General features: G+C 72.5%; 218 protein-coding genes, 7 tRNA genes, 1 other RNA gene, 2 pseudogenes and 1 riboswitch (1 of these 229 only partly in view). Of the genes and pseudogenes, 78 read left to right on the top strand and 150 right to left on the bottom strand.

Annotated elements, in window-relative coordinates; translation table 11 throughout:
- Both Cus16_RS08725 and Cus16_RS08720 read left to right on the top strand, forming a co-directional pair.
- Positions 1-627 carry the final stretch of an acyl-CoA carboxylase subunit beta gene (locus tag Cus16_RS08725; protein ID WP_069712232.1) on the top strand. 969 nt of this gene lie to the left of the window's left edge, so 627 of the gene's 1,596 nt are visible here — the last part of the coding sequence; its start codon lies off the left edge, out of view; it ends in the stop codon at positions 625-627.
- A gap of 40 nt (positions 628-667) precedes the next feature.
- Positions 668-979 carry an acyl-CoA carboxylase subunit epsilon gene (locus Cus16_RS08720; RefSeq protein WP_083263836.1) on the top strand — a complete coding sequence of 104 codons (312 nt, stop codon included), beginning with the start codon at positions 668-670 and terminating at the stop codon, positions 977-979.
- Between the two features lie 516 nt (positions 980-1,495).
- Here Cus16_RS08720 and Cus16_RS08715 read toward each other — a convergent pair.
- The 4 genes from Cus16_RS08715 to Cus16_RS08700 all read right to left on the bottom strand — a co-directional run bounded on the left by Cus16_RS08715 (position 1,496) and on the right by Cus16_RS08700 (position 5,989).
- Complete coding sequence (locus Cus16_RS08715; protein WP_069712351.1) at positions 1,496-2,545, bottom strand: hypothetical protein; 1,050 nt, start codon at positions 2,543-2,545, stop codon at positions 1,496-1,498.
- Positions 2,542-3,879, bottom strand: coding sequence for a sensor histidine kinase (locus tag Cus16_RS08710; protein ID WP_083263834.1), 1,338 nt, complete (start codon positions 3,877-3,879; stop codon positions 2,542-2,544). The genes Cus16_RS08715 and Cus16_RS08710 overlap by 4 nt, the downstream gene beginning before the upstream one ends.
- A gap of 5 nt (positions 3,880-3,884) precedes the next feature.
- Entirely contained in the window at positions 3,885-4,601 is a 717-nt protein-coding gene (locus Cus16_RS08705; protein ID WP_069712231.1) for a response regulator transcription factor, read from the bottom strand.
- A 128-nt stretch (positions 4,602-4,729) separates the two neighbouring features.
- Positions 4,730-5,989, bottom strand: a complete 1,260-nt coding sequence (locus Cus16_RS08700) for a class I SAM-dependent RNA methyltransferase (protein ID WP_069712230.1) — start codon at positions 5,987-5,989, stop codon at positions 4,730-4,732.
- A gap of 14 nt (positions 5,990-6,003) precedes the next feature.
- Here Cus16_RS08700 and Cus16_RS08695 point away from each other — a divergent pair, with 14 nt between their 5' ends.
- A complete protein-coding gene (locus tag Cus16_RS08695; protein WP_069712229.1) occupies positions 6,004-6,855 on the top strand; it encodes a Maf family protein in 852 nt (283 codons plus the stop codon).
- 79 nt (positions 6,856-6,934) lie between these two features.
- Entirely contained in the window at positions 6,935-8,713 is a 1,779-nt protein-coding gene (locus Cus16_RS08690; RefSeq protein ID WP_069712228.1) for an acetyl/propionyl/methylcrotonyl-CoA carboxylase subunit alpha, read from the top strand.
- An 83-nt stretch (positions 8,714-8,796) separates the two neighbouring features.
- Here the strand turns inward: Cus16_RS08690 and Cus16_RS08685 are convergent, their stop codons facing one another.
- The 13 genes from Cus16_RS08685 to Cus16_RS08625 form a co-directional block, all read right to left on the bottom strand.
- Positions 8,797-9,732: a hypothetical protein gene (locus Cus16_RS08685; RefSeq protein WP_069712227.1), complete on the bottom strand. Its 936-nt coding sequence runs from the start codon at positions 9,730-9,732 to the stop codon at positions 8,797-8,799.
- 224 nt (positions 9,733-9,956) lie between these two features.
- Positions 9,957-11,609 (bottom strand): phospho-sugar mutase, encoded by a 1,653-nt coding sequence (locus tag Cus16_RS08680; protein WP_069712350.1) that lies wholly within the window; start codon positions 11,607-11,609, stop codon positions 9,957-9,959.
- Positions 11,610-11,683: 74 nt separating this feature from the next.
- Complete coding sequence (locus Cus16_RS08675) at positions 11,684-12,511, bottom strand: purine-nucleoside phosphorylase (RefSeq protein ID WP_069712226.1); 828 nt, start codon at positions 12,509-12,511, stop codon at positions 11,684-11,686.
- 62 nt (positions 12,512-12,573) lie between these two features.
- Positions 12,574-12,852: a PTS sugar transporter subunit IIB gene (locus Cus16_RS08670; RefSeq protein ID WP_069712225.1), complete on the bottom strand. Its 279-nt coding sequence runs from the start codon at positions 12,850-12,852 to the stop codon at positions 12,574-12,576.
- Positions 12,849-13,295: a PTS sugar transporter subunit IIA gene (locus Cus16_RS08665; protein ID WP_069712224.1), complete on the bottom strand. Its 447-nt coding sequence runs from the start codon at positions 13,293-13,295 to the stop codon at positions 12,849-12,851. The genes Cus16_RS08670 and Cus16_RS08665 overlap by 4 nt, the downstream gene beginning before the upstream one ends.
- Positions 13,296-13,299: 4 nt before the next feature.
- A complete protein-coding gene (locus Cus16_RS08660) occupies positions 13,300-14,412 on the bottom strand; it encodes an adenosine deaminase (protein ID WP_069712223.1) in 1,113 nt (370 codons plus the stop codon).
- Positions 14,413-14,521: 109 nt separating this feature from the next.
- Positions 14,522-15,811, bottom strand: a complete 1,290-nt coding sequence (locus Cus16_RS08655) for a thymidine phosphorylase (protein ID WP_069712222.1) — start codon at positions 15,809-15,811, stop codon at positions 14,522-14,524.
- 4 nt (positions 15,812-15,815) lie between these two features.
- Positions 15,816-16,343, bottom strand: a complete 528-nt coding sequence (locus Cus16_RS08650) for a cytidine deaminase (RefSeq protein ID WP_083263833.1) — start codon at positions 16,341-16,343, stop codon at positions 15,816-15,818.
- A gap of 19 nt (positions 16,344-16,362) precedes the next feature.
- Positions 16,363-17,652 (bottom strand): ABC transporter permease, encoded by a 1,290-nt coding sequence (locus Cus16_RS08645; protein WP_069712221.1) that lies wholly within the window; start codon positions 17,650-17,652, stop codon positions 16,363-16,365.
- Positions 17,649-18,995 (bottom strand): ABC transporter permease, encoded by a 1,347-nt coding sequence (locus Cus16_RS08640; protein ID WP_069712220.1) that lies wholly within the window; start codon positions 18,993-18,995, stop codon positions 17,649-17,651. The genes Cus16_RS08645 and Cus16_RS08640 overlap by 4 nt, the downstream gene beginning before the upstream one ends.
- On the bottom strand, positions 18,992-20,512 hold the full coding sequence (locus Cus16_RS08635) for an ABC transporter ATP-binding protein (RefSeq protein WP_069712219.1): 1,521 nt from the start codon (positions 20,510-20,512) through the stop codon (positions 18,992-18,994). Before Cus16_RS08635 ends, Cus16_RS08640 begins: the two co-directional genes overlap by 4 nt.
- Positions 20,513-20,607: 95 nt before the next feature.
- A complete protein-coding gene (locus Cus16_RS08630; RefSeq protein WP_069712218.1) occupies positions 20,608-21,678 on the bottom strand; it encodes a BMP family protein in 1,071 nt (356 codons plus the stop codon).
- 210 nt (positions 21,679-21,888) lie between these two features.
- Entirely contained in the window at positions 21,889-23,004 is a 1,116-nt protein-coding gene (locus Cus16_RS08625; protein ID WP_069712217.1) for a mannose-1-phosphate guanylyltransferase, read from the bottom strand.
- 280 nt (positions 23,005-23,284) lie between these two features.
- Between Cus16_RS08625 and Cus16_RS08620 the strand changes: the two genes are divergently transcribed.
- The 6 genes from Cus16_RS08620 to Cus16_RS08595 all read left to right on the top strand — a co-directional run bounded on the left by Cus16_RS08620 (position 23,285) and on the right by Cus16_RS08595 (position 28,893).
- A complete protein-coding gene (locus tag Cus16_RS08620) occupies positions 23,285-24,523 on the top strand; it encodes a glycosyltransferase family 4 protein (RefSeq protein ID WP_069712348.1) in 1,239 nt (412 codons plus the stop codon).
- Between the two features lie 78 nt (positions 24,524-24,601).
- Entirely contained in the window at positions 24,602-25,051 is a 450-nt protein-coding gene (gene sdhC, locus Cus16_RS08615) for a succinate dehydrogenase, cytochrome b556 subunit (RefSeq protein WP_083263831.1), read from the top strand.
- Positions 25,052-25,071: 20 nt separating this feature from the next.
- On the top strand, positions 25,072-25,518 hold the full coding sequence (sdhD, locus tag Cus16_RS08610; RefSeq protein WP_069712216.1) for a succinate dehydrogenase, hydrophobic membrane anchor protein: 447 nt from the start codon (positions 25,072-25,074) through the stop codon (positions 25,516-25,518).
- Positions 25,519-25,611: 93 nt separating this feature from the next.
- A complete protein-coding gene (sdhA, locus tag Cus16_RS08605) occupies positions 25,612-27,405 on the top strand; it encodes a succinate dehydrogenase flavoprotein subunit (protein WP_069712215.1) in 1,794 nt (597 codons plus the stop codon).
- Positions 27,405-28,178, top strand: a complete 774-nt coding sequence (locus Cus16_RS08600; RefSeq protein ID WP_069712214.1) for a succinate dehydrogenase iron-sulfur subunit — start codon at positions 27,405-27,407, stop codon at positions 28,176-28,178. The genes sdhA and Cus16_RS08600 overlap by 1 nt, the downstream gene beginning before the upstream one ends.
- A gap of 70 nt (positions 28,179-28,248) precedes the next feature.
- Complete coding sequence (locus Cus16_RS08595; protein WP_069712213.1) at positions 28,249-28,893, top strand: TNT domain-containing protein; 645 nt, start codon at positions 28,249-28,251, stop codon at positions 28,891-28,893.
- 74 nt (positions 28,894-28,967) lie between these two features.
- On the opposite strand, the gene Cus16_RS08590 is transcribed toward Cus16_RS08595, so the two are convergent.
- The 3 genes from Cus16_RS08590 to Cus16_RS08580 all read right to left on the bottom strand — a co-directional run bounded on the left by Cus16_RS08590 (position 28,968) and on the right by Cus16_RS08580 (position 31,211).
- A complete protein-coding gene (locus tag Cus16_RS08590; protein ID WP_083263829.1) occupies positions 28,968-29,588 on the bottom strand; it encodes a DUF805 domain-containing protein in 621 nt (206 codons plus the stop codon).
- On the bottom strand, positions 29,585-30,214 hold the full coding sequence (locus tag Cus16_RS08585; RefSeq protein WP_083263828.1) for a DUF805 domain-containing protein: 630 nt from the start codon (positions 30,212-30,214) through the stop codon (positions 29,585-29,587). Before Cus16_RS08585 ends, Cus16_RS08590 begins: the two co-directional genes overlap by 4 nt.
- A 64-nt stretch (positions 30,215-30,278) precedes the next feature.
- Positions 30,279-31,211, bottom strand: coding sequence for an NADP-dependent oxidoreductase (locus tag Cus16_RS08580; protein ID WP_069712212.1), 933 nt, complete (start codon positions 31,209-31,211; stop codon positions 30,279-30,281).
- Between the two features lie 52 nt (positions 31,212-31,263).
- Here Cus16_RS08580 and Cus16_RS08575 point away from each other — a divergent pair, with 52 nt between their 5' ends.
- Positions 31,264-31,944, top strand: coding sequence for a hypothetical protein (locus tag Cus16_RS08575; protein ID WP_141718886.1), 681 nt, complete (start codon positions 31,264-31,266; stop codon positions 31,942-31,944).
- Between the two features lie 54 nt (positions 31,945-31,998).
- Here the strand turns inward: Cus16_RS08575 and Cus16_RS08570 are convergent, their stop codons facing one another.
- The 6 genes from Cus16_RS08570 to Cus16_RS08560 all read right to left on the bottom strand — a co-directional run bounded on the left by Cus16_RS08570 (position 31,999) and on the right by Cus16_RS08560 (position 34,239).
- A complete protein-coding gene (locus tag Cus16_RS08570) occupies positions 31,999-32,268 on the bottom strand; it encodes a hypothetical protein (protein ID WP_069712210.1) in 270 nt (89 codons plus the stop codon).
- Positions 32,269-32,551: 283 nt separating this feature from the next.
- Positions 32,552-32,818, bottom strand: a complete 267-nt coding sequence (locus Cus16_RS08565) for a hypothetical protein (protein ID WP_069712209.1) — start codon at positions 32,816-32,818, stop codon at positions 32,552-32,554.
- Positions 32,796-33,149, bottom strand: coding sequence for an SseB family protein (locus tag Cus16_RS17120; RefSeq protein ID WP_223246570.1), 354 nt, complete (start codon positions 33,147-33,149; stop codon positions 32,796-32,798). Before Cus16_RS17120 ends, Cus16_RS08565 begins: the two co-directional genes overlap by 23 nt.
- 4 nt (positions 33,150-33,153) lie before the next feature.
- A complete protein-coding gene (locus tag Cus16_RS16295; protein WP_141718885.1) occupies positions 33,154-33,558 on the bottom strand; it encodes a hypothetical protein in 405 nt (134 codons plus the stop codon).
- A gap of 16 nt (positions 33,559-33,574) precedes the next feature.
- Complete coding sequence (locus Cus16_RS16290; protein ID WP_141718884.1) at positions 33,575-33,826, bottom strand: hypothetical protein; 252 nt, start codon at positions 33,824-33,826, stop codon at positions 33,575-33,577.
- A gap of 143 nt (positions 33,827-33,969) precedes the next feature.
- Complete coding sequence (locus Cus16_RS08560; protein ID WP_069712208.1) at positions 33,970-34,239, bottom strand: hypothetical protein; 270 nt, start codon at positions 34,237-34,239, stop codon at positions 33,970-33,972.
- A gap of 583 nt (positions 34,240-34,822) precedes the next feature.
- Between Cus16_RS08560 and Cus16_RS08555 the strand changes: the two genes are divergently transcribed.
- On the top strand, positions 34,823-35,464 hold the full coding sequence (locus tag Cus16_RS08555) for a TNT domain-containing protein (protein WP_069712207.1): 642 nt from the start codon (positions 34,823-34,825) through the stop codon (positions 35,462-35,464).
- Positions 35,465-35,530: 66 nt separating this feature from the next.
- Here Cus16_RS08555 and Cus16_RS08550 read toward each other — a convergent pair whose 3' ends face one another.
- From Cus16_RS08550 to Cus16_RS08530, 5 genes are read right to left on the bottom strand one after another with little or no spacing between them, the layout of a single operon-like run.
- A complete protein-coding gene (locus Cus16_RS08550; RefSeq protein WP_069712206.1) occupies positions 35,531-36,091 on the bottom strand; it encodes a hypothetical protein in 561 nt (186 codons plus the stop codon).
- On the bottom strand, positions 36,088-38,310 hold the full coding sequence (locus Cus16_RS08545; protein ID WP_069712205.1) for a TNT domain-containing protein: 2,223 nt from the start codon (positions 38,308-38,310) through the stop codon (positions 36,088-36,090). The genes Cus16_RS08550 and Cus16_RS08545 overlap by 4 nt, the downstream gene beginning before the upstream one ends.
- Complete coding sequence (locus Cus16_RS08540) at positions 38,307-38,690, bottom strand: DUF6507 family protein (protein WP_069712204.1); 384 nt, start codon at positions 38,688-38,690, stop codon at positions 38,307-38,309. The genes Cus16_RS08545 and Cus16_RS08540 overlap by 4 nt, the downstream gene beginning before the upstream one ends.
- A 1-nt stretch (position 38,691) precedes the next feature.
- A complete protein-coding gene (locus Cus16_RS08535; RefSeq protein ID WP_069712203.1) occupies positions 38,692-39,009 on the bottom strand; it encodes a pore-forming ESAT-6 family protein in 318 nt (105 codons plus the stop codon).
- A 29-nt stretch (positions 39,010-39,038) separates the two neighbouring features.
- The gene (locus Cus16_RS08530; RefSeq protein WP_069712202.1) at positions 39,039-39,374 is read right to left on the bottom strand and encodes a WXG100 family type VII secretion target; all 336 of its coding nucleotides are present in this window, start codon (positions 39,372-39,374) and stop codon (positions 39,039-39,041) included.
- A gap of 159 nt (positions 39,375-39,533) precedes the next feature.
- On the opposite strand from Cus16_RS08530, the gene Cus16_RS15995 reads away from it, so the two are divergent.
- Genes Cus16_RS15995 through Cus16_RS08490 form a run of 8 tightly spaced genes read left to right on the top strand, consistent with a single transcriptional unit; the run spans position 39,534 to position 49,127 of the window.
- Positions 39,534-40,625 carry an FHA domain-containing protein gene (locus Cus16_RS15995; RefSeq protein WP_083263827.1) on the top strand — a complete coding sequence of 364 codons (1,092 nt, stop codon included), beginning with the start codon at positions 39,534-39,536 and terminating at the stop codon, positions 40,623-40,625.
- Positions 40,622-41,743, top strand: coding sequence for a DUF6177 family protein (locus Cus16_RS08520; protein WP_069712201.1), 1,122 nt, complete (start codon positions 40,622-40,624; stop codon positions 41,741-41,743). Before Cus16_RS15995 ends, Cus16_RS08520 begins: the two co-directional genes overlap by 4 nt.
- Entirely contained in the window at positions 41,727-41,975 is a 249-nt protein-coding gene (locus Cus16_RS08515) for a hypothetical protein (RefSeq protein WP_069712200.1), read from the top strand. Before Cus16_RS08520 ends, Cus16_RS08515 begins: the two co-directional genes overlap by 17 nt.
- Entirely contained in the window at positions 41,972-43,339 is a 1,368-nt protein-coding gene (locus tag Cus16_RS08510) for an EsaB/YukD family protein (RefSeq protein WP_069712199.1), read from the top strand. The genes Cus16_RS08515 and Cus16_RS08510 overlap by 4 nt, the downstream gene beginning before the upstream one ends.
- A gap of 2 nt (positions 43,340-43,341) precedes the next feature.
- The gene (locus Cus16_RS08505; RefSeq protein WP_069712198.1) at positions 43,342-44,181 is read left to right on the top strand and encodes a hypothetical protein; all 840 of its coding nucleotides are present in this window, start codon (positions 43,342-43,344) and stop codon (positions 44,179-44,181) included.
- On the top strand, positions 44,178-48,209 hold the full coding sequence (eccCa, locus tag Cus16_RS08500) for a type VII secretion protein EccCa (RefSeq protein ID WP_083263825.1): 4,032 nt from the start codon (positions 44,178-44,180) through the stop codon (positions 48,207-48,209). The genes Cus16_RS08505 and eccCa overlap by 4 nt, the downstream gene beginning before the upstream one ends.
- Positions 48,199-48,546: a hypothetical protein gene (locus Cus16_RS08495; RefSeq protein WP_069712196.1), complete on the top strand. Its 348-nt coding sequence runs from the start codon at positions 48,199-48,201 to the stop codon at positions 48,544-48,546. Before eccCa ends, Cus16_RS08495 begins: the two co-directional genes overlap by 11 nt.
- On the top strand, positions 48,543-49,127 hold the full coding sequence (locus tag Cus16_RS08490; protein ID WP_069712195.1) for a hypothetical protein: 585 nt from the start codon (positions 48,543-48,545) through the stop codon (positions 49,125-49,127). The genes Cus16_RS08495 and Cus16_RS08490 overlap by 4 nt, the downstream gene beginning before the upstream one ends.
- A gap of 230 nt (positions 49,128-49,357) precedes the next feature.
- Here the strand turns inward: Cus16_RS08490 and Cus16_RS08485 are convergent, their stop codons facing one another.
- The 4 genes from Cus16_RS08485 to ptsP all read right to left on the bottom strand — a co-directional run bounded on the left by Cus16_RS08485 (position 49,358) and on the right by ptsP (position 54,307).
- Positions 49,358-50,521, bottom strand: a complete 1,164-nt coding sequence (locus tag Cus16_RS08485; protein ID WP_069712194.1) for a mannitol-1-phosphate 5-dehydrogenase — start codon at positions 50,519-50,521, stop codon at positions 49,358-49,360.
- A complete protein-coding gene (locus Cus16_RS08480) occupies positions 50,518-50,955 on the bottom strand; it encodes a PTS sugar transporter subunit IIA (RefSeq protein WP_022907882.1) in 438 nt (145 codons plus the stop codon). The genes Cus16_RS08485 and Cus16_RS08480 overlap by 4 nt, the downstream gene beginning before the upstream one ends.
- Before the next feature lie 74 nt (positions 50,956-51,029).
- On the bottom strand, positions 51,030-52,586 hold the full coding sequence (locus tag Cus16_RS08475) for a PTS mannitol transporter subunit IICB (RefSeq protein WP_069712193.1): 1,557 nt from the start codon (positions 52,584-52,586) through the stop codon (positions 51,030-51,032).
- Between the two features lie 65 nt (positions 52,587-52,651).
- Positions 52,652-54,307, bottom strand: a complete 1,656-nt coding sequence (gene ptsP, locus Cus16_RS08470; protein ID WP_069712192.1) for a phosphoenolpyruvate--protein phosphotransferase — start codon at positions 54,305-54,307, stop codon at positions 52,652-52,654.
- A 283-nt stretch (positions 54,308-54,590) separates the two neighbouring features.
- Between ptsP and Cus16_RS08465 the strand changes: the two genes are divergently transcribed.
- The 9 genes and pseudogenes from Cus16_RS08465 to Cus16_RS08425 all read left to right on the top strand — a co-directional run bounded on the left by Cus16_RS08465 (position 54,591) and on the right by Cus16_RS08425 (position 63,870).
- A complete protein-coding gene (locus tag Cus16_RS08465; protein ID WP_069712191.1) occupies positions 54,591-55,361 on the top strand; it encodes a DeoR/GlpR family DNA-binding transcription regulator in 771 nt (256 codons plus the stop codon).
- 94 nt (positions 55,362-55,455) lie between these two features.
- The gene (locus Cus16_RS08460; RefSeq protein ID WP_069712190.1) at positions 55,456-55,728 is read left to right on the top strand and encodes an HPr family phosphocarrier protein; all 273 of its coding nucleotides are present in this window, start codon (positions 55,456-55,458) and stop codon (positions 55,726-55,728) included.
- Between the two features lie 122 nt (positions 55,729-55,850).
- Positions 55,851-56,693, top strand: a complete 843-nt coding sequence (locus Cus16_RS08455; protein WP_069712343.1) for an exodeoxyribonuclease III — start codon at positions 55,851-55,853, stop codon at positions 56,691-56,693.
- 39 nt (positions 56,694-56,732) lie between these two features.
- Positions 56,733-57,743, top strand: a complete 1,011-nt coding sequence (gene trpS, locus Cus16_RS08450) for a tryptophan--tRNA ligase (protein WP_069712189.1) — start codon at positions 56,733-56,735, stop codon at positions 57,741-57,743.
- 11 nt (positions 57,744-57,754) lie between these two features.
- On the top strand, positions 57,755-58,357 hold the full coding sequence (locus Cus16_RS08445; RefSeq protein ID WP_189319561.1) for a GNAT family N-acetyltransferase: 603 nt from the start codon (positions 57,755-57,757) through the stop codon (positions 58,355-58,357).
- 120 nt (positions 58,358-58,477) lie between these two features.
- Complete coding sequence (gene ribD / locus Cus16_RS08440) at positions 58,478-59,560, top strand: bifunctional diaminohydroxyphosphoribosylaminopyrimidine deaminase/5-amino-6-(5-phosphoribosylamino)uracil reductase RibD (protein WP_083263824.1); 1,083 nt, start codon at positions 58,478-58,480, stop codon at positions 59,558-59,560.
- A 29-nt stretch (positions 59,561-59,589) separates the two neighbouring features.
- Positions 59,590-60,213 (top strand): annotated as a pseudogene (gene ribA / locus Cus16_RS08435) (GTP cyclohydrolase II); the annotation flags it as partial.
- Positions 60,214-60,416: 203 nt separating this feature from the next.
- Complete coding sequence (locus Cus16_RS08430) at positions 60,417-61,841, top strand: MFS transporter (RefSeq protein WP_069712186.1); 1,425 nt, start codon at positions 60,417-60,419, stop codon at positions 61,839-61,841.
- A 172-nt stretch (positions 61,842-62,013) separates the two neighbouring features.
- Complete coding sequence (locus Cus16_RS08425) at positions 62,014-63,870, top strand: ABC transporter ATP-binding protein (RefSeq protein ID WP_069712185.1); 1,857 nt, start codon at positions 62,014-62,016, stop codon at positions 63,868-63,870.
- Between the two features lie 15 nt (positions 63,871-63,885).
- Here the strand turns inward: Cus16_RS08425 and Cus16_RS08420 are convergent, their stop codons facing one another.
- The 4 genes from Cus16_RS08420 to Cus16_RS08405 form a co-directional block, all read right to left on the bottom strand.
- Positions 63,886-65,313, bottom strand: a complete 1,428-nt coding sequence (locus Cus16_RS08420) for an NAD-dependent succinate-semialdehyde dehydrogenase (protein ID WP_069712342.1) — start codon at positions 65,311-65,313, stop codon at positions 63,886-63,888.
- 86 nt (positions 65,314-65,399) lie between these two features.
- Entirely contained in the window at positions 65,400-66,020 is a 621-nt protein-coding gene (locus Cus16_RS08415) for an isochorismatase family protein (protein ID WP_069712184.1), read from the bottom strand.
- Between the two features lie 41 nt (positions 66,021-66,061).
- On the bottom strand, positions 66,062-67,558 hold the full coding sequence (dacB, locus tag Cus16_RS08410) for a D-alanyl-D-alanine carboxypeptidase/D-alanyl-D-alanine-endopeptidase (RefSeq protein WP_083263822.1): 1,497 nt from the start codon (positions 67,556-67,558) through the stop codon (positions 66,062-66,064).
- A 59-nt stretch (positions 67,559-67,617) separates the two neighbouring features.
- Entirely contained in the window at positions 67,618-68,628 is a 1,011-nt protein-coding gene (locus Cus16_RS08405; RefSeq protein ID WP_069712183.1) for a Gfo/Idh/MocA family protein, read from the bottom strand.
- Positions 68,629-68,793: 165 nt separating this feature from the next.
- Here Cus16_RS08405 and Cus16_RS08400 point away from each other — a divergent pair, with 165 nt between their 5' ends.
- Positions 68,794-70,458 carry an HAD family acid phosphatase gene (locus Cus16_RS08400; protein ID WP_069712182.1) on the top strand — a complete coding sequence of 555 codons (1,665 nt, stop codon included), beginning with the start codon at positions 68,794-68,796 and terminating at the stop codon, positions 70,456-70,458.
- 152 nt (positions 70,459-70,610) lie between these two features.
- Here Cus16_RS08400 and Cus16_RS08395 read toward each other — a convergent pair.
- The 9 genes from Cus16_RS08395 to Cus16_RS08355 form a co-directional block, all read right to left on the bottom strand.
- Positions 70,611-70,683 (bottom strand) — tRNA-Thr (locus tag Cus16_RS08395).
- A 44-nt stretch (positions 70,684-70,727) separates the two neighbouring features.
- Positions 70,728-71,363 carry a TetR/AcrR family transcriptional regulator gene (locus tag Cus16_RS08390; protein WP_069712181.1) on the bottom strand — a complete coding sequence of 212 codons (636 nt, stop codon included), beginning with the start codon at positions 71,361-71,363 and terminating at the stop codon, positions 70,728-70,730.
- Positions 71,364-71,621: 258 nt separating this feature from the next.
- Positions 71,622-72,764 carry a DNA polymerase III subunit delta' gene (locus tag Cus16_RS08385; protein WP_069712180.1) on the bottom strand — a complete coding sequence of 381 codons (1,143 nt, stop codon included), beginning with the start codon at positions 72,762-72,764 and terminating at the stop codon, positions 71,622-71,624.
- 40 nt (positions 72,765-72,804) lie between these two features.
- Entirely contained in the window at positions 72,805-73,455 is a 651-nt protein-coding gene (gene tmk / locus Cus16_RS08380; protein ID WP_069712179.1) for a dTMP kinase, read from the bottom strand.
- Positions 73,452-76,226: a type I DNA topoisomerase gene (topA, locus tag Cus16_RS08375; RefSeq protein ID WP_069712340.1), complete on the bottom strand. Its 2,775-nt coding sequence runs from the start codon at positions 76,224-76,226 to the stop codon at positions 73,452-73,454. Before topA ends, tmk begins: the two co-directional genes overlap by 4 nt.
- Positions 76,227-76,687: 461 nt before the next feature.
- On the bottom strand, positions 76,688-77,032 hold the full coding sequence (locus Cus16_RS16280; protein ID WP_069712178.1) for a TadE family type IV pilus minor pilin: 345 nt from the start codon (positions 77,030-77,032) through the stop codon (positions 76,688-76,690).
- A complete protein-coding gene (locus Cus16_RS16855; RefSeq protein ID WP_069712177.1) occupies positions 77,029-77,292 on the bottom strand; it encodes a DUF4244 domain-containing protein in 264 nt (87 codons plus the stop codon). Before Cus16_RS16855 ends, Cus16_RS16280 begins: the two co-directional genes overlap by 4 nt.
- Before the next feature lie 84 nt (positions 77,293-77,376).
- Positions 77,377-78,240, bottom strand: a complete 864-nt coding sequence (locus Cus16_RS08360) for a type II secretion system F family protein (RefSeq protein ID WP_069712176.1) — start codon at positions 78,238-78,240, stop codon at positions 77,377-77,379.
- Positions 78,237-79,370: a CpaF family protein gene (locus tag Cus16_RS08355; protein WP_083263821.1), complete on the bottom strand. Its 1,134-nt coding sequence runs from the start codon at positions 79,368-79,370 to the stop codon at positions 78,237-78,239. Before Cus16_RS08355 ends, Cus16_RS08360 begins: the two co-directional genes overlap by 4 nt.
- A 553-nt stretch (positions 79,371-79,923) precedes the next feature.
- Here Cus16_RS08355 and acs point away from each other — a divergent pair.
- Positions 79,924-81,876: an acetate--CoA ligase gene (gene acs / locus Cus16_RS08350; protein WP_069712175.1), complete on the top strand. Its 1,953-nt coding sequence runs from the start codon at positions 79,924-79,926 to the stop codon at positions 81,874-81,876.
- Positions 81,877-81,954: 78 nt separating this feature from the next.
- Here the strand turns inward: acs and Cus16_RS08345 are convergent, their stop codons facing one another.
- A complete protein-coding gene (locus Cus16_RS08345) occupies positions 81,955-82,416 on the bottom strand; it encodes a RidA family protein (RefSeq protein WP_069712174.1) in 462 nt (153 codons plus the stop codon).
- Positions 82,413-82,571: a hypothetical protein gene (locus Cus16_RS16645; RefSeq protein ID WP_189319560.1), complete on the bottom strand. Its 159-nt coding sequence runs from the start codon at positions 82,569-82,571 to the stop codon at positions 82,413-82,415. Before Cus16_RS16645 ends, Cus16_RS08345 begins: the two co-directional genes overlap by 4 nt.
- A 50-nt stretch (positions 82,572-82,621) precedes the next feature.
- Here Cus16_RS16645 and Cus16_RS08340 point away from each other — a divergent pair, with 50 nt between their 5' ends.
- The 5 genes from Cus16_RS08340 (at position 82,622) to Cus16_RS16275 (ending at position 88,283) form a co-directional block, all read left to right on the top strand.
- Positions 82,622-85,186 carry a transglycosylase domain-containing protein gene (locus Cus16_RS08340; RefSeq protein ID WP_069712173.1) on the top strand — a complete coding sequence of 855 codons (2,565 nt, stop codon included), beginning with the start codon at positions 82,622-82,624 and terminating at the stop codon, positions 85,184-85,186.
- Positions 85,183-86,139 (top strand): metallophosphoesterase, encoded by a 957-nt coding sequence (locus Cus16_RS08335; RefSeq protein ID WP_069712172.1) that lies wholly within the window; start codon positions 85,183-85,185, stop codon positions 86,137-86,139. The genes Cus16_RS08340 and Cus16_RS08335 overlap by 4 nt, the downstream gene beginning before the upstream one ends.
- Positions 86,140-86,248: 109 nt before the next feature.
- Positions 86,249-86,322, top strand: a tRNA-Pro gene (locus Cus16_RS08330).
- Positions 86,323-86,637: 315 nt separating this feature from the next.
- Positions 86,638-87,666 carry a sensor histidine kinase gene (locus tag Cus16_RS08325; protein ID WP_069712171.1) on the top strand — a complete coding sequence of 343 codons (1,029 nt, stop codon included), beginning with the start codon at positions 86,638-86,640 and terminating at the stop codon, positions 87,664-87,666.
- On the top strand, positions 87,663-88,283 hold the full coding sequence (locus Cus16_RS16275; protein WP_069712170.1) for a response regulator transcription factor: 621 nt from the start codon (positions 87,663-87,665) through the stop codon (positions 88,281-88,283). Before Cus16_RS08325 ends, Cus16_RS16275 begins: the two co-directional genes overlap by 4 nt.
- Before the next feature lie 116 nt (positions 88,284-88,399).
- On the opposite strand, the gene Cus16_RS08315 is transcribed toward Cus16_RS16275, so the two are convergent.
- The 12 genes from Cus16_RS08315 to ffs form a co-directional block, all read right to left on the bottom strand.
- Positions 88,400-89,437: an LLM class flavin-dependent oxidoreductase gene (locus Cus16_RS08315; protein WP_069712169.1), complete on the bottom strand. Its 1,038-nt coding sequence runs from the start codon at positions 89,435-89,437 to the stop codon at positions 88,400-88,402.
- Between the two features lie 94 nt (positions 89,438-89,531).
- Positions 89,532-90,167, bottom strand: a complete 636-nt coding sequence (locus tag Cus16_RS08310; protein ID WP_069712168.1) for a thymidine kinase — start codon at positions 90,165-90,167, stop codon at positions 89,532-89,534.
- Entirely contained in the window at positions 90,167-90,868 is a 702-nt protein-coding gene (locus Cus16_RS08305) for a response regulator transcription factor (protein WP_223246564.1), read from the bottom strand. The genes Cus16_RS08310 and Cus16_RS08305 overlap by 1 nt, the downstream gene beginning before the upstream one ends.
- Positions 90,855-92,033: a hypothetical protein gene (locus tag Cus16_RS08300; protein ID WP_069712167.1), complete on the bottom strand. Its 1,179-nt coding sequence runs from the start codon at positions 92,031-92,033 to the stop codon at positions 90,855-90,857. The genes Cus16_RS08305 and Cus16_RS08300 overlap by 14 nt, the downstream gene beginning before the upstream one ends.
- Positions 92,030-93,274: a sensor histidine kinase gene (locus Cus16_RS08295; protein ID WP_069712166.1), complete on the bottom strand. Its 1,245-nt coding sequence runs from the start codon at positions 93,272-93,274 to the stop codon at positions 92,030-92,032. Before Cus16_RS08295 ends, Cus16_RS08300 begins: the two co-directional genes overlap by 4 nt.
- Positions 93,275-93,432: 158 nt before the next feature.
- Entirely contained in the window at positions 93,433-94,629 is a 1,197-nt protein-coding gene (locus Cus16_RS08290) for an Rv2578c family radical SAM protein (RefSeq protein WP_069712165.1), read from the bottom strand.
- Between the two features lie 48 nt (positions 94,630-94,677).
- Positions 94,678-96,165, bottom strand: a complete 1,488-nt coding sequence (locus Cus16_RS08285) for a malate:quinone oxidoreductase (protein WP_083263819.1) — start codon at positions 96,163-96,165, stop codon at positions 94,678-94,680.
- Between the two features lie 117 nt (positions 96,166-96,282).
- Positions 96,283-97,332 (bottom strand): aspartate-semialdehyde dehydrogenase, encoded by a 1,050-nt coding sequence (locus tag Cus16_RS08280; RefSeq protein ID WP_069712164.1) that lies wholly within the window; start codon positions 97,330-97,332, stop codon positions 96,283-96,285.
- Positions 97,333-97,402: 70 nt separating this feature from the next.
- Positions 97,403-98,668 (bottom strand): aspartate kinase, encoded by a 1,266-nt coding sequence (locus Cus16_RS08275; protein WP_069712163.1) that lies wholly within the window; start codon positions 98,666-98,668, stop codon positions 97,403-97,405.
- Positions 98,669-98,789: 121 nt separating this feature from the next.
- On the bottom strand, positions 98,790-99,389 hold the full coding sequence (gene recR, locus Cus16_RS08270) for a recombination mediator RecR (protein ID WP_069712162.1): 600 nt from the start codon (positions 99,387-99,389) through the stop codon (positions 98,790-98,792).
- Complete coding sequence (locus Cus16_RS08265) at positions 99,389-102,289, bottom strand: DNA polymerase III subunit gamma and tau (RefSeq protein WP_069712161.1); 2,901 nt, start codon at positions 102,287-102,289, stop codon at positions 99,389-99,391. Before Cus16_RS08265 ends, recR begins: the two co-directional genes overlap by 1 nt.
- Before the next feature lie 106 nt (positions 102,290-102,395).
- An RNA gene (gene ffs / locus Cus16_RS08260) (signal recognition particle sRNA small type) lies at positions 102,396-102,492 on the bottom strand.
- A 36-nt stretch (positions 102,493-102,528) separates the two neighbouring features.
- Between ffs and Cus16_RS08255 the strand changes: the two genes are divergently transcribed.
- Entirely contained in the window at positions 102,529-103,203 is a 675-nt protein-coding gene (locus tag Cus16_RS08255) for an SDR family oxidoreductase (RefSeq protein WP_069712160.1), read from the top strand.
- Positions 103,204-103,253: 50 nt separating this feature from the next.
- On the opposite strand, the gene Cus16_RS08250 is transcribed toward Cus16_RS08255, so the two are convergent.
- Together Cus16_RS08250 and pta are read right to left on the bottom strand one after the other, a co-directional pair.
- Positions 103,254-104,450, bottom strand: a complete 1,197-nt coding sequence (locus Cus16_RS08250; protein ID WP_069712336.1) for an acetate/propionate family kinase — start codon at positions 104,448-104,450, stop codon at positions 103,254-103,256.
- Between the two features lie 52 nt (positions 104,451-104,502).
- Complete coding sequence (gene pta / locus Cus16_RS08245) at positions 104,503-106,611, bottom strand: phosphate acetyltransferase (protein WP_069712159.1); 2,109 nt, start codon at positions 106,609-106,611, stop codon at positions 104,503-104,505.
- A 117-nt stretch (positions 106,612-106,728) separates the two neighbouring features.
- On the opposite strand from pta, the gene Cus16_RS08240 reads away from it, so the two are divergent.
- Positions 106,729-106,813, top strand: a tRNA-Ser gene (locus tag Cus16_RS08240).
- 290 nt (positions 106,814-107,103) lie between these two features.
- Positions 107,104-107,748: a hypothetical protein gene (locus tag Cus16_RS08235; protein WP_141718883.1), complete on the top strand. Its 645-nt coding sequence runs from the start codon at positions 107,104-107,106 to the stop codon at positions 107,746-107,748.
- Between the two features lie 9 nt (positions 107,749-107,757).
- Here the strand turns inward: Cus16_RS08235 and Cus16_RS08230 are convergent, their stop codons facing one another.
- Both Cus16_RS08230 and Cus16_RS08225 read right to left on the bottom strand, forming a co-directional pair.
- On the bottom strand, positions 107,758-109,719 hold the full coding sequence (locus Cus16_RS08230; RefSeq protein ID WP_069712157.1) for a helicase HerA-like domain-containing protein: 1,962 nt from the start codon (positions 109,717-109,719) through the stop codon (positions 107,758-107,760).
- 87 nt (positions 109,720-109,806) lie between these two features.
- On the bottom strand, positions 109,807-111,063 hold the full coding sequence (locus Cus16_RS08225; RefSeq protein WP_182045994.1) for a multidrug effflux MFS transporter: 1,257 nt from the start codon (positions 111,061-111,063) through the stop codon (positions 109,807-109,809).
- A gap of 266 nt (positions 111,064-111,329) precedes the next feature.
- Between Cus16_RS08225 and Cus16_RS08220 the strand changes: the two genes are divergently transcribed.
- A complete protein-coding gene (locus tag Cus16_RS08220; protein ID WP_069712156.1) occupies positions 111,330-111,911 on the top strand; it encodes a TetR/AcrR family transcriptional regulator in 582 nt (193 codons plus the stop codon).
- Between the two features lie 66 nt (positions 111,912-111,977).
- Here Cus16_RS08220 and Cus16_RS08215 read toward each other — a convergent pair whose 3' ends face one another.
- From Cus16_RS08215 to Cus16_RS08195, 5 genes are all read right to left on the bottom strand, one after another.
- Positions 111,978-112,520 (bottom strand): substrate-binding domain-containing protein, encoded by a 543-nt coding sequence (locus Cus16_RS08215; protein ID WP_069712155.1) that lies wholly within the window; start codon positions 112,518-112,520, stop codon positions 111,978-111,980.
- A gap of 44 nt (positions 112,521-112,564) precedes the next feature.
- Positions 112,565-113,959, bottom strand: coding sequence for an MFS transporter (locus Cus16_RS08210; protein WP_069712154.1), 1,395 nt, complete (start codon positions 113,957-113,959; stop codon positions 112,565-112,567).
- Positions 113,960-114,080: 121 nt separating this feature from the next.
- Positions 114,081-115,226 carry a cystathionine gamma-synthase gene (locus Cus16_RS08205; RefSeq protein WP_069712153.1) on the bottom strand — a complete coding sequence of 382 codons (1,146 nt, stop codon included), beginning with the start codon at positions 115,224-115,226 and terminating at the stop codon, positions 114,081-114,083.
- Between the two features lie 45 nt (positions 115,227-115,271).
- Positions 115,272-116,636 (bottom strand): cystathionine beta-synthase, encoded by a 1,365-nt coding sequence (locus tag Cus16_RS08200; protein WP_069712152.1) that lies wholly within the window; start codon positions 116,634-116,636, stop codon positions 115,272-115,274.
- A gap of 86 nt (positions 116,637-116,722) precedes the next feature.
- Positions 116,723-118,636 carry an ABC transporter ATP-binding protein gene (locus tag Cus16_RS08195; protein WP_069712334.1) on the bottom strand — a complete coding sequence of 638 codons (1,914 nt, stop codon included), beginning with the start codon at positions 118,634-118,636 and terminating at the stop codon, positions 116,723-116,725.
- A gap of 117 nt (positions 118,637-118,753) precedes the next feature.
- On the opposite strand from Cus16_RS08195, the gene Cus16_RS08190 reads away from it, so the two are divergent.
- Positions 118,754-120,178: an APC family permease gene (locus Cus16_RS08190; RefSeq protein WP_069712151.1), complete on the top strand. Its 1,425-nt coding sequence runs from the start codon at positions 118,754-118,756 to the stop codon at positions 120,176-120,178.
- Positions 120,179-120,382: 204 nt separating this feature from the next.
- Positions 120,383-121,303: a hypothetical protein gene (locus Cus16_RS08185; protein WP_069712150.1), complete on the top strand. Its 921-nt coding sequence runs from the start codon at positions 120,383-120,385 to the stop codon at positions 121,301-121,303.
- Positions 121,304-121,467: 164 nt separating this feature from the next.
- Here the strand turns inward: Cus16_RS08185 and rplL are convergent, their stop codons facing one another.
- The 4 genes from rplL to Cus16_RS08165 form a co-directional block, all read right to left on the bottom strand.
- Entirely contained in the window at positions 121,468-121,851 is a 384-nt protein-coding gene (gene rplL / locus Cus16_RS08180) for a 50S ribosomal protein L7/L12 (RefSeq protein ID WP_069712149.1), read from the bottom strand.
- Between the two features lie 51 nt (positions 121,852-121,902).
- Positions 121,903-122,418 (bottom strand): 50S ribosomal protein L10, encoded by a 516-nt coding sequence (gene rplJ, locus Cus16_RS08175; protein WP_069712148.1) that lies wholly within the window; start codon positions 122,416-122,418, stop codon positions 121,903-121,905.
- Positions 122,419-122,709: 291 nt separating this feature from the next.
- Positions 122,710-124,170, bottom strand: coding sequence for a sensor histidine kinase (locus tag Cus16_RS08170; RefSeq protein WP_083263817.1), 1,461 nt, complete (start codon positions 124,168-124,170; stop codon positions 122,710-122,712).
- Positions 124,171-124,181: 11 nt separating this feature from the next.
- Positions 124,182-124,922 carry a response regulator transcription factor gene (locus tag Cus16_RS08165; protein WP_141718882.1) on the bottom strand — a complete coding sequence of 247 codons (741 nt, stop codon included), beginning with the start codon at positions 124,920-124,922 and terminating at the stop codon, positions 124,182-124,184.
- Between the two features lie 116 nt (positions 124,923-125,038).
- Here Cus16_RS08165 and Cus16_RS08160 point away from each other — a divergent pair, with 116 nt between their 5' ends.
- The 3 genes from Cus16_RS08160 to Cus16_RS08150 are packed head-to-tail and all read left to right on the top strand — an operon-like array spanning position 125,039 to position 128,150.
- On the top strand, positions 125,039-126,076 hold the full coding sequence (locus Cus16_RS08160; RefSeq protein ID WP_069712147.1) for a hypothetical protein: 1,038 nt from the start codon (positions 125,039-125,041) through the stop codon (positions 126,074-126,076).
- Positions 126,073-127,422 (top strand): bifunctional PIG-L family deacetylase/class I SAM-dependent methyltransferase, encoded by a 1,350-nt coding sequence (locus Cus16_RS08155; protein WP_223246563.1) that lies wholly within the window; start codon positions 126,073-126,075, stop codon positions 127,420-127,422. The genes Cus16_RS08160 and Cus16_RS08155 overlap by 4 nt, the downstream gene beginning before the upstream one ends.
- On the top strand, positions 127,419-128,150 hold the full coding sequence (locus Cus16_RS08150; RefSeq protein ID WP_083263816.1) for a glycosyltransferase: 732 nt from the start codon (positions 127,419-127,421) through the stop codon (positions 128,148-128,150). The genes Cus16_RS08155 and Cus16_RS08150 overlap by 4 nt, the downstream gene beginning before the upstream one ends.
- Before the next feature lie 121 nt (positions 128,151-128,271).
- On the opposite strand, the gene Cus16_RS08145 is transcribed toward Cus16_RS08150, so the two are convergent.
- The 6 genes from Cus16_RS08145 to Cus16_RS08120 all read right to left on the bottom strand — a co-directional run bounded on the left by Cus16_RS08145 (position 128,272) and on the right by Cus16_RS08120 (position 134,664).
- Positions 128,272-129,222: a TolB family protein gene (locus Cus16_RS08145; RefSeq protein WP_069712145.1), complete on the bottom strand. Its 951-nt coding sequence runs from the start codon at positions 129,220-129,222 to the stop codon at positions 128,272-128,274.
- Positions 129,223-129,357: 135 nt separating this feature from the next.
- Positions 129,358-130,197 carry a carbohydrate ABC transporter permease gene (locus tag Cus16_RS08140; RefSeq protein WP_069712144.1) on the bottom strand — a complete coding sequence of 280 codons (840 nt, stop codon included), beginning with the start codon at positions 130,195-130,197 and terminating at the stop codon, positions 129,358-129,360.
- Positions 130,190-131,185 (bottom strand): carbohydrate ABC transporter permease, encoded by a 996-nt coding sequence (locus Cus16_RS08135; RefSeq protein ID WP_182045980.1) that lies wholly within the window; start codon positions 131,183-131,185, stop codon positions 130,190-130,192. The genes Cus16_RS08140 and Cus16_RS08135 overlap by 8 nt, the downstream gene beginning before the upstream one ends.
- 174 nt (positions 131,186-131,359) lie before the next feature.
- Positions 131,360-132,661: an extracellular solute-binding protein gene (locus tag Cus16_RS08130; RefSeq protein ID WP_069712143.1), complete on the bottom strand. Its 1,302-nt coding sequence runs from the start codon at positions 132,659-132,661 to the stop codon at positions 131,360-131,362.
- A 111-nt stretch (positions 132,662-132,772) separates the two neighbouring features.
- Positions 132,773-133,921 (bottom strand): Gfo/Idh/MocA family protein, encoded by a 1,149-nt coding sequence (locus Cus16_RS08125; RefSeq protein ID WP_069712142.1) that lies wholly within the window; start codon positions 133,919-133,921, stop codon positions 132,773-132,775.
- The gene (locus tag Cus16_RS08120) at positions 133,918-134,664 is read right to left on the bottom strand and encodes a sugar phosphate isomerase/epimerase family protein (RefSeq protein WP_069712141.1); all 747 of its coding nucleotides are present in this window, start codon (positions 134,662-134,664) and stop codon (positions 133,918-133,920) included. The genes Cus16_RS08125 and Cus16_RS08120 overlap by 4 nt, the downstream gene beginning before the upstream one ends.
- Positions 134,665-134,807: 143 nt before the next feature.
- Between Cus16_RS08120 and Cus16_RS08115 the strand changes: the two genes are divergently transcribed.
- Both Cus16_RS08115 and Cus16_RS08110 read left to right on the top strand, forming a co-directional pair.
- Positions 134,808-136,019 carry an ROK family transcriptional regulator gene (locus tag Cus16_RS08115; RefSeq protein ID WP_069712140.1) on the top strand — a complete coding sequence of 404 codons (1,212 nt, stop codon included), beginning with the start codon at positions 134,808-134,810 and terminating at the stop codon, positions 136,017-136,019.
- Between the two features lie 59 nt (positions 136,020-136,078).
- A complete protein-coding gene (locus Cus16_RS08110; protein WP_069712139.1) occupies positions 136,079-136,780 on the top strand; it encodes a YqaJ viral recombinase family protein in 702 nt (233 codons plus the stop codon).
- Here Cus16_RS08110 and Cus16_RS08105 read toward each other — a convergent pair.
- The 6 genes from Cus16_RS08105 to Cus16_RS08080 form a co-directional block, all read right to left on the bottom strand.
- On the bottom strand, positions 136,777-137,385 hold the full coding sequence (locus Cus16_RS08105) for a Pr6Pr family membrane protein (RefSeq protein WP_069712138.1): 609 nt from the start codon (positions 137,383-137,385) through the stop codon (positions 136,777-136,779). The genes Cus16_RS08110 and Cus16_RS08105 overlap by 4 nt on opposite strands.
- A 141-nt stretch (positions 137,386-137,526) precedes the next feature.
- The gene (gene rplA, locus Cus16_RS08100; protein ID WP_069712137.1) at positions 137,527-138,216 is read right to left on the bottom strand and encodes a 50S ribosomal protein L1; all 690 of its coding nucleotides are present in this window, start codon (positions 138,214-138,216) and stop codon (positions 137,527-137,529) included.
- Positions 138,217-138,305: 89 nt separating this feature from the next.
- The gene (rplK, locus tag Cus16_RS08095) at positions 138,306-138,737 is read right to left on the bottom strand and encodes a 50S ribosomal protein L11 (protein WP_017888638.1); all 432 of its coding nucleotides are present in this window, start codon (positions 138,735-138,737) and stop codon (positions 138,306-138,308) included.
- 158 nt (positions 138,738-138,895) lie between these two features.
- Positions 138,896-139,948, bottom strand: coding sequence for a transcription termination/antitermination protein NusG (gene nusG / locus Cus16_RS08090; RefSeq protein ID WP_069712136.1), 1,053 nt, complete (start codon positions 139,946-139,948; stop codon positions 138,896-138,898).
- A gap of 149 nt (positions 139,949-140,097) precedes the next feature.
- Positions 140,098-140,361 (bottom strand): preprotein translocase subunit SecE, encoded by a 264-nt coding sequence (secE, locus tag Cus16_RS08085; protein WP_411266605.1) that lies wholly within the window; start codon positions 140,359-140,361, stop codon positions 140,098-140,100.
- A 36-nt stretch (positions 140,362-140,397) separates the two neighbouring features.
- Positions 140,398-140,470, bottom strand: a tRNA-Trp gene (locus Cus16_RS08080).
- Positions 140,471-140,599: 129 nt separating this feature from the next.
- Between Cus16_RS08080 and Cus16_RS08075 the strand changes: the two genes are divergently transcribed.
- A complete protein-coding gene (locus Cus16_RS08075; RefSeq protein WP_189319559.1) occupies positions 140,600-141,868 on the top strand; it encodes a pyridoxal phosphate-dependent aminotransferase in 1,269 nt (422 codons plus the stop codon).
- Between the two features lie 72 nt (positions 141,869-141,940).
- Here Cus16_RS08075 and Cus16_RS08070 read toward each other — a convergent pair whose 3' ends face one another.
- The 3 genes from Cus16_RS08070 to Cus16_RS08060 are packed head-to-tail and all read right to left on the bottom strand — an operon-like array spanning position 141,941 to position 143,846.
- Complete coding sequence (locus Cus16_RS08070; RefSeq protein ID WP_069712328.1) at positions 141,941-142,978, bottom strand: UDP-N-acetylmuramate dehydrogenase; 1,038 nt, start codon at positions 142,976-142,978, stop codon at positions 141,941-141,943.
- A complete protein-coding gene (locus Cus16_RS08065) occupies positions 142,975-143,400 on the bottom strand; it encodes a MaoC/PaaZ C-terminal domain-containing protein (protein ID WP_069712134.1) in 426 nt (141 codons plus the stop codon). The genes Cus16_RS08070 and Cus16_RS08065 overlap by 4 nt, the downstream gene beginning before the upstream one ends.
- Positions 143,397-143,846 carry a MaoC family dehydratase N-terminal domain-containing protein gene (locus tag Cus16_RS08060; RefSeq protein ID WP_083263847.1) on the bottom strand — a complete coding sequence of 150 codons (450 nt, stop codon included), beginning with the start codon at positions 143,844-143,846 and terminating at the stop codon, positions 143,397-143,399. Before Cus16_RS08060 ends, Cus16_RS08065 begins: the two co-directional genes overlap by 4 nt.
- Positions 143,847-143,964: 118 nt before the next feature.
- Between Cus16_RS08060 and Cus16_RS08055 the strand changes: the two genes are divergently transcribed.
- Entirely contained in the window at positions 143,965-144,342 is a 378-nt protein-coding gene (locus tag Cus16_RS08055) for a hypothetical protein (RefSeq protein WP_069712132.1), read from the top strand.
- A 430-nt stretch (positions 144,343-144,772) separates the two neighbouring features.
- Here the strand turns inward: Cus16_RS08055 and Cus16_RS08050 are convergent.
- From Cus16_RS08050 to Cus16_RS08030, 5 genes are all read right to left on the bottom strand, one after another.
- Positions 144,773-144,849, bottom strand: a tRNA-Met gene (locus Cus16_RS08050).
- A 32-nt stretch (positions 144,850-144,881) separates the two neighbouring features.
- Positions 144,882-144,953: transfer RNA gene (locus tag Cus16_RS08045), tRNA-Thr, on the bottom strand.
- A 92-nt stretch (positions 144,954-145,045) separates the two neighbouring features.
- The gene (locus Cus16_RS17015; RefSeq protein ID WP_069712131.1) at positions 145,046-146,224 is read right to left on the bottom strand and encodes a M23 family metallopeptidase; all 1,179 of its coding nucleotides are present in this window, start codon (positions 146,222-146,224) and stop codon (positions 145,046-145,048) included.
- Positions 146,225-146,369: 145 nt separating this feature from the next.
- The gene (locus Cus16_RS08035; RefSeq protein WP_069712327.1) at positions 146,370-147,182 is read right to left on the bottom strand and encodes an inositol monophosphatase family protein; all 813 of its coding nucleotides are present in this window, start codon (positions 147,180-147,182) and stop codon (positions 146,370-146,372) included.
- 114 nt (positions 147,183-147,296) lie between these two features.
- Positions 147,297-147,378, bottom strand: a tRNA-Tyr gene (locus tag Cus16_RS08030).
- Between the two features lie 163 nt (positions 147,379-147,541).
- Here Cus16_RS08030 and Cus16_RS08025 point away from each other — a divergent pair.
- On the top strand, positions 147,542-148,030 hold the full coding sequence (locus Cus16_RS08025; RefSeq protein WP_069712130.1) for a YajQ family cyclic di-GMP-binding protein: 489 nt from the start codon (positions 147,542-147,544) through the stop codon (positions 148,028-148,030).
- Between the two features lie 7 nt (positions 148,031-148,037).
- Entirely contained in the window at positions 148,038-149,498 is a 1,461-nt protein-coding gene (gene cls, locus Cus16_RS08020; RefSeq protein ID WP_069712129.1) for a cardiolipin synthase, read from the top strand.
- Between the two features lie 115 nt (positions 149,499-149,613).
- Here the strand turns inward: cls and Cus16_RS08015 are convergent, their stop codons facing one another.
- Genes Cus16_RS08015 through Cus16_RS08000 form a run of 4 tightly spaced genes read right to left on the bottom strand, consistent with a single transcriptional unit; the run spans position 149,614 to position 154,053 of the window.
- Positions 149,614-150,732: a heparan-alpha-glucosaminide N-acetyltransferase domain-containing protein gene (locus tag Cus16_RS08015; RefSeq protein ID WP_069712128.1), complete on the bottom strand. Its 1,119-nt coding sequence runs from the start codon at positions 150,730-150,732 to the stop codon at positions 149,614-149,616.
- Positions 150,733-150,742: 10 nt separating this feature from the next.
- Complete coding sequence (locus tag Cus16_RS08010; protein ID WP_069712127.1) at positions 150,743-152,113, bottom strand: FAD-dependent oxidoreductase; 1,371 nt, start codon at positions 152,111-152,113, stop codon at positions 150,743-150,745.
- A 40-nt stretch (positions 152,114-152,153) separates the two neighbouring features.
- A complete protein-coding gene (locus tag Cus16_RS08005; protein WP_069712326.1) occupies positions 152,154-153,230 on the bottom strand; it encodes a polyprenyl synthetase family protein in 1,077 nt (358 codons plus the stop codon).
- Between the two features lie 31 nt (positions 153,231-153,261).
- Positions 153,262-154,053: a demethylmenaquinone methyltransferase gene (locus Cus16_RS08000; RefSeq protein WP_069712126.1), complete on the bottom strand. Its 792-nt coding sequence runs from the start codon at positions 154,051-154,053 to the stop codon at positions 153,262-153,264.
- A gap of 84 nt (positions 154,054-154,137) precedes the next feature.
- Here Cus16_RS08000 and Cus16_RS07995 point away from each other — a divergent pair, with 84 nt between their 5' ends.
- Positions 154,138-155,397: an isochorismate synthase MenF gene (locus Cus16_RS07995; protein WP_069712125.1), complete on the top strand. Its 1,260-nt coding sequence runs from the start codon at positions 154,138-154,140 to the stop codon at positions 155,395-155,397.
- 45 nt (positions 155,398-155,442) lie between these two features.
- On the opposite strand, the gene menD is transcribed toward Cus16_RS07995, so the two are convergent.
- Both menD and Cus16_RS07985 read right to left on the bottom strand, forming a co-directional pair.
- Complete coding sequence (gene menD / locus Cus16_RS07990) at positions 155,443-157,182, bottom strand: 2-succinyl-5-enolpyruvyl-6-hydroxy-3-cyclohexene-1-carboxylic-acid synthase (protein WP_069712325.1); 1,740 nt, start codon at positions 157,180-157,182, stop codon at positions 155,443-155,445.
- The gene (locus tag Cus16_RS07985; RefSeq protein ID WP_069712124.1) at positions 157,175-157,540 is read right to left on the bottom strand and encodes a PLDc N-terminal domain-containing protein; all 366 of its coding nucleotides are present in this window, start codon (positions 157,538-157,540) and stop codon (positions 157,175-157,177) included. Before Cus16_RS07985 ends, menD begins: the two co-directional genes overlap by 8 nt.
- Positions 157,541-157,619: 79 nt before the next feature.
- Here Cus16_RS07985 and Cus16_RS07980 point away from each other — a divergent pair, with 79 nt between their 5' ends.
- The gene (locus Cus16_RS07980; protein WP_069712123.1) at positions 157,620-157,967 is read left to right on the top strand and encodes a DUF4229 domain-containing protein; all 348 of its coding nucleotides are present in this window, start codon (positions 157,620-157,622) and stop codon (positions 157,965-157,967) included.
- Positions 157,968-157,995: 28 nt separating this feature from the next.
- Here the strand turns inward: Cus16_RS07980 and Cus16_RS07975 are convergent, their stop codons facing one another.
- The 4 genes from Cus16_RS07975 to Cus16_RS07960 are packed head-to-tail and all read right to left on the bottom strand — an operon-like array spanning position 157,996 to position 161,792.
- Positions 157,996-158,991 carry a 1,4-dihydroxy-2-naphthoate polyprenyltransferase gene (locus Cus16_RS07975; protein ID WP_223246562.1) on the bottom strand — a complete coding sequence of 332 codons (996 nt, stop codon included), beginning with the start codon at positions 158,989-158,991 and terminating at the stop codon, positions 157,996-157,998.
- Positions 158,992-159,015: 24 nt separating this feature from the next.
- The gene (locus Cus16_RS07970) at positions 159,016-160,167 is read right to left on the bottom strand and encodes an AMP-binding protein (protein ID WP_069712121.1); all 1,152 of its coding nucleotides are present in this window, start codon (positions 160,165-160,167) and stop codon (positions 159,016-159,018) included.
- A gap of 16 nt (positions 160,168-160,183) precedes the next feature.
- Positions 160,184-161,113, bottom strand: a complete 930-nt coding sequence (locus Cus16_RS07965; protein WP_069712120.1) for a 1,4-dihydroxy-2-naphthoyl-CoA synthase — start codon at positions 161,111-161,113, stop codon at positions 160,184-160,186.
- 46 nt (positions 161,114-161,159) lie between these two features.
- Positions 161,160-161,792: a hypothetical protein gene (locus Cus16_RS07960; protein ID WP_069712119.1), complete on the bottom strand. Its 633-nt coding sequence runs from the start codon at positions 161,790-161,792 to the stop codon at positions 161,160-161,162.
- A 179-nt stretch (positions 161,793-161,971) separates the two neighbouring features.
- On the opposite strand from Cus16_RS07960, the gene Cus16_RS07955 reads away from it, so the two are divergent.
- Positions 161,972-162,961, top strand: coding sequence for an o-succinylbenzoate synthase (locus Cus16_RS07955; RefSeq protein WP_083263814.1), 990 nt, complete (start codon positions 161,972-161,974; stop codon positions 162,959-162,961).
- Between the two features lie 71 nt (positions 162,962-163,032).
- On the opposite strand, the gene ccsB is transcribed toward Cus16_RS07955, so the two are convergent.
- From ccsB to Cus16_RS07925, 6 genes are all read right to left on the bottom strand, one after another.
- Positions 163,033-164,013, bottom strand: a complete 981-nt coding sequence (gene ccsB / locus Cus16_RS07950; RefSeq protein WP_069712323.1) for a c-type cytochrome biogenesis protein CcsB — start codon at positions 164,011-164,013, stop codon at positions 163,033-163,035.
- Positions 164,014-164,018: 5 nt separating this feature from the next.
- A complete protein-coding gene (locus Cus16_RS07945) occupies positions 164,019-165,692 on the bottom strand; it encodes a cytochrome c biogenesis protein ResB (protein ID WP_069712322.1) in 1,674 nt (557 codons plus the stop codon).
- 73 nt (positions 165,693-165,765) lie between these two features.
- Positions 165,766-166,464: a cytochrome c biogenesis CcdA family protein gene (locus tag Cus16_RS07940; protein ID WP_069712321.1), complete on the bottom strand. Its 699-nt coding sequence runs from the start codon at positions 166,462-166,464 to the stop codon at positions 165,766-165,768.
- A gap of 45 nt (positions 166,465-166,509) precedes the next feature.
- Positions 166,510-167,121 carry a TlpA family protein disulfide reductase gene (locus Cus16_RS07935; RefSeq protein ID WP_069712118.1) on the bottom strand — a complete coding sequence of 204 codons (612 nt, stop codon included), beginning with the start codon at positions 167,119-167,121 and terminating at the stop codon, positions 166,510-166,512.
- Positions 167,121-167,777 carry a histidine phosphatase family protein gene (locus Cus16_RS07930; protein WP_069712117.1) on the bottom strand — a complete coding sequence of 219 codons (657 nt, stop codon included), beginning with the start codon at positions 167,775-167,777 and terminating at the stop codon, positions 167,121-167,123. Before Cus16_RS07930 ends, Cus16_RS07935 begins: the two co-directional genes overlap by 1 nt.
- 85 nt (positions 167,778-167,862) lie before the next feature.
- Complete coding sequence (locus Cus16_RS07925; RefSeq protein WP_069712116.1) at positions 167,863-169,353, bottom strand: SulP family inorganic anion transporter; 1,491 nt, start codon at positions 169,351-169,353, stop codon at positions 167,863-167,865.
- Between the two features lie 77 nt (positions 169,354-169,430).
- On the opposite strand from Cus16_RS07925, the gene Cus16_RS07920 reads away from it, so the two are divergent.
- Positions 169,431-169,859: a MerR family transcriptional regulator gene (locus tag Cus16_RS07920; protein ID WP_069712115.1), complete on the top strand. Its 429-nt coding sequence runs from the start codon at positions 169,431-169,433 to the stop codon at positions 169,857-169,859.
- Here the strand turns inward: Cus16_RS07920 and Cus16_RS07915 are convergent.
- Positions 169,856-170,074, bottom strand: a complete 219-nt coding sequence (locus Cus16_RS07915; protein ID WP_141718879.1) for a hypothetical protein — start codon at positions 170,072-170,074, stop codon at positions 169,856-169,858. The genes Cus16_RS07920 and Cus16_RS07915 overlap by 4 nt on opposite strands.
- A complete protein-coding gene (locus tag Cus16_RS07910) occupies positions 170,064-170,408 on the bottom strand; it encodes a hypothetical protein (RefSeq protein ID WP_141718878.1) in 345 nt (114 codons plus the stop codon). Before Cus16_RS07910 ends, Cus16_RS07915 begins: the two co-directional genes overlap by 11 nt.
- Before the next feature lie 141 nt (positions 170,409-170,549).
- On the opposite strand from Cus16_RS07910, the gene aspS reads away from it, so the two are divergent.
- Positions 170,550-171,890: an aspartate--tRNA(Asn) ligase gene (gene aspS / locus Cus16_RS07905; RefSeq protein WP_069712320.1), complete on the top strand. Its 1,341-nt coding sequence runs from the start codon at positions 170,550-170,552 to the stop codon at positions 171,888-171,890.
- A 74-nt stretch (positions 171,891-171,964) separates the two neighbouring features.
- On the opposite strand, the gene Cus16_RS07900 is transcribed toward aspS, so the two are convergent.
- The 5 genes from Cus16_RS07900 to Cus16_RS07885 form a co-directional block, all read right to left on the bottom strand.
- Entirely contained in the window at positions 171,965-172,258 is a 294-nt protein-coding gene (locus Cus16_RS07900) for a Dabb family protein (protein ID WP_069712112.1), read from the bottom strand.
- Entirely contained in the window at positions 172,255-172,509 is a 255-nt protein-coding gene (locus tag Cus16_RS07895; RefSeq protein WP_069712111.1) for a glutaredoxin family protein, read from the bottom strand. Before Cus16_RS07895 ends, Cus16_RS07900 begins: the two co-directional genes overlap by 4 nt.
- A 78-nt stretch (positions 172,510-172,587) precedes the next feature.
- Positions 172,588-172,686, bottom strand: coding sequence for a 30S ribosomal protein bS22 (locus Cus16_RS15965; protein ID WP_003792170.1), 99 nt, complete (start codon positions 172,684-172,686; stop codon positions 172,588-172,590).
- A 112-nt stretch (positions 172,687-172,798) separates the two neighbouring features.
- Positions 172,799-172,993: a helix-turn-helix domain-containing protein gene (locus tag Cus16_RS07890; protein WP_058729786.1), complete on the bottom strand. Its 195-nt coding sequence runs from the start codon at positions 172,991-172,993 to the stop codon at positions 172,799-172,801.
- 134 nt (positions 172,994-173,127) lie between these two features.
- On the bottom strand, positions 173,128-173,643 hold the full coding sequence (locus tag Cus16_RS07885; RefSeq protein ID WP_069712110.1) for an ArsR/SmtB family transcription factor: 516 nt from the start codon (positions 173,641-173,643) through the stop codon (positions 173,128-173,130).
- 73 nt (positions 173,644-173,716) lie between these two features.
- On the opposite strand from Cus16_RS07885, the gene Cus16_RS07880 reads away from it, so the two are divergent.
- Both Cus16_RS07880 and Cus16_RS07875 read left to right on the top strand, forming a co-directional pair.
- Positions 173,717-175,150 (top strand): TrkH family potassium uptake protein, encoded by a 1,434-nt coding sequence (locus tag Cus16_RS07880; protein ID WP_069712109.1) that lies wholly within the window; start codon positions 173,717-173,719, stop codon positions 175,148-175,150.
- Between the two features lie 40 nt (positions 175,151-175,190).
- A complete protein-coding gene (locus Cus16_RS07875) occupies positions 175,191-175,847 on the top strand; it encodes a potassium channel family protein (RefSeq protein ID WP_141718877.1) in 657 nt (218 codons plus the stop codon).
- Positions 175,848-175,934: 87 nt separating this feature from the next.
- Here Cus16_RS07875 and proC read toward each other — a convergent pair whose 3' ends face one another.
- Positions 175,935-176,765 (bottom strand): pyrroline-5-carboxylate reductase, encoded by an 831-nt coding sequence (proC, locus tag Cus16_RS07870; RefSeq protein ID WP_069712108.1) that lies wholly within the window; start codon positions 176,763-176,765, stop codon positions 175,935-175,937.
- A gap of 41 nt (positions 176,766-176,806) precedes the next feature.
- Here proC and Cus16_RS07865 point away from each other — a divergent pair, with 41 nt between their 5' ends.
- Positions 176,807-177,763, top strand: a complete 957-nt coding sequence (locus Cus16_RS07865; RefSeq protein ID WP_069712107.1) for a cation diffusion facilitator family transporter — start codon at positions 176,807-176,809, stop codon at positions 177,761-177,763.
- 19 nt (positions 177,764-177,782) lie between these two features.
- Here the strand turns inward: Cus16_RS07865 and Cus16_RS07860 are convergent, their stop codons facing one another.
- Positions 177,783-178,214 carry a nucleoside deaminase gene (locus Cus16_RS07860; protein ID WP_069712106.1) on the bottom strand — a complete coding sequence of 144 codons (432 nt, stop codon included), beginning with the start codon at positions 178,212-178,214 and terminating at the stop codon, positions 177,783-177,785.
- A gap of 75 nt (positions 178,215-178,289) precedes the next feature.
- On the opposite strand from Cus16_RS07860, the gene upp reads away from it, so the two are divergent.
- The 5 genes from upp to Cus16_RS07835 all read left to right on the top strand — a co-directional run bounded on the left by upp (position 178,290) and on the right by Cus16_RS07835 (position 183,792).
- Positions 178,290-178,925 carry a uracil phosphoribosyltransferase gene (gene upp, locus Cus16_RS07855; RefSeq protein WP_069712105.1) on the top strand — a complete coding sequence of 212 codons (636 nt, stop codon included), beginning with the start codon at positions 178,290-178,292 and terminating at the stop codon, positions 178,923-178,925.
- Positions 178,926-179,401: 476 nt separating this feature from the next.
- On the top strand, positions 179,402-180,172 hold the full coding sequence (locus Cus16_RS07850; RefSeq protein WP_069712104.1) for a winged helix-turn-helix domain-containing protein: 771 nt from the start codon (positions 179,402-179,404) through the stop codon (positions 180,170-180,172).
- A 295-nt stretch (positions 180,173-180,467) separates the two neighbouring features.
- On the top strand, positions 180,468-180,968 hold the full coding sequence (locus Cus16_RS07845) for a MarR family winged helix-turn-helix transcriptional regulator (protein ID WP_069712103.1): 501 nt from the start codon (positions 180,468-180,470) through the stop codon (positions 180,966-180,968).
- On the top strand, positions 180,965-182,314 hold the full coding sequence (locus Cus16_RS07840) for a cryptochrome/photolyase family protein (RefSeq protein WP_069712102.1): 1,350 nt from the start codon (positions 180,965-180,967) through the stop codon (positions 182,312-182,314). The genes Cus16_RS07845 and Cus16_RS07840 overlap by 4 nt, the downstream gene beginning before the upstream one ends.
- Positions 182,311-183,792, top strand: coding sequence for a serine hydrolase domain-containing protein (locus Cus16_RS07835; protein WP_069712101.1), 1,482 nt, complete (start codon positions 182,311-182,313; stop codon positions 183,790-183,792). The genes Cus16_RS07840 and Cus16_RS07835 overlap by 4 nt, the downstream gene beginning before the upstream one ends.
- 42 nt (positions 183,793-183,834) lie before the next feature.
- Here Cus16_RS07835 and Cus16_RS07830 read toward each other — a convergent pair whose 3' ends face one another.
- Entirely contained in the window at positions 183,835-184,806 is a 972-nt protein-coding gene (locus Cus16_RS07830) for a carbohydrate kinase family protein (RefSeq protein ID WP_189319558.1), read from the bottom strand.
- A gap of 121 nt (positions 184,807-184,927) precedes the next feature.
- Here Cus16_RS07830 and Cus16_RS07825 point away from each other — a divergent pair, with 121 nt between their 5' ends.
- Complete coding sequence (locus Cus16_RS07825; RefSeq protein WP_069712100.1) at positions 184,928-185,500, top strand: hypothetical protein; 573 nt, start codon at positions 184,928-184,930, stop codon at positions 185,498-185,500.
- 93 nt (positions 185,501-185,593) lie between these two features.
- Here Cus16_RS07825 and Cus16_RS07820 read toward each other — a convergent pair whose 3' ends face one another.
- The 5 genes from Cus16_RS07820 to Cus16_RS07800 all read right to left on the bottom strand — a co-directional run bounded on the left by Cus16_RS07820 (position 185,594) and on the right by Cus16_RS07800 (position 191,849).
- Positions 185,594-186,208, bottom strand: a complete 615-nt coding sequence (locus Cus16_RS07820; protein ID WP_069712099.1) for a superoxide dismutase — start codon at positions 186,206-186,208, stop codon at positions 185,594-185,596.
- A gap of 47 nt (positions 186,209-186,255) precedes the next feature.
- On the bottom strand, positions 186,256-186,765 hold the full coding sequence (locus tag Cus16_RS07815) for a flavin reductase family protein (protein ID WP_069712098.1): 510 nt from the start codon (positions 186,763-186,765) through the stop codon (positions 186,256-186,258).
- A 254-nt stretch (positions 186,766-187,019) separates the two neighbouring features.
- On the bottom strand, positions 187,020-188,543 hold the full coding sequence (locus tag Cus16_RS07810) for an MFS transporter (protein WP_069712317.1): 1,524 nt from the start codon (positions 188,541-188,543) through the stop codon (positions 187,020-187,022).
- Between the two features lie 202 nt (positions 188,544-188,745).
- Positions 188,746-189,837: a LacI family DNA-binding transcriptional regulator gene (locus Cus16_RS07805; RefSeq protein WP_083263812.1), complete on the bottom strand. Its 1,092-nt coding sequence runs from the start codon at positions 189,835-189,837 to the stop codon at positions 188,746-188,748.
- The gene (locus tag Cus16_RS07800) at positions 189,816-191,849 is read right to left on the bottom strand and encodes an aldo/keto reductase (RefSeq protein ID WP_069712097.1); all 2,034 of its coding nucleotides are present in this window, start codon (positions 191,847-191,849) and stop codon (positions 189,816-189,818) included. Before Cus16_RS07800 ends, Cus16_RS07805 begins: the two co-directional genes overlap by 22 nt.
- Positions 191,850-191,985: 136 nt before the next feature.
- On the opposite strand from Cus16_RS07800, the gene Cus16_RS07795 reads away from it, so the two are divergent.
- Positions 191,986-192,540: a TetR/AcrR family transcriptional regulator gene (locus tag Cus16_RS07795; protein ID WP_069712096.1), complete on the top strand. Its 555-nt coding sequence runs from the start codon at positions 191,986-191,988 to the stop codon at positions 192,538-192,540.
- A 91-nt stretch (positions 192,541-192,631) separates the two neighbouring features.
- Entirely contained in the window at positions 192,632-192,802 is a 171-nt protein-coding gene (locus tag Cus16_RS16635; protein WP_189319557.1) for a hypothetical protein, read from the top strand.
- 173 nt (positions 192,803-192,975) lie between these two features.
- Here Cus16_RS16635 and Cus16_RS07790 read toward each other — a convergent pair whose 3' ends face one another.
- From Cus16_RS07790 to Cus16_RS07750, 9 genes and pseudogenes are all read right to left on the bottom strand, one after another.
- Positions 192,976-193,581 (bottom strand): hypothetical protein, encoded by a 606-nt coding sequence (locus Cus16_RS07790; RefSeq protein WP_069712095.1) that lies wholly within the window; start codon positions 193,579-193,581, stop codon positions 192,976-192,978.
- Entirely contained in the window at positions 193,578-194,255 is a 678-nt protein-coding gene (locus tag Cus16_RS07785) for a TetR/AcrR family transcriptional regulator (RefSeq protein ID WP_069712094.1), read from the bottom strand. The genes Cus16_RS07790 and Cus16_RS07785 overlap by 4 nt, the downstream gene beginning before the upstream one ends.
- A 91-nt stretch (positions 194,256-194,346) precedes the next feature.
- Positions 194,347-194,826, bottom strand: coding sequence for a 6,7-dimethyl-8-ribityllumazine synthase (gene ribH / locus Cus16_RS07780; protein ID WP_069712093.1), 480 nt, complete (start codon positions 194,824-194,826; stop codon positions 194,347-194,349).
- Positions 194,827-194,846: 20 nt separating this feature from the next.
- A pseudogene (gene ribB / locus Cus16_RS07775) lies at positions 194,847-195,473 on the bottom strand (3,4-dihydroxy-2-butanone-4-phosphate synthase); the annotation flags it as partial.
- Positions 195,474-195,514: 41 nt separating this feature from the next.
- Positions 195,515-196,153: a riboflavin synthase gene (locus Cus16_RS07770; protein WP_069712092.1), complete on the bottom strand. Its 639-nt coding sequence runs from the start codon at positions 196,151-196,153 to the stop codon at positions 195,515-195,517.
- 81 nt (positions 196,154-196,234) lie between these two features.
- Positions 196,235-196,368: riboswitch (FMN riboswitch) on the bottom strand.
- A gap of 159 nt (positions 196,369-196,527) precedes the next feature.
- On the bottom strand, positions 196,528-198,972 hold the full coding sequence (locus tag Cus16_RS07765; protein ID WP_083263811.1) for a bifunctional lysylphosphatidylglycerol flippase/synthetase MprF: 2,445 nt from the start codon (positions 198,970-198,972) through the stop codon (positions 196,528-196,530).
- On the bottom strand, positions 198,969-200,297 hold the full coding sequence (locus Cus16_RS07760) for an alpha/beta hydrolase (protein ID WP_223246561.1): 1,329 nt from the start codon (positions 200,295-200,297) through the stop codon (positions 198,969-198,971). The genes Cus16_RS07765 and Cus16_RS07760 overlap by 4 nt, the downstream gene beginning before the upstream one ends.
- 173 nt (positions 200,298-200,470) lie before the next feature.
- Positions 200,471-202,180: a hypothetical protein gene (locus Cus16_RS07755; protein WP_083263810.1), complete on the bottom strand. Its 1,710-nt coding sequence runs from the start codon at positions 202,178-202,180 to the stop codon at positions 200,471-200,473.
- Between the two features lie 86 nt (positions 202,181-202,266).
- Positions 202,267-203,613 carry a hypothetical protein gene (locus Cus16_RS07750; protein ID WP_069712091.1) on the bottom strand — a complete coding sequence of 449 codons (1,347 nt, stop codon included), beginning with the start codon at positions 203,611-203,613 and terminating at the stop codon, positions 202,267-202,269.
- Positions 203,614-203,724: 111 nt separating this feature from the next.
- Between Cus16_RS07750 and Cus16_RS07745 the strand changes: the two genes are divergently transcribed.
- Positions 203,725-204,156 carry a GNAT family N-acetyltransferase gene (locus Cus16_RS07745; protein WP_069712090.1) on the top strand — a complete coding sequence of 144 codons (432 nt, stop codon included), beginning with the start codon at positions 203,725-203,727 and terminating at the stop codon, positions 204,154-204,156.
- Positions 204,157-204,181: 25 nt separating this feature from the next.
- Here Cus16_RS07745 and Cus16_RS07740 read toward each other — a convergent pair whose 3' ends face one another.
- The 3 genes from Cus16_RS07740 to Cus16_RS07730 form a co-directional block, all read right to left on the bottom strand.
- Complete coding sequence (locus Cus16_RS07740; RefSeq protein WP_069712089.1) at positions 204,182-204,724, bottom strand: Lrp/AsnC family transcriptional regulator; 543 nt, start codon at positions 204,722-204,724, stop codon at positions 204,182-204,184.
- Between the two features lie 61 nt (positions 204,725-204,785).
- Positions 204,786-205,292 carry a hypothetical protein gene (locus Cus16_RS07735; RefSeq protein ID WP_069712088.1) on the bottom strand — a complete coding sequence of 169 codons (507 nt, stop codon included), beginning with the start codon at positions 205,290-205,292 and terminating at the stop codon, positions 204,786-204,788.
- A 15-nt stretch (positions 205,293-205,307) separates the two neighbouring features.
- A complete protein-coding gene (locus tag Cus16_RS07730; protein ID WP_069712087.1) occupies positions 205,308-205,697 on the bottom strand; it encodes a DUF5997 family protein in 390 nt (129 codons plus the stop codon).
- A 33-nt stretch (positions 205,698-205,730) separates the two neighbouring features.
- Between Cus16_RS07730 and Cus16_RS07725 the strand changes: the two genes are divergently transcribed.
- Both Cus16_RS07725 and Cus16_RS07720 read left to right on the top strand, forming a co-directional pair.
- A complete protein-coding gene (locus Cus16_RS07725; RefSeq protein ID WP_069712086.1) occupies positions 205,731-206,510 on the top strand; it encodes a LysR family transcriptional regulator substrate-binding protein in 780 nt (259 codons plus the stop codon).
- Positions 206,507-206,980, top strand: a complete 474-nt coding sequence (locus Cus16_RS07720) for a GNAT family N-acetyltransferase (RefSeq protein ID WP_083263809.1) — start codon at positions 206,507-206,509, stop codon at positions 206,978-206,980. The genes Cus16_RS07725 and Cus16_RS07720 overlap by 4 nt, the downstream gene beginning before the upstream one ends.
- 61 nt (positions 206,981-207,041) lie before the next feature.
- Here Cus16_RS07720 and Cus16_RS07715 read toward each other — a convergent pair whose 3' ends face one another.
- The 4 genes from Cus16_RS07715 to Cus16_RS07700 form a co-directional block, all read right to left on the bottom strand.
- Positions 207,042-207,656 carry a DNA-3-methyladenine glycosylase I gene (locus tag Cus16_RS07715; RefSeq protein WP_141718875.1) on the bottom strand — a complete coding sequence of 205 codons (615 nt, stop codon included), beginning with the start codon at positions 207,654-207,656 and terminating at the stop codon, positions 207,042-207,044.
- A 33-nt stretch (positions 207,657-207,689) separates the two neighbouring features.
- A complete protein-coding gene (locus tag Cus16_RS07710) occupies positions 207,690-208,139 on the bottom strand; it encodes a VOC family protein (protein ID WP_223246560.1) in 450 nt (149 codons plus the stop codon).
- 199 nt (positions 208,140-208,338) lie between these two features.
- Positions 208,339-208,665 (bottom strand): hypothetical protein, encoded by a 327-nt coding sequence (locus tag Cus16_RS07705; protein ID WP_069712085.1) that lies wholly within the window; start codon positions 208,663-208,665, stop codon positions 208,339-208,341.
- Positions 208,666-208,689: 24 nt separating this feature from the next.
- Positions 208,690-210,360 carry a sodium:solute symporter family protein gene (locus tag Cus16_RS07700; RefSeq protein ID WP_069712084.1) on the bottom strand — a complete coding sequence of 557 codons (1,671 nt, stop codon included), beginning with the start codon at positions 210,358-210,360 and terminating at the stop codon, positions 208,690-208,692.
- A 135-nt stretch (positions 210,361-210,495) separates the two neighbouring features.
- On the opposite strand from Cus16_RS07700, the gene aroQ reads away from it, so the two are divergent.
- The gene (gene aroQ / locus Cus16_RS07695) at positions 210,496-210,981 is read left to right on the top strand and encodes a type II 3-dehydroquinate dehydratase (RefSeq protein WP_069712083.1); all 486 of its coding nucleotides are present in this window, start codon (positions 210,496-210,498) and stop codon (positions 210,979-210,981) included.
- Between the two features lie 226 nt (positions 210,982-211,207).
- Here aroQ and Cus16_RS07690 read toward each other — a convergent pair whose 3' ends face one another.
- Positions 211,208-211,804, bottom strand: coding sequence for an NAD(P)H-dependent oxidoreductase (locus Cus16_RS07690; protein WP_069712309.1), 597 nt, complete (start codon positions 211,802-211,804; stop codon positions 211,208-211,210).
- A gap of 87 nt (positions 211,805-211,891) precedes the next feature.
- Between Cus16_RS07690 and Cus16_RS07685 the strand changes: the two genes are divergently transcribed.
- Positions 211,892-212,383, top strand: coding sequence for an MSMEG_6728 family protein (locus Cus16_RS07685; protein ID WP_069712082.1), 492 nt, complete (start codon positions 211,892-211,894; stop codon positions 212,381-212,383).
- Between the two features lie 204 nt (positions 212,384-212,587).
- Here the strand turns inward: Cus16_RS07685 and Cus16_RS07680 are convergent, their stop codons facing one another.
- The 6 genes from Cus16_RS07680 to Cus16_RS07655 form a co-directional block, all read right to left on the bottom strand.
- Positions 212,588-212,860: a hypothetical protein gene (locus tag Cus16_RS07680; RefSeq protein ID WP_069712081.1), complete on the bottom strand. Its 273-nt coding sequence runs from the start codon at positions 212,858-212,860 to the stop codon at positions 212,588-212,590.
- Between the two features lie 69 nt (positions 212,861-212,929).
- On the bottom strand, positions 212,930-214,099 hold the full coding sequence (locus tag Cus16_RS07675) for a cysteine desulfurase family protein (RefSeq protein ID WP_069712080.1): 1,170 nt from the start codon (positions 214,097-214,099) through the stop codon (positions 212,930-212,932).
- A gap of 7 nt (positions 214,100-214,106) precedes the next feature.
- The gene (gene nadC, locus Cus16_RS07670) at positions 214,107-215,039 is read right to left on the bottom strand and encodes a carboxylating nicotinate-nucleotide diphosphorylase (protein ID WP_083263808.1); all 933 of its coding nucleotides are present in this window, start codon (positions 215,037-215,039) and stop codon (positions 214,107-214,109) included.
- Positions 215,036-216,709, bottom strand: a complete 1,674-nt coding sequence (locus Cus16_RS07665; protein WP_083263807.1) for an L-aspartate oxidase — start codon at positions 216,707-216,709, stop codon at positions 215,036-215,038. The genes nadC and Cus16_RS07665 overlap by 4 nt, the downstream gene beginning before the upstream one ends.
- Before the next feature lie 7 nt (positions 216,710-216,716).
- Positions 216,717-217,988 carry a quinolinate synthase NadA gene (nadA, locus tag Cus16_RS07660; RefSeq protein ID WP_069712079.1) on the bottom strand — a complete coding sequence of 424 codons (1,272 nt, stop codon included), beginning with the start codon at positions 217,986-217,988 and terminating at the stop codon, positions 216,717-216,719.
- A gap of 8 nt (positions 217,989-217,996) precedes the next feature.
- Positions 217,997-218,734, bottom strand: coding sequence for an NUDIX hydrolase (locus Cus16_RS07655; RefSeq protein ID WP_069712078.1), 738 nt, complete (start codon positions 218,732-218,734; stop codon positions 217,997-217,999).
- Positions 218,735-218,864: 130 nt separating this feature from the next.
- Here Cus16_RS07655 and Cus16_RS07650 point away from each other — a divergent pair, with 130 nt between their 5' ends.
- From Cus16_RS07650 to Cus16_RS07640, 3 genes are all read left to right on the top strand, one after another.
- Entirely contained in the window at positions 218,865-219,146 is a 282-nt protein-coding gene (locus tag Cus16_RS07650; RefSeq protein WP_182047772.1) for an acylphosphatase, read from the top strand.
- A gap of 117 nt (positions 219,147-219,263) precedes the next feature.
- On the top strand, positions 219,264-220,748 hold the full coding sequence (locus tag Cus16_RS07645; protein WP_069712077.1) for an MDR family MFS transporter: 1,485 nt from the start codon (positions 219,264-219,266) through the stop codon (positions 220,746-220,748).
- An 87-nt stretch (positions 220,749-220,835) separates the two neighbouring features.
- Positions 220,836-222,083 (top strand): D-arabinono-1,4-lactone oxidase, encoded by a 1,248-nt coding sequence (locus Cus16_RS07640; protein ID WP_069712076.1) that lies wholly within the window; start codon positions 220,836-220,838, stop codon positions 222,081-222,083.
- Between the two features lie 24 nt (positions 222,084-222,107).
- Here the strand turns inward: Cus16_RS07640 and Cus16_RS07635 are convergent, their stop codons facing one another.
- Positions 222,108-222,599, bottom strand: coding sequence for a 2'-5' RNA ligase family protein (locus Cus16_RS07635; RefSeq protein WP_069712075.1), 492 nt, complete (start codon positions 222,597-222,599; stop codon positions 222,108-222,110).
- 174 nt (positions 222,600-222,773) lie between these two features.
- On the opposite strand from Cus16_RS07635, the gene Cus16_RS07630 reads away from it, so the two are divergent.
- From Cus16_RS07630 to Cus16_RS07620, 3 genes are all read left to right on the top strand, one after another.
- Complete coding sequence (locus tag Cus16_RS07630) at positions 222,774-223,724, top strand: MetQ/NlpA family ABC transporter substrate-binding protein (protein ID WP_069712074.1); 951 nt, start codon at positions 222,774-222,776, stop codon at positions 223,722-223,724.
- Positions 223,724-224,764: a methionine ABC transporter ATP-binding protein gene (locus tag Cus16_RS07625; RefSeq protein ID WP_069712073.1), complete on the top strand. Its 1,041-nt coding sequence runs from the start codon at positions 223,724-223,726 to the stop codon at positions 224,762-224,764. Before Cus16_RS07630 ends, Cus16_RS07625 begins: the two co-directional genes overlap by 1 nt.
- Positions 224,765-224,829: 65 nt before the next feature.
- A complete protein-coding gene (locus Cus16_RS07620) occupies positions 224,830-225,429 on the top strand; it encodes a methionine ABC transporter permease (RefSeq protein ID WP_083263845.1) in 600 nt (199 codons plus the stop codon).
- The last annotated feature ends 285 nt before the right edge of the window (positions 225,430-225,714 follow it).

The following is a 225,714-nucleotide window of genomic DNA, read 5'->3' as shown; positions in this document are numbered from 1 at the left end:
TTCGGCCGGGTCGAGGGCCGTACGGTCGGCATCATCGCCAACCAGCCGCAGGCCATGGCCGGCACGCTGAACATCGACGCCGGCGAGAAGGCAGCGCGCTTCGTCCGGTTCTGCGACGCCTTCGGCATCCCGATCCTCACCCTCGTCGACGTGCCCGGCTACCTGCCCGGCACCGACCAGGAGTGGACGGGTGTCATCCGCCGCGGGGCGAAGCTCCTCTACGCCTACGCCGAGGCGACGGTGCCGCTCGTCACGGTGATCACCCGCAAGGCCTACGGCGGGGCGTACATCGTGATGGGGTCGAAGCAGCTCGGCGCCGACATCAACCTGGCCTGGCCCACGGCCGAGATCGCGGTCATGGGCGGGCAGGGCGCCGTCAACATCCTGTACCGCGCCGAGATCAAGCGCGCCGAGGAGGCCGGCGAGGACGTCGCCGCCGTACGCGCGCGTCTGGCGAACGAGTACACCTACAACGTCGCGTCGCCGTACCTGGCGGCCGAGCGCGGTGAGCTCGACGGGATCATCCAGCCGCACGCGACGCGCGTCGCGGTCATCAAGGCGCTCCGGGCGCTGCGGGGCAAGCGTGCCGCGCTGCCGCCGAAGAAGCACGGGAACATCCCGCTGTGACGGCCGTGCAGTGCGCCGAGGGCCCCGGAGGCGACGCCTGATGGGGCGCCACGCCGCGGCCGTGCCCGCCGACGCCCCGGTGCCGACCGACGCTCCGGTGCCGACCGACGCTCCGGTGCCGACCGACGCTCTCGTGGGGACGGGGGCCGACGTGACCGTCGTCGCCGGGGACCCGAGCCCCGAGGAACTCGCCGCCGTCGTCGCCGTGCTGCAGCGCCGGGCCGACGAGGTCGCCGCCGCCGGGCGTGCCGAGGTGACCGTGTCGCCCCGCGCCGGCTGGGACGCCTCGGCGCGCGGCCTGCGCCGCCCGCTCGAGCACGGGCACGACGCCTGGAGCCGCTCGATCCGCTGACACCCCGGCAGCACCGGCCCGCGCACCCGACCCCCGCCGTTCACCGGCGGGGGTCTTGCGCGTCCGGGGGGAACCGGGCGACGATGTACCCCGTGGGCGGGCACCGCTCGCGACCGGATCGACGGGTTGCAGCGTGCACTTCCCGGTCCGTCTCCCCCTGATCGGGGGACACCGCGCGGGGCACGGCACCGGAACGGGCTGATTTGTCCCCCGAAATGACGACTGACACGCCCGTGTGGACCGGGCATAGTAGTTCGTGTTCGGTGTCCTTCAACGAAGAACATCACCGGTCGGTGGCCGACTAGGGTACGACGCCATCGACCAGCTACGAGCCAGGGCGGTATTCGGGTTGTCGCTCAGGCTCGGGTCGTGAACGGGCCGGTTCCTCGGAACCGGCCCGTTCCCCGTTTGCGGCATCATCCTCGATCCGGTCTCGCTCCCCACCGCGCGGGGCCTGGCGGCCGCGCTCAGCGCCGCAGTCGCCCGTCGCGCCGCAGTCGCCCGTCAGGCCGCGGGTCAGACGGTCGCGTGCCGCGGGATCTCGAGCCAGAGCACGACGGAGTCGTCCTCGTCCCCGTCCTCGTCGTCCAGCCCCGCTCCGAGGGCCGCCGACTCGCTCGCCGCCGTGTCGAGCCGCAGCCCCACGACGGTGACCGCCGCGTCCGAGCCCTCGGCGACGGTGCGCACGATCACGTTGTCCGCCCCGCGGGCCCGACGCAACGCCTCGGCGATCTCGGCGTGCACGCGCCGCAGGTCCTCCACCTCGAGCTCGTCGAGGCCGCCGTCGTCGTGCAGCTGCACGGTGGCACCCCGTCGTCGGAGGCGCATGACCTCGTCGCGGACGTCGTCGGAGAGCAGCGAGCGCCCGCGGATCTCGTCGCGGATCGCCTGCTCGAGGTGCAGGCTCTCCGCGCGCTCCGCCTCCGTCAGGTCGCCACCCTGCGCGATGACCTGCTGCAGCATCGGCAGCGCCATCCGGGTCGTCTGGCTCAGGCGGAGCTGCCGTTCGAACACGTGGGCGTCCTGCGCGGCCTGCCAGTCGGCGGTCTCCTGCTCGGCGCGGAGGAACTCGGTGGTCGCCGTGGTCGCCCGGCTCATCGCGACGGCGAACCACGTGGCGATCGCCACCCACGCGACGCTGCCGGCGACCCCGAGGTCGGCGAACGCCCCCGGCCCCGCCCACAGCACGACGTAGAGCGTCAGGAAGGCCACGCCCACCCACGCGAACGCGCGGCGGCCCCGCACGACGAGCACGACCATGAGCGTGCCGACGGCGGCGACCCACCAGGTCGTCGAGTCGTTCTTGTGCGCGAGGTCGGCGACGGGGGCGGCGATCACCGGCAGCACCAGCGCCGTGGCGAGCGCGAAGCACGCCGCCCAGACCGGCAGCGCCCGCCCCGGGGCGAAGAGGACGACGGCGCTCGCCACGGCGTAGAGGGCCATGCACGCCACGACGGGCGAGACGTCGGTCACCGTCGTGAACGAGGCGAAGCCGAGCACGAGCTGGTACACCGAGAACAGCGCGGCGAGTCCGATCGCGACCCGCGCGGGCAGCGAGACCCTCACGCCGGCACCTCCGGGGTCCACTCGAGCCGGATGCGCGTCCCCGCGCCGGGGTTGCTCGCGACCACGGCGGTCCCGCCGACGGCCTGCACACGCTCGACGATCGACCGCCGGACGCCGAGCCGGGCTGCCGGGACGGCGCCCAGGTCGAAGCCAGCGCCGTCGTCACCGATCTCGACGCGCACCGCGCTGCCGCGCTGGTCGACGCTCACCCAGCGGTCGACCTGCGGTCCCCCGGCGTGCTGGACGCTGTTCACCGAGGCCTGGACCGCGGCGGCGGCGAGGGCCTCCGCGACGATGGCCGGCACCCGCAGTCCGCCGTCGTGCCCGTCGATCAGCCGGACCGGTGCGGCGAGCCCGTCGACGGCCTCCGCGATCCGGTCCCGCAGTTCGTGGACCCGGACCGGCGGGGCCTCGCCGGGCTGGTCGGTGGCGGCGGCGGCGAGGTGGTCGATCGCGTTCCGGGCCATCCGCGCCGCGAGCGCCCGGGCCTCGGGTGTGTCCGCCCGCGCCGCGGAGAGCAGGGTCGTGAGCACGCTGTCGTGCACGATCGCGTCCACCTGCACGCGCTCGACCTCGGTCGCGTGCTCGCGGATGGCCGCCGAGTACCGCCGGACCGCCGTCGCCTGCGCCGTGTCCACCGCGGCCGCCGCGCGACGCAGCAGCACGGCGATGACGAGCACCGCCCCGCTGAGGAACGCGGTGAAGACGCCCTGGAGCACGGCGGGCAGTCCCGCTTCGCCCCCGAGCGGCGTCAGGCGGATCGCCACGTAGACGGCGGGCACGAGCGCGGTGTAGACCGTGGCGCGCCAGGGCGCGAAGCCGAGCGCGGCCGCGGTCGAGCCGACCGTGCAGAACCACCACGGCCACGGGACCTGATCGGCGGGGATCGCCTGGTGCACGGTGAGCGGCCACGTGACGAGCACGACGAGGAACAGCAGGGCACAGCTGATCTGGGCGACCTGCGCCAACCGCTGCACGAACGCCGTCGCCCCGACGAACAGGAACGAGGCACCGAGTGCCGCCGCCGACACCGGACCCCAGACCTGGTCGAGGTTCGGGAACTGCCCGACGACGTTCGGCACGTACAGCGCGCCGAACCCGATGGCGGTCAGAGCCAGGAGCACCGAGAAGAGCCGCTCGACCGACGCCTGGGTGATGGCGGACCGCAGCCCCCGCGTCGGGTCGGCCCCGAACGGTGCCGGCGTCGACGACGCCCCGGTCGCCGCGCCGAGACCGACGTCGACGGACGGTGCCGCGGCGGCGCGGGTGGCGGTGTCGCCCGGTGCGGTGCGGTCGGTGCGCCGGGACCTCGCCGGCTCGGCCGTGGTGGCCACGGTCGTCAGCGGCCGTCGGTGTCGGGGTCGATGCCCGAGTCGAGGCCCGGGAGGATCCCGTCCTCGACGGCACGACGGAGCAGGTCGACCTTCGTCGGCGCCGGACGCCCGACCTCCACGTACTTCACGCGGATGCGGTCGAGGTACTCCCGGGCCGTCGAGTAGCCGATGCCGAGCTGCTGCGCGGCGAGCTTGAGCGGCAGGCCGGACGCGTAGAGGTGCAGGATCTCGCGCTCACGCCGTCCGAGCTGCGCCTTCGCGAAGTCGCGGTCGGCGTCGATCGCGCTCGCCCACTCGAGGTTGTTGAGGACGTCCCCGCGGGCGACGGTGGCGACGGCGGCCATCACCGTCTTCGTCGCCGAGGACTTCGGGATGACGCCGGCCGCCCCTGCGGCCAGGGCCTCGCGCACGCTGGCGACCCGGTCGGCGATGGAGTGCACGAGGACCGCCGATCCGGTCCCCTGCACGCCCTTGACGTTCGCGGTCACGGTCGAGCCGTCGCCGAGCGACAGGTCGAGCACGACGACGTCGACCTCACGTCCGCCGAGGTTCGCGACGTACTCGGGCACGCTCGCGGCGGTGAGCACCACCTCGAACCCCTCGTTCTGGCACGCCGCCTGGATGCCGAGCCGCACGGACTCGTGGTCGTCGACGACGGCGACGCGGACGGGCCTGGTGGCCAGTCCGGTCGCTCCGCTGCTGGTGTTCGTGTCTGCTGCCACGGTGGCCTCTCGTTCCGATGCACGCCCGGCCCCTGTCGCCGGGAGCGATCATCGTCTGAGGATACCCGTGTCGGCGGCCCCGACGGTGTTCCTGCACACCGCGGCACACCGGGTCGGGCCCGCGCGGCTCAGGCGATCGGCACGAGCCGCGCGACGGCCTCCAGGTGGTGGGTGTGCGGGAAGAGGTCGAAGGCCCGCAGCGCCTCGAGTCGGTAGCCGAGGTCCGCGAAGGTCGCGACGTCGCGGGCGAGGGCGACGGGGTCGCAGGCGACGTAGACGACCTGCGCCGGCTGGAGGGCCGCGATCTGCACGACGACCTCGCGACCGGCTCCCGAGCGGGGCGGGTCGAGCACGACGGTGCCGGCGCGGAAGCGCTGCAGTTCCGGTCGGGAGGCATCCGCCGCGGTCCGGGCGAGCCAGCGGTCCACGCGGCCCGTCTCGGCACGGGCGCCGATCCACTCGGCCAGGTTCTCCTGCGCGTGCTCGGTGGCGCGCGCGGCGCTCTCGACGCTCGTGATCCGGGCCTTCGGACCGACGACGTCCCCGAGCGCCGCCGCGAGGAGCCCGACGCCGCCGTAGAGGTCGAGGTGCTGCCCCTCGGGGTCGAGCCGGTCCCGGTCGACCAGGTCCTGCACGGCCGCGGTGAGCACGGCCGGCGCCTGCCGGTGCACCTGCCAGAAGCCGGTGTCGTCGACGGTGAAGGAGCGGTCCCCCACGACCTCGGTCACGACGGTGGGCTTCTGCTCGTCGATCACGAGTCGGGCGCCCTCGGCACCGCTCGGGGCGAGGACGTCGACGACCGAGGCGCCCGGCATCGCTCCGCGGGCCAGCGGCGCGGCGTCCTGCACGCGCTGGGCGGCGAGGGGCAGGGAGGTCACCGGCACGATCGTGTGCGACCGGGCGGCGAAGGGCCCGGCGGTGCCGTCCTCGTCGACGTGCAGACGGACACGCGTGCGCCACCCGAGGCCGTTGGCCTCGTCGTCGCCGGGGGCCGACTCGACCGTGACGTCGTGCCCGAGCACCTCGGCGAGGTCGGTCCGGGCGAACCGCGAGAACGCGTCGACCAGGACGTCGTGCTTGAGCGTGCGCTGGTGCGGCAGGGCGACGTGCCCGAACTCGGCGCCGCCGGCGCGCACGGCGGGATCGCGGTCGAGGGCCGCCTCGGGCCAGACGTGATCGACGCGGTGCTCGCTCGGCGTCACGACGGACACGGTGTCGGCGCGCCAGAACGACTTCTTGCGGTCCTCCGTCACCCGGGCGACGACGCGCTCCCCCGGCACCGCGTCCGAGACGAAGACCACGCGCCCCTCGTGCCGTGCCACCGAGATGCCGCCGTGGGCGATCGCGGTGACGTCGAGTTCGAGCAGCGTGCCGACGGATTCACCCATGGTTCGATGTTCCCATGCGTCTGTACCTCGCGAGTACGTCCCCCGCCCGCCGTGCGCTCCTCGCGCAGACCGGCATCGAACCCGTGCTCGTCGCGCCGGGGGTCGACGAGGACGCCGCGGTGGCCGCCGCGTCCGCCGCGCTCGGGCGCGACCTGACCGGACCGGAGCTGGTCGGGCTGCTCGCGATCGCCAAGGCGGACGCCGTCGCGGACGCCCGGATCGCCGGCTCCCCCGTCGACGGCTTCGTGTTCGGCGGCGACTCCGCGTTCGAGGTCGACGGCGTGCTGTACGGCAAGCCCCACGACCCGGACATCGCCCGCGACCGGTGGCGGCAGATGCTCGCTGCGGGCGGCGGCACGCTGTGGAGCGGGCACTGCGTCGTGGACCGGCGCCGGGCCGGCGACGCGACCACCGGACGGACTGGGCCCACGCCGCCGGTCCCGGAGCGACGCGCCAGCGGCGGTCCGGCCGTGCCGGTGGGGGGAGGCGCGGGGCGGGCCGGCACCGTGCCTCCCGTCCGACAGGTGGACCCGTCGGGCGGCGGGGCGCTCGGCGTGGCCGGCCACCTGGGGGACGTCGCGCCCGGCGGGTCGACGCTGGTCGCCGCCGGCGACCACGTCGTCGCGGTCGACAGTGCGGTGCTCACGTTCGCCGACGACATGGGCCCCGAGGAGATCGACGCGTACGTCGCGACGGGCGAGCCGCTCGAGGTCGCCGGGGCCTTCACCATCGACGGCCGGGCGGCCGCCTACATCACCCGGATCGACGGAGCACCCTCGGCCGTCGTCGGCCTGTCGCTGCCCGTGCTCCGGTCGATGCTGCTCCGCGGGTTCGGCGTCGCGTGGCACGACCTCTGGTCGCTGTAGCCATCCACACTCGATCGACGTCGTTCTTTGTACGTGCCGGTCAATTCCGGCTGCCGTGGCACGAATAGGCTGACTCATCATGCCCCGTATCAGCAAGGTCCTCATCGCGAACCGCGGCGAGATCGCCGTCCGCATCATCCGCGCGGCCCGCGACGCAGGCAAGGCATCGGTCGCCGTCTACGCCGACCAGGACCGTGACGCGCTCCACGCCCGCCTGGCGGACGAGGCCTACGCGCTGAACGGCACCACGAGCGCCGACACCTACCTCGTCATCGACAAGATCATCTCGGTGGCCCGCCGCTCCGGCGCCGACGCCGTGCACCCGGGCTACGGGTTCCTCGCCGAGAACGCCGACTTCGCGCGCGCCGTCATCGACGCCGGGCTCACGTGGATCGGCCCGTCGCCGGAGTCGATCGAGCGCCTCGGGGACAAGGTCTCCGCCCGGCACGTCGCCGAGAAGGTCGGCGCGCCGCTGGCCCCCGGCACCATCGAACCCGTGCAGGACGTGTCCGAGGTGTTCGACTTCGTCGACCAGGTCGGGCTGCCCGTCGCGATCAAGGCCGCCTTCGGTGGTGGCGGTCGAGGGCTGAAGGTCGTGCGGTCCCGCGAGTCGGTCGAGGAGCTCTTCGAGTCGGCGACCCGCGAGGCCATCGCCGCCTTCGGTCGCGGCGAGTGCTTCGTCGAGAAGTACCTCGACAAGCCGCGGCACGTCGAGACGCAGTGCCTGGCGGACGAGCACGGCAACGTCGTCATCGTCTCCACGCGGGACTGCTCGCTGCAGCGCCGGCACCAGAAGCTCGTCGAGGAGGCACCGGCGCCGTACCTGACGTCCGAGCAGGAGACGCGGCTGTACGAGTCGTCGAAGGCGATCCTCCGCGAGGTCGGCTACGTCGGTGCCGGCACCTGCGAGTTCCTCATCGGCGCCGACGGGACCGTGTCGTTCCTCGAGGTGAACACCCGCCTGCAGGTCGAGCACTGCGTGTCCGAGGAGGTCACCGGGATCGACCTGGTCCGCGAACAGTTCCGCATCGCCGAGGGCGGCACGCTCGACTACGAGGACCCCGCCCCCCGCGGCCACTCGTTCGAGTTCCGCATCAACGGCGAGGACCCGGGCCGCAACTTCTTCCCGGCACCCGGCCCCGTCCATGCGTTCAGCGCCCCGTCCGGCCCCGGCGTCCGCGTCGACTCGGGCGTCGTGTCCGGCGACGTCGTGTCCGGCTCGTTCGACTCGATGCTCGCGAAGCTGATCGTCACCGGGGCCACCCGCGAGGAGGCCCTGGAGCGCTCGCGTCGTGCGCTCGCCGAGTTCGAGGTCACCGGCCTGCCGACCGTGCTGCCCTTCCACCGCGCCGTCGTGTCCGACCCGGCCTTCGCCACGGACGACGCGACGCCCTTCAGCGTGTACACGCAGTGGATCGAGACCGACTTCCAGAACGACATCCCCGCCTGGAGCGGTTCCCCCGAGGAGCTCCCGGCTCCCGTCGCACGCGAGAGCGTCGTCGTCGAGGTCCAGGGCAAGCGCATCGAGGTCACCATGCCGTCGATCGTCGGCGGTGGCGCCGCCGGTGCCGCCGGCCGTCGTCCCGCGGGCCCGTCCGCTCCCCCGAAGCGCCGGTCGTCCGGAGTGAAGGGCGGTCTGGTGTCGTCCGGCTCCGTGACGTCCCCGATGCAGGCCACGGTCGTGAAGACGGCGGTCGCCGAGGGTGACACCGTGGTGAAGGGTGACCTGCTCGTCGTCCTCGAGGCCATGAAGATGGAGCAGCCCGTGCAGGCCCCGCGCGACGGCGTCGTCACGGGGCTGAACGCCCCCGTCGGCCAGACGGTCTCGTCCGGCCACGTGCTGCTCGAGCTCGCGTAGGGGCACCCCCGCTTCGAACCACGAAAGCGACGTCGAACCACGGCCCACCCCTGGTTCGAGGTCGCTTTCGTGGTTCGTCGCGCTCACCACTCGGGCGTCACGCGGAGCCCACGACGCACCGGGACGCCGGCATCGGCCAGCATCGCGGGGAAGCGTCCTCCCGGGACGACGTCATGCCAGACCGGGCGGATGACGCCGCGCACCTCCGGGAGCGCTCGGAGGCGGTCCTCGCGGAGCTTCTCCGCGATGACGATCTCGTCCGCGGAACGCCCGTCGCGCAGGCCGGGATCGCGGTACTTCGCGAGCCCGTCGAACTCGACGACGAGGCCCTGGTCAGGCAGCCAGAAGTCGACCCGGCCGATCAGACCCGAAGCGTCCTGGAACACCTGCTGCTGGACGGGCGGTGGGCAGCCGACGTCGTGCATGACCAGGTGCGTGACGCTCTCCCCCGCCGACTCGGACAGCCCGGACGCGAGCCCGAGCACCTGTCGAGCACGTCGGTGCGCGCGGACCGGGAGCCGTTGCGTGAGCATCTCCTGGAGGTCCGACTGCTCCACGCCCCGACGGACGCCCGCGTCCGCGACCGCCAGCCCACGGCCACGGTCGTACCGCAGGAGGACGTCGATCGCCGTCTCGGGGACGTCGGTGACGACCAGTCCGTCGACGACCGCGGTGCGCACCCGACGGCCGGCACCCGGCACCTTGTCGACGTGCCGGGTCCGCTGCGTCGTCGTCCGGCGGGGATCGGTCAGCGTCACCCGGTCGGGCACGGGCAGGATCCACGGCAGGCGGTGGAGCACGACCGCGGATGCGTGGGACACCGCGGTTCCGGGTGCTCGCTCGTGCGCTGCCCTCGTCCGAGCGATGTGTCGCTCCCACTCGGTCGCCACGTCCCACTCGGCCTGGACGGCGAACGCCCCGTAGCCGATCACGACCAGCGCCCCACGCTCGACCATGCGCTGCTGGCGGCGTGCCGCGGCTGGGTCCGGGTGCTCTCGGACGACGTTCGGAACGGTCATCTCGTCAGGATGCCGATCGTCGGGCTCCCCGACCGTGCTCGACGGCCGCGGCGTGGAGGACGCCCCCGTTCCACAGCGCCGTGACGACGAGTGACGAACCACGAATCCGACATCGAACCAGGCGCAGGGCGTGGTTCGATGTCGGATCCGTGGTTCGACAGCGCGGTGGCGGCGGCGGCGCGCGGCGCGCGGCGGCGGCGGCGCGCGGCGGCGGCGCCGGCGGGCTAGGACACCAGCGGGCGGACGTCGGCGGCGAGGGCGTCGACGAGCGCCTGCGCCTCGGCCGGCGACTGCGCCACGGTGTCGATGTAGACCTTCACCTTGGGCTCGGTCCCGCTCGGGCGCACGATGACCCGCGCACCGCCGTCGAGGTCGTAGCGCAGGATGTCGGAGGGCGGGAAGCCCTCGACGCCGTCGGCGTAGTCGGTCACCTGCGACACCGTCCGGCCACCGAGCGTCGTCGGCGCGGACGCGCGCAGGGCCGCCATGACCTCGCCGATCCGCGACAGGTCGTCGACACGCGTGGCGACCTGCCCGGACGCGAACGCCCCGAACCGCACCGCGAACGCGTCGAGCTCGTCGGCGATGGTCTTCCCCGCGGCGGCGAGCGACACGGCGAGGTCGAGCAGCGCGAGCGCAGCCGAGATCCCGTCCTTGTCGCGGACGACCGCGGGGTCGACCAGGTAGCCGAGCGCCTCCTCGTAGCCGAAGACCAGGTCGGGGACGCGCGACACCCACTTGAAGCCGGTCAGGGTGTCCCGGTAGGCCAGGCCGTGGTGCTCGGCGACGCGGGCGAGCGCCGGCGAGGAGACGATCGACGCGGCCAGGGTCCCGCCGGTGCCGGCCTCCTCGGCGCGGGCGGCCGCGCGCCACCCGAGCAGCCAGCCCACCTCGTTGCCGGACAGCCGTCGGAACGATCCGGAGCCGTCCGGGATCGCGAGCGCGAGACGGTCGGCATCGGGGTCGTTGGCGATGACCAGGTCGGCACCGACGGCGACGCCCCGGGCGATGGCCAGGTCCATCGCGCCCGGCTCCTCCGGGTTCGGGAACGACACCGTCGGGAACGCCCCGTCCGGCTCGATCTGCTCCGGCACGACGGCCGGCTCGGCGAAGCCCGCCGCCGCGAACACCGCGCGGGCGGTCTCCCACCCGACACCGTGCATCGCCGTGTAGACGACCGTCGGCTGGGCGTCGACCGGGAGGCTCGGGGCCGGCACCGTCGCGGCGGTCGCGGCGACGTAGGCCTGCACCAGGGCGTCGCCCGCCACCGTGTAGTCGGTAGCCCGGGCGAGCTCGCGCACGTCACCGGCGGCGACGGCGTCGATCGCCGCGGCGATCTCGCCGTCGACCGGCGGCACGATCTGGGAACCGTCGTCCTCACCGCCGAGGTACACCTTGTAGCCGTTGTCCCGCGGCGGGTTGTGGCTGGCGGTGACCATCACGCCCGCGCCGACCCCGAGGTGCCGGACGGCGAACGCGAGCACCGGTGTGGGCAGCGCCGACGGCAGCAGCGTGACCTCGAGCCCGAGGCCGCGCATCACCTCGGCGGAGTCGCGGGCGAACACGTCGGAGTTCACGCGGCCGTCGTACCCGATCACGACGCTCCGGTCGCGCCCGGTGTCGATCAGGAAGCGCGCCAGGCCGGCGGCGGCCTGCGTCACGACGACGCGGTTCATCCGCTGCGGCCCGGCTCCGAGCTCGGCGCGGAGACCCGCGGTACCGAAGGTCAGGCGGCCGGAGAAGCGCTCGCGCAGGGAGTCCGCCGCTGCGGCGTCCCCGGACGCGGCGGACGCGACGAGCGCGTCGAGCTCGGCGCGGGTCTCGTCGTCCGGGTCCTGGGACGACCACGACCTGGCGGTGGCGAGGAGCGCCTCCAGACCGTCGAGGGGTTCGGCACCCTCGCCGAGGTCACCGTCCGCGATGGCGCCGTCGGAGGGGCCGTCGTACCGGGTCACAGCGCCGCCACCACGCGGGCGAGGAGGTCGGCGATGACCGGCTCGGCCTGCTTGCCGGCCTCGAGGACCTCGGTGTGCGACAGCGGCGTCTTCTGGATGCCCGCGGCGAGGTTCGTGATGAGGGAGAAGCCGAGGACCTCCATCCCGGCCTGGCGGGCGGCGATGGCCTCGAGCGCGGTCGACATGCCGACGATGTGCCCGCCGATGGCCTTCGCCATCTGGACCTCGGCCGGGGTCTCGTAGTGGGGGCCGCGGAACTGCGTGTAGACGCCCTCGTCGAGGCTCGGGTCGATCGACCGCGCGACCTCGCGCAGCCGCGACGAGTACAGGTCGGTCAGGTCGACGAACGTGGCGCCCTCGAGCGGGCTGTCCGCGGTGAGGTTGATGTGGTCGCTGATGAGCACCGGGGTGCCGGGCGTCCAGGTCTCCTTGATGCCGCCGGCCCCGTTCGTCAGCACCATGATCGACGCCCCCGTGGCGGCGGCGGTGCGGACGCTGTGCACGACGCGGCGGACGCCGTGGTTCTCGTAGTAGTGAGTGCGGGCACCGATGACGAGCGCGTGACGGCCGTCCTCGAGGCGGATCGAGCGCACCGTGCCGGAGTGCCCGGGCACGGCGGAGGCGCTGAAGCCGGGGACCTCGGCCGCGGGGATCTCGGACACGGTCTCGCCGATGATGTCGGCAGCCTTGCCCCACCCGGACCCGAGGGTGAGGGCGATGTCGTGCCGCTCGATGCCGGACCGGTCGGCGATGACGGCGGCGGCGTCGCGGGCGACCTCGAACGGGTCGGCGGCGGGGTCGTTCAGCGGGTTCTCCGTGCTCATGCCCCGATCCTAGGGCGCGAGCGTCGAGCGGAGAGCCGACCACGCGGCCCTGTGGACAGCCGTCAGTGTTCCCCGAGCGCCCGGTCCACGGCCGCGGTGATCTCGCCCTGGTCGAAGTGGTTCCGGATCACGATGACCTCGGCGTAGGTGTCCCCGATCGCCTCGACGAACTCCGCGCTCGTGAGGATCACGTTCGCGTCCTCGGCGACGGCGCGCACGGACCCCACGTCCGCCGCGACGACCGACGCCGACAGCCCGAGCGCACCGAGGGCCTTCTCGGCGTTCACCTTGAGGATGCCGCTCGAGCCGATACCCGCGCCGCAGATGGTCACGATCTTCACGCCGGTGCCCCCAGGATCGTCCGGACCTCGTCCGCCGAGGACGCCGCTGCGAGGCGCCCGGTGACGGTGTCGTCGTTGAACGTGTTCGCGATCGCGCCGATCGACTCGAGGTGCGTGCCGACCTCCGCCACCGCCAGCCCCAGCACGACCGACACGGGGTCGTTGTGCGGGTGCCCGAACGACACCGGTCCGCGCAGGGTCACGACCGCCAGGCCGTCCCGCAGCACCGCGGGCCCCGGCCGGGCGTGCGCGAAGGCCAGCCCGGGCGAGATCACGATGTACGGGCCGTGCTCCTCGACGAGCTCGACCATGGCGTCCGTGTACGGCGGCGTCGCGGCCCCGGAGCGCACGAGTGCCGCACCGACGAGCCCGAGCGCCTCGCGCCACGAGGAGGCGTCGGCCCCGAGCACGACCGCGTCGTCCGGCAGCGGCGGGAGGGACATCGGACTACGCCTCCTGGTGCCCGGCCGTGATGGTCGCGATGATCTCCTCGCGGTCCTCGAGCGGCAGGAACGAGCCGAGTGCGGCGTTGATCTGGAACGCTGCGAGGTCGTCGAGGTCGTACCCGAAGGTGCCGGCGAGCAGGGCGAGTTCGCGGGAGAGCGACGTCCGGCTCATCAGGCGGTTGTCGGTGTTCACCGTGACGCGGAAGCCGAGCTGGTACAGCACGTCGAACGGGTGGTCGGCGAGGTCGTCGCCCCACGCCGCGATCGCGCCGGTCTGCAGGTTCGAGGACGGCGCGACCTCGAGCGGGATCTCCCGGTCGCGCACCCACGAGGCGACCTCGCCGAGGGCGGCGAGGGTCGACCCGTCCCCGGCGTCGGACAGCGTGACGTCCTCGAAGATCCGCACGCCGTGGCCGAGGCGGAGCGCCCGGCCGTCGACGAGTGCCGAGCGGATCGAGGCCAGGCCGTCGGCCTCGCCGGCGTGGACGGTCGTCGGGAAGAGCTCGGACGCCAGGTAGTCGAAGGCGGCCCGGTGGTTCGCAGGCGGGAAGCCGGCCTCGGCCCCCGCGATGTCGAAGCCGACGACGCCGCGGTCGCGGTGGCGGACGGCGAGCTCGGCGATCTCGAGGGACCGGTCGGCGTGCCGCATCGCGGTGACGAGCTGCCCGATGCGGATCGAGCCGCCGGCCGCGTCGACGGCCTCGGCGATGCCGGCCTGCACGGCTTCCACCGTCTCGTCGAGGGTCAGTCCACCGCGCAGGTGCTGCTCGGGCGCCCAGCGGATCTCGCCGTACACGACGCCGTCGGCGACGAGGTCCTCGACGAACTCCTTCGCGACGCGGTGCAGCTGCGGGGCGGTCTGCATCACCGAGGTGGTGACGTCGAACGTCTTCAGGTACTCGACGAGCGAACCCGAGTCCGCCTGGTCGGCGAACCACTGCCCGAGTGCCTCGGGGTCCGTGGTCGGCAGGTCGATGCCGGCCTCTGCGGCGAGCTCCACGATCGTCGCGGGCCGGAGGCCGCCGTCGAGGTGGTCGTGCAGCGAGACCTTCGGCAGGTCGTCGATGACCGCCCCGGCGTCGGGCAGGCGGTGGGTCGGGGCGTCGGCGCTCATGCGGTCCAGGCTATCGGTGGTCACCGACTCCGTGCAGGTACCTGTGGACAACAGCGGCCGACACGCACTGGAGGCTTCCCACAGCGGTGCGGGAAGCCTCCGGACGTGGTCAGGACGCGATGCGCTCGCGCACGATCGGTCCTCGGGGCTCGGCCGACGTCCCGATCGCCCACGCACCCTCGAGCGATGCGAGCGCGCGGTCGAAGCGGTCGGCCTCGTCGGTGTGCAGCGTCCAGAGCGGCTGCCCGGCGGTGACGGTGTCGCCCGGCTTGACGTGCAGCTCGATGCCCGCCCCCGCCTGCACGGGGTCCTGCGCCCGGGCCCGACCGGCGCCCAGTCGCCACGCGGCGATGCCGAACGGCAGGGCGTCCTGCTGCACGAGCACCCCGGACTCCGTCGCGGTGACGACGTGCTGCTCGCGGGCGACCGGGAGCGCGGCGGAGGCGTCGCCGCCCTGCGCCTCGATCATCCGCCGCCAGGTGTCCATCGCACGGCCGTCGGCGAGTGCGGCCGCCGGGTCGGCGTCCGGCAGCCCGGCGAGCGTGAGCATCTCGGTGGCCAGCGCGACCGTCAGCTCGACGACGTCGGCCGGACCACCGCCTTCGAGGACCGACACCGACTCGCGCACCTCGAGCGCGTTGCCGATCGTCAGCCCGAGCGGGACCTCCATGTCGGTCAGCAGCGCCGAGGTCGCGACCCCGGCGTCGTTCCCGAGGTCGACCATGGTCTGCGCGAGCTCCCGCGATGCCTCGTACGTCGGCATGAACGCGCCGGAGCCGAACTTCACGTCGAGCACGAGCGCGCCCGTGCCCTCCGCGATCTTCTTCGACATGATGCTCGACGCGATGAGCGGGATGCACTCGACGGTGCCGGTGGTGTCGCGGAGCGCGTAGAGCTTCTTGTCGGCGGGAGCCAGACCGGAGCCCGCCGCGCAGATGACCGCGCCGACGTCGCGGAGCACGTCCATCATGCGGTCGTTCGAGATCGCCGCCTGCCAGCCGGGGACCGACTCGAGCTTGTCGAGCGTGCCACCGGTGTGCCCGAGCCCCCGCCCGGAGAGCTGCGGCACCGCGACGCCGAACGACGCCACGAGGGGCGCCAGCGGCAGCGTGATCTTGTCGCCGACGCCGCCGGTGGAGTGCTTGTCCACGGTCGTCTTGCCGAGCGAGCCGAACGACATCCGCTCCCCCGACGCGATCATCGCCAGCGTGAGGTCCTTGATCTCCCGGCGCTCCATGCCGTTGAGGAAGATCGCCATCGCGAGGGCCGCCATCTGCGGGTCCTCGACGTAGCCGCGCGTGTAGGCGTCGACCAGCCAGTCGATCTCGGGCGTGCTCAGCGCGTCGCCGGAACGCTTCGTGCGGATGAGGTCGACGGTGTCGAACGGCTCGACGGCCATGTGATCAGTGCTCCTGCTGGTAGGTGGCGAGGGTCCGCGGCCCGAACGCGTCGGGCAGGACCTCGTCGATGGTGCGGATGCCCGAGACCGTCTCGAGCAGCATGCCCTCGGTCGAGTGCTCGAAGAGGAGCTGTCGGCAGCGTCCGCACGGCATGAGCGTCGCGCCGTCGCCGTCCACGCACGTGAACGCGACGAGCCTGCCGCCGCCGGTCATGTGCAGCTGCGAGACGAGCGAGCACTCGGCGCACAGGGTGACGCCGTAGGACGCGTTCTCGACGTTGCAGCCGGAGACGATCCGGCCGTCGTCGGTGAGCGCCGCGGCGCCCACCGGGAACGACGAGTACGGCGCGTACGCCCGCCGCATCGCGGCGGTCGCGGCCTCCCGCAGGGCGGTCCAGTCGACGTCGACGCTCGTGTCGACATCGGACCCGGTGTCGGCCTGGAGGGTCGTGGCCGGGTCCGTCCAGACCGGCTCGCCGGTCGCGGGGTCGGTGGTGACCCCCTGGTCACCCGTGTGGTCCGTGTCGGTCATGTGCCGTGCCTCCCGTCCGTCAGCTCTTGATGTACGGCTTGCCGGTGGCAGCCGGTCCGCGCGACTGTCCGACCAGGCCGGCGACCGCGAAGATCGTCACCACGTACGGCAGCATGAGCAGGAACTCGCTCGGCACGGGCGAGTCGATCGCGCCGAGGATGTTCTGCAGGTTCGACGCGAAGCCGAACAGCAGTGCCGCGAGCGTCGCGCGGATCGGGTCCCACCGACCGAAGATCACGGCGGCGAGGGCGATGTAGCCCGCCCCCGCGGTCATGTCCTTCGTGAACGGTCCGACCGCGTCGAGCGTGAAGTACGCACCGCCCAGACCGGCGATCGCGCCGGCGAGCGAGACGTTCCAGAAGCGCGTGCGGGCGACGTTGATGCCGACCGTGTCCGCCGCCTGCGGGTGCTCGCCGACCGCGCGGAGGCGGAGGCCCCAGCGGGTCTTGAACAGCGCGAAGGTGACGACCGCGACCGCGACGTACGCCAGGTAGACCACGACGGTCTGCTCGAAGAAGACCGGGCCGATGACCGGGATCTGGTGCAGCAGCGGGATCTCGATCTTCGGGAAGCGGATGCCGATGTTGAGCGTCTGCTCGTTCGGCGACAGCACCTGCGAGTACAGGAAGCCGGTGAGGCCGGAGATGAACGCGTTGATGACGACACCGACGATCACCTGGTCGACCAGGTACTTGATGCTGAACGCCGCGAGGACGAACGACACCAGGACACCGGCGATGAGCGCACCGACGAGGCCGACCCACGCGGAGCCGGTGAGCGAGGCGATCATCGCCGACGTGAAGGCGCCGGCGAGGAACTGGCCCTCGATGGCGATGTTCACGACGCCGACCCGCTCGGAGATGACGCCGCCGAGGGCGCCGAACACGAGCGGGACGCTCAGGCCGAGCGCACCGACGAGCAGGCCGGGCACGGGGATGGTGTCCCCCGCCGCCGACCATGTCAGGAAGCCGATGACGAAGAGGACCGCGAAGACCGCGGTGACCCAGAGCGGGACCCGGCGCGAGCCGCGGACCTCGACGACGGCGTACACCGTGACGAGGGCGAGCAGGACGATGACGACGATGCCCGTGCCGGTCGCCGGCAGGAGCACGTTCGGCAGCGCGAAGAAGTCGCCGCCGTTCGCGAGCCGGAACGTGGTGTCGCCGGAGCGGTGCAGGACGCCGAAGAACAGCACGGCGAGGACCGTGAAGACGGCGAAGCCGATCGGCGCCTTCCAGCTGCGGGTGGTCTCGACCGGACGGTCGGAGAGCGCGGGTGCGGGTGCCGCGGTGGGGCTGATGGTGCTCATGCGGCGACCGCCTTCCGGGGGTTCTTCGCGCCACGGGCGGGGCGTCGGGCGCCCGGCTGCGGGATCCGGAAGATCGCGCGGACGAGGGGCGGAGCGGCGATGAAGAGGACGATGAGGGCCTGGATGACGCCGACGATGTCGATCGGGATGTCGTTCGCGGCCTGCATGGCGTAGCCGCCGTTCTTCAGGACACCGAACAGGATCGCCGCCCAGAAGACGCCCCACGGCTTGGAGCGGCCGAGCAGCGCCACCGTGATGGCGTCGAAGCCGATGCCGGCGTCGATGCCCGAGGTGAAGCCGGACGTGACGGCACCCTGGACCTGGTACGCGCCGGCGATGCCGACGAGCGCGCCGGAGATGACCATCACCCAGATCGTCAGCGCGGGCACGCTCATGCCGGCGACGCGGGCCGCACGCGGGTTCTCACCGATGGTGCGGAAGCGGAAGCCGAGCGACGACTTGTTGACGAGCCACCACACGACGACGACCGCGAGGAGGGCCACGACGAAGCCGAGGTCGATCCCGAAGCGCGGCCCGAACAGCGCCGGGAAGACTGCGCTCTCCTTCGTCGCGGGCGAGATCGGGTTCGAGCTGCCCGGTGCCTGCAGCAGCCCCGGGGTGCGGAGCAGGTAGCTCACCAGGTACAGCGCGACGTAGTTGAGCATGATCGTCAGGACGACCTCGTTGGCACCGGTGCGGGCCTTGAGGAGTCCGACGATGCCGCCCCAGACCGCGCCGCCGACGATGCCCGCGGCGACGGTGAGGGGGATGTGGACCACGGCGGGACCGTCGAACGAGAACCCGACCCAGCCGGCCGCAGCGGCGCCGACGAGGATCTGGCCCTGGCCGCCGATGTTGAACAGGCCGGCGCGGAACGACAGCGCGATGCCGAGACCGGCGGCGATCAGCGGCACGGCGTAGTCGACCGAGCGCGTGATCGGGGCGATCGCCTGCGCGAACGAGGCCGCACCGAAGTTGACGACCGAACCCTGGAACAGCGAGGAGTAGGCGCCGCCCACGGCCGTCCCGACCGCCCGGAAGGTGTCGGCGGGACGGGCGAAGAAGTAGCCGGCCGCGGCGCGGACGTTCTCGTCGGTGACGGCGATGAGGATGCCGCAGGCGACGAGCGCGAGCACGACGGCGAGGACCGTGACGAGCACGGACCCGTTGACGATGCTCTGCAGCGCGGTGCTCCAGCGGTCACCGCCGCCGGCGCGGCGCTCGGTGTCCTCCGCCGAGTCCGTCATGAGGTGCGGGGTGCCCTCGACGTCCTGCAGGCGGTCGTCGGTGGACGCCTCGACCGGGGTCGCCGGCCGTGCGTCGTCTGGCGTGGGGGTGCTCACGCTGCCAGCTCCGTTCCTTCTGGGATCTCCCCGGCCATCATCAGGCCGAGGACGTCGCGCGGGGTGTCCGCGGGGACGATGCCGACGATGCCGCCGCGGTACATGACCGCGATCCGGTCGGCGAGCGCCACGACCTCGTCGAGCTCCGTGGAGACGACGATGACCGGGACGCCGGTGTCGCGGGTGGCGACGATGCGCTTGTGCACGAACTCGATCGACCCGACGTCGATGCCGCGCGTCGGCTGCGCCGCGACGAACAGCCGCAGCTCGCGGCTCAGCTCGCGGGCGAGGACGATCTTCTGCTGGTTGCCGCCGGACAGCCGGCCGGCCGCGGTGGTGCGGGACGGCGTGCGGATGTCGAACTCCGCGATCTTCTCGTCGGCGAACGCGTCGCGCTCGGCGGCCCGGATGGTGCCGGCGCGGACGAACTCGTCGTGGTCGGCGCGGTCGAGCATGAGGTTCTCGGCGATGGTGAACTCGCCGACCAGCCCGTCCTCCTTGCGGTCCTCGGGCACGAAGCCGACGCCGGCGTCGAGCACCTGCTTGACGGTGCGACCGGTGAGTTCCCGGCCGTCGAGCGTGATCCGCCCGGCGTGCACGGGCTCGAGCCCGATGATCGCCTCGGTGAGCTCGGTCTGGCCGTTGCCCTGCACCCCGGCGATGGCGAGGATCTCGCCGCGTCGGACGGAGAACGAGACGTCGTCCACGAGCACGACACCCGAGGCGTCGGTCACGGTGACGCCGTCGACCACGAGGGCGTCCTCGCCCCCGGACGCCGGCGCCTTGTCGACGACGAGCGAGACCGCACGCCCGACCATGAGCGCGGCGAGCTCGTTGTTCGTGGCGGTCGGGGACGCCTCGCCCACGACCTTGCCGAGGCGGATGACGGTGATGCGGTCGGCGACCTCGCGCACCTCGCGGAGCTTGTGCGTGATGAACACGATGGCGGTGCCGGCCGCCCGGAGCTGGCGCATGATGCCCATCAGCTCGTCGGTCTCCTGCGGCGTGAGGACGGCGGTCGGCTCGTCGAAGACGAGGACCTTCGCGTCCCGCGAGAGCGCCTTGATGATCTCGACGCGCTGCTGCACGCCGACGGGCAGGTCCTCGACCCGGGCGTCGGGGTCGACGTCGAACCCGAAGCGGTCGCTGATGTCGCGGACGCGCTGCCGGGCACCCGCCAGGTCGAGCCGACCGCCGAACGTGGTCTGCTCCTGGCCGAGCATGACGTTCTCGGCGACGGTGAACACCGGCACGAGCATGAAGTGCTGGTGCACCATGCCGATGCCCGAGCGCATGGCGTCGCCGGGACCGTCGAAGTCCTGCACGACGTCGTCGAGCAGGATCTCGCCCTCGTCCGCCTGGTACAGGCCGTAGAGCACGTTCATCAGGGTGGACTTGCCCGCACCGTTCTCACCGAGGAGACAGTGCACCTCACCGGGTTCGACGGTGAGGGAGATGTGGTCGTTGGCGACGAGCGGGCCGAACCGCTTCGTGATGCCGCGGAGTTCGAGCTTCATGGTGTCTACTGCGTTCCTGTTGGTCAGCACGCCACCCGTGGGCGGACGCGCGGAAACGCGGGCGGAGGATCGATCCCCCGCCCGCGTTCACCCGACTACTTGTTCGACTGGGTCTCGACCTTGATCGAGCCGTCGATGATGCCCGACTTGATCGTGTCGAGCTCGTCCTGCAGACCCGAGTCGACCTTCGACTCGTAGTCGTGGAACGGCGCGATGCCGACGCCGTCGTTCTTGAGGGTGCCGACGTACGGCTCCTTCGAGAACTTGTCGTCCGCCGCCTGCTCGACGACGTCCTTGACGGCCGGGCGCATGCCCTTCATCACCGAGGTGAAGGCGATGTCCTTGTAGCGGGGGTCGGCCTCGTAGAGGTCGCTGTCCGCACCGATGAGGACGGAGCCGTTGTTGGCGTCCTTGATCGCCTCGGCAGCCGACTGGTAGATCGGGCCACCGACCGGCAGGATCACGTCGGCGTCCTGGTCGAGGAGCGTCTGCGCGACCGACTTGGCCTGCGTGCCCGCCTCGAAGCCACCGGTGAAGGAGCCCTTGCCGGTCTCGACGTTCCAGCCGACGACCTTGACGTCCTTCTTCTTCTGCTCGTTGTAGTACGCGACGCCGTCCGCGAAGCCGTCCATGAAGATCGTGACGGTCGGGATCTGCATGCCGCCGAAGGTGCCGACGACGCCGGTCTTCGAGTACGACGCGGCCGCGTAGCCGGCGAGGAACGCCGCCTGCGAGGTGTCGAAGGTGATCGGCTTGACGTTCTTGGCGTCGATCGAGCTGTCGTCGATGATCGCGAACTCGGTGTCCGGGTTCGCCGCGGCCTGCTTCTTCGTGGCGTCGGCGAGGTTGAAGCCGACCGTGACGATGAGGTTGCAGTTCTGGTTGACGAGCTGCTCGATGTTCGAGTCGTAGACCGTGGCGTCCTTGGACTCGGCCTTGTTGTAGTCGGCGCCGAGGTCCTTCGCCGCGTCGACCATGCCCTCGTAGCCGAGCTGGTTGAACGACTTGTCGTCGAAGCCGCCGGCGTCGGAGACCATGCAGGGGCGGAAGTCGGTCTTCTTCGCCGAGGCGGTGTCGGACGGGGCTGCCGAGCAGCCGGCCAGGACGGCCATGGTGCCGACGAGCGCGAGGCCGCTGAGCACGACCTGACGGGTACGAGATGTCACGGGTTGGTTCCTCCGGGGGGCGGTGCCCGGACCACGTGCTGTTCCGGGCGATCGTGGCGACAGTACACGACCGTCGAGCCGGTACAGAACGCCCCTGGAGGACTCCTGGGATCAGTTACGGGATCGCGACCCCGTCGAAACGCGCCCGTAACGCGGCGTCACCCTCGCACCCCCACTCCGGGCGGTCCGGAGGGATCCCGTGGTGGAGCGCTACAGCACGTCCCCCCGACCGCTGATCTTCAGTGCGTCCACCACACCCTTGACCCGCTGCGCGTTCGCACTCGTCGTGACGAGCAGCGCGTCCGGGGTGTCGACGACGACGATGTCCTCGACCCCGATGAGCGAGATGAGCCGCTGGCTGTGCGCGACGACGATGCCGCTCGACGAGTCCGCGAGGATGCGTGCGCCGTCGCCGAGCACGGCGAGGTTGTTCGCCCGACCGCCGGACTGCAGCTTCGCGAGCGACGCGAAGTCGCCCACGTCGTCCCAGTCGAAGTCGCCGGGCACGACCGCCATGCGTCCGGCGGCCGCGGCCGGCTCGGCGACGGTGTAGTCGATCGCGATCTTCTCGAGCCCGGGCCAGACGGCGTCGACGACGGCCCCGCGGGACGAGGTGTCCCACGCGGCCGCGAGCTCCTCGATGCCCGCGAGCAGCTCGGGCTTCGTCCGGCCGATCTCGGCCAGCAGCACGTCGGCGCGGGCGATGAACATGCCGGCGTTCCAGAGGTAGTTGCCCTCCTCCAGGTACGCGGTGGCGGTGTCCAGGTCGGGCTTCTCGACGAACGACCGCACGGCGTGCACGGTCGCGGCGCCCTCGACCTCGAGCGCGGCGCCGTCGGCGTGGATGTAGCCGAACCCGATCGCCGGCTCGGTCGGGGTGATGCCGATGGTGGCGATGTACCCGGCGCGGGCGGCGGCCACCGCTTCGCGCACGGAGCGGCGGAAGCCGCGGGCGTCCCCGATGACGTGGTCCGCCGCGAAGGACCCGATGACGACGTCGGGCTCCCGTCGGCGCAGGATCGCCGCCGCCAGGCCGATGGCCGCGGTGGAGTCCTTCGGCTCGCTCTCGAGCACCACGTTGTGGTCCGCGACGCCCGGCAGCTGCGCCTCGACCGCTGCGCGGTGCGCCCGGCCGGTGACGACCATGATCCGCTGGTCGCCGGCGAGCGGGGCGAGCCGGTCCCAGGTCTGGCGGAGGAGCGAGGCCCCGGAGCCGGTCAGGTCGTGCAGGAACTTGGGCGCGTCGGCGCGGGAGAGCGGCCACAGCCGGGAGCCGATGCCGCCGGCCGGGATGATCGCGTAGAAGTCCTCGAGTGCGTCTGCCACCCGCTCACCGTACCGGTGCGGCCGTCGGCCACCTGGACGTCACCCGCACGTTCCCCGCACGCGTGGTGCGGGAGTCCGCAGACCGGCCCGACGCGACCCGGCCCGACGCGACCCCGGCCGACCCGACCCCGGCCCGACGCGACCCGTCGCTGACCGCACCCTGCGCGCCGGGCCCGCACCGCGCCTCCCGGCCGCACCCGCCGTGTTCACCGACTGCGCGCCGCGCGTTCACCCGCACCGCCCCGACCGGTCACGACGGCCGCGGACCATGGGCAGCACCATGAGCGCACGCAGCGTGGAGCGCGGCACGTCCCAGCGGACCGTCGCCGTCGTGACCGAGAGCTTCCTGCCCACCCTCAACGGCGTCACCACCAGTGTCCTGGCGGTCCTCGACCACCTGGAACGCCGCGGCCACCGCGCGGTCGTCATCGCGCCGGACACCCCCGGCCTCGCACGGTTCCGCTCGAGGACCCGGGTCGAGCGGTACCGCTCCTTCGACGTCCACCGGGTACCGGCGGTCGCGTACCGGCAGTTCCCCGTCGCCCTCCCCCACCCCGTGCTCGACACGATCCTCGCCGCCTCCGGCGCCGACGTGCTGCACGCTGCCAGCCCCTTCCTGCTGGGCGGACGCGCGATCACGGCGGCCGGGAGGCTCGGCATCCCCTCCGTCGCCGTCTTCCAGACCGACGTGGCCGGGTTCGCCCGCCGCAACGGCCTGACCGCGACCGTCCCGCTGGTCAGGAAGATCCTCGGTCGCATCCACGCCGGGGCGTCGCTGACGCTCGCCCCGTCGAGCGCGACCGCGGCGATGCTCGCCGAGGACGGCGTGCCCCGCGTCGCCCGCTGGGGCCGCGGTGTCGACACCGACCTGTTCCACCCGGACCGACGTCGCTCGGCGGCGGTGCGCGCGGCCCGTCGCCGGATCGCGCCCGGGGGCGAGACGATCGTCGGGTACGTCGGTCGGCTCGCACCCGAGAAGGAGGTCGATCGGCTCGCGGAGCTCGGCGGGATCCCCGGCATCCGGATCGTGGTCGCCGGCGGCGGTCCGGCGCGGGCCTCCCTCGAGCGGCGGCTGCGCCACCTCGACGTCACCTTCACCGGCCCGCTGCGCGGGGAGGCCCTCGCCGACGCCTACGCGATGCTCGACGTCTTCGTGCACACGGGCCCCGCGGAGACGTTCGGACAGACCCTGCAGGAGGCGCACGCCAGCGGCCTGCCCGTGGTCGCCCCCGCAGCCGGCGGTCCGATCGACCTCGTCGCGCCCGGTCTCGACGGCGAGCTGTACGACCCGGACGCCCCGCAGGCCCTCCGCCGAGCCGTCCTCGGACTCCTCGGCGACCCGGACGCCGCCGCGCGCATGGGCTCTGCCGGACGGCTCCGGGTCGAGGGCACGACCTGGGAGGCCGTCGGCGACGAGCTCCTCGCACACCACGACACCGCCCGCACGATCGGCGCCGTGCCCACGGCGACGCGCGCGGTCCGTGCCGGGTGGGACGAGAGTGTCAGCGCACGCGCATAGGATGGGACGTGTTCCACACGAACACGAACGGCAAGGGCTCGCCGATCGGCGAGCCCGTCCTATGGGAGGGCCGAGCTCATGGCCGAGCAGACCGCAGGCGGGACGACGTTGGTCGAACCGAAGGTGACGATCGAGGCGCCCCGCGCCTCTCGGAAGCTGGAGGGGACGCTGTACCGCGGCTCCACGGGGATGTGGTCGTGGGTGCTGCACCGCATCACCGGTGTCGCGATCTACTTCTTCCTGCTCGTGCACATCCTCGACACCGCGCTCGTGCGGCTGTCGCCCGAGGCGTACAACGCCGTGATCGGCACGTACAAGACGCCGATCATGAACCTCGGTGAGATCGCTCTCGTCATGGCGATCGTGTTCCACGCGCTCAACGGTCTGCGCATCATCCTGGTCGACTTCTGGTCGAAGGGCCCGCGGTACCAGCGCGCCATGTTCTGGATCGTCATGGTCGTGTGGGCCGTCCTCATCGCGGGCTTCCTCCCGCGCCAGCTCATGAACCTCGTCGCGGACTTCCAGTAGGCGAAGGGACGGAACCAGCCATGACCACACAGACCGTCGAGCCCCCGCGCTCCGCCGCCGCTGCCCGCCGCACCACCAACTGGGAGAAGTGGGGGTGGATCTACATGCGCGCCTCGGGCGTCCTGCTCGTCGTGCTCATCTTCGGCCACCTCTTCGTCAACATGGTCGCCGGCGAGGGCGTCAAGCAGATCGACTTCGCCTTCGTCGCCGGCAAGTGGGCCAATCCGTTCTGGCGGGTCTGGGACTCGCTGATGCTCGTCCTCGCCCTGGTGCACGGCTCCAACGGCATGCGGACGATCATCAACGACTACGTCGCCAAGCCCGCCGTCCGGAAGACCCTGCTGCTCGCGGTGCTCATCGCCTGCGTCGCACTCGTCGTGCTGGGCCTGCTCGTCTGCTGGACCTTCGACCCGTGCCCCGCCGGCGCGGCCGCCGCGGACCTGCCGTCGTTCTGCCCCGCGCAGTAGCGCCCGCGCAGCAGCAATCGCACCAGCCGCCACGACCTCCGAGCACGCCGCGCACACCCCTGCCGGCGCGCTGACCCACCCTGAAAGGCCCCAGTGACCGAGACCACCGTCCACCACCACCAGCACGACATCGTCATCATCGGCGCAGGCGGCGCCGGCATGCGGGCCGCCATCGAGGCCGGTCCGAAGGCGAAGACGGCCGTCATCTCGAAGCTGTACCCGACGCGGTCGCACACGGGAGCGGCGCAGGGCGGCATGGCCGCCGCCCTCGCGAACGTCGAGGAGGACTCGTGGGAGTGGCACACCTTCGACACGATCAAGGGCGGTGACTACCTGGTCGACCAGGACGCCGCCGAGATCCTGGCGAAGGAGGCGATCGACGCCGTCATCGACCTCGAGAACATGGGGCTGCCGTTCAACCGCACGCCCGAGGGCAAGATCGACCAGCGGCGCTTCGGCGGGCACACCCGCGACCACGGCAAGGCCCCGGTGCGCCGGGCCTGCTACGCGGCGGACCGCACGGGCCACATGATCCTGCAGACCCTGTTCCAGAACTGCGTGAAGCTCGGCGTCGAGTTCCACAACGAGTTCTACGCGCTCGACCTCGTCATGGTGGACGTCGTGGGCGAGGACGGCGTCACGCGCCAGCAGCCGGCCGGCGTCGTCGCGTTCGAGCTCGCGACCGGCGAGCTGCACGTGTTCCACGCCAAGGCCGTGATCTTCGCGACCGGCGGCTTCGGCAAGATGTACAAGACCACCTCGAACGCGCACACCCTGACCGGCGACGGCGTCGGCATCGTGTGGCGGAAGCGCCTGCCGCTCGAGGACATGGAGTTCTTCCAGTTCCACCCGACCGGCCTGGCCGGCCTCGGCATCCTGCTCACCGAGGGCGCCCGCGGTGAGGGCGCCATCCTCCGCAACGCGTCGGGCGAGCGCTTCATGGAGCGGTACGCCCCGACGATCAAGGACCTCGCACCGCGCGACATCGTCGCGCGCTGCATGGTGCAGGAGGTCGCCGAGGGTCGCGGCGCCGGACCGAACAAGGACTACGTCCTGCTCGACTGCACGCACCTGGGCGCCGAGGTCCTCGAGACCAAGCTCCCCGACATCACCGAGTTCGCCCGCACGTACCTGGGCGTCGACCCCGTCGTCGAGCCGGTCCCCGTCATGCCGACCGCGCACTACGCGATGGGCGGCATCCCGACGAACACCAAGGCCGAGGTGCTGTACGACAACACCACGGTCGTGCCCGGCCTCTACGCCGCCGGTGAGTGCGCCTGCGTGTCCGTCCACGGCTCGAACCGCCTCGGCACGAACTCGCTGCTCGACATCAACGTGTTCGGCAAGCGCTCCGGCAACAACGCCGCCGAGTGGGTGCAGACCGCCGAGTTCCTGCCCCTGCCCGAGGACCCGGCCGCCGGCGTCCGCGGCATGCTCGACCAGCTCCGCGCCTCGACCGGCACCGAGCGGATCGCGGTGCTCCGCAAGGAGCTGCAGGACGAGATGGACAAGAACGCGCAGGTGTTCCGGACCGACGAGTCCCTCGCGAAGATGACCGAGACGATCCACCAGCTGCGCGAGCGCTACCTGAACATCTCCGTGCAGGACAAGGGCAAGCGCTTCAACACGGACCTGCTCGAGGCGGTCGAGCTGGGCTTCCTGCTCGACCTGGCCGAGGTCGTCGTGTTCTCGGCGCGGAACCGCAAGGAGAGCCGCGGCGGCCACATGCGCGACGACTACCCGAAGCGCGACGACGAGAACTACATGCAGCACACCATGGCGTACCTGACGGGTGACCCGCACTCGTCGCTCGCCGACGACCACATCACGCTGGACTGGAAGCCCGTCGTGGTGACCCGGTACCAGCCGATGGAGAGGAAGTACTGATGACCGACACCCTGGTCTCCGACAGCCCGCGCACCGACACCGTGCAGAGCGCCCCTCCCGGTTCGTTCCCGGTCACGATCATCGTCCGCCGGTTCGACCCGGACATCGACGACGAGCCGCGCTGGCAGGACTTCGACGTCATGATGCTCCCGACGGACCGCATCCTCGACGCGCTGCACCAGATCAAGTGGGAGCAGGACGGGTCGCTGACGTTCCGCCGCTCGTGCGCGCACGGCGTGTGCGGCTCGGACGCGATGCGCATCAACGGCCGCAACCGGCTTGCGTGCAAGACCCTGATCAAGGACCTCGACGTGTCGAAGCCGATCTACGTCGAGGCGATCAAGGGCCTGCCGCTCGAGAAGGACCTCGTCGTCGACATGGAGCCGTTCTTCCAGTCCTACCGCGAGGTCCAGCCGTTCCTGCAGGCGTCGAGCAAGCCGGAGAAGGGCAAGGAGCGCGTGCAGTCCGTCGCCGACCGCGCCCGCTTCGACGACACCACGAAGTGCATCCTCTGCGCCGCGTGCACGTCGTCGTGCCCGGTGTTCTGGACGGACGGGCAGTACTTCGGCCCGGCCGCGATCGTGAACGCGCACCGCTTCATCTTCGACTCCCGCGACGACTCCGCGAACGTGCGCCTCGACATCCTCAACGACAAGGAGGGCGTGTGGCGCTGCCGCACGACCTTCAACTGCACCGACGCGTGCCCGCGCGGCATCCAGGTGACGAAGGCGATCTCCGAGGTCAAGCAGGCGATCATGCGCGGCGGCGTGTGAGGCCTCCTCGCACCGCCTTCGCGGCGGCGTCTCGGCGAACGGCATGCAACCGGCCGGTAGGCTCGCGCGCATGACGTTCGCGGAGACCCGCCCCATCCTGGACCAGCTCGGCTACACGATCCGCTACGTGCAGCTCCCCGGCGAGACGCTCACCGAGCCGCCGGTCGAGGGGGCGCTCCGCGTCGTCCCCGCCGAGGAGCACGGTGACTTCGCGCTCGAGGTCGTCGACTACGGCACGGCCCGTCGTCTCGCCACGGCGCGCGGCGAGGCCGACGCGGTGGAGATGCTCCGCCGGTTCCTCAACCGGGCGTTCCCGGCTCCGCGGGACATCCCTCGGCACGAGCTCGACGGGTTCCGCGACCGTGCGGCGACCACGTACCCGCAGCTCGCGCAGCAGGTGGCGCAGGCCGGTCCGCAGGGGCTCACCATCCAGGTGCCGGCCGGTGTGCCCGTCGACCGCGTCGGCGGTCCGGACGGTTACCTCCTCCACCCGCTCCACACCCCGCTCCCCCAGCGGTCGCTGCCGCCGCACGTCGCGGCGGCGCCCGAGGTGCACCGCTACCTGGTGGAGCGGCCGTTCATGGTCACGGTCACGTTCGTGCAGCCCTGGTTCGACCAGCCGGGAGGCGCGCTCCGCTTCCAGACGGCCGACCGGTCCGTCACGGTGCGCGACCTCGTCGTGGACGGCTCCCTGGTCCGCCTCCGGGTGGTCTGAACGCCGCTCCACCCGCGACACGACGAAGCGGCCCACCCCTCTCGGGGTGGGCCGCTTCGTCGTCACCGGGTCGGTCAGGCCGGCGGGCGGGGTGCGTCCGGCTGGTCGTACTGCGCCCCGGCGGGGCTCGGCTCGAGGCACCCGAACACGATGCCGGCGATCCCCGCCCCCACGAAGGAGATCAGCCAGAACGGTCCGGCGAGACCGGCGTCGTGCACGCGGCGCCACCCGAGGGCGAGCCAGGGGATGAAGATCGCGAGTCTCCAGAGCACGAACAGTCCGGCGAACAGGAGCGCGACGCCGGGGAACCCGCCGGTCGAGGTCGTGGTGCCGTACTCGTCCGTCGTGGTGGCGTCGGACACCCAGACGATGAGCGACGCGAAGTACGCACCGAGCAGGACCACCACGACGATGGCGTCGGCCAGGAACCACCACCAGAACTCACTGCGGCTCGCGCGGCCGTCGAAGCGGGCGTACTTCTTCCAGAACCGGGTGAACGCGTCGAGGAAGCCCGCTCCGTACCACGGCGCCCAGAGCGGCGGGGCTCCGCTCTCGTCGCGCGGGATCGGGAGCTGCTGCTGGTACTGCGGGTAGGGCTGGCCGTACGGCTGCTGCTGGCCGTACGGCTGCTGCTGGCCGGACGGCTGCTGCGGCTGCTGGTACGGGTTCCGGTCGTGCTGCTCGCCGTTCGTCAACGCGATCCCTCCGGTCGGTCGAAGCGGGCGCCCGCGGGCTTGGAGTCGAGCAGGTAGAGGACCAGGAGCGCGATGCCGCCGAAGAACGGGACCAGGCCGAGGAAGAAGAACGGACCCGCCAGGTTCGCGTCGTGCAGTCGTCGCCACGCGAGTGCGATCGAGGGCAGCACGATCGCGAGGATCCACAGGGTCCCCACGTACCCCATGATCAGGTAGAGCGCGGACGGTTCGGTGACGACCGTCTCGACGCCGGACGGCGTCGTGTACGTCTCACGGCCGGACTGGGCGAAGCCGACGCCCCAGACCACTCCCAGCACGATCGAGATCCCGACGTTCCAGAGGTAGACCCACCAGAACTCGCTCCGGCTCGCACGCCCGTCGAAGCGGACGTACTTCCTCCAGTAGCGCGCGTACGCCTGGACGAAGCCGATGCCGTACCAGGGCGCCCAGAGCGGAGGGCGCCCGTCCGGCCCCACCGGCGCGGAGCGCTCGAACAGCGCCGGGTCCTGCGGTCGGTGCTGCGGCGGCTGGTCGTACGGCGTCTGCTGGTACTGCGGCTGCTGGTACTGCGGTGCCGACGGTGGGTCGGTCGGTCCCGGTCGGTCGGACGGTCGTTGGTCGCTCACGTGATCCCCCTCGTGGTCTTCGGTCGTGCGACGTACCCGTCGAGTCAACCAGAACCGAGCGCCCTCACGGGATCAGTGCGAGCTTCCCGCCCGGGTGCTGCGACTCGAGCACCTCGGCGGCGTCCTTCGCGTCGGCGAGCGGGAACGTGCGCGCCACGGGCACCTCGAGCCGGCCCGACGCGGCGAGGTCGATCAACCGCTGCCGGACCGAGTCGCGGAAGGCCTGGCTCTCCGGCTGCGAACCGCCCACGGCCGCGAACCCGTCCTGCTGCGCGCGGCCGAAGGCCGCGATCGTCACGATGCGGGACCGGTCCGCCACGAGTGCCAGCGAGACGTCGACGGCCTCGTCGGTTCCCACGCAGTCCAGGGCCACGTCGACACCGGAGGGTGCGAGGTCACGGATGCGCGCCTCCAGGCCGTCGCCGTACGCGACCCACTCGCCGCCGAAGCGGCGGACGGTCTCGGCGTTCCGCTCGGAGGCGGTGCCGATGACGCGGGTGCCGAGCGGACGGAGCAGCTGGAGGACGGCCACGCCCACCGCACCGGACGCACCGTGCACCAGGACGGTGTCGCGTCCCTCGGCGCGGGTGACGCGGATCATGTCGGCGGCGGTGGTGCCGGCGAGCAGCAGGTTCGCCGCCTGCGGGTGGTCGAGCGATGCCGGCTTGGCGAAGACGTCGGCGGCGGGGACGGTGATGCGCTCCGCCCAGCCGCCCTCGACGCGGAACGCCAGGACCTCGTCGCCGACCGCTCCCCCACCCGACGCGATCTCGGTGTCGGGGCCGATCGCGCTGAGGACGCCGGAGACCTCGTACCCGACCGGGATCGGCAGGTCGGCCGGGTCGCCCTGACGGGTGTGCTTCGTGTCGGCGGGGTTCATGCCGGCGGCGCGGACGTCGATCGTGACCTCGCCGGTGCCGGGAGCGGGCACCTCGGTGTCGACGTACTCGAGGACCTCGCTGCCGCCGAACTCGGGGGCGACCCAGTGCTTCGTCATGAGGGGGACGGTACGCCGCTATCCTGCTGGCGTGACGAGCCGCGATCGGGCCATGAGTCTCCATTTCACGTTCCGGCACGACGGGGCGCTGCTCCTCGAGCTCATGCGGGACTGGTACGACGCCATCGACTCGACGGTCGTGCACGTCGACGACGAGGACCGGATCCGGGCAGTGCTCCGATGGTGGATCGCGTCTGCACCGCCGGTCGCGCAACGACGCGCATCGTTCCCCGCGTGGAAGAAGTTCGGATCCGGTCCGGCGTATGCCATCAGGGTCACGAAGGAACGCAGCGACGATGCGGTGCAGCTCGTCCAGGGCTCAGACGCCGCGTCGAGAGGCTTCGAGAAGTGCCTCGCACACGGGCCGGTGGACCCGACATCGCCAGCGGCCGAGTCCTTCGTCGGTGCAGTCGCGCAGGGCGCGCCGCGGCTCTTCCGTACCGGCCAGCAGCGCGCCGAGAAGCGGCTGGCCGGCGGGATCTACATGGAAGTCCTCCGCCGCTACCTCGAGGAGATGCAGGGCTTCGTCGACGCCAGCGACCAGTACCACGCTTACCACGAGGTGCGGGCAGGCATCGGTTCGATCCTCGACGACGAGCGCTACTTGACGCTCTCGCCGCGGGGCGAGGTACGAGCGCTGTACGCGGCGCTGATGGCGGAGCAGAGCAACCTGTACCAGTGGTACATGGATCTGGCGAAGGGCGGGAACCAGTGGTCCCGGGGCGCTCGCTGACCGAAGCTGCCCGTCGCCACACTCCGACGACAGGTTCTCCGTGGGCCGCTCAGATCAACGCTTCTCCTCACGCCGACGCCACTCGATGAGACTCACTGAGGCGTTCACCCGTGACACGAAGTCCTCCAGAGCAGACTCGTAGTCGGCGTACTCGTGCACGGCCTCTTCCGACGCTCGTTCGTCGGTCGTCGAGACCACCCAACGCCCGTCAACCTCGTAGATGGATGACACATTCATGTCGTTGTGCGGGGCGCGTAGCCAGTTGAAGCCGATTCCCGCGGACTCCGCCACGGCCAAGTGTCGCGTTGCATCGATTTCGTCCATGTGCCGTCTCCTTCCTGGTCCAACTCGCGTGACAGACCCAGTACTTCGAGCGTCTCTACCGGCAGGGGAAGCCTGGTCTGGATCCCGCCGCCGGGACCGGCGAACCGGGCGGAGCCAGCAATCTCGCCCTGCAAGGTCGTCATGGCCGCTTTCCATCGGTCCCACTCTCGAAGGAGTTCAGCGGTCTCGAGGAGGACCTGTCGTCCTCTCGAAAGGGTGCGCTTCCGACAGCAGAGCGGGTAGCGCGTCTCCGCTGAGCGGTGCCTTTCGCAGGCCGCACCGATCAGGAAGAACTCTGCACGATGTCGGCGGCAATGGCGTCGGCAAGGTCCCGGTCGATCACGTGCGGATAGTTCAGCCCGTACTCCCACCAAGACTGACACATCCCGCAGCGATAGAGATGACATTGGTACTCGAGACTCACACCGATCAATTTCGGCTGGTCGGAGTGAGAAATCCAGAACTCACGGCAGTACTTACAACCCTGGTCGCGGAATGGCGTCACATCCTGCATCAGCAGCGCCCGTTCACGCACCAGGACTCGGCGCACTAGCCACTATCGCCTCGACAACTCCGGGGTCGACCTGGAAACCGTCCGGGTACCCGGCGTCCACCACGACGCCGGTCCCCGGTCGCGCGCGACGCAGGACATCGAGACCACTCATTGTCGTGACGTAAGGCGCTAGGTCGCCAAGTGATGACGCACGTTCGAGCACTGAGAACACGGCCATGTAGGACACATCCCCAACTGGATAGATCACAGGCTGGAACTCCCCTCGACCATCCTGCAGGGCCGCGCCTGACGGAACGAGAACCTGTGCGGCAACGAACGCGCCGAGAAGCCCACGGAAGTCGATTCCGCCCGCCCGGGCAGACTGCACAGCATCAGCGAGACGTTGAGGTGCCTTGCCGTCTGACACGTTGACTCCTTGCTCTCGCCCTCGTTCGACCGTAGACGAGGACGGGCTCCCAGTGCCCGCTGTCGAGTAGCTTGAAGACCACGGGACCAGGAGGCATCGGCACAGTACCGTCCACCACGAACTCGCGCGTCTCGTTGACGAAGAAGTCTCCGACGATCTTCACCGCCGTTCGACCGCCTGGCACGAAATGCTCCGCCCCTCCTGCACCGATGATCGTCGGTAGACGAGCTGTGGGCGGGTCAACAGGCACGATCACACCGAAGAGATCGCCGCCGGTCTGCCAGGCCTTCATCACTGACGGCGCCATCCCGGACTCGATGCTCGCGCTCGATGCGTCGGTCACTCGGAGGTCGCCGGTTTCGGGCGTCATGGAGATCGAACGGACCTCAGATGACACCCCGGTCGAGGAGCCGCTGTTGCATGCGCAGGAGGCGCACGTACTTCTCCAATGCCTCAGATTCATCGTCGAAGTACCGGATACCGTCCGCCGATCCGCGCTCCGACGTCACGTAGACCCTGAACCTGTTGTCGACCTCGTCCACGACTACTCGATTCGGTGCCGCATGAGGGTCGGCGAACCACACGCCTGCGTCGAGCCCCTCCCGCGCGATCAGAGATCTCACCTCTGCCCTGCTCATTGAATCCTCTCGATCAGTCTTGGCTCCCCGAGCAGTTCAACGGTCAATGGCATCTGCATCTGCAGACCGACGCCGGGATGGACCATCCGTTCCGGTGGCCGGTGCTGCTCACCGAGATCACCCAGGGGTGGGCGTCGCCAGGCTCAACGACCAAGGAGCCTCTTGCGGAGTTCTCGGTACCGAACGAGCCCCTGGACACGGCTCACGAAGTCGTCCACGGCCGCTGGGCGGTCGACGTAGTCGTGCACGGATTCCTCCGTGGCCCGTTCGTCCGTCGTTGACACTCGCCAACCGTGGATCGTCTCGTAGATGCAGGCAGTGTTCACATCGTTCGAGGGCTGTTCCATCCAGCGGAAGGGCACGCCCGCGGCCTCCGCCGAGGAGAGCTCGCGCGTGGCGTCGATGTCATCCATGGGATTCCTTCGTCTCATCATCAAGGGAGTTCGCGGAGTATGCCGAGGACCTGCAGGAACTCGACGGGCAGTGCGAGTTGCACTCGCACTGCACCTCCAGGAGAACCGAAGCGATCAACTGATGCAAGCTCGCCTGGGTAGGTCTCGAGCGTCTCCAGGTCATCTGCGGTCTTGCCTCGACCTTGGAGGAACGCGTCAATCAGTTCCTTGTGGTCACCGTCGAGCGAATCGTACGCACCTCGGAGGTTACCGACATCGCGCGGGACTTCGTACTGGTGGTACTGCCGTCCATCTTCGAGGTGCCGAACTCGGGGGCGACCCAGTGCTTCGTCAGGAGGTGGACGGTGCGCCGCGAGTCTGCTTGCGTGAGGAACCTCCGTCGACCGCTTCGCGCGGGGAACGAGCCTCTGCGTGGCTGCGCGCTGCATCGATGACCAACGAATGTCCTCGCCCCCAGGGTCCGCCGATTTCGTGAGCGCGCTCGTTCCCCAGAGCCGCGCCGGCAGCAGACCAGCCGCTCCGACGACGGCTGCCCGTTGCTGGGCTCGTTGGGTGACGTTCCAGCAATCGCTACGCTGATCGGGTGGCATTCTCTTCGCTCCGCGAGCAACTCGATCGCTCCGGGTTCACCGCACGGTTCGTCGCGCTTCCCGGTGACGTCCTTGACGGGCCACCGTTGGAAGGGGCGCTCCGCATCGAGCCGTCCGAAGCTGGCTTCGAGTTGCAGTGCGTGGACTACGGCCAGGCGCGGCTGATCAGACGCGCAGAGGACGAGGACAGCGCAGCGGAGATGCTGCGAACCTTCCTCCGCCGGCCGATCCCTGCGCCCCGAGTGATGACACGCCGTGAACTCAACAGCCTCCGAGACTCGTCTGAGCGGTACCTCCCCGCACTGGCCGGACAGATCCAGTCCAGCGGCGGTGCGGTCCTCATTCAGCTCCCCCCAGGAATTCCCGTGGACCGAGTCGGTGGTCCCGACGGCTGGCTGTTCAACCCGTACGCTGCATCATTCGAATCGCGAGCGCTTCCGCCGACAGCGCTGTCACTGCCCTCGACCGTCCACCCGTACGTGACGATGGACAACGTCCTCGTTCACGCCCAGATAACACTGCCCTGGTTCGGGCATCCCGGCGGCGCCATCCGCTTCTCGATCGCCGAGGGTGCAGAGACGATCCGTGACCTGCTCGTCAGCGGCGCGCTGCAGAGGATCGTGGTTCAGGACTGAACCGACGAGATCGCGATGCTTCCGTCACTCATGGCAGCATCGCGCTGTGCCGCGCGCTCCAGCGGATCAGCGGGACGACCGGGGCTCACAGCGCGAAGTAGGCGACACCGCGGCCGCAAACGCTGCGCGTGCATCGAGCTGGAGCGCGCAGTCTTCGATCTCATCCACGCGCATACGCGCAACAGTCGAGAAGTGCAAGGCAGAGACGGTCGGGCGGGGGCCGCCGAATCGGGCGCAGCGTTCGATACCGGAAGCCGCCCAGGTGAGAAGGACGCCGTCGCCGTCTGGTTGCAATGTGAACCCCTCCGACAGCTCATGCTCTTGGTCTGGGAGCCAGTGCGCGATGGGTAGGCCGAGGGCGTCACGGATGTATCCGCACGCGTCCGTGACGATCCAGCGTTCCGCGTCTGCGGCCGACTCGAAACGTGTACCGGTCAGCGCACCCGACCCCCGACTGCCACGCCATTCGATCACCTCGCCGTTCGACAGTGTGTATCGCTGCAGCGTTTCGTAGTCGCCGTACTGCACTCGCTGCGGCTCGCAGATGACGAGGTCGTTCCCCGCTCTCCGCAGCACGTCCTCAAGCAGGTCGAGGTCACCGAATTTCCCCGCTCCGTGCACGGTCATGACAGGATCCCTTCATCCTTGAGCTGCTTCACGGAGTAGAACTGCAGCGAATCTCCCGGCCTGAAGAACCGCACCTGCAGTCCACCGCCGGGATGTCCGAACGCCGGAGCGATCTTGCTGACCTCGATCTTCAGCCCCTTGCCTTCGAACGCGGCGGCATCGAAGTCGTACTTCGAGTACGCATCGCTGAGGTTGGACGGCGGCAACGCACGCTCTTCGAACGATGTCCCGGGGAAGGAGAAGAAGTTCCCGGACTCCTTGCCGAGCCGGTCCAGCTGCGAACCGTACTGCTGCACGAACAACTGCGGGTCCGTCCAGTCGACGCGGTGGCCGGCAACAGCTCCCGCGTTGCCCGGGTACTCCGGCGCGTAGGACTGGTACTGCCCGTTCCAGTCGATGTACCGGTCTTCCCAGTCATCCCGGGTGAGGTAGTTCCCGTCGGCGTCCTTGCCGTAGGCGCCGTTCGGGTTGCCCCAGTCATCGACGATCGCCCGGACCTCGTCGCTCATCCCGGAGCCCGTGTAGTTCGGGTCGTCCGGCGGTCGGTACTGCTCACCGAGATCACCCAGGTGAAGATGCGGCTGACCGTAATCGGCCCGCACTCCGTCCCCTCGGATCGTGTCGTCGCGCTCCCAACCGGGTCCGCTGGCATCGTCGGAGAACACCGGGTCAGTGGACCGATCGTACTGGTGCGGGGGCGGCGGGTCGCCGGCTCCGGCATCAGTTCCGTGCGCACGGCTACCGGAGGATCCCCCGGACCGGTCCGTCGGCGCATCGGTCCCGTGACCACCGCCTCCACTCGATCCCGAGTCGGAGCCGCCGCCGTGGACCGCGGCGCTCTCACCGTGCCCGCCACCGACCAACGCCGGTTCGCGCACTGGCGCCGGCGCGTTCGACTCCGCGCTGTTCGTGCGGGCGTGCGCATCAGCACCGACCGACGCGTCCGCGTTCCCCTCGGTCCGCACCGGAGGCCCGTCGGCTCTGCTCTCCGCGTCGACGTGCGTCCCCTGCCGCCACTCCTTCAGGTTCGTCGTGAAGTCGGCGATCTTCGTCGCAAACCCGTCCGACACGTGTTCGAAGCCGCGTCCGAGCACCGACTTCAGATCGGTGAGCTTCGGCAGGACCTTCGTCAAGCCCTTCGACGCCCAGGCCCCGGCGTCCGCGAGTTCGAGCAGCCGGTCGGCCTTGCTGATCCCCGACGCGATCGATCCGACCTTGCCGGCCGTGCCGGCCTTGCCCGCGACGTTCGCCACGGGGATGAGGATCGATCCGACGTTCCAGAGGGACTCGCCGAACGCGGTCCCGGGGTCGTCGGCCCACTTGTCCCAGGCGACCGTGCCCTTCCCCATCGCCTTCCACGTCTCGCCGGCGAGGTCGCCGTCGCCCCACTTGCCGGTCTCCTTGTCGTAGCCGACCAGCCCACCGAGGCTCTGCCACGTGTCCGTGAAGTTGTCCGCGCTCCACTTCCAGTCGCGGATGCCGACCAGTTCGCCGAGCCCGCCGATGGTCCCCACGAGGACGCCGTCCCACACGACGCCCTTGACCATCTTCGGCAGGAACCACGTCGTCTTCTCCGCGCAGGACTCCTTGCGCGACTCCGCCGTCCCCCACGGCAGCTCGGTACCCATAGGGAGTTCGTCGTACCCGTAGCCCAGCGACTCGTTGCCCGTTGCACCGATTGCGTGCAGCGGCGGCAGGCCGTTGAGGGCGCGGATCGCGTTCGCGCACTTCCGCTCTGCCGCCTGGTACTCGACGACGCGGTTCGCCACCCCGTTGATGATGTCGTTGTTCTCGCCGTTGAGGGTCTCGTCCTGGTCCCACGACTCGGTCTGCGTGACCGGTCCGTCCATCGTCTGGATCGTGACCGGCTGGAAGGCCGCGACGTCGCGCACCAGCTGCTCCGCGCGGACCTTGTACGCCTTGAGCTTCGCGACGATCGGGGTGACCTCGTCGACGAAGTCGTCGAGTGCGCCTGCGGCGGTGTCGAGGTCGTCCCCGAACGCGGTGCCCTGCGGTCCGATCGGGGTCATCACCGCGAAGAGCTCCTGGTCACTCGGCCCCTCGTACGAGCCGGAGATGCGCCCCCACGCGGTGACGATGTCCGCCGTCCCGTCACGGACCGCGGACGCGACCGTGCGGAGCTTCGTCGCGCCGCTCGTGATGCCACTGAGCACGACGTCGGTGTAGGGGATCGCCCCCGGCTCGACGACCGCGTTCACCGGTCGAACATCCCGTCGAAGGCGTCGAACTTCCCGTCCGAGGCAGCCGCGATCGCGTTCGCCTGCGCCGTCTCAGCACCCATCTCGTCGTCCCCCTGCACGATCGCCTGCGTGGCGCCCGCCGCGCCGTAGAGCGATGCCCTGATCCGGTCCTGGATCCCGGTCAGCGTGGCCTGCCGCTCCTCGAAGAACCCGGCGAGCGCTTCACCGATCACCGGGGACTGCGCCGCCGTCGCAGCGTCCTGCACGACCGCGCCGACGCCCTGCACGGATCCGTCCTCGGACCCGCCCAGGGCGTCGGTCATCGTCGTGCTCTTCGACGCGACGTCCTGCAGGACGGCCTCGACCCCCGCGGGGTCGACCCGCCAGCCGTCGACCACGTCAGCCGATGTTGCCGACGGCCGACTTCGCCTTGCTGATCGCCGACTGCGCCGACTCGTCGTTCGACTGCAGCGAGGAGCGCAGCGTGGCGATGATCTGCTTGACCTCGCCCGCGACGGTGTTCCACCGCTGTTCCTTGGCGTGGTACTCGTCCGACACCCCGTCGGCCTGGTAGTCCGCCATCGCGGCCTTGACGTCGGAGTCGCGCTGGGCGATGAGCGCCTCGAGCTGCGCCGCGACGGCGTTGAAGTTGTCCTGCGCGTTCTGCGACGCCGCCACGTCGTAGTCGCGACGATCTGCCTGGTTGCCACCGCTCATGGTGTGTCCTCCCTCTCCCCGGAGATCCGTCAGGCGCGGCCGCTGAAGCGAGCCGCGTCGAAGTTGGAGCTGCCCTCGAGCGAGCTCGTGGACTGCGCCATGTCCTGGTCGCCCTCCTGGAAGGAGCGGTCCATGCCGGAGATGCCCTGCAGGACGCTCGCGAGGGCGCCGTTCAGCTCGTTGGCGATGGTGTCCGTCTCGGCCTTGAAGCGGTCGAAGGCGGCGCGGCCGGCTCCGTTGAACCGGCCCTGGAGCGGTTCGGCCGAGTCGGCGAGGCGACGGACGAGCGTGCCGAGGTCCCCCGAGGCACCGGACGTCTGCTTGGTCAGGTTGGTGAGGACCTGAGCCCCCATGGCGAACTTCATCGCGCATCCTCTCTGTCTGTTCCGTCATCCGTACTCCGGACGCCGGCTCTTCCCCCACCCCGTGAACGGGTGACAGCGAACGCCAACACCATAGTCCACAGGCCAGCACGAGTCACCCCCTCGGTCTGACATGATCGACGTGCCGATGGGAGGTGAGGCATGTCGTTCGTCGTCGAGACGGTCGTCCCCGTGACGACCTGCGGACGGTGCGGTGCGCCGTCGTCGCCCGGGCAACGGTTCTGCACCGACTGCGGTGCACTGCTCGGCCGTACGGTGAGCGGCGCCGAGCACGACGCACTGCGCGACGTGGTCGTCGCGACCACGGGAGCCGTCACCCTGGCCCGCCTGCTCGACGTCGTGACCTGCCTGCTCGGCGGTGCGCTCGGCGCACTCCTCCTCGTCCTCGCGCACGCGGTCGTGTCGCCGGCCGGACCCGTCGTGTCCCTCGTGGTGGGTGGCGTGGTGGGCGTCGTCGTGACGGCCGCGGTCGTGGTGGGCCGCGCCTCCAGCACGGGGCGTGGACCGGGTGGGCTGGTCCTGCGGACCCGCGTCGTCGACGTCGACGACGCGCTGCCGGCCGGACCCTCCACGCAGGTGGGCCGTCTCCGACGTGGCCCGCACCACGACGCCACCGCCGGGCCCTGGGCCCGCGCGACCGGCACGCTGACCGCGTCCCTCCGTCGCGGACGTGATCCGCTGGCGCCGTCGCTCCCGCCGCTCGGCACCGCCTTCGGCGCCGTCGCCGCGGCAGGGGTCCGCCCCGTCTCCGCACCGGCGCACGACGTGGACGGCCGGACGGGAGGCCCGGGTGCGGCCCTCCACGACACCACCCGTCGCGCGGGTGGTGCGGACGGCACCACGGTCGGCCCCGCGACCGCCGCGCCGCCCGCGGCACCACCGACCGAGCCGGCGCCCGACGACGCCGTCGTGCTGCGCTTCGACTCGGGCACCGTGCACTGGTTCCACGGCACGTGCGTCGTCGGCCGCAACCCCGAGGCCGAGCCCGGCATCGCGGTCGTCGCGGTGCCCGACCTCTCGCGCACCCTGTCCAAGACGCACGTCGCCCTCGTGCAGTCGGGCAGCGGACTCCTCGTCCGCGACCTCGGTTCCACGAACGGCACGTCGGTGGTCCGCGTGGACTCCTCCTTCGAGGACCTCGTGGCCGGGGTCGACCTGGCCGTGTCGGCGGGCACGACCGTGCGCATCGGCGACCACGCGTTCGTCGTGGACCGGATCGGGAGCCCCTCGTGACCGCGTGGCTCGACCGACCCCGCCGGAAGGACGCCCGGGACGACCGGCCCGAGGCCCCGCACCCGTTGGTGGACTCGGCGGGTGACGGGAGCATCCGCACCGAGAGCCGTACCGCCGTCGTCCGGCTCGGCCGCGCCCAGGCGGACCTGCTCGGACGGGCGGCGGCCGAGGGCGCTCGCCCCGTGCTCGTCACCGACGGACTGTCCGTGCTGACCGAGGCCTACCGCCAGGCGCTGACCGACGCGGGCGGCGCGTGGGCGGTCCGCGGCGACGACGGCCTGCGCAACGGGCTCGACGGCGGACGGCTCGAGCACTTCACCGACGCCCTGCGGCTGCCGCCGCCGACGAGCGTCGAGGACGTCGCGGTCGGGTTCCTCCGGCCGCAGGAGCTCCGCACCGAACAGCTCGTCGTGTCGGTCTCCGTCCGACACCGTGCCGCTGCGGAGACCGTGCTCGGCACGACCGCCGAGCTGCTCGCGACCGAGCTCGCCGGCGGGGCACCGTCGGGGTGGGGCACCCACGAGCCGGCCGGACGCCCGTGGGACCGTCGCGCCCTCACCGAGGCGGCGCGGGGTCGCATGCCGGACCCGACCCGGCTGGTGGTCGTCGGCTCCGCGGACGCGCCCGTCGCCCTCACCGTCACGGCCCAGCGCACCGACCTCGGCGTCGAGGAGCTCACGACCGGGCTCCTGGCGGTCGGACCGGTCGGCGGGGACGTGACGGCAGTGCGGGTCGCCGCGGTGCCGCAGGTGCTCGGCCGGCTCGCCGCCGCGCAGCTACCGCTCTTCGCGCTCGTCCTCCGCCGCCCCGGGCGTGCGGACCTCGCCCAGGCACCGCGCCTGGCCGCCGCCCCGCGTCCCGTCGCGATGCTGCTCGGCGCCCCGGCGGTGCGGGACCTCGGTCTCGACGTCGAGGTGTTCCGCGAGCACTTCGGCGCGATCGTGGCGGGCAAGCCCCGGATCCCCGCGCTCGTCCTGCCGTTCGGCCGACGTGACGGAGCTGACGCCGTCGAGGAGCTGGCCGCCGTCGTCGAGCACGTCGGCGCGGACCGGGTGGCCGATGCGGTCGGTTTGGACGACCGGACGAGGGAAGAGGTACGCCGTGCCACGGAACAGTGACGCCGTCCTGCTCGAGAGCGTCGCGACGCACCGACGCCGGCTGCGGCAGGCGTTCGTGCTCGGCCGCCTCGCCGACCGACGGGTCGTGAACGACAACGTGAAGCGCTTCGTCGGCAGCATCGTGCTCGCCGCGGTCGTCGGCGTGGGGTGCCTCGGGTACTCCTTCGTCACGAACGCGCTCGCCGAGCAGGCCGCCGCCCAGCAACGACAGCAACAGGAGATCGTCAAGTGACCGACTTCACCCGGGTGACCGTCGTCGGGGTCGGGCGACGTGCCGACGTCGTCGTCGCCTCCGACGAGCCCTTCGCCGGGCTGCTGCCGCGGTTCGTCGACATCCTCGACGAACCCGTGGCGGACAGCGCGCAGCCGGTGGCGATCGTGCGCGTGACCGGGGAGGAGGTCTCCCTCGCCGAGGACGCCGCCGCGCAGGAGATCGCCGACGGCGAGGTCCTGCACCTGGTCCGTCGCGCGGACGCACCGCCGCCGCCCGAGGTGTCCGACGTGACCGACGCCGTGGCCGACTCGCTCGGCCGTCGGCAGGACGGCTGGGGCGACGCCGCGCGTCAGGCCGTCGCCGCCGTGGCCCTCGGGGCGTCGGCGTCCGTGGCCGGGCTGCTGCTCGTGGCCGTCTCCACCGTCGCGAGCATCCGTGCGGCGCTGTCCGGCGGGTCGGCGTCGCCGGCGGTGGTGCCCGCGGTGCTCGTCGTGCTCGGCGTGGTCCTGGCGCTGGCGGCGGTCGTCGCCGGCCGCGCGGGCGCTCGGTGGACCGGCATCGCCTGCACCGCCGCGGCGACCGGCCTCGGCCTGCCGCTGGGACTCGCCGTCGGGCCGCTCGTCGGTCGTGACGGCGACGGTCCGGCGATGACCGCTGCGGTGGTGCTCGTCTGGGTGGGGCTCGCGCTCGGACTCGGCCTCGGGGTCGGAGCGCGGAACCGCTCGGTCGGGGTCGCGTCGGTCGTCGGTGTCGTGCTGCCCGCACTCGGCATGGTCGCGTGGACCACACCGGCTCCGCAGGCGGCCGGTTGGGGTGTCGTCGCGGTCGCCGCCGTCGCGGTGTGCGGCCTGCTGCCCGCCGTCGCGATGTCGTCGGCGGGACTGACCGGACTCGACGACCAGGTCGGCTCCGGCACCAGGGTGCAGCGCGAGCGCGTCGTCCGGGCCCTCGACGACTCCTACCGCGCGCTCGACTGGACGACCGCCGCGGTCGCCGCACCGCTGGCACTGTCCGGCGCAGCGCTCCTGGCCGACGGCGACCCGTGGGCCGTCGGGCTCGGGACGGCGACGGTGCTCGTGGCGGCCCTGCGCACCCGCGCCTTCCCGCTCGCGCTGCAGGGCGTGCTGCTCTGGAGCGCCGTGCTCGTCGCCGCGGTCCTCGGACTCGTCGCACACGCCGTCACGCACCCCGTCCTCGTGCTCGCGCTCCTGGCGGGCGTCGCCGTCCTCGGTGCGGTGCTCGCCGGCGTCCGACCGGCGGCGCACACCCGGGCTCGCCTGCGCTCGGCCGGCAACGTCCTCGAGACGATCGCGGTGGTCGTCCTGCTCCCCCTGCTGCTCGGGACCTTCGGACTGTTCGAGGCCCTCCTGGAGACGTTCTGACGATGCGACTCATCGACGACGTGGTGCCCGCGCTCGGCCGGGCGTTCTTCGGCAGTGTCGCCGGCGGCGCACGCGAGCTCGACGACGCCCACCGCGCGATCTGCCAGGGCGTCCCCACGAGCCGCCGCATCGCCTTCGCCTCGCTGCGCGGGGGCACCGGCTGTTCGGCCACCGCGGCCGCGGTCGCGACGGTGCTCGCCCGTCGGCGCCCCGGACGTGTCCTCGGCGTCGACGGCGCGGCCGGGTCCCGGTCCTTCGCGGCGTACGCGGGGTCGCCCGACACGGACCCGACGCTCCCGTCGGACCGCCGCCGGGTGGCACGCACGTCGTGGGACGCCCTCGACGGTCTGCCCGTCACGCCCGCGGGCCTGCACGTGCTCCGCACCGGCGACCCGCGCAGCCCGTCACGACAGGCCTCGCCGTCCGAGTGGGCGGCGGCGGTCGACCCGATCGCACGCTTCTTCGACGTCGTCGTCGGCGACTGGGGATCGCGGTCCCCCTTCGTCGACCTCGGGTCGGTGGCGGCGGACGCACACGTGGTCGCCCTCGTGACCGGTGCCGACCGCGCCGGCATCGAGGAGGGCGTCGCCCACGCCGAGGCCGTCCGACGGCACGCCGAGGGCACGCGCGTCCTCGTCGTCCCGGTGGACACCACGGGGACGGGCCTCCGCGCGGCCCGGACGGCGGCGGGCTGGCCGGGGCACGAGGTCCACCCCGTGGCGTCGGACCCGTCGCGCGCCGGCGGAACCCGACCCGCAGCCGTCCGCACGGCCCTCGTCCACCTGACCGCGGCCCTCGTCGACGCCGCCGTCGGTCGCCCCGCTCCGGAGGCACACCGGTGAACCGAATCGTCCACCGCCCCGCCCGCGTGTCCACGCCGCTCGTGCGACCGGAGGCCGAGCAGCTGGCACCGCCGCCGCAGCTCCCCGAAGGTCCGAGCGGCGGCCTGCCGCTGCAGTCCCTGCTGCCCGTCGTCGGCGCGGTGTCGTCCGTGGTGATGATGGTGGTGCTGCGCGGCAACAACCCGGTGCTCATGGTCGTCGCGGCGCTCGTCTTCGTCGTCGCCCTCGTCGGCGGCCTCGGCATGGCGTTCACGCAGCGCGGCAACGCCGTCCGCAACCGTCGGACGCAGCGCGAACGGTACCTCGACCACCTCGAGGAGCTCCGCGGTGACCTCCGCGCACGGACGACGGCGGTCCGTGAGCGGGCCGAGCACGTCGACCCGGCGCCGGAGACGCTGCCGCGCGTGGTCGCCGACCCCGCGCGCCTCTGGGAGCGCCGCCGGACGCACGGCGACTTCCTGCGCGTCCGGGTCGGCTCCGGCGACGTCGGCTGGCTCGACCTCGTGGTCCCGCCGGACCAGAACCCGGTGCAGCCGCTCGACCCGCTGATGCTCGCCGAGCTCGAACAGGTCGCCGAGCACTACGGCACGGTCCACGCCATGCCCATCACCGTCCGTCTCGACGAGGCCGGCGACGTCTCGGTGGTCGGCGACCGGCAGGCCGTCCTCGCCGTCGCCCGGGCACTGACGGTCCAGCTCGCGGCGCTGCACTCCCCCGAGGACCTCCACCTCGCCGCGGCCTTCAGCGAGGAGCACGCCGCGGACTGGGCCTGGTTCGACCTCCTGCCGCACGCCCGCATGGACCGGACCTTCGACGGACCGGTGCGGGCCCGCCGGGTCGCGCCGGACGTGCCCTCGCTGGCGCGCGTCCTCGGTGGCGAGCTCGGCGAACGGGCCCGCTCGGCGGCGATGTGGCGACGGTCCGGCAACGCCGGACGCCGGAGCGACCTGCCGCGTCTGGTGGTCGTCGCCGACGAGCACGGCGGCGTCGCCGTACCGCTCGCGCTGCCCGAGGGCGAGACCCGGCCGGAGGACCTGCGGGTCACCGTCGTGCACCTGGTCGCGGACCGCCTCCACGAGCCGTCCGACGTCCGTGTCCGCATCACGGCGAGGAGCCAGCCGGCAGACGACGCAGCCCGCGAGCGGACGACCCTCGAGATCGTCGACGCGCGGGACGTCGAGGAGGGCGAACCCGCTCCCGTCCAGCCGGCGGTCTGCGATCCGGTGTCCCCGTCCCTCGCGACCGCCGTGGCCCGCGCACTCGCGCCGCTGCGCCTGTCCGCCGACGCCGAGGAGCGCGCCGAGTCGGCGACCGCGCTCGGCGTGCAGGACCTGCTCGGCGTGACCGACGTCACCGCCGTCGACCCGGACCGCACCTGGCGTCCGCGCACCCCGCGGGACTTCCTCCGGGTGCCGATCGGCGTCGACGACTTCGGCGCCCCGCTGCTGCTCGACCTCAAGGAGTCGGCCCAGCTCGGCATGGGCCCGCACGGCATCTGCATCGGCGCGACCGGCTCCGGCAAGAGCGAGATGCTCCGGACGCTCGTCCTCGGCCTGGCGGTGTCGCACCCGCCGGAGGACCTCGCGATGATCCTCGTCGACTACAAGGGCGGCGCCGCGTTCGCGCCGTTCGCCCGGCTGCCCCACGTCGCCGGCCTCATCGACAACCTCGCCGACGACCCCCAGCTCACCCGTCGGGCGCGGGCGTCGATCGCCGGCGAGGTCCGGCGACGCCAGGAGCTGCTCCGCGACGCGGGCTCCTCGCCGTCGATCACCCACTACCGCGAGCTGCGCACCCGTCGCCCGGACCTCCCGCCGATGCCGCACCTGCTCCTCGTGATCGACGAGTTCGGCGAGCTCCTCACCGCCGAGCCGGAGTTCGTCGACCTGCTCCTCATGATCGGCCGCATCGGTCGGTCGATCGGCGTGCACCTGCTCCTGTCGAGCCAGCGCATCGAGGCGGGGAAGCTCCGGGGGCTCGACACCTACCTGTCGTACCGGCTCGGTCTCCGCACGTTCTCGGAGGCCGAGAGCCAGGTCGTGCTCGACACCGGCGACGCCTTCCACCTGCCGGCCGTCCCCGGCTACGGGTACCTGAAGGTCGACACGAGCGTCTACACGCGCTTCCGGTCGGGCTACGTCTCCGGCCCCGTCGACGAGGCCGTCCCCACCGCGGTGACCGCGGCGCAGGACGACGCCCCCGAGCCCTTCGAGCTCCCCGTCCACAACACCGTCGCCGCCGAGGACGACGGCCCGGTCGAGGCCGTGCTCGAGACGCCCGACGTCCGTCGGAGCGTCGTGGACGAGGTGGTGGAACGCCTCGCCCGTGCCGACCGCGCGACCGCCCCCGTCTGGCTCCCCCCGCTCCCCGACCGGCTGGCGCTCGGCGCGGTGCTCGACCCGCAGGCCCCGACCGACCCCGCGGGACTCGCCGTGCCGATCGGCCTCCTCGACGACCCCGCCCGACAGCGGCAGCGCCCGTGGGTGCTCGACCTCACGCAGGGCGGCGGCCACGTCGCCGTGATCGGTGCGCCGGGCTCCGGCCGGACCACGTTCCTCCGTACCGTCGCGGCGTCCGTCGCGCTGACCACGACACCCCGTCAGGTGAGCGTGTACGGGATGGACCTCTCCGGGGGTGGGCTCGGGCGGCTCGAGGGCTTCCCGCACGTCGGTGGAGTCGCCACGCGAGTCGACCGCAACCGGCTCCTGCGCCTCGTCGAGGAGCTCCAGGCGATGATCCGCCTCCGCGAGCGCGTGTTCCGCGACCACGGCATCGACTCGCTCGCGATGCTCCGCACCCGGCACTCCGCCGGTCGCGTCCCGGAGCTCGGCTCGGCGGACGTCGTGCTGCTCGTCGACGGGTACGGCGCGATGCGCACGGAGTTCGAGGAGCTCGAGGACGCCTTCGGCGACCTGCTGCAGCGCGGTGGGAGCTTCGGCATCCACGTCGTGCTCGGCCTCACGCGGTGGAACGAGCTGCGCCTGGCCAACCAACCGCTCGTCGGGCAGCGCTTCGAGCTCCGGCTCAACGACCCCGCCGACTCCACCATCGCCCGCGCCGCGGCCGCGACCCTGAAGTCCGGCGAGCCGGGCCGCGTCCTCACGGGCGACGAGCGGTTCGGCCAGGTGGCGCTGCCGGTGCTCGACGACGTCGACGACGACGCCGTCGGAGACGCCCTCGAGGCGCTCGCCCGACGCGTGGCGGACAGCTGGGGCGGCCCGGCGGCGGCGCCGATCCGACTGCTCCCGGAGTCGCTCGACCCCACGGAGCTGCCCGACCCGCTCGCCGTGCCCGACGCGGTCCCCTTCGCGCTCCGGCAGGACACCATGGAGTTCGTCGCGTTCGACCCCGCGCAGGACCAGCACCTGCTGGTGTTCGGGGACACCCGGAGCGGCAAGACCGCGCTGCTCCGCGGGCTCGCCGCCGGGTTCGTGGAGCGCGCCACGCCGGACGAGCTCGTGCTGGCGTTCATGGACGTCCGCGGTGCGGCCGCCGCGGGCACGCCGGACGAGTTCCTCGGCGGGCACGCCGCCAACGGCCGTGACGCCCGGGGGCTCGCAGCGGCCATCGCGGCGGAGCTCGAGCAGCGCGCCGCCGGGACCTCGACGGGCCCGCGGCCCCGCATCGTGGTGCTCGTGGACGACTACGACATCGTGGCGTCCGCCGGCACCGACCCGCTCGCTCCCCTGGTGCCCTACCTGCCGTCCGCGCGCGACCTCGGTCTGCACCTCGTGCTGACCCGACCGGTCGCCGGTGCGGCCCGTGCCGTGTACGACTCGGTGCTGCAGTCCGTGCGCGACTCCGGCGCGGCCGGCCTGGTGCTCAGCGGTGAACGGTCGGAGGGGCAGGTGTTCCCCAAGGTGTACGCCGAGCAGTTCCCGCCGGGCCGCGGCCGACTGGTCCGTCGCGGGACGCCGCCGCGGATCGTGCAGGTCGCCCACTTCCCCGCGGCGGCACCCGAGGCAGCCGGTGCGACCGGTGCCGCGACCACCGTCCTCGACCCGAAGGGAGCGGCCGATGCCTCGTGACCTGCTCGTGCTCTCCACCACGGCGCCGTCGCTCGTGGACTTCGTGAACGCCGGCGCCTCGGTCGACCCGGAACTGCGCGTCCGGTCGCTGGACGGCGACGCCGTGGTCGAGGTCGTCGACGACCACGGCACCGCGCACGTCAGCGTGCAGCACCCGGAACGGGTCGACAACCAGGAGGAGGTCCGGCGCCTCGCACCGTGGACCACACTGCGAGCGCCGCTGTGGTGGACCGAGGCCTGGGCGCCCTGGGGCGCGCACGGCGAGGTCGGCGTCGCGATCGTCCGGGCCCTCGCGGCCGAGGTCGACGGCCAACTGCTCGTGGAGGACGGCTCGTGACCGGACTCCCCCCGGTCCCCGGCACCCGCCGGGCAGCCGTCCAGCGCGCTCGCACCGTGCTCGTTGCCGGGGTGTCCGGCGGGACGGGCACGACGACGGTCGCCGCCCTCCTCGTCGACGCGGCCGGTGCACGGCGCGGCGCGGTCGTGCAGGCCTCCGACCACTCCGGCGGCGAGCTCGCGTCACGGCTGCCCCGGCTCGACCCGGCGACCACGCGCGACGCGGTGCACGACGCCGGCGCACACGTACTCCCCGCCGCACACCTGGCGGCGGCACCGGAGAACGCGCTCGTGGTCGTCGGTCGCGCGTCCGACGAGGGCGCAGCGGACGCCCTCGCCGCGCTCGACACCGCCGCCAGGGCCGATCCGTCGCTGCCCGCCCGGACGGTCGTCGTCCTCGTGGACCGCACGGCACGCGGCACCGCACCGGACCTCGGTACGCTGCGTGCGCGCGGCGTCGGCCCGGTCGTGGTCCTGCGGCGGGACCCGGCGCTCGGCCGTCCCGGCCGCATCGACCCCGGACGACTCGCCCGTGCCACGGTCGAGGCCGCCGGGGCGGTCCTCACCGCACTCCACTGGTGACGGCCGCCCTCGACGAGGGGCCTCCCGACGCCGGTGACTCCCCGAGACGCCCGCCGATCACCGAGACACCGCGACGAGTGACGGCGTCTCGCGCAGCGGACGTCGTCTCGCGCAGCTGACGGCGTCCCGCGCAGCTGACGGCGTCCCGCGCAGCAGGGTGACCACGAACGGACGGGAGGCGCGGTGCCAGCCGGCACCGCGCCTCCCGTCCGTCCGTGGGGGTGGCGACGCTAGGAGCGCGCCGCGCGCACCCGTTCGGCGAACGCCGCGTGCAGCGGGTGCTCCGCAGCGAGCCCGGTGATCTCGGTCGCGACGTCCGCGTCCGAGCGGTCGGAGTGCAGCAGCTGCTGCAGCTCGACGCTCTGCTCGTCGTCCGCGACGTCGAAGCGCAGGGCCGCACCCATCGCGTCGAGCAGCGCCGTCGGCTCGGTGCCGTCCTCGGCGAGGGCCGCTGCGGGCGAGACGAACCGCTCGTCACGCGACAGCTTGCGGAGCGGCTGCCGGCCGACACGGGTCACGGTGTCCGGCAGGTGCGGGTTCTCGAACCGGCCGATGATCGCCTGGACGTACGAGCGGTGCACCTCGGGGTCGAGCTCGTGCCGACGGACGAGCAGGTCGCTCGTCTCGGCGAGCACGGACTCGAGCGCCGATCGGACGGCGGGGATCGCGATCGCGTCCGAGATCTTGTCCGCCCCGGCGAGGAAGCCGTGGTACGCGACGGTGGCGTGCCCGGTGTTCACCGTGAAGAGCTTGCGCTCGATCGACGCGGCGAGCCCGTCGACGTAGTGCGCGCCGGGGATCTCCGGCTCGTTCCCGCCGAACGGGGTGCGGTCGATCGCCCACTCGAAGTAGGTCTCGACCGTCACGTCGAGGCCGCCGTCCGCGGGCTGCTGCGGGACGATGCGGTCGACGGCGGTGTTCGCGAAGACCGCCTTGGCGAGCGCGGCGTCGCGCTGCTCCTCGGGGAGCGCGGCGACGATGAACTCGCGCAGCCGGTCGGTCGCGTTGATCGCGTTCTCGCATGCCATCACGGCGAGCGGAGCGGCGTCCGCGTCGCGGGCGACGAGCCCACGGGCGATGACGGGCGCGATGAACTTCAGGACGGTCGGGCCGACCGCGCAGGTGACGACGTCGGCGGCGGCCACCTCGGCGACCACCCCGTCCTCGTCCTGCGCGCTGTTGACGGCGCGGAAGGCCGTGACATGGTGGTCCTGGGCGCCCTGCCCGACCTCGTGCACGGTGTACGAGTCGGCTGCCGCGAGGGCGTCGATGAGCGGGGCGGCGACGTCGGCGAAGACGACCTCGTACCCGGCCTCGTGGAGCAGGAGCCCGACGAAACCGCGGCCGATGTTCCCCGCGCCGAAGTGGACGGCGGTGCGCGTTCCGGTGGTCACTCGTTGACCTCGCCGAGGATCGACAGGATGGCCGCCGTGTCCGGGGCGTCGGTGAGCTTCTGGACCTCGTCCTCGTCCGAGAACACGATCGCGATCTTGGACAGGATGTCGAGGTGCTCGTTGTTCACGCCGGCGATGCCGACGACGAAGCGCACGGGGTTGCCGTCCCAGTCGATCGGGGTGGCGTAGCGGATGAACGACAGGGCGGACGACTTGATGGCGTCCTTCGCGTCGTTGGTGCCGTGCGGGATCGCGAGGAAGTTGCCCATGTAGGTCGAGACGCTCTTCTCACGCTCGAGCATCGCCGGGTAGTAGTCCGCCGTGACCGCGCCTGCAGCCTCGAGGATCTCGGCCGCCTCCTTCATCGCCTCCGACTTCGTCGGGGCGGTGTCCTCGGTGTGGATGCGGATCTGGCTCTCCTGCAGGACGGGCATGGGGTTCTCCTTGCTGATCGCGGACGTGGTGGAGGGGGCGGACCGTGGTCCGCCCCCTCCGATACTGCACTTCGTTACTGGTTCTTGAGCTGCTCGACGACCTGGTCGTACTGCGGCGCGTTCATGAAGTTGCCGACCGACACGTGCTGTGCGCCCGGGTTCTTCTGCTTGGCGCGGTCGGTGAGCTCCTCCTGCGTGATGATGAGGTCCTCGGTGCCGTCGAGGTTCGCGATCGCCTTGTTGACGACCGTGACGCCCTCGATGCCCGCCTTCTTGACCTTGTTCCGCAGGACGCTCGCACCCATGGCGCTCGAGCCCATGCCGGCGTCGCACGCGAACACGACGTTCTCGACGCGGGTCGCCGTGGTGGTCGACGCCGATCCGACGCCGCCGAGCGAGGCCTCGGCCTCCTCCTCGTTGGCCGGGGAGTTGTTGCCGAGCAGACCCGAGGTCGCGGCGTTGACGTCGCGGCCCTTGTTGGCCTGGAGCTTCGCCATCGCGGCGCTCATGTCGCCACCGTTGTTCGCCAGGTCGCGCTTGCGGCTGGCGAGCAGGAAGAAGGACGCCACCGCGAACGAGACCGCCGCGGAGAGGACCACCGAGAGGATGACGCCGACGTAGCTGTCCTTCGCCGTGGCGGTGAGGACGGCGATGATCGAACCGGGCGAGGCCGGGGCGACGAGGCCGGACTGGAAGGCGACGTTCATGGCGACACCGGTCGCGCCACCGAGGATGACGGCGAGGAACAGCACCGGCTTCTGCAGCACGTACGGGAAGTAGATCTCGTGGATGCCGCCGAAGAACTGGATGAGGATCGCGCCGGGAGCGGTCGAGCGGGCGATGCCGACACCGAAGAAGGTGAAGGCGAGCAGGATGCCGAGACCGGGGCCGGGGTTCGCCTCGAGCAGGAAGAGGATGCTCTTGCCGGACTCCTGGACCTGCTGGGCACCGAGCTGGTCGAGCACGCCGTGGTTGATGGCGTTGTTGAGGAAGAAGACCTTCGCCGGCTCGATGATGACGCTGGCGAGCGGCAGCAGCGAGCTGTCGACGAGGAACTTCACCGCGGCGCCGAGGCCCTCGGCGATGAGCTTGAACAGCGGGGCCAGCCAGAAGAAGCCGACGAGCGCGAGCGCGAAGCCGAGGATGCCGGCCGCGTAGTTGTTCACGAGCATCTCGAAGCCGGGCTTGATCTTGCCGTCCCAGATCTTGTCGATCTGCTTGATGAGGTACGCACCGAGCGGACCGCAGATCATCGCACCGAGGATCATGATCGTGCCGTTGGCGCCGATGATGACACCCATCGCCATGATGGAGCCCACGACGGCGCCGCGGGTCTCGTAGATCATCCGGCCGCCCTGGAAGGCGATCGCGAGCGGGATCAGGTAGGTGAGGATCGGGCCGACGAGACCGATGTTGGCCACGCCGTCCGTCTCGCCGAAGCCGCCGAGGACGCCGACCGGCGTCCACCCGGTCTCGATGAAGAAGGCGGTGATGAGGCCCCACGCGATGAAGATCGCGATGTTCGGCATCACCATGCCGGAGAGGAACGTGCCGAACTTCTGGACGGCGACGCGTGCGCCGCCCCGCGACTTCGCGGGTGCGTCGGGCGCTGCAACGGACGACGTTGTCATGTGCCTGGCTTTCTGTGATGGGTGCTGCAGTGGTGGAGGGGTGTGGTGCTGCTGTGGTGCTGCGGCTAGGCGGCGTGCGCAGCTGCCGCGGCGGTCTTGGCCGCCGCCGCGGTGCTCGCGGCGAGTGCCGCCTTCGCCATCTCGCGGGCCTGCTCGAGCGTGTGCTGGCCGAGCTCGGCGCGCACGTCGGCCAGGGCCGCGGGGGTCATGGACAGGGTGGTGGCGCCGAGGCCGACGAGCACGACGGCGAGCAGCGGGTCGGCCGCGGCCTCACCGCAGATGCCGACGGCCTTGCCCGCGTCGGCACCGGCCGCACCGAGCTGCGCGACGAGGCGCAGGACGGCGGGGTGCCACGGGTCCTGGTAGGACGCGACGGTGCCGAGCATGCGGTCGGCGGCCATCGTGTACTGCGTCAGGTCGTTCGTGCCGATCGACACGAAGTCGGCGCTCGTGAGGACCTGCTCGGCCATCAGCGCGAGCGAGGGAACCTCGGCCATGACACCCGCGGTGCGGATGCCGAGCTCGCGGGCCAGGTCGACGAAGTACTCGGTCTCCTCGGCGTCGGCGACCATCGGCGCCATCACCCAGAGGTCCGCCTCGGTCGCGGCGTCGGCCTGCGCCAGCGCGGTGAGCTGGTCGCGCAGGACCTCCTCGTGGTTGCGGAGCGCCCGGAGACCGCGGCGTCCGAGCGCCGGGTTCTCCTCGTCCTTGTCCGTGAGGAACGGCAGCGGCTTGTCGGCACCGGCGTCGAGCGCGCGGACGACCACCTTCTTGCCGGGGAACGCCTCGAGCAGCTGGCGGTACGACTCGGTCTGCTGCGCGACGGTCGGCGCCGTCGGCGAGTCGAGGAAGAGGAACTCGGTGCGGAAGAGCCCCACGCCCTCCGCACCGAGAGCGACGGCACCCGCGGCGTCGGCGGGGCTGCCGAGGTTCGCGAGCAGCGGGACCGGGTGGCCGTCGGCCGTGGCACCGGCGGTGAGCGGTGCGGCCGCGACGGCGAGACGGTCGGCGATCCGACGCTCGACGTCGGCGACGAGCTCGGCGGACGGCTCGGTCACGACGGTGCCGGCGGCCGCGTCCACGACGACGGGGGTGCCGTCGACGAGACCGTCGGCCCCGGTGACCCCGACGATCGCGGTGATGCCCTTGGCGCGGGCGAGGATCGCGGTGTGCGAGGTCGGGCCGCCGTCACGGGTGACGAGCGCGAGGACCTTGTCGAGGTCGAGCAGCGCCGTGTCGGCCGGGGCGAGGTCGCGGGCGACGAGCACGAACGGCGTGTCCGACTCGGGCACGCCCGGCGCGGGGACCCCGCGGAGCTTGGCGACGATGCGCTGGGCGACGTCGTCGAGGTCGGCGGCGCGCTCCCCCATGTAGCCGCCCATGCCGACGAGCAGGTCGCGGAACTGGCCGAACGCCTCGAACACCGCGCGCTCGGCGTTCGTGCCGCCGTCGATGCGGGCGTGCACGTCGTCGAGGAGGGTCGGGTCCTGCGCCATCAGCGCCTGCGCCTCGAGCACCGCCTGGGCGTCGCCACCGGCGAGCTGCCCGCGCTTGTTGAGGTCCTCCGCCACGACCGCGAGGGCGTCGTGCACGGACTGCTTCGCGTCGTCCGCCGAACCCTCGAGCGGGGCCGTCGACGGTGCGCCGAGCGGGTCCGCCATCCGGAGCACGGGGCCGTGGGCGACGCCACGGCCGACGCCGGTGCCGAGCAGTTCGGACATTCGAGACTCCTTCATCTCACGCGGAGGTGCTTGGGGGTGCGAGCCGCGCGACGAATCGGGTCCGACCGCGGCGGCGTGCGATCACACTACCCCGATCCACGTTGACAAACAAACACATCCGGGGATAAAAATGCAGAAACAGGTGCCCGTTTGCGTCCGGCGGACGAACCGAACGGGCACGGTCCGCCGAGATCGTGTCCGAGCCGGTCCGTTCCGGCCCGACCGAGCAGCCCCGACCGAGCAGCCCGACCGTTCCACCCCGACCGCGAGACGACGAGGTCCGATGTACGCACCAGAGCGCCAGCAGCGCATCGTCGAGCGCGCCCGCTCGCAGGGGCGCGTCGACGTGAAGGACCTCGCCGAGCTGCTCGAGGTCACCCCGGAGACGATCCGACGCGACCTCACGAGCCTCGAGCGGCGCGGGCTGGTCCGGCGCGCCCACGGCGGCGCGATCCCGGTCGAACGGATCACGCTGCACCCGGGCGTCGGCGACCGCGGCGGCATCAACCAGGCCGAGAAGATGGTGATCGCCGAGGCGGCCCTCGCCGAGCTGCCGGAGAACGGCTCGGTCATGATCGACGCCGGCACCTCGACGATCTGCCTGGCCGAGATGCTGCCCACCGACCGCGGCCTGACCGTCGTCACGCACTCGCTGCCCGTGGCCATGGCGGTCGCGAACCGGTCCGGCATCGACCTGCACCTGCTCGGTGGCAACATCCGCAGCGACTCGCTCGCCGGCGTCGGCACCTGGACCCACCAGCTGATCGGGATGGTCAGCGTCGACGTGGCGTTCATCAGCATCAACGGGATCACCCCCGAGCGCGGACTGACCACGCACAACATGGCCGAGGCGGCCGTCAAGAGCGCGATGATCAAGTCCGCCCGTCGCAGCATCCTGCTCGCCGACCACACGAAGTTCGGTCGCGAGGAGTTCGGTCGCGTCGCCCCGTTGGCCGCGATCGACACGATCATCACCGACCCCGGTGTGAACGCCGATCTCGTGCGCGAGGTCGAGGCCGCCGGCACCGAGGTCCTCTGGCCCGGCCGCGACTGACCGGACCACGGTCCGTCCCGCCCGGACAGCCCCCGGAACCGCCCACCCCGCGCTCGCTAGCATGAGCGAACCACCCGTCGACAGGAGTCAACGCATGTCCGAAGCCACCCGCACCGTCACCGTCGCCAGCGCGTCCGGCCTGCACGCCCGCCCCGCGTCCCTCTTCGTGCAGACCGTCACCGCGTCCGGCCACCAGGTGACGATCGCCAAGGGCGACAAGACCGGCAACGCGGGCAGCATCCTCGCCCTCCTCGGTCTCGGCATCGAGAACGGCGACGAGGTCACCCTGACGGTGACCGGCGACGACGCCGACGCGACCGCGGACAGCCTGGTCGAGTTCCTGCAGACGGACCACGACGCGGCCTGAGCAGACCGGTCGCGCGACGCGACCACCTGACGGACGGGAGGCGCGGTGCCAGCGGGCACCGCGCCTCCCGTCCGTCCTGCGTTCGGCGAGGCCCGTCCCCGCGCGTCGATAGGGTGGTCGGCATGACACGCCTGCGCCTCGCATCCGTCAACGTGAACGGCGTCCGCGCCGCTTTCCGGAAGGGCATGGGCGACTGGCTCGACACGCGCGAGGTCGACGTGCTGGCCCTGCAGGAGGTCCGCGCATCGAGCGACGACCTGGCCGGGCTCCTCGGCGACGAGTGGGACATCGTGCACGACCCCGCCACGGCGAAGGGCCGCGCGGGTGTCGCGATCGCCTCGCGCCACCGTGCGCACATCCACCGCGTCGAACTGGGTCCGACGGACTTCGACTCCGCCGGACGCTGGATCGAGGCCGACTACGAGCTCGACGGCACCACCGTCACGGTCGTGTCCTGCTACGTGCACTCGGGCGAGGTCGACACCCCGAAGCAGGACGAGAAGTGGAAGTTCCTCGACGCGATGACCGAGCGGCTGCCGACGCTGCGCGCGCACAACCCGCTCGCGGTCGTCGTCGGCGACCTCAACGTCGGGCACGACCAGCGGGACATCAAGAACTGGAAGGGCAACGTCAAGCGCGCCGGGTTCCTCCCGCGCGAACGTGCCTACTTCTCGCGGTTCTTCGGCACCGAGGGCGAACCCGTCGAGGGCGCGGACGGCTCGACCGGCCCGGGCCTCGGCTGGGTGGACGTCGGACGCGACCAGGCCGGTGACGTCGACGGGCCCTACACGTGGTGGTCGTGGCGCGGCCAGGCGTTCGACAACGACAGCGGTTGGCGCATCGACTACCAGGTGGCCACGCCCGACCTCGCCGCGAAGGTCACGCAGTACACGGTCGACCGCGCCGCGGCGTACGACCAGCGATGGTCCGACCACGCTCCCGTGGTCGTCGACTACGAGCTCTGACCCGCTCCCCCTCCGCTCTCGCAGTACAGGAACAGCACCATGACCACGACGCGCATCTTCTCCGGCATCCAGCCCTCGGCCGGGTCCCTCCACCTCGGCAACTACGTCGGGGCGCTCATGCAGTGGCGCGACCTGCAGGACGACCACGACGCGATCTACTGCGTGGTCGACATGCACGCGATCACGTCGCCGCAGGACCCGGCGGAGCTCCGGGCGAGCACGCGGGCGACCGCCGCGCAGTACATCGCGTCCGGCATCGACCCGACGAAGTCGACGCTGTTCGTGCAGTCCCACGTGCCGGCGCACGCCGAGCTCGCGTGGGTGCTCAACACCCTGACGGGCTTCGGCGAGGCCAGCCGGATGACCCAGTTCAAGGACAAGTCGGCACGCCAGGGCGCCGAGGCGGCCTCGGTCGGCCTGTTCACCTACCCGATCCTGATGGCGGCGGACATCCTGCTGTACGACACGGCGGTCGTGCCGGTCGGTGACGACCAGCGCCAGCACGTCGAGCTGACGCGCGACCTCGCGACCCGGTTCAACTCGCGCTTCGGCGACACCTTCGTCGTCCCGAAGGCACAGATCGGCACCGAGACCGCTCGGATCTACGACCTGCAGGACCCGACGAGCAAGATGAGCAAGTCCGCGGCGTCGGACAACGGGCTGATCCGCCTGCTCGACGACCCGAAGCGCACCGCGAAGAAGATCCGGTCGGCCGTCACCGACACCGAGCGCGAGATCCGGGCCGACCGTCAGGCCAAGCCCGGTGTGACCAACCTGCTCGCGATCCTCTCGGCGTTCACGCGCACCCCGGTCGCGTCGCTCGAGGAGCAGTTCGTGGGCAAGGGCTACGGCGACCTCAAGGGTGCGGTGGCGGACGCCGTCGTCGCCGAGCTCGAGCCGGTGCGCGCCCGCACGCTGGAGCTGCTCGACGACCCGGCCGAGCTGGACCGGCTGCTCGCCGTCGGTGCGGACCGTGCCGAGGCGATCGCGCAGGCCACCCTCGCCCGCGTGTACGACCGCATCGGCTTCGTGCCGCGACGCCGCGCCTGACGATGCTCCCCGTGACGCTGTCGTCGGACCGGGTGCGCCTGACGGTGCCCACCCGGGCCGACACGGCTGCGATCACCGAGGGGTGCCAGGACCCGGCCGTGGTGCGGTGGACGACCGTCCCGACGCCGTACACCGAGCGCGAGGCGCAGACCTTCGTGGATGCGCTCGTCGGCCCCGGCTGGGCGTCCGACCGCGAGTACACGTGGGGCATCCGGCGGGCCGGCTCGGACTGGCTCGTCGGCGTGGTCTCCTTCCGCACCGAGCACCGTGACCTCGGCTTCTGGCTCGCGCCCGCCGCCCGGGGTGCCGGGATCATGCACGAGGCCGTCGAACTCGTGGTCGCGTGGGCGTTCGACCGTGGCGCCCCCGACGTGTACTGGGAGTGCTGGGAGGGCAACGTCGGGTCGGCGTCGGTCGCCCGCTCGGCGGGGTTCTCCTTCACCGGCACCGGGACCGCCCGCATCCCCGCCCGTGACGGCGGCCCGACGGTCGCGTGGACGGGGCTGCGTCGCGCCGACGGTGCGCCGGCGTCGGACCTGCCCTGGCCGACGGCGTCGTTCCCGGACGGCACCGACGGACCGCAGCACGCGGGCGCGCACCGGGACGGTCCCTGACACGCGCGGGCGTTCGCTGACAGGGGACCACCGGGTGACGGGTCACCGACGGCCGGTCGGTAGTGTCGGAGCGTGACCACGAACCCCGATCCGTCGGTCCGACCCGCAGAGGGCCGAGCGATGCGCCGCGCGCTCGAGCTCGCCGCGCTCGGGCCGGCCGTCGGCGACCACGCCCGGGTCGGCGCGGTGATCCTCTCCCCCGCCGGCGACGTGCTGGGCGAGGGCTGGCACCGGGGCGCCGGCACCCCGCACGCCGAGGTCGCCGCGATGGCCGAGGTGCCCGCCGAGCAGCTCCGCGGTGCCACCGCGGTGGTCACCCTCGAGCCCTGCAACCACGTCGGCCGCACCGGACCGTGCGCCCTGGCCCTGATCGAGGCCGGCGTCGGACGGGTCGTCTACGCGGTGGACGACCCGGGCGAGCACGCGCACGGTGGGGCCGACCGGTTGCGCGCGGCCGGGGTCGACGTCGTGTCCGGCCTGCTCGCCGACGAGGCCGAGGCCTTCCTCGAGCGCTGGCTCCTCTCCGTCCGCACCGGACGCCCGTGGGTGACCGTGAAGTGGGCGTCGAGCCTGGACGGACGGGTCGCCGCGGCCGACGGCACGAGTCGCTGGATCACCGGGGCGGCCGCACGGCAGCACGTCCACGAGCAGCGGGCCGCGCACGACGCGATCCTCGTCGGCACCGGGACCGTGCTCGCCGACGACCCGAGCCTGACGGCGCGCGGCGACGCGGGCGAGCTCCTCGCCGACCAGCCCCTCCCCGTCGTGGTCGGCGACCGCTCGGTGCCCGACACCGCCGCCGTCCGACGGCACCCGCGCGGCCTGCTCGAGCTCCCGGGGCACGACCTCGCGGGCGCGCTCCGCACCCTGCGCGACCGCGGCGTCCACTCGGTGTTCGTCGAGGGCGGTCCGACGGTCGCCTCGGCGCTCATCGCGGACGGCCTGGTCGACGAGGTGCTCGTCTACCTCGCCCCGGTCCTGCTCGGCGGCCCCCGGGTCGCGATCGGCGACGTCGGGGTGGGAAGCATCGGCGACCGCCGCCAGTTGGACGTGACGTCCACCACCAGCCTGGGCCCCGACCTCCTGGTCCGCGCTCGTCCCCACCGCCCCCGGACCGGCACCGGCCGGCCGGCGGAGGGGACCGCGCCCTCCGGAGCGGCTACGGCAGCAGACCAGGCACAGAACGACCGGAGCACCCCATGACCGACGCCCTCACCTCCCCCACCCCGGGCAGCCCGGTGCACTTCGAGGTCGCGACCGACGTCCCGACGACGCACGGGACGTTCGAGATGCGCGCCTACCGCGACCTCGTGACGAGTGCCGAGCACGTCGCGATCATCGCCCCCGCGCCGGACGGGTCGGCACCGGGCGACGACGCCCTGGTCCGCGTGCACTCGGAGTGCCTGACCGGCGAGGCGTTCGGCTCCCTGAAGTGCGAGTGCGGCCCGCAGCTCGACGCCGCGCTCGACACGATCGCCGCCGAGGGCGGTGTCGTGGTGTACCTGCGCGGTCAGGAGGGCCGCGGCATCGGGCTCATCAACAAGCTCAAGGCGTACCGCCTGCAGGAGGACGGGCTCGACACCCTCGACGCGAACCTCGCGCTCGGGCTGCCGGCGGACTCCCGCGAGTACGGCGGAGCCGCCGGGATCCTCGCCGACCTCGGCATCACGCGCGTCCGACTGCTGTCGAACAACCCGGAGAAGCGCCGCCAGCTCGAGGAGCACGGCATCACGGTGTCCGCGCTCGTGCCGCTCGTCGTCGGGATCTCCGCGCAGAACGCCGGGTACCTCGACACGAAGCGCGACCGCATGGGGCACCAGCTGCCCGCGCACCTCGAGGCCGACACCTCCAGCTGAGCGCAGGGCGTGCACCGGGGACCCTCGGTGGATTCGCAGGTGGACGACATCTGTCGTACGCTGGGTGCTCCGTCACGAGCGGGACCACCCACCGAACGCACCCGACCAGGACACGCGCCACCCCGCGCGGACCGGTCGGTGTCCGCAGCTTCGGCAGCCACCGCCGCGCTCGCCCGAGCGCTCCCCTCGGAGTCCCCCGCACCATGTCCGCCGCACCGGCACCCACGTCCGCCCCCACCCCGGCCCCCGCGCCGGCCGAGAACCCCCGGTCCCGCGTCGTCATCGCGAGCCTCGTCGGCACCTCGATCGAGTTCTACGACTTCTACGTCTACGCGACCGCCGCCGTCCTCGTCTTCCCCGCGCTGTTCTTCCCGAACGAGGACCCGACGGCCTCGCAGCTGTCGTCCTTCGTGACCTTCGCGCTCGCCTTCTTCGCCCGCCCGGTGGGGTCGATCCTGTTCGGCCACTTCGGCGACCGCGTCGGCCGCAAGGCCACCCTCGTCGCGTCGCTCCTCGTCATGGGGACCGCGACCTTCCTGATCGGCTGCCTGCCGACCTTCGACACCATCGGCATCTGGGCACCCGTGCTGCTCGCCGTGATGCGCTTCGCCCAGGGCGTCGGACTCGGCGGCGAGTGGTCCGGGGCCGCACTGCTCGCGACGGAGAACGCGCCGAAGGGCAAGCGCGGCGTGTTCGGGTCGATGCCGCAGCTCGGCGCCCCGATCGGCTTCCTGCTCGCCAACGGCCTGTTCATCGCGATCAACGCCGCGATGCCCGCCGGTGCGGACGGCACCCCGAACGCCGACTTCCAGGCGTGGGGCTGGCGCATCCCGTTCCTGCTCTCCGCGGTGCTCGTCATCGTCGGGCTCTACGTCCGGTTCAAGCTCGTCGAGTCGACCGTCTTCCGCGGCGTGCAGGAGACCGGCAGCGTCGCGAAGCTCCCGCTCGGTCGGGTGTTCCGGACCTCGTGGAAGGCCGTCATCGTCGGCACCTTCGGCATGGTCGCCACGTACGTCCTCTTCTACTTCATGACGACCTTCACGCTGAACTACGGCACGACCGGTGCCGAGGCGGGGCCGCTCGTGCCGAAGGTCGGCCTCGGCTACAGCCGCGGCGAGTTCCTCACGCTGCTCATGATCGGCGTCGTGTTCTTCGGCATCTTCACGCCGATCGCGGGCTGGCTGGCGGACAAGTACGGCCGTCGCCGCACCCTCATCCCCACGACGATCGGCATCGCCCTGTTCGGTCTGACGTTCCAGCTGTGGTTCGCCGCGTCGACCGGACCGATCACGGTGGTCACGTTCCTCGTCGTCGGGCTGTCGCTCATGGGCCTGACCTTCGGCCCGATGGGGGCACTGCTGCCGGAGCTCTTCCCGACGAACGTCCGCTACACCGGCTCGGCGATCGCCTACAACGTCGCGTCGATCCTCGGGGCGTCGCTCGCGCCCACGATCGCCCTGGCGCTCTGGCGGCCGGACGGGAACATCTTCCTCGTCGGCCTGTACCTGACGATCGCCGCGGTCGTGACGCTCGTCGCCCTGCTGTTCGTGCGCGAGACGAAGAGCCGCGGGCTCGCGGACGCGGACGCAGACGCAGACGCAACCGCAGCCACGGACGTGCACGCCTGACGGGTCGCCGACGCGACCACACGACGCAACGGGAGGCGCGGTGCCGGCTGGTACCGCGCCTCCCGTCGCGTCATCCCCACACCTCGGACGGCGCAGCACGCACCCACGTGACGGTGGGAGACTGGACGACGGCCGCCAGCACACCCCGCACGGGCGGCAGGAACCAGGAACGATGAGCCTCCCCTTCGTACGACGCAAGCAGTCCGACGGCCCCCGCGCGAGCTTCGGACGGCTGCTGACCTACCTGTTCGAGAACAAGCCCGCGATGGTCGTCATCATCGTGCTGAGCGTCCTCGGAGCCGGCGCCTCGCTCGCGCAGCCGCTGCTCGTCAACCAGGTGGTCACCGCCGTGCAGCGCGGTGACACGCTCTCGGTCCTGGTCTGGGTGCTGGTCGCGCTCGTCCTCGTGTCGGGCGTCCTGAACGGCGTCCAGCACTTCCTGCTCCAGCGTGCCGGCGAGGGCGTGGTGCTCTCCACCCGCCGCAAGCTCATCGCGCGCATCCTCAACCTGCCGATCTCCGAGTTCGACACCCGGCGTACCGGCGACCTGGTGTCCCGGGTGGGCAGCGACACCACCCTCCTGCGTGCCGTGCTGACGCAGGGACTCATCGAGTCGATCGGCGGCGCGCTGACGTTCGTCGGCGCCGTCATCGCGATGGCGGTCATCGACCCGCTGCTCCTCGGCATCACGGTCGTCATCGTGCTCGTCGCGATCGTCGTCGTCGGCGGGCTCAGCCGGCGCATCCGCGTGGCGTCGAAGCGTGCGCAGGAGAAGGTGGGCGACCTCACCGCCGCGGTCGAACGTGGCATCGGCGCCGTCCGCACGATCCGCGCCGCCGGTGCCACCGAGCGTGAGGTCCGGGAGGTCGACGGCCACGCCACCGAGGCGTACCGCCGCGGTCTCGACATCGCCCGGATGTCGGCGTTCGTCGTCCCGGTCGCGAGCATCGTCCTGCAGGTCGCGTTCATCGCCGTCCTCGGCGTCGGCGGGGCGCAGGTCGCGGCGGGCACCATCACGATCGCCACCCTCATCACCTTCATCCTGCTGCTCTTCATGATGGTCATGCCGCTCGGCCAGGCCCTCGGTGCGGTCGTCGCCGTGGCGCAGGCCCTCGGGGCGCTCGGCCGCATCGAGGAGGTCCTGCACCTGCCGACCGAGGACCAGGACGACGCCGCGGTCCGGGTCGCCGCAGCCGTCGAGACCGACGACGCGATCGCGTTCGAGCACGTCACGTTCCGGTACGCGCGTGCGGCCGACGCGTCGGGTGCGGACGGCGCGACGGCCGCCGACGGTGCGACGGACCGGTCGGGAGGCCCGGGTGCCGTCGACGACGCACCCGCCGCCGGCGACGTGGTGCTGGACGACGTGTCGTTCCGGGTCCCGCGCGGCGCGCGCGTCGCGCTGGTCGGCCCGTCCGGCGCCGGGAAGTCGACGACCCTCGCCCTGATCGAGCGGTTCTACGACCCGACCGACGGGGTCATCCGGCTCGGCGGCGTCGACGTCCGCGGGCTCGACCGTGCCGAGCTCCGCGCACAGATCGGGTACGTCGAGCAGGACGCCCCGGTGCTCGCGGGCACGATCCGGGCGAACCTGCTCCTCGGCTCGCCGGACGCCTCCGAGGAGGACTGCGTCCGCGTGCTCGAGGCGGTCAACCTCGGTGAGGTGCTGCACCGGGACCCCCGGGGCCTCGACGCGCAGGTCGGCGAGGACGGCGTCATGCTGTCCGGTGGTGAGCGGCAGCGACTCGCGATCGCCCGCGCGCTGCTGGCCGCTCCCCCGATCCTGCTGCTCGACGAGTCGACGTCATCCCTCGACGGTGTGAACGAGCAGAAGATGCGGCTCGCGATCGACGCCGTCGCCGAGGACCGCACCCTGCTCGTCATCGCGCACCGGCTGTCCACCGTCGTGGACTCGGACGTCATCGTCGTGCTCGAGCACGGCCGGGTCGTCGGCACGGGCACGCACTCCGAGCTCGTGCAGTCGACCCCGCTCTACCGCGACCTCGCGAAGCACCAGCTGCTCGTCTGACCCCGGCCCGGTGGATCAGGCGGCGAAGGGGTCCGGAGTCAGGACGTAGACCGACTCCAGGTACTCCTCGATGCCCTCGTGCGAGCCCTCGCGACCGAGGCCCGAGGACTTCACGCCGCCGAACGGGAACGCGGCGTTCGACACGACGCCCGTGTTCAGGCCGAGCATGCCCGTCTCGAGGCGTTCGGCGAGCCGCTGGCCCCGCCGGAAGTCCGTCGTGAAGGCGTAGGCGACGAGCCCGTACTCGGTGTCGTTCGCGAGCCGGATGCCCTCCTCCTCGGTCGTGAAGCGCGTGATCGACACGACCGGTCCGAAGATCTCGGTGGTGAGGATGTCCGAGCCGGGCTGCACCTCGTCGAGCACGGTCGGCGCGTAGAACGTGCCCGGGCGGTCGACGCGCTGCCCACCGGTCACGAGGGTCGCACCCCGCTGCACCGCGTCGTCGACGAGCCCCGCGGCCTTGTCCACCGCACGGTCGTCGATGAGCGGGCCGAGCGTCGTGCCGTCCTCGGTGCCCCGGCCGACCCGGAGCTCGTCGACCTTCGCGGTGAAGGCCGCGGTGAACGCGTCGGCGATGCCCTCCTGCACGAAGAAGCGGTTCGCGGCCGTGCAGGCCTCGCCCACGTTGCGGAACTTCGCCTGCATCGCGGCGGCGACCGCCTCGTCGAGGTCGGCATCGTCGAACACGAGCAGCGGCGCGTTGCCGCCGAGCTCCATGCTCGTCTTCAGCACGTTGTCGGCCGCCTGCTTGAGGAGTGCCGACCCGACCGGGGTCGACCCCGTGAAGGTGAGCTTGCGGAGCCGACGGTCGGCGATGATCGGCTCGGACAGTGCCTTCGCGTCGCGCGACGGCACCACGTTGAGCACGCCGTCCGGCAGACCCGCCCGCCGGAACAGCTCGACCAGGAAGAGCGTCGTCAGCGGGGTCAGGTCGGCGGGCTTCAGCACGACCGTGCAGCCGGCGGCGAGCGCGGGCCCGATCTTCCGGGTGGCCATCGCGAGCGGGAAGTTCCACGGCGTGATCGCGTAGACCGGTCCGACCGGACGGCGGAGGACGATGCCGCGGCCCGTCCCCTCGGGGTTCGTGCGGTAGTCGCCGTGGATGCGGACGGCCTCCTCGGAGAACCACCGGAGGAACTCCCCGCCGTACACGACCTCGCCCCGCGACTCCGCGAGCGGCTTGCCCATCTCGAGCGTCATCAGGGCGGCGAGGTCGTCCTCGTGCTCGTGGACCAGGTCGAAGGCACGGCGCAGGACGTCCGAGCGCGTCCGCGGCGCGGTCGAGGCCCAGCCCTCCTGCGCGGCCACGGCGGCGTCGAGGGCGGCGATGCCGTCCTCGGGCGTCGCGTCGGCGACCTCGGCGAGCACCGCGCCGGTGCTCGGGTCGCGGACGGGGAAGGTCGCGCCGCCGCTCGCGGGGCGCCACGAGCCGCCGATGTACAGGCCGGTGGGGACGTCGGCGACCGAGACGTGCTCGTCGCGGACGGTCGTGGTGGTGCTGGTGGTGCTGGTGGTGCTGGTGGTGCTGGTCACAGTACTGCTCCTCCGGGGCTCGCGAGCCCCTCGTCCGTGTCGCTGCGGTCGACGTGTCCGCCGGCCGCGCTGATCTCGGCCAGGGCACGCGCGCTCCGCTCGGCGTCGACGCCCGCCACGAGGTCCTCGTAGACGGCGACGTCGAAGCCGGCCGCACGCGCGTCGAGCGCCGACGCCCGGACGCAGTGGTCCGTGGCGATCCCGACGACGTCGACCGTGGTCACGCGTCGGTCCACGAGCAGGTCCGGCAGGGTCGTGCCGTCCTCCGTGGTCGCCTGGAACGCCGAGTAGTCGGGACGCCCACGGCCCTTGAACACGTGGACGTCGACGACGCTCGTGTCGAGGTCGGGGTGGTAGTCCGCCCCGGGCGTGCCGCCGACGCAGTGCACCGGCCACGTGTCGACGTAGTCGGGTCCCTCTGGTCCGGCGAAGTGTCCGCCGTTGTCGTCGTCCCCGTGGTGCCAGTCGCGCGAGGCGACGATCAGGTCGTACTCGTCGGCGTGCCGGCGGAGGAAGACGGTGATGCGCTCCGCGACGGCAGCGCCCCCGTCCACACCGAGAGCACCGCCCTCCGTGAAGTCGTTCTGGACGTCGACGACGAGCAGTGCCCTGGCCATGTGCCCCATCCTGCACCCCGAGCCTCCGGGCGCGGTGAGGCTCAGGACGAGGTCAGGCTGCCGCCGCAGGAGTACGTCGCCGCGGTCACGGCGTCGAGCGCCGGCAGGGCGGCCGCCCGCGAGGAACCGATGGCGTAGAAGGCGAAGGTCAGCCGGGTGCCGTCGGCGGCGTCGATGTACCCGCCCAGCGTGTTCGCGCTGTCGATCCAACCCGTCTTCGCGTGCACCTTGCCGCGGGCGACCGCGTTCGCGCCCTTGAAGCGGCTCGACAGCGTGCCGGACACCCCCGCGACCGGCAACGACTCGGCGAGCACCCCGAGGCCCTTCGCGCCCGCGGCGACCTGCACCATGAGGTGGGCGACGAACGCCGGCGACACCGCGTTCGACGCGCTCTCCCCCGAACCGTCCCGGATCACGATGCCGGCCGGGTCGAGCCCGTAGCCCGCCAGGGCCTTCTGGTACACCCCGGTCAGGGACGCAGCGGAACCGCCCGCGCCGGACTCCCGCGACGAGACCCGGGCGAGCATCTCCGCGAGGGTGTTGTCGGAGTTCGGGATCATCTGCCCGATCAGCGTCGAGACGGGCTGCGACGACACCGAGGCGATCGTGTCCGAGCTCGTCGTCGCACGGTGCACGACCTGCGCGTTCCCGGCACCGACGACCCCGGCGGCCGCCAGCGCGGTCCGGAACGCCGCACCGGCGCGACCGACCGGGTCGGTGGAGCGCGGCGACGTGGCCGCGGCGGGGTTCGCACGGTCGCCGTCGACCATCAGCGCCGTGACCCGCGGCTGGTACCCGATCGTCCGTTCGGTCTCCGGCCACGTCGGGTCCCACGCGTCGGCGTCGTCCCAGTAGCTGTCGTCCGCGACGATCGTCGTGACGGGTGCGTCGCCGAGCTCCGCCTTCACCTGCTGGGCGAGCTGCGCCAGGGTCGGGGCGCCCGGGTACACCGTGCCGTTCCCGGCCGACAGCGTCGCGTCGCCGTGCCCGACCAGGGCGATCGTGTCGTCCGCCTCCTTCGTCACGGTGGTCGGGATGCGGTGGTCACCGCCCAGCACGGCCAGCGCGGTGGCGCTCGTGAGCGTCTTCATGACGCTGCCGGTCTGGGCGGCCTCCGTGCCCTTCCTCGAGAACAGCGTCTCGCCGGTCGCCGCGTCCATCACGAAGCCCTCGAAGTCGCCGAGGCCCGCGGCGGACGCGGCGGAGTCGATCGTGCACGTGCGGAGTGCCGACGGACCCGCGGGGTCGGCGGGGACAGCCCGGGCGTCCGGGGTCGGCGTCGCGCTCGGGGTCCCCGACGCACGCGGCGTCACGGGGGCGGAGGACGTGCTCGCGGCGACGGTCGGCGCCGCGGACCCGCGCGACGGCATGGTCGCGGCGGCGACCGCGACGGCCCCGCCGGAGCCGAGGACCAGGACGCCGGCCAGGCCACCGGCGATCCACGGCACGGGACGTCGGGAAGCCGAGCGGCGCACGGCGGCGACCGCGTCGCGGATGCGCGTCGGGAGGGACTTCGACGAGGGCTGCTGGTCGGACATCGCGAACGATCCTACGGAACCCGGCCACGGGCCTCCAGACCGGGATCCGCGCCCGGGGGTCAGGCGACGGAGGCGGGTGCCGGACCGTCCTCGTCGTCGGCCGCGTAGCGGACGCCGACCTGACGTCGGGCCTCGTCCATCACCGCCATGACGGCCACCGTCTCCTCGGGGTCCATCGGGCCGCCCTCGTGCGTGCCCGAGGTGATCATCTCCTCGAACGCGCGGGCCTCGTGCGCGTACCCGGCGAGCTGCTCGCGGGAGTCGTACTCCTCGACGACCGCACCGTCCCGGTCCCGCAGTCGCCAGGTCGTCGGGGTGTACCAGGTGTCGTCGAGGTCGATGCGGCCGTCCTCGCCGATCACCGAGGCGGTGTTCGGGCTGCGGAGGTCGAGGGCGAAGTGCACCGTCGACTGCGCGCCGCCCTCGTGCGTGAGCACGAGACCCACCTGCGTGTCGACGCCCCGGTCGCTCAGCGTGCCCGCGGCGGTCACGGCCGTCGGGACCCCGAGGACGTCGACCGCGAACGAGATCGGGTACACACCGAGGTCGAGCATCGCGCCGCCGCCCAGCGCAGGGTCGTTGAGGCGGTGGTGCGGGTCGCTCGGCAGGGCCTGGTGGTGCGTCGCCTCGACGAGTCGCGGTCGGCCGATCCGCCCCTCGGCGATCAGCTCGCGGATCATCCGCATCTGCGGGAGGAACCGGGTCCACATCGCCTCCATGACGGCGACGTCGGCGCGACGGGCCGCGTCGACGACCCGGCGGGCCTCGGCTGCGGTGATCGTGAACGCCTTCTCGACGAGCACGTGCTTGCCGGCGGCGACGGCGAGGAGGGCGTCCTCGGCGTGCCGCGAGTGGGGTGTGGCGACGTAGACCGCGTCGACCCCCTCGTCGGCCACCAGGTCCTCGTAGGAACCGTGAGCACGGGCGATGCCGTGCTCAGCGGCGAACGCCTCGGCGCTCGCACGCGTGCGGCTGCCGACCGCGACGAACTCGATCCCCGCGGCGGTGCAGTCCACCACGAAGGAGCGTGCGATGCCGCCCGTGCCGATGACTCCCCAGCGAACCGTCATGGCCCCTGTCTACCAGCGGTCGGTCCCGCGCCGTCCGCGGGACCGCTCCCCGGGCAGTACTCGCTTCCTGTGCGGACCCACATGGACCGCTCGGCGCACGGCCAGTTAGCGTGCTCGTGTCCCCCGACCGGGGGCGTTCCCCGACTCGAAGGTGATCCCGTCTCCATGCGCCGATCAGTCCTCACCGCCGTCGCCACGAGCGCGGCCGTCCTGCTCACGACGACGCTCGTCGGCGCCGGCCCCGCCGCCGCACACGGCTGGGGTCCGCCCGGGCACGACCACGGGCACGACACCGCTCTCACGCCCCGCACGCACTTCACGATGGCTGCCGACGGCTCCTCCGGCATGACGCAGGGCGGTGAGGGCATCCCGAACATCGACTCGGTGAAGAAGACCATCGCGACGTACTACGGCGACCCCGGCACCGGGATCGCGGACGAGACCGACTCGCCCTACATCCGCGAGATGCGCTCGATCGTCGACCGCGAGACGCGCCAGCTCCGCCGCATGCACGACACCGCCGTCCGGCACGGGCAGCGTCCGGCCATCGTGCTCGACGCTGACGACACGACGCTCTGGACCTACGACATGGAGGTCGCGGACATGCACTTCGTCTTCGACCCCGCCCGCCAGGACGAGTGGGTGCAGGACGAACGCTTCGCCGCCACGCCCTCGATGGTGGGCTTCGTGAACCGTGCCCAGGCGATGGGGTTCACCGTCTTCGGGCTCACCGGTCGCACCGACGACCAGAAGACCGCCACCGTGCAGAACCTGACCAAGGTCGGCTACACCGCGTTCGCCCCGGACCGGTTCTTCACGAAGTGGACCGGCGTCGGCGCCTCGCAGCAGCCGTCGTACATCACCTGCGCCACCGCGAAGTGCACGACGGTCGAGTACAAGGCCCTGACGCGCAAGCACATCGAACAGGACCTCGGCTACGACATCACGCTCAACGTCGGCGACCAGTGGAGCGACCTGCAGGGCGGGTACGCGGACCGCTCCCTGAAGCTACCGAACCCCACCTACTTCCTCCCCTCCGCCGACCTCCCCGGCGTGTCCGAGCCACGGCTGGCTCCGCGCACGCAGTTCACCATGGCGGCGGACGGCTCGTCCGGCGTGACGCAGGGCGGGGAGGGCATCCCGAACATCGACTCGGTCAAGAAGACCATCGCAACGTACTACGGCGACCCCGGCACCGGGATCGCGGACAAGACCGACTCGCCCTACATCCGCGAGATGCGCTCGATCGTCGCGCGACAGGCGCCCGTCGTCGCCGCCCAGTGCTCCGTCGCGAGCCGTGAGCACCGCAACCCCGCGATCGTGCTCGACGCCGACGACACGACGCTCTGGACCTACGACATGGAGGTCGCGGACATGCACTTCGTCTTCGACCCCGCGCTGCAGGACGAGTGGGTGCAGGACGAGCGTTTCCCGGCCACCCCGTCGATGACCTCGCTCGTGTCCGTGGCCGAGCGCTCCGGCTGCACGATCATCGGGCTCACCGGCCGCAACGACGGCCAGGAGGCGGCGACCATCGCCGACCTGAACAAGGTCGGCTACCCGCAGTTCCGTGCCACGGAGCGCGGCACCGAGACGTACTACACGAAGTGGACCGGTGTCGGCGCCTCGCAGCAGCCGTCCTACGTCACGTGCGCCGCAGCGAAGTGCACCACGATCGAGTACAAGGCGCAGACCCGGGCCCACATCGAGTCGCGTGCCGGCGGTCGGTACGACATCGTCGCGAACTTCGGCGACCAGTACAGCGACCTCATCGGTGGGTCGGCGGACCGGAACGTCAAGCTGCCGAACCCCACCTACTACCTGCCGTGACCACCCGTGCCCCTGCCGGACGCCTCCGTCCGGCAGGGGCACGGCACAGGGCTCCCGTGTGCGCCGGACGGGTCGGCCTGACGGGTCGGCCGGACGGGTCGGAACGACGGAACCCCCGGTCGGACACTGTCCGACCGGGGGTTCCGGTTGTGAGCCGCCTGTCGGAATCGAACCGACGACCTATTCATTACGAGTGAATCGCTCTGCCGACTGAGCTAAGGCGGCGGACGCTCCGTTCCCGGAGCGGCACGGGTAACGACTATACAGGTTCAGACGAGCGAACGCGAAACGAGCGCGCCGAGCTCGTCGAAGGAGCGCTGCAGCTCGTCCACGAGGAGGGTCGCGGAGCCGCCGTCGGACCACTCCCACCAGGCGTGCCGGAGCGCCGCGAGCGCGACCAAGGACGCCAGGCGGGCTCGCCTCCGGAGCACCTCCGAGGCCTCGTCGACGTCCGCCCCGGTCGCCGTGAGCCGTTCGGTGACGGCGTCCTCGACCTGCGCCTGGAACTCCTTCATCGACGCCATCCGCCTGCTGAACAGCTCGGGCGCTGCACGGAGCACCTGCTGGCGCTCGGCGAGCAACTCGCGGTCGTCGACGAGTTCCTCGGCCGCGTGCACGAGCAACACCGCGAGGTCGGACAGCAGCTCCCCGGTCGGTCCCCCCGCCCGGAAAGCATCGAGCGCCGGCCCCGCGGGCAGCGTCGGATCGTCGCCGAGCAGCGCCTGCTCCTTGCTCGGGAAGTAGTTGAAAAAGGTGCGCGGCGAGACGTCCACCCGGCGGGCGATCTCGTCCACGGTGACCGCCGGCCAGCCGGACTCGATCGCGATCCGGAGGGCCGCCTGCTGGATCGCGAGACGGGTGGCGCGGCGCTTGCGTTCACGCAGGCCGGGTGCGGCGTCGGGCATGGCGCGATCTTCTCACGGCCGGTGCGGCCGTCGGCTGCGGGTGTGCGCAGGCTGCCGGGGACGGACGGAGGAGACCGGCCACGCGCCTCCCGGACGACCGCGGCGGGTCGGCCGGGAGGCGCGTGGCCGGTCCGTCGGGACGCTTGCGTCCGTCGGTGCCCCCGTCGGTGCTCCCGTCGGTTGTCCCGTCGGTGCTCCCGTCGGTTGTCCCGTCGGTGCTCCCGTCGGGCGACGGGCGACGGGCGCCCGATCCGCCCGTCAGCGGGTCGCGCGGGCGATCGTGACGAGGAGCGCCTCGAGTGCCAGCAGGGCGGCGACGTTCGCCGCGATCCGCTGCCGTGCCAGGGCGACTGCGTCGAGCACCTCGAGGGCAGCGGCGGGCGGGACGACCGCGAGCGCGCGGTCGAGCTGGTCGCGCATCGCGAGGTTCACGGGTTCGGCCGGCGCGCCGAGACCGAGCAGGAGCAGGTCGCGGTACAGCGAGGACACGTCGACGAGGATGCGGTCGAGGCCGTCGCGGAGGCTCCGGGTGGCCCGGCGCTTCTGGTCCTCCTCGAGTGCGCGGAGCTGGGACCGCAGCGCGGGCGGCACGGTCCCGCCGGGCGCCACCCCGAGTGAGCGGAGTGCGGCGTCGCGTTCCTCGCTGTCCCGTTCCACGGTGATCGCCTTGGCGTCCTCGTCGGCCACGGCGAGCAGGTCGGCAGCGGCCATCACGGCGTCGCCCACCGAGCGGATGCCGAGCACCGTCTCGAGCGTGCGTCGACGGCGGCCACGGGCGTCCTCGCTCGTCGCCAGGCGCTGGGCCATGCCGATGTGGCTCTGGGCCTGCCGTGCGGCGTCGGTGGCGAGGCCCCGGTCCACCCCGGTGCGGGCGACGATGAGGTCCGCGACGGACGCCACGTCCGGCACGCGCAGGCGCACCGAACGGACCCGCGACCGGATCGTGGGCAGCAGGTCCGCCTCGCTCGGGGCGCAGAGGATCCAGACCGTGCGCTCCGGCGGCTCCTCGAGCGCCTTGAGCAGCAGGTTCGAGGTGCGCTCGGTCATGCGGTCGGCGTCCTCGATGATGACGACGCGGTAGCGACCGACCGACGGCGAGTAGTGCGACGACGTGACGAGGTGCCGGATCTCGTCGATGGTGATGATCACGCGCTGCGTGGTCAGCACGGAGACGTCCGGATGGGTCCGTGCCGCGATCTGCTGCAGGGTGTGGTCGTCGTCGGCGCCCGAGCCGACCAGCGCGGCCGCGAACGCCGCCGCGACGTTGGAGCGACCGGACCCGGGCGGGCCGGTGATGAGCCACGAGTGGGTCATCCCACCCGTGCCCTCGGGGCCCTCGGCCGCACTGCGCAGCGCGGCGACCGCCTCGTCCTGCCCGGTCAGGCCGTCCCACACGCTCACGGGGTCATCCTCGCAGCAGCCTCCGTCACGCGGGCGGTCGTCACGATGCGCTCGGGCCCGTGGTCGGGATCCCGACGAGCGCGCCGACGGCGGTGCGCACGGCGCGTTGGACGTCCTCGGCGGGAGCCGACGCGTCGACGACCAGGAACCGGGCCGGTTCCGCGGCGGCCGCGTCGAGGAACGCGCAGCGGACGGTCTCGTGGAAGGCGGCGGCCTCGGACTCGAGCCGGTCGAAGGTGTCGCCCCGCGCCGCGGCCACACGGGCGCGGCCGACCGTGACGTCGAGGTCGAGCAGCACGGTCAGGTCCGGCGCGAGGCCGTCGGCGGCCCACTCCGACACGGACCGGATGCGGTCGGCCCCGAGGCCCCTCGCGACGCCCTGGTAGGCCACCGAGGAGTCGATGTACCGGTCCTGCAGCACGACCTCGCCGCGCTCCAGGGCCGGCCGGACGACCGTCTCCACGTGGTGGGCACGGTCCGCGGCGTAGAGCAGGGCCTCCGCACGCGGGGCGACGTGGCCCCGCTCGTGCAGCACCATCTCGCGGATGCGCTGCCCGAGGTCCGTCCCCCCGGGTTCACGCGTCCGCACGACCGTCCGACCGTTGGCCTCGAGCCAGTCGGTGAGCAGCGCGGCCTGGGTGGTCTTGCCCGCGCCGTCGCCGCCCTCGAGGGTGATGAACCGACCGGTCACTTCTTCTTGGCCGGCGCCTTGCGGGCCGGGGCCTTCTTCTTCACCGGACCCTTGGCGCGCTTGTCGGCGATGAGCTGCACGGCGCGCGCGTGGTCGACCGTCTCGATGTCCTCGCCGCGCGGGATGGTCGCGTTCGTCTCGCCGTCGGTGACGTACGGACCGAAGCGGCCGTCCTTCATCTTAATCGGCTTGCCGGACACCGGGTCGGCGTCGAACTCCTTCAGCGCGGCACTCGCGGTCCGCTTGGCACCGTACTTCGGCTGCGCGAAGAGCTCGATCGCGCCGGGGAGGTCGACGTCGAAGATCGCGTCCTCGCTCGGCAGCGTCCGGGTGTCGGTGCCCTTCTTGATGTACGGGCCGTAGCGGCCGTTCTGCGCCGTGATGTCCTCGCCGGACTCCGGGTCCTTCCCGACGACGCGGGGCAGGTCGAGGAGCCTGAGCGCGGTCTCCAGGTCCACGGTCTGCGGGTCCATCGACTTGAACAGGGACGCGGTGCGCTCCTTCGGCGCTGCGGCCTTCTTCGTCGTCTTCTTCGCGGGGGCCTTCGCCGTGGTCTTCGCAGCGGCCTTCGTCGTGGTCGACGTCGGGGCCTGCTCGGCGGCAGCCTCGACGACCTCGCCGGTGGACGGATCGACCGTCGGCTCCGGCTCCGGGGTGCGCTCCGTCACGTAGGGGCCGAAGCGGCCGTCCTTCGCGAGGACCTCCTTGCCGGTCACCGGGTTGATGCCGACGACGCGGTCCCCGACGACGGGCGCGTCGACGAGCTCCTGCGCCTTCTCGGCGGTCAGCTCGTCGGGCGCGAGGTCCTCGGGCACGTTGACGCGCCGGGGCTTCTCCGGGTCGTCGCTCGGGACCTCGATGTACGGACCGTAGCGGCCGATGCGCAGGGTGAGACCGGGCGCGAGCTCGACCGAGTTGATGTCGCGCGCGTCGATCTCGCCGAGGTTGTCGATGACCGTCCGGAGCCCACGGTGGTCGTCACCGCCGAAGTAGAACCCCTTGAGCCAGTCGATGCGGTCGGCGTCGCCGCTCGCGATCCGGTCGAGGTCTTCCTCCATCCCGGCCGTGAAGTCGTACTGCACGAGGTCGCCGAAGTGGTCCTCGAGCAACCGGACCACGCTGAACGCGATCCAGTTCGGCACGAGGGCACTCCCCCGCTGGGTGACGTACCCGCGGTCCATGATCGTCGAGATGATCGCCGCGTACGTCGACGGGCGACCGATCCCGAGCTCCTCGAGTGTCTTCACGAGGCTGGCCTCGGTGTAGCGCGGCGGCGCCGACGTGTCGTGCCCCTTCGCCTCGACGTCACTCACGCCGAGGTGGTCGCCCTCGGCCATCTGCGGGAGCTTGGCATCGCCGTTGTCCCCGCTGTGGCGGTCCTCGTCGCGGCCCTCTTCGTAGGCGTTGAGGAACCCGCGGAAGGTGATGACGGTGCCGGACGCCGTGAACTCGGCGTCGGTGCCGGTGGCGGTCGCGGCGATGCCGGCGACCGGCTCCGTCGACGTGATGCCGAGCACGACCGACGCGGTCGAGCCCTTGGCGTCCGCCATCTGCGAGGCGACCGTGCGCTTCCAGATGAGGTCGTAGAGCCGCCAGTCGTTGCCGCGCAGCACGCCCTCCATCTCGGACGGGGTGCGGAAGGTGTCACCGGCGGGGCGGATCGCCTCGTGCGCCTCCTGCGCGTTCTTGCTCTTGCCCGCGTAGCTGCGCGGCTTCTCCGGGATCGTCTCCGGGCCGTACAGCGCGGAGGCCTGCTTGCGGGCCGCGGTGACGGCCTGCTGCGACAGGGACGACGAGTCCGTTCGCATGTAGGTGATGTGGCCGTTCTCGTAGAGCGACTGGGCCACGCTCATGGTCTGGCGCGCGGAGAACCGGAGCTTGCGCGCGGCCTCCTGCTGCAGCGTCGACGTCGTGAACGGCGCGGCGGGTCGACGCGTGTACGGCTTCGACTCGACGTTGCGCACGACCGCGTCGCCGGCGCCCTCGAGCACGGCGGTCAGGGCGGCGGCGGACGCCTCGTCGAGACGGACGGCCTCGCCCTTGAGCGCGCCGCGGTCGTCGAAGTCGCGCCCGGAGGCGACCCGCGTGCCCTGCAGGCGGACGAGCCGCGCCGTGAAGGCGGTGTCGCCGACCTTCTCGAAGCGAGCGGACAGGTCCCAGTAGTTCGCGGAGACGAAGGCGAGCCGCTCGCGCTCACGGTCGACGACGAGACGGGTCGCCGCGGACTGCACGCGGCCCGCCGAGAGTCCGGGGCCGACCTTGCGCCAGAGCACCGGCGAGACCTCGTACCCGTAGAGACGGTCGAGGATGCGGCGGGTCTCCTGCGCGTCGACCAGCGCGGTGTCGAGCTCGCGGGTGGCCTCCTTCGCGCGCTGGATGGCCTCCTTGGTGATCTCGTGGAACACCATGCGCTTGACCGGCACCTTGGGCTTGAGCACCTGCAGGAGGTGCCACGCGATGGCCTCGCCCTCGCGGTCCTCATCGGTCGCGAGGAAGAGCTCGTCGGCTTCCTTCAGCGCCCGCTTGAGCTCGGTGACCGTCTTCTTCTTCGCGTCGGAGACGACGTAGTAGGGCTCGAAGCCGTTGTCGACGTCGACCGAGAACTTGCCGAGCGAGCCCTTCTTGAGCTCGGCGGGCAGGTTCTTGGGCTCGACGAGGTCACGGATGTGTCCGACGGACGCCTGGACCTCGTATCCGTCACCGAGGTATTGCGCGATCGTCTTCGCCTTCGCGGGGCTCTCGACGATCACGAGCTTCTTCGTGCCTGGCACGTGTCTCCTTGATCGATGGTGCGTGCCGGCCCTGGACGCCAGCGGAGTCCGGGTCGACCGGGACGACGGTGACCGGGGGCCGACGTGCACACCATACACACCCTGTTCGGACGTGCTGGTCGCCGGACCGGCGACGGCGACCGCGCTCACGGCGAACGGTCCCGGGGCGACGACGACCCGCACGCGGGCGGTCGCCGACCGTGTGGCGCAGGAGCCGAGCGCCGCGCCGTTCGCGGCCGCCACCCGGCCGGCCGTGGCGCAGGGCGTCCCCGCGACCCGACCGACCAGCACCGCCGCCGCGGCGAGCGCAGCGGCGTCGGCCGCGGTGCGTGCCCGGACGTCGCCGACGCGCACCCGCGCCGCCCCCAGGGCCGCCGTGGCCACGACGAGGACGACGGCCACGGCGGCGACGAGCAGGACGGTCGCCGTCCCGTGGTCGTGCTGTGCTCGTGCACCGGCGGTCACCGCCCGCCCTCCGCGGCACAGCCGGTCGCCCGGAGCGGCAGGAGGGCGAACGGTCCGGGAGCGGCCACCCGGAGATCGATGCACACGAGGCCGTCCGAGCGGCGGACCGACGACGACGCCCCGGGCGCGCCGGACGACACCGCGGTCGCGGCCGCCCCGTCGTCCCCGCGCCCGAGGGCCCGCGCTGCGGCACCGGCGGTGTCCTGGAGTCGCCCGGCTCGGTCGGCGAGCACGACGCCCGCGACGAGCGACACCATGACCAGGGTGACGACGGGCAGCGCGACCGCGAACTCGACGGTCACGCTCCCCCGGTCGCCCTGCCCGCGGTCGGAGGCGGTCACGGGACCAGCGCCCCGCGGACCAGGTCGGTCAGGACCTGCTGGACCTCGCCCGAGCGCATCACCGCGACGAGGACGCCCGCGAAGGCGACCGCGGCGAGGATGACCACGGCGTACTCCGCCGTCGCCGATCCGCGGTCGCCGGCGAGTCGGCTGCGGACCGTCCCCTCCCAGCGCCGCCCGGCGCGGACGCGGACGCGCCGCCGCTCCTGCTCCCTCTCTCGGCCTGTCGCGGTCCGTCGTGCTGCCCTGGTGTCGGTCATCCCGTTCCCCTCTCTCCTGTCGTGCTCCAACGGTCGTGGACCGCGGCGGCCCGCGCCCCGTCGTCGCGTCGGTCTGTGGACGCCTCAGCCGAGTCCGCCGACGGTGGAGGACAGCACCCCGACCACGACGGGCACGACCCCGACCAGGACGAACGCCGGCAGCACGCAGGTGCCGAGCGGCAGCACGAGCTGCACCGCCAGCCGCTCCGCCCCGGCCAGTCCCGCCGCAGCCGCGTCGTCGCGGACGTCCTCCGCCGCTGCACGCAGCAGTCCCGCCGCCGGCACCCCCGCCCGTCGCCCCAGGTCGAGCGCCTCCCGCAGTCGCGCGGCGACCTCCGGCCCGGGCTCGGTCGGCAGGCGGGCGTCGGCGAGCGCCGCACGCACGGTCTCCTCGGCCGTCTGCCACGAGCCACCCCCGGTCAGCGCCACCGCCCACGCGTCCAGCTCGATCCCGGGGATCCGTCCGTCGGGGACGGCACGGAGCACGAGGAGCCGTGACCAGCGTCGACCGACTGCGACGAGGCCGGCGGCGAGGGCGGAGCACGCCCAGCCGACCGGCCGCGTCAGCAGGACCTCGGCCGCGCCGGCGTCCCACGCCCAGCCGAGCCCGAGGCCCAGCAGCGGCAGCGCGAGCACCACGCGCGCACTCGTCCGGGGTCCGGCGAGCGCGACGCGCACCGCCCGGTCCGCCGCGGCGCTCCTGCGCATCGCGGCAGCGAGCGCGCGGAGGGCCTCGGCGGACGGCACCCCGCTCCGGGCCGCGACGTCGAGGACGACCCGCACGTCCCGCCACGCCGGACCCGCGGACGCCGGACGGCCACCGACGAGTGCCCAGGCGCGGGGCGCCGGCACCCCGGCGGCGACCAGCACGGCGACACGGTCGAGGACCCGCGCGGCCGCCGACGGGCCCTCCCGGTCGCGCGCCCGCGGATCCTGCCGGTCGGTCACACCCGGCCGACTGCCCGGACCGGACGCACGGCGAGCCGACCGTCGCCGTCGACCACGCAGGAGCCCACTGCGGCGAGACCCCGCCTCGACCCCGTGCGTTCGAGGTGCACGACGAGGTCCACCGCGCTCACCACCTGCCGGGCGAGCGCCTCCGGCCCGAGCCCGGCGAGTGCACCGAGGGCCTCGAGCCGGACCGCGACGTCCTGCAGGCCGTTGGCGTGCAGCGTCCCCGCACCGCCGTCGTGCCCGGTGTTGAGGGCGGACAGCAGTTCCCGCACCTCCGCGCCCCGGCACTCGCCCACCACGAGCCGGTCCGGCCGCATGCGCAGCGCCTCCCGCACAAGCCGGTCGAGCCCGATCGCGCCCACGCCCTCCGCGTTCGCCTGCCGCGCCTCGAGCGCGACGACGTGCGGGTGGTCGACGCGGAGCTCCGCGACGTCCTCGACGGTGACGATGCGCTCGTCGTGCGGGACCGCCGCCAGCATCGCCGCGAGCACGGTCGTCTTGCCGCTGCCGGTGGCGCCCGTGACGAGCACGTTCCGCCGCTCGGCCACCGCGCGCTCGAGCACCGCGCGCGGGACGGCCCGGAACGCACCGCGGCGCTCGAGGGACGCGAGGGTCGGTCGGTCCGGCGACGGGAGCCGCACCGACAGTGCGGTGCCGCCCACCGAGACCGGTGCGAGCACGACGTGCACCCGGACGCCGTCGCCGTGCCGGACGTCGGCGCACGGTGTCGTCTCGTCGACGTGTCGTCCGCCGAGGGCCACGAGTTCGGCGGCGAGCGCCCGGACACGCCGCTCGGGCAGGTCCGGTGGGACGCGCTCGAGGCCGCGCCCCCGGTCCACCCACGTCCCGCGACCGCCGACGACCAGGACGTCCGTCGTGGCGGCGTCCGTGACGAGCGCGGCGAGTTCCTCGAACGCCGCGCCGTCGACCGCCCTGCGGCCCCGGGTGGGGAGCCGGTGCACGCCCGGCAGGAACGGCTCGTCGACCACGGACGCCAGGTGCGCGGCGGGCGGACGGCGGACGGGCACGGCGGGCGGGGACGACCCGGCCGCGACCCGGTCGAGCGGGAGCCCGCCGTCCGGGGGCCGACGGGACCTGGGGAGCTCGGCTCGGTGACGGTGCATGGCGACGACGGTAGGACGGCGACGTGCTCGGGTGTCCGCCGTCTGCGCACCCTTGTTGGTAGCGGCGACCATCCACACCAACGGCGGGTTTTGTACCCCACCACGGAATCCCGTACCCCGTTCGGCTCCGGCCCCGTCAGCACGCCGCGGGGCCGTCTCCCGGCCCTGTCCGCAGAACGCCGCACCGTCTCGAGCACGACCACCCGGGGTGGCGTCTGCGACGAGCGCGTGGACAGGTCTGTCCACGGTTCGGCACCAGCACGCGGATCGCTGCGACCCTGCCCGGAGCACTCCGCGACACCCGTCGGGCAAAAAGAAGAGGCGGCACCGGTTGGGGGGAACTGGTGCCGCCTTGACATCGGTGGATTGGGGGGAATCCGACCCGGTGCCGCCGGAAACGAGTCCGGCAAGAACCACTGTACCCCATGAACACCCGTGCTCGGCAACCCCCGCGACCGGATGTCCGAGCGGCGCCCGCCCGGGTCGCTGCGGCGCGCCGACCGAGGGGTAGTCTCCGACTGCACCCCTGCCGCACCGACGCGAGAGGACACCGATGTCCACACCGATCCGGGCCGACGAACGCCACGACGACGGCCCCACCTTCGCCCCCACCGCGGCCTTCGTCGCCGACGCCGTCGCCGGCGAGGACCTGCACGCGGCCGCCACCGCCGACCGCGAGGCCTTCTGGGCCGACCAGGCACGCAGCCTGCTGGACTGGCGGACACCGTTCACCCGGACGCTCGACTGGTCCGACGCCCCGTTCGCCAGGTGGTTCGACGACGGCGAGCTCAACGTCGCCGAGAACTGCCTCGACCGCCACGTCCGCGCCGGCAACGGGGACCGGGTCGCGATCCACTTCGAGGGCGCCCCCGGCGACACCCGCCGCATCACCTACGCGGAGCTCACCGCCGAGGTGCACCGCGCCGCGAACATGCTGACCGACCTCGGCGTCGAGCAGGGCGACCGCGTGGTCGTGTACATGCCGCTCGTGCCCGAGGCCGTCGTCACGATGCTCGCCGTCGCCCGCATCGGCGCGGTGCACTCCGTCGTCTTCGGCGGGTTCAGCGCCGAGAGCCTCCGCGCCCGCATCGAGGACGCCGGCGCGAAGCTCGTCGTCACCGCCGACGGCGGGTGGCGTCGCGGGACCGTGTCGCCGCTCAAGCCCGCGGTCGACGAAGCCCTGACCGGCGCGGGCACGGACACCGTCGAGCACGTCCTCGTCGTCAAGCGCGGCGGCAACGACATCGCCTGGAACGACCGCGACCTGTGGTGGCACGACGAACTGGCGAAGGCCGCTCCCGAGCACGAGGCGCAGGCGTTCCCCGCCGAGACGCCCCTGTTCATCCTCTACACCTCGGGCACGACCGGGAAGCCGAAGGGCATCGTGCACACCTCCGGCGGCTACCTGACCCAGGCCGCGTACACGCACCGGAACGTGTTCGACATGCACCCGGAGAAGGACGTCTACTGGTGCACCGCCGACATCGGGTGGATCACCGGGCACTCCTACGTCGTCTACGGCCCGCTCGCGAACGGCGTCACGCAGGTGCTCTACGAGGGCACGCCCGACGAGCCGCAGCCCGGTCGCTGGTGGGACATCGTCGACTCCTACGGCGTCACGGTCCTCTACACCGCGCCGACCGCCGTCCGCGCCGCCATGAAGGCCGGCCGGCAGATCCCCGAGGCCCGCAGCCTCGAGTCGCTCCGCCTGCTCGGCAGCGTCGGCGAGCCGATCAACCCCGAGGCCTGGCAGTGGTACCGCCAGGTCATCGGGCACGACCGCACCCCGATCGTCGACACCTGGTGGCAGACCGAGACCGGCGCGATCATGATCTCCGCGCTCCCCGGCGTCACCAAGCTCAAGCCCGGCGCCGCGCAGACCCCGCTGCCGGGGATCGTCGCCGAGATCGTCGACGAAGAGGGCCACCGCGTCGACCCGGGCGAGAGCGGCTACCTCACCGTCACCGAGCCGTGGCCGTCGATGGCCCGTGGCATCTGGGGCGATCCGGACCGCTTCGTCGAGACCTACTGGGACCGCTTCCCCGGTCGCTACTTCGCGGGCGACGGCGCACGCCTCGACGGACAGGGCGACATCTGGGTGCAGGGACGCGTCGACGACGTCATGAACGTGTCGGGCCACCGCCTCTCGACCGCGGAGATCGAGTCGGCACTCGTCGGCCACGAGGGCGTGGCCGAGGCGGCCGTCGTCGGCGCGGCCGACGAGACCACCGGCCAGGCCGTCGTCGCGTTCGTCATCCTGACCGCCGAGGCGGCAGAGGGCGTCGACCGCGACGCGGTGGCGAAGGAGCTGCGCGACTGGGTCGGCAAGCGGATCGGCGCGATCGCGAAGCCGCGGCAGGTGGTCGTGGTCCCGGAACTGCCGAAGACGCGCTCCGGCAAGATCATGCGGCGCCTGCTCCGCGACGCGGCCGAGGGCCGCCGCATCGGCGACACGACCACGCTCGCCGACCCGACGATCATGGCGACCATCGCGGAACTCATGTGACGCGCGGAACGTGGGCAGGGCCTCCAGTCCGTCCGAACTGGAGGCCCTGCCCACGTGACCTGGGTCGCTGACGGTCCGTCAGTCGGCCAGCTCCACGACCAGCTCGACCTCGACCGGCGCGTCCAGCGGCAGCACCGCGACGCCCACCGCGCTGCGCGCGTGGACGCCGGCGTCCCCGAGGACCTCGCCGACCAGCGTGGAGGCCCCGTTCGCGACGCCGGGCTGCCCGGTGAACGACGGGTCGGACGCGACGAAGACCGTGACCTTCACGACACGCGCGACGCGGTCGAGCGACCCGGCCACGGACGCGACGGCCGCCAGCGCGTTCAGGGCGGCGACCCGGGCCTGGGCGGTCGCGGTGTCCGCGTCGACCCCGGCCCCGACCTTGCCGGTGACGGGGAGCGCACCGTCGACGAAGGGCAGCTGGCCGGCCGTGTACACGTACCGTCCGGTGACGACGGCGGGCACGTAGGCTGCGACCGGCGCCGCGACGCCGGGGAGCTCGATGCCGAGCTCGGCGAGCCGGTCGGCGACGCTCACGCGTCGGCCTTCGGGCGCTTCAGGTAGGCGACGAGGCCGCCCTCGGGGCCCGTGACGACCTGGACCAGCTCCCACCCCTCGTCGCCGAAGTTGTTCAGGATGGCCGTCGTGTTGTGGATGATCAACGGCGTCGTGCGGTACTCCCAGCGCATCATGGAGATCCTTGCCAGCCTTTCAGTCGTGGGCGTCGTTTAGGCTGCATCCTATGTCTGCCCAGAAGTCTGCCTCGCGGACCAAGCCCGTCTCCGCGATCGGCGCCTTCGTCGGTTTCGTCGGTTTCAGTGCGCTCGCCGGTCTGCTGGTCACGATCGGGGTCACGCCCGCGATCGCCGTCGCCGGTGTCACGACGACCTCGACCATCGGCGTGTTCGAGTCCCTGCCGGAGTACATCGAGATCGGTGACCTCCCGCAGCGCAACGAGCTCTACGCGTACCAGGGCGGCAAGTCGGTGCACTTCGCGACGGTCTACGACCAGAACCGTCAGGAGCTCAAGTACGACCAGATCAGCGACCAGCTGAAGAACGCCGCCATCGACGGCGAGGACAAGCGCTTCTGGGACCACGGTGGCGTCGACCTGACCTCGCTCGTCCGTGCCGGCGTGGGCAGCGTCGCGGGTGGGCTGGGTGACTCCGGTGGTGGTTCGACGCTGACGATGCAGCTGGTCCGCAACATCAAGATGAACCAGGCCCTCGAGCTCCCCACGAAGGAGGAGCAGGAGAAGGCCTACTCCGAGGCGACCGAGCAGACCATCCCCCGCAAGCTCGAGGAGATGAAGCTCGCGATCGGCCTCGCGAAGAAGTACACCCACAAGGAGATCCTGACCGGGTACCTCAACATCGCCTACTTCGGCGACCAGACCTACGGCGTGCAGGCCGCCGCGCAGCACTACTACAACAAGAACGCGACCGACCTGACCCCTGCCGAGGCAGCGTCGCTCATCGCGATCGTGCAGTACCCCGAGGCCCGCAACCTGTCGAACCCGTCGAAGTACGAGGCGAACGTCGCGCGGCGCAACGTCATCCTCAAGTCGATGTACGCGCAGAAGCACCTGACCAAGGAGCAGTTCGACCAGGCGATCGCCGCGAACCCGAAGGACTACGTCAAGCTCACCGCGCCCACGCAGGGGTGCCGCGCGTCCGTCGGGGACGGCTCCCAGTTCTTCTGCGACTACGCGGTCAAGGTCGTCAAGGAGATGTCGCAGCTCGGCAGCAGCCAGAAGGAGCGCGACGCCGCCTGGCGCAACGGCGGGTACCAGATCCAGACGACGCTCCAGATCGACCTCAACGCGCAGCAGAAGCAGATCCTCAACACGTACGACGACAAGGCGGAGACCCGACTCGCCCTCGGGTCGACCCTCAACTCGATCGAGGCCGACACTGGTCGGATCCTCACGATGGCGCAGAACAAGGACTACGACCAGTCCCTGAAGTCGGCGCCCACGGCCACATCGCTCAACTACTCCGTCGACAAGCAGTACGGCGGCTCCAACGGTTTCCAGACCGGTTCGACGTACAAGCTCTTCACCCTCCTCGCATGGTTGAAGGCAGGACACGGCCTGAACGAGACCGTGAGCGGCACGCCCCGTGACATGAGCACCGGCTGGACGGAGTGCGGGCAGCCCTACTACGTCGCTGGCGGGTACCGACCGAAGAACGACTCCCCCGGTGAGAGCGGCAACTACACCGTCGCTCGCGCCACCGCCCTGTCGATCAACCTCGCGTACCTCAACATGGCGCAGAAGCTCGACCTGTGCGACATCCGCGACACCGCGAAGTCGCTCGGCGTCCACCGTGCCGACGGCGGCGAGCTCAAGTCGAACCCCACCTCGGTGCTCGGCATCAACGAGATCGCCCCGATGACCATGGCCGCCGCCTACGCCGCGGTCGCGAACAACGGCGTCTACTGCAAGCCGATCGCCATCGAGCAGATCACGAACGACGAAGGCAAGAAGCTCGGCGGTCAGACGAAGGACTGCAAGCAGGCGATCGAACCCTCGATCGCGCAGGCCGCCGTGTTCGCCATGAAGGGCACGATCGCGAGCGGAACGGCACGAGGTGCCCAGACGTACGACGGTACGCAGCTCTTCGGCAAGACCGGTACCACCGACACGGCGAACCAGATCTGGCTCGTCGGTTCGAGCTCCCGCGTCGCGACCGCCTACTGGCAGGGCAACACGAACGGCAAGGAGCTGAACCTGCGCCACTTCAGCAACGGGGTCAACGGCACGTACGCCGGCTCCCGTGCGGACGTGTGGCGCCAGGCGCAGACCCCGGTCAACGCCGCGTACCCCGCTGGTCCGTTCACCGACCCGTCGTCCTCGTCGATCCGTGGCAACAGCATCCCGGTACCGAACGTCGAGGGGAAGTCCGCCGACGAAGCACGGAGCGCGATCGCGGGCGCCGGCCTGACCTACGTGGACGGTGGCGCACGGCCCGGAGGCGGACAGGCCGGAACGGTCTCGTCGACGTCGCCGGGGGCGGGCTCGTACCTCTCGCAGGGCTCGAGCGTGACCGTCTACACGACCGACGGCACGCAGACGACCGTGCCGGACGTCGTCGGCAAGTCCTTCGACGAAGCGCGCGGGCTCCTGCAGCAGGCCGGTTTCGCGGACGTGTCCACGACGACCCGGTACGCCAAGGGCGGCGACGGCAAGCAGTGCACCGTGGCGGACGTCCGTCCGCAGGTCGCCACCGCGGCCAGCAAGGACACCACCGTCTCGCTGCAACTGTTCGGCGACGAGGACGGCAAGGCGCCGAAGGAGTGCCGGTGAGTCGGGGCCGCGCCGCGCTGGGAGTCATCGCAGCGGGCGCGGCCGTCGGAGCGGCGACGGCGACGTGGGGTTCCCTCGTCGAGCGTCGCCGCTTCGGCATCCGCTGGGAGACCGTGCCCGTGCTCCCCGAGGGATCGCGTGACGTCACCGTCCTGCACCTCTCCGACATCCACATGGCGCCGTGGCAGGCCGACAAGCAGCAGTGGCTGCGCGACCTCAGCCTGGTCGAGCCGGACTTCGTGGTGAACACCGGCGACAACCTCGGCCACGAGACGGCGAACGGGGCGGTCGAGTACGCGCTGGAGCCCTTCCGCGGCATCCCGGGCGCCTTCGCGCACGGGTCGAACGACTTCTACGGCCCCTCACCCCGGAACCCCTTCAAGTACTTCACGGGACCGAGCAGCACGCGCCCCGACCGGCGTCCGGTCGGTCTCGACATCGACCGGCAGACGGCGTTCTTCGAGTCGCTCGGCTGGCTCGACGTCAACGACCAGGCGCACGCGATCGAACTCCGGGGATCGCGGTTCGAGCTCTTCGGCACCTCGGACGCGCACCGCGACTGGGACCGCCTCGACCTCCTGCCGACGAACGTCGACGAGATGCGCAGCACCGTGCCGTGGACCGAGGACGAGGACGGCCCAACCCCGGTCGCGATCGGGATCACCCACGCGCCGTACCGCCGGGTCCTCGACGCCTTCGTCGACCAGGGTGCGGACATCGTCTTCGCCGGGCACACCCACGGCGGACAGGTGCAGGTGCCGGGCGTCGGGGCGCTCGTCACGAACTCAGACCTCCCCCGGCGCTACGTGAGCGGTCTGCACCGGTGGCAGCACCGCGGGCACTGGTCGTGGCTCGAGGTCTCGGCGGGGATCGGCACGTCCATCTACGCTCCAGTGCGGTTCTCCTGCCGCCCGGAGGCCGTCGTCGTGACCCTGACCGCGAAGACCGCCTGAACCCGGCACCGATCAGTGCGACGCGCCCGGGCGTTCGCCCGATGGTCGTGAGCACCCTCGAACGTCCGGTAGACTTTCCTGGTCGCTCCGGTTCGGGGCGATCACACCGCGGGGTGTGGCGCAGCTTGGTAGCGCGCCTCGTTCGGGACGAGGAGGTCGCAGGTTCAAATCCTGTCACCCCGACACTGTGTTGAGACAGTGATGAAGCCCGGGTCCTCGGACCCGGGCTTCTGTTCTTCCCTGGCTCCTGCTCATCTGGGCTCCTGTCCTGCCCCGGGCTCCTGTCCTGCCCCGGGCTCCTGTCCTGCCCCGGGCTCCTGTCCTGCCCCGGGCTCCTGTCCTGCCCCGGGCTCCTGTCCTGCCCCGGGCTCCTGTCCTGCCCCGGCTCCTGTCCTCCCCGGATCATCGCCGGATCCGCGATCCCTCCTGTGTCGGTCGACACACACCGCTGTCCCGACCGCTGCTCCGCCGCGCTCCCCCGCTACGCTCGCAAGCGTCATGACGATCCCCGCTCCGCTCGCTGCCGTCCTCTCGGAGATCGGCGCCCGCTTCCCCGACCTCGCCGACGACCCGGTGATGGCACGGAGCCTGCTCGAGAACGTCACGTCGATGGTGGCCGAGGCGCACGAGCGCTACGCCTCCGGTGACGGTGTCGCGAGCATCGTCAGCGACCGTTACCTCGACCCGGACCACCTGGCCACAGGAGCACTGCACGCCGAGCACGCCCAGCACCCCGCCGGTGCGATGCTCGCCGCCGAGATGCTGTTCGACGCGTACCTGCCGGTCTTCGTGGACGAGGTCGGCGCCAGCACCACCGCCGAGGTCCTGCGCGCGACACGGGCGTTGCACGCCGGGGTGTGGAGCCGCTTCCCGGCCGGCGCCATCGCCTACACCGAGGCACTCCGGCAACGGGTGACGACGGCGAACCTCGACTCGCGGACGCAGATCGCGCGGGACCTGCACGACCGCGTCGCCCACGGGGTCCTCGCCGGCCTGCAGCGGCTCGACCTCGTGCTGCTCACCGACCCACCGGCACCGGAACGCTCCGAGCAGCTCGAGGGCGCCGCACGCCTGCTGCGTACCGCGTTGACGGACGTCCAGGACCTCGCGGTGACCCTGCACGCGCGCGTCGGCGACGACCGGCTCGACGACGCCCTGCGACGGCACGTCGACGACCTCTTCCCGGGCGACGACCGCCTGACCGTCACCACGACGGGCGTCGGTGGCGCGCTGCCGAACTGGAAGGCCGAGGAGGCTCTCACGATCCTGCTCGAGGCGCTCACCAACCGCCGGAAGCACGCGCCGGGCTCAGCCGCCTCCGTGACCTTCGCGTGGTCCGAGACGGCCGTGGTCGTGACGGTCCGCGACGACGGACCCGGCTTCACGCCCGGCTCGGGTGCGGACGGCCGACTCGGCCAGCAGACCATGCGCGAGCGCGCCGGGGTGCTCGGCGGACGACTCGACGTCGAGAGCGCGCCCGGAGCGGGCACCACCGTCCGCCTGACCGTCCCGCGGGGGTCGATGTGACCGGCGTCACCCACGTCGCACTGGTCGACGACCACCGGCTGTTCCGGGAGGGGCTCGCGACGATCCTGTCGTCCGTCCCGACCATCCGCGTGGTCGCGCACGGCGAGCGACCGTCCGACGTGCTCGACTCCCCCGAGGCGAACGCGATCGACGTCCTCCTGCTGGACGTCGAGCTCGACGGACCGCCGGCACGCACCACCATCGCGACCGTCCGGCGGAACCACCCGCGGATCGCCGTGGTGGTGCTCACGATGCACCGGGACGCCGTGCTCCGCCGCGCGCTGCTCGACGCGGGCGCCGTCGACTTCCTGACGAAGGACACGCCGAGCCGCGAGCTCGTCGACCGCATCGTCCGAGCGACCCGCACCGACGCCGCACCGGTGACCTTCCCGGTCGACCTGGTCACCGACGCCCGGGCCGGCTCACCGCTGAGCGACCGCGAGCTCGAGGTGCTCCGTCTCGTGGCCGCAGCCCGGTCCAACGCCGAGATCGCCGTCGAGCTCGGTCTCGCGGTCGGCACCGTCAAGCGGCACGTCTACAACGTGTTCCGCAAGCTCGACGTGGGCACGCGGGTCGCCGCCATCACCGCTGCGACCCGCCTCGGCCTGCTCGCCTGACGGCATCGCGCGAGCGCGTCCGGGTCTCGGGCCCAGCGACGGTCCTCGGGCCCGAACGCCCGAGGAGTGTCGCCCAGACCGAGTCTCGGACCGCACACGGCGCGGACCGGGCGACGTCAGACGGTCGCGCCCGCCGGGACCAGCCTGCCCTCGGCCTGCAGCGACGCGACGACGTCGAGCGCCTGGTGCCGGTACCGGGCCTGCGCCGCACCCGGTGCCACGATCACGCCGTCGGCGCCGGTCGACGCGACGAGCTCGTTGATCTTCGCCGCGACCTGCTCCCGCGTCCCGTACGCCTGGCGCTCGGTCCGCGCGGCGATGAACCGACGCTCGAGGTCGGAGAACTCGTACGCGCGCGCCTCGTCCATCGACACCGGCTCGGGCTTGGCGCCCTGCCGCATCCGGATGAACGAGATCATGCCGGGAGCGCTCTGCTCGTCGACGATCGCGGGGTCCTCGTCGGTCACGACCTGCACGCCGATGAGCGCGTTCGGCGTCTGCCGGAAGCGCGACGGGCGGAACGAGTCGCGGTACAGCGCGAGCGCCGCCTCGGTGTTGTCGGAGGCGAAGTGGTGCGCGAAGGCGAACGAGACACCGAGGGCACCGGCGACCTGCGCGCTGTAGCCGGAGGACCCGAGCAGCCAGAACTCCGGCACGTCGCCGTAGCCCGGCACGGCCCGGATGCGCGAGAGCGGGTTCGCCTCGTCCATGCCGGTGAAGAAGCCGATCAGGTCGGCGAGCTGCTGGGGGAAGTCGTCGACGTCGAGGCGGTCCGTCCGGCGCAGGGCCATCGCGGTCGCGCCGTCGGTCCCCGGTGCGCGACCGATGCCGAGGTCGACCCGGTCGCCGTAGAGCGCCCGCAGCGTGCCGAACTGCTCCGCGACGACGAGCGGCGCGTGGTTCGGCAGCATGACCCCGCCGGAGCCGATGCGGATCCGCGACGTCGCCGCACCCACGGCGCTGAGCAGCACCGCCGGTGCCGAGGACGTGATGCCGGGCATGCCGTGGTGCTCCGCGACCCAGATGCGCTCGTAACCGAGCCGCTCCGCGTGGACCGCGGTGTCGATCGTGCCCTGCAGGGCCTCGGTGTTCGTCTGGCCGTACTCACGCGTGGCCAGGTCGAGGACGGACAGGTGCAGGGTTGCGTCGCTCATGCGGGGGACAACCGACGCCGGGCCGCGCACATTCCGCAACGGGAGGCGCGTGGCGGGCCCGCCACGCGCCTCCCGTCCGGTCATGCGGTCGCGCTCAGTGCGCGAGCGCACCATCCAGCCGCCCACCCGACTCCGTCAGGTAGCAGTTCGCGCAGAGCGACTCGTAGGTGACACCCGCTCCGTCGATCGCGACCTGCGAGCCGTCGAAGACGAACCGCCCGTCGACCTTCCGCGGGTTGAACACCGCCTTGCGTCCGCACCGGCAGATCGTCTTGAGCTCCTCGAGCGAGTGCGCGATCTCCAGCAGCCGGGCGCTCCCCGGGAACGCCTCGGTGCGGAAGTCGGTGCGGATGCCGTAGGCGAGCACCGGCACGTCGTCGAGCACGGCGATCCGGAGCAGGTCGTCGACCTGTCGCGGCGTGAGGAACTGTGCCTCGTCGACGAGGACGCAGCTGACCAGCCGGACCATCCCGTCGAGACGAGCCGACTCCGGGTCGGTCGCACCGGCGTCCGCGACGGCCGCACGCACGTCGTCGTCCGGCGCGAACACGACGTCCACTGCCCGCGTCACACCGAGGCGCGACACGATCTCCCGATCACCCTTGGTGTCCACCGACGGCTTCGCGAGCAGGACCCGCTGCCCGCGCTCCTCGTAGTTGTACGCAGCCTGCAGGAGCCCGGTGCTCTTGCCGCTGTTCATGGCGCCGTACCGGAAGTAGAGCTTCGCCACTACGCGAGGAACCCGTCCTCGGCCGCACGGCGGATGAGGTCGGACTTCTTCGAAGCGGGCCGACCGACCTTGCTGTACTTCTCGCGGACCCGACGCAGGTACGTCTTCGCGGTCTCGTACTGCACGTTCATCTGCGCGGCGACCTCGTTCGTCGAGTAGCCCGACACGTACAGGCGCAGCGCTTCTTCCTCACCGGCGCTGAGCTTCGGCCGCTGGTGCGCGTTCGCCCCGGTCGGCAGCGGACGCCAGTCGCGCTGGACCGGGGTCTCGCGGGACACGCCCATGACCTCGCGCGCCACGTCCATGACCTCGCGCATGGGCAGCGACTTCGACAGGAACGCCGCGGCGCCGGCGGCCAGCGCGCGGTCGCGGGACTCGCGGCTGTCGACGCTCGACAGGACGATGACCTTCGCGCCCGCGGCCCGGCAGGTGCGCACCCGCGCCTCGATCGACACCGGCTCCTTGAGCTGGAAGTCGAGGAACACCAGGTCCGTCGGGAAGTTCTCGCTGTGCACCATCTCGAGCCACGTGTGGGCCGTCAGGGCGAGGTCGAAGTCGAAGGCGTTCACGGCGATCCAGCTCGACAGGCTGTCGAGCAGCACCTCGTGGTCGTCGAGGATCGCCAGCCGCACACGTCGGGTGCCGGCCTGCGGGAGCGGGGACCCGCCCTCCGTGGTCCGGGTCGGATCAGTGCTGGTCATAGGAGAACCTTAGTGCGAGGGACGATGGTCGGACCGCGACGTCGAGGTCGTGGAAGGTCACGCGGAGCACCGCGAAGTAGGGGTCGAAGGTGCGGTGGATGCCCACGTCGGAGTCGTCGACGGCGAGCTCCATGCGGACGGCGACGCGGCCGGCGGGAGCACCGGGCTCGTCGGCACGGCGGACCGTCGCGCGGAAGCGGGCGGGGTCGACCGTCGCCGCCCCGAGCGCCGCGCGCAGGAAGGTGCGGACGACCGTGCGCTGGTCGGCGTCGAGCGTCGCGATGAGCCCGTCCGGGTCATCGACGGCCTCCGCCGGACCGCCGTCGACCACGACCGCGTACTCGAACCACGTCCGGTCGGCGTCCGCGACCATCGCGCGGCGGATGCCGTCGGCGATCGCACGGGCACGGGCGCGATCGGCGTCGGTGATGACCTCGCGGGTGCGGAGCTCGGCGAAGAACGGCGCGACGTCGCGCGCGAGGATGACCGAGCGGTCCTGCTGCACGCTCGCGGCGATGCCGTCGCGCTCAGCGCGGGCCACCGAGTACGAACCGGCACGGATCTGCACCCGCTCGGCCAGGCCGCCGAAGGTCCACGCGAACACCACGGCCGCCGCGGTGAGCACGAGGGTCGGAGCCGCCGCGAGGAACGCGGCCACCGCCACGGGCACCTGGTGCGGGAACACCGACGCGGAGACGCCCCAGGCCGCCGCGTCGACGGCGGCGAGCACGAGCCCGCCAACGGCGAGGTCGCGCCACGGGCGGTAGGGCGCGACGACGACGATCCCGGTGGCGGTCAGCAGGCACATGAAGTCGTTCAGGGCGTTCCGGTCCGGACCCCACTGGGCGGCGACGCTCGACACGGTCGCGACGGCGAGCAGGGCCACGTGGACGACGTACGCCCACCGCGGGAACGGCGCGCGGAAGGGTGAGGACGCGGTGACGACCACCGCCCCGGAGGCGGCGAGGACCAGCACGGTGAGCGCACTGAGCGTCGGGCTGCCGGGGACGTCACGGTCGAGCAGCGACACGAGCAGCGCCCACAGGACCCCACCGGCGCCGAGCACGACCGCGAGGGGTCGCGACCCCATGGCGCCGAGGGGGTCGTACTGCTGGGCCGTCCGGGAGCCCCGCGCGGCGGCGCGCACGACGTCGACTCGGCTCACCGGGTGTTCCCCCGGTCGGACTCGCCGGTCACGGCGTAGGCGTCCACCGTGTCCGCTCCACCGACCGCGGGCGGGTAGGGCACGGACATCATCACGCTCGTGCCCGACCCGGGCGAGGACCACACCTGCACGTCACCGCCGACCCGGCCGATGCGCTCGCGGACCGACCCGCGCAGGCCCATCCGGTCGGCCCCGGTCTCCTGCTCGTCGAACCCGCGACCGTCGTCGACCACCATCACGGTGCACGAGGCGCCGTCGTCGAACACGCTGACCTCCGCGGCGTCGGTGCCCGCGTGCTTCCGCACGTTCGACAGGCACTGGCCGACCGCGCGGAGCATCGCCGTCGACCCGGCTGCGTCCAACCGGCCCAGGGCACTCGTGTCCCCGGTGACCGCGACCCGCAGGCCCTCGGTCCGGTGCTCGTCGACCATCGCGTCGAACGCCGTCGTCGTGGCGTCCGGGTCCGGATCGGCACCGGTGTCCGGCGCGGCGAGCCACTGCCGCCCGGTGAGCATGGCGACGTCGGTCTCGACGGTCCGGGCGAGCTGGGCGTCCATCGGGCCGTCCGGGGCGAGGGCGATGGCACCGAGGTGGTTGAGGACGGTGTCGTGCAGGATGGCGGCGGCCTCGGCCTCGACCCCCGCGCGGTAGGCCGACACGTGCTCCTCACGCGCGGAGCGGAGGAGTTCGGGCTGCACGCGCTCCGACCGGGCGGTGTTGCGGCTCGTAAAGAGCACGAGTGCGACCACGAACCCGAGTGTGATCCACGCGAGGACGAGCGGCCGCGGGGGCGCGTCGGCCTGGAGCACGGCGAGCGAGGTCGCGAGCCGGCCGACCAGGAACCCGCCGAACGACCAGAGCACGACCCGGCCGGCCACGGCCCCCGCGCCGCCGACGAGGACGAGCGGGATCACCGCCAGCGAGAGGAGGTAGCTCGACACCCAGGCCGTCGGGACCTCGCGCTGCACGACGGTCGTGAACCACCAGGTGCACACGCCGCCGACGGCGAGGAACGCCACGGCGGAGCGCCAGGTGCCGAACTGTACGTGCACGCCGATCATCGCGAGCATCGGCAGCAGCGCGAGCACCGCTCCCGCGACGCGCACGTCGGGCTCGGCCAGCCGGTAGAGCAGCAGGGTGACGGCGGCGGCGACGACGGACCCCACGGCAGCGGCGTGGAACGCCCGCACGGTCGACCACGCGTTCACTCGCGGTGCGAGGTGCGTGGGGATGCCGAGCACGGGTCCGTGGTCCTTTCGGGAGTCGTCCGGCCGCCGGTCTGCACGAGCACCCGCGGGGCGATCGTGTACCCCGAATCGAGCGCGGTCCGGCGACCTGTCCGATGCTACCGCCGATCACCGACACGAGGTGTCCCCCGGACGCGGATCGCGGATGCTGCTCAGAAGAGCGTCGGCACCGCCTGCCCCGCAGCGGTCCGGGGCGCACCGGCGCGACGGTCCCAGTCCGGGTCGGCACGCTTGAGCGGTGAGGACGTCGGTCGGGACTGCTCGTCGAGGGACACGGGCACGCGGTACCCGTTCGTGATGGCCGGAGCCGTCCCGGCGTGCGCCGGCTCCGCCGTGGGGACCAGGTGCGCCTGGCGGTCACTGAACCCCATCGAACCCGTCGCCGGGTCGACCCGGCCGAAGCCGAGCCCGTGGTCGCGGAGGATCGGCCGTACCCGCTCGGCGAGCCAGCGCCGGTAGTCGGTCGGCGCGTAGGTGTTGTCGAGGTACATCGACCGGTAGCGCGCGACCAGGTCGGGACGCGTCCGGTCGAGCCAGGAGAACCACCACGGCTTCACACCCGGACGCAGGTGGAGCGCGGAGTACATCACGCTCGACGCGCCGGCGTCGGCCGCGCGCCCGATCGCGTCGTCGAGGTGCGCCCGCGTGTCCGTGATGAACGGCAGGACCGGCATGAGGAACACCGAGCACTCGAGCCCGGCGTCACGGATCGCCCGGACCGTGGCCAACCGCGCGGCCGTCGTCGGCGTCCCGGGCTCGACCTGCTGCTGCAGCTCGTCGTCGTACACCGCGATCGACATCGCCAGGTCGACCGGCACCGAGCGGGCCGCCTCGACCAGGACCGGCAGGTCCCGACGCAGCAGGGTGCCCTTGGTGAGGATGCTGAACGGCGTGCCCGACTCGGCGAGGGCGCGGATGACGCCCGGCATCAACCGGTACCGCCCCTCGGCCCGCTGGTAGGGATCGGTGTTCGTGCCGAGCGCCACCGGGTGCCGGTCCCAGCTCGGGCGGCGGAGCTCCCGGCGCAGGACGTCGGCGACGTTCGTCTTCACCACGATCTGCTGGTCGAAGTCGGCGCCGCCGTCGAACTCGAGGTAGGTGTGCGTCGGACGCGCGAAGCAGTACACGCACGCGTGGCTGCACCCGCGGTACGGGTTGATCGTCCAGCCGTAGGTGCCGCTGCCGTTCGCCGCCGGTACACGGTTCAGCGCGCTCTTCGCGAGGACCTCGTGGAACGTGACACCCGCGAACTCCGGGGCCGTGACGCTCCGGACGAGTCCGCTGTTCGACTCGAGACCCGGCAGCGCGTCCCCGCGCTCCGCTCCGATCGCCTGTCCGCTCCACCGCATCACCCCATTCGAACACACGTTCGAACGGAGGGCAAGCCGCACGGCTGCTCAGTGGTGCAGCCCGAGGACCTTCGCCGTGCGCTCGAGCGTCTCGTCCGCCAACCGTGCGTCCGACCCGAGGTCCGTGCCGTACGTCGGGACCATCGTGCGCACCGTCGGCGCCCACCCGTCCCAGCGGTCCGGGAAGCACCGCTGCAGCATCGCGAGCATGATCGGCACCGCCGTGGACGCACCCGGGCTCGCACCGAGCAGACCCGCGATGGAGCCGTCGGCCGAGGTGATGACCTCGGTCCCGAACTGCAGCACGCCGCCCTTCTCCCGATCCGGCTTGATGACCTGCACCCGCTGCCCGGCCGTGATGCGGTGCCAGTCGTCCGGCTCCGCGGTGGGCATGAAGTCGCGGAGCGCCTCGAACTTGGTCTGCTTCGAGGCCATCAGCTGCCCCACCAGGTAGCGCACGAGGTCGAAGTTCGAGAACGCGACGCTGAGCATCGGCCGCAGGTTGTGCGGCCGGATCGACCGGAAGAGGTCGAGGATCGACCCCTGCTTGAGGAACTTCGGGCTGAACCCGGCGTACGGGCCGAACATCAGCGAGGCAGAGCCGTCCACGATGCGGGTGTCGAGGTGCGGGACCGACATCGGCGGTGCGCCGACACTGGCCTTGCCGTAGACCTTCGCGGCGTGCTTCTGCACGACCTCGGGCTCGTCGGTGCGGAGGAACTCGCCGGACACCGGGAAGCCGCCGTAGCCGCGGATCTCCGGGATGCCCGACTGCTGGAGCAGGTGCAGGGCGCCGCCACCGGCGCCGACGAAGACGAACTTCGCCGCGATGCGCTGGGTCGAGCGGCCGATCTCGTTCCGGACGTCGAGGACCCATCCCTCGGTCACCTTCGACCGTGTGATCTTCCGCACCTGGTGCGACGGCTCGAACTCGACGCCGGCGATCTCGAGCTCGTCGAAGAGCTGCTGCGTGAGGGACCCGAAGTCGACGTCCGACCCGGCCGCCGAGTAGGTCGCCGCGATCGGCTGGTCCTTCTTGCGACCCGGGATGAGCGCGGGCGCCCACTTCCGGATCTGCGCCGGGTCGTCGGAGTACTCGATGCCCGCGAAGAGCGGGTGGTCCTTGAGCGCCTCGTACCGCTTCCGCATGTACTCGACGTTGTCCGCGCCCCACACGAAGGAGATGTGCGGAGTCGGGTTGATGAAGTTCGACGGCTGCGGCAGCGCGCCGGTCTCGACCAGGTGCGCCCAGAACTGCCGTGAGACCTGGAACTGCTCGTTGACCGTGACCGCCTTGGCGATGTCGACGTGGCCGTCGGGCATCTCCGGCGTGTAGTTCAGCTCGCAGAGTGCCGAGTGCCCCGTCCCGGCGTTGTTCCACGGGTTCGAGGACTCCTGCGCGACGGACCCGAGCCGCTCGTAGACGCGGATCTTCCAGGTCGGTTCGAGGCGGTGGATGATGGCGCCGAGCGTGGCGCTCATGATCCCTCCCCCGACCAGGACGACGTCGATCGGGTCCACCTGCTTCACTGCCACCCGTCGATCCTACCGGCGCACCGCTGACAGGTGGGCGCACGACGGACGGGAGGCGCGGTGCCGACCGGCACCGCGCCTCCCGTCCGTCGGGTGGTCGCGATCGCGACCCGGACCCGCCTACGCGGCGACGGTGCGCCGCGCGAGGATGGTCTCCGCGATCTGCACCGCGTTGAGCGCGGCGCCCTTGCGGAGGTTGTCGTTGCTGACGAACAGTGCCAGGCCGTGCCCCTCGGGCGCGGACTGGTCGGCGCGGATGCGACCGACGAAGGACGGGTCCTGGCCGGCGGCCTGCAGCGGCGTCGGCACGTCGGACAGCTCGACCCCGGGGGCCGACGCGAGGATCTCGGTGGCGCGCTCGGGCGACAGCGGCTCCGCGAACTCGGCGTGCACCGAGATCGAGTGCCCCGTGAAGACCGGCACGCGGACGCACGTCCCGGCGACGAGCAGGTCCGGCAGCTCGAGGATCTTGCGGCTCTCGTTGCGGAGCTTCTTCTCCTCGTCGGTCTCGCCCAGACCGTCCTCGACGATCGAGCCGGCGAGCGGGACGACGTCGAACGCGATCGGGCGGACGTACTTGACCGGCTCGGGGAAGGTCACGGCGGACCCGTCGTGCGTCAGCGCAGCGGTGTCCTGCTCGAGCGCCGCACGGGCCTGGCCCAGCAGTTCCTCGACCCCGGCGAGCCCGGAGCCCGAGACCGCCTGGTACGTGGTGGCCACCAGCCGACGGAGTCCGGCCTCGGCGTCGAGCACCTTCAGCACGGGCATGATCGCCATCGTCGTGCAGTTCGGGTTCGCGATGATGCCCTTCGGGGCGTCGTCGATCGCGTGCGGGTTGACCTCACTGACGACCAGCGGCACGTCGGGGTCCATCCGCCACGCGCTCGAGTTGTCGACCACGAGGGCACCGGCCGCCGCGAACCGCGGCGCGAGTGCGCGGGAGGCGGTGGCACCGGCCGAGAACAGTGCGATGTCGATGCCCGACGGGTCGGCGGTCTCGGAGTCCTCGACGACGACCTCCTCGCCGCGGAACGGCAGGGTGGTGCCGGCGGACCGGGCACTCGCGAAGAACCGGACGCGGTCGGCCGGGAACGCGCGCTCCTCGAGGAGACGACGCATGACGGCGCCGACCTGGCCGGTGGCGCCGACGACGGCGACGGTGGTGCTCATGTGGTGCTCCTGCTCGTGGGTCGTGCCGTGCGTGCTCGTGGGCCGCGTCGGTGCGTTCTGGGTGCGCTGCTCAGCGGCCGGTGCCGGCGTAGACGACGGCCTCCTGGTCGGCGTCGAGGCCGAACGCCTGGTGCACGACCCGCATGGCCTCGTTCAGGGTGTCGGCACGGGTGACGACCGAGATGCGGATCTCCGACGTGGAGATCATCTCGATGTTGATCGAGGCCTCGTGCAGGGCGCGGAAGAGCGCCGCGGAGACCCCCGCGTTCGTGCGCATGCCCGCGCCGACCAGGGCGAGCTTGCCGATCTGGTCGTCGTACTGGATGCCCTCGTACCCGATGTCGGCCTTCGCGACCTCGAGCGCCGTCAGGACGCCCTGGCCCTGGTCCTTCGGCAGCGTGAAGGAGATGTCCGTGCGGCCGGTGACGGCCTCGGACACGTTCTGCACGATCATGTCGATGTTCGCACCGGCGCGGGCCACGATCGTGAAGATCTCGGCGGCCTTGCCGGGGGTGTCGGGCACGCCGACGACGGTGATCTTGCCCTCGGAGAGGTCTCCGGCGATCCCGGTGATGATCGGTTCTTCCACGGTTTCCCCCTCGGCAGGGTTGTAGACGATGGTGCCCTCGGCGTTGCTGAACGAGGAGCGGACGTGCAGGGTGACGCCGTGCCGTCGGGCGTACTCGACGGCGCGGATGTAGAGGACCTTGGCGCCGGACGCGGCGAGCTCGAGCATCTCCTCGCTCGTGATCCGGTCGACCTTCTGCGCCTTCGGCACGACGCGGGGGTCCGCGGTGAAGATGCCGTCGACGTCGGTGTAGATCTCGCACACGTCGGCGTCGAGCGCGGCGGCGAGGGCGACGGCGGTCGTGTCCGACCCGCCGCGTCCGAGCGTCGTGATCTCGCCCGTGGTGCGGTTGAAGCCCTGGAACCCGGCGACGATCGCGACGTGTCCGGCGTCGAGCGCCTCGCGCACGCGCTTCGGGGTGACGTCGACGATGCGGGCCTTGCCGTGCTGGGCGTCGGTGAGCATGCCGGCCTGGCTGCCCGTGTACGAGGACGCCTCGACCCCCAGGCTCTTGATCGCCATCGCGAGCAGCGCCATCGAGATGCGCTCCCCCGCCGTGAGCAGCATGTCGAGCTCACGACCGGCCGGGATCGGGGTCACGGAGTGCGCGAGGTCGACGAGCTCGTCGGTGGTGTCGCCCATCGCCGAGACCGCCACGACCACGTCGTTGCCGGCCTTCTTCGTCTGGACGATCCGCTTCGCCACGCGCTTGATGCTCTCGGCGTCCGCGACGGACGATCCACCGAACTTCTGCACGATCAGGGCCACTGGCTGGTACTCCCGGGGACGACGGTTCCGCGACGGTCACGCGGTCTGACAATGCTAGAGGGTGTTCCGCGGATGTTGCGTGCGAGCGGGCGCCGACGCAACGATCCTGCGTGAACCGCGATCAGTTCCCGACCACGCGACGGCCCTCGAAGGCGCGTCCGAGGGTCACCTCGTCGGCGTACTCCAGGTCGCCGCCGACCGGCAGGCCGGAGGCGAGGCGGGTGGTGCGGATGCCCATCGGGACGAGCAGACGGCTGAGGTAGGTAGCCGTCGCCTCGCCCTCGAGGTTCGGGTCGGTCGCGATGATCACCTCGTCCACGGTGCCGTCCGCCAGCCGCGTCATGAGCTGCTGGATGCGCAGGTCGTCCGGCCCGACGCCGTCGATCGGGCTGATCGCGCCGCCGAGCACGTGGTAGAGCCCGCGGAACTCGCGGGTGCGCTCGATCGCGGCGACGTCCTTCGCCTCCTCGACGACGCAGATGACGGCCGGCGAGCGCCGGGGGTCGCGGCAGATGCTGCACTGCACGTTCTCGGTGACGTTGCCGCAGATCTCGCAGAAGCGGACCTTCTCCTTGACCTCGGCCAGGAGCTCGGACAGCCGTGCGGGGTCGAACGACTCGGTCTGCAGGATGTGGAACGCGATGCGCTGCGCCGACTTCGGCCCGATGCCGGGGAGGCGGCCGAACTCGTCGATGAGGTCCTGGACGATGCCGTCGTACATCAGGCGCCTTCCTCGTGCAGGGCGGTCTCCTCGATGAACTGCGCACCGAGGATCTCACGGACGACGGCCTCGCCGTAGCGGCCCGCGACCGGCGCGCGCCGGACCTGTGGCGGTGCCGTCCGCTGCTGGGCCGGGGCGGTCCGCTGCGGCGCGGTGGCCGCCTGGGGGCGGTCGAGCGTCGGGCTGCCCTGGCCCGGGGCGCGGGTCGCCGGCGCGGGGGTCGACGGTGCTGCGGATCCGGCACCCGGGTCGGGGAACGGGGCGCCGTCGTCGTACGGCTCGTCGTCCAGCGGGTAGTCGTCGACCGGGACCTCGGTGCTCGTTCCTGCTGCAGGGCCCGGTGCGGCTGCCTGGCCGGACGCCGCAGGAGCCGACGTCGCCGGAGCCGACGTCGCCGGAGCTGCCGCGCCGGTGTCCGGTGCCGTGCCCGCCGCTGCGCCGGTCGTCCCGGTCGCGGGCTGGTCGCTCGCTGCTCCGGTCCGCGGGCGCGCTGCTGCCCCGCCGAGTGCCGAGGCCGGTCGCAGCTGTGCCGCGAGGGCCGCGTCGGCCGCGGGGTCCGACACCGGTGTGACCGGTGCGACGGGCTCCCCTGTGTCGGTGGTGCCGAACGGTGCGGACCAGCCCGGCTCGAGGTGCTCCGGGACCGCGCCCGCGGTCGGGTCGGTCGCGGGGATGGTCGCGACCGCCCAGTCGGTGACGGGCCCCGTCGACGCGGGTGCCGTCGTCGGGACGGTGCGCTGCGGCTCGGACTGCGCCGGTCGCTGCTGCTGGGGTGCCTGCTGCGGCGGGGCCTGCTGCGGCGCCGCCTGCTGCGTCGGGGCCTGCTGCGGCGCCGACTGCTGTGTCGGAGCCTGCGGCGGCGCCGTCTGCTGCGGTGCCGGACGGTCCGCGGTTGCCGGCGGCGCGTCCTGTCGGGGAGCCGGTCGCTGCTGCGGCGCCTCCTGCCGGGGCGTGGCCTGCTGCGGGGCCGCCGACTGCGGTGCCGACTGCGGTGCCGCCTGCGGTCGGCCAGCCTGCTGCTGCTGCCCGGGGCCGCGCGCCACGAACTTCACGCGCAGGCCGAGCACCTCGATGATCGCCGAGCGCAGGAGCTCGCTCACGCTCGTCGACGGGTCGGACATCTCCTTGAAGGACGCCACGTCCTGCTGGCTCGGGAAGGTCAGCGTGAGCACGTCCTCACGGAGCGCGGTGACCTGCGCGGTGACCACGACGGACCAGGCCGACCGCCGGGAGCGCTGGACGTGCTCGACGACCTCGGGCCAGGCGTCCTTGAGCTGCTGGAAGCCCACCGGGGTGACCGGACGCACGACGGGTTCGTCCCCGACGGCGGTCCCCTGCCCGGTGGACGAGGCGTTCGCCGTCCCGGAGGGCTCGTGCCGCTCGGGTGCCGACGCCTCCGGTTCCTTCGCGGGCTGCCGGGAGGCGGCCGGTGCTGCGGGCGCGCTCGGTGCCCCCGCACCCGGTGCGACCGCTGCCCACGAGGCGGCGGCGTCGCGCACGGCCGTCCCCGGATCGTCCGACCCGGACGGTGCCGGCGCCGTGGCAGCCGGAGCGGTGGCCTGCTGCTGTGCGGGAGCGGTCGGCGCAGCGGAGGTGCCCTGCGCGGCGGGCGCGGTCCGCGGCGCGGCCGACGGCCCGGGCTCCGGGGCACCCGGACGTGCGGACGGCACGGCGGCGCGCGCGGCAGCAGCACCGGCACCGGCGTCCGTCGACGTCCCCTCGTGCCCGCCGACCTCGCCGACACCCACCCGGCGCTCGAGCCGCTCGACCCGCGCGAGTGCGCCGCGCTGCGTGTCGTCGGCCTCGGGCACCAGCATCCGCGCCGTCATCAGCTCGAGGTGGAGTCGCGGCGAGGTGGCACCGGTCATGTCCGTCAGGGCCTTGTTGGCGATGTCGGCGGACCGCGAGAGGGCGGTCGCGCCGAACACGCCCGCCTGCCGCGTCATGGTGTCGAGCTCCTCGGGCGAGATGCCGCGCAGCACGGCGGCGGCGCTCTCGTTCGTCGCCGCGACGACGATCAGGTCACGCAGGCGCTCCAGCAGGTCCTCGACGAAGCGTCGCGGGTCCTGGCCGGTCTGCACGACGCGGTCGATCGCGGCGAAGGCGGACGCCGGGTCGGCGACGGCGAGCGCGTCGACCACGTCGTCGAGGAGTGCGGCATCGGTGTAGCCGAGCAGCGCGACCGCGCGCTCGTACGCGATCGCGCCGTCCTCGCTGCCGGCCATGAGCTGGTCGAGCAGCGACAGGGTGTCGCGGACCGACCCGCCGCCGGCCCGCACGACGAGCGGCAGGACGCCGGGCGCGACCGAGACGGACTCCTGCGCGCAGAGCTGCTCGATGTACTCGAGCATCGTCGCCGGCGGGACGAGACGGAACGGGTAGTGGTGGGTGCGGGACCGGATGGTCCCGATCACCTTCTCCGGCTCGGTGGTCGCGAAGATGAACTTGACGTGCTCCGGCGGTTCCTCGACGAGCTTGAGCAGCGCGTTGAAGCCCTGCGGCGTCACCATGTGCGCCTCGTCGAGGATGAAGATCTTGTAGCGGTCGCGAGCCGGTGCGAAGACGGCGCGGTCGCGCAGGTCACGGGCGTCGTCGACACCGTTGTGGCTCGCGGCGTCGATCTCGATCACGTCGAGCGACCCACCGCCGCCACGCGCGAGTTCCACGCAGCTCGGGCACACACCACACGGCGTGTCCGTGGGGCCCTCGGCACAGTTCAGGCACCGCGCGAGGATGCGCGCGGACGTCGTCTTGCCGCACCCGCGCGGTCCGCTGAACAGGTAGGCGTGGTTCACGCGGTTCGTCCGGAGCGCGGTCCGCAGCGGGTCGGTGACCTGCGACTGCCCGATCAGCTCGGCGAAGTTCTCGGGCCGGTAACGGCGATACAGGGCGGTGACCACGCGACAAGGGTAGCCGGGACAGCCGACAGCGCGACGCCTGCGCGACGACCTGTGGAGGCCGTGCACGACGTGGTCTCGCAGCGGCACGGCGATGAAGTCCCGGGAACGCAAAGACTCCTCACGCACCCGCCAGAGCCCGGTTACCCTTGCTGCGTTTCCGCCCTGGGGGAGTTGGCCTGGATGGCGTCACGTGAGGAGCCTCCGGAAGCATACCGGACGCGACGGGCAGTATCGGACACATGAAGATCGCCATCGCCGGAGGACACGGCCAGATCGCCCTGCTCCTCGCCCGACTCGTCACCGACGCCGGACACGACGCCGTCTCGATCGTCCGGAACCCCGCGCACGTGACCGACGTCGAGCAGCAGGGCTCCACCGCGATGGTCGTCGACCTCGAGCAGGTGGACGACGACGAGCTCGCGCTGCGCCTCCGCGGTGTCGACGCCGTGGTCTTCGCCGCCGGCGCCGGCCCGAACAGCGGCGCGGAGCGCAAGGAGACCGTCGACCGGGATGCCGCGATCACCCTCGCCGACGCGGCCGAGCGGATCGGCATCCAGCGCTACGTGATGATCTCGGCGATGGGTGCCGACGCCTACGACCGCGAGCGGGCCGTCGTCCCGGCGCAGACCGAGGCGGACGTGTTCCAGGTGTACCTGCGCGCGAAGTCCGAAGCCGACGCGAACATCCGCATGCGCAACCTGCGGTGGACGATCATCCGCCCGGGCGGGCTGCTCGACACCCCGCCGCAGGGCACGGTCGCCGTCGGCCGGACGGTGCCGCGGGGATCGATCCCCCGCGCGGACGTCGCAGCACTCGTGCTGCACGCACTGCTCGACGACGCCGCGGTCGGCGTGCAGTTCGAGGTCACGAGCGGGGACACACCGATCCCGGCCGCCCTGCAGGCCGTGAGCTGACCCGGGCGGCCCCTCGGCGGTTCGCGCCGTCCGAGCGCCGAGGCGGCGCCCTACAGCGCGACCGCCGCCGACTGCCGTGCGATCTCGAGCTCCTCGTTCGTCGGGATGACGAGCACCGCGACCCGCGAGCGGTCCGTGGAGATGCGCCGCGCCTCCTTCGAGTGCAGCTCGTTCCGGTCGGCGTCGACCTCGATCCCGAGGTGCTCGAGGCCGGCGAGCACGCGCCGACGCAGCAGGGCGTTGTTCTCCCCCACGCCCGCGGTGAAGACGACCGCGTCGAGCCCGCCGAGCTGTGCCGTGTAGGCGCCGACGTAGCGACGGATCCGGTGCCGGTACACGGCGAGCGCCGCCTCCGCGTCCTCGTCGCCGGCGAGCGCCGCATCCTGCACGTCCCGCATGTCGCCGTTGCCCGTGAGCCCGAGCAGCCCGGACTCCTTGTTGAGCATGGTGTCCAGCTCGTCGAAGCCGAGCCCGGCCTCGCGGTGCAGGTGGATCAGCACGGCGGGGTCGAGGTCGCCGGAACGGGTGCCCATCACGAGCCCCTCGAGCGGCGTGAGGCCCATGGACGTCTCGATGGACCGTCCACCGTCGACGGCCGCCGCCGAGGCACCGTTGCCGAGGTGCAGCACGATGGTCTTCAGCTCCGCCAGCGGCCGGTCGAGGAACACCGCGGCCTGCTCGGAGACGTACTTGTGGCTCGTGCCGTGCATGCCGTAGCGACGGATGCGGTACCGCTCGGCCAGGTCGGCAGGGATCGCGTACGTGTACGCGTGCGGCGGCATGGTCTGGTGGAACGCGGTGTCGAACACGGCGACGTGCGGCACGTCCGAGAAGACGCGCTGCGCGGCCCGGATCCCCTCGAGGTTCGCGGGGTTGTGCAGCGGCGCCAGGCTGCTCAGCTCGTCGATCTGCCGCTCGACGTCCTCCGTCACGACGGTCGCGCGGTCGAAGGTGGTCCCGCCGTGCACCACGCGGTGCCCGACCACGGCCGGCGGGTGCTCGTCGAACGACGGTCCGACCTTCGCGAAGGCGTCGATCATCGCCTGGAACCCGGCGGCGTGGTCGGGCACGTCGGCCGCGTCGTTCGACGAGGTCTCCCCCGTCACCGCGTTCGTGTGCTTCCAGGCGCCCGACGACTCCCCGATGCGCTCGACCAGGCCCGAGGCGAGCGTGCGCTCGCCCTCGAGCTCGATGAGCTGGTACTTGAACGAACTCGAACCGGAGTTCACGACGAGGGCTGCGGTCACGTGGGTGGTCACTTTCTGGATCGGACGGGAGGCACGGTGCGGGTCCCCGGGGTCAGGCTGCGTCGGTCGCGGTGCCGGCCTGGATGGCCGTGATGGCGACGGTGTTGACGATGTCGCTGACGAGCGCACCGCGGGAGAGGTCGTTGATGGGCTTGCGCAGGCCCTGCAGCACGGGACCGATGGCGACGGCACCGGCCGAGCGCTGCACGGCCTTGTACGTGTTGTTGCCGGTGTTGAGGTCCGGGAACACGAACACCGTCGCGCGGCCGGCGACCGGCGAGTCCGGCATCTTGGTGCGGGCGACGGTCGGGTCGGCGGCGGCGTCGTACTGGATCGGTCCCTCGACGAGCAGGTCCGGACGGCGCTCGCGCACGAAGGCGGTGCCGGCGCGCACCTTGTCGACGTCCGCCCCGGTGCCGCTGTCGCCCGTCGAGTAGCTGAGCATCGCCACGCGGGGGTCGATGCCGAACTGCGAGGCGGTCTCGGCCGACGAGATCGCGATGTCCGCGAGCTGCTCGCTCGTCGGGTCCGGGATCACCGCGCAGTCGCCGTAGACGAGCACGCGGTCCGCGAGGGCCATGAGGAAGACGCTCGACACGATGGACGTGTCCGGACGGGTCTTGATGATCTCGAAGGACGGGCGGATCGTGTGCGCCGTGGTGTGCTTCGCACCCGAGACCATGCCGTCGGCGAGCCCGAGCTGCACCATGAGCGTGCCGAAGTAGGACACGTCGGTGACGGTGTCGCGTGCGAGTTCGATCGACATGCCCTTGTGCGCCCGCAGCCGCGTGTACTCGGCCGCGAACCGCTCCCGCAGCTCGGGGTCGAAGGGGCTGACGATCCGGGCGCCCTCGAGGTCGAGGCCGAGTTCCGTCGCCCGGGCACGCACCGCCGCCGGCTCGCCGAGGACCGTGAGCGCGCAGACCTGCCGTGCGAGCAGCGTGGACGCGGCACGGAGGATGCGGTCGTCGTCGCCCTCCGGCAGCACGATGTGCTTGCCGTACCCGCGGGCCCGGTCGAGCAGCCCGTGCTCGAACATGAGCGGTGTGACGACCCCGGACGGCGTCAGCTGCAGGCGGTCCCGCAGGGCGTCCGCGTCGACGTGCTGCTCGAAGAGCGCCAGCGCGAGGTCGGCCTTCCGCGGCGAGTCGGCCGCGAGCCGCCCGCGGGTGTGCGTGATGCGCAGCGCGGTGTCGTAGGTCCCGAGGTCGTTCCGCGCGATCGGCAGCGAGCTCGACAGGCCCTCGAGCAGGCGCGTGATCTGCGGCGACGTCTCGAACCCGCCGTTGAGGATCACGCCCGCCAGGCTCGGGAACGTCTCGGACTGGTTCGCGAGGACGGTCGCCAGGAGCACGTCGCTGCGGTCCCCGGGGACGACGACGATGCCGCCCTCGATCAACCGCGGGAGGACGTTCTCCATGCTCATGCCGGCGACGACCGTGCCCAGTGCCTCGCGGTCGAGCAGGGCCTCGTCCCCGCGCACGAGCGTGGCGCCGGTCGCTTCGAGGAGCGCCCGGACCGTCGGTGCCACGAGCACGCGGTCCTCGGGGATGGCCCACACCGGTGTGTCCGGGTGGTCGTCGCGCACGGCGGCCTCGACGCTCTGCACGATGGCCGCGAGGGCGTCCGGGTCGGCCCGGTTCACCACGACGCCGAGCAGCTGCGCGTGCGCCGCCCGGAGCTCGCTCGTCGTGACGTCGGCGACCTGCGCCATGGCGTCGGGCGTACGGACCCCGCGTTCCGCCGCGTCGCGACCCCCGAGCACGAGCAGGACGGGTGCACCGAGGTTCGCGGCGACCTTCGCGTTGAACGACAGCTCCGTGGGGCTGCCGACGTCCGTGTAGTCCGACCCGAGCACGACGACCGCGTCGCACTGCCGCTCGACCTCGGCGAACCGGGACAGGATCGTGCCGAGGGCGGCGTCCGGGTCCGCGTGCACGTCGTCGTAGGTGACGCCCACGGCCTCGTCGTAGGACAGCCCGACCGCGCTGTGCTGCAGCAGGAGCTCGAGCACGTAGTCCGGCTCGACGACCGACCGGGCGACCGGGCGGAACACCCCGACCCGTCCCACCGAGCGCGCGAGGGTCTCGAGGACACCGAGGGCGACGGTGCTCTTGCCCGTGTGTCCTTCTGCTGACGTGATGTAGATGCGGGTCGACACCCCTCCAGGCTAGTCGCGCGGGTGTCGGGCGCTCTGGGAGCCCGACGATCCGTGGAGGGTGTGGTCATCCGCACGCTCCGGAACCTGTACCATGGGGTGTCGTCGCGAGACGGCACTGGAGAATTCGCCTAGTGGCCTATGGCGCACGCTTGGAAAGCGTGTTGGGTGCAAGCCCTCGGGGGTTCGAATCCCCCATTCTCCGCAGAACAACTGGCACGACAGCAAGCACCGACAGGCGCGTCCGGATCCCGGGCGCGCCTGTCCTGCTTCCCGGTCCCCCACCTGCCCGACCACGACGCCCCCCGTCGCACCGGTCCTGGCCGGGAAACGCTCATCGGGGGTGGAACGCGCTGTCCTCCACCCCCGTTCGCCCCTATCCTGAGCAGACGGTCGCCCCCGGGACGGGGCGGTCGCGGTGCAGCGGACGGCAGGGGCGTCGTCCGCGGCAGGCCTCCTCGCCTGCCCGTGCGCCCGAGGGGTGAGGAGACCCACGTGGGGGAAGCGACGATGCCGACCGCAGGACGACTGCGGACGCCCGTCTTCGACGTCCTGCTCCGTCCGCGGCGGTCGCTCGTCCGCTCGACGGTGCTGAGCGTCGTGTGCTCCGCCGTCCCGCTGGCGGTGGCCCTGGCGTGGGTGTCGCTGCCGGTGCGGTGGTGGACCCTCGTCGTCCCGGTCGTCCTGGTGCTCGCCGCGCTCGTCTGCGCACTGTTCGTCCGGCTCGGGCAGGCGTACCTCGGCATCGACGCGCAGTCGGTCGTCCTCCGCGCGGTCCTCACGCCGAACCGGCACGTCGCCCGCGACCGGCTCCACCGGCTCGTGGTCGCGACGACCTACGGCGCCTCCGCCGACCGCACCACGCGGGAGCTCCTGGCGTTCGACGCCGATGGCGGCCACCTGTTCCGGATGCGCGGCGACGTCTGGGGCGAGTCCGCCCTCGACCGGGTGCTCGAGGCCCTCGACCTCCCCGTCGAGCACGACCGTCGTCCCGTCCACACGCGCGAGCTCGCGCGCCGCTGGCCGGCGAGCCGCACCTGGTACGAGCGTCGTGCCGGTGTGCTCGTGGTGGCCCTGCTCACCGTCGGGATCGGTGTCGCCCTCCTGGCCGTCGAGACCGTGGAGCTCCTGGCCCGCTGACACGGGTCGTCAGCGACGCCGACGCAGCGTCGAGAAGATCCCGCGCACGACCTCCTTCGCGATCGCGCCGCCGATCCCCGGACCGAGCAGGTCGGCCAACGGGTCGTCGGTCCCCCGCCTGGTGCGCGTCCGCGTGGACGAGCGCGACCGCCGCGCGGTCGCGGCCCGTTCGGCCCGCTCGAACTCCCGCTGCGTCCGCTCGACCTCGGCCTGTGCCGCCGCGCGCTCCCGCTCGTCGCGCCGCGCCTGCGCGGCCGCCTCCTTCGCCGCGGCGGCGGCGGCACGTGCCGCCTCCTGCTCCGCCTCGGCCTGCGCCTGGGCCGCAGCGGCCTCCGCTGCGGCTGCCTCCATCCGGGCCGCGAGGATCTCGCGGGCCGACTCGGGGTCGACCGCGGTGCCGTAGGTGGCGAGCAGCGGGGAGGAGGCGACCCGTGCCTCCAGGACGGACGACGGCAGGGGGTCCATCGATCCCTGCGGGGCGCGCAGTCGCGTCCACGCGACCGGAGTCGGCGCACCGCGCTCGTCCATCACCGTCACGATCGCCTCGCCCGTGGCGAGCGACGTCAGCACCTCCGCCAGGTCGTAGTCGCTCGTCGGGTAGGTCGACACCGTCGCCCGCAGTGCCTTCGCGTCGTCCGGCGTGTGCGCCCGGACCTGGTGCTGCACGCGCGACCCGAGCTGCGCGAGCACGTCGTCCGGCAGGTCCTTCGGCGTCTGCGTCACGAAGACGATGCCGACGCCCTTCGACCGGATGAGCCGCACCGTCCGCACGACCTGCTCGGTGAAGTCGTGCGACGCGCCACTGAAGAGCAGGTGCGCCTCGTCGAAGAAGAACACGAGCTTCGGCTTCTCGGTGTCGCCGACCTCCGGGAGCTCGTTGAACAGGTCCGCGAGCAGCCACATGAGGAAGGTCGAGAAGACCTCGGGCTGGTCCTGCACGCCGGGGACCTCGAGCAGGTTCACGATCCCGCGTCCGTCGGCGGCGGTGCGGAGGAACACCTGCGTGTCGACCTCGGGGGCGCCGAAGAACCGGTCGGCCCCCTTGTCCGCGAAGGTCACGAGTTCGCGGAGGATCACGCCGGCGGTCTGCTTCGACAGGCCGCCGAGCTCGGCCAGCTCGGCCTTGCCCGCGTCGCTGACGAGGAAGGTCAGCACGGCACGGAGGTCGGCCAGGTCGACCAGGGGCAGGCCGGCGCGCTCGGCGTGGTGGAACACGAGACCGAGCGACGACTCCTGCGTCTCGTTGAGCCCGAGGACCTTCGAGAGCAGCAGCGGACCGAACCCCGAGACCGTGGCACGGATCGGCACGCCGACGCCCTGTCCGCCGAGGGACCAGAACTCCGCCTGGCTCGCCAGGCCCTCCCACCGCTGGCCGATGGCCTCGGTGCGGGCCAGGAGTCGGTCGTCCGGCTGTCCGGCCGCGGCGAGGCCGGACAGGTCCCCCTTCACGTCGGCGGCGAAGACCGGGACGCCGTTCGCGGCGATCTGCTCGGCGAGCACCTGCAGTGTGCGGGTCTTGCCGGTCCCGGTGGCGCCCGCCACGAGGCCGTGGCGGTTGAGCATCGCGAGCGGGATCCGCACCGGCACGTCAGGCAGGGGCGCGCCGTTGACGAGCGCGCCGAGCTCGAGGGCGGTCCCCTCCAGGGCGTAGCCGGCACGGACGGCGGCGACCGCCTCGGGGCCGAGGGGACCGGACGGCACGGACGCGGTCGGCGGGGTGTCGGCCGGGGCGGTGTCCGGTGCGGCGATGCGGCCGGGAGGCTCGGTGCCCGTCCCCGACGTCGGCTCCGGCTCGCGGGTGGCCGGGTCGGCGCTCGGCGCGGCCGGCTCCGCGGCGTCGGCCGCCTGCTGCAGCGCGGCGGCGAGTTCCTCGGCACGTCGCGCGGCCTCGTCGGCGAGCCGGCGCGCCTCCTCCGCCGCGGCCTGCGCCGCCGCTGCCGCCGCCCGTGCCTGCTCCACCGCGTCGCTCATGCCCGCAGCCTACGGACGCAGCGACGACCCGGACCGGTGTCGGCGGTCGGACCGCCGGGTGCGTCGGTGAGTCAGCGCGTCGGTGCGTCAGTGCGAGAGCGCCGGGACCGTCCTCGGCCGCACGACGACCCACAACACGAGGACCGCGACCGCGGCGGTGCAGCCCATGACCGCGGCCATCGGGGTCGCGGCGTCGATGCCGATGATGCCCACGATCGGCGACACGAGGCCGGCGACGCCGAAGTTCAGGGCACCGAGGAGCGACGCGGCGGTGCCGGCCTCCTTGCCGTGCGCGGCGAGCCCGATCACCTGCACGAGCGGGAAGGTGAAGCCGCAGGCGGCGATGAAGAACCACAGCGGCACGAGGACGCCGACGAGTCCGGCGCCGAGCTGGTCGAGGACGACGATCGCCGCCGCCGACACGAAGAGCGTCGCCGTCGAGCAGGCCAGGATCCACTGCGGGCCGACCCGCTGCGCCAGCCGCGAGGACACCTGCACCCCGACCACGACACCGATCGAGTTCACCGCGAAGAGCAGCCCGTACTGCTGGGCGTCGAGCCCGTAGACGGTCTGGAAGAGGAACGGCGACGCGCTGAGGTACGAGAACAGGCCGCTGAAGACCATCGCGCCGATGAGCGCGACCCCCACGAAGATCCGGTCCGAGAGCAGCGCGCGGTAGCGCTGCCCGATCGTGGAGTGCCCGGCCTCGTGCCGGCGGGCCTTCGGCAGCGTCTCGACGATGAGCAGGGACGAGGCGATCACGACCGCGGCGCCGTAGCAGGCGAGGAAGACGAACACCCCGCGCCAGCTGACGAACTGCAGCATCTGCGAGCCGATGAGCGGCGCGAGGATCGGTGCGAGCCCGTTCACCATCGCCAGGCGCGACAGCATCCGCACGAGCGGCTTGCCGCCGAACAGGTCGCGCACGGTCGCCATCGCGACGACGCCGCCCGCGGCCGCCCCCATGCCCTGCAGCACGCGGAAGAGCGCGAGGACCTCGACGTCCGGCGCGAGCGCGGCACCGACGGACGCGGCGACGTGCACCGTGGTCGCCACGATGAGCGGGAGCCGTCGGCCGACCTTGTCGCTCCACGGACCGACGAGGAGCTGCCCGACGGCGAAGCCCAGGGTGGTCGCCGTCAGCGTGAGCTGCACGGCGCCCTCGCTGATGCCGAACTCGCGCTCGAGCGACGGGAACGCCGGCAGGTAGAGGTCGATGGTGAACGGCCCGAGCGCGGTGAGCGCGCCGAGCACGAAGACGTAGACGAGTCGCTGACGCCGGGTCAGGGCGTCACCGGGGTGCAGCACGACGCGGAGCGATCCGGTGGTGGCGGGCGCGGTCACGAGCGGTCCTTCACGGGAGGAGGGGTGCAGGAGAGACGGGTGCGGGGCTCGACACGTGACACGGCAACGGCTGCGTCGACGCGGGTCGAATCGATTCGGCCCCGGAACCATCGTAGGGCCTGCGCGCCCGCTCGCGGAACGCCCACCGACGGAGGGGCCCGTCACACTGCGCTCTCCGACCCGTCCGCGCGGTCGGCGTGCGGTAGCGTCGGACTGCTCGGGCACGTGTCGGTGACCGGGCCGACGCAACAGAAGGGGGTGGTGTCGTGGTCGACGCCCGCATCCTGCACACGACGGCAGCGCTGCGCGAGGCGATCCTCCGACTCGCCGCCGATCGCCCCGTGTCCCGGATCACCGTCGCCGACGTCACCCGCGCCGCGGGGATCAACCGCGCCACCTTCTACTCGCACGCCGTCTCCCCCGGGTCCCTGCTCGCCGACGTGCTCACGCCGGAACTCGACCGGATCCGCGAGGAGGACGTCGAGGCCCGCCGCACCGCCGCCGCACGCGGAGCCGACACGGACGAGCTCGCCGCGATCACCCGACGGGGCATCGACGCCGTCGTCGAACACGTCGTCGCGCACCGCGACATCTACGCGCGCGGGCTCCCGGACACCGAGGACGCCTCGCTGCACCGGCTGCTCGTCGAGCACTTCACGGTGTCGAGCGCGCAGCACATCCGCGAGCTCGACGCCGCGGCCCGCCCGGCGATGCTCGACGACGTCGCCGCAGGGTTCGTCGCACAGGGCTTCGTCGGCGCGATCGGCGCCTGGCTCGCCGGACCACGGCGCTCCCGCAAGGCCCTCGTCGAGACGATCACGCTGTCGTTCCCGGCGTGGTGGCACTGACCGACCGCCGTCCCGCCTGAGCGGCACCGGCCCCGGGCACGGGCACGGGCACGGGCACGCCCGTGGTCAGTCGTCCGCGTCCGGCTGCTCGCCGCGCTGCAGCGACCGGACCACGTCGACCGCGCGGCGCGCGGTCACGCCGGGGTCGTCGGACGTCGGCACCCGGTGGTCGGCCGAGACGCCGTCGCCCCCGGTCCCGCTCGCCGGCACCGCGTCGCCGAGCGAGACGACGACCACGCCCGCGTCGTGCGCCGTCTGCACCGCACCCGCGAGCGACCCGGCGTCCACGGCACGGACCAGCAGCGCCTTCGCGCCGTCGCGGACGAGCCCGTCGACGGCCTGCCGCTGCGCCGCCGCCGCGTCCGCCCGGGGCGCCACACGGACGTCCGGCCGGAAGCCCGCGTCACCGAGCCCGTCCTCGAGGTCCGCCGCGAGCGCGTCGTCGCCCGGGGCGAGCACCACACCGACCACGGCGTTCCAGTCGAAGCCGCCGTCGGAGCTCGTCAGGTCCGTGCTGCGCACGGGTGTGGGTGCCGCGGTCGTCGCACCCTGGCACCCGGTGAGGGCGAGGGCGGCGCCCACCAGGACGGCGACGACGGTGATGCGCACTCCGGTCCTCCACTCGGTCGGTGTGCCACGCTACCGCCGGGACGTCAGGTCCGTGCGGGCCCCGCCGCCGGTGCCGGTGTCGGTACCGGACCGAGCCGGTGGACGGCGACGGCCGCCACGAGCGCGATGCCCGTCATCGCGACGAACACGAGCGGGAACGACCAGTCGCCGTCCGCTCCCCCGCTCCCGACGAACAGCAGGCCCGTGACCGCGAGCCCGACCACGCTGCCGGAGGCGTCGGCGATCGTCAGCGCGGAGCTCGCGAACCCGTCGTCGCCCTCGCGGGAGAAGCGCAGCGTGAGCATCGAGAGCCGCGGGTACATCGCCCCCATGCCCGCGCCGCCGACGAACCACCCGGCGACGAGCACCGCCCACGGCAGGGCCCAGAGCGCGACGGCGAGCGCCGTCAGCAGGCTCACCAGGACGAGCGCGAGCCCGGCGCGGAAGGTCCGGGCCGCGGTCAGGCGGTCCTCACCGAGCCGCCCGTGCAGCCAGCTCGCGCCGGCCCAGCTCAGTGCCGCGACGGTGAGCGCCAGCCCCGCGGCCGACGCCGACAGCCCGTGGCGTTCCTGCAGCAGGAAGGGCACGTACGCCTCGCTGCCGAAGAACGCCGCCGCGACGAGCCCGCGGAGCAGCACCACCGACGGCAGGCCCGGCGCGGCGCGGAAGGTCCCCGTGGGCAGCAGGGGCCGCAGCGCCGCCCAGGCCCCGACGACGCCGATCACGACCGCGGCGATCCGCGCCCCGACCCCGAGGTCCGGTGCCACGTTGAGCAGCAGGATCGCCACCGCCGCCCCCACCGACCAGGCGATCCGGCCGCGCTGCCACGCCGGACGACGCTCGACGGGCGGGGCGTGCAGGCGGGACAGCGTGGGCACGAGCAGCGCGAACGCGACCAGTGCGATGACGAGCGCCCCGGCGAAGACCCAGTGCCAGCCCCACACCTCGGTCACGATGCCGGCGAGCGCGGGTCCGACCAGCGCGGGCACCACCCATGCGGCCGCGAACCCCGCGAACACGGGGCCGTGCAGCTCCGCCGGGAAGATGCGGGCGACGAGCACGTAGAGCACGACGTCGACGGCCCCGGCGCCGAAGCCCTCGACCAGGCGCCCGACGAGGAAGACCTCCATCGTCGGTGCGAGCATCACCACGGCCGTGCCGATCGCGAAGAACGCGGCGGACACCCAGGCGACGATCCGGCCGCCCGAGCGGTCCGACCAGTTGCCGGCCAGCACCATGCCGGGCACGCCGGCGGCGAGCGGCGCGGCGAACGCGAGCGCGTACAGGGTCTGCCCGTCGAGGTCGCGACTGATCTCCGGCATCACCGTGGTCATCGCCAGGTTCTGGAACGCGGCGACCCCGACGATGGCGACCATGCCGAGCGTCGCGAGGGCGTACCGCCCACCGAGGATCCCCGACCTCGTCGCCACGCTGCTCACCGGGCCAGCCTAGGGGCCGGCACCGACGGTCCGACGGTCACCACGACGGACCGGAGGCGCCCCACCGGTCCGGTGGAGCGCCTCCCGTCCGTCGCCGTGTCGGTGCACGGCCCCGGCCGCGTCAGCGGGGCAGCGCCTGCAGCACGTCGGCGACGAGGTCGCCGCGGTCCTCGATGCCCACCGACAGCCGGACCACGTTCTCCGGCACCGCGAGCTCGGTCCCCTTCACCGACGCGTGCGTCATCTCGCTCGGGTACCCGATGAGCGACTCGACGCCGCCCAGGGACTCGGCGAGCGTGAAGACCTCGGTCGACTCGACGAACCGCTTCGCGGCCTCGGGTCCGCCCGTGAGGGCGACGGACAGCATGCCGCCGAAGCCGCTCATCTGCTTCGCCGCGACCTCGTGCCCGGGGTGGTCGGTGAGGCCGGGGTAGTACACGCGCTCGACACCCGGAGCGGACACCAGGGCCTCGGCCACGGCCTGCGCGTTCGTCGAGTGGCGCTCCATGCGGACCGGGAGCGTCTTGATGCCGCGGGTGGTCAGGAACGCGTCGAAGGGCGAGCCGATCGCGCCGGCACCGAACTGCAGGAAGCCGACCTGCTCGGCGAACTCCTGGTCACGCAGCACGACGGCACCGCCGACCACGTCGGAGTGGCCGCCCAGGTACTTCGTCGTCGAGTAGGACACCGCGTCGGCACCGAGCGACAGCGGCCGCTGCAGGTACGGCGATGCGAACGTGTTGTCGACGACGACGAGCGCGCCGGCCTCGTGCCCGACCTCGGACAGGAGCGTGATGTCGGCGATCTTCATGAGCGGGTTCGTGGGCGTCTCGACCCACAGGACCGTCTTCGCCGGGGCGCCCTCGAGCGCGGCACGGACCCGGTCGACGTCGCTCATGTCGACCACGACGAGCTCGACGCCCCACGGCACGTGCAGCCGGTTCACCAGGCGGTGCGTGCCGCCGTAGACGTCGTTGCCCATCACGACCCGGGAGCCGGGCTCCAGGTACGCGCGCAGCAGGGCGTCCTCGGCGGCGAGGCCGGACGCGAACGAGTACGCCGCGACGCCCCCGTCGAGGTCGGCGAGCAGGGTCTGCAGGGCGTCCCGCGTGGGGTTGCCCCCGCGGGAGTACTCGTAGCCGTTCCGCATGTTCCCGACGCCGTCCTGCACGTAGGTGCTGGTGACGTGGATGGGCGGGATGACGGCGCCGGTGCTGGCGTCGGGGTCCTGGCCGGCGTGGACGGCGCGGGTGGCGAACTCGGTCATGCGTGCTTCGGTTCCTCGGGGGTCGGGGTCACTCGGAGAGCGGGGTCACTCGGAGAGCGAGGTCAGGAGGTCGTGACGGGTCAGGACCGTCACGGGCTTGCCGTCGTCGACGACCAGGAGCGCGTCGACCGTCTCGAGGGCACGGCGGGCCGCCGACAGCGACTCCCCCACGCCGATGAGCGGCAGCGGGTCGCCGACGGAGCCGCTGACCGCGTCGGTCATGGCGACGGCGCCGGTGAACACCTGCTCGAGCAGGTCCTTCTCGGCGACGGCACCGACGACCTCGCCGATGACGACGGGCGGTTCGGCGCTGAGGACGGGCATCTGCGAGACGCCGTACGTCGACATGATCTCGACCACGTCGCGGACCGTGTCCGACGGGTGCGCGTGCACGAGGTCCGGCAGGCGGCCGTCCTTGCCGGCGACGACCGACCCGACGGTCCGCGCGTCGTCGGTCTCGGCGAAGCCGTACGAGCGCATCCAGCGGTCGTTGAAGATCTTGCCGAGGTAGCCGCGTCCGCCGTCGGGCAGGAGCACCACGACGACGTCGTCCTCGGTCAGGTCGCGGGCGGCGCGCAGTGCGGCGACGACGGCCATGCCGCTCGAACCACCGACCAGCAGGCCCTCCTCGCGCGCCAGGCGACGGGTCATGGCGAACGACTCCGCGTCGTTCACCGCGATGATCTCGTCCGGCACCTCGGGGTCGTAGGCGGGCGGCCAGATGTCCTCGCCGACGCCCTCGACCAGGTACGGCCGGCCGGAGCCGCCGGAGTAGACGGAGCCCTCGGGGTCGGCGCCGACGATCCGGACGCCGCCGTCCGACACCTCCTTGAGGAACCGGCCGGCACCGGTGATCGTGCCGCCGGTGCCGACGCCGGCGACGAAGTGCGTGAGCCGTCCCTCGGTGTCGCGCCAGATCTCCGGACCGGTCGTCTCGTAGTGGCTGCGCGGGCCGTTCGGGTTCGCGTACTGGTTCGGCTTCCAGGCGCCCGGGATCTCCTTCGCCAGGCGGTCCGACACCGAGTAGTAGGACTCCGGGTCGTCGGGTGCCACGGCGGTCGGGGTGACGACGATCTCGGCACCGTAGGCGGTCAGGACGTTCCGCTTGTCCTCGCCGACCTTGTCGGGCAGCACGAACACGCAGCGGTACCCGCGCTGCTGGGCGACGAGCGCGAGCCCGACGCCGGTGTTGCCGGACGTCGGTTCGACGATGGTGCCGCCCGGGCGCAACTCACCGGAGGCCTCGGCGGCGTCGATGATCCGCGTCGCGATCCGGTCCTTCGCGGAGCCACCGGGGTTCAGGTACTCCACCTTCACGAGGACGGTGGCCCGGATCCCCTCGGTGACACGGTTCAGGCGGACGAGCGGGGTGTCGCCGACGAGGTCGACGACGGAGTTCGCGTAACGCACGCCGCAGAGTCTAGGCGGCGCCCCCGGCGGTGCGCTGGGTCGCGACGCCGGATTGCGCGCCGGCCCGTCGGTCGTCGGCGCGCGGCTCAGCGCCCGGCGTCGACGGGCGCGTCCTGCTGGTGGAAGGCGTCCTGCTGGTGAAAGGCGTCCTGCTGGTGGAAGAGCGATGCGTAGACGCCGTCACGCGCGAGCAGCTCGTCGTGCGACCCCCGCTCGACGATCTGCCCGTGGTCGAGCACGAAGATGACGTCGGCATCGCGGACCGTCGACAGCCGGTGCGCGATCGAGATCGTGGTCCGTCCGGCGGCAGCGGTGTCGAGCGCGGTCTGCACGACGTGCTCGGAGATCGAGTCGAGCGCGCTCGTCGCCTCGTCGAGCACGAGCACCGGCGGGTCCTTGAGCAGCACCCGCGCGATCGCGATGCGCTGCTTCTCGCCGCCGGAGAGCCGGTAGCCGCGCTCCCCCACGACGGTGTCGTAGCCGTCCGGGAAGGAGGCGATCGTGTCGTGGATGTTCGCGGCCCGCGCGGCCCGCTCCAGCTCGGCGGCGGTCGCGTCCGGCTTGGCGTAGCGGAGGTTGTCGCCGATCGTCGCGTGGAACAGGTAGGTCTCCTGGCTGACGATGCCGACGTGCCGCATCAGGTCCTCGTGCTCGAGGTCGCGCACGTCCTGCCCGGCGAAGCGCACCGAGCCCGCCGACGCCTCGTACAGCCGCGGCACCAGGTACGAGATCGTCGTCTTGCCGGCGCCCGAGGGACCGACGAAGGCGGCGAACTGGCCGGGCTCGAGGTCGAAGGAGACCCCGCGGAGCGTCGGCTTGTCCGGCTCGCCGTCGGGGTAGGCGAACGTGACGTCCTCGAACGCCACGTGCCCGACGCGGCGCTCGTCGACCTTCCGTGCGGTCGGTGCGTCGGTGATCGCCGGCCGCAGGTCGAGGTACTCGAAGATGCGGGCGAACAGCGCGCCCGAGGTCTGCAGGTCGAGGACCACGCGGAGCAGGCCGACCGTCGGGAACAGCAGTCGCGACTGCACCGTGGTGAAGGCCACGATCGTGCCGGCGGTGATGGGGACGTCGCCGATGATCAGGTACGCGGCGACGAGGTAGATGACCGCGGGGATGATCGACAGGAAGACCTGGACGATGGCGAAGAACCACTGTCCGGACATCTGCTGGCGCACCTGCAGCTGGATCTGGTTCCGGTTCTCGTCCCCGTAGCGGGTCGTCTCGCTGCGCTGCTGGTTGAAGGACTTGGCGAGCAGGATGCCGGAGACGCTGAGGGCCTCCTGGGTGATAGCGGTCATGTCCGACAGCGACTCCTGCGTCTGCCCCGCGATGCGCGCGCGGACCTGACCGACCCGACGCTGCGCGATGACCAGGAGCGGCAGCAGGACCACCGCGACGATCGTCATCTGCCAGCTGAGCAGGAGCATCGCGACCACGGCGGCGATGACCGTGACGGTGTTGCCGAGCACGGACGAGATCGTGTTGTTCAGCACGCTCGCGACCCCGCCGACGTCGTTCTGCAGACGCGACTGGATCACACCGGTCTTCGTGCGCGTGAAGAACGCCAGTTCCATGCGCTGCAGGTGGGCGAACAACCGCATGCGCATCGCGCCCATGACCTTGTTGCCCACCGTCGCGGTCAGGTACGTCTGCCAGATGCCGACCCCGGCGCTCGCGATCCACAGGGCCACCATGCCGCCGACGAGTTCGAGCAGCACGGGGACGTCCGGCCGTCCCGAAGGCGGGAACAGCCCACGGTCGAACGCCTGCTGGGTGAGCAGCGGCGGGATGACCGACAGGGCGGCGCCGACCAGGACGAGGGCCACCGTGAGGACGATCGCGCGGCGGTGCGGCACGAACAGGCCGGCGATGCGGCGGACCAGGTGCGGGATGCGCGGCGCCTCGGCGTTGGCGGCTCGCTGCGCCTGCACGTCCCCGCTCGAGATGCGCCCGCCGCCGCGCGGACCGCCTCCACCGACCCGCGCGCCGTGCCCCATGCTCATGCGCCCAACCTAGACCCGGCGCCGGACACCAGCGGCGTGCGACGTATTTGACCCCGTTCAGGGGCCGTGCCACCATCAGCAGTCCCCTTCCCCCGCTCCACCAGAGGTCCCATGACGTCCGCGCCCACCCGCCCCACGTCGCTCCGTCAGCAGCTCGCGCGGCGCAAGCCGATCGAGCAGCTGCAGGCCGAGGCCGCGCGCGGGGTGGACGGCGCACCGCTCCGCCGGTCGCTCGGCGTGTGGCACCTCACGATGATCAGCGTCGGCGCGACCCTCGGCACCGGCATCCTCGTGGTGCTCGGCACCGCGGTCCCGCTGGCCGGCCCGGCGGTCTGGATCTCGTTCGTGCTCGCCGGCGTCGCGGCCCTGCTCTCGGCGCTCTCCTACGCCGAGATGGCCGGCGCCGTGCCGACCTCGGGCTCGAGCTACTCCTACACCTACGCGACCATGGGCGAGGGCATCGCGTGGGTCTGCGGGTGGTGCCTCGTCCTCGAGTACGCCGTCTCGGTCGCCGCGGTCGCCGTCGGCGCGAGCGAGTACGTCGACGAGACCCTGCGCGTCTTCGGGCTGCACCTGCCGACGGCCCTCGCCGCACCACCCGGGGACGGCGGCGTCGTCAACCTGCCGGCGGCGGTCCTGGTGCTGCTGGCCACGGCGGTCCTGCTGCCCGGCGCGCGGGAGAGCGCCTGGGTGAACACGCTGATGGTCGTCGTGAAGATCGCCCTGCTCGTCTTCTTCGTCGTCGTGGCGTTCACGGCGTTCCGGGCGCAGAACTTCGAACCGCTCGCGCCGATGGGTGCCGCCGGGGTGACGGCCGCGGCCTCCCGTCTGTTCTTCTCGTACATCGGGTTCGACGCCGCGTCGACCGCCGGCGAGGAGGCGAAGGACCCCCGCCGCGACCTCCCCCGCGCCATCATCGGCTCGATCGCGCTCATCACCGCGCTGTACATCCTCGTCGCGATCGCCGCGATCGGGGCCCGTGCCTGGACGTCGTTCTCGTCCGACGAGGCCTCGCTCGTCCGCATCGTGGTCGACGTCACCGGCCGGCCGTGGGTCGCCCTGGTCTTCTCCGTCGGCGCGGTCGTCGCGATCGCGAGCGTCGTGCTCACCGTGCTCTACGGGCAGACCCGCATCCTGCTCACCATGGCCCGGGACGGCCTGGTGCCGAAGCTGTTCGGTCGGGTCTCGCACCGGACCGGGACGCCCGTCGCCGGCACCCTGGTGGTCGGCGTCGTCGTCACCGTGGTCGCGGCCCTGGTGCCGCTCGGCGAACTCGCCGACGCCACGAGCATCGGCACGCTCGTCGCCTTCGCGCTCGTGAACGTCTCGGTGCTCGTCCTGCGCCGCAGCCGCCCGGACCTCGAGCGCTCGTACCGCGTGCCGCTGTTCCCGGTCGTCCCGGTCCTCGGCACGCTCTGCTGCGTCCTGCTCGCGGTGTTCCTCGGCGCCGGCACGTGGATCGCGTTCGGCGTGTGGATGCTCGTCGGCACCGTGCTCTACCTGGCCTACGGCCGCCGCCACAGCACGCTGCGCTGACGCGCGGCCGTTGGCCTGCGCGCGGTCGGTGCGAGTCTCGCTCTGAGCGACACCCCTCGCGACTCCGTGTCCGAGGAACGTCGCTGAGCGCGAGTCTCGCGTCCGCCGGTCCGAGACTTGTCCACAGCCGGGAGGCACAACTCGGCCTCCACAGGCCGGTCGCGTCTGCCCCGGCACGGCACCACTACCCGGCACGCTGCGGTCATGACGACGCAGCTCCCTCGCCTGTTCCGCGCCGACCGCCGCGACCCGGCGTCCGCCCGGACCCTGCAGCGTCGGCACCGCGCCGGCGCCCTCGTCCTCGTGGCTCAGGGCGTGTACGTGGACGCCGCGGCGTGGTCGGACCTCGGTGCGAGCGGACGCCACCTCGTCCTCGCACGAGCGCTCGCTCCGTCGATCCGTCCGGGCGCCGCGTACTCGCACCTGACGGCCGCGGTCGCGTACGGCTGGCCGGTCATCGGACCGCTGTCCGAGCGTGTCCACGTCACGGACCCGCAGACCGGGCGGACCGAACACCGCGCGCACCTCGTCCGGCACGCCGGACGGCCGGATCTGGACGCGCCGCCGTCGTCGTTCGCCGGTGTTCCGCTGACCGCGCGGCTCCGAACGGCCGTCGACCTCGCCGTGACGATGGAACCCGCCGTCGCAGCGGTCGCCGTCGACCACGCGGTCCGGGACGGCAGTCTCGCGGTCGATGACTTCGCGGCAGCGCTCCCGGTGGGGCCCTGTCGAGGCTCCGTCCGGTCGCGGATCGTCGCGTCCGCGCTCGATCCGCTCCACGAGTCCGTCGGCGAGTCGTACACCGCGGTCCGCATGGTCGAGCTCGGCGTTCCGCAACCGGTGCCGCAGCACTTCTTCCGTCATGCCGACGGCGCCGTCGACCGCGTCGACTTCTGGATCCCGGATCTCGGCGTGGTCGTGGAGTTCGACGGCCGACAGAAGTACACCGACCGGGCGATGCTCGGCGACCGGGCGCCGGGCGACGCCGTCTGGCACGAGAAGATCCGCGAGGACCGTCTCCGAGCCCTCCCCCCGGTCCGCACGGTCATCCGCCCGACCTGGTGGCACCTGGCCGATCCCGAGCGACTTCGTGTGCTCTTCCGCCAGCACCGCGTCGTGCTCTGACAGCCCGCCACGAGTCCCGAGAATCGCGCTCAGCGACGCCTCTCGTGCCGATTCGACCGAGAAGTGTCGCTCAGCCCGAGTCTCGCGCAACGCCCGCCCCGCCCCGCACACGACGAAGGCCGCCGCCCCGAGGGGCAGCGGCCTTCGTGACCGTGAGGAACGAACTACGCGAGCTCGACCGTGGCGCCAGCAGCCTCGAGGGACTCCTTGGCCTTGTCAGCGGTCTCCTTGTTGACACCCTCGAGCACCTTGGCGTCGGGGGTCTCCACGAGCGCCTTGGCCTCGCCGAGGCCGAGCGACGTGAGGCCACGGACCTCCTTGATGACCTGGATCTTCTTGTCACCGGCCGACTTGAGCACGACGTCGAACTCGGTCTTCTCCTCGACCTCCTCGGCGGGGGCAGCAGCGCCACCGGCCGCGGCGACCGCGACGGGGGCAGCAGCGGTGACCTCGAAGACCTCCTCGAACTTCTTCACGAAGTCCGAGAGCTCGATGAGCGTGAGCTCCTTGAAGGCCTCGATGAGCTCGTCCTGCGAAAGCTTCGCCATGATTTTCTCCTACTACTAGCTAGAACGTGTGGTTGATGAACGCGTGCCTGGTCAGGCCGCGGACTCCTGCTTCTCGCGGAGGGCGTCCACGGTGCGGACGGCCTGCGAGAGGGGTGCCTGGAACAGGTACGCAGCACCGAACAGCGAGGCCTTGAAGGCGCCGGCGAGCTTGCCGAGCAGGACTTCACGGGACTCGAGGTCGGCGAGCTTGTCCACCTCGGTCGCGGTGAGCGGGTTACCGTCGAAGTAACCGCCCTTCACCACGAGCTGGGGGTTCGCCTTGGCGAATGCACGCAGCGACTTCGCGACGGCGACGGTGTCACCGTGGACGAAGGCGAGAGCGGACGGACCGGCGAGCTCGTCGTCGAACGACGAGATGCCGGCGTTGTTCGCCGCGATCTTGGTCAGCGTGTTCTTCACCACGGCGTACGTGGCGTGCTCACGGATCGAGTTGCGGAGCTCCTTGAGCTGCGCGACCGTGAGACCGCGGTACTCGGTGAGCAGGACGGCGTTCGAGCTCTGGAATGCATCCGTGAGCTCGGCGACCGCAGCTTCCTTGTTCGCCATGGTTCTCCTTGGGGGTTTCTTGCCGGCTAGCCCCAGGTCGATGACTGTGACGAGCACAGTCCACACACGAAAAAAGCTCCGGCGCAGAGGCTCGGAGCTGCTCCCCCGCGAACGGGAGGAGTGGTTCTGAACACCTGCGCTGGACTCCCCACGAGTGAGGACCTTCGGTCTGCGCGCAAGCGCACAGACGACCGGCGGTCTTTGGCTTCGAAGAAGGTACCACAGGATCCGGACCGCGACCAACCGTCGGACGGGAGGCACGGTGCGGGCCCGCCCCGCGCCTCCCGTCCGTCACGCGGTCGGGACCGCCTTCGCCGAGCCGTCGGCGGTCGCCACCGCCGGCCGTGTGGCCGGCAGGTGCACCGTGAACACGGTGTCCCCCGGCACGCTCGCCACCGCGACCCGACCGCCGTGCGCCTGCACGACCGCGTCCACGATGGCCAGGCCGAGCCCGGTCGAGCCCGCGCTCCGCGACCGCGAGCTGTCCGCCCGGGCGAACCGCTCGAAGAGCTTCGGCAGGAACTCCGGGTCGATCCCCTGCCCGTCGTCGCGGACGGTCAGGTCGACCCCGTCCGCGACCCGGTGGATGCCCACGGTGATCCGGGTGCCCTCCGGGGTGTGCGTCCGGGCGTTCGTCACGAGGTTCACGACCACCTGGTGCAACCGGGCGGCGTCCCCGGGCACGACGACGGGCTCGGACGGCACGTCGAGCGCGATGACGTGGTCGGGCGACGCGGCGTGCGCGTCGTTCACCGCGTCGAGGACCAGGCCGGTCAGGTCGACCTCGGCGAACTGGACCTCGCGGCCCTCGTCCAGCCGCGCGAGGAGCAGCAGGTCCTCGACCATGCTCGTCATCCGGACCGACTCGGACTCGATCCGGCTCATGGCGTACACGACGTCCGGCGGCAGGTCGGCCCCCATCCGGCGGGTGAGCTCGGCGTACCCGCGGACCGACGCGAGCGGGGTGCGCAGCTCGTGCGAGGCGTCCGCGACGAACTGCCGGACCTGCTGTTCGGAGCGCTCACGCGCCTGCATCGCCCCGGCGATGTGCCCGAGCATCCGGTTGAACGCGGTGCCGACGCGGCCGACCTCGGTCCGGGGATCGGTGTCGGGGACGCGCACGCCGTCGAGGGTCTCGCTGCGCTCCAGCGGCATCCGCGCGACGGCCGACGCGGTCTCGGCGACGCGGTCGAGCGGCCGGAGGGAACGACGGACCGCGGCCGCGGCCACCGCCGACGCGGCGAGCAGGGCGACGGCGGTGACGACGAGCACGACGCCGAGGAGCTTCCAGACGCTCTCGTACACGGGCGCCATCGGCAGGCCGACGACGAGCACGGCGGGTCCGACCGGGGCGGCCGTGACGCGGTAGCGGCCGAGCTCGCTGCCGAGGTCGACCGTGTGCGCCGCACCGTCGACCGTCACCTCGCCGAGCGGCCGGGCGGCGGCGCTCGAGATCCGGTCCACGTCGCCGGCGTTGTCGAGCACGCTGCCGACCGCCGCGTTGCCGTTCAGGAAGTAGACGGTCAGGGTGCCCGCGGCCTGTCCGGAGGGCCGCCCGATCTCGAGGCTCGGGCCGTTCGGGCCCTGGTCCTGCAGGGACTTCTGCGCCCGGCTCGTGGCGTACTGCAGCTGCTGGTCGATCGCCGACCGCTGGATGGAGAACAGCGCGATGATGCTCCCGGCACCGATCACCGCGCTCACGGCGACGACCAGCGCCACCGTGCTCAGGACGAGCCGTCGACGGAGGGTCACGTCGCCGCCCCTCAGGACGTCGGCTTGATGACGTACCCGACGCCCCGCACCGTGTGGATCATCGGGGTCTCGCCGGCGTCGATCTTCTTGCGCAGGTAGGAGATGTAGATCTCGACGACGCTGGACTTGCCGCCGAAGTCGTAGGACCACACGCGGTCGAGGATCTGCGCCTTGCTCAGCACCCGTCGCGGGTTCCGCATGAGGAAGCGCAGGAGCTCGAACTCGGTCGCGGTCAGCTCGACGGGCCTCCCGGCGCGGGAGACCTCGTACGACTCCTCGTCGAGCACGAGGTCGCCGACCACGATGCGGGAGTCGCCGGCCTCCGACACCGAGATCTGCGAGCGGCGGATGAGCCCACGGAGCCGTGCCACGACCTCCTCGAGCGAGAACGGCTTCGTGACGTAGTCGTCGCCGCCCGCCGTCAGGCCCGTGACGCGGTCCTCGACGGAGTCCTTCGCGGTGAGGAAGAGCACCGGGGTGTCGTCGTCGGCCTGTCGGAGCCTGCTGAGGACCTGGAGTCCGTCGAGGTCCGGCATCATCACGTCGAGCACCATCGCGTCGGGCTTCCACTCGCGCGCGGTGGCGAGGGCGTCCTGCCCACCGTTCGCGCTCTTCACGTCCCACCCCTCGTACCGGAGCGCCATCGAGAGCAGGTCCGTGAGGCTGGCCTCGTCGTCGACGACGAGGATGCGCAACGGCGTGCCGTCGACGCGCGTGAGACGTGGGGCTGCGGCGGGCTGGGAGATGGTCACGTCTTCGAGTATCGAGACGTTCCTATGAGCCTTCTGTGCTCCACCCCTGTGCGCTCTGTGGATCAGGTCTCGGCTGACGGGCACTCCCTCGGCCTGCACCCCGTAGCGTCGGGGTCATGCTGCGTTCCCCCGCCTGGCCACCGTCCGCTGCGGCGGTCCGGACCGCGGACGTCGAGGCGTCGGCCGGGAGGCCCGGTGCGACCCCGACCGAGCGGCTCACCGTCGCGCGGACCCTCGCGTCCACCACCCCGCTCCTGACCGCCGGCACCGCCGGCGCCGTCCTCGCCACGCTGGCGGCGGTCGCCGCAGCGGACGTCGCGACGGCCCGCACCGTCGAGCCGCACCTCGACGCGCTCGGGATCCTCGCCCAGGCCGGGGTCGCCGTGCCCGACGACTCGACGTGGGGCGTGTTCGCCGCCGAGGCCCCCGGCCTGCGACTCGAGGCGACGAGGGACTCCTCGGGCGGGGTGCGGCTGCACGGGGTCAAGCCGTGGTGCTCGCTCGCCTCGACGCTGTCCCACGCCCTCGTCACCGCGCACGTCGGCGACGAGCGGCAGCTGTTCGCGGTCGACCTCCGGCAGCCGGGCGTCACGGTGCACGACGAGTCGTGGGTCGCGCGCGGGATGCCCGACGTGCCGAGCGGACCGGTCGAGCTCGACGGTGTCGCCGCGGAGCCGGTCGGCGACCCGGGGTGGTACCTCACCCGACCGGGCTTCGCCTGGGGCGGGATCGGCGTCGCCGCCTGCTGGTGGGGCGGTGCGGTGGGCCTGGCCCGGCTGCTGCGCTCGACCGCCGCGGCCCGTCCGGCGTCCGAGCTGCTGCAGGAGGCCCTCGGCGCCACCGTCCTCGACCTCGCCGACGCGGAGGACGCCCTCGCGACGGCGGCGGCCCGCATCGACGGCACCGTACCCGGTGCGGACACCGACCCCGACTGGTCGCTCCTGGCGCAGGTCACCCGCTCCCGGGTGCGCCGCGCGGTCGACGCCGTGCTGCAGCGTGTCGTGTCCACCGTCGGACCGACACCGCTGACCCGGGACGCCGAGGTCGCCGCCCGCGTCGCCGACCTCGGGCTCTACGTGCTGCAGGACCACGGGGCCCGGGACACCGCCCGGGTCGGCCGGATCGTCCTCGAGCGCGGCGGTGTCGCGTGGTGAGCTTCGACCACCGGGAGCCCGGCACGGACCCCGCGGCGTGGACGGCGTTCCTGGCGGCCGTCCCCCCGACGCCCGTCGACCTGCGCGGTGTCGGCGCGGTCGTGGTCGTCGCGCCGCACCCCGACGACGAGACGCTCGGCGCCGGCGGCCTCGTCGCGGTGGCCGCGGACGCCGGGATCCCGGTGCACGTCCTGCTCGTCACCCGCGGTGAGCGCTCCCACCCGGACTCCCCCACGACCACGCCCGAGGAGCTCGCGCCGCGACGGTCCCACGAGTTCCGCGCGGCCCTGCGCACCCTGCACCCTGCGGCGGGCGCCACCGAGCTGGACGTGCCGGACGGCGGCCTCCGCGAGCACGTCGACGTGCTCCGGACGGCCCTGGAGCACCGGCTCGCCGGGGCACCGCGCCCGACGCTCGTGGTGGCCCCCTGGCGGGGCGACGGGCACCGTGACCACCGCATCGCCGGCGAGGTCGCCGAGCAGGTCGTCGCCGCGACCCCCGGCGCCGACCTGCTCGCCTACCCGGTCTGGGCCTGGCACTGGGACGACCCGGCGGCCCCGGTGGCGCCGTGGGACCGGGCTCGCGCGCTGCCGCTCGACGCCGACGTGCGCGACCGGAAGGCCCGAGCGCTCGCGGCGTACCCGTCGCAGACCGAGCCCCTGTCGGACGCCCCCGGGGACGAGCCGATCGTCGACAGCCGGCACGCCGCACACCACCTGCGCGCCGAGGAGTGGTTCTTCGCTCCGCTGCGGTCCCGGTCGGCGGAGTCGTTCGACGCGCACTACGCCCGGAAGCCCGAGGGGTGGGACTTCGACGGCTCCTGGTACGAGCAGCGGAAGCGCGCCGTCACCCTCGCGGCGCTGCCCCGTCCGCGGTTCCGCTCGGCCCTGGAGCTCGGCTGCGCGACCGGTGTCCTCACGGCGGCCCTGACCGAGCGGGCCGACCGCGTGACCGGCACCGACGTCGCGGCCGCCGCGATCGAGCAGGCACGCCGACGCGCTCCGGCCGCCCGGTTCGAGCAGGCCGCCTTCCCCGCCGAGTGGCCGTCCGGCCGGTGGGACCTCGTGGTCCTCTCCGAGGTCGGCTACTACCTGTCGCCGGACGACCTCGACCGGACCGTCGACCGCGTGCTCGACTCGCTCGACGACGACGGCGTCCTCGTCGCCTGCCACTGGCGGCACCCCGACGACGAGGCGGTGACCGACGGCGACACCGTCGACGCGCGCATCGCCGCCCGGTGGCCGCGCCCCGCGATCGTCCACCACGTCGAGGACGACTTCGTGCTCAGCGTGTTCCCCGGACCGTCGGTCGTGTCGGTCGCCCGTGCGCAGGGACTCGTCCGGTGAGCACCGCCCGCATCGACGTCGTGGTCCCGGTGCACGACGAGGAGGACTCGGTCGGCCGGTCGCTCGACGCACTGTCGGCGGCGGTCGCGTCGCTCACGCGCGACCGCCCGGGCGTCGCCGTCGGCGTGACGCTCGTGCTCGACGGCTGCACCGACGGCACCGCGACGGTCGTCGACCGCGCCCGCCGGACCGACCCGACGTGGTCCGGTGGTGCCCTGCACGTCCGGACCTCCGCGCACGTGGGCGTCGGCCGTGCCCGTGCCCTCGGGACCGCGCACGCGCGGCTCCTGGCCGACGGGGTCGTCCCCGGCCGCCACTGGTTCGCGCACACCGACGCCGACTCCCGCGTGCACCGCGACTGGCTGGTGCAGCAGGTCGACGCGATGCTCGCCGGGGCGCACGTGCTCGTCGGCGCGGTCGTCCCCGATCCGGACGACCTGGACCCGGTCGTCCTCGAACGCTGGCGTCGGGCGCACCCGCCGGGGGCCACCCTCGGGCACGTGCACGGCGCCAACCTCGGCGTCCGGGCGGACGCGGACGCCGCCCTCGGCGGGTTCGACCCCGTCCCGGAGCACGAGGACGTCCGGCTGGTGGAGCGTGCCCGGGCACTCGGGCTCGACGTCCGTGCGACGACCGAGCTGCCGGTGGTCACGAGCGGGCGATTCGCCGGCCGCACCCCCGGCGGCTACGCCGAGCACCTCCGCCGCACCTACGGCGACGCCGTCTGACCCCACCCACCGCAAAACGCAACCCGGGCGGTTCCTCGCAGCGCTGTTCCGCTGCGAACAAGCGCCGACGTTGCGTCTCGCGGGACGGGACGGGACGGGACGGGGCGGGACGGGGTCGGCGTCAGGCGACCGGGTAGTCGCAGTACGCGAACCAGCGCGAGTCCGGCGACCACGGCGGCACGTTGACGGTGCCCTGTCCGCCGTCGAGCGAGACGAGCGTCTCCGGCACGACGGCGATCCGTGCGCCGCGGACGAGCGACCCCGGGAGCAGCCGCAGCTCCACCCGGTGGTCGGCCGGATGACCCTGCACGCCCGGCTCGTACGACAGGTAGAGCAGGTGCGCCCCGTCCGGGGAGACGTGCGGGAACCAGTTCACCCGATCGTCGCCGGTGATCTGGACGAGGGTGTCCGCGACGGCGTCGCCGGCCCCCGGTCGCAGCCACGCGAGCTGCGCCGTCCCCGGGGTGAAGCGCTCGGTGTTGAACACGACGACGTCCCCCGCGACGGCGCACCCGTCGTCGGGGTGCTCGTCGCGCGTCAGGAACCTCGTCGCGCCCGAGGCCGGTTCGACCAGGGCGACGTCGGTCGTCCAGACGCCCTCCGGCGTGCGCTCCCCGACGATCGCGGCGAGCGCCGAACCGTCCGGGGCCACGCCGTGCAGGTAGTACTTCCGGACCACGGGCAGCACGGCGGCCGTGTCGGTGATGCGGTCCGCCGCCCCGCCGTCGGGCAGGGGCACCCGGTACAGCTCGCCGTCGCGGGCGCTCACCACGACGGACTCCCCCGAGGGGTCGAGCACGTGGTCGTTGTTGATCTCGTCGACCCCGGGCATCGGCACCCGCACGAGCGCGGTCTCGTCGAGCACGGTGCCGCTGCCCGGCGCCGGCGGCGTCAGGAGCCAGAGGTCTCCGTCCCCGTTCAGCACGAGCGTGCCGTCCGCGCGCACGTTCGGCGCCTCCACGAGCACCGAGCGCGACTCGAACACGAGCCGGCTCGTCCGCGACGCGACGTCGTACACGTGCACGCGGCTGGTCTGTCCGGGCAGCAGCTGACGCCCGCGGGTCTCCGTCATGCGTCCATCCTGTCGGTCGTCGATCGGGCGAGGCTCGGACAGGCGGACACTTTCGCGGGTGTGTTGCCGCGAAAGTGTCCGCCGAGCCGAGCCTCGGGCTCACCGGCCCGGCCGGCCGGAGCAGCCGGCAGCGCCCTACTTCACCGCACCCGCGGTCAGGCCGGCCACGAACTGGCGCTGCACGATGAGGAACGCGACCACGACCGGGATCGACACCACGAGCGACGCCGCCATGATCTGGTTCCAGTACACGTTCGTCTGCGTGGAGTACTGCTGCAGACCGTTCGCGAGCAGCTGCCCGTCGCCGTTCGTCATGACCGACGCGAAGAGCACCTCGCCCCACGCCGTCATGAACGAGTAGATCCCGACGGCCACCAGACCCGGGCGGGCCGAGGGCAGGATGACGCGGAACAGCGCACCCATCGGGCCGGAACCGTCGACCATCGCGGCCTCGTCGAGCTCGCGCGGGATCGTCTCGAAGTACCCGGAGAGCATCCAGATCGAGAACGGCAGCGTGAACGTCAGGTAGGTGATGATCAGGCCGAGCCACGAGCCGACGAGCTGGATGCCGAGCGCGTTGCCGAGGTTCGTGAAGATGAGGAACAGCGGCAGCAGGAACAGCACGCCGGGGAACATCTGCGTCGAGAGCACCGCCGTGGTGAACGTGCTCTTGCCCCTGAAGTTCCACCGCGAGACGCCGTAGGCGGCGAACGTCGCGATGATGAGCGAGAAGACGGTCGCCACGGTGCAGACGACGAGCGAGTTGACGAAGTACTTCGCCAGCGGGACGGTCGACCACATGTCGATGAACGGCTGGAAGATGATGTTCGTCGGGATCCACGTGAAGTTGTTCTGCACGTCGCCGAGCGGCTTCATGGCCGTGGTGACCATGACGTAGAGCGGGACGACCGTGAAGAGCGTCAGCAGGACGATCGTGACGATCTTGAACGACTTGGCGCCGAGTGTCTCACGCACGGACGGACCTCCGGTTGGTCACGGCCAGGTAGATGCCGGTGACGATGAGCAGGAAGAGCAGGAGCAGGACGCTCATCGCGGCCCCGGAGCCGAAGTTCCAGGTGATGAACGACGCGTTGTAGATGTGGAAGCTGAGCAGGTCGGCGGCCGGCGGCTGCGCGGTCGAACCGAACAGCACGAACGGCGTGTTGAAGTCGTTGAACGTCCAGAGGAACATCACGAGCACGAGCGTCACGTTGACCGGACGCACCATCGGGAGCGTGATGGAGCGCCACTGCCGGAACGCCTTCGCCCCGTCGACCGAGGCGGCCTCGTAGACGTCGTTCGGCACGGACTGCAGGCCCGCCATGAGCATGAGGAACGCGAACGGCCACGTCTTCCAGATCGCCACGACGACGACCGAGACGAACGCGTTGCTGCCGATGAGCCAGAACGGGCCCTGCCCGCCGAACAGCCCGAGCTGGTCGACGAGGACGTGGTTCACCGCGCCGGAGTCGCGCTGGAGCATGAACTTCCAGGTGATGATGCCGGCGTACATCGGCAGTGCGTAGGGCACCAGGAACAGGGTGCGGAACAGCCCCTGTCCCTTGAACGGCTTCTGCAGCGCGACGGCGGCGGCCATGCCGAAGGTCCACGAGAGCGCCACGACGATGATCGTGTAGCCGCAGGTGATCAGGAACGAGTTGAGGACGCCCTGGCCGATCGCCTGGTCGAAGTCGACCGCGACCGAGTAGTTGCGGAGGCCCGCGAAGGGCGCTGCGCCCCAGTTCGCGATGAAGTACTTGGTGAGCTGGACGAACGAGATCCAGATGCCGGTGAGCATCGGCACGATGTGGATGAGCAGTTCGAAGAGGATCGCGGGCGCGACCAGCGCGTACGGCAGCCAGTGGCGCTTGGGCTTGCGCCCCGGCTGCGGCCCCGAGAGCGTCGGGGCCTTCGTGCGGGTCAGGTCGATGCGCTCGGATTCGGGCAGGACCGAGGTGGTCATGGGTGGGGGCCTTCCGGCAGGAGGGGGGATCGGTGCTTCGCGACCCGGGACCGTGGCAGCGGTCGGGAGGCGCGGCGTGCGTGAGCCGATGCGCTCACCCCCGGCACGGGGCCGGGTGCGGGAGGAGGAGGCCCGGACGCGTCCTGGCGGACGCGACCCGGGCCTCCAGGCCGACTAACCGACCGACTGCGAGACCTGGTCCTGCGCGGTCTGCAGCGCGGTCTTGATGTCGCTGTCCGACACCGTGCCGCCGGTCGCGATCTTGGCGAACATGTCGTTCATCGCCTTGCCGACCGTCGACTCGAACTGGTCCTCGGCGGGCACCAGCGGGAGCGGCTTCGCCTTGTTGTTGTAGATGTCGAGGAACGTCTTCGTCTGCTCGTCGGTGACCGAGTCGGCGGCGGAGGCGAGCACCGGCAGTGCCGAGTACGGCTTGTCGAGCGTGGTCTGGGTCTCCTCGCTCGTCATGAACTTGACGAACTTCAGCGCACCGTCCTTGTTCTTCGTGTTCTTGAAGATCGAGAGGTTGATGCCGGCCGGGAAGGACGCGATGTCCTCCGCACCCTGCGGCGCCGGGAAGGGCACCACACCGAAGTCGTCGGCGGACATGCCGTTCGACGTGATCGTCGCGTTGGCGTTGTTCTGCGTGAGCATCATCGCGGCCTTCTTGTTCGCGAAGTCCGAGACCGCCTGCGTGCCGTTGTCGTACTGGGCGTTCGAGGTGTTGACGACCTTGTCCGACTGCATCAGGTCGAGGTAGCGCTTGATGCCGTCGACGTTCGCCTTCTGGGTGAACGTCGGCTTGCCGTCCTTGTCGAACCACTCGCCGCCGTTCTGCGCCGAGTTGATGAACGCGAAGTGCGCGTTCTCGGTGTACGACCCACCGGCGATGGTGAAGCCGTACTGGTCGCCGGAGGTCAGCTTCTTCGCGTCCGCCGTCAGGTCCTCCCACGAGGTCGGGGCATCGAGACCGGCGTCCTTGAACATCTGCTTGTTGTAGTAGAGCCCGTACGCGAGGCCGTAGAGCGGGACGCTCGTGACGGTCTTGCCCGGAGCGCCACCGGTGGAGAGCGCGACCTTGCCGAACTTGTCGGCGCCACCGATCGCCTGCATCTCCGAGTCGCCGAAGTCCTGGAAGGCGCCGGTGGCCTGGAGCGAGGTCGCCCAGGTGTTGCCGATGTTGACCACGTCGGGGCCCTGGCCCGAGGTGACGGCGGTGGTGATCTTCGTCTGCAGGTCGTTCCAGCCGATGACCTGGAGGTTCACCTTGATCCCGGTCTCCTTGGTGAACTTCTCGAGGACGGGGGTGAGCACCTCCTTGTCGTTCTGCAGGGACGTGCCCTGGTTCGACGCCCAGTACGTGAGCGTCTTCGAGTCGCCGGAGGAACCGGACGACCCGGAGGAGCAGGCCGCCAGGCCGGTCACGGTGAGTGCCGCGGCCGCGGTGATGGCCAGTGCGCGGATGGCAGTGCGCATGACTCTCTACTTTCTCGTCGTTGAGATGGTGCTGAGGGTGGTGCTGCTGTGTCGGGTGCGGGGTGCAGCCGGTCCCGCGTGCGGACCGCGACGGTGCGGCCCGCGGGCGGGTCAGAGGGTCTGCTCCGCGGGGTCCCAACCCTCGGGGAGGGTCGGGGAGGGCTCGACCGTGCTCTCGACGAGCACGGTCTCACCACGTTCGGCGGCCTCGGCGATGGAGACCATCACGTCGAGGACGTGGAAGGCGAGGGCGCCGGGGACCCGGTTCTCCCGCCCGGCACGGATCGAGCGGGCGAGGTCCACCACGCCGGTGCCGCGCGAGTAGGTGGAGCCCACGGCGGGGATCGTCTCGGGCTCCTCGGCGCCGTGCGCGTAGAGCTCGGTGTCGCCGTCGAAGTTGTTCGGGTCCGGGAACACGACGGTGCCCTGCTCCCCCGCGATCTCGACGAAGCCGGTCCGGCCCCGGTCGGACTCGAACGAGAACACGCTCTGCGCGCTCGCGCCGCTGGCGAACTGGATGAGCGCGGAGTGGTTCGTCGGCACGTCGACGGGGAACTCGGTGCCCGCCTTCGGGCCGGAGCCGATCGTGCGCGTGGCACGGGACCTCGACGCGGTGGCCGTGACCTTCTCGACCGGACCGAAGACCTGCACGAGCGTGGTGATGTAGTACGGGCCGATGTCGAACAGCGGACCCGCGCCGTACGCGAACAGGAACTCGGGGCTCGGGTGCCACGACTCCGGGCCGGGGCTCTGGAAGAGCGTCAGACCGTTGAGCGGGGCGCCGATCCGGCCGTCGCGGATCGTGCGGAGCGCGGTCTGCAGGCCGGCACCGAGGAAGGTGTCCGGTGCGACGCTGACGGTCTTGCCGGCAGCGGCCGCGGCGTCGCGGAGCTGCGCGGCGCTCGTGCGGTCGAGCGCGTAGGGCTTCTCGCCCCACACGTGCTTGCCGGCGGCCAGCACCTGCAGCGCGACCTCGACGTGGGCGGCGGGGATGGTCAGGTTGACGACGATCTCGATGTCGTCGTCCGCCAGGAGCTGCTCGACGGTCCCCGACCCGGGGACGCCCCACTTCCCGGCCTGGGCGGCGGCGCGGTCGAGGTCGATGTCGGCGATGAACCGGACCTCGACGTCGGGGAACACGGTGAGGTTGGACAGGTACTGGTCGGAGATGACGCCGGCGCCGATGACGCCGACCCCGACCGGACCGGTGCGCTGCGTGGTCGTCCCCTGCTCACCGGCCGCCGTGGTGGTGTCGGTCATGCGCGGACGCCCTCGAGGAACGTGTACGAGTCGGTGACGGCCTGGAAGACGTCGCCCTCGTGGTCGTCGAGCTCGACGACGTGCTGCGCGTCCGGTGCCGCGGCGACGATGTCGCGGATCGGCATGACGCCGTTCCCCACGGCGACCTGCCGCTTGTCGTCGTGCGAGCCGTCGCCGTCCTTGACGTGCAGGAACCGCACCTTGTCGCCGTACCGGCCGATGACCGCGACCGGGTCGTCGCCGCCGACCGTGACCCAGTAGGTGTCGAGTTCGAGCACGACGTCGTCGGACAGGGCGTCCGCGAACACCTGGTAGGCGCTGACCCCGTCGATGCGGTTCGAGAACTCGAACGCGTGGTTGTGGTACCCGAGCACGAGCCCGTGGTCGGCGGCACGGGGGGCGAGGGTGCTGAGCTCGCGGGCGATCGCCTCGACGTCCTCGCGGGTCGTCCAGCGGGCCTCGTCGATGTGCGGGTCGATGAGCGTCTGCATCCCGATCGTCGTGCTGGCGTGCATGATGCGCTCGAGGTCCTGCTCGCCGGCGTCCAGCAGCCGGGCGTGCCCGCTCGGTGCCCGCAGGCCGGCGTCGGCCAGGGCGTCGCGCAGTTCCTCGGCGTGCTCGACGTACCTGAAGGCCTCGACGTTCGTGTAGCCGATGGAGGCGATGCGGCGGAGGGTGCCGGGCAGGTCCGCCGAGAGGGCGTCGCGCACCGTGTAGAGCTGGACCGAGAGGGGTTGGGTCACCAGGGGTTCTCCTCGTCGAGATGGTGGATCGTCACTGATCGAGGGGAACACTATGGCCGCTTCTGTCGGCGGTCAAGCAGAAGTTGCGAGCTCCTCGACAACCTTCGTTGCGTGGCGCGATCGATGTGTGCTTCACTCCCGGCATGGTCGACTTCACCCGGACGGCAGCGTCGCCTCCGGTCGGGACGAGCGAGCTCTTCCAGATCCTCCGCGACGGCGTGCCGCGGACCCGGGCGGAGCTGGCCGCCCTGACGGGACTCGCACGCTCGACGATCGCTGTGCGCCTCGACGCCCTCATCGACGTCGGGCTCGTCGGCCCGGTCGAGACGGCAGCGTCCACCGGTGGTCGCCCGCCCGCGCGGGTCGCGCTGGTGCCCGGCGCCCGACTGGTGGTCGCCGCCGACCTCGGGGCCTCGCACGGACGCGTCGCGGTGACGGACCTCACCGCCACCACCCTCGCCGTGCGCGAGGCCCGCATCGACATCGCCGCCGGCCCCGTCCCGACGCTCACGTGGCTCGTCGAGACGGTGGACGTGCTGCTCGACGAGGTCGGTCGGTCGCGCGACGACGTCATCGCGATCGGCATCGGCGTCCCCGGTCCGGTCGAGTTCTCCACTGGACGCCCGGCGAACCCGCCGATCATGCCCGGGTGGGACGGCTTCGACGTCCCCGGGTGGCTCCGCGGACACGTCGCGGCCCACGTCCTGCTCGACAACGACGTCAACATCGCGGCCCTCGGGGAGCGCCAGCACGGCTGGCCGGACGTCGACCACCTGCTCTTCGTGAAGGTCGCCACGGGCATCGGCTCCGGGATCGTCTCGGACGGGCAGCTCCGCCGCGGCGCGCAGGGCACGGCCGGCGACATCGGGCACGTCCGGGTCTCGCGCGCCGGGGACGTGCCGTGCCACTGCGGCAACACCGGCTGCCTGGAGGCCGTGGCGTCCGGCCCCGCCATCGCCCGTGCCCTGCGGGCGAAGGGCCACGACGTGCACACGAGCGGTGACGTCATCGACCTGGTGAACCGGGCCGAGCTCGACGCCATCGGCGCCGTGCGGCAGGCGGGCCGCGACATCGGCGAGGTCCTCGCCACGTGCGTGTCCCTGGTCAACCCGTCGGTCATCACGCTCGGCGGGTCCATCACGCGCGCCGGGGAGCACCTGCTCGCCGGCGTCCGCGAGGTCGTCTACGCCCGCTCCACGCCCCTCGCCACCGAGCACCTCGTGATCGCGCAGTCGCGTGCCGGCTCCGTCGCCGCACTGCAGGGCGCTGCAGCACTGGCGATCGGCTACGCGCCCTCCCCCGCCGGGGTCGACGAGCTCGTGGCGTACGCCGAGGGACGCGCGCTGGTCTCCTGACGGCGGAAGGAGCGCGCGTCGGTTACCACCGTGTCGGCGCGCGGGGTGAGAATCGTCGGGTGACGATCGTGCAGCCCACCCTGTGGGGCGACCTGGACCCCGGCCTGGAGGAGCGCCCCGCGCCCGCCTCGCCGGTCCCGTCCGGTACGCGGTCCGCCGCGGCCTCCGGTGCGTTCACCGCGCTCCGCGGGCACACCGACCGCATCGTCGCGCACTCGTCGGACCGCGTCGCCTGGCTCCGGGCGAGGGCGATGGGCATCACCGCGACCGACGTCGCCCGGCTCGCCTCGCTGCGCGCCGTCGAAGCCGTCGTCGCCGACAAGCGCTACGGCTCCCGGTTCTCCGGCAACGCGTTCACCGAGCACGGCAAGGACCGCGAACCGGTCATCGCCGCCTGGGTCGCGGCGACGCACGGCATCGAGCCCTCGGCCCACCTGTTCCACGCGAGCACGAACCGCGCCCACCTCGCCACACCGGACGGGGTCGGGTACGACGCCTCGCAGCGACTCGTGCTCGCCGAGATCAAGACGACCGGCAAGGGCTGGCGCAGCATCCCGCGGCACTACCTGCGCCAGGTGTGGTGGCAGCAGTACGTGCTCGGCGCCGACCGCACCCTGTTCGTCTGGGAGCGTCACGACGAGTTCGTCCCGGTCGCCGACGAACCCGAGTGCCGGTGGGTCGACCGCGACGACGACCAGATCCGTGGACTCGTCCAGCTCGCCGACCTGGTGCTCGACAAGCTGCGGGCGTTCCGCGTCTAGACGCGCAGGGTCCGCAACCGGCTGATCCCGATCACCAGGATGCCCGTGAGCGCGATGAACACCCCGATGCCGAGGCAGTAGAGCGCGACCACGCCGTACCCGAGGGACGGCGACAGGAACGGGTACGGCACCCAGCCGTCCGTCGCGCCGCGGACCAGCACGACGACGAGCCACACGGCCGGGTAGACCAGGAACCACCACACGTGCCGGAGCCGGAGCCGGGCACGGTCGGAGAAGAGCAGCCAGTCGAGCACGATCCAGACCGGCACGACCCGGTGCAGCACGTCGTTCGACCACGACACCGAGGTCGAGACGTCGACGTTGGTGAGCAGGGTGTTGTACACGAGGCCCGTGGTGGCGATGTACACCGTCGCCGCCGCGCGCAGCAGGCTCACGACGAGGTCGGCGCGCTTCCGACGGGCGGCGGACACGAGGGCGACGGCGAAGGCGACCGCCACGAACACGTTCGACTGGATCGTGAAGTACCCGAAGAAGTTGAACGGCGAGTACTGCGGCGTGCGCATGCTCACGAGCCACTGCGCCACGATCGCGACGACGACGAGGATGACCACGACGAGGCGCAGGGAGTTCACGAGGGTCCGCACGAGCCCACGCTATCCGGCCCGGGCCCGGGAACGCAGGAAGGCCCGCACCGTGGTCGGTGCGGGCCTCCTGGGACTGATCAGTGGATCAAATGGCGTTGACGTCGAGCGGGATGGCCTTCGTCAGCGCAGCGCCGAAGGTCGTCAGATGGCGTTGACGTCCAGCGGGATGCCCGGGCCGAAGGTCGTCGAGACGGCGCCCTTCGTGATGTAGCGGCCCTTCGAGGCGCTCGGCTTGAGGCGGACGATCTCCTCGAGCGCGGTCGAGATGTTCTCGTCGAGCTGCTCCGGGGTGAACGAGGCCTTGCCGACGACGAAGTGCACGTTGGCGTGCTTGTCGACGCGGAACTCGATCTTGCCGCCCTTGATGTCGCCGACGGCCTGCGCCACGTTCGGCGTCACGGTGCCGGTCTTCGGGTTCGGCATGAGGCCACGCGGGCCGAGCACCTTGCCCAGACGACCGACCTTGCCCATGAGGTCCGGCGTCGCGACGGCGGAGTCGAAGGCGGTGTAGCCCTCGGCGACCTTCGCGATGAGCTCGTCGCCACCGACCTCGTCGGCACCGGCGGCGATGGCGGCCTCGGCCGCAGCGCCCACGGCGAAGACGATGACGCGGGCGGTCTTGCCCGTGCCGTGCGGCAGGATGACCGTGCCGCGGACCATCTGGTCAGCCTTGCGCGGGTCGACGCCGAGCTTCAGCGCGACCTCGACGGTGGAGTCGGTCTTCGCCGAGCCGGTCTCCTTCGCGAGGGCGACTGCCTCGCTCGGGGTGTAGAACTTGTCGGCCTCGATCTTCGCGGCCGCGGCCTGGTAGGCCTTGGACTTCTTCGCCATGGTGTTCTCCTTGCAGAGCTACGTGGTTGACGAGCCGGCGAGGCTCTCCCACGGAAGGGGTGAGGGGGTGTGCCTGGTCAGGCGGAGACTTACGCCTCGACCGTGATGCCCATCGAGCGCGCGGTACCAGCGATGATCTTCGCGGCCTGCTCGATGTCGTTGGCGTTCAGGTCGGCCTGCTTGGTCTCGGCGATCTGACGGACCTGGTCCATCGAGATCTTCGCGACCTTGACCGTGTGCGGGGTCGACGACCCCTTCTGCACGCCCGCAGCCTTCTTGATGAGCTCGGCAGCCGGCGGGGTCTTGAGGACGAACGTGAACGAACGGTCCTCGTAGACGGTGATCTCGACCGGCACGACGTTGCCACGCTGCGACTCGGTCGCGGCGTTGTACGCCTTGCAGAACTCCATGATGTTCACGCCGTGCTGACCGAGCGCAGGACCGATCGGCGGGGCCGGGTTGGCGGCGCCCGCGTTGATCTGCAGCTTGATCAGGCCCGTGACCTTCTTCTTCGGTGCCATGGTGTGCTTCCTCCTGGAATCGAACGCACGGGGTCCCGTGCACTCTCCCGCTGGTCCGGCGGATCCGGACCGCGGTGAAGCCCCGCACGCTGGGCGCGCGGGGCCAAACCTCAGTAGTCTACCCGATCCTCCAGACCGGGTCGACGGGTGGGGACGACCTAGAGCTTCGTGACCTGGTCGAAGCTGAGCTCGACCGGGGTCTCGCGCTCGAACAGCGAGACGAGGACGGTGAGCTTGCCGCTCTCCGGCTTGATCTCGGAGATCGAACCCGGCAGGCCCGCGAACGAGCCCTCCTTGATGGTGATGGTCTCGCCGATCTCGAAGTCGACCTCGGCCTGCGGCTGCGCCTGCGCGGCACCGCTGGACTTGCCGCCGCCCTTGGTCGGGGCCGCCTCGGCGACCTGGACCAGCGACTTCAGCATGCCGAACGCCTCGTCGAAGCGCAGCGGGGTCGGGTTGTGCGCGTTGCCGACGAAGCCGGTGACACCCGGGGTGTGGCGCACGACGGACCACGAGTCCTCGTCGAGGTCCATGCGGACGAGCACGTACGAGGGGATCCGGACGCGGGTGACCAGCTTGCGCTGCCCGTTCTTGATCTCGACGACGTCCTCCATCGGGACCTCGACCTGGTAGATGTAGTCCTCCATCGACATCGAGACCATGCGGTTCTCGATGTTCGACTTCACGCGACGCTCGAAGCCCGCGTAGGAGTGGATGACGTACCACTTGCCCGGCTTCATCCGCAGCTCGGCCTTGAAGGCCTCGTACGGGTCGACCTCGGCGGGCTCCTCGTCGGCGTCGTCGGCATCGAGGGCCTCGTCGGCGGCGAGCGTCTCGTTCGCGTCGGCGGCGGCGGCGTCCTCGAGCTCGGACTCCTCCTCGTCCTCGACCGCCTCGACGGCGGCCTCGGCCTCGTCGGCGGAGTCGATCTCGAGCGCGTCGTCCACGACGGCGTCGGCCTCGGGGTCGCGGGACTCGGCCAGGGCCGTCAGGGCCTCGTCGATCGAGGTGTCGACCGTGCCGTCGTCGGGCTCGTCGCTCAGACCGAGGGAGTCGTCGTCCTCGTCCTCGACGGAGATCGCACGCTCCTCGACGGACTCGACCGAACGGGCCTCTGCGGTCTCGACGTCACCTTCCTGGTTCTCCTCGACCTCGGAGGACTGCTCGGCAGCCGTGGCGAGGTCGATGTCGTCGCGGGAGTAGTCAGACACTGCGGTTCTTTCCGTTCGGTGGTGCGGATCGGGTGGTCGGCCGGAGCGGTGCGCGTCGGTCGACGTCTCGGTGGCGACCGTACTCCTGTCGGGATCCGGTCAGGCCAGCCGCCGTCGGGCCGACCACCATCGGGCCGGCCGCCGTCGGGTCAGACCGTGGGACCGTTGCCGAAGACGTAACCGACGCCGAGACCGAAGACGAAGTCGAGGATCGAGACGAGGATCATCATGACGACGACGAAGACGAGCACGACGCCGGTGTAGCTGAAGAGCTCCTTGCGCGTCGGCGTGACGACCTTGCGGAGCTCGCCGATGACCTGGCGGATGAAGAGCGCGATGGCGGCGAACGGCCCCCCGCGCGCGGCGCGGTCGGCCTTCGCCTTCGCGACGACGTCGTCCGTCGTCGTCTCCATGTCCTTGCTCGCCAACTTCACACCTTCCGGAACTTGCAGGGCGGACAGGACTCGAACCTGCAACCTGCGGTTTTGGAGACCGCTGCTCTACCAATTGAGCCACCGCCCTAGAGGGGACGAACCCCTCGGGGCACGGAGCGAGACCGTTCCGTGCGCCGGTGGTCGAGTGTACGGGAGTCCGTCACACGCTGTCCACTCGGCCGCCGCCACGGCGTGCCGCGTCGGTAGGCTGGTGGCCGTGAGCACCGCAGCCCCCGGCCCCGAGTCCACCGCCCCCGAGTCCGCCCCGACGTCCACCGGAGCGAGTACCGACCACCCGCGCATCGCCTCGCGCATCGCCGCGATCGCGGAGTCGGCGACCCTCAAGGTCGATGCCAAGGCCAAGGCGCTCAAGGCCGCCGGCCGCCCGGTCGTCTCGTTCGCCGCGGGCGAGCCTGACTTCGCGACCCCGCAGCACGTCGTCGAGGCGGCCGTCCTCGCCGTGCAGGACCCGGCCAACCACCGGTACACGCCGGCCACGGGTCTGCCGGAGCTCAAGCGCGCCGTCGCCGAGAAGACCGCGCGCGAGTCCGGCGTGACGGTCGACCCCGCGCAGGTCATCGTGACGAACGGCGGCAAGCAGGCCGTCTACCAGGCGTTCCAGACCGTCGTCGACGCCGGCGACGAGGTCCTGCTCCCCGCGCCGTACTGGACCACGTACCCGGAGGCGATCCGGCTCGCGGGCGGCACCCCGGTCGAGGTCTTCGCCGGCAGCGACCAGGAGTACCTGGTCACCGTGGAGCAGCTCGAGGCCGCCCGGACGCCCCGCACCAAGGCCCTGCTGTTCTGCTCGCCGTCGAACCCCACCGGGTCGGTGTACTCCGCCGAGCAGACCCGGGCGATCGGTGAGTGGGCGCTCGAGCACGGCATCTGGGTGATCAGCGACGAGATCTACCAGGACCTGGTCTACGACGACGTCCGGTTCACCGGCATCCTCGAGGCGGTCCCCGCCCTCACCGACACCACCATCCTGGTGAACGGCGTCGCGAAGACCTACGCGATGACCGGCTGGCGCGTCGGCTGGTTCATCGGCCCGGCCGACGCCGTGAAGGCCGCGTCGAACCTGCAGTCGCACCTGTCGTCGAACGTCGCGAACGTGTCGCAGCGTGCGGCGATCGCCGCGCTCACCGGTCCGCAGGAGCCGGTCGCGGCCATGCGCGAGGCGTTCGACCGCCGTCGCCGCGCGATCGTCGAGGGGCTCAACGCGATCCCGGGCTTCGTCACGCCGACGCCGAAGGGCGCCTTCTACGTCTACCCGGACGTCACCGCGCTGCTCGGTCGCGAGTGGGCCGGGTCGACCCCGACCACGACCCTCGAGCTGGCCGACCTGATCCTCGAGCACGCCGAGGTCGCGGTGGTCCCGGGTGAGGCGTTCGGCCCGTCGGGCTACCTCCGCCTGTCGTACGCGCTGGGCGACGAGGACATCGCCGAGGGCGTGCGTCGCCTGGCGGCGTTCTTCTCCGCGTGACACGGACGACGGCCCGCCTCCGGCAGGAGGCGGGCCGTCGGTCTGCCGGGAGGCGCGTGGCCCGCCCGGTGGTCAGCCTGCGGCGAGCAGGTCGCCGACCACGACGGGCTCCGGTACCAGGGAGACGCCGAAGCGGTTGAGCACCGTCACCTGCACGTAGCGGGCCAGCTCCGCGACCTGCGCGGCCGTCGCGTCGCCGCGGTTCGTCAGGGCGAGGGTGTGCTTCGAGGAGATCGCGGCGCGCGACCCGGGCACCGCGTACCCGCGGTGCACCCCGGCGTGCTCGATGAGCCAGGCGGCGCTGAGCTTGACGTCGTCGCCGGCCGGCCACCGGGGCGCCTCGGTCGGCAGCGTCTCGGCGAAGGCCGCGGACACGATCGGGTTCGTGAAGAACGACCCCGCGCTCCACGTGTCCGGGTCGGCGTCGTCGAGCACCATCCCCTTCGAGGACCGCAGGCGCAGCACCGTCCGCCGGATCGTGAGCGGGTCGACGGGCGTGCCGAGCTCGACGCCGAGCGACCCGGCGAGCTGGGCGTACCGGACCGGGACACCGGCGTCCGCCGCGGCCCCGAGCCGGAACTCCACGGTCAGCACGACCCCGCGCCGCCCGTGCTTCAGGGTCGAGGTGCGGTAGCCGAGCGCCAGCTCGGCCGCGTCCACCCACGCGCGGTCCCCCGTCGATGCATCGAGGAACTCGATCCGGGTGAGCACGTCGGAGAGCTCGACCCCGTAGGCGCCGATGTTCTGCACGGGGGCGGCACCGACCGTGCCCGGGATGCCGCTCAGTGCCTCCAGACCGGTCCAGCCGTTCTCGACGGTCGTGGCGACGAACCGGTCCCACGGCTCACCGGCCGCGACGCGGACGGTGACGCCGTCGTCGTCGGGGTCGGCCTCGAGCCCGTGCGTGCGGACGAGCACGACCGTGCCGGCGAAGCCGTCGTCGGCGACGAGCAGGTTGCTGCCGCCGCCCACGACCAGCCACTCGTCGTCCTGCCACGCGGTGTGCGCGTGGGCGACGAGTTCCTCGGTCGTGTCGGCGGTCAGGAGCGTCGCGGCGGGTCCGCCCACGCGGAACGTGGTCAGGTCGGCCAGCCGCGTCGACACGGTCAGCGGAACACCACCGTGACCTGCGCCTTGCCGAGCACGGTCTGCCCGGCGGCGGTCACGGTCAGGTCGATGCGCTGCGGGCGGCCCTGGTCGTCCACCGTGCCGACCTTCGCGACGACGCCGACGGTGGCGCCCTGCTCCGGGTCGACCACGACGGGGCGGGTGAACCGGACGCCGTAGCGCTCGACCCACCCGGTGTCGCCGAGCCACTCGGCGACCGGCTGCACGGCGAGGCCCATGGTGAGCATGCCGTGCGCGAGGACGCCGGGGAGCCCGACCGACGCGGCGACGTCGTCGCGGTAGTGGATCGGGTTGAAGTCGCCCGAGGCGCCGGCGTAGCGGACGAGGGCGTCTCGGGTCAGGTGGACCTCGCGCTCGGCGACGACGGTGCCGACCTCGAGCGCGGTGGCGGGTGCGGTGGTCATGCGTCGTCTCCTCGGACCACGAGGGTGGAGGTCGCCGTGACGACGTGCTCCCCCGTGGCGTCGTCCATCGTGCTCTCGGCCGTCACCATGGCGTTGCCGCCCAGGGTCTTGACGCTCGTCACCGTGAGGGTCGCGGTGAGCTCGTCGCCCGCCACGATCGGTCGGTCGTACGTGAAGGACTGCTCGCCGTGCACGACGCGCGAGAAGTCGATGCCGGCGTCGGGCTCGGCGAGGAGCTGCGCGAGGGTGGCCTCCTGCACGACGACGGCGAAGGTCGGCGGCGCGACGACGTCGGCGTACCCGGCGGCGCGGGCGGCCTCGGGCTCGTGGTGGATCGGGTTCGTCGCGAACACGGCGCGCGAGAACTCGCGCACCTTCTCGCGACCGACCAGGTAGGGCTGGGCCGGCGGGAACGTCCTGCCGACGAGCTCGGGGTTCACTGACACGGACGGCAGTCTACCGAGCGCCCGCGACACGCCCCTGGTCGTGAGGTTGCATCGGCTATGCTCGTCGCACGGCTTCCGGGGGGAGGTCGGGCAAGACTCCGGGTTCGGGGAGGAACACATGGAGCACACGACGCAGTACGCCGTCCACACGGGAGACCGCTGCACCGCCATGGAGGTCGCCGGCGCGGCGCTCCGGCAGAGCGGCCACCGGGTCGAGTCGACCGGGGGCACGATCACGGCGACGACGGGGAACCGCCTGCTGACCATCCTGCTCGGGGCGATGGTGCACCCGTCACGGGAGTTCCGGCGGTACGAGCTGTCGACGACCGTCACGGGGACCTCGACCACGATCACGCTCCGCCACGCGCAGCACGCCACGGCGGTGTCCGGCGGCAGCATCGGCGCGGGACGGCGACGCACCGCGTGGCGGCAGGTCGAGACGATGCTCGAGCGGGCGCTCCGCGCCGCCGGGCTGCTGACCACTCCCACGCGCTGAGGGGCGGCGGGGGTCCGGGCGGACCGGTGCGGCGCTGTGCGGCTGCGGCGCCCCTGGCGAGTTCGGGCGTGCCTGGCGGGATCGGGCGTACCTGGTCGGAACGGACGACCAGGCATGCTCGGTTCTGCTCGGTACCGCGCCTGCGATGGGAAGGAACGGGCAGCGGGAGCGGGCCCGGCCGTGCTGTCGTCACGGGAGCGCGGGCGGTCTCCGAGCGCTCCGGTGTCCGTGGCGAGTCCGGGCATACTCGGCGGATTCGGGCGTACCTGGTCGGAACGGACGACCAGGCATGCCCGGTTCCGCTCGGTACCGCGCATGCGGTGGGAAGGAACGGGCAGCGGGAGCGCCGGGCGCAGCGGGAGGGCGGACGCGCCCGGGAACGACGAAAGCCCGGAACGACGAAAGCCCGGCGAACTGATCGCCGGGCCCGTGGTAGCGAGGACGGGACTTGAACCCGTGACCCCACGATTATGAGTCGTGTGCTCTAACCAACTGAGCTACCCCGCCAGAGATCCGGAGCGACTGCCGCTCCGGGTCGGAGCCCCGAGTCAGGATTGAACTGACGACCCCTTCCTTACCATGGAAGTGCTCTACCACTGAGCTATCGGGGCGAGTGCCGCTCGGCGGCACCACACGAGAGTAGCAGACGCGCGGCGGTGGTCAGGAACCGGACGTGACGCCCGGGCGTGCCGCCGCTCCCCCGCTAGTTCGCGTTGGCGCGGAGCCAGGTCAGCGGGTCGACCGGGACACCGTCGACGTGGATCTCCAGGTGCAGGTGCGGGCCGGTCGAGTTGCCCGTCGAGCCGACCTCGCCGAGCTCGTCACCCACGGCGACCTGCTGGCCGGTGACGACCTTGAACGTGCCGTCCTTCATGTGCCCGTAGACGCTGACGAACTGCTTGCCGTCGACGTCGTGCTGCACCCAGACGTCGTTGCCGAAGCCGCCGTCGTGCGCCTGCACCTTGATGACCGTGCCCGCGGCGACGGACCGGATGGGCGTGCCCTCGCCCGGGGCGAAGTCGACGCCCATGTGGTTCGTCGAGCAGAACGAGCAGCCCTCGACCTGCCGACCGCCGAAGCCCGACGTGATCGGGACCCCGGTGAGGAACGGCCACTGGATCGTGCCGTTCGGGTCGTTGGAGAACGAGGACGAGTCGACGTTGGCGTACTGCGTGGCCGCGGTCACGGAGTACTGGTCGCGGGCGGTCTCCGCGTCGCCGGCGCCCTGGCCGACGCTGAGCGACTGTGCGGCGCCGCCCGCGGTCGTGCGGAGCGCGGTCGTGTCCGCCGGCGGGACCCAGAGCGCCTGCGCGGGCAGGGACGTCGAGACGACGAGCCCGGCGGCGAAGAGGAGTGCGCCGACGGCCGTCACGCGCGAGGCGGTCCGCCGGAAGGACACCCCCCGGTCGACCTGCGGAGCGGCCGCGGGCGCCTTCGGCGTGGCCGGGATGTGCCGGGTGGCCCGGTCGACGTGCACGGCGGCGGCGGCCCGGGACGCACGCGGCGGTCGGTCGGCTGACGGCGCGCGTCCCGTCCCGCGACGCACCCGCTCGGGCGCCGGGGCGACGGACGTCGGCGTGTGCGTCGCATCGGTCGCCGGGACCGCGTCGAGCACCGGCGCCACGTCCGGCGAGACCGGGGCCGGCGGCGTCACGGCACCCGCCGAGGGGGCGGGGCGGACGGGCGAGGCCGGCGCGAGATCGATCGGCGAGACCGGGGCGGCAGGCGACACCGGCGCGGCGGGACCGTCGATGGACGGCTGGACCGCGGCCGCAGCAGCCCGTCGCTCCGCTTCGATGCGTGCACGTCGGGTGAGGTGCACCACCGGCTGGGGACCGGTCGTGACGTCGGGCGAGGTGAGCGTTCGGGGAGCGTGGGGCATGTGTTCGGTGGTGATCCTGATCGGGGCGCGAGGCGCTCGTTGGTAACGAGCAGGTAACGGGACTGCAGCACGCTAGCAGGGGCCGCCGCGCGCCGCCAGTCGGGTGCACGTCGGTGCAGTGCCGCACAGGGAGGGCCGCCGGCGGTCAGCCCCCGAGGACGTCGGACTCGAGCCGCCGGACCAGGGCCTCGAGCTCGTCGGCCACCGCGGGCGCCGCGAACAGGAAGGAGCGGGTGCCACCGGCCTCCCACACGCGGACGACCGCCCCGGCCTCGGCCGCCACGACCGCACCGGCCGCCATGTCCCACGGGTTGATGCCGCGCTCGTAGTAGGCGTCCACCGTCCCGGCCCCGACCGCGCAGCAGTCGAGCGAGGCCGCCCCGGCACGGCGGACGTCACGAACCTCCCCGATGAGGCCAGCGAGCACCGCGACCTGCTCGCGCCGTCGGTCGGCGGTGTAGCCGAACCCGGTCGCGACGAGCGTCTCCGCCAGCGACGCCGGCGCGGCGACCCGGAGCGGTGCGCCGTCCCGCGTCGCACCCTCGCCGCGGGCCGCCCGGAAGACGGTGCCGGTCGCGGGGGCCACGACCACCCCGGCGAGGGCCTCCCAGGTCATCGGGTCGGCACTCCCCCGCACGACGCCGATGCTGACGCCGTACTGCTCGCTGCCGTACAGGTAGTTGACCGTACCGTCGATCGGGTCGACCACCCACGTGATGCCCGTGGTCCCCGCGCCGGCCCCGGACTCCTCGCCGTGGAAGCCGTCGTCGGGTCGGGCCGCGGCGATGCGGGACCGGACGAGCGCCTCGACCTCGCGGTCGGCGGCCGTGACCACGTCGACGATGCTCGACTTCCGGTCCGCGACCTCGACGCCCTCGGCCCGGCGGCGGGCGGCGAGGGCTGCGGCCTCCCGGGCGATCGACTCGGCGAGGTCGGCGAACTGGGTGGGAGTCAGCATGTCGGACATGCGACCAGCCTGCCCGAACGACGTCGTGCTCGCCGGGATCGCAACCGGTGGGACGAGAACAGCCCCGTCCGATCCGGACGGGGCTGTTCGATCCGTTGCGGACCGTGGCAAGTGAGGGATTCGAACCCCCGAAGGCTACGCCGGCTGATTTACAGTCAGATCCCTTTGGCCGCTTGGGTAACTTGCCGTGTGCGCACCCAGCCGGTGTGATCACCAACCGAAGGCGCGGTGAAGAGCATAGCCGATCCCGGAGGGTGCTCGTGACCACAGGGCGGACGTGACGGGGCGCTCGTCCACAGCCGCCAGGAGTGACCGAACCGGGCCCGGCGTGCGCCGTTAGGCTGTCCGGCATGGCAGACAGTTCCTTCGACGTGGTCAGCAAGGTCGACAAGATGGAGGCGGAGAACGCCCTCAACCAGGCCGCCAAGGAGATCGAGCAGCGGTACGACTTCAAGGGCGCCGACGCGTCCATCGCCTTCAGCGGTGAGGACGTGCTCATCAAGGCGAACTCCGAGGAGCGTGCGAAGGCCGTCCTCGACGTGCTGCAGAGCAAGGCGATCAAGCGGAACATCTCACTCAAGAGCCTCGACGCCGGCGACCCCTACCCCTCGGGCAAGGAGTACCGCATCGAGGTGAAGTTCAAGAACGGCATCGAGCAGGACGTCGCGAAGAAGATCGGGGCGTTCCTCCGGGCGAACGCGCCGAAGACCGTCAAGAACCAGATCCAGGGCGACGAGCTGCGCGTCTCCTCGAAGAGCCGCGACGACCTGCAGAACACGATCCAGCTCCTCAAGGGTGAAGAGTTCGACGTGCCGCTGCAGTTCATCAACTTCCGCTAGCGCCCCCGTGGAGCACTGGCTCGGCGTCGCGATCACCGTTCTCCTGGTCCTGCTGGACCTGGCGATCCGTGTCTTCTCGATCATCTACGTCCCGTACAACCGGAAGCCGCAGACCGCGACGGCCTGGCTGCTCGCGATCTTCCTCATCCCGTACATCGGGTTCATCGTCTTCCTGATCATCGGGTCGACGAAGCTCCCCCGGGCACGACGCGAGAAGCAGACCGAGATCAACGCGTACATCCTCGAGCAGACCGAGGGCATCGAGCGCGTTCGTCGCGACCACCCGTGGCCGCCGTGGCTCGAGAGCATCACGAAGCTCAACCGCGGGCTCGGCGCGATGCCCCTCGTGGGCGGCAACTCGGCCGAGCTCTACCCGGACTCGTACGAGTCGGTGCAGGAGATGACCCGGGAGATCGACCGCGCGCGGCGCTTCGTGCACGTCGAGTTCTACATCGCGACGCTCGACGACACGACCCGTCCGTACTTCGAGGCACTGGCCCGCGCGCAGGCCCGCGGGGTCACGGTCCGGTTCCTCCTCGACCACTGGGCGAGCCGTGGGTACCCGGGCTTCAAGGACACCCTCGCGTTCCTCGACCGCGCGGGCATCGAGTGGCACCTCATGCTCCCGCTGCAGCCGCTCCAGGGGAAGTTCCAGCGCCCGGACCTCCGCAACCACCGGAAGATCATGGTGATCGACGGCTCGGTGGCCTTCACCGGGTCCCAGAACCTGATCGACCCGTCGTACGACCTGAAGTCCCACATCGAGCGGGGCATGGTCTACAAGGACCTGTTCGCCCGGTTCGAGGGTCCGGTCGTCGCCGGCCTCAACGCCCTGTTCGTGACCGACTGGTACAGCGAGACCGACGAGCTCCTGCTCCGCGAGAGCGATCCCGTGCAGCGCGCGGACCGCGGCGACGCCCTCGACTGCCAGGTGGTGCCGTCGGGCCCCGGCTTCGACGGCGAGAACAACCTGCGCCTCTTCAACGCCCTGCTCTACGCCGCGCAGGAGAAGGTGTCGATCACCTCGCCGTACTTCGTGCCGGACGACTCGATGCTCTACGCCATCACGACGACGGCGCAGCGCGGGGTCGAGGTCGAGCTGTTCGTCGGCGAGATGGGCGACCACGCCATGACGTGGCACGCCCAGCGGTCGTACTACGAGGAACTCATGCGCGCCGGGGTCCGGATCTGGCTGTACCGCGCACCGACGATCCTGCACGCGAAGCACTTCACGATCGACGACGACGTCTCCGTGATCGGGTCGAGCAACATGGACATGCGGTCCTTCAGCCTCAACCTCGAGGTGTCGGTGATGGTGCGCGGCCGCCGGTTCGTCGACGCCCTCCGCGAGGTCCAGGACGCCTACAAGGAGGCGTCCTTCGAGCTCACGCTCGACTCGTGGCTCGAACGACCGCGCCGGTCCCAGGTGCTCGACAACATCGCGCGCCTGACCGCCGCCCTGCAGTAGCGTCCGGCCGGGAGGCACCTGCTCTCGTCCGTCACGCGGGTCGCGTGACGACGTGCCCACGGACGACGTGCGCACGAACGGGGCGGGACGACGTGCCCGCGGAGGACACGGGTCGTCAGCGCGGCGCCGTGACGACGTCCGCGACCCAGGCGACGAGGCGCTCGAGCGGGCCCCGTCCGAGGAACGCCCGCCACGTCATCGCGAACAGGACCGACCCGATCGCGAACCAGGCCCACGCGGCACCGGAGTCCGGGTACCCGGGCAGGCAGGCGATGACGACGATGTGGCCCGCGTAGACCGTCAGCGGCATCGACCCCACCGCCGCGAGGGGGTACGCGATGCGCGCGACCGTCCGCCCGCGGCCGTCGACGAGCAGCGTGCAGAGGGCGACCACCGCGACGGCGACCCCCGCCGTCCCGACGACGTCGACGATCGACGACGAGTGGTCCCGCGGCGACAGGAACAGCTGCGCCAGCGCCGCCGACGGCGAGCTGCCGTCCGGCGCGTACGGCACGCCGGGGAAGGCCAGCCCGGTGCTCGCGGGCACCGGGGCGAGCGCGTTCCCGACGGCGTACGCGGCGGCGGCGACCATCGTGCCGGACGCGAGGAGCGCGACCTGCGCACGCCGCGCCTCCAGACCGACCCGGGCGACCGCGAGACCGACCAGCACGTACGCCAGGAAGGTGACCACGGGGTAGACGAGGCCCAACTGGACCTCCCACGTCCCGGCGCCCGCGTAGAGGGGTGCGACGGCGATCGCGGCGAGTGGTGAGACCACCGCGCAGACGACCGCGAGCAGGACGAGCCAGACCGGGCGCACCCGCAGGACCGGCAGCACGAGCAGGAAGAGCGCCCCGTACGTGGGCAGGATGACGTAGATCGGCGTCTCGAGCGCCATCAGGGCCAACCCGATCGCCACCACGACGATCGCGCGGACCGCGAGCCGCGCACGGACCAGTCCGATCGCCGGCGGCCCGGGCGGACTGGTCCGACCACTGGTGAGGCCGACCGAGACACCGGCGAGCACCGCGAACAGCGTCGACGGCCGCCCGTGGGCGACGGCGGACCACGTGCCCGGGTCCGACCAGTCGACCTCGTCGGCGATCCCGCCGATGTGCGCGGCCATCATGCCGAGCAGCGCGAGCGCGCGGGCGACGTCGACCCCCTGCAGGCGGCCGGGAGCGACGAGCACGCCCCGCGTCGCGGTGGGCGGTGCGGGGCGTGCGGTGGTCATCGTGCGGCGCTCAGCTCGTCGCCGAGCCGACCCGACGCAGCGAGACGTCGACCATCTCGTCGCGCGGCACGACCTTGATGCGCTCCCGGCCCTCGGGGGCACCGAGCGCCTGCTCGTGCTCGTCGAGGGCGTGCCAGCCGGCGAGGTCGGTGAAGTCGACACCGCGGTCCCGGAGCAGCGCGGGGACGGCCTCGGGCGAGGGGTCCGCCGGGGTCCACCAGGACGCCTGGTCGTTCACGATGTGCTGCACGGTCTCCATCGCATCGGACTTCGTGTGGCCGATCAGCCCGACCGGTCCGCGCTTGATCCAGCCCGTGGCGTACACGCCGGGGACCTGGGAGCCGTCCTCGTCGAGCACCTGTCCCCCGCGGTTCGGGATGACGCCGGTGCGTGCGTCGAACGGGACACCGGGCAGCGGCGACCCGAAGTAGCCGACGGCGCGGTAGACGGCCTGCACGGCGAGCTCGCGCACCTCGCCGGTGCCCTCGACACCGCCCTGCCCGTCCGGTCGGGTCCGCTCGTACCGGATGGCGGTGACGTGGCCGTCCTCGCCGACGAGCTCGAGCGGCTTCGCCCAGAAGTGCAGGTGGAGCCGGCGGCTCGCCCGGCCGACCTCGCGCGTGCGCCACTGCTCCAGGACCCGGTTCATCACCATGACCTGCTTGTTCGTCTGGATCGCCGTCAGCGATGCCTCGTCGTGGTCGAAGTCCTCGTCGTACACGACCATGTCGACGTCGCGGAGCTCGCCGAGTTCGCGGAGCTCGAGCGGCGTGAACTTCACCTGCGCCGGGCCGCGGCGGCCGAAGACGTGCACGTCCGTGACGGGCGACGCCTTGAGCCCCTCGTACACGTTCGCGGGGATCTCGGTGGGGAGCAGGTCGTCGGCGTGCTTCGCCAGGATGCGCGAGACGTCGAGGGCGACGTTGCCGTTGCCGATCACCGCGACGCTCGACGCCGTCAGCGGCCAGGTGCGCGGGACGTCGGGGTGGCCGTCGAACCAGCTCACGAAGTCGGCCGCCCCGTACGAGCCCTCGAGGTCGACGCCCGGGACGTCGAGCTCGGCGTCCTTGATCGCCCCCGTGGAGAACAGCACGGCGTGGTAGTGCTGCTTGAGGTCGTCGAGTGTGATGTCCTCGCCGAAGCGGACGTTGCCGAAGAGCCGGACGACCCCGCGGTCGAGCACGTCGCGCAGGGCGTTGACGATGCCCTTGATGCGCGGGTGGTCGGGTGCCACGCCGTAGCGGACCAGGCCGTACGGCGCCGGCAGCTGCTCGAAGAGGTCGATCGACACGTCGGTGCCGTGGGCCTCGCGCAGCAGGATGTCGGCGGCGTAGATCCCGGCGGGACCGGCGCCGACGATGGCGAGTCGGAGGGTTGGCACGGATGGCTCCAGTTCGTTCGGGCGGGATGCTCCCGGTGGGTCAGCGGCTGCGTTCGACGACGGACTCGGCGAACCGGGTCAGCGCCCGCTTCACGGTGCCGCCGGGCAGCGGTTCCAGTGCCGCGACGGCCTCCTCCGCCCAGCGCACGGCGACGGCCCGGGTGGCCGTGGTCGCCTCGTGCTCGCGCAGGGCGGCGACGGCGGACTGGTACGGCGACGAGTCGACGGCGTCGTCGGGCGCGTCCTTCACGTCGTGCTCGATGCGGGCGACCAGCGCCGCGGCACCGTCGTCGCGCGTGGCGAGACGTCGGAGCTGCAGCAGCGGCAGCGTGTCCACGCCGGCGCGCAGGTCGTTGCCGGCGATCTTGCCGGTCCGGGCCCCGGCCGGAGCGAGGTCGATGACGTCGTCGACGAGCTGGAAGGCCACGCCGACCTTCTCGCCGAACGTCCCGACCGCGTCGAGCCAGGCCCGGTCGGCACCCGAGAACATCACGCCGGCGCGGGCCGCGGTCGCGATGAGCGACCCGGTCTTGTCGCTGAGCACCTGGATGTAGTGCTCGACCGGGTCGTCGTCGGGCTGCGGGCCGGTGGTCTCGTGCAGCTGCCCCATGCAGAGGCGCTGGAAGGTCTCCGCCTGCATGCGGATGCCCTCGGTGCCGAGGTCGGCCGTGATGAGGCTGGCCCGGGCGAAGAGGAGGTCCCCCGTGAGGATGGCCACGTTGTTGCCGTAGGTCACGTGCGCGGCGGGGACGCCGCGGCGCACGGGTGCCTCGTCCATGACGTCGTCGTGGTACAGCGAGGCCAGGTGCGTGGTCTCGATGCTCACGGCGGCCTTGACCACCGCGTCGGTCACGCCCTCGCCGAGCTGCGCGATGAGCAGCGTGAGGGTCGGACGGATCCGCTTGCCACCGGCAGAGAGCAGGTAGCGGCTCGTGGTGTCGGCCAGCGTGTCGGTCGACCGCATCGCCTCCTCGAGGCCCCGCTCGACGAGCTCGAGCCCGTCGTCGACCGCGGCGATGAAGCGTCGCTCGGACGGCGTGGCGAACAGTCGCTCGCCGATGCCCAGCGAGGCGCGGAGGCTCGGTGCGCGGCGTGCGACCGGGACGCTCGGGTTCAAGTGCTGCTCCGTGTTCGGGGTCGAGGACCGGTCAGGCGTCGGTCGGGTCGACGCTCGGCTGCTCACCGGTGTGCTGGTGCTCACGGCGTGCCCGGGCCCGTCGGGCGACGGACTCGCGGACGGTGCCCTCGACCGGCTTGCGCCCGCGGTGCAAGGCCACGATCCCGGCCGTCAGGTTGCGGTGCGCGACCATCGTGAAGCCGACGCCGCGCAGCCACTGGCTGAGGACGTGCTGGTCGGGCCACGCCTCGATGGACTCGGCGAGGTAGCGGTAGGCGGCCGGGTTGCTGCTCGACAGCCGCGCGATGCCGGGGAGCACGCGCTTGAGGTACGTGCCGTAGCCGAAGCGCAGGAGCGTCATCGGCGGCGTGGAGAACTCGCAGATCACGACGCGGCCACCGGGCTTGAGCACCCGGAGCATCTCGGTGATCGCCTGCATCGGGTCGTTGACGTTCCGCAGCCCGAAGGAGATGGTGACGGCGTCGAACGTGTCGTCGTCGAAGGGCAGCTGCTCGGCGTCGCCCTCGACGAAGGTGATCTCGGGGTGCCGCTCGCGTCCGACGGCGATCATGCCGGCCGACAGGTCGAGCGCGGTGACCTCCGCACCCTTCTTCGCCAGGGCCGCGGCGCTCGTGCCCGTCCCGGCGGCGATGTCGAGGACACGCTCCCCCGGCTGCGGGTCGACCGCACGGACCGTCGCGACGCGCCACAGCGGGGCGTTGCCCGCCGAGAGGATGTCGTTCGTGAGGTCGTACTTCGCGGCGACGTCGTCGAACATTGCCGCCACCTCGTCCGGCCGCTTGCTCAGGTCCGCTCTGCTCACCGCACCATCCTAGAGGTCCCGGCCCGACGGTGGCCGGACGCCCGGCCGGGGTCCGGCCACCGGCCGCGCGCGTACGATCGGTCCGTGACCCGAACCACCACGGCGGCCCCCTCGCTCACGGTCTCGACCCGGATCCTCGACGACCCGGGTGACGTCCTCCGCCACACCCTGCGGGACACCCCGTTGGCGTTCGTCCGGGGCGGCGACGGCATCGTCGGGATCGGCGAGGCACTCCGCTTCACGTTCTCGGGTCCGGACCGCATGCGCCGGGCGTCCGCCGTCTGGCGCGACCTCGTCGGCAGCGCCCGCGTGGACGACCCGGTGCAGCTGCGCGGGACCGGACTCGTCGCGTTCGGGTCGTTCTCGTTCGCCGACGACTCCGCCGAGGAGAGCGTGCTCGTCGTCCCGCGGGTCGTCATCGGCAAGCGGCGCGGGAAGGCGTGGCTCACCGCGGTCGACACGACCCCGGACCCCGAGCCCCTGGCGTTCTCCCGCACCTCGGCCCCGGTGCCGAGCGTCGGCGGCCACGTGTCGGTCGCCCTCCGACCGGGCAGCATCGACGAGGACGCCTACGCCGCCGCGGTCGCCGACGCCGTCCGCCGGATCGCCGCCGGCGAGGCCGACAAGGTGGTCCTCGCCCGCGACCTCGTGGGCACGCTGCCGCCCGGTGCCGACCGGCGCGCGGTCCTGCTGGACCTGGCGGCGGCCTACCCGCAGTGCGTGACGTTCGCCGTCGACGGGCTGGTCGGGGCGACGCCGGAGACCCTCGCCCGCACCGACGGCACCGAGCTGTCCGCGCGGGTGCTCGCCGGGAGCGCGGCCCGCGGGACCGACCCGGCGTCGGACCGTGCGGCCGCCGAGGCGCTGGCCTCGAGCGCGAAGGACGTCGAGGAGCACGGCTTCGCGATCGCGAGCCTGCTGCAGGCGCTCCGGCCCATCGCGACCGACCTGCGCGCCGACCCGGAACCCTTCCGCCTGCAGCTGCCGAACCTCTGGCACCTCGCCACCGACGTGCGCGCGACCCTGCCGGTCGGGACGACGTCGCTCGACGTCGCGGACGCGCTCCACCCGACGGCAGCCGTGGCGGGCACCCCGACCGACGTCGCGGTGCGGCTCGTCGCCGAGCTCGAGGGCGTCGACCGCGGCCGCTACGCGGGACCGGTCGGCTGGCTCGGGGCGAACGGCGACGGCGAGTGGATGCTCGCGCTCCGCAGCGCCCGGATCGACGCCGACGGGACGGTCCGGGCATGGGCCGGTGCGGGGATCGTCGCCGGTTCGGACCCGGCGCGCGAGGTCGCCGAGACCGCCCTGAAGTTCCGTCCGGTGCGCGACGCCCTGGCCTGACGCGCCGCACCGGCCTGACCCGACGCAGCCGACGCCGGCCGCCCGTCAGTCGGTCAGCGGCACCTCGACCACGAGCCGCTGCGCCGGGTCGGTGAGCACGGCCTCCAGGTCGCCCCAGGTGGCCGCGCGCCGGTACTCCCAACCGAGCCCGGTGACGACCCGCTCGACGTCGACGTGCTGCGGCGTGGTCATCATGCGGCGCATGTCCTCGTCCGGCGTGGTGCGTGCGACCTCGAGCCCGCGGAAGATCGCGCCGCCGGCGTCGTTGCCGACGACGACCTGCACGCGGTGGGTCCGCTCCTCGGTCCCGGTGACGAACGCGCCGAGGTCGTGCAGGAACGTCAGGTCACCGACGAGCACCCGCGTGGTGCCGACCGAGTCCGCCGTCCGCTCCAGGGCCGCGGCGATGCCGAGCGCCGTCGACACGGTGCCGTCGATGCCCGCCAGGCCGCGGTTGGCGTGCACGCGGAGCTTCTTGCCCGCGACGTGCGCGTCCGCGACGCGGATGAGCTGCGACGCCCCGAGCACGAGCCGGTCGTGCGGCCACGTCACCCCCCACACGGCCTCGACCAGCATCGTGCGGTCGACGGGCCGGCGACGCAGTGCGACCTCGTCGCGCAGAAAGCGGTTCCGCTCCGCGCGGTCGCCCGAGCGCTTCGCGTCGAGGTCGGGACCGGCGTCGCCGTCGCCGAGCATCGCCCGGCTCGTCGTCACCCACCGTCCGACCCACGCGCGGTGTGCCGCGGTGGTCCGGCCGGTCACGCGGACGTCGGACACGAACGTGGTCGCCGCGTCCGGACGGGAGGCGCGTGCCGGGTCGTACGGGTCGGCTCCCGCCCCGCGGACCACGATCGTCTCGACGTCGGGTCGCTGCAGGAGCGCGGGGACCTCCCGGCTGAGGGTGGGGTGGCCGAGCACGACGGCGCGACGGACCGCACCGCCGAGCTCCGCGTCGCGGAGCAGGTCGCGGTAGGCCACGACCAGGTTCCGGCCGAAGCGCGCACCGCTCGACACCTCCGCCAGCAGCGGCGCACCGAGCTCCCACGCGATGCGCTCGGCGTCCGGCCCGGCGTCGTGCCCGGCGATCACGACGGTCGCGGGCTCGTCGTCCGGCGTCAGCTCGGCGACCGGGAGTCCGGCGTGCACCCGGCGCTGCGCGTGCTCGAGGTCGACCTCGTCGTCCGGCACGCCGGTGACGTCCTCGGCGCGGAGGCCGGCGGAGAGCGGCTCGCGGAAGGCGACGTCGAGCTGCACGGGCCCGGGCTGGCCGGTGTGCCCCGCGGCGACCGCGACGGCCTCGCGCGCCAGCGAGCGCACCGCGTCGACGTCGACGCTGCCGGCCGTGGGCGCCTGGACGTCGCGCACGAAGGAGACGGCCGGTCCGAAGAGTCCGGGCTGCACGGTCGTCTGGTTGCTGCCGATGCCCCGGAGCTCGGTCGGCCGGTCGGCGCTCAGCACGATCATCGGCACGCCGGAGTGGTGCGCCTCGAGCACGGCCGGGTGCAGGTTCGCCACCGCGGTGCCGGAGGTGGTGACGACGGCGGCGGGCCGACCGGACTCGACGGCGAGCCCGAGCGCGAAGAACCCCGCGGTCCGTTCGTCGAGCCGGACGTGCACGGTCACGCCGCCCGCGCGCTCGAGCGCGACCGCGGCCAGAGCGAGCGCCTGCGAGCGGGAGCCCGGACTGACGACGACATCGGTGACGCCCGCGCGCGCGAGTTCCTGCAGCAGCGCCAGGGCGAAGTCGGTCGCCGGGCTGCCCGATCCGGCGGACCCGTCAGCGATCGGCGGTGCTGCCGTCGTCGCGTTCGTCCCGCTCGCGGAGTCGGTCTTCGAGGTCTCGGAGGGTTGCGTCGTCCTGGTCCGTTCCGGTGCGGGGTGACCCGGGGGCACGGGGGCCACCGAGGAAGTCGGGGTCGTCTTCGGGACCACGGTACCGGGGCGTCGGTCCGGGCGTCGCCGGGGCACGGCCGAGCACGAACCAGAGCAGTCCGCCGAGCACCGGCAGGACGATCACGAGCAGGACCCACCAGCCGCGGCGCAGGGACCGGATGCGCTCCCGGGGCATGGTCGCGCAGTCGATGGCCGCGTACACCGTGAACGCCACGGCGGCGACGGCGACGACCAACCAGAGACGGACCATCCCAGGAGCCTACGGACCGCGCCTGGGACGTACCTGCCGGTCAGCCGTTCCCCCGCCGCTGGTTCCGTAGACTCGTCGGGTGAAAGCGTGGCTCGTCTACACCCTTGCCCGACTCGGCATCTTCGCCGCGGCGCTGGCCGTCCTGCTCGTCATCGGCCTGCGGTGGTACTGGGCGGCGATCGGTGCGGCCCTGATCGGTCTGCTCGTGTCCTACATCGCCCTGCCGGGGCTGCGCGGCCGGGTGACGTCGAGCATCGCGTCGCGCCGCGCCCGACCGGAGCACGACGCGGACTCCGACTTCGAGGACGACTTCGTCGACGCCGCGGACTCGGACGCCGCCGACACCGCCGACTCCGCCGCGCCGGCCACGCGTCCGGTCTCCGACGCAGAGCGCCACCGGGCCCGTCCCGAGCGCGACGAGGACTGACCCGGCCCGCGACGGCAGGACCGGGCGGCTACGGCAGGAGCACGAGCGTCAGGCCGAGCACGACACCGAACGCCAGCGACGCGAACGACGACAGCTGCAGCGCGGTGACGAGCTCGCGGGGCTTCCGCGTGGAGACGCCGATGACGAGCGCCGGCAGCGCCAGCAGCAGTGAGAAGTAGGCGAACCCGGTGCGGAAGTAGAGCAGGACGAACCAGAGCAGCACCACGTACGGCAGCATGAGGAAGAGGCCGTAGAGCACCCGGGCGACCGGGCGTCCGACCACGACGGCGAGCGTCCGCTTGCCGGCCAGTCGGTCCTCGTCGATGTCGCGGATGTTGTTCACCATGAGCACGGCGCAGGCGAAGAAGCCGGCCGCGACCGCCGCTGCCCAGCCGCTCGTGGTGACCTCGCGGATCTGCACGTACTGCGTCCCGAGCACCGCGACCAGGCCGAAGAAGACGAAGACGAAGACCTCGCCGAGCGCGTTGTACCCGTACGGCTTCTTCCCGCCGGTGTAGAACCACGCGGCGACGATCGCGGCCGCGCCGACGACCAGCAGCCACCAGAGTCCGGTGAGCGCGACGATGACCAGGCCGGCGACCGCCGCGAGCCCGAAGAACGTCAGCGCGACGGTGAGCACCGTGCGGGGCTTCGCGAGCCCGGCTCCGGTCAGCCGTGCCGGTCCGACGCGGAACTCGTCGGTCCCCCGGACACCGTCGGAGTAGTCGTTGCTGTAGTTCACACCGATCTGCAGGAAGAGTGCGACACCGAGGGCGAGGAGCGCGACCGCCAGGCGGTGGTCGTGCCCGAGGTAGGACCCGAAGTCGCCCGGCTCGCCGGAGTCGACGAACGCGACACCGGTGCCGAGCACGACCGGGACGACCCCGAGCGTCAGGGTGCGGAGCCGGGCACCGCCGATCCAGTCGCGGGCGGTCGCCCGCTGCTTGCCGCGCTGCGGTCGGGCGGCCTTCGCGGGGTTGCCGCTGCGGCCCTTGGTCCGGTTCGTGTTCTTCGTACGTGCCACGGCCGACCATCGTATCCGCGCTCGCTACGCCGGCGGTGCACCGTCGGGGTCGGCGAGCACGCGGACGGCCCGTCGGTCGGGCTTCCCCGTGCCGAGCATCGGCACCGCGTCGACGACGAGGACGTCCGCCGGTCGGGCAGCCCGCCCGAGGAGGTCCCCGACGTGCGCGCGGACGGTGTCGAGGTCGAGCGGGTGCTCCGTGACGACGACCGGCACCTCGCCCCACTCCCCCGACGTCCGACGCGTCACGACCGCGGCGTCCTGCCCGGGGAGCTCGCGGACCCGGCGTTCCACCGCGCCGAGCGGCACCTTCTCGCCGCCCGACACGATGACGTCGTCGAGTCGGCCGAGCACCCGGAGCCGGCCGTCGTCGTCGAGCGCCGCGGCGTCGCCGGTCCGGTACCAGCGGAGCCCGTCCCGCTCGGTGAACGTGCTCGCGGTGCGGTCCGGGTCGTCGAGGTACCCCTCGGCGAGCATCGGCCCGGCGAGCTCGAGCGCCCCGTCGACGAGTCCGGCGCGGACGGTGCCGAAGGGGGTGCCGTCGTAGACGCAGCCGCCGCTCGTCTCGCTCGCCCCGTAGGTGGTGACCACCCGGATGCCCGCCTCGAGCGCGCGCCGGCGGAGCGGTGCCGGGGTCGCCTGACCGCCGACGAGGACGGCGTCGAAGCGGGTCGCCGCGGCCCGGGCCCGTGGGTCGTCGAGCACGCGGGCGAGCTGCACCGGGACGAGCGAGGTGTAGCGCCGCGGAGCCTCGGGACCGACGTCGAGCCGGTCGACCGCGTCGGCGAACGCGGCGGCCTCGAAGTGACCGGGTGACACCACGACGGGCGAGGTGCCCGAGGCGATCGACCGCGTCAGGACGTTGAGGCCCGCGATGTAGTGCGTCGGCAGCGCGAGCACCCAGCGCCCCGGGCCGCCGAGTGCGGCGTCGGCCGAGGCGGCGCCGGCGAGGAGCGCGTCGGCGGACAGCGCCACACGCTTGCCGGTGCCGGTCGACCCGCTCGTCTCGACGACCAGGGCGACCCGCTGTGCGACGTGGGACGGTGGCGGTGTCGGCAGCGCCGGTGCGTCCACCGCGACCGGCAGCAGTGCGGGGCCCCCGGCGAGGGCGGCCTCCAGTCCGCGCAGCACGGCCGTCGGGTCCGACGCGCCCAGCGCGACCAGCGGACGGGTCACCGCAGTTCCCCGGCCCTCAGTAGTGCCACGGGAAGGCGGTCCAGTCGGGCTCGCGCTTCTGGAGGAAGGAGTCGCGCCCCTCGACCGCCTCGTCCGTGCCGTAGGCGAGCCGCGTCGCCTCGCCCGCGAAGACCTGCTGACCGACCATGCCGTCGTCGACCGCGTTGAAGGCGTACTTCAGCATCCGGATCGCCGTCGGCGACTTGCCGAGGATCGTCTCACCCCAGCGGAGCGCCTCGCGCTCGAGGTCGGCGTGCGGCACGACCTTGTTCACCGCACCCATCTCGTACGCCCGCTGCGCGGAGTACTCCTCCGCCAGGAAGAAGACCTCGCGCGCGAACTTCTGCCCGATCTGCCGGGCGTAGTACGCGCTGCCGTAGCCGCCGTCGAAGGACCCGACGTCGGCGTCGGTCTGCTTGAAGCGCCCGTGCTCGGCGCTCGCGATGGTCAGGTCGCAGATCGCGTGCAGGGAGTGCCCGCCGCCGGCGGCCCAGCCGGGCACGACCGCGACGACGACCTTCGGCATCATCCGGATGAGGCGCTGGACCTCGAGGATGTGCAGGCGGCCCATCGAGGCCTGCGCCGCGGCCGGGTCGACCCCCTCGGGCGGAGCGCCCTCGTCGCCGACGTACTGGTAGCCGCTCCGGCCGCGGATGCGCTGGTCGCCGCCGGAGCAGAACGCCCAGCCGCCGTCCTTCGGGCTCGGACCGTTGCCGGTGAGCAGGACGACGCCGACGCGCGGGTCCTGCCGGGCGTCGTCGAGGGCGCGGTACAGCTCGTCGACCGTGCGGGGACGGAAGGCGTTGCGGACCTCCGGGCGGTCGAACGCGACCCGGACGATGCCCTGCGAGACGTGCTTGTGGTAGGTGATGTCGGTGAACTGCGCCGCGACCGGGGCCTCGGTCCAGACGTCGGGGTCGAAGAGGTCGGAGACGGGAGCAGCCATGCCTCCACCGTACCGCCGGCGGATCACGTGCCACCGGTGCACCGGGCTACATGCCGGTGAGTGCCTCCGGCGCGACGACGACGAGCAGCACGATGAGGATCACCGGGTTCGCGAAGAACGCCAGCACCACCCCGACCGCGCCGTACCACCGGCCGAAGGAGCCGACCGCGGCGATGAAGCCGAGCACCGCGGCGATGAGCGTGAGGAACACGACCACGAAGCAGATGCCGAACGCGAAGGTGGTGTCGCCGCCCATGAACACCGCGAAGGCGCTGGCGTCGACCGCGGCGGACACCACCGCGAGACCGAGCGCGATCTTGCCGATGACCGGGTTGCGGCGCCGACGGCTCTGCGCGAGGGTCCGGGTGTCCACCGAGCCCCGCTGCAGCATCCGCTCGAAGTCGCCGTTCGCAGCGGTCGTGCCCGAGGTCCCTCGCGCGCGGGGCGACGCCGCAGCCCCCTCGGCCCGCTGCGGAGCGCGTTGGGCCGGACCACGCGGAGCGGCGGCACGCTGCGGCGCTGCTGCTCGCTGGGTCGCGGTGCGCTGCGCGGCGGCACGCTGTGCTGCGGCGCGCTGGGCGGCTGCTCGCTGGGCAGCCGCTCGCTGCTGGGCGGTCGCGGGGTCGTCCGACGCCGGGCGGGCGGCTCGCTGGCCACGCTGCTGCGGATCCGACGCCACCGGCCCTCCCTCTCCTCGGTCGCCACACGTCCGTGCCACGACCTCCCGCGGCACCGCCGACGCTGGGCCGACCGGTGCATGCTAGTGCCCGGCCCTGGCGGTCGGCTCCGAGGTGTCGGCGCGAGCGCTGGGTGCCGTCGCGGTGGCACCGACCCCCACCGCGCGGGTGATGATGGGGTGTGCTCCCCGACCTCCCCGACCTCGACGACCTGACCGCCGACGCCCACGTCGTGGCCCTGCCGATGCGCGTGCGGTTCCGTGGCATCACCGTCCGCGAGGCCCTCGTCCTGCGCGGCCCCGCCGGCTGGACGGAGTTCTCGCCGTTCGTCGAGTACGACGACGCCGAGGCCGCCGCCTGGCTCCGCGCCACGGTCGACTTCGGGTGGACCGACCACGAGCCGGCCGCCGACTCGGTGCCCGTCAACGCCACCGTGCCCGCGGTCGCCCCCGACGAGGTCGCCGGGCTCCTCGCCCGCTACCCCGGCTGCACGACCGCGAAGGTCAAGGTCGCCGAACCCGGCACGACCGTCGACGACGACGTCGCCCGGGTGGCCGAGGTCCGCCGGGTGATGGGTGCCGACGCACACGTCCGGGTCGACGCGAACGGACTCTGGAGCGTCGACGAGGCCACCCGGGCCCTCGAGCGACTCGCGCCCCACGGCCTGCAGTACGCCGAGCAGCCCTGTCGGACCGTGCCGGAGCTCGCGGCCCTGCGCTCGCGCACCGCCGGGCTCGGCGTGCCGATCGCCGCGGACGAGAGCGTGCGGAAGGCCGCCGACCCCCTCGCCGTCGCGCGCGCGGGAGCCGCCGACGTGCTCGTCGTGAAGGCGCAACCGCTCGGTGGCGTGATCGCGGCGCAGGCCGTGGTCGCGGACGCGGGCCTGCCGTGCGTGGTGTCCAGCGCGCTGGACACGTCGGTCGGACTCGGCATCGGGGCGTTCCTCGCGGCGGCCGCGATGACCCCCGGCTACGCGGCCGGGCTCGGGACGGCGGCGATGTTCGCGTCCGACGTCGCCGCGTCGCCGCTGCTGCCCGTCGCCGGGCGGGTGCCGGTCCGGCGTGTCGAGGTCTCGCGGGACCTGCTGGAGCGGAACGCGGCGTCGCCGGAGCGGACGGCGTGGTGGCTGACGCGGCTCGCGCGCGTGCACGCGCTGCTCGCCGCGGCCTGACGACGGACGGGAGGCGCGGTGCCAGCTGGCACCGCGCCTCCCGTCCGTCGTGTCGTGCCGTGCTCAGCGACTCACAGGCCCGAGTAGCTGTGCAGGCCCTTGAAGAAGACGTTGACGACGGAGAAGTTGAACATCACCGCGGCGAAGCCGATGAGTGCCAGCCACGACGAGCGGGCGCCGCGCCAGCCGCGCGTCGCGCGAGCGTGGATGTACCCGGCGTAGACGACCCAGATGATGAAGGTCCAGACCTCCTTGGTGTCCCAGCCCCAGTAGCGGCCCCACGCACGCTCGGCCCAGACGGCGCCGGCGATGAGCGTGAAGGTCCACAGCACGAAGCCGACCAGGACGACACGGTAGGTCAGGACCTCGAGCCGGTCGGCGTCCGGCAGCGTCTCCATGAAGCGGAGCTGCTTGGACACCGGGCGGCCCTGTCGGTAGGTCTGGACGAGCTGCGCCACCGCGAGCCCGGCGCCGAGCGCGAAGAAGCCGGTGCCGGCGATCGCCACGAAGACGTGGATGACGAGCCAGTAGGACTGGAGCGCGGGCTGCAGCGGGACGACCGGGACCCAGTAGTTCACGGTCGCGATGCCGAGCAGGATGATCGTCAGGCCCGTGATGAAGACACCGAGGAACTTCAGGTTCTGCCAGAGCTGCACCAGCAAGAAGATCAGCGTGATGAGCGCCGTGCCGGTCAGCGAGAACTCGAACATGTTGCCCCACGGCACACGGTCCGCGGCGATGCCCCGCAGCACGGTGGCCGCGACGTGCAGGACCAGCGCGAGGATCGTCATCGCCATGCCGACCCGCTCGAACTTCGTGCCGCCACCGCCGGACCGACCGGAGGTGGTGCCGACCTTCTCGAGCACGACGGTCCCGCCCTGGACGGTCGCCACGGTCCGCTCCTCCGGCGCTGCGGCACCGGCACCGGCAGCCGCCGTCACCTGACCCGCACGCTTGGCCATGTCGAGCGCGAACGAGATGAACGCGATGACGTAGACCGCCATGGCCGAGTACGTCAGCACGACCGAGTAGGTCGCCAGGTTCGTCGTCATGTCGTTCACGCAGGAATCCTAACTCCGAGGTCCGACAGGTGCCGGCGGGCGATGTCGTCGACGGCGCGCTCGAGGTTGGGGTCCTCGCCTCGCGCCAGGCCGGCGTACTCCAGGTCGTACTCGCCGTGCTCCGCACCGCGGCGCGGGACGGCCTTCACCCACACGCGGCGGCGCGGGACGAACAGCGACACGAGCAGGCCGAGGGTGGAGAGCAGCGCGAAGCCCGCGACGTACGCCTGCGACGGGTCGTGGTGCACGTCGAGCGAGACGTAGCGCTTCACCCCGTCGAACGTGATCGAGCCGGTGCCGTCGGGCAGGGTCTTCGTCTGACCGGGCTTGAGCTCGATGCTCGCCGTCGACGACTGCCGTCCGGCGATCTGCTCGAGGCCGCTGGTGTCGAGCGAGTACACGCTCTGCGGGACCCCGCTGTCGAGCCCGAGGTCGCCGCGGTACACCTGCAGCGTCAGGAGCGGGTTCTGCGCGTCCGGGTAGGCGCTCGCGAACGCCCCGGTCGAGAGCTTCGACGCCGTCGGGTAGAAGAAGCCGACCATGCCGAGCTGCGACGGCTTCGCGTCGGGCACCTTGAGCACACCCGTCGACGTGTAGTTCGCGTCCTCCGGCAGGAAGGGCACGACGTCCTGGAACGCGACGTTCCCCTGCCCGTCGCGGACGGTGACCTGCATGGCGTAGCCGTTGCCGAGCAGGTAGACGTTCGTGCCGCCCACGGCGAGCGGGTCGTTCACCCCGATGCGGCTGGTCTCCGCGGCCTGCCCCTTCTCCTGGCTCGTGACGGTCGCCGAGTAGTCGAGCGCCTGGCCGAGTGCGTCGAGGTTCTTCTCCTCGTACGTGGTCGTGAACTTGTCGAGCGTCAGGTTGTAGCCCTGCAGGTCCGTCTGCCGGAACCACCGACCCGGGTTGAACGAGTCGTACGATCCGAGGACGTTCGAGAACGTCTGCCCCTCGACGAGCAGTCGCTGCCCGGTGTAGCTGAAGCCACCGCCGAGACCCACCGCGACGAGCACGCCGACCAGCGCCGCGTGGAAGACGAGGTTGCCGGTCTCACGCAGGTAGCCGCGCTCCGCGCTCACCGAGTCGCCGAACCGCTCGACGCGGTAGCCGGAGCGCTTCAGGAGCGCCATGGCACGCGTCACGGCGTGGTCGACGGACGGGAGGCTCGTGGCCGCGTCCGTCGCACCGCTCGCGCGGGTGGCGGGTGCGGTCAGCGCGTCGGCGTCCACCGGCACGGACCGGTAGCCCGCCAGGCGGCCGAGTCGCACCGGGGTCCGCGGCGGGCGCGTCCGGAGCGCCTGCCAGTGGTGCTTCGTCCGCGGGACGATGCATCCGATGAGCGAGACGAAGAGCAGCAGGTAGATCGCCGAGAACCACACCGAGGTGTAGGTGTCGAAGACCTGGAGCGCGTCGAGCACCGGGAAGAGCTGCGGGTGGTCCGACTTGTACTGGACCACTCCGTTCGGGTCTGCCGTGCGCTGCGGGACGAGCGAGCCCGGGATGGCCGCGAGGGCGAGCAGCATGAGCAGGAACAGCGCCGTGCGCATGCTCGTCAGTTGCCGCCAGGCGAAGCGCAGCGACCCGACGAAGCCGAGCTTCGGCTGGGTCACGCCCCCGTCGTCGCCGGAGACCGCCGGGGCTGCGCTGTCGACGTGGTCGGACGGCCGCATCGGGTCGCCGCCGGAGGTCGTGTCGTCGACGGGCGCCGGACCGGCGTCCGTGCCGGCGGGCGTGGTGTCGTGCTCAGACCGCGGGGACAAAGCTCTGGATCACCGCCCCCACGCTCGACATGACGGCCGACCAGATGCCGGTGACCATGAGCAGACCGATGACGATCAGGATCGCTCCTCCGATGATGTTGACGGTGCGCATGTGGCGCTTCACGGCGCGGATCGCACCGGTCGCCCAGCCCGCGCCGAGGGCGACGAGGACGAACGGGATCCCGAGGCCGAGGCAGTAGGCGACGCCGAGCCACATCCCCTGCCACGCACTGCCCGACTGGACGCTGAGCAGGTTGATCGCGGCGAGGGTCGGGCCGAGGCACGGGGTCCAGCCGAGCCCGAACACGATGCCGAGCAGCGGGGCGCCGACGAGCCCGGTCGCGGGCGTCCACGACGGCTTGATCGTGCGCTGCAGGAACGTGAACCGACCGACGAACACGAGGCCCATCGCGATCACGACGATGCCGAGCACCTGCGTGATGAGGTCACGCCAGCGGACCAGCCAGAACCCGAGCGCGCCGAACACCGTGGTGTACGCCACGAACACGGCGGTGAAGCCGAGCACGAACAGGAGCACCCCGAGCACGACCCGACCGCGACGCTGCCCGCCCTCGGCGATGCCGCCGACGTACCCGAGGTAGCCGGGCACCAGGGGCAGCACGCACGGGGACAGGAACGAGACGAGCCCGGCGAGTGCGGCGACGGGGAGCGCCACCAGCATCTGGCCGCTCAGGATCGCGTCGGCGAAGGGGTTGCCGGGCACGGGTCAGGACGCCTTGCCGGAGAGCTCGTCGGTGACCAGGGTGTCGAGGATGCTCTTCCCGTCGATCGCACCGAGGACGCGTGCGGCGACCCGGCCCTGCTTGTCGAGGACGATCGTCGCCGGCACCGCGTTCGGGGCGATCTGGCCGGACAGCGCCAGCTGCACCGTGCCGTCACGGGCGTCGAGCACGGTCGGGTAGTCGACGCCGAAGGTCCGCTCGAACGCCGCCGCCGTCCCTTCCTCGTCGCGGACGTTGACGCCGACGAAGGCCACGTCGTCGTCCGCGTGCTCGTCGCGCACCTGGTTCAGGTACTTCGCCTCGGCACGGCACGGCGGGCAGCCGGCGTACCAGAAGTTGAGGACGACGACCTTGCCGCGCAGGGCCTTCGCCGAGACGGTGTCGCCGTTCGTGTCCTTCGTCGTGAAGTCCACCGGGTCCGCCCGCTCGTCCACCGCGACCTCGGTCACCGCGCCGGTGCCGGAGATGTAGTTCTGGGTCGTGCCGCTGCCGTACTGCCGCGACAGGTCGTCGTTCGACGACGAGCACCCGGCGAGCGCCAGGGCTGCGATCACCGCCGTCGCCGCGAGGGTGGCGAACCGGGTCCGGGTGGGCATCAGACTGCTCCTTCGTCGACGGCGGACACGCGCAGGGACTGCGCCGGGTCCGCGTACCCGACCTCGGTGAAGCGACCGGTCGAGGTGGCGGGCACACGCTCGAGGGTCGTGATGCTGGAGAGGTCGCACCGTCGCTTGCGCGGGTCGTGCCAGAGCGGCTCCCCCGCGAGCTTGCGGTGCACGGTCCAGATGGGCAGCTGGTGGCTGACGAGGACGACGTCGCCGCCGTCCGTGCTCTCCCACGCCGACGTGACCGCGGCGAGCATCCGGGACGCGATGGACTCGTACGCCTCGCCCCAGCTCGGGCGGAACGGGTTCGCGATCCACGGCCACTCGGTCGGGCGGCCCATCGAGCGCTTGGTGAAGCCGGGCCGCTGCCCCTCGTAGCGGTTGGTCGGCTCGATGAGTCGTTCGTCGAGCGTGACGTCGAGCCCGTACGCGGCGGCCCACGGTGCGGCGGACTCCTGCGTGCGCTGGAGCGGCGAGGCGACGATCCGGCGGACGTCGACCCCGGCGTCGTGCCACGCGGTCGCCGACGCGGCGGCCATCCGGGTGCCGAGCTCGCTCAGGCCGAAGCCGGGCAGTCGGCCGTAGAGCACTCGCCCCGGGTTGTGGACCTCGCCGTGCCGGACGAGGTGGATCCGTGTCGCGGGCATGGGTTCCAGTCTAGGTCGCTCCACCGTCACCACCCGCCCCACAGCGGATTCACCGGATGTGCGACCGTACAGCCCATCGGCCGGGTCAGCCGAGCCGGCCGGAGAGCCTGCCGTGCAGCGCGACCGAGCCGGTGTTGAGGTTCACCACCTCGACGGTCGAGCCGTGCCGCGCGTAGCGCTGCTCGATGCCGTCGAGTGCCGCGACCGTGCTCGCGTCGAAGACGTGCGCGTCCGACAGGTCCACGATCACGCGCTCCGGGTCCTCGGCGTACGAGAACCGCGTGACGAGGTCGTTCGAGGACGCGAAGAACAACGCTCCGCGGACCCGGTAGCGGACGGTGTGCTCGTGCACAGGCTCGCGGACGACCGACACGACGTGCGCCGCCCGCCGGGCGAAGACGAGCGCGGCGACGACGACCCCGACCAGGACCCCGGTCGCGAGGTTGTCGGTCGCGACGACCACCACGACCGTGATCACCATCACCGCGGTCTCGCCGAGCGGCATGCGCCCGAGGGTGCGCGGACGGACGCTGTGCCAGTCGAAGGTCGCGACGCACACCATGAGCATCACCGCGGTCAGCGCGGCCATCGGGATCTGGGCGACCAGGTCGTGGAGCACGATCGTCAGCACCAGCACCGAGGCACCCGCCGCGAAGGTCGACACCCGTGTCCGCGCCCCCGCGGTCTTCACGTTGATGACGGTCTGCCCGATCATCGCGCATCCGCCGGTCCCGCCGAAGAAGGCCGAGGCGATGTTCGCGATCCCCTGGCCCCACGACTCGCGCCACGCGCTCGACCGGGTCTCGGTGAGCGAGTCCACGAGCTGCGCGGTGAGGAGCGTCTCGATGAGCCCGACGATCGCGACGCCGAACGCGTACGGTGCGACGATCTGCAGGGTCTCGAGGGACAGGGGCACGGTGATGCCGCCGAAGCCGGGCAGCGCGGTGGGCAGGGACCCCTCGTCGCCGACGGTCGGGACCGCGACCCCGAAGACGATCGTGATCGTGGTGACCACGACGACCGCGATCAGCGGTGCGGGGACGGCCTTGGTCAGGAACGGGAAGCCGATGATGACGCCCACGCCGAGCGCGGTGAGCGGCCACACCACGAACGGGACGTCGGGTCCGAGCAGGTTCGGCAGCTGCGCGGTGAAGATGAGGATGGCCAGGGCGTTCACGAAGGCGACGTTGACGCTGCGCGGGATGAACCGCATGAGCCGGGCCACGCCGAGGAACCCGAGCACGAGCTGGAACACGCCGCCGAGCACCACGGCGGGGACGAGGTAGGCGACGCCGTGGTCGCGGACGAGCGGCGCGATGACGAGCGCGACGGAGCCCGCGGCCGCGGAGATCATCGCCGGGCGGCCGCCCACGATCGAGATCACGACCGCGATCACCACGCTGGAGAACAGCCCGACGGCCGGATCGACCCCGGCCACGACCGAGAACGAGATCGCTTCGGGGATGAGGGCGAGCGCGGTGACGACACCGGCGAGGACCTCGCGCGTGAGCAGGCGGGGTGACCGGAGTGCACTGAGGACGCTGGGCGCCGCAGGAGCGTGGGGTGCGATGGACATCGTCCGTAACCCTACCTTGACGTGAGGGTAGGGTTTCCGCAGGGACCCGGGGACAGCCGGGAGGAAGGTCTGCGAGCATGACGTCCGTGAGCACCACCGAGCCAGGCGACGCGACCGAGAGCGCCGAGACCATGCACATCGGCGAGCTCGCCGAGCGCGCCGGCATGTCCCTCCGCACCATCCGCCACTACGACGAGGTCGGCCTGCTCGTGCCGAGTGGTCGGACCACCGGCGGGTTCCGCGTCTACACGGTCGGGGACCTCGAACGACTGCTCGTGATCCGACGGATGAAGCCACTCGGCTTCACGCTCGACGAGATGGCGGAGCTCCTGCGCGTGGTCGACGCGCTCGCCACGGCCGACCCGGAGACCCGCCCGGCCCTCGCCGCCCGCCTCGACGGGTACCTCGACGACGCCCGCGCCCGCCACGCGAAGCTCGTGGAACGCGCGGGCATGGCCGAGGAGTTCATCGGCACACTCGGCACCCTGCGCGCCTCGCTCCCCTAGCGGCGTCGACCGGCCTGGAGCTCGCCGTTCCGGACCAACCTCGCGCGCTCGTGCCGCGCCGCCCGCCACTCCTCCTGACGACGCAGCAGTTCGTCGTGCTCCCAGATGAGGCGCCGGGCCTTCCACGGGCGGAACCGGTAGCGCTGGCGGACGCGTTGCCGCCACTCTTCCTGCCGTCGCTCGATCAGGGCCAGTACCGGGTCGTCAGCCGTCATCGTCATCCCTTCCCGTGATGAGTCCCAGCACCAGCGTGCCGAACACCGAGTCGTCACCGCGAAGACTCTGCATGTCGTACATCGCGTTGGCACCGACACTGCCGATCTCGGCGCGGCCGACATCGGCGTCACAGACCTGGTCCACCGTCCACACGAACCGCGCCCAGGCCCGGTCGCGTTCCTCCCGCGCCACGTCCCGCCGCCACCGCAGCACGGCCCACAGCCCGCCGACCAGTGCGCCGACCAGCGTCAGCGCCGACCCGACCGTCGTGGTCACCACCGCCGCCACCGCGGCGGGTGGCCAGGCCGCGAGTCCCACTCCCGTTGCCGTCATCCGGGACCCCCTCTCGACTCGCGACCCGACCACGCAGACGACGGTACGGATCCGCCCGACGCGACCCGGGCCTCCCGGCCGCGTCTGTGGAGACGACCCACGAAAGCGGCCCCTGTGGAGGAGGCCGTAGACTCGACGACCGTGATCGAACGCACCCGCATCGCCGACCTCGCCGCCCTCCCCGACGGCCCCGTTGCCGTCGCCGGCTGGGTGGAGACCGTCCGCGACCAGAAGAAGGTCCAGTTCGTCGTGCTCCGCGACGAGACCGGCGCCGCACAGCTCGTCAACCCGGCGACGCGCGAGGCCGAGGACGGTGACGACGACGCCCGGGCGCGACTCGCCATCACGAACGAGATCTCCGGCCTCGCCCACGGCACCTTCGTGCACGTCCGCGGGACGCTGAAGCACGACGAGCGCGTGAAGCTCGGCGGGCTCGAGGTGAAGGTCGGCTCGCTCGAGGTGGTCAGCGCCGCGAAGCCGGAGACGCCCATCGCGGACGACTCCTCGCTCGACAAGCGCCTCGACTGGCGCTTCCTCGACCTGCGCAACCGCAAGCAGAACCTGATCTTCCGCATCCAGACCACGATGGAGCACGCGTTCCGCACCTACTGGGTCGAGCGCGACTACATCGAGATCCACACGCCGAAGCTCATGGCGTCGGCGTCCGAGTCGCGCGCCGAGCTCTTCCAGCTCGAGTACTTCGAGACGACCGCCTACCTGGCGCAGTCGCCGCAGAACTTCAAGCAGATGGCGCAGCCCGCCGGCTTCGGCGCGGTGTTCGAGATCGCCGACGCCTTCCGCGCGGACCCGTCGTTCACGAGCCGCCACGCCACCGAGTTCACGAGCGTCGACGCCGAGATCTCCTGGGTCGAGTCGCACCACGACGTGATGGCGATGCACGAGGAGCTCCTCGTCGCGGGCTTCACCGCCGTGCAGGAGAAGTACGGCAAGGAGATCGAGGAGGTCTTCGGCTTCGAGTTCGTCGTGCCGACCGCCCCGTTCCCCCGCGTGACGCTCGCCGAGGCCCGGAAGATCGTCGCCGACAGCGGACACGACGTCGTGCGGGCGGACGGCGACCTCGACCCCGAGGGCGAGCGCCGCGTGAGCGCGTGGGCGAAGGAGACGCACGGCTCCGAGTTCGTGTTCGTCACCGACTACGACGCCTCGATCCGGCCGTACTACCACATGCGGCACGCCGACGACCCGACGCTGACCAACAGCTACGACCTGCTGTTCAACGGCGCGGAGATCTCGACGGGCGCCCAGCGCGAGCACCGCGTGGAGACCCTCGAGGCGCAGGCCGTCGAGAAGGGCCTCGACCCGGAGGAGCTCGGCTGGTACCTCGACTTCTTCCGGTACGGCGTCCCGCCGCACGGCGGGTTCGGCATGGGCCTGGCGCGCGTGCTCATGCTCGCGCTGCACGAGCCGTCGATCCGCGAGGTCACGTACCTGTTCCGCGGCCCGACGCGCCTGACCCCGTAGCACCCGGTGCACGACGAGCGGCCACCCTCCGGAAGGAGGGTGGCCGCTCGTGGTCCGGGGCCGGGAGGCGCGCCTCACCCCTCCCAGTCGATGGCGGCCCGCCCCGTGACGAGTTCGCGGATCTGCGCGGCCGCAGCCTGGTGCTCCGGGTGGAACTGGTACTCGTCGAGCCCGGCGACGTCGTCGAACGTCGCGACCACCGCGACGTCCTGGTTCCTCCCCGGGTAGGCGACGTTCTCGACCACCTCGAGCGAGCGGATCGACCCGATCGTGCCGACGAGGCCGGTGAGCAGCTCGCGGATGCGCGTGGTGACCTCCACACGGTCGAGGTCCTCGCGGACGGTCCAGGAGACGACGTGGTGGATCATGCGCGGGCCTCCGCCTGCTCGAGGGCACGGCGGAGCCGGTCGGCGTCGACGTGCCAGTTGCTGTGGACCCGACCGTCGACGAGCACGACCGGGATGTCCTCGGCGTACTCCTCGCGCAGCGCGTCGTCGTCGAGGATCGACCGCTCCTCGAGGGTCGCGCCGGGGTGCGCCGCCACGACCTGCTCGACGACCGGTCGGGCGTCGTCGCAGAGGTGGCAGCCGGGCTTCGTCAGGAACGTCACGGCGGGCATGGCTCCACCATAACCACCCCGGGGAACACGAAAGCCCCGGCGGACCGGGGCTTCGGGTGCAAGTGCTGGACTTGGCGCTTACTTCTTGTTGCGACGCTGGTGACGCGTCTTGCGAAGGAGCTTGCGGTGCTTCTTCTTCGCCATGCGCTTGCGACGCTTCTTGATGACAGAACCCATAGTGGACCTCGCTCGGAACGATGCTGATGTGTGGACACCGGGCCCGAAGAGACCGCGGAAAATCAACCCGGCCGAGTCTAGCGGAGCGCAGCGGTCCTGTCGAACGAGCCGCTCAGCCGACGTCGGCGATGCCGCCGCGCAGGAGCTCGGCGACCGCCGACTCGGGCACGCGGAACGAGCGGCCGAACCGGATCGCGGGGAGCTCGCCGGCGTGGACCATGCGGTAGACCGTCATCTTCGAGACGCGCATCATCTCGGCGACCTCAGCGACGGTGAGGAAGCGCACGTCGTCGAAACTGCCGGTCATGGTCCGCCTTCGGGTGGCCGTGCGCGCACGGGGTGGGCGCACGGATCGGTGTGACCTGTGTGGTCAGGGGTAACTGTAGGGGCGCGTGGGACCGCGTGTCCAGGAGACTCCGAGCGGACGCACGACCGGGTGCGTCAGTCGTCCTCGCCCTTGCGCGTGAAGCGCTTGCGGCTCCGGTCGACGACGCGCTCCCAGCCCTGCTGCGCGCCCGTGAACGCCGCGGTCGCGCGGTGCGACGCCTCGGCCATCACCCGTCCGAGCTCGGTCCCGACCTCGACCCCGGACCGGCTCGGCGTGCCCGTCCGGCGGAACGACACCGGCTGGCCGTCGAGCGTCCAGGACGTCGTCGCCGGGGTGCCGTCGGCATCGACGGCGCCGGTGAACGGCACGACCCACTCCTCGAGCCGCACGAGCGGTTCCGGGTCGAGGCGGTAGAAGCGGTGCTGCCCCTCCTCGCGACTCGACACCAACCCGTGGTCGCGCAGGACACGGAGGTGCTTGGACACGGTCGGCTGGCTGACGCCGATCTTCGCCACGAGCTGGCCGACGCTGAGCTCCCCGCCCGTCGCGTCCGACCCGTACGCCGTGAGCAGGGCGCCGAGCAGCTCCCGCCGGGTCGGGTCCGCCACGACGGTGAAGATGTCGGCCATGCGGCAAGGCTAGCCGCGCCGTCACGGATGTACCATGACCGCTGTCCGACGCCCATGTCCCCGGAGGCATACGATGCTCGACCGCACCGAGGCGCTCCCGCCGCAGGTGAGCGACTCCCGGCGGCAGGCGGGCCGGATCGCCGCCGTCCTCCGGTCGTCGCCGTCGCGGCTCGCGATCCTGGTCTTCGTCGCGCTGATCCTCGTCTTCACCGTGCTGTTCATGACCCCGCTGGCCTCGGCGGACGGCACCACGACGCACTTCGCGGACGCCCTCTTCACCGCGGCGTCGGTCGTGTGCGTCACCGGACTCGCGACGGTCGACATGGCCACGCACTGGTCCGTGTTCGGCAAGGTCCTCATCGTGGTCGGGACGCAGATCGGCGCGGTCGGCGTGCTGACCTTCGCGTCCATCCTCGGGCTCGTCGTCACGCGGCGGCTCGGCCTGCGCGCGAAGCTTATCGCCGCGGGCGACTCGAACCCGCTCCGCACCCACAGCGGCGCGGTGCCCGAGGGACAGGCCGTCCGCCTCGGCGAGGTCGGCACCCTGCTCCTGACCGTCGCCGTCAGCACCCTGACCATCGAGGCCGCCGTCGGCCTGCTCCTCCTGCCGTCGGTGCTCGTCGCGGGCTACCCCTTCTGGACGGCGGTCGGCGACTCCTTCTACTACGCCGCGATGGCGTTCACGAACACGGGCTTCTCGCCGAACGCCGAGGGGCTGGCCCCGTTCGCGAACGACTACTGGTTCCTCACCCTGCTCATGGTGGCGGTCTTCGCCGGGTCCATCGGGTTCCCGGTGATCCGGGCGCTGACCAAGCAGTTCCGCACCCCGCGACGCTGGCCCATCCACGTCAAGCTGACGCTGACCACGAGCGCCGTGCTGCTCGCCCTCGGCGCCGTGGTCTACACCGCGCTCGAGGCGTCGAACCCCCGGACCCTCGGCGACGCGGGAGCGGGGCACACGGCGTTCCAGGCGCTCTTCTTCTCGATGATGACCCGGTCGGGCGGCTTCGCGACGATCGACGTCGAGCAGATGCACGGCGCGAGCCTGCTCGTGACCGACATGCTCATGTTCATCGGCGGTGGATCGGCGTCGACGGCGGGCGGCATCAAGGTGACCACCCTCGCCGTGCTGTTCCTCGCCGCCGTCGCCGAGGCCCGTGGACGCCGGAGCATGGAGGCGTTCGGGCGCCGGATCCCGAGCGACGTGCTCCGCGTGGCCGTGGCCGTCGTGCTCTGGGGCGCGACCATCGTCGCCGTCATGACGATCGTGCTGCTGCAGATCACGGGCGACTCGCTCGACCGCGTGCTCTTCGAGGTCATCTCGGCCTTCGCCACCTGCGGACTGAGCTCCGGCATCTCCGCCGAGCTGCCGGAGGCCGGCAAGTACGTGCTCGCGGCCACGATGTTCCTGGGCCGTGTCGGTACAGTGACGATCGCCGCCGCGCTCGCCGCCAGTCAGAGCCGGCAGTTGTTCCGTCGTCCCGAGGAGAGGCCGATCGTTGGCTGACCGCCGTCCCCGCAGTGCACCCCACCCCGCCACCGGAGCCGTGAGCCACGACGCGCCCGTGCTCGTCCTCGGCCTCGGCCGGTTCGGCGCCGCGACCGCCGGGCAGCTCGAGCGCCAGCACCGCGAGGTGCTCGTCGTCGACACCGACGCGGGGCTCGTGCAGAAGTGGTCGGACCGGGTCACCCACGCGGTGCAGGCGGACGCCACCGACATCGACGCCCTCCGGCAGATCGGCGCGCAGGACTTCGCGATCGCCGTCGTCGCGGTCGGCTCGCACCTCGAGTCGAGCGTGCTCATCACTTCGAACCTCGTCGACCTCGGCATCCCGCAGATCTGGGCGAAGGCCGTCAGCCGCTCGCACGGCACGATCCTGTCGCGGATCGGGGCGAACCACGTCGTCTACCCCGAGCGCGAGGCCGGCGAGCGGACCGCGCACCTCGTGTCCGGTCGGATGCTCGACTTCATCGAGTTCGACGACGACTTCGCCGTGGTGAAGATGTTCCCGCCGCGCGCCGTGCGCGGGAAGGACCTCGCCACGACCGTCATCCGCACGCGGCACGGGCTCACCGTGCTCGGCATCAAGTCACCGGGTCGCGCCTTCGTGCCGGCGACGCCGGAGAGCGTCATCGGCGAGGACGACGTCATCATCGTCTCGGGGACCGAGACGGACCTCGAGCGGTTCGCGGCGCTCGAGTAGCGACCGCGAACGGACCGGCGGACGGACGGGAGGCGCGGTGCGAGCCCGCACCGCGCCTCCCGTCCGTCGGTCGGCCACCGCGGCCCGTCAGGACGCGGCGATCTCCTCGGCACGCGCGATCGCCGCGTGCGACGCACGCGTGAAGGTATCGGCCAGGTCGGCGTCCTGCAGGACGGCGATCGCCCGCTCGGTGGTGCCCTTCGGGCTCGTCACCGCGCGTCGGAGGTCAGCGGGCTCGCGTCCCGACGCGGCGAGCAGCTCGACCGCGCCCCGCAGCGTGCCCTGGACCATGACCGCAGCCTGCTCCGGCGTGAAGCCGAGGCCCTCGGCGGCCTGCTGCCACTGCTCGACGAGCAGGAAGACGTAGGCCGGGCCGGAACCCGACACGGCGGAGAGGGCGTCCAGTCGCGCCTCGGGCACCTCGATGACCCGTCCGGAGGCGGTGAAGACGGACGAGGCGAGGGCGACCGCTCCGGCGTCGGCGGTCGAGCCCGCGCTGATGCCGGTGACGCCGTGCCCGACGCCGATCGGGGTGTTCGGCAGCGCACGGACCACGCGCACCCCGGCGGGCACGCGGGCCTCCATCGACGCGGTGGTGGTGCCGACCGCGACGCTGACCACCACGGCGCCCGGGTGCAGGGACGCGGCGACCTCGTCGAGGACCTCGCCGACCAGGTACGGCTTCACGCCGAGCACGACGAGTCCGGCGCCGCGGACGGCCGCCCGGTTCGCCTCGGGGTCGGTCTCCGTGGCCGCGGCGTCCAGCCCACGACCGCGCCAGGCCGCCGCGGACCCCTCGGACCGGGTGGTGAGCGTCACGGTCGCGGGGTCGAGGCCGGCCGCGAGGAGACCGTCGAGGACACTGCCGGACATCGACCCGACGCCGAGCATGGCGGTGCGGGGCAGTTCGATCGTCATGCTCCCGACCCTATCCACCGCCCGCGCCTAGGATCGGTGCCGTGAGCGCATCAGGAGGCACGCGGGCGATCTTCGCCGCACTGGCCGCGAACATCGGCATCGCGATCGTGAAGTTCGTCGCTGCGGCGATCAGCGGGTCGGCGGCGATGCTGGCCGAGGGCGTGCACTCCCTCGCCGACTCGGTGAACCAGCTCCTCCTCCTGCTCGGCGGGCGCCGTGCGCGCCGTGCCGCGGACGAGGAGCACCCGTTCGGCCACGGTCGCGAGCGCTACGTGTACGCCTTCGTCGTCTCGATCATCCTGTTCAGCATCGGCGGGGTCTTCTCGCTGTACGAGGGCATCGAGAAGCTCCGCGAGCCGCACCCGCTGACGAACTGGTGGCTCCCGGTCGCCGTGCTCGTGATCGCGATCGGGCTCGAGGGCTTCTCGCTCCGCACCGCCCTGCGCGAGGCGCGACCGCAGAAGGGCTCCCAGTCGTGGATGCAGTTCGTGCGTCGCGTGAAGGCTCCCGAGCTCCCCGTCGTCATGCTCGAGGACACCGCTGCGCTGACCGGCCTGGTGTTCGCGCTGCTCGGCGTCGGCCTGACCGTCGTCACCGGCGACGGCGTGTTCGACGCGATCGGCACGATCCTCATCGCCCTGCTCCTCATCGCCGTGGCCGTCGTGCTCGGCGTCGAGACGAAGAGCCTGCTCGTCGGCGAGGGTGCGACCGCGGCCGACGTCGAGCGGATCAAGGCCGCCGTGCTCGACGGGCCCGAGGTCGACTCGATCGTGCACCTGAAGACCCTGTACCTCGGGCCCGACGAGCTCATGGTGGGCATGAAGGTGGCCGTCGACGGCGACCGGCGGCTCGGCGACGTGGCGGCCGGGATCGACACCGTCGAGCAACGGGTCCGGGAGGCCGTGCCGATCGCACGCGTCATCTACATCGAGCCCGACGTGCTCCGGACCGGGCCCCGGCCACCGACCGAGGCGATCGTCATCCGCGCGGCCGACTGAGGGCTCGGCGCCGCTCGCGTCAGCGCCGCTCGCGGAAGAACGCGTCGAGCAGGTCGGCGCACGCCTGCTCCCTGACCCCGGCCACGACCTCGGCGCGGTGGGGCAGGCGGCGGTCCCGCGCGATGTCGTACAGGCTGCCGCTGGCGCCCGCCTTCGGGTCCCAGGCACCGAAGACGATCCGCGGGACCCGTGCGGCCAGGGCGGCGCCCGCGCACATCAGGCACGGCTCGAGCGTGACGACCAGGGTGTGCTCCGCCAAGTGCCGGTCGCCCGTGACCGCCGCAGCGGCGCGGAGCGCGAGCACCTCGGCGTGCGCGGTGGGGTCCTGGCGAGCCTCGCGCTCGTTCCGCCCCACGGCGACGACCGCACCCGAGGCGTCGACCACCACGGCACCGACCGGCACGTCACCGGTCACCAGGCACGCGCGGGCCTCGTCGAGCGCGCGGTCCATCGCGGCGGTCCAGGGGCGGGCGGCTGGGTGTTCCACGCGTCGATCCTGCCCCATCGGCACGGTACGCTCGACTCCATGCGAGTCCACGTCGCCGACCACCCGCTCATCACCCACAAGCTCTCGGTGCTCCGCGACCGGACCACACCCTCCCCGACCTTCCGGGCCCTCACCGAGGAGCTCGTCACGCTCCTCGCGTACGAGGCGACGCGGAACGTCCGGGTGACGGCCACGCCGATCGACACCCCGGTCGCGCACACGATGGGCGTCTCGATCGCGAAGCCCCGCCCGCTCGTCGTCCCGATCCTCCGCGCCGGCCTCGGCATGCTCGAGGGCATGGTCAAGCTCGTCCCGACCGCCGAGGTCGGGTTCCTCGGCATGGCGCGCAACGAGGAGACGCTCGAGCCGCAGACGTACGCGGAGCGGCTGCCCGACGACCTGTCCGGCCGCCAGTGCTTCGTCCTCGACCCGATGCTCGCGACCGGCGGCACGCTCGCCGCGGCGATCGACTTCCTGTTCGACCGCGGTGCCGAGGAGGTCACGTGCGTGTGCATCCTGGGCGCCCCCGAGGGCCTCGCGATGGTGGAGCAGGCCGTCGGCGACCGCAACGTGTCGATCGTCCTCGGCGCGCTCGACGAGAAGCTCGACGAGAACGGTTACATCGTCCCCGGTCTCGGCGACGCGGGCGACCGCCTCTACGGCCTGGCCGAGTAGCACCGCTCCCCTCGACGCCGTCGTCCCGCGCTCGCCCGCGCCGGGACGACGGCGTCGTCGCGCGCGGCCTGTCCACTCCGCCGCCACCGTCCGGTCGGACGGTTGACACCGCGTTGGTATACCGCCGATACTCGTGGCATGACTGCAACCGTGCCCACCCGAGTCCTCTGCGAGGCCCTGGGGACCGCCGGCACGATGATGCCGGCGACGGCGGTCATGCGTTGTCGAATGTGTGCCTGATCGGTACCCGTTCCAGCTGGATCCCCCGCGACACCACCCCGGTCGCGAGCGTGTGATCCCCGGGTGACGCCACCTCGTCGACGCGCAGGCATCGCGTCCGACGTTCCGGTCACCCTCCCGGAGGCCCCGGTCCACCGCAGGACCGCAGGGCGACACGGCGATCAGCCGTACCCGGACCGACGCATTCGACACCGCCGCGTTGCACCGCACCGCGACCACCCGCCCGGAGAACCACCATGTCGCTCACCATCGCCCAGCCCCGCACCACGCTCCGCACCGCCCCCGCTGCGCCGACCGACCTCGGCACGGTGACGCCGATCCGGGCTCGACGGCAGCCGGTGGCCCCGCCGGTGCCGACCGGGGTCCCGACCAGCCCGGTCGTCGCCCCGCAGCGGAACCGCGCGCTGCCCGAGGGCACCGAGGCCCGCGGCTTCGCGCTCTACGTGGGCATCGACGAGGCAGCGGCCGCGGCCGCCGGCACGACCCTCGCAGCCGTGGTCGAGCAGCTCAAGGCGCTGACGGCACAGCTCGTCCCCTCGTCGGAGACGTACGCGGCCGTCGCGGTCGCCGCCGAGGGCTCCGGGGGCCGTGACGTCGACGTCGTCCGCCTCGCCCTGCAGGACCGGTCCGCGGTCGCCGCTCGGAAGCAGGCGGAGAAGCCCGAGCCCGAGGAGACCGGTGTCGTGATCGACATCTCGCGCAAGCGCGTGACCCTCGACGGCGAAGCCGCTCCCCTGACGTACAAGGAGTTCGAGCTGCTGCAGTTCCTCGTGCTGCGCGAGGGGCAGACGGTCGACCGTGCCGCCATCATCGACGGCCTGTGGTCCGACGACGAGGACGAGACCCCGAACGAGCGCACCATCGACGTGCACGTGCGACGGCTGCGGTCGAAGCTCGGTGCGTTCGAGGAGATCGTGCGCACGGTCCGGGGCGTCGGGTACCGCTTCGACCGCCACGCGGACGTCGCCGTGCGGTACGCGTCCACCCCGTCGCCCGACCTCTTCTGACCCGCTGAGCAGACGGTCAGCGAACTCGCAGCGATCGGTTCGAGGACACGCTGGCGCACCGTTACCGCGTCGTTATACAGTCGTCCCTGCAGGCAGTGTTTGCTGTGGCACGGCCTGCGGAATGTGATTGCAGGACACTCTTGGTGCAAGGGAAGAGGCCGGTCGCCCAGAAGGCGACCGGCCTCTGTCGTTCCCGACGGCTCCCCCGTGTCCCCCACGGGCGGTCCACGCTCCGCGCGGTGTCCCCGCCCGTCGGTAGTGTGGCTGGACCGCACGACCGAGAGGGACGACGACCGTGGACGACGCACGCCGCAGCGACAAGGCGACCGCCGTCGCGGCCTGGGAGGCACTCTTCCGCGCGCAGGTGACCGTGATGCGCGCACTCAACGCCGACTTCCCGGGCGGTGAGATCTCCTTCAACGAGTACGACGTGTGCTTCAACCTGTCGACGCAGCCCGGCCGACGCTGCCGGATGCGCGACCTCACCGGTCACCTGCTGCTCACCCAGCCGAGCGTGAGCCGCCTCGTCGAGCGACTCGCCTCGCGCGGGATCGTCGAGAAGCAGCCCGACCCGAACGACGCACGCGGCGTCGTGGTCGCCCTCACGGCGCACGGCTTCGACGTCTACCGCTCGGTGGCGGTGCAGCACGCCCGGACCATCGCGGACCAGGTCGGTGCCGGACTCGACGACGACGAGCTCCGCACCCTCACCGAGCTCTGCACCAAGCTGCGCGTGGCGGCCGGGGGTCCCGACCGCGACCGCCGTCCGCGTGCCGTCGAGACGGTGTCGGCATGACCGGCGCGATCGTCTGGCTGCGTGAGGACCTCCGTCTCGCCGACAACCCGGCGCTCCGAGCCGGGATCGACCACGGCGGCCCCGTGACCGTCGTCGTCGTGCTCGACGAGGAGTCACCGGGCATCCGACCGGTCGGTGCCGCCAGCCGGTGGTGGCTGCACCACTCCTTCGCGGCGCTGGACGCGGAGCTGCGCGACCGGCAGTCCCGGCTCGTGCTGCGCCGTGGTCCGGCCGCGCGGGTCATCCCCGAGCTCGTCGCCCAGGCCGACGCCGACGCCGTGTACTGGAACCGGCGCTACGGCAAGGTGGAGCGCGACCTCGACGCAGGCATCAAGAGCGCCCTGACCGACGACGGCACCGAGGCCCACAGCTTCGCGGCGAACCTGCTCTGGGAGCCGTGGACGGTCATGACGGGCCAGGGCGAACCCTTCAAGGTCTTCTCGCCGTTCTGGCGGGCCGCCCAGGCGATGCCCGAGCCGCGGCACCCGCTGCCGAAGCCGCGCGACCTGCCCGCCCCGGCCGATGTGGCGTCCGACGACCTCGACGACTGGGCGCTCCTGCCGACGAAGCCGGACTGGGCCGGCGGGCTGCGTGACGCCTGGGAGCCCGGCGAGGCCGGCGCGCACCGGAAGCTCGAGCAGTTCGTCCACGATGCGCTCGAGGACTACGACCAGCGCGACGAACCAGCCATGGCGGCGACGAGCGACCTCTCTCCGCACCTCCGGTGGGGCGAGGTGAGTCCGTACCAGGTGTGGCACCGACTGCACGGCGAGCTCGAGCCCGCCCAGCGGCGACAGGCCCCGGCGTTCCTCCGGCAGCTCGCCTGGCGCGAGTTCAACTGGAACGAGTACTTCCACTGCGACGACATCGCGACGGTCAACGTGCGCCGCGAGTTCGACGCCTTCCCCTGGCGCGACGTGGACGAGGACGAGCTCGACCGCTGGCGGCACGGCCGCACCGGCTTCGACCTGGTGGACGCGGGCATGCGCGAGCTGTGGTCCTCCGGCGCGATGCACAACCGCGTCCGGCTGGCCGCGGCGAGCTTCCTCGTCAAGAACCTGCTCGTGGACTGGCGCATCGGCGAACAGTGGTTCTGGGACACCCTGGTGGACGCGGACCCCGCGAACAACGCCGGCAACTGGCAGTGGGTGGCCGGGTCGGGCTTCGACGCCGCGCCGTACTTCCGGGTGTTCAACCCCGACCGCCAGCTCGAGCGCTTCGACCCGCACCGCGAGTACGTGCGGCGGTGGGTGCCGGCGGACGAGGACCGACCGGAGCCCATGGTCGACCTGAAGGCCACCCGGCAGCGCGCCCTCGACGCCTACGCCGAGATGCGCCGGACGTGACGGTCTCCCCCGCGGTCCTCGCGGTCATCGACGCGCGGTTCCGTTCCCGGGTCGAGGACGGCACCACGCCGAGCAGCGTGTGGGGTGTCTTCGACCGGAGCGGCCTGATCGCGTCCGGAGGCCACGGCGACCGTGGCGACGGTCGGGCGCCGGACGCGGACACGGTCTACCGCATCGCCTCCTGCACGAAGAGCTTCACCGCGGCAACCCTGCTGACGCTCGTCGCCGAGGGACGGGTCGACCTCGACAGCCCCGTGACCGACGCGGTCCCGGCGTTCGCGGCCGTCACGCTGCCCTCCCCCGACGCACCCGTCCCGACCCTGCGGATGCTGCTGACGATGTCCGGCGGCCTGCCCACGGACGACCCCTGGGCGGACCGGCAGGAGTCGATCACGGACGACGAGCTCGACGCGGTGCTCCGCGGGGGGCTGCTCTTCGACTCCGTCCCGGGCACGCGGTTCGCCTACTCGAACACGGGCTACGCGCTGATCGGGCGAGCGATCGCCCACGCCGCCGGCGTCCCGTACGCGCAGGCGGTGACCGAGCGGGTGCTCACGCCGCTCGGGCTCGACGCCACCGTCTTCAGCGCCGCCGAGGCACACGGCCACGTCGTGACGGGCCAGCGGGACGACGACGGTTCCTGGACCCGCCAGCCGATGACCGGCCCGGGCGCGTTCTCGGCCATCGGCGGGCTGTTCTCGACGGTCCGTGACCTCGCCCGCTGGGCCCGGCACCTGGCGTCCGCGTCCGGCGCCGACCCCGAGCCCGGTCCGGTGACACCGGCGGACCGCCGCGCGGCGCAGCAGGCCCTGCGGGTCGTCCCGCCGTCGGTCGTCCCCACCGCACGCCGAGCGACCGCGTACGGCTTCGGGCTGTTCGTCGAGCAGGACCCGCGGTACGGCGAGATCGTGTCGCACTCCGGCGGCTACCCCGGCTTCTCCGCGCACATGCGGTGGTCGGTCGAGCACGGCCTGGGCGTCGTGGCGTTCGAGAACGCGACGCAGGCGAAGGTGTCCGCACCCGCGGAGCAGGCGCTCGACGAGCTCCTCGCGGACCTGCCGGTGCACGTCGACGGCGACACCGCGAGGGTGCAGCGGGCGGCAGCGGTCCCGGGGGTGCGCCGCACGGTCGACGCCGTGCGGGCGGCCCGCGAGGCGGTCTCGGCGCTGCTGCGCGAGTGGGCCGCCGACGACGTGGACGACGCGACGGTCGCCGCCCTCGGTGCCGCGGTCTGCACCCCGAACGTCCCGATGGACCGGCCGTGGGCGGCCCGCCGTCGTGCGCTGCTCGAGGCCGTGCGGACCGTCGGGGCCGACCTCGACGCCGCGCCGCTCGAGGAGCGCTCGACGGTCCCGTCGCAGCTCCGGTGGTGGCTCCCCGGCACCGCGGGACGACTCCGGGTCGACATCCGCCTCGCCCCGCTCGCCGCCGGGCGCGTGCAGACCCTGCTGGTGACCGCCGAACCCGCCGAACGGTGACGCCGTAGTACGGGCAGTGACACCGGACGCGGAGTCGGACCGCTAGACCGGCGGGCGCGCCCCGACGACCCCGAGCGCGAGGGACGCGACGCGGACGCCCTCGCGGGCGGCGGACGCCACGCGGACGCGGTCGGTCGCCCAGGCGCGGAGGAACCCCGCGGCGAAGGCGTCCCCCGCCCCCGTGGTGTCGACGACCGTCGTGGCCGGCGCGCTGACGCGCAGCGGAGCCCGACCCCGTCGGCCGACCAGTGCGCCGTCGGCCCCGGTCGTCACGACCACGAGCGGCACCACCTCGGTGAGCCGGTGCAGGGCCTCCGGCAGGTCGTCGGCCCCGCCCAGGGCGCGCGCCTCGGCGGCGTTCGGGAACAGGACGTCCACACCGGTCAGCGCGGACAGCACGTCCTCGGCGCCGATCGCACGCAGGACGGCCGTCGAGGACGGGTCCAGCGAGACGCGTGCCCCTCCCGATCGCGCGCGTGCGACGAGTCCGACGATGCGCGCCGGACCGCCACCGAGCAGGGCCGCCCCGGTGAGGTGGACGATGTCCGCGCGGGACACCAGGTTGTCGTCGACGTCGTCGGCCCGGAGGTCACCGCTCGCCGCCGGGTCCGACATGCTGGTCCGTCCCCCGGTGCTCCGGACCGACACGAGCGCTCCGGTGGGGACGCAGGCGTCGTACCGCAGGTGCGGCCGGACGCCGGCGTCGGTCAGGGCCCGCCCGTGCCGCACCACGTCGTCCACCCCGACCCGGGCGACGAGGTCGACCTCCGCGCCGAGCCACCCCAGCCAGCTCGCGGCGCCCCCACCGGCACCGGCCGGCTGGTGCCGGATCACCGCGGCCGGGTCGTGTGCTCCCGCCGTGGTGACGGTGGTCTCCACCAGGACCCCGTCGAGCACGTCGCCGACCACCAGGAAGCGCTTGCCGCGCCCGCGACGCCGTCCCGCCACCCGTCGTCCCTCGGCGGCCACCGCGGGCCGTGACGGGACCGGGACGCGCTCGGGAGACGGTGACACGTCCGACACGGTACACGAACATGAGCAAAGCTCCGGACCGCGCGCTCCACTGATCCGCTAACATTTCAGGAGATCACCCCGGCGGACACGCCGCCGCCACTCGAGACCGCCCGGAGGAACCATGCCCAGGAGGCCCGACCCCACGCTCAAGCCCGCGATCATCGCGAAGGTCGCGCGCCACCTGCAGGACACCAAGGTCGAGGACGCCTCGGTGCGGAGCCTCGGCCGTGTCCTGGGCACGAGCGCCTACCCGATCGTCTACCACTTCGGCTCGCGCGACGCCCTGGTCGACGCCGTCGTGGACCACCTGTGTGCCGACGAGGACCGGCTGCTGGCACCGGACGCCGACCCGGACGCGCTCGCCGAGCACCTCCTCGCCGTCTACGGCCGGCTCGGCACCCCGGAACGCCTGCTCGCGGTCCGGCTGACCTTCGAGCTCGGCTGCGTCGAGGGACTCGACGGCCGTGACCGCCAGCGTCGACTCCACCGCCACCGGGTCGCCGAACTGACCGCGTGGTGTCGCGCCCACGGGCACTGCGACGCCGAGGCGGACCGCGCCGCGCGGGCTGCGGTCGACGCCGCACGCGGCGCGCAGTGGTCGGCACTGGTCGACCCCGAGCACGCGGACGTCGACACCGCCCTGCTCGCCGTCGCCCGGGGGCTCGCCGCCGACGTCCGACTGGCGGCCGCCTGACCGGGACGGCACGGACGACGGACGGGAGGCGCGGTACCGACCGGCACCGCGCCTCCCGTCCGTCGGTCGGTCACCGCGGTGACCGACGTCGCGTCACAGGGTGACGAACGACTGCGACTTGGCGTTCGCGAAGCGGGCCGCGACGTTCTCCCAGTCGACGATGTTCCACACGGCCTTGACGTAGTCCGCCTTGACGTTGAGGTAGTCGAGGTAGAAGGCGTGCTCCCACATGTCGAGCATGAAGATCGGGACGACGCCGAGCGGCACGTTCGCCTGCTGGTCGAAGAGCTGGAAGGTGACGAGCTTCTGGCCGACCTGGTCCCACGCGAGGACGGACCAACCGGAGCCCTGGATGCCGTTGGCCACGGCGGCGAACTGTGCCTGGAACTTCTCGAACGACCCGAAGAACTCGTCGATCGCCGCGGCGAGCTCGCCCTCGGGAACCTTGGTGTCCGGGCCGAGGTTGGTCCAGAAGATCGAGTGGTTGACGTGGCCACCGAGGTGGAACGCCAGGTCCTTCTCGAGCTTGTTGACCGCACCGAAGTTGCCGGACTCGCGCGCCTCGCCGAGCTGCTCGAGCGCGGTGTTCGCACCGGTCACGTAGGCCTGGTGGTGCTTGTCGTGGTGCAGCTGCATGATCTTGCCGCTGATGTGCGGCTCGAGCGCGGCGTAGTCGTACGGCAGCTCGGGCAGGGTGTACTCGGCCATGGCGAGGTCCTTTCGATCGGTGGTGGTCTGACGTGGTCCCGCGGCGCTCAGGAGAGCCGGGAACGTTCGGAGAGGGAGTGGAACTCCCGGTTGTGGTAGACGAGCGGCTCGCCGTGGGCCTGGCCGACGACGATGTCGAGGACCTCGGCGACGACGACGGTGGACGAGCCGATCTCGGTCGTCGACCGGGGGCGGCAGCGCAGGGCCGTCGCGGCGCCGGGGAGGTACCGCTCGCCGGACGGCAGGGTGCCCCACATCGGGTCGTCCGCTGCCGGGCTGCCCGTGGCGGCGAAGCGCTTCGCGAGCCCGACGCTCAGCGAGTCGACGAGGTGCACGACGAAGACGTCGGCGCCCAGGACGACCCCGGCGGAGCCGGACTTCGTCGACAGCGAGAACACGAGGACGGGCGGGTCCACCGCGACGCTCGCGACGCTGGAGGCGGTCAGGCCGGTGGGTCCGTCGGGCCCTTCGGCGGTGATGACGGCGACGCCGGCGGGGTGGCCGCGGAAGGCGGCCTTGTAGGCGTCGGCGGTCGTCGCGGGTGCTTCGTCGGGCATGGCAGTCGTGGGGATCCTCCGGGTGGGGTCGGCCGCGGCTGCGCGGCCACCTCCCAACGTAGGACCTCGACGGGGGTCCGCGTCAGCGATTCCCAGGTTCGTCCGATCCCGGGCGCGCCGCACCAGCGGGTCGGCCGCGCCGCGCGACCGGGCCTGGCTCGCCGCGCGACCGGGCCTGGCTCGCCACGCGACCGGGTCGGCCGCGTCGAGCCAGCGCCGGTCGGACCGCGCCGGCGTCGGTCGCTCCGGTCCCGTCAGTCCCGCCGGAGCATGACCACCGAGGCCGCCGCTGCGACGAGCATGAGCACCGCTGCGACACCGGCCGTGATCGTGACGCCGGAGTCGAACGCCGCCCGGGCGCTCTCGAGGAGCGCCTGGCCCGCTGCCCCGCCGAGGTCGGTCGCCGCGGAGACCGCGCCGCCGAGGGTCTCCTGGGCGGCGGTCCGCGCCGAGCCGCTGAGACCGTCCGGGACCACCACGTGCGTCCGGTACGCCGTCGCGAGGATCGTCCCGAGCACGGCCGTGCCGAGCACCGCGCCGATCTCGTAGGCCGTCTCGGACACCGCCGACGCCGCTCCCGCCTTGTCCGCGGGGGCCGTCGAGATGATCAGGTCGTTCGTCACCGTCTCGGACGCACCGATGCCGATGCCGAGCAGCACGAACGCGACGGCCAGCGCGACGATCGTCGCGTCGTGTCCGAGCAGGGAGACCATCGCGTAGGCGGCGGCCGAGAACGTCAGGGAGACCGCGACCACCCAGCGCGGAGCGACCCGGGCCACGATCGGCACGACCACCAGGCCGGCGACGACGGTCAGGACCGAGCCCGGCACGAGCACCAGCCCGGAGGTGAACGGGTTCAGCCCGGCGACGAGCTGCAGGTGCTGGGCGACGAAGAACAGGAAGCCGGTGAGCGAGAACATCGCCGCCATGTTCATGAGCACGCTGCCGGTGAACGCGGTGCTCCGGAACAGCCGGAGGTCGAGCATCGGCGTGCGCGAGCGCAGCTGCCGGCGGACGAACGCGGTGCCGCAGAGGACACCGACCGCGAGCATCGCGATCGCGAGCCCGCGCTCGTCGGGGTGCACGACCGACTTGATCGCCCACGCCGTCGGCGCGAGGGCACCGAGCGACAGGAGCATGCTCGGCACGTCCACCGGGCCGGGCGCGGGGTCGCGGGACTCGGGCACGAAGAAGGGCACACCGACGAGCATGAGCACGAGGATCGGGACGGCGACGAGGAACACCGCACCCCAGTGGAAGTGCGCGAGCAGGGTGCCGCCGACGAGCGGGCCGAGGGCGTTGCCGGCGGCGAACATCGTCGACCAGACGGCGAGCGCCATGCGCCGCTCCCCCGCGTCGACGAAGACGTTCCGGATGATCGAGAGCGTCGCCGGCATGAGCATGGCGCCGAAGACGCCCATCACGGCGCGGGCGGCGACGAGCATCCAGGCCTCGGTCGCGAAGGCCGCCGCGACCGAGAGGAGCGCGAACCCGGTGGCACCGAAGACGAGGATCCGGCGGCGGCCGATGCGGTCGCCGATGCTGCCCATCACCACGAGCAGGCCGGCGAGCACGAGCGGGTAGGCGTCGACGATCCAGAGCTGGGTCGTCGCGCTCGGGTCGAGGGCGCGCGCGATGGTCGGCAGTGCGAAGCTCAGCACCGTGTTGTCCACGGAGATGAGCAGCACCGGCAGCATGAGCACGGCGAGGGCCGCGAACCGTCGGGCGCGGCTGCCGGTGACGGCGGTGGCGACGGGGCTGGTGAGCAGAGCGGACACGGTGACTCCCTGGGGAACGAGCCGGACCAGGTCGACGGCGGAGCAGACGAGACGGGACGCGGAAGTGGACACGCGCCCCGTCAGGACTCCATCAGTGTACCGTCTGGACGGTCATGGTTGCAAGTGCAACCATGACCGGTCGGGAGGCCCGTGGCGGGCCCGACACGCGCCTCCCGTCCGCCGTCCGCCCACCCGGGAGCCCTCAGGCGGACTCGCGCAGGAGCAGCCGGTGCCGGACGGTGCGCTGCACAGCCGCGCCGGAGCGCGGCAGCTCACCGGCGAGCATGCCGAGGGCGAGGTCGAGCGCCTCACCGGCGACCACGTCGAGATCGACGCCCAGCGTCGTCAGGGTCGGCGACACGAGCGTGCCCGTCGCGAGCCCGTCCACCCCGACGACCCGGACCGTCCCCGGGACGTCGACACCGGCGCGTCGGCAGGCCGCGAGCACACCGAGCGCCATCACGTCGTTGAAGGCGATGACGGCGTCGAGTCGACGGAACCGGTCGAGCGCGCGGGCGGTCATGGCGGCACCGAGCTCCGCGGTCGGGGCGTCCGCGATCGCCACCTCGGGCAGGTACCCGCGGCGGCGGAGCGCGTCGAGCATGAGGCGCCCACGGCTGCTCGGGCGCCCGCTCTCCGACGCGTCGACGATCACGGGGTGCCGGACACCGGTTCGCACCAGGTGGTCGGCGAGCTCCTCGATCGCCGCGGTGGGGTCGATGCGGACCGCGGCACGGAGGACCTCGCCGGCGGGGTCGAGCTCCACGACGGGCACCGAGCCGAGTCGCTCGATCCACTCGGGAGCGCGCGCGCCGAGGTAGCCGACCACCACGTCCGTCTGCACGCCGAGCGCCTGCACCGCCCGGTCTGAGTCGCCGGCGAGCCCGACGTCCGCGAGCATGACGTTCCACCCCCGCCCCGCCGCGAGCCCGAGCACGGCGGCGGCGAGTTCCGGCGAGTAGGGGTTGCGGAGGTCGTTCACGACGAGCCCGAGCTGCCGGTCACCGCCCGTCACGAGCCCGCGGCCGAAGCGCGAGGGGCGGTAGTCCAGGGCCGCGGCCGCCGCGAGCACCCGTTCCTTCGTCGCCGCGCTGATGCCGTACAGGCCGTTCATCGCGCGCGTCACCGTCTGCCGGGACACCCCGGCCGCCGCGGCGACGTCGTGGATCGTGGCACGGACGGCCGGCGGCCCGACGGTGTCCGGCGGACGCCGGAGCGACGCGGGCGCGGCCGTGACGGCCCCGCCCGCGTCGCCGACGTCGGCGCTCCCGCTCAGTCGCGCAGGTCCAGCCACGCGACCTGCTCCGGGCTGAGCTCCACCGACAGGCCGGTCATCGACGACCGGGCCTCGGCGATGGTGCGCGGGCCGAACAGCGGGAAGGTCGGGAACGGCTGGTGCAGCACGTACGCCAGGGCGATCGCCGTGGCCGGGACGCCGTACCGCTCCCCGAGCTCGCGGGCCCGGCGGAGGCGCTCGAAGTTCGCGTCCGAGTAGTAGCAGCGCACGAGCTCGGCGTCGCTGGTGTCCCCGGGGGCGGCCCGTCCGGTGAAGAAGCCGCGCGCCTGCGACGACCACGGCAGCAGCGGGACCTGGCGCTCCTCGAGCCACCGCTTCGACGCGGGGTCGGTCGCGTGCTCGCAGCCGTCCCACGGCACGTCGTACGCCTCGGCGAGCCCGAAGTGGTTGCTGAGGACCTCGAAGCCGTGCTTGCCGTTCGCCGCCGCGTACGCGTTCGCCTCGTCGAAGCGGGCCGGTGTCCAGTTCGATCCGCCGAACACCCGGATGCGCCCGGCACGGCGGTGCTCGTCGAGCACGTCGACGAACTCCCCGACCGGCACGTCCGGGTTGTCGCGGTGCATCATGTAGACGTCCGCGTGGTCGGTGCCCTGCCGTTCCAGGCTCTCCAGCAGCTGCCGGGTGAGGGACTCCGGGTCGCAGAACGGGGTGTGCGCGCCCTTCGTGATGACCACGACGTCGTCGCGGATGCCGCGGTTCGCGATCCACTGGCCGAGCCGACCCTCGAGGACCCCGCCGCCGTAGATGTACCCGGTGTCGAAGACGTTGCCGCCCTGCTCGACGAACATGTCGAAGATCGCGCTGGCGTGGGCCAGGTCGGGCTGGTTGTCGACGCCCATGACGAGGCGCGACATGCGCTTCCCGACGCCGGGGATCTCGCCGTACCGCATCGGGGCGTCGTCCCGCACGCGCAGGGGGCGGCCGCTCACCGTGGGGATGTCGGCGGTCTCGGCCTCGAACGGGTAGCGGAGGCCGATCGCGGCGCGCCAGCGGTCGAGCGTCCGGGCCGTGGCGAGCGTCTCGTCGAGCGTCATCTGCGCGGCCTCGACGGCGCCGGCTGCCAGTGCCGCCGTCGTCGCGTCGGCCTCGAGCGCGTAGGGCTGCGCGCCGGCGAACGACAGCGTACGGGGGTCCTCGTCGACGGTGTTCACCACGATCGTCGGGTCCTCGGACAGGGTCCACGGGTCGGTCAGGACGATGCGCCCCCGCGTGCCGTGGACCGTGACGGCGTTGTCGTCCTGCACCCGGACACCGGTGCGCACCGAGGCGGTGATGCCGGTCCGGTAGGTCAGGTGCGCCACCGTCCACTCGTCGACGCCGGTGGGGCCGAGGGTGCCGGACGCCGTCAGCTCGACGGGCTCCGCCACGGCGACACCGGTCGCGGCCTGGACCACAGCGGCCGCCATGGTGACGGGGTACCCGCCCACGTCGAGGATCCCGCCGCCGGCGGTCGCGACGTCGAACAGCCGTCCGGTGCGCTCCCCCGCGCGGAACGCGAAGGAGGCGTCCACGTGGGTGACCTCGCCGACGGCACCCTCGCGGACCAGGTCGAGCAGGGCCGCGGTCTGCGGGTGGAACCGGTACATGAACGCCTCGACGAGGGGCAGGCCCGCCTGACGCGCGGCGTCGACGAGCGCCATCGCCGTGCCGTGGTTCGGCGCCAGCGGCTTCTCGCAGAGCACGGCCTTGCCGGCCGCCAGCGCACGGAGCACCAGGTCGGCGTGACCGGTGTGCACGGTCGAGACGTAGACCGCGTCCACCGCGTCGTCGGCGAGCACCGTGTCGTACTCACCGGCGCGGACGTCGGCGAAGCCGTGGTCGGCGGCCTCGTCGGCGAAGGCCCGGGCGCGCTCGGTGGCGGAGCTGCCCGCGGCGACGAGGGTGCCCGTGCTCGCGGGCAGCTGGGAGAGGAAGCGGCGGGCGATGCCGCCGGGGCCGAGGACGGCCCAGCCGGGGGCGGGATCTCCGGCGGGCGGCGTGGTCGAGGGGGTCGCGGTCTGCGCTGACATGCGGATCCTGTTCGTGTCGTGAACCTTCACGGTCATGGCGACGCTAGCCGGGCCGGTGCAGCGGGACAAGGCGTTCGTGAACGTTCACGGACCCCGGCGGTCGTCACGGTCCGGACGGTTCCCTAGACTCGTCCGCATGGCAAGTGCCCGCGACCGCGTCCTGGACAGCTTCGTCGCCATCGTGTGCGAGGAAGGCGAGCGTCCGGCGACCCTCGACGCCGTCGCCGCGCGGGCCGGTGTCTCGAAGGGCGGACTGCTGTACCACTTCGGGTCGAAGGCCGCGCTGGTCGAGGGACTCTGCGAGCGTCTGTCGGACCTCTCCGCGATCGACGTCGAGCGCATGCGCGAGGCCGAGGACGGTGCGCCGCGCTACTTCGTCCGCAACTGCCTCTACGTCGGCAGCGAGCTCGACCTCGCCCTGCTCGCGGCGAGCCGCCTCCAGCAGGCCGGGTACGAGGAGGCCGGGCGGACGCTCGACGAGACCGAGAACGCCTGGCTCGAGACCCTGGTCGACGCACTCGGCGACGTCCCCACCGCGCAGGCCGTGAAGCTGCTCGGCGACGGGCTCTACCACCAGGCCTCGCTCGGCGCCGCGATCGCGACCGACGTGCGGCCGCACCGTGCCAGCGTCGACATGGAGGCCCTGCTCGCGGTGGTCGACCGGCTCATCGCGACCCGTCCGGGTGCGTGAACCGACCGTCCTCGCGGTGCGCGTGAACCGGTCCCGCCCGACCTGGGGATAGACTGGTCCCGATCCACCCGCTCGAACCGGAGGTACCACCGTGGCCCGCGTCGTCGCCGCTTTCTTCTCGATCCTGCTGCTGCTGGTGTCGATGTACCTCTTCGGGTTCGCGTTCCAGGTGCAGTCGGGCCAGGCCTTCGTCTTCATGGGCGGCCTGCTCCTCATGAGCCTCTCCTTCTTCCTGCCGATCCACGTCTTCGGCAAGAAGTAGCCGGCAGCACCACCACGACGGCCCCGCACCTCCACCGAGGTGCGGGGCCGTTCGTCGTGCACGGGCGCCGTCGCCCACGCCCGCGCCCTCGGGTCGAACCACGGAACCGACATCGAACCACCCCCCACAGCTGGTTCGATGTCGGTTCCGCGGTTCGACACCGGCGCGGATCGTCACACGAGCGGCCCCGTCGTCGGCCCCGTTGCGTCCCGCCGACGGGCACTCCGCAGCTGACCGAGCCGAGCGAGCGCGCCCGCCACGCCGGCGGCGAACCCCATCGGCAGCGCCGTACCCACGTACGCCAGGGGGTCGTCGTACCCGTCCGCGAGCAGGATCGCCACGACGGCGGTCGAGGCGACCGCGAGCACCGCGGCGGTCAGTGCCGTCCAGGCCACGTGCGCCCGGTCCGACCGCACCCGGCGGAGCCGACGTCCGACGACCCACGTCACCGGGAGCGACAGGACGGACGCGACGAAGGCCGGGATCGCCGAGACCAGCGGCACGAGGACGACCCACCACACGGTCGACATCGCGTCCGACACGGTGACGTCGCCCCCGACGAGCACCCCCACGAGACCGACGACCGTCGGCAGGAGGCTGAGCACGGGCAGGACGGCGAGGACCAGCCACCCGTACGCACGCGCCTCGAGCGCGATCGAGTCCTCCAGGGTCCAGGTGCGGCCGACCCCGGGGTCGGTGCCGGCCGCAGCGGCCGCCCCGGCCGCCCCGGCCCGAGGGTCCGCGACGGTCCGACTCACCTGCTCGCCGTCGCCGCTCATGCGTCCCGCCCCGCGACGATCCCGACGATGCGGGTCACCGAACGCCGGAACGGCCGGACGCGCAGCATCGGCAGCGCGAAGCGCAGGATCCCCAGTGCCGCGTCCACCAGGCGGTCGGTGCGACGTTGCCCCGGCGAGCCGTCGTACACCCAGAAGAGCGTGACGAGCAGGTACGCCGTCCACAGTGCCCGCGGCAGGTCGGCCTGCAGCTCCTCGGGCACCCGGTTCCGTGACTGCGTGACAGCCCGTTCGAAGAGCCCGAGGACGACGTCCCGCGCCGGGGCCGACTCGGCCGAGAACGGGTTGTTCGGCGACCCTGGCGCGATCGCGGTCGTGAGGAACTGCGGCGCGATCGCGTGCCAGGACGACAGGTTCTGCAGCCCCGTGCGGACGACGATCCCCACGCGGTCCGTCAGGTCCTCGACCCCATCGAGCGCGGGCACCGCGAGGGCGACGTGCTCGTGCTGCACCTCGACGTAGAGCTCCTGGACGAGGTGGTCCTTCGTCGGGAAGTGGTAGTACGCGTTCCCGACCGAGAGCCCGGCCTCGGCCGCGATGCCCCGCATCGTCGTGCCGTCATAGCCCTGCTCGCGGAACGACCGCAACGCCACCTCGCGGATGCGCCCGCGCGTGCGGTCACGCTTGGTGACCGCCTCCCCCTGCTTTTCAAACATGTTCAAAAACTACACCGGCGCGCTGTCGGTGTCCATGGACGACGAAGCGCCCCGCACCACGGGTCCGTGGTGCGGGGCGCTCCGTCGTGGGTCAGGCGAGCTGGCGCAGGCTCCGCAGCACGACCGCGGTCGCGATCGCCGCGTGCGCGGCCTCGGCGCCCTTGTCCTCCTTCGACCCGGGGAGCCCCGCACGGTCGAGGCCCTGCTGCTCGTCGTCGAGGGTGAGCACACCGAAGCCGACCGGCTTGCCGCTCTCGAGGGCGACCGTGGTCAGGCCGCTCGTCGCCGCGCTCGAGACGTAGTCGAAGTGGGGCGTCCCGCCGCGGATGATCACACCGAGGGCGACCACCGCGTCGAACCCGGCCTCGAGCGCGGTCTTCGCGACGACCGGCAGCTCGAAGCTGCCCGGCACGGGGACGACCTGCGCCGTCGCCCCGAGACGCTCGACCTCGCGCTGCGCACCGGCGAGGAGGCCCCCGGCGATCGTCTCGTGCCACTGTCCGGCGACGATCGCGACCCGGATGCCCGAGCCGTCGACGTGGTCGCGCTCCGCTGCTCCTGCTCCGCTCATGCTGTGGTTCCCTCCTGGGGCGCGGACGACGCCGCTGCCCGGTCGGCCGCGTCGAGCCAGTCGACGAGTGCGGCGATGGTGATGACGGGCACGCCCTCGCGTGCCCCGAGTGCGACGAGGCCCGGCAGACGCATCATCTCGCCGTCCTCGCCGACGATCTCGCAGATCGCCGCCGCGGGCCGGAGCCCGGCTGCGGTGACGAGCTCGATCGCGGCCTCGGTGTGCCCGGCGCGTTCACGGACGCCGCCGGGCCGGGCCCGCAGCGGCACGACGTGCCCGGGGCGGTGCAGGTCGTCGCGGACCGACGAGGGGTCCGCGAGCACGCGGAGCGTCCGTGCCCGGTCGTGCGCGCTGATGCCGGTCGTCACGCCGACCGCTGCGTCGACGGTCACCGTGTACGCCGTGCCGCGGACGTCCTCGTTGTGGGCCACCATCGGCGGCAGGTCGAGGGCGTCGGCGATCTCGGCGCTCACCGGGGCGCAGATGAACCCGGACGAGTGTGCGACCGTCCACGCGACCCACTCGGGGCTCGCGAGCTCGGCGGCGAGGATCACGTCGCCCTCGTTCTCGCGGTGCTCGTCGTCGGCGACGATGACCGGGCGCCCCGCGGCGATGGCGGCGACCGCGTCGTCGATGCTCGACAGCACCGGGCCGCCCGTCTGCGCGACGGACGGGGTCCCGACGGCGGTCACCGTGCCTCCAGGACGGGCGCCGCGGCCTCGAGCCGCAGCATGCGGCGGACGTGCCGGGCGAGGACGTCGGTCTCGATGTTCACCCGGTCCCCCGGCACCCGCGACCCGAGCGTGGTCGCCTCGAGCGTCTCGGGGATCAGGCTGACCTCGAACCATGCGTCGGCGGGTGCGGTGGCCTCGTCCGAGACGGCGCTGACGGTGAGCGAGACGCCGTCGATCGCCACGGAGCCCTTGTCGACGACGAGCGGGCTGAGGTCCGGCGACAACGAGAAGCGCACGCGGCGCCACCCGTCGCCGTCGGCGGTGTCGAGCACGGTCGCGGTGCCGTCGACGTGCCCCTGCACGATGTGCCCACCGAGCCGGTCGCCCACGGACGCGGCGCGCTCGAGGTTCAGGCGGTCCCCGACCGCGAGCGTGCCGTGCGCGCTCATGTCGAGCGTCTGCTTCATGACGAAGGCGGTGAAGGTGTCGGCGGTCTGCTCGACCACGGTCAGGCAGACCCCGCTCGTGGCGATGGAGTCGCCGTGGCGGGCGTCGGCGACGACCTTCGGACCGTGCACGGTGAGCGCGACGGAGTCGCCGCGCTGCTCGACGGCGGTGACGGTGCCGAGTTCCTCGATGATGCCGGTGAACACTGGTGTCCTCTCAACGGGACTCCGGGGCGCTCGACGGTCGTCGGCAACAGCGGACGGGGACGACGGATCGTCCCTGCCCGCCAGCGCCACCTCTCATCCGGACTCTCACCGTCGGTCCCGGGATCCCACCGGGTCAGCATCGGTCGGGTCGGAACCCGTCGTCAGCTCGTGGACTGTCACCACCGGTTCGGACTTGCACCGACCCCGGAGCGCTTGCGTGACTGAAATGATACCCCACACCCCCGGGGCGCGTCCGCGGCGTTGCGTCGGGTGACACGGGCCGCGTGGCGGACGGGAGGCGCGGGGCGGGCCCGCCCCGCGCCTCCCGTCCGTCGCTCCCGCCTCGGGACGCCGTCCCGCGACCGCAGCCCGGCTCAACCCCGCCCGCGCACCAGCGCGACGGCCTGCCGCAGCGACAGGTCCGGCAGGTACGCCCGCACCACCGCGACGCCGATCGCGGGCAGCGCCACCGGGTCCGGGTACGCCAGCACGAGGGGGTGCAGGTCCGGGCCGAACTTCGCCTTGAACCGGAGCAGCGACCGGAAGCCGTAGACCGGCTCGAGGACGCCGCCCACCAGGTCGAGCAGGTCCTGCACGCCGTCGGCGGTCGGCGCGCCCTCGGCCGACTGCGCGAGCGGCGCGGCGGACAGGCTGAGGCGTTCCACCCCGTCCTCGCGCATCCGGTCCGCCGCGCTCGCGACGAGGAACTCCATGACGCCGTTCGGTGCCGCGTTCGTCCGGCGCATCACGTCGAGCGTCCAGCCGACGACCCGGCCGGCCCGGTGGCTCGGCAGCCAGCTGGTCACCGCGAGCACGGTGCCCTCGGGGTCGAGCGCCACGAGCGTCCGCACCGCCGGGTCCCGCATCTCGTCGACGCCGCCGAGCGTGAAGCCCATCTCGGGCAGCTCGCGCTCCGACACCCACTCCTCGGAGATCGCCTCGATCTGCCGGACCGTCGACACGGGCAGGTCCTGCCACGACGACCAGAGGGCGGTGGTGCCCTCGCGCCCGGCCTTGTTCACCGCGGTGCGGACGTCCTGCTTCTTCTTGCCGGTCGTCGTCCAGGTGCGGGGGTCCAGGTCGGCGTCCTCCGCGACCGGCAGCGTGCCCCAGCCCTGCGCGGTGAGGGTGGCCGCGGACTCGGCACCGATGCCGTAGAAGACCGCCGTCCAGCCGTGGTCGTCGCACCACCGGGCGAACGCCGTCATGGCCGCGTCGCGCGCGTCCGGCCACCCGAACGGCCCGCCGACGGTCACCGCGACGCGTCCGTTCCGCCGGAACGCGACACCGGCGCGACCGTCGTCGGAGAACCAGTAGGCGTTGCCCTGCCACGTCGTCATCCAGCCGAAGGTGTCCCCGCCCGCCGCCTCGAGCAGCGTCCGCGCGCGGAGTCGGCTCTCGTGCAGGCCGTCGGCGTCGGCGTCGGCGTCGACCGCACCGGTGGGCCGGACCGCCGCGGCGGCGACGACCAGCCAGAGCACCGGGCCGGCGGCGCCGAGCACGAACCGGAGGGCGGGGTCGAGCGCGGGCAGTCGGTCCCAGGTCACGACCGGGGAGAGCGGCCCGAGGGCGGCGACCACGAGCCGCAGGGGGTCGGCGACCGCGCGCGGCGACGAGGCCGTCGTGACGAGCACGACGGTCGTGACGATCACGAGCGCGGCGACCACCACGACCAGGAAGGTCACCACGCGGCGCCGCGCCGGCAGGACGGTGAAGGACCGGCGGAGCAGCACGAGGACGAGCGCGGTGGCGAGCGGGACGACGACGGACGCGACCACCGAGACCGAGACGACGAAGCGGTTCTCCGTGCCGTGCAGCTCGGCCATCCGCGACGGCAGGACGCTGTAGGTCACGGCGGCGGCGACCGCCAGCACGGTGTCGACGACGACCGCGAGCCACACCGCGAAGCGGCTCCCGCGGAACAGTCCGAGCCCGGCGACGACGAGCACGAGGAGCGGCGCGACGGCGAGCACGAGCGTCCACGGGTCGGTGGCGCGGTAGGCCAGCAGACCGCGCAGGCACTCCCCCGTCACCCCGTTCTCCGAGCAGCCGCGCACCGGCGTCACCGGCCCCGTGCCGACGACCGCGGCGAGCGGTGCGAGCAGGCCGACGCGGGCGCGGGAGAGGAGCGCGATGACGGGACCGACCGCCGACACGAGGACGACGGTGCCGAGCAGCACCCGGGTCTCGCGGTGCGAACTGCGCGTCCACCCGAGCCGTGCCGGCCCCCGGCGGAGGAGGTCGCCGAGGATCCACCCGGCGGCCACCGCGAGCGCGGCGGAGAGGTCCGCCACGTGTCCCGCGTAGAGCAGGAGCGCGGCGACGACCGCCACGGCGTTGACCCGGATGCGACGGCGCCAGAGCGGTCCCGCGAAGGCGCTCGCCGTGACGATCGTCCCGAGGATCGCCGTCCACGGGTCGAAGCTGGTCGCGCGGCCGACGAGGAGCGCACCGACGTGGTGGCCGTCCCGGTCGAACAGGGCCGTCAGCGCCGCCAGACCCGTCCCGACGACCGTCGTGGCGACGAAGGCCAGGACGGTCCGGCGGCTCCCCGTCAGCCGCTCGGCGGCGCCGACGAACGCGACGACGCCCGCGAGCGTGAGGACCAGGGCGAGCGCCCCGGTCGTCACGGCGAAGACCCGGAACGGTCCGAAGTGGACGGCGTCGACGGACCCGGTGCGTCCGACGACGCGGATGACGAGGCCGGCGATCGAGGTCACGAGCACGAGGACCGCGACCACCGCCGTGACCGGGTACCCGCGGACGGCGCGCAGGGCGCGGGTCCAGGTCCTCGTCGGAGTCGGTGCGTCCGTGCTCACAGTGCCCCCTCCTGCTGCGGCAGACCGAGGTGTGCGAGCACGGCGGGCAGCCCGTTCGCGAGCACGTACCGCACGGTGTTCCAGTCGTGCGCCGAGCCCGGCGAGACGATGAGCTGCGTCTGCTGGCCGGCGCGCTCCGCGGCGGCGCGGAGCGTCTCGGTCGACACCCGGTACGGGGCGTCGTCCTGACCGTAGCCGAACACGGTGAGGTGGTCGTGGTACGGCGCGTGCGCCGCCATGATCGCGACGGGGGCCGCCGCCCGGTACGCGGCCGACGAGCCGCCGAAGGCCAGCTGGGTGCTCAGCTGCGCGTTGCCCGTGATCGGGGCGAGCTCGCTCGAGATGGCCAGGGCGCTGCCGAACACGTCGGGGTGCGCGGTCGAGAACTGCATCGCGCAGGTCGCCCCCTGCGAGAACCCGAGGATGCCCCAGGCGTCCGGGCCGCTCTCCACGGGGAGGTGGTGCTCGATCCAGCGCACCGTGTCCGTCATCACGTAGGTGGCGCTGCGCCCGAGGCGCCGGGAGTCGACGCACATCGGGTTCCGGTTCGGGGCGGCGAGCTGGTCCGGCGACACCACGATCGGCCCGAGGCCGTGGTGGGCGGCGGCGTAGCGGTCGAGGAAGGAACCGAGGTCGCCTGACTGGAACAGGTCCGCCGGCTGCCCGGGCTGCCCGGACAGGGCGATCAGGACGGGCAGCTCCGGAGGGTGCGCGACCCGGGCGGCCGGGGGCAGCCAGACGACGGCCTTCCGCGCCCGGAAGTGCGACACGGTGCCCGGGATCTTGACGCTGAGGGTCTCGCCCGCTCGCGGCATGTCGGCCGGCGCGTGCCAGTCAGCCGGATCCACCGGCTGGCCTGCGGTGTCGTGCGTGGACACCGGGATCGTGGCCGACCGGTACGGGTTCGTGGCGACGGCCTGCTCGACGTCCTTGTAGAAGCCGAAGTCGACGTTGACCCCGAGACCGGCGGAGAGCAGCAGCGCTGCGGCCGCGCCGACCGCGAGCACCCGTGCCAGCCACCGGCCCTGGACCGCGACGACGAGCAGGAGGGCGACGCCGGCGAAGGCGAACGCCACCCACATGCGCGTGATCGGGGTGAAGGCCACACCGAAGTCGTCCTGCACGTCACCCGTCCACCAGACCGTGACGAGACCGAGGGCCGCACCGACGGCGGCACCGCCGACCCGGAACGCCGCGCGTCGACCCCGGTGCCGCTCGCGGGTCGGGCCGACGAGGACCCAGAGGGCGAGGACCGCGGCAAGGACGTACACGGGGACGAGCAGCCGGGGGCCGGTGATCGGGATGCGCAGGAGTTCGTGGAGCACGCTCTCATCGTGGCGCTGCACCACTGCCGGAGAGCCTCGGAAGCGCTTCCACTGCGCACAGGTTGGACACCGAGTGCTCCCAGGCAGGGCCCAGCGGGTCCTCAAGCAGAACGCTGGCGCGCGCACGGGTCGGAGGGGCACCGCGGACGGTGCCCCTCCGACCGGTCAGGCCGTCAGACGGTGCGCCGGCGGAGGACCAGTGCGGCCGCCCCGAGGAGCAGCAGCAGGAGCGCCGCGGCCGCGGGGACCGCGGGCGATCCCGTGCCGGTGTACGCGAGTGCCGACGGCGTCCCCGAGGTGGCGACGGCGGCCGTGTCCACCGCGGCCGTCCGGGAGGCACTGGTCGCCACGGCCGCGCCGGTGCCGGTGACGCCGGTGGTCGCCGCTGCGCCGGTGGTCGCTGCACCGCCGGAGCTCACCACGGGTGCCGTGGTCGCCGGCGTGGGGGTGTCGCCGCCGACGGTGGCGTCACCGGGCGTCGTGGTGGTGGGGTCCGTGCCCGTACCGGGGTCCGTGCCGGTCCCGGGGTCCGTGCCCGTGCCCGTGCCGGGGTCCGTGCCGGTCCCGGGGTCAGTGCCGGTGCCCGGGTCCGTGCCGGCCCCGGGGTCCGTGCCGGTCCCGGGGTCCGTGCCGGGGTCCGTGCCCGGGTTCGTGCCCGTGCCCGGGTTCGTGGTGCTCGTGCCGTCACCGACGACGCCGATGCCGTTGCCGCCGACCGAGATCGGGACGCTGATGACCGGGGTCACCTGCGTGCCGGAACCCACACCGTCCGAACCGGACGTCGTGCCACCGGCCGACGGGGCCGAGGACCCCGCACCGGCGGTCGGCGCCGCACCCGTCGCCGTGCCGTCGCCGACGACGCCGATGCCGTTGCCGCCGACCGAGATCGGGACGCTGACGACCGGGGTCACCTGCGTGCCGGAACCCACACCGTCCGAACCGGACGTCGTGCCACCGGCCGACGGGGCCGAGGACCCCGCACCGGCGGTCGGCGCCGTACCCGTCGCCGTGCCGTCGCCGACGACGCCGATGCCGTTGCCGCCGACCGAGATCGGGACGCTGACGACCGGGGTCACCTGCGTGCCGGAGCCCACACCGTCCGAACCCGACGTCGTGCCACCGGCCGACGGGGCCGAGGACCCCGCACCGGACGTCGGCGCCGTATCCGTCGCCGTGCCGTCACCGAGCAGCCCGATGCCGTTGCCACCGATCGTCACCGGGACGCTGATGACCGGGGCCACCTGCGTGCCGGAGCCCACACCGTCCGAACCCGACGTCGTGCCACCGGCCGACGGGGCCGAGGACCCCGCACCGGCGTCGGTCGCGGGCGGCGTCGACGTGGCGTCGGCGTCACCTGCGACGGCGACCGCGTTGCCCGTGGCCGTCACCGGAGCGGTCACGGCACCGACCACCTGCGTCCCGGAGGCGACGGCGTCCGTGCCGGAAGTCGTAGGAGCAGGAGCAGGAGCGGGGGCTGCAGCCGGAGCAGCAGGAGCAGCGGCCGGAGCTGTCGCCGCGGCGTCGCCGGCCACGGCGACCGCGTTGCCCGTCGCCTGGACGGGAGCGGTCACGACGGGCGCGACCTGCGTCCCCGAGGCGACGCCGCCCGCACCGGACGTCACCGGTGCGGCGGATGCGGCCGGGGCAGGGGCAGGAGCAGGGGCAGCCGCCGGAGCAGCGGTCCCGGACACGGCGTCACCGAGGACCCCGAGGGCGTTCCCGGTGACGGACACCGGCACGCTGACGGCCGGAGCCACCTGGGTGCCGGACAGGATGCCGTCCGCACCGGAGGTGGTCGCGGCGTTCGCGGCCGCTGTCCCTCCGAGCGTCAGGCCTCCGACGAAGAGGGTGAACCACAGCCCTCTCGAGACGTACTTGTTCATGGTCGTTCCTCACTGATCGAGATCTGGTCCGACCGCGATGGCGGTCGGGTGGTGCGTGCCTGCCGTGACGGACAGGCGCACCGACCTCAGTCAGGAGCGACGTCGTGGTCGCCGACGACCGACGCGGGGACCACGTCGTCAGCGAGGGTGCCGCGCGACCCCGCGGCGAGGGAGAACCGGACCACGGCGGTGCCGTCGACACCGACGGGCGCAGCGCCCGCCGAGCCGGAGGACGATCCGCCGGCGGTGCCGGAGGCTTCGGGGCCGACCGGGAGGCCGTGGTGGCCGTCACCGTCCGCCGGCACGAGCAGGGCACGCCCGCCGAACGTCACCGCGGAGCCGGCGACGGGGCTCGCGGCCGGTGCCGCGACGACGGTCGCCGCGCCGCCCGTCCGTACCGCGGTCGCACGTTCCTGCGGGCTTGCCGGGTGCGCCTCGGAGGAGGCAGCAGCGCGCGGCAGCGCGACGTCGCCGGCCGCCGGACCGGTCGGTCCAGCAGGAGCTGCCACGGGCGGTGTCACCGGGCCGCCCACCGGGGTCGGGGCGACGTCGGGGACGCCGGTCGCGCCTCCCGGCAGGACGGGCGAGGGCGTCCCGGGCAGGACCGGCGGCAGCGTCCCGGGCAGGACCGGCCCGACCGGGACGGGCAGGACCGCCTCGACGGGCGGCAGCACCTGCTCGACCGTGCCGGGGAGGTCGCCGACGGTGCCGCCGACACCGCCGACCACGTCGTCGACGAGGTCCGTCACCGGAGCGGTGACGGTACCGACCGTGTCGTCGCCGAGCAGGTCGCCCGTCACCGGCAGGGCGCCGACGACCTCGTCGACGGTCGCGACGACGCCGCTGACGGGCCGTGCGCCGGTGATCCCGCGGACGGCGTCGGTGACGGGACGGACCACGCCGGTGACGGCGTCGGTGAGCGGCCGGGAGGCACCGCTCCCGCCCGTCGCGCCGGTCCCCGTCGCGGGGACGGCCGGCTGCGTCGCGGTCGGCGCGTGGTCGACGGCGGGTGCCGGCGCCGGGACGGTCGGCGTGGCGTGCACGGGGGCCGGACGGACCGGGACGGTGTGCGACGGAGCCGGTGCGGCTGGTGCGGGTGCTGGTGCGCTCGGCGCGTGGACCGCGGCCGGCGGTGCAGCCGGTGCCGGAGCAGCCGGTGCCGGAGCGGGTGCCGGTGGTGCGACGACACCGCGGACCGGTGCCACGGCCGACCCGAGGGTCGTCCCGACGCCGTCGGCCGCGCCCTGCACGGCGCCGCCGACGTCCTGCACGAGCCCGCCCACGAGCCCGCGGTGCTGGGCCGGGCCATCCGCGGCGGACGCGGGACGGGCACCGAAGAGCAGCGACAGCAGCACGAGCGCAGCGGCGACCCCGACGCCGACGACGGCGGTCCGGAGCAGCGCGCGCCAGGGGTCGCGCAACGGCTGGTCCATGCGCTCACCTCCTGATCTCGGCTGCGCACGTAGAGTGGTTGACCGGCACTGTACGCCGAACCCCACCGGACCGCACCCGGTCTCGGGAGGAACTCTCAGGAAAGGCCGGACGTGGTCTCGATCTTCAACGCCCCGACACGCAACCTCGACATCGTGACGCTGCACGAGATCCTCCGCCTGCGGCAGGACGTCTTCGTCGTCGAGCAGGAGTGCGCGTACCCGGACATCGACGGCCGCGACCTCGAGCCGGGCACGCTGCAGTTCTGGGCCGGTCAGGGCTCGGTCGACGCCACCCTGCGACTCCTGCGCGAGGAGGACGGCACCGAGCGCATCGGTCGTGTCGCCACCGCGCAGCACGCCCGGTCGCAGGGCCTCGGCGCGCAGCTCATGGAGGCCGCGATCGCCGAGTCGCGCTCGGGGTCGATCGCGATCAACGCCCAGGCGCACCTCGAGCAGTGGTACGCCCGGTTCGGCTTCGTCCGGTCCGGCGACGACTTCCTCGAGGACGCCATCCCGCACGTGCCGATGACCCGCACGCGCTAGACGACCGGACGTACGCGGGCGGCGCTCAGGCCCGCCAGCGCCGGAGCTCGTCGAACGACCGTCCCTGGTGCGAGCGGTCGGCGACGAGCCGTTCGAAGACGATGTTCGTCTGCGTCGTCGCGACGGCCGGGTCGCCGCTCAGCTCGTCGGCGACGAAGTCCCGCAGCTGCTCGGTCGACGTGCACGCGATGTGCACGAGGAAGTCCTTGTCGCCCGCCAGGAACGACACGTCCTGGACCACGGGCACCCGCAGCAGGCGCTTGGCGAAGTCACGCAGCTCGTGTCGTGCGGCCGCGTGCACGCGCACGGACACCATGGCCTCGATCGCGAAGCCGAGCTTCGCGACGTCGACGTCCGCCCGGTACCCGCGGATGAGCCCGGCGTCCTCGAGTGCCCGGACCCGCGTCAGGCACGTCGACGGCGCGACCCCGACGGCCGCCGCCAGGCGGTTGTTCGGCATGCGGGCGTCGGCCGCGAGCGTCCAGAGGATGCGCTCGTCGACCTCGTCGAGACGTGGCGCGGCGGGGCGTGGCACGGTGTCGGGGCGGCGGACGGGACGATCGGACACGTCCCGACGGTACCGCGGGACGCGGCTGCGCGGGACGCCGCTGCGTGGGACGCCGCTCCCGCTACATCGCCAGGGTCATGCCGATCACGGCGACGGTCATGGCGAACACCTCGCCGCTCCGGACGGCGCGACGGTCCTCGCGTCCCCACTCGTGGCGCAGCAGCCACCCGCTGAACGCGCAGTACCCGACCACCCCGGCCCCGAGCACCGCCGACAGCGCGATCCCGTGCCCGGCGTGACCGTCGGTCAGCCCGGTGGCGTGCCCCATCAGGAGCATGCCCGCCATCACGACCGACGACAGCGCCCGGTGGACGTCCATCGGCTCGGCACGGCGCCCGTCCGCGCGTCGACGACGCACGACCGGCAGCGGGGCCAGCAGGAGGAGCACCGCGGCGGCCAGCAGGGTCCAGGACGCCCCGGCGTCCACGACCGGCATGAGCATCGCCACGAGCATCACCGAGGCGGGGACGATGACGCCGGGACGGGGACGGTAGCGGTCACCGACGATGCAGCACACCGAGGCGAACTGCGGCACGACGAGCATCGCGTCGGCGACGGTCTCGTGCACGGTGGTCCCGCTCGGTCAGTCCTGGGCGCGAGCGGCGGCCTTGTCGGCTCGCTGCTGCTTCACGCGGGCGTTCTCGGTGTGCACCTCGGCCTGGGTGGCGCGCTCGCGGACGAGCCACTCGGGCATCTCCTGCAGCAGCGCCTTGATCTCCGCGGTCGTCAGCGGCTCGTCCACCCCGGCGCGGGTGAGGCCCGAGATGGAGACGCCGAGCTTCTGCGCGACGACGGGACGGGGGTGCGGCCCCTCGCGGCGGAGCTCCTCGAGCCACGCCGGCGGCTCGGTGCGGAGCTCGTCGAAGGCCGTCCGCGTGACCGGGCCCTCGCGGAACGACTCCGGCGCGGCCGCCAGCAGGATGCCGAGCTTCTTCGCAGCCGTCTCGGCCTTCATCGTCTGTTCCTGCGCCATGGGTACCAGGGTACGGCCCCTACACTCGGTTGCATGACCGCGGCCCTCACCATCGCCTTCGTCCCGGGGGTCTCCCCCGCGAAGTGGGTCCGGGTCTGGCGGGACCGCTTCCCGGACACGACCCTCGGCCTGCTCCCGATCGGTCCGGACGAGGTCGACGAGGCCCTGACCGGGGAAGCCGACATGGCCTTCGCGCGGATGCCCGTCGGCGCGCACCTCAACAGCATCCCGCTCTGGACCGAGACCGCGGTCGTCGCGATGCCGAAGGACTCCCCCCTCGCCGACGCCGACACGGTCACCGAGGCCGACCTGGCGTCCGTGCACGTCGTCGACGCCGGCCCCGTCCCCGCGGACGTCCCCGCCGCACTCGACCTGGTCGAGGCGAACGTCGGGGTCGTGGTGCTCCCGCAGTCGCTCTTCCGCGCGGCGAGCCGCAAGGACCTGGTCGCCCGCCCGCTGGACGGCGCAGCCGGCACGCGGGTCGCGCTGGTCTGGCGGGACACCGACGCCTCCGACACGACGGAGGAGTTCATCGGCGTGGTGCGCGGACGGACCGCGAACAGCTCCCGCGCAGCCCAGGACCGACCGGGAGGCCCGTCCCGCGCCGACGACGACGGCACACGCGGGCAGCGGGCCGGTTCCGGCAGCGGTGCCGGCCGCGCGACCGGCGCCGGTGGCAAGGCCACCGCGAAGCAGGCGTCCGGCGGCAAGGCCGGTGGCAAGGGTGCGCGCAAGCCCCGTGGCTCCGGCCGTCCCGGAACGCAGCGGCTCGGCAACGGCAAGCCGAAGCGCGGCTCCAAGGGCAACCGGTGACCGGCACTCGGCTCGTCCCGATGCCGGCCGAGCGGATCCCCGCCTGGCTCGACCGGACGATGACCGAGTACGTCGCCTCGCGGATGCGGTCCGGCGAGAGCCGTGCGCGGGCCGAGGCCAACGCGCAGGGATCCCGCGACCGCTGGTTCCCGGGTGGCGCTCCCCTGCCGGACCACTTCGTCTGGGACGTGCTCGACGACGACGACGCGGTTGTCGGGTACCTGTGGATCGGCCCGTTCTCGGCCGAGGCCACGACGGAGTGGTGGGTGTTCGACGTCGAGATCGACGCCGCCCACCGCCGGAACGGACACGCCCGACGTGCGCTCGAGGCCGGACAGCGGGTCGCTCACGAGCACGGCGCGACGAGCATCGGGCTCAACGTGTTCGGCTACAACACCGGCGCGCAGGACCTCTACGAGCAGCTCGGGTACCGCGTCACCTCGACGCAGATGCAGCTGCCGCTGACCTGATCGCGCAGGGCACCCGGACCGGCTCCGGGCACCCCGACCGCCTCCGGGCATCCGGATCGCATCAGTGCCAGACGCCGGACGTGCCCCGCCGGTGACTGCCGACGAGGTGCGTGTCGACGATCCCCAGCGCCTCCATGAGCGCGTGCATCGTCGTCGGCCCCACGAAGGCGAACCCCCGCGCACGGAGCGCCTTCGAGAGCGCGGTCGACGCGTCGCTCGTGGTCGGCACCTCGGCGGCCGTGCGGGGTGCGGGTGTGGCATCGGGCCGGAACGACCACACGAGGTCGGCCAGACCGCCGTCCGCGCGGAGCGCCACCGTCGCCGCCGCGTTCGTGATCGTCGCACGGATCTTCGCCCGGTTCCGGACGATGCCGGCGTCGCCCAGCAGGCGCTCGACGTCGTGCTCGTCGAACCGCGCCACGACGTCCGGGTCGAAGTCGGCGAACGCCGCGCGGAAGGCCGGGCGCTTCGCGAGGATCGTGCGCCAGGACAGGCCGGACTGGAACGCCTCGAGGGAGAGCCGTTCGAACACGCCCCGTTCGTCGTGGACGGGCATGCCCCACTCGGTGTCGTAGTAGTCGCGGAGCATCGGGTCGGCCGCCGCCCAGACGGGACGCGCGAGTCCGTCGGACCCGGTCACCAGGTCGGACGGGGCGGTCGCGGGGTCGGTGCTCACCGCTCCATCCTGGTGGCGACCGCCGACGCGGCGCTACTCGTCCGCCGTGCCGCCCTGGCCCGCCGCCCCGCCCATCGCCTGCTGGTCCATCCAGACGTACTCCCACCGGTGGCCGTCCGGGTCGGTGAAGCTGCGCTGGTACATGACGCCGAGGTCGACCTCCGGCCGGTCCTCGTCCCCGCCGTTCATCACGGCGGCGTCGACGATGCGGTGCACCTCGTCCTTCGACGCGGCGCTCAGCGAGTTGATGACCTCGATCGTGCCCGGGTCGGCGATCGCCTTGTCGGTGAACTCCTGGAACTTCGCGTGGGTGAGGAGCATCACGTACACCGTGTCGCTCACGATCATGCACGCGGCGGTCTCGTCGGTGAACTCGGGGTTCGTCGCGTAGCCGAGCGCCTCGTAGAAGGCGACGGCCCGGTCGAGGTCGGCAACGGGCAGGTTGATGAACACCATCTGGTCCACGGTGGTTCCCTTCGTCACCACCAACCTGGCCCGGCTGTGCCCGGTGTGCAACCGTTCCGTGGCGGCACCGACCCGTGCCTCCCGGCCGGGCATGCCCGTTCGTTCCCAGGACAGGTGCGGTGGGAAGCGGGAACGGGCGTACCTGGTCGGGAGATCCGACCGGGTACGCCCGTTCCGACGAGGGACGCCCGTTCCCACCGGGCGTGTGACGCCCAGGTCAGGCGGGGTCGCGCCCCTCGCCGGCGGCGCGCTGGTCGGCCTCGGCCTCGGCCTGGCCGATGATGTCCTCCGCGGGCACCGGGTTCAGCCGGTCCCAGAGGAAGAACAGCAGGCCGCCGACGAGCAGCGACAGTCCCACCCACAGGTTGATGTGGATGCCGCCGGTCTTCTGCGGGTCGGTGTCCCAGTGGACGATGCCGACGATGGTGGTGATGACGCCGTAGAGCACGAACAGGCCGCCGAGGATGCGGCGCAGGTCGAGTCGTCGGGTGGAGCGGACGAGGGCTGCCTGCTCCTCGGTCAGCGCGGTGGTGTTCTCACGCACGGTGGTTCTCCTTCGGGTCCGGGCCTAGAGGAACGGCAGGTAGAGGGCGACGCACAGCACCAGGGCGACGGTGCCGAGCAGGGCGGGCGAGCGGTACCAGGCGGTGTCGGTCGCGACGGCCCCGGCGGTCATGTCGATCTTGCCGACGCCGTAGACCAGGCCGCCGAGCTCCGACACGTCCTTCGGCTTCGTGGCGAGCGAGACGAGGACCCCGACGACGAGCACCGTGACGAACGAGATGATCGCGCCGTACATCGTCTCGGCGGTCGCCGTCGAGAAGAGCGACGGGTTCACCAGGTACGCGATCCACGTGATGGTCGGCGTCACGATGCCGAGCACGTAGCCCCACAGCGCGCCCTGCGTGGTCATCCGCTTCCAGAGCAGGCCGAGGATGAAGACGCCGAAGAGCGGTGCGTTGAAGAACGAGAACAGGGTCTGCATGTAGGTCATGATGTTGCCGGCCTGTGCGGCGAGGAACGCCGTGCCGATGCCGATCACCACGCCGACGACGGTGACCCAGCGGCCGGTCGTCAGGTAGTGCACGTCGGGCATGTTCGGCTTGATGTAGCGCTGCCAGATGTCGTACGTGAAGACGGTGTTGAACGAGGACACGTTCGCCGCCATGCCCGCCATGAACGAGGCGAGGAGGCCCGTCACCGCGATGCCGAGCACACCGGTCGGCAGGTACATCTGGATGAGCTTCGGGATGGCGTCGTTGTAGGTCAGCTCCCCCGAGGCGAACTGGTTGCCGACGACCGCCGCGGCGATGAGGCCGGGGATGACGACGATGAACGGGATGAACAGCTTCGGGATCGCGGCGATGAGCGGCGTCCGACGGGCGGCGGACATGTTCTTCGCCGAGAACGCCCGCTGCACCTCGGTGAAGTTCGTCGTCCAGTAGCCGAAGGACAGCACGAACCCGAGGCCGAGCACGATGGCGAGCCAGTTCGCGCCGATCGGGTTCGTGACGTCGCCGATGCCGGTGCCGGCCCAGGTCTGCAGGTGCTGCACGCCCTGGGTCTGCTTGATCGCCTCGGTGAGGCCGCCCCAGCCGCCGACGCGGTGCAGGCCGACGATCGTCAGCGGCACGAGGCCCGCGATGATCACGAAGAACTGCATGACCTCGTTGTAGATCGCGCTCGAGAGCCCGCCGAGGGTGATGTAGGCGAGCACGAAGGCCGCCGACACGAGGATGGCGAGCCACTCCGGCCAGCCGAGCATCGCCTCGATGACGATGGCCATGGCGTAGAGGTTGATGCCCGCGATGAGGACGTTCGACACCGCGAACGCGATCGCGTTCACCAGGTGCGGCGCCTTGCCGAAGCGGCGGAGCATGAACTCCGGCACCGAGCGCACCTTCGACCCGTAGTAGAACGGCATCATCACGAGGCCGAGGAACACCATCGCCGGCACGGCACCGATGAGGTAGTAGTGCAGCGTCGCCATGCCGATCTGCGCGCCGTTGGCGGCCATGCCCAGGATCTCGGTCGCGCCGAGGTTCGCGGACACGAACGCCAGGCCCGTGATCCACGCGGGCATCGACCTGCCGGACAGGAAGAAGTCCATGCTCGTGCGCACCTGGCGCCTGGCCGTGAACCCGATGCCGATGACCACCGCGAAGTACACGATGATCATCAGGTAGTCGACCCAGCCCAGTTCGAGCCGGATCCCGTTGGTCGCCGCAGCGAGAACCATGCGATCTCCACATCAGTGTGTTGCAGTCGGCAACTGCGCCGACCCGGACGGAGACGTTACACGCGATGTGACCGTTCACACACCTCGGCCGTCGTCCGCCGTCCCGCGTCCGGCGCGCTCGGTAGGCTCTCCCCCATGAGCGAGCCGGCCACCGACACCACGACACGCCCGCGGCGGATCCTCGTCCTGAACGGGCCGAACCTCGACGTCCTCGGGCGCCGCGACCCGGCGCAGTACGGCACCGTGACGCTCGCCGAGCTCGAGGCGATCGTGCACACCGAGGCGGCGGTGCACGAGCTCGAGGCCGACTTCCGCCAGACCAACCGCGAGGGCGAGCTCGTCGAGTGGCTGCACGAGGCGCTCGACCACTTCGCCGGCGTCGTGATCAACCCGGCGGCGTACGCACACACCTCGGTGGCGCTGCACGACGCGGTCGAGGCCCTCGACGTCCCCGTCGTCGAGGTGCACCTGTCGAACACGTGGAAGCGCGAGCCGTTCCGGCACGTCGACCACGTGGCGACGGCCGCGACGGCCGTGATCGTCGGCGCGGGCGCCGACGGCTACCGCCTGGCGGTCGCGCACGTGGCGTCGCTCGTCAGCACGGACGCGCAGCCGGAGTGAGCCGCGCCGGACGGGAGGCGCGTGGCGGCCCCGCCACGCGCCTCCCGTCCGGCGCCGCGCCGGCCCGCCCCCGTGCCGCGAGCGGGCACGATCCGTCACGATCGACGCCCGTCGGCGACGGGGACCGACCGCACCGCGACCGACCGGCGGCGTGTCCTGCCCGCTCGCGCAGGCGGGCCGGTGGCGAACGGCCGCTGGCGCGAGGTCGGCGGCGAGCGGTCGGCGGCTAGAACTCGGCGGGGCGGCGCACGTCGTCCGCGCCGATCGCCGCGAAGCCCCCGCGCACGATCGGCAGCGCGCGACGCACGGCCTGGTCGATCCGCAGCTCGAGGTCGACGCTCGTGATGTCGTAGCCGCCCTCGTGCTTCGTGAAGTCCCGCTCGTTGCCGAACACGCCGAGCGGCAGCGTCGTCGACTGGAAGAAGCCGAACAGGGGACGCATCTGGTGCTCGACGAGCAGCGCGTGCCGGTCGCTGCCGCCCGTCGCGGTCAGGAGCACCGGGGTGTCGACGAGGTCGTACTGCCCCACCCAGTCGAAGAAGAGCTTGAACGCACCGGAGTACGCGGCGCGGAACGCGGGGCTGCCGACGACCAGGACGTCCGCCGCCTCGACCGCCTCGAGCGCGCGACGGGTGCGCTCGGACATTGCCTCGCGCGACCAGGCGGCACCGAGGTCGGCGAGCAGCGGGCCGATCTCGACGGTCTCGGTACGGGCGTCCGGCAGGTCCTCCGCCAGCCGCGCCACGGTCGCCGCCACGAGGGTCGACGTCCGCGAGGGGTCCGAGGGGCTGCCGCTGACTCCGACGACGCGTGCTCCGATCATGCGTCCGATGCTCACACGGTGGTCGGGAGCGTGCCCGGGTGTGACGACTTGTGTCGCGTGCCAGCGGTCGCGGGTAGCGTCCGGGAGATGCAGACCTTCCTGCCGTACGCCGACTTCCGTGCCTCCGCCGAGGTGCTCGACGACAAGCGGTTGGGGAAGCAACGCGTCGAGACGCTGCAGGTGATGCGCGCCCTGACCCTGCCGGGCTACGGGTGGCAGCACCACCCCGTCACCGCGATGTGGCGCGGCTACCGGCCGGCGCTCATGGCGTACCAGGACGCGACCTGCCGGGTCTGGCTCGAGCGCGGCCACGTCGACACCTGTCTGGAGAAGACGCTGCTCGACCTCGGGCGCGTCCCGGAGGACCTGGCGGCGTACGAACGGGGCGACTACGCCGTGCCGCCGTGGAACGCCGACCCGGCCGTGCACCGGTCGCACCGGTCGAAGCTCGTGCAGAAGGCGCCGGAGCACTACCGGCCGCTCTTCCCGGACGTGCCCGACGACCTCGACTACCTCTGGCCGGGGACGCCCGTGCCCCCGTCGGGTGCGTCCGCGGCACCGCGGCCCGTCGTGGACTGACAGGGGGGTGCGGCGCCGGTCAGGGTCCGGCGCAGCGTCCACGACGGGCGCGGCGTCCGCGACGGGGCGCGACGACAGGGGAACGTCGCGCCCCGCGCGCCGGACGCGGTCAGGGGAACCGCGTCCGGTCAGCAGCACCGTGGGCCCCTCGGGGGGTGGGGGCCGTCCGGTGCTGGTCTCAGGTGTCCTACCTTCAGGGGTGTCCTACCCTCGGGGGTGTCCGGTGTCCCCTCGGTAGCGGTCCGACTCGATCGGCGCGGCCATCGGCCGTCGGGGCGCCGTCGGTCGGAGCATCGGGAGCAGTGCGCTGGCGACGGTCGCGAGCGCACCGACGGCCGCGACGACCCCCAGCGGAGCGGCGCCGAGGTCGTGCTGCGCAGCGAGGGCCAGCGCGACGATGGTCGCGGGTGCCGGCAGGAGCTGGACCACTCGGAAGTGGTCCTCCTGCCCGGTCCGGGTCACGATCACGTCTGCCATGTCCCCATCATTGCGGACACGACTTGTCGGCAGAAGGGGGGACACGCCCCCAACTGTGGAGTAGAACGTCTAGTACGCCCCGCCGAGCGCTCGGACGGCGTGGACCGCGTCCGCGACCGCGGCGACGACGACCGGGACGTCGTCGTCCGTGAGTTCCGCGTCGAAGGTGAGCCGGAGCGCGGTGCGCGCGGTCTCGTCGTCGAGGCCGATCGCCGTGAGGACGTGGGACGCCTCCGCGCTGCCGGCGGCACACGCGCTCCCCGACGAGGACACGACGTCGCGCTGTTCGAGTTCGAGCAGCACGGTCTCGCCGTTCACCGCCGCCGGTCCCCCGGGCACCCCCGGGAAGCAGAACGACGCGTGTCCGGGTAGCCGCCGCACGGGCGATCCGGTGAGCACCGCGCCCGGGACCGTCCCGGTGACCCCGGCGACGATCGCGTCCCGGGTGGCCGTCGCGTGCGCGGACGCCGTGTCGCGCTCGGCCGCCGCGAGCGTCACCGCGGTCGCGACGGCGACGGCACCCGCGACGTCCTCGGTGCCGGACCGCCTCCCCCGTTCCTGTCCGCCGCCGTGCAGCAGCGGTTCGAGCGAGACCCCGCCGCGCAGCGCGAGCACGCCCGTGCCCTTCGGGGCCCCGAGCTTGTGTCCCGAGAACGAGAGCGCGTCGACGCCGAGCCGGTCGAGCCCGATCGGCAGCCACGGTGCGCTCTGCACGGCGTCGGTGTGGAAGCGGGCGCCGACTTCGTGCGCCACGGCGGCGAGCGCGGGGAGGTCCTGCACGGTCCCGATCTCGTTGTCGGCGTGCGCGATCGACACGAGGGTGGTGTCGGGTCGGAGGGTGGCCGCCAGCACCGCCGGTGCGACGAGTCCGTCGCGGTCGACCGGCAGGACCGTGACGCTGAAGCCGTGGTACCGCTCGAGGTACCGGCAGCTCTCGAGCACCGCCTCGTGCTCGATCGCGCTCGTGACGACGTGTCGGCCACGGGGTGCGGCGAGGGCGATGCCCTTCACGGCGGTGTTCGCGCCCTCGGTGCCGCCGGTGGTGAAGACGACCTCGCCGGGACGGCAGCCGAGGAACGCCGCGACGGCGGCCCGGGCGTCGGCGAGCCCGCGTGCCGCGGCGTCGCCCACGCCGTGGGTCGACGACGGGTTGCCGAACACCCCGGTCAGGTACGGCCACGCCGCCTCGAGCACCTCGCGGCGCACCGGCGTGGTCGCGGCACGGTCCAGGTAGAACACGCGCGGGTCAGGCGGGGTCGACGGGAGCTGCGGCGTCGACCCGGACGTCGAGCCCGAGGTCGAGCGCCCGTGCCGAGTGCGTCAGCGCCCCGACGGAGACGACGTCGACGCCGGTCCGGGCGATGCGCCCCACGGTCTCGAGCGACACCCCGCCCGAGGCCTCGACGAGCGCCCGCCCGGCCACGAGCCGCACGCCCTCGACGAGCTGCTCGGGCGTGAAGTTGTCGAGCATGATCGTGTCGACGCCGGCGGCGACCACGGCCTCGACCTGGTCGAGCCGGTCGACCTCGACCTCGAGGTGCACCGTGTGCCCGAGTCGACGTCGTGCCTCGGTGATCGCGTCGCCGATCGCCGTCCCGCCCGCGAGCAGGACCGCCAGGTGGTTGTCCTTGGCGAGCACGGCGTCGGACAGCGAGTTCCGGTGGTTGTGCCCGCCGCCGCAGCGCACCGCGTAGCGCTCCAGGGCGCGGAGCCCCGGCGTGGTCTTCCGGGTGTCGGCGATGCGCGCACCCGTGCCGGCCACGGCCTCGACGTGGCGCGCGGTCACGGTCGCGATCCCGGACAGTCGCTGGACGAGGTTGAGCGCCACCCGTTCCGCGCGGAGCACGGAGCGCGCCGAGCCGTGCACCGTCGCCAGGACCTGACCCGCGGCGAACGCCGTGCCGTCGGTGACGTGCAGCTCCGTCCGGACCGTCGGGTCGACGGCCTGGACGACCGCCGCGAACACCCCGCCGCCGGACAGCACGCCGGGCTCCCGTGCCGCGAGCACCGCGGTCGCGGTGGCGTCTGCCGGGATCAGCGTCTCGCTGGTGACGTCGCCCCAGGGCGCGTCCTCCTCGAGCGCCGTCTCGATGACCCTCCGGAGCGCATGCGGCGGGACGGTCCCGGGGTCGGTGGTGGTGACGGTCGCCGAGACGGTGTCGGGTGCGGTGCTGGTCATGCGGGGACTCCCTGCAGGGTGGTCGTGGTGGTGGCGGCCCGTCGCGCCCGCCCGCCCGGGCGGTGCTCCCGGACCCAGGCGGTGCTGACCGGCGACGACGGGTCGGTGTCGGGGTGGTCGGTGCGGGCGTGCGCCCCGCGCGACTCGGCCCGTGCCTCGGCCGCCAGGGCCGTGAGCCGCGCCAGGTCGAGCAGCGCCCGGTCCTCGTGGTCACGGACGGTGCGCGGAGCGGGCGCGACGAGCGCCTCGAGCGCGCGTCGCGCGGTCGCCAGTCCCGCGGCGTCACGGAGCAGGCCGACCCGCTCCGTCATCTCGGTCTGGACCATCCGGCGGACGTCGGTGTCGTCGGTCCCGTGCGCCGCGCCTCCCGGCAGACGGTGTGCCGGACGGGAGGCACGGGGCACGCCCGCCCCGTCCGTCGCGTCGACCTGCACCCGCTGCACGGGCAGCGCCGCGTCACCGCGCAGGCGCAGGCGGGCCGGACGCGGTGCGCCGAGCGCGTCCGCCGCTCGGACGCCGAAGACCAGTCCCTCGAGCAGGGAGTTCGACGCGAGCCGGTTGGCGCCGTGGACGCCGGTGCACGCGGCCTCCCCGACGGCGAGGAGCCCGGGCAGGCTCGTCCGCCCCTCGGCGTCGGTCACGATCCCGCCCATGGCGTAGTGCGCGGCCGGTGCGACCGGGACGCCCTCCCGCGTCCAGTCCCAGCCCGCTTCCCGGACGGCGCGTGTGAGGCCCGGGAAGCGCGCGACCAGGTGGTCGGCGTCGATCCCGGTGGCGTCGAGGAACACGGGCACGCCGCCCTGGTCGCGCACGGCGGCCGCGATCCCGCGGGCGACGACGTCCCGCGGGGCGAGTTCGGCGTCGGGGTGCACCGCGGTCATGAACCGTCGGCCGCTCGCGTCGCGGAGCACGGCACCCTCGCCGCGGACCGCCTCGGACACGAGCCCACCGCCCGGCACCGCGAGGCGCGTCGGGTGGAACTGCACGAACTCGAGGTCCGCGACGAGCGCACCGGCACGCCAGGCCGCGGCCGTTCCGTCCCCGGTCGCGACGAGCGGGTTGGTCGTCTCGCGGTACAGGTGCCCCGCTCCCCCGGACGCCACCACGACGGCCTCGGCGGCGATGCGCTGCGGTTCGCCGAACAGGTCGAGGACGTCGACCCCGACGACCGCTCCGTCGCGGACGACCAGGTCGGTCAGGCACGTGCGCTCGAGGACGGTGACGTGCTGCCGGTGGAGCGCGGCGACGAGCGTCCGTTCGATCGCTGCCCCGGTGGCGTCGCCGTCGGCGTGCACGACGCGCCAGCGCCCGTGCGCCGCCTCGCGTCCGCGGGCCAGGTCGTCGCCGTGGCGGTCCAGGCTCGCGGGGTCGTCCGTGCGGTCGAACGGCACGCCGAGGGACAGCAGGTCGCGGACCCGCGCCGGACCGTCGGCGCACAGGACGTCGACGGCGCGCCGGTCCGCCGAGGCGGCGGCCGCGACGTGCGTGTCCGCGGCGTGCAGCGCGACCGAGTCGTCGGCCCCGAGGGCCACGGCGACCCCGCCCTGCGCGTACCGGGTCGCGCCGTCCGCGAGCAGGCCCTTCGTCACCACGGTGACGTCGTGGCGGACGCTCGCGCGGATCGCGGCGGTGAGCCCGGCGATGCCGGACCCGACGATGACGACGTGCACGGTGGCCCTAGCCGCGCGGCTTCGCGGCGAGCATGCGTTCGAGCGCCACCCGGGCGTCCGCCTGCACGTCGGCCGGCACGACGATCTCGTTGAGGACCTCGCCCCGCACGAGCCCCTCGAGCACCCAGGCGAGGTAGCCCGGGTGGATGCGGTACATCGTCGAGCACGGGCACACGACGGGGTCGAGGCAGAAGATCGTGTGCTGCGGGAACTCGGCCGCGAGCCGGTTCACCATGTTGACCTCGGTGCCGATCGCGAAGGTCGTCGGCTCGGTGGCCGCGGCGACGGTCTTCCGGATCAGGTCGGTGCTGCCGGCGACGTCCGCCGCGTCGACGACGGCCATCGGGCACTCCGGGTGCACGACGACCCGGACGCCCGGGTGCTCGCGCCGTGCCTGCTCGACCTGGTCGACGGTGAAGCGCCGGTGCACCGAGCAGAAGCCGTGCCAGAGGATCACCTGCGCGTCGAGCAGCTCGGCGGCCTCGTTGCCACCCCCGGGCAGGCGCGGGTTCCACATCGGCATCCGGTCGGTGCTGATCCCCATGGCCTTGGCGGTGTTCCGGCCGAGGTGCTGGTCGGGGAAGAAGAGGACCCGCTGGCCCCGCTCGAACGCCCACTCGAGCACGGTGGCCGCGTTCGACGACGTGCACACGATGCCGCCGTTGCGCCCGCAGAACGCCTTGAGGTCGGCGGCGGAGTTCATGTACGTGACGGGGACCACGGGGACGCGACCGTCGGCGTCGGGTTCCGTGCCGTAGAGCGCGGCGAGCTCGGCCCACGCGGCCTCGACGCTGTCGATGTCGGCCATGTCGGCCATCGAGCAGCCCGCGGCGAGGTTCGGCAGCACGACCCGCTGGTCGTCGCGGGCGAGGATGTCGGCCGTCTCCGCCATGAAGTGGACGCCGCAGAACACGATGGCCTCGGCGTCGGGCTTCGTCAGGGCCGCGTTCGCGAGCTGGAAGGAGTCGCCGAGGAAGTCGGCGTGCCGCACCACCTCGTCGCGCTGGTAGAAGTGCCCGAGCACGACGACCCGGTCGCCGAGCGTCGCCTTCGCCCGCTCGATCCGCTCGTGCAGCTCCTCGTCGCTCGCCCGGCGGTACTCGTCGGGGATGACACCCTGGCGCGGCGCGGTGGTCGGGATGACGTCGGACATCGACGAGCCCGGGCCGTAGCCGGGCCGGGCGTCGACGTCCCAGGTCGGCATCGCGAGGTCGGGCGTGCAGGTGCTGCCGGCGGCCCGGCCGTTCGAGATGCGGTCGATGGTGGTCGCGATGGACACGGTGGTTCCTATCGGGTCGGGGAACCCGCGGGGAGCGGGGTCGTCAGCGGACCGTTGTCGGCGTACGCCAGGTCGGGGTTCGAGCGGTAGAGCCGTGCGGGTCGGTGCCGACCGCCGCTCGTCGTCTCGTCGGTGGGCAGCACGGCGTCGCCCTGTGCGACCTGCCGCCGGAAGTTCGCCGGGTCGAGCGTGCGCCCGAGCACCGCCTCGTACACGCCGCGGAGCTCGGCCAGGGTGAAGCGGTCGCCGAGGAACGCCTGGGCGATCCGCGAGTACGACACCTTGTTGCGCAGGCGCCAGAGGGCGTACGCGACGATGCGGTCGTGGTCGAAGGCGAGGGGCGGGTGCTCGTCTGCGAGGAACCAGCGGACGTTCCAGTCGTCGGGCACGGAGTCGGCCTCGTCCGGGTGCACGAGGGCCCAGTACACGACGGACACGACGCGCGACGGCGACCGGTCGACGTCGCCGAAGGCGTAGAGCTGCTCGAGGTAGCGCGGCTGGACGTTCGTGGTCTCCCGGAGGCGTGCCGCCGCGCTGTCCTCGAGGCCCTCGTCCGGTCGCACCCAGCCGCCCGGGAGCGCCCACGACCCGTCGAACGGCTCCGCGACACGGCGCACGAGCGGCATCCAGAGCGCAGGCTCGCCGGTGTCGGGGTGCGGGCGGAGGGCGACGATCACGGTGGACACCGCGACGCGGAGCCCGGCGGTGGCGCCGTCGTCGGCGTGCGCGTCGGCGGTGGTCGTCATGCGGTGCTCGTCCCGTGTTCAGGTCATGCTAACCCGAAGTGTTCGGGTTCCTGCGACACTATCACCGGTTTCACGAGGACGAAACAGGACGGCAAACTCCGGGGACAGCAGCGCGCCTAGCATCGGCGACATGACGACGGTGACGAGGGTGCACGCCGTGGTGTCGGGATCGGTCCAGGGGGTCGGGTTCCGGTACTGGACGGCCCGGAAGGCGGACGGGCTCGAGCTCGTCGGCTACGCGAGGAACCTGTTCGACGGGACGGTCGAGGTCGAGGCAGAAGGCCCGTCCGAGGCGGTCGACGCCCTCATGGCGTTCCTCCGCACCGGGCCGCCGTCCGCCGAGGTCACCGACGTCGCCCTGCGGAGCGTCGTTCCGCACGGCGACGGCGACGGGTTCGCGATCCTGCGCTGACGGGCGTCCACGAACCCGACACCCGGAAGCGGAATACTCGCATCCGTTCAGGTGGTTGCCCTGTCTGCGCCACGCGCGCCCCTCGTCAGCTGCACCCCGATCCACCAGGAGCCCCGCATGACCCAGGCCGTCGATTCCGCACCCCGCACGGGGAGCGTCTCGCAGCCCTCCGCCGGCGAGACCCGACTCGTGATCGGGCTGCTGCTCGTCTCGGCGTTCGTCGTCATCCTCAACGAGACGATCATGGGTGTGGCCCTGCCGCGCCTGATGGAGGACCTCGGCATCTCGGCCGCGACCGGCCAGTGGCTCACGACGGGCTTCCTGCTGACGATGGCGGTCGTCATCCCCGTGACCGGCTTCCTGCTGCAGCGCTTCAGCACGCGGCAGGTCTTCATCGCGGCCATGGCCCTCTTCTCGGCCGGCACGCTCGTCGCGCTCCTGGCCCCCGGGTTCGGCATGCTCCTGGTCGGCCGGATCGTGCAGGCCAGCGGCACCGCGATCATGATGCCGCTCCTCATGACGACCGTGCTCAACCTCGTCGAGCCCGCCCACCGCGGCCGCATCATGGGCAACATCTCGATCGTCATCTCGGTGGCGCCGGCCATCGGTCCGACGATCTCCGGCCTGATCCTCAACGCGTTCTCGTGGCGGTGGCTGTTCGGCTTCGTCCTGCCGATCGCCGTCGCGGCGCTGCTGCTCGGTGCCCTGAAGGTCCGCAACGTCACGACGCCGCGGCGCGCTCCGATCGACGTCCTGTCCGTCGTGCTGTCCGCCGTCGCGTTCGGCGGGATCGTGTTCGGCCTGTCCAGCTTCGGCGAGGCCGGGTCGACCGGGCCGCTCGTGCCGGTCCTGGCGCTGGTCGTCGGCTTCGCCGCGCTGGCGGTCTTCGTCCTGCGCCAGACGCGCCTGCAGCGCACCGACAGCGCCCTGCTCGACCTCCGCACCTTCCGCACCAAGGGGTTCACGGTGCCGATCGTGGCGATGGGCCTGAGCTTCATGGCGATGTTCGGCACGCTCATCCTGCTGCCGATCTACCTCGAGCGCGTGCTCGGGCTCGAGGTCCTGCAGGTCGGGCTCCTGCTGCTGCCGGGCGGTCTGATCATGGGGCTGCTCTCCCCCGTCGTCGGCCGGATCTACGACCGCCGCGGCCCGCGGGTCCTGCTCGTCCCGGGCTCGATCATCATCAGCGCGGTGCTCTGGGCACTGTCCACCGTCGGGGTGGACACGAGCGTGTGGTTCGTCCTCGGTGCCCACGTCGTGCTGAGCATCGGCCTCGCACTGACCTTCACGCCGCTGTTCACCGCCGCGCTCGGCGGCCTGCCGCCGCGGCTGTACTCGCACGGCAGCGCGGTGCTCGGCACCACCCAGCAGCTCGCCGGCGCGGCCGGGACCGCGCTGTTCGTCACGCTCCTCACCGTCGGTGCGGCGACGGCCGGTGCGGACGCCGACGCGGCCGGGGTGACGGCGGCGACGGCCTCCGGCGTGCAGACCGCGTTCCTGGTGGGCGCCGTCATCTCGCTGTTCGGCATCCTGACCTCGTCGCTGGTGCGCCGCCCGGAGACGCCCGAGGGCGCGCCCGCCGGCGCTCCCGCGATGCACTGAGTCCGCGGGCACGGCTCCGCGCCGGAGCCGCCCGACCACGCACTGCCCGCGGTGCCCCGTCGGCGACGACGTGGCATCGTGGGCCGCATGCGGTCGACGACGCCTGAGCTGAACTGGTCCGGTACGGTCACCTACTCGGCGGAACGGGTCGCACGACCGCGCACCGTCGACGAGGCCGCGGAGCTCGTCGCCCGGTCCCGCAGGGTGCACGGCCTCGGCACCCGGCACTCGTTCAACGACGTCGCCGACACCACCGGGCTGCTGCTCGACCTGACCGGCATCCCCACCGACCTCGTGGTCGACACCGCCGCCGGCACCGCGACGATGGGCGCCGGCACCCGGTACGGCGTCGTCGCGCCCGACCTGGACGCCGCCGGGGTCGCCCTGCACAACACGGGTTCGCTCCCGCACATCTCGCTCGGCGGCGCGATCGCCACCGGGACGCACGGCTCCGGAACCCGGCTCGGCTCGCTCAGCACGGCGGTGCGGTCCTTCGAAGTGCTCGGTGGCGACGGCGAGCGACGCACCGTCGCGCGCGGCGACGAGGGCTTCGACGGTGCCGTCCTGCACCTCGGGCTGCTCGGCATCGTCACCCGCGTCGAGGTGGACGTCGAACCCGCCTACCGGATGCGCCAGGACACCTACGGCCCGATCCCCTGGGACCGGTTCGTCGCGAACGTCGCCGACGTGCACGCCGCCGCCTACTCGGTCTGCTCGTACACCGTCTTCGGGGACGAGGTCAGCGAGGTCCTGCTGAAGTCCCGCGTCCCCGACGGCGCCGAGGACGTCGCCGTCCCCGACGCCCTGCTCGGTGCACCCCGGTTGCCCGGACGCCCCGCGGACGGCCACCACACCGCGCGGGACGGCTCGGTGGGCCCCTGGTGGGACCGGCTGCCGCACTTCCCCATCGACTCGGTGCCGAGCGTCGGGTCCGAGGTGCAGAGCGAGCACTTCGTCCCCCTGCGGCACGCGGCCGCGGCGCTCGAGGCCGTCCGCGGGCTCGCCGACCGCATCCAGCCGCACCTGCACGTCTCGGAGCTCCGGACGATGGCGGCGGACCCGGCGTGGCTCAGCCCGACCCAGGGCGAGGACGTGCTGTGCATCGCGTTCACGTGGCAGAAGCACCCGGAAGCGGTCGCGGCGCTGCTGCCCGACCTGGAGGCACGGCTCGCCCCGTTCGGCGGGCGCCCGCACTGGGGCAAGATGAGCTCGCTCGACGCCGACGCGGTCGAGGCGCTCTGGCCGCGGCTGCCGGACTTCCGCCGGCTCGTCGCGGCGGCCGACCCGGACCGGACGTTCGCGTCCGCGTTCGGCGAGCGGGTCCTGCGGACCTGAGCCGGGCCTCCCGGCCGACGCCGCTCACGCGACGGGCGTGACGGTCTTCGTCTCCCCGTCCCAGTGCCGCACCCCGCCGACCGCCAGGGTCTCCGGCAGCGGTGCGGACCGGAGCGCGGCGACCGCCGCGGGCAGGTCGACGTCGCGCACCCGCCGCGCGAACGTGATGTGCGGCGACCACGCGCCGGGCAGGGACGTCTCCACCGCGCCCGGTGCACCGCGGTGCACCGTGGCGTGGAACGCGGCGAGCGCCGCGTCGACGACCACCGCGCGCACGAGCACCGACCGGTCCGGACCGGCGGGGAACAGCAGCACGCCGCTCAGCCGCAGGGTCGTCGGGACCGGCACGTCGAACCCCTCGGGCACGGGCAGGTCGTCCCCGGCCGCGAGGGTCACGTGCGGACTGTTCGTCCCGGAACGCCCGAGGCTCGGCAGGTCCGCTGCGGTGAGGGCCTGCCACGCGGCGCGCACAGCGTCGTCGGAGTCGGAGTCGAGGACGAGTTCGATGCTGCGCACGGTCCGAGTCAACCAAGCCGTGCTGCGTCCGGACCTTCCCCGTCAGCGGCTGTGGAGAACCCGCCGCGATGTAACACGGCGGAACGGACTCGTCGCCCGGGGCCGACGCCCGACACACTCGATGACAGGCCGCGGACCACCGCGACCCCACAGCACGGCCCACGAGGAGCACCCATGTCCGCAGCACCCGTCCTGCCCCAGAAGCCGAAGGGCAAGCGCCCCGTCGGCTGGATCATCGCCGCGGCGGTGGTCGTCGTGGCGATCGTCGTCGCCGTCGTCGTGGCCGCCGTCCGCTCGGGCGGGTCCGGTGGGAGCGCCGCCGGCAGTGGCACGCAGGAGACCGTGACGATCGGGGTCGCCGACAAGTCGCTCGGCTACTGGAGCACGTACACGAAGCTGGCGAAGGACGAGCTCGGCGTCACGGTGAAGCTCACGAACTTCTCCGACTACTCGCTGCCGAACCCGGCGCTCAAGGACGGCCAGCTGGACATCAACCAGTTCCAGCACATCCAGTACCTGGCGGACTACAACGTCACCTCGGACGACGACCTGCAGCCGATCGGCTCGACGGCCGTCTACCCGCTGCCCCTCTACGCGACGAAGTACGAGAAGACGAGCGAGCTGCCGGCGAACGCGAAGGTCGCGATCCCGAACGACTCGATCAACCAGGCCCGCGCGCTGCTCATCCTGCAGGCCGCGGGACTGCTCGAGCTCAAGGACGGTGGCAACGCCTTCTCGACCACGACCGACGTCGAGTCGTCGAAGGTCGACGTGCAGCCGCTGGACGCGTCGCAGACCGCGAACGCCCTGCAGCAGGGCTCCGTCGCCGCCGCCGTGGTGAACAACAACTTCGCCACCGCCGCGAAGCTCCCGACGAGCGACATCATCTACCAGGACGACCCGGCCAGCGCGAGCGCGGCCCCCTACGTGAACGTCTTCGCCGTGCGGAAGGCCGACGAGGACAACGAGACCTACCTGAAGCTCGCCGAGCTGTTCCAGGACAGCGCCGTGCAGAAGGCGTTCCAGAAGGACCTGCCCGAGGCCGTGAGCCGCGACGAGAGCGCCAAGACCCTGCAGGACGAGCTCGCGAAGGTCGAGCAGGACGCGAAGGCGGCCAAGCAGTAGTGCCGGTCCTCGTCGAACTCCGCGGCGTCTCGAAGCACTACCGCCGCGCCGACACCGGCGAGACCGTGGTGGCCGTGGAGGACGTCTCCCTGGACGTGCACCAGGGAGAGGTCCTCGGCGTCATCGGGTACTCCGGTGCCGGCAAGTCCACGCTCGTCCGGCTCGTCAACGCCCTGGAGCTGCCCACCTCGGGCAGCGTCACCGTCGGCGGCCAGGAGCTCACCGCGATCCCCGAGCGGGACCGTCGGCTCGCCCGCCGGAAGATCGGCATGATCTTCCAGCAGTTCAACCTCTTCCGGTCGCGCACGATCGCCGGCAACGTCGCCTACCCGCTCAAGGTGGCGGGCGTCGGCAAGGAGGAACGCGACCGTCGTGTGGCCGAGCTCCTGGACTTCGTCGGGCTGCTCGACCGTGCCTACGCCTACCCGGAGCAGCTGTCCGGCGGCCAGAAGCAGCGCGTCGGCATCGCCCGTGCGCTCGCGTCGAACCCCGAGCTGCTGCTCGCCGACGAGGCGACGAGCGCCCTCGACCCGGACACCACGTCCGAGGTCCTCGCGCTCCTGCGCCGCGTCAACCGGGAGCTCGGCGTCACGATCATCGTCATCACGCACGAGATGGACGCGGTCCGGCAGATCGCTGACCGGGTCGCCGTGATGGAGCAGGGCCGCGTCGTCGAGGTCGGTGACGTCTACGACGTCTTCGCGAACCCGGGGACGGGCGCCTCGCAGCGGTTCGTCCGGACCGCCCTGCACGACCGCCCCTCCGCTGAGCAGCTCGCGCGGCTGCGCGAGCACCACCACGGGCGGCTCGTCACGGTGCAGATCACCGACGAGGTCGGGCTGCAGAACCGGATCGACGCCGCCTTCCGCGCGGCCGGCGTCAGCGCCGAGCTCGTCTTCGGCGGGGTCGGCGAGATCCGCGAGCGGCGCATCGGCTCGCTCACCTACGAGTTGACCGCCGACGACCCGGCGGCGGTGGACCGGGCGATCGGAGCCCTGCGCGACGGACGGGTCACCGTCGACGAGGAGGTGGCGGCGTGAACGGCTTCCAGAGCGTGATCGACACGTCCGACGTGTTCTTCGCCGCGATCCGCGACACCCTCGTGATGACGCTGGTGTCCCTCGTGTTCGCGGGCGTCATCGGGCTCGCCCTCGGGCTCGTCCTGTACGCGACCCGTCCGGGCAACCTGCTCGGCAACCGCGCGGTGTACACGATCGTCAACGTCCTCGTGAACATCGTCCGGCCGATCCCGTTCGTGATCTTCCTGGCCGCGATCGCGCCGCTGTCGCGCGTCGCCGTGCAGACCACGATCGGCGTGCCCGCGGTGACGTTCGCGATCTCGCTCGCGGCATCGTTCGCGGTGTCGCGGATCGTCGAGCAGAACCTGCTCGCGGTCGACCCCGGCGTGGTCGAGGCCGCGCGGGCATCGGGTGCGCACCCGGTGTCGATCCTGCTGACGGTGCTCATCCCCGAGGGCGTGGGGCCGCTCATCCTCGGCTACACGTTCATCTTCGTGGGCATCGTCGACATGACCGCGCAGGGGGCGCTCATCGGCGGCGGCGGGCTCGGCGAGTACGCGATCGTGTACGGCTCGCAGCGGTACGACTGGTGGATCGTCTACGTGTCGGTGGCGGCGATCGTGGTGATCGTGCAGCTCGGGCAGTTCGTCGGGAACCGGCTGGCGCGGGCGACGCTGCGCCGCTGACGGGACGCGACCGGGCGACGGGACGCGACCGGGCGACGGACGGGAGGCGCGGTGCCGGCTGGCACCGCGCCTCCCGTCCGTCGTCGGTCGCCCGTCGCCCGTCGCCCGTCGCCGACGAGCGTGCAACTTGCTGCACGCTCGACGCTTCCGCACGGCATGTCCTGCCCAGCGGACGGAACGCAGACGGCGTGTCCTGCCCGCTCGGCGAGACCGGAACGGTGCCGGCCGGCCGGCCGGACCCGCCCGCCGCGCCGCCACCGTCGGCTGCGCCGCCACCGCCGGCGG

It is taken from the genome of Curtobacterium sp. ER1/6 (assembly GCF_001742745.1).
Classification (GTDB): domain Bacteria; phylum Actinomycetota; class Actinomycetes; order Actinomycetales; family Microbacteriaceae; genus Curtobacterium; species Curtobacterium citri.
The sequence above is the reverse complement of the archived record's forward strand: the minus strand, read 5'-3'. Positions and strand labels throughout refer to the sequence as shown.

Bases quoted from the DNA above. Each gene is read 5' to 3' on its own strand.
- Cus16_RS08720 (WP_083263836.1), top strand. From the start codon at position 668: ATGGGGCGCCACGCCGCGGCCGTGCCCGCCGACGCCCCGGTGCCGACC.
- Cus16_RS08700 (WP_069712230.1), bottom strand. From the start codon at position 5,989: ATGGGTGAATCCGTCGGCACGCTGCTCGAACTCGACGTCACCGCGATC.
- Cus16_RS08695 (WP_069712229.1), top strand. From the start codon at position 6,004: ATGCGTCTGTACCTCGCGAGTACGTCCCCCGCCCGCCGTGCGCTCCTC.
- Cus16_RS08690 (WP_069712228.1), top strand. From the start codon at position 6,935: ATGCCCCGTATCAGCAAGGTCCTCATCGCGAACCGCGGCGAGATCGCC.
- Cus16_RS08685 (WP_069712227.1), bottom strand. From the start codon at position 9,732: ATGACCGTTCCGAACGTCGTCCGAGAGCACCCGGACCCAGCCGCGGCA.
- Cus16_RS08675 (WP_069712226.1), bottom strand. From the start codon at position 12,511: ATGAGCACGGAGAACCCGCTGAACGACCCCGCCGCCGACCCGTTCGAG.
- Cus16_RS08665 (WP_069712224.1), bottom strand. From the start codon at position 13,295: ATGTCCCTCCCGCCGCTGCCGGACGACGCGGTCGTGCTCGGGGCCGAC.
- Cus16_RS08660 (WP_069712223.1), bottom strand. From the start codon at position 14,412: ATGAGCGCCGACGCCCCGACCCACCGCCTGCCCGACGCCGGGGCGGTC.
- Cus16_RS08655 (WP_069712222.1), bottom strand. From the start codon at position 15,811: ATGGCCGTCGAGCCGTTCGACACCGTCGACCTCATCCGCACGAAGCGT.
- Cus16_RS08650 (WP_083263833.1), bottom strand. From the start codon at position 16,343: ATGACCGACACGGACCACACGGGTGACCAGGGGGTCACCACCGACCCC.
- Cus16_RS08645 (WP_069712221.1), bottom strand. From the start codon at position 17,652: ATGAGCACCATCAGCCCCACCGCGGCACCCGCACCCGCGCTCTCCGAC.
- Cus16_RS08635 (WP_069712219.1), bottom strand. From the start codon at position 20,512: ATGAAGCTCGAACTCCGCGGCATCACGAAGCGGTTCGGCCCGCTCGTC.
- Cus16_RS08620 (WP_069712348.1), top strand. From the start codon at position 23,285: ATGAGCGCACGCAGCGTGGAGCGCGGCACGTCCCAGCGGACCGTCGCC.
- sdhC (WP_083263831.1), top strand. From the start codon at position 24,602: ATGGCCGAGCAGACCGCAGGCGGGACGACGTTGGTCGAACCGAAGGTG.
- sdhD (WP_069712216.1), top strand. From the start codon at position 25,072: ATGACCACACAGACCGTCGAGCCCCCGCGCTCCGCCGCCGCTGCCCGC.
- Cus16_RS08600 (WP_069712214.1), top strand. From the start codon at position 27,405: ATGACCGACACCCTGGTCTCCGACAGCCCGCGCACCGACACCGTGCAG.
- Cus16_RS08595 (WP_069712213.1), top strand. From the start codon at position 28,249: ATGACGTTCGCGGAGACCCGCCCCATCCTGGACCAGCTCGGCTACACG.
- Cus16_RS08580 (WP_069712212.1), bottom strand. From the start codon at position 31,211: ATGACGAAGCACTGGGTCGCCCCCGAGTTCGGCGGCAGCGAGGTCCTC.
- Cus16_RS08575 (WP_141718886.1), top strand. From the start codon at position 31,264: ATGAGTCTCCATTTCACGTTCCGGCACGACGGGGCGCTGCTCCTCGAG.
- Cus16_RS08570 (WP_069712210.1), bottom strand. From the start codon at position 32,268: ATGGACGAAATCGATGCAACGCGACACTTGGCCGTGGCGGAGTCCGCG.
- Cus16_RS16295 (WP_141718885.1), bottom strand. From the start codon at position 33,558: ATGACGCCCGAAACCGGCGACCTCCGAGTGACCGACGCATCGAGCGCG.
- Cus16_RS16290 (WP_141718884.1), bottom strand. From the start codon at position 33,826: ATGAGCAGGGCAGAGGTGAGATCTCTGATCGCGCGGGAGGGGCTCGAC.
- Cus16_RS08560 (WP_069712208.1), bottom strand. From the start codon at position 34,239: ATGGATGACATCGACGCCACGCGCGAGCTCTCCTCGGCGGAGGCCGCG.
- Cus16_RS08550 (WP_069712206.1), bottom strand. From the start codon at position 36,091: ATGACCGTGCACGGAGCGGGGAAATTCGGTGACCTCGACCTGCTTGAG.
- Cus16_RS08535 (WP_069712203.1), bottom strand. From the start codon at position 39,009: ATGAGCGGTGGCAACCAGGCAGATCGTCGCGACTACGACGTGGCGGCG.
- Cus16_RS08530 (WP_069712202.1), bottom strand. From the start codon at position 39,374: ATGAAGTTCGCCATGGGGGCTCAGGTCCTCACCAACCTGACCAAGCAG.
- Cus16_RS15995 (WP_083263827.1), top strand. From the start codon at position 39,534: ATGTCGTTCGTCGTCGAGACGGTCGTCCCCGTGACGACCTGCGGACGG.
- Cus16_RS08505 (WP_069712198.1), top strand. From the start codon at position 43,342: ATGCGACTCATCGACGACGTGGTGCCCGCGCTCGGCCGGGCGTTCTTC.
- Cus16_RS08495 (WP_069712196.1), top strand. From the start codon at position 48,199: ATGCCTCGTGACCTGCTCGTGCTCTCCACCACGGCGCCGTCGCTCGTG.
- Cus16_RS08480 (WP_022907882.1), bottom strand. From the start codon at position 50,955: ATGCCCGTCCTGCAGGAGAGCCAGATCCGCATCCACACCGAGGACACC.
- Cus16_RS08475 (WP_069712193.1), bottom strand. From the start codon at position 52,586: ATGACAACGTCGTCCGTTGCAGCGCCCGACGCACCCGCGAAGTCGCGG.
- ptsP (WP_069712192.1), bottom strand. From the start codon at position 54,307: ATGTCCGAACTGCTCGGCACCGGCGTCGGCCGTGGCGTCGCCCACGGC.
- Cus16_RS08465 (WP_069712191.1), top strand. From the start codon at position 54,591: ATGTACGCACCAGAGCGCCAGCAGCGCATCGTCGAGCGCGCCCGCTCG.
- Cus16_RS08460 (WP_069712190.1), top strand. From the start codon at position 55,456: ATGTCCGAAGCCACCCGCACCGTCACCGTCGCCAGCGCGTCCGGCCTG.
- Cus16_RS08455 (WP_069712343.1), top strand. From the start codon at position 55,851: ATGACACGCCTGCGCCTCGCATCCGTCAACGTGAACGGCGTCCGCGCC.
- trpS (WP_069712189.1), top strand. From the start codon at position 56,733: ATGACCACGACGCGCATCTTCTCCGGCATCCAGCCCTCGGCCGGGTCC.
- ribD (WP_083263824.1), top strand. From the start codon at position 58,478: ATGCGCCGCGCGCTCGAGCTCGCCGCGCTCGGGCCGGCCGTCGGCGAC.
- Cus16_RS08430 (WP_069712186.1), top strand. From the start codon at position 60,417: ATGTCCGCCGCACCGGCACCCACGTCCGCCCCCACCCCGGCCCCCGCG.
- Cus16_RS08425 (WP_069712185.1), top strand. From the start codon at position 62,014: ATGAGCCTCCCCTTCGTACGACGCAAGCAGTCCGACGGCCCCCGCGCG.
- Cus16_RS08415 (WP_069712184.1), bottom strand. From the start codon at position 66,020: ATGGCCAGGGCACTGCTCGTCGTCGACGTCCAGAACGACTTCACGGAG.
- dacB (WP_083263822.1), bottom strand. From the start codon at position 67,558: ATGTCCGACCAGCAGCCCTCGTCGAAGTCCCTCCCGACGCGCATCCGC.
- Cus16_RS08405 (WP_069712183.1), bottom strand. From the start codon at position 68,628: ATGACGGTTCGCTGGGGAGTCATCGGCACGGGCGGCATCGCACGCTCC.
- Cus16_RS08400 (WP_069712182.1), top strand. From the start codon at position 68,794: ATGCGCCGATCAGTCCTCACCGCCGTCGCCACGAGCGCGGCCGTCCTG.
- Cus16_RS08390 (WP_069712181.1), bottom strand. From the start codon at position 71,363: ATGCCCGACGCCGCACCCGGCCTGCGTGAACGCAAGCGCCGCGCCACC.
- Cus16_RS16855 (WP_069712177.1), bottom strand. From the start codon at position 77,292: ATGACCGACACCAGGGCAGCACGACGGACCGCGACAGGCCGAGAGAGG.
- Cus16_RS08355 (WP_083263821.1), bottom strand. From the start codon at position 79,370: ATGCACCGTCACCGAGCCGAGCTCCCCAGGTCCCGTCGGCCCCCGGAC.
- acs (WP_069712175.1), top strand. From the start codon at position 79,924: ATGTCCACACCGATCCGGGCCGACGAACGCCACGACGACGGCCCCACC.
- Cus16_RS16645 (WP_189319560.1), bottom strand. From the start codon at position 82,571: ATGATGCGCTGGGAGTACCGCACGACGCCGTTGATCATCCACAACACG.
- Cus16_RS08340 (WP_069712173.1), top strand. From the start codon at position 82,622: ATGTCTGCCCAGAAGTCTGCCTCGCGGACCAAGCCCGTCTCCGCGATC.
- Cus16_RS08325 (WP_069712171.1), top strand. From the start codon at position 86,638: ATGACGATCCCCGCTCCGCTCGCTGCCGTCCTCTCGGAGATCGGCGCC.
- Cus16_RS08315 (WP_069712169.1), bottom strand. From the start codon at position 89,437: ATGAGCGACGCAACCCTGCACCTGTCCGTCCTCGACCTGGCCACGCGT.
- Cus16_RS08305 (WP_223246564.1), bottom strand. From the start codon at position 90,868: ATGACCAGCACTGATCCGACCCGGACCACGGAGGGCGGGTCCCCGCTC.
- Cus16_RS08290 (WP_069712165.1), bottom strand. From the start codon at position 94,629: ATGCGGTGGAGCGGACAGGCGATCGGAGCGGAGCGCGGGGACGCGCTG.
- Cus16_RS08280 (WP_069712164.1), bottom strand. From the start codon at position 97,332: ATGAGCACCACCGTCGCCGTCGTCGGCGCCACCGGCCAGGTCGGCGCC.
- recR (WP_069712162.1), bottom strand. From the start codon at position 99,389: ATGTACGACGGCATCGTCCAGGACCTCATCGACGAGTTCGGCCGCCTC.
- Cus16_RS08255 (WP_069712160.1), top strand. From the start codon at position 102,529: ATGAAGATCGCCATCGCCGGAGGACACGGCCAGATCGCCCTGCTCCTC.
- Cus16_RS08230 (WP_069712157.1), bottom strand. From the start codon at position 109,719: ATGAGCGACGCGGTGGAGCAGGCACGGGCGGCGGCAGCGGCGGCGCAG.
- Cus16_RS08205 (WP_069712153.1), bottom strand. From the start codon at position 115,226: ATGACCGAGTTCGCCACCCGCGCCGTCCACGCCGGCCAGGACCCCGAC.
- Cus16_RS08195 (WP_069712334.1), bottom strand. From the start codon at position 118,636: ATGGGGCACGGCGCGCGGGTCGGTGGAGGCGGTCCGCGCGGCGGCGGG.
- Cus16_RS08190 (WP_069712151.1), top strand. From the start codon at position 118,754: ATGACGTCCGCGCCCACCCGCCCCACGTCGCTCCGTCAGCAGCTCGCG.
- Cus16_RS08185 (WP_069712150.1), top strand. From the start codon at position 120,383: ATGACGACGCAGCTCCCTCGCCTGTTCCGCGCCGACCGCCGCGACCCG.
- rplL (WP_069712149.1), bottom strand. From the start codon at position 121,851: ATGGCGAAGCTTTCGCAGGACGAGCTCATCGAGGCCTTCAAGGAGCTC.
- rplJ (WP_069712148.1), bottom strand. From the start codon at position 122,418: ATGGCGAACAAGGAAGCTGCGGTCGCCGAGCTCACGGATGCATTCCAG.
- Cus16_RS08160 (WP_069712147.1), top strand. From the start codon at position 125,039: ATGCTGCGTTCCCCCGCCTGGCCACCGTCCGCTGCGGCGGTCCGGACC.
- Cus16_RS08145 (WP_069712145.1), bottom strand. From the start codon at position 129,222: ATGACGGAGACCCGCGGGCGTCAGCTGCTGCCCGGACAGACCAGCCGC.
- Cus16_RS08135 (WP_182045980.1), bottom strand. From the start codon at position 131,185: ATGACCACCTCGGTCCTGCCCGAATCCGAGCGCATCGACCTGACCCGC.
- Cus16_RS08130 (WP_069712143.1), bottom strand. From the start codon at position 132,661: ATGCGCACTGCCATCCGCGCACTGGCCATCACCGCGGCCGCGGCACTC.
- Cus16_RS08125 (WP_069712142.1), bottom strand. From the start codon at position 133,921: ATGACCGACACCACCACGGCGGCCGGTGAGCAGGGGACGACCACGCAG.
- Cus16_RS08115 (WP_069712140.1), top strand. From the start codon at position 134,808: ATGGTCGACTTCACCCGGACGGCAGCGTCGCCTCCGGTCGGGACGAGC.
- rplA (WP_069712137.1), bottom strand. From the start codon at position 138,216: ATGGCGAAGAAGTCCAAGGCCTACCAGGCCGCGGCCGCGAAGATCGAG.
- rplK (WP_017888638.1), bottom strand. From the start codon at position 138,737: ATGGCACCGAAGAAGAAGGTCACGGGCCTGATCAAGCTGCAGATCAAC.
- secE (WP_411266605.1), bottom strand. From the start codon at position 140,361: ATGGAGACGACGACGGACGACGTCGTCGCGAAGGCGAAGGCCGACCGC.
- Cus16_RS08065 (WP_069712134.1), bottom strand. From the start codon at position 143,400: ATGACCACCGCACCCGCCACCGCGCTCGAGGTCGGCACCGTCGTCGCC.
- Cus16_RS08055 (WP_069712132.1), top strand. From the start codon at position 143,965: ATGGAGCACACGACGCAGTACGCCGTCCACACGGGAGACCGCTGCACC.
- Cus16_RS17015 (WP_069712131.1), bottom strand. From the start codon at position 146,224: ATGCCCCACGCTCCCCGAACGCTCACCTCGCCCGACGTCACGACCGGT.
- Cus16_RS08035 (WP_069712327.1), bottom strand. From the start codon at position 147,182: ATGCTGACTCCCACCCAGTTCGCCGACCTCGCCGAGTCGATCGCCCGG.
- Cus16_RS08025 (WP_069712130.1), top strand. From the start codon at position 147,542: ATGGCAGACAGTTCCTTCGACGTGGTCAGCAAGGTCGACAAGATGGAG.
- Cus16_RS08015 (WP_069712128.1), bottom strand. From the start codon at position 150,732: ATGACCACCGCACGCCCCGCACCGCCCACCGCGACGCGGGGCGTGCTC.
- Cus16_RS07985 (WP_069712124.1), bottom strand. From the start codon at position 157,540: ATGGTCCGTCTCTGGTTGGTCGTCGCCGTCGCCGCCGTGGCGTTCACG.
- Cus16_RS07965 (WP_069712120.1), bottom strand. From the start codon at position 161,113: ATGGCTGCTCCCGTCTCCGACCTCTTCGACCCCGACGTCTGGACCGAG.
- ccsB (WP_069712323.1), bottom strand. From the start codon at position 164,013: ATGACGACGAACCTGGCGACCTACTCGGTCGTGCTGACGTACTCGGCC.
- Cus16_RS07945 (WP_069712322.1), bottom strand. From the start codon at position 165,692: ATGCGGCCGTCCGACCACGTCGACAGCGCAGCCCCGGCGGTCTCCGGC.
- Cus16_RS07940 (WP_069712321.1), bottom strand. From the start codon at position 166,464: ATGCTGGTGGCGCTCCCCGTCGCCGCACTCGCCGGGCTCGTCTCGTTC.
- Cus16_RS07935 (WP_069712118.1), bottom strand. From the start codon at position 167,121: ATGCCCACCCGGACCCGGTTCGCCACCCTCGCGGCGACGGCGGTGATC.
- Cus16_RS07930 (WP_069712117.1), bottom strand. From the start codon at position 167,777: ATGCCCGCGACACGGATCCACCTCGTCCGGCACGGCGAGGTCCACAAC.
- Cus16_RS07925 (WP_069712116.1), bottom strand. From the start codon at position 169,353: ATGTCCATCGCACCCCACGCTCCTGCGGCGCCCAGCGTCCTCAGTGCA.
- Cus16_RS07920 (WP_069712115.1), top strand. From the start codon at position 169,431: ATGACGTCCGTGAGCACCACCGAGCCAGGCGACGCGACCGAGAGCGCC.
- Cus16_RS07915 (WP_141718879.1), bottom strand. From the start codon at position 170,074: ATGACGGCTGACGACCCGGTACTGGCCCTGATCGAGCGACGGCAGGAA.
- Cus16_RS07910 (WP_141718878.1), bottom strand. From the start codon at position 170,408: ATGACGGCAACGGGAGTGGGACTCGCGGCCTGGCCACCCGCCGCGGTG.
- Cus16_RS07900 (WP_069712112.1), bottom strand. From the start codon at position 172,258: ATGATCCACCACGTCGTCTCCTGGACCGTCCGCGAGGACCTCGACCGT.
- Cus16_RS07895 (WP_069712111.1), bottom strand. From the start codon at position 172,509: ATGCCCGCCGTGACGTTCCTGACGAAGCCCGGCTGCCACCTCTGCGAC.
- Cus16_RS15965 (WP_003792170.1), bottom strand. From the start codon at position 172,686: ATGGGTTCTGTCATCAAGAAGCGTCGCAAGCGCATGGCGAAGAAGAAG.
- Cus16_RS07890 (WP_058729786.1), bottom strand. From the start codon at position 172,993: ATGACCGGCAGTTTCGACGACGTGCGCTTCCTCACCGTCGCTGAGGTC.
- Cus16_RS07885 (WP_069712110.1), bottom strand. From the start codon at position 173,643: ATGGCCGACATCTTCACCGTCGTGGCGGACCCGACCCGGCGGGAGCTG.
- Cus16_RS07880 (WP_069712109.1), top strand. From the start codon at position 173,717: ATGCTCGACCGCACCGAGGCGCTCCCGCCGCAGGTGAGCGACTCCCGG.
- proC (WP_069712108.1), bottom strand. From the start codon at position 176,765: ATGACGATCGAACTGCCCCGCACCGCCATGCTCGGCGTCGGGTCGATG.
- Cus16_RS07860 (WP_069712106.1), bottom strand. From the start codon at position 178,214: ATGGACCGCGCGCTCGACGAGGCCCGCGCGTGCCTGGTGACCGGTGAC.
- upp (WP_069712105.1), top strand. From the start codon at position 178,290: ATGCGAGTCCACGTCGCCGACCACCCGCTCATCACCCACAAGCTCTCG.
- Cus16_RS07850 (WP_069712104.1), top strand. From the start codon at position 179,402: ATGTCGCTCACCATCGCCCAGCCCCGCACCACGCTCCGCACCGCCCCC.
- Cus16_RS07840 (WP_069712102.1), top strand. From the start codon at position 180,965: ATGACCGGCGCGATCGTCTGGCTGCGTGAGGACCTCCGTCTCGCCGAC.
- Cus16_RS07825 (WP_069712100.1), top strand. From the start codon at position 184,928: ATGCCCAGGAGGCCCGACCCCACGCTCAAGCCCGCGATCATCGCGAAG.
- Cus16_RS07820 (WP_069712099.1), bottom strand. From the start codon at position 186,208: ATGGCCGAGTACACCCTGCCCGAGCTGCCGTACGACTACGCCGCGCTC.
- Cus16_RS07815 (WP_069712098.1), bottom strand. From the start codon at position 186,765: ATGCCCGACGAAGCACCCGCGACGACCGCCGACGCCTACAAGGCCGCC.
- Cus16_RS07800 (WP_069712097.1), bottom strand. From the start codon at position 191,849: ATGTCAGCGCAGACCGCGACCCCCTCGACCACGCCGCCCGCCGGAGAT.
- Cus16_RS07795 (WP_069712096.1), top strand. From the start codon at position 191,986: ATGGCAAGTGCCCGCGACCGCGTCCTGGACAGCTTCGTCGCCATCGTG.
- Cus16_RS07790 (WP_069712095.1), bottom strand. From the start codon at position 193,581: ATGAGCGGCGACGGCGAGCAGGTGAGTCGGACCGTCGCGGACCCTCGG.
- Cus16_RS07785 (WP_069712094.1), bottom strand. From the start codon at position 194,255: ATGTTTGAAAAGCAGGGGGAGGCGGTCACCAAGCGTGACCGCACGCGC.
- ribH (WP_069712093.1), bottom strand. From the start codon at position 194,826: ATGAGCGGAGCAGGAGCAGCGGAGCGCGACCACGTCGACGGCTCGGGC.
- Cus16_RS07755 (WP_083263810.1), bottom strand. From the start codon at position 202,180: ATGAACAAGTACGTCTCGAGAGGGCTGTGGTTCACCCTCTTCGTCGGA.
- Cus16_RS07750 (WP_069712091.1), bottom strand. From the start codon at position 203,613: ATGGACCAGCCGTTGCGCGACCCCTGGCGCGCGCTGCTCCGGACCGCC.
- Cus16_RS07730 (WP_069712087.1), bottom strand. From the start codon at position 205,697: ATGGCGCAGGAACAGACGATGAAGGCCGAGACGGCTGCGAAGAAGCTC.
- Cus16_RS07725 (WP_069712086.1), top strand. From the start codon at position 205,731: ATGACCGCGGCCCTCACCATCGCCTTCGTCCCGGGGGTCTCCCCCGCG.
- Cus16_RS07700 (WP_069712084.1), bottom strand. From the start codon at position 210,360: ATGGTTCTCGCTGCGGCGACCAACGGGATCCGGCTCGAACTGGGCTGG.
- aroQ (WP_069712083.1), top strand. From the start codon at position 210,496: ATGAGCGAGCCGGCCACCGACACCACGACACGCCCGCGGCGGATCCTC.
- Cus16_RS07690 (WP_069712309.1), bottom strand. From the start codon at position 211,804: ATGATCGGAGCACGCGTCGTCGGAGTCAGCGGCAGCCCCTCGGACCCC.
- Cus16_RS07685 (WP_069712082.1), top strand. From the start codon at position 211,892: ATGCAGACCTTCCTGCCGTACGCCGACTTCCGTGCCTCCGCCGAGGTG.
- Cus16_RS07680 (WP_069712081.1), bottom strand. From the start codon at position 212,860: ATGGCAGACGTGATCGTGACCCGGACCGGGCAGGAGGACCACTTCCGA.
- nadC (WP_083263808.1), bottom strand. From the start codon at position 215,039: ATGACCAGCACCGCACCCGACACCGTCTCGGCGACCGTCACCACCACC.
- Cus16_RS07655 (WP_069712078.1), bottom strand. From the start codon at position 218,734: ATGACGACCACCGCCGACGCGCACGCCGACGACGGCGCCACCGCCGGG.
- Cus16_RS07650 (WP_182047772.1), top strand. From the start codon at position 218,865: ATGACGACGGTGACGAGGGTGCACGCCGTGGTGTCGGGATCGGTCCAG.
- Cus16_RS07645 (WP_069712077.1), top strand. From the start codon at position 219,264: ATGACCCAGGCCGTCGATTCCGCACCCCGCACGGGGAGCGTCTCGCAG.
- Cus16_RS07640 (WP_069712076.1), top strand. From the start codon at position 220,836: ATGCGGTCGACGACGCCTGAGCTGAACTGGTCCGGTACGGTCACCTAC.
- Cus16_RS07630 (WP_069712074.1), top strand. From the start codon at position 222,774: ATGTCCGCAGCACCCGTCCTGCCCCAGAAGCCGAAGGGCAAGCGCCCC.
- Cus16_RS07620 (WP_083263845.1), top strand. From the start codon at position 224,830: ATGACGCTGGTGTCCCTCGTGTTCGCGGGCGTCATCGGGCTCGCCCTC.